194 protein-coding genes and 3 pseudogenes are annotated in these 205,176 nt (G+C 69.3%); 129 read left to right on the forward strand and 68 right to left on the reverse strand.

Annotation, left to right across the window (positions count from 1 at the left end):
* The 4 genes from ACFXKA_RS21790 to ruvB form a co-directional block, all read left to right on the forward strand.
* Window positions 1–300: hypothetical protein (locus ACFXKA_RS21790; protein ID WP_379428641.1), on the forward strand; the 300-nt coding region annotated here is incomplete at its 5' end.
* Window positions 301–413: 113 nt separating this feature from the next.
* Window positions 414–983 carry a crossover junction endodeoxyribonuclease RuvC gene (ruvC, locus tag ACFXKA_RS21795; protein WP_379428771.1) on the forward strand — a complete coding sequence of 190 codons (570 nt, stop codon included), beginning with the start codon at window positions 414–416 and terminating at the stop codon, window positions 981–983.
* Window positions 980–1,585 carry a Holliday junction branch migration protein RuvA gene (gene ruvA / locus ACFXKA_RS21800; RefSeq protein WP_354837168.1) on the forward strand — a complete coding sequence of 202 codons (606 nt, stop codon included), beginning with the start codon at window positions 980–982 and terminating at the stop codon, window positions 1,583–1,585. Before ruvC ends, ruvA begins: the two co-directional genes overlap by 4 nt.
* A gap of 6 nt (window positions 1,586–1,591) precedes the next feature.
* A complete protein-coding gene (ruvB, locus tag ACFXKA_RS21805) occupies window positions 1,592–2,680 on the forward strand; it encodes a Holliday junction branch migration DNA helicase RuvB (protein ID WP_354837170.1) in 1,089 nt (362 codons plus the stop codon).
* Between the two features lie 81 nt (window positions 2,681–2,761).
* On the opposite strand, the gene ACFXKA_RS21810 is transcribed toward ruvB, so the two are convergent.
* Window positions 2,762–3,730, reverse strand: coding sequence for an NADP-dependent oxidoreductase (locus ACFXKA_RS21810; RefSeq protein WP_379428642.1), 969 nt, complete (start codon window positions 3,728–3,730; stop codon window positions 2,762–2,764).
* Window positions 3,731–3,799: 69 nt separating this feature from the next.
* Here ACFXKA_RS21810 and ACFXKA_RS21815 point away from each other — a divergent pair, with 69 nt between their 5' ends.
* Window positions 3,800–4,783, forward strand: a complete 984-nt coding sequence (locus ACFXKA_RS21815; RefSeq protein ID WP_379428643.1) for a GlxA family transcriptional regulator — start codon at window positions 3,800–3,802, stop codon at window positions 4,781–4,783.
* A gap of 4 nt (window positions 4,784–4,787) precedes the next feature.
* Here the strand turns inward: ACFXKA_RS21815 and ACFXKA_RS21820 are convergent, their stop codons facing one another.
* Entirely contained in the window at window positions 4,788–5,483 is a 696-nt protein-coding gene (locus tag ACFXKA_RS21820) for a GntR family transcriptional regulator (protein WP_354837176.1), read from the reverse strand.
* 149 nt (window positions 5,484–5,632) lie between these two features.
* On the opposite strand from ACFXKA_RS21820, the gene ACFXKA_RS21825 reads away from it, so the two are divergent.
* The 3 genes and pseudogenes from ACFXKA_RS21825 to ACFXKA_RS21835 all read left to right on the forward strand — a co-directional run bounded on the left by ACFXKA_RS21825 (window position 5,633) and on the right by ACFXKA_RS21835 (window position 9,452).
* On the forward strand, window positions 5,633–6,781 hold the full coding sequence (locus ACFXKA_RS21825; RefSeq protein ID WP_379428644.1) for an acetamidase/formamidase family protein: 1,149 nt from the start codon (window positions 5,633–5,635) through the stop codon (window positions 6,779–6,781).
* A pseudogene (locus ACFXKA_RS21830) lies at window positions 6,781–7,380 on the forward strand (amidase family protein); the annotation flags it as partial. The gene ACFXKA_RS21825 and the pseudogene ACFXKA_RS21830, both read left to right, overlap by 1 nt.
* Window positions 7,381–8,000: 620 nt before the next feature.
* The gene (locus ACFXKA_RS21835) at window positions 8,001–9,452 is read left to right on the forward strand and encodes a DUF222 domain-containing protein (RefSeq protein WP_379428645.1); all 1,452 of its coding nucleotides are present in this window, start codon (window positions 8,001–8,003) and stop codon (window positions 9,450–9,452) included.
* A gap of 1,099 nt (window positions 9,453–10,551) precedes the next feature.
* Here ACFXKA_RS21835 and ACFXKA_RS21840 read toward each other — a convergent pair.
* The gene (locus tag ACFXKA_RS21840) at window positions 10,552–11,835 is read right to left on the reverse strand and encodes an amidohydrolase family protein (protein WP_379428646.1); all 1,284 of its coding nucleotides are present in this window, start codon (window positions 11,833–11,835) and stop codon (window positions 10,552–10,554) included.
* 81 nt (window positions 11,836–11,916) lie between these two features.
* Window positions 11,917–12,627 carry a GntR family transcriptional regulator gene (locus ACFXKA_RS21845; protein ID WP_354837186.1) on the reverse strand — a complete coding sequence of 237 codons (711 nt, stop codon included), beginning with the start codon at window positions 12,625–12,627 and terminating at the stop codon, window positions 11,917–11,919.
* 225 nt (window positions 12,628–12,852) lie between these two features.
* On the opposite strand from ACFXKA_RS21845, the gene ACFXKA_RS21850 reads away from it, so the two are divergent.
* The 6 genes from ACFXKA_RS21850 (at window position 12,853) to ACFXKA_RS21875 (ending at window position 17,565) form a co-directional block, all read left to right on the forward strand.
* Window positions 12,853–14,052, forward strand: coding sequence for an amidohydrolase (locus ACFXKA_RS21850; protein ID WP_379428647.1), 1,200 nt, complete (start codon window positions 12,853–12,855; stop codon window positions 14,050–14,052).
* 69 nt (window positions 14,053–14,121) lie between these two features.
* Window positions 14,122–14,967, forward strand: coding sequence for an ABC transporter ATP-binding protein (locus ACFXKA_RS21855; protein WP_379428648.1), 846 nt, complete (start codon window positions 14,122–14,124; stop codon window positions 14,965–14,967).
* Window positions 14,964–15,863, forward strand: coding sequence for an ABC transporter permease (locus ACFXKA_RS21860; RefSeq protein WP_379428649.1), 900 nt, complete (start codon window positions 14,964–14,966; stop codon window positions 15,861–15,863). Before ACFXKA_RS21855 ends, ACFXKA_RS21860 begins: the two co-directional genes overlap by 4 nt.
* Window positions 15,864–15,909: 46 nt before the next feature.
* Entirely contained in the window at window positions 15,910–17,043 is a 1,134-nt protein-coding gene (locus ACFXKA_RS21865) for an ABC transporter substrate-binding protein (RefSeq protein ID WP_379428650.1), read from the forward strand.
* 107 nt (window positions 17,044–17,150) lie between these two features.
* Window positions 17,151–17,285: a hypothetical protein gene (locus ACFXKA_RS21870; protein ID WP_379428651.1), complete on the forward strand. Its 135-nt coding sequence runs from the start codon at window positions 17,151–17,153 to the stop codon at window positions 17,283–17,285.
* Entirely contained in the window at window positions 17,236–17,565 is a 330-nt protein-coding gene (locus tag ACFXKA_RS21875) for an amidase family protein (protein ID WP_379428652.1), read from the forward strand. Before ACFXKA_RS21870 ends, ACFXKA_RS21875 begins: the two co-directional genes overlap by 50 nt.
* Here the strand turns inward: ACFXKA_RS21875 and ACFXKA_RS21880 are convergent.
* The 3 genes from ACFXKA_RS21880 to ACFXKA_RS21890 form a co-directional block, all read right to left on the reverse strand.
* Window positions 17,525–18,307, reverse strand: a complete 783-nt coding sequence (locus tag ACFXKA_RS21880; RefSeq protein ID WP_379428653.1) for a hypothetical protein — start codon at window positions 18,305–18,307, stop codon at window positions 17,525–17,527. The genes ACFXKA_RS21875 and ACFXKA_RS21880 overlap by 41 nt on opposite strands.
* Before the next feature lie 94 nt (window positions 18,308–18,401).
* Entirely contained in the window at window positions 18,402–18,971 is a 570-nt protein-coding gene (locus ACFXKA_RS21885; RefSeq protein WP_379428654.1) for a DivIVA domain-containing protein, read from the reverse strand.
* A gap of 87 nt (window positions 18,972–19,058) precedes the next feature.
* A complete protein-coding gene (locus ACFXKA_RS21890) occupies window positions 19,059–19,724 on the reverse strand; it encodes a TetR/AcrR family transcriptional regulator (RefSeq protein WP_379428655.1) in 666 nt (221 codons plus the stop codon).
* Window positions 19,725–19,796: 72 nt separating this feature from the next.
* On the opposite strand from ACFXKA_RS21890, the gene ACFXKA_RS21895 reads away from it, so the two are divergent.
* From ACFXKA_RS21895 to ACFXKA_RS21920, 6 genes are all read left to right on the forward strand, one after another.
* Complete coding sequence (locus ACFXKA_RS21895; RefSeq protein ID WP_379428656.1) at window positions 19,797–21,290, forward strand: flavin-containing monooxygenase; 1,494 nt, start codon at window positions 19,797–19,799, stop codon at window positions 21,288–21,290.
* A gap of 181 nt (window positions 21,291–21,471) precedes the next feature.
* The gene (yajC, locus tag ACFXKA_RS21900; RefSeq protein WP_354837200.1) at window positions 21,472–21,846 is read left to right on the forward strand and encodes a preprotein translocase subunit YajC; all 375 of its coding nucleotides are present in this window, start codon (window positions 21,472–21,474) and stop codon (window positions 21,844–21,846) included.
* Between the two features lie 102 nt (window positions 21,847–21,948).
* Window positions 21,949–23,649 carry a protein translocase subunit SecD gene (secD, locus tag ACFXKA_RS21905; protein ID WP_379428657.1) on the forward strand — a complete coding sequence of 567 codons (1,701 nt, stop codon included), beginning with the start codon at window positions 21,949–21,951 and terminating at the stop codon, window positions 23,647–23,649.
* 2 nt (window positions 23,650–23,651) lie between these two features.
* Entirely contained in the window at window positions 23,652–24,881 is a 1,230-nt protein-coding gene (gene secF, locus ACFXKA_RS21910; RefSeq protein WP_379428658.1) for a protein translocase subunit SecF, read from the forward strand.
* Window positions 24,882–24,898: 17 nt separating this feature from the next.
* Complete coding sequence (locus ACFXKA_RS21915) at window positions 24,899–26,617, forward strand: ABC transporter substrate-binding protein (RefSeq protein WP_379428659.1); 1,719 nt, start codon at window positions 24,899–24,901, stop codon at window positions 26,615–26,617.
* Between the two features lie 37 nt (window positions 26,618–26,654).
* Complete coding sequence (locus ACFXKA_RS21920; protein ID WP_354837208.1) at window positions 26,655–27,227, forward strand: adenine phosphoribosyltransferase; 573 nt, start codon at window positions 26,655–26,657, stop codon at window positions 27,225–27,227.
* A gap of 4 nt (window positions 27,228–27,231) precedes the next feature.
* Here ACFXKA_RS21920 and ACFXKA_RS21925 read toward each other — a convergent pair whose 3' ends face one another.
* Window positions 27,232–27,714, reverse strand: coding sequence for a lipase family protein (locus ACFXKA_RS21925; RefSeq protein WP_379428660.1), 483 nt, complete (start codon window positions 27,712–27,714; stop codon window positions 27,232–27,234).
* Between the two features lie 392 nt (window positions 27,715–28,106).
* Between ACFXKA_RS21925 and ACFXKA_RS21930 the strand changes: the two genes are divergently transcribed.
* Window positions 28,107–28,319: a helix-turn-helix domain-containing protein gene (locus tag ACFXKA_RS21930; RefSeq protein ID WP_379428661.1), complete on the forward strand. Its 213-nt coding sequence runs from the start codon at window positions 28,107–28,109 to the stop codon at window positions 28,317–28,319.
* Here ACFXKA_RS21930 and ACFXKA_RS21935 read toward each other — a convergent pair.
* A complete protein-coding gene (locus tag ACFXKA_RS21935) occupies window positions 28,316–28,603 on the reverse strand; it encodes a hypothetical protein (protein ID WP_379428662.1) in 288 nt (95 codons plus the stop codon). The two genes, ACFXKA_RS21930 and ACFXKA_RS21935, sit on opposite strands and share 4 nt — an antisense overlap.
* Before the next feature lie 115 nt (window positions 28,604–28,718).
* Between ACFXKA_RS21935 and ACFXKA_RS21940 the strand changes: the two genes are divergently transcribed.
* The 8 genes from ACFXKA_RS21940 to ACFXKA_RS21975 all read left to right on the forward strand — a co-directional run bounded on the left by ACFXKA_RS21940 (window position 28,719) and on the right by ACFXKA_RS21975 (window position 39,223).
* Window positions 28,719–30,698, forward strand: a complete 1,980-nt coding sequence (locus tag ACFXKA_RS21940) for a peptidoglycan DD-metalloendopeptidase family protein (protein ID WP_379428663.1) — start codon at window positions 28,719–28,721, stop codon at window positions 30,696–30,698.
* 44 nt (window positions 30,699–30,742) lie between these two features.
* Complete coding sequence (locus ACFXKA_RS21945; protein ID WP_379428664.1) at window positions 30,743–31,222, forward strand: RrF2 family transcriptional regulator; 480 nt, start codon at window positions 30,743–30,745, stop codon at window positions 31,220–31,222.
* 65 nt (window positions 31,223–31,287) lie between these two features.
* Entirely contained in the window at window positions 31,288–32,493 is a 1,206-nt protein-coding gene (locus tag ACFXKA_RS21950; RefSeq protein ID WP_379428665.1) for an MFS transporter, read from the forward strand.
* Window positions 32,494–32,665: 172 nt separating this feature from the next.
* Window positions 32,666–34,264 carry an ABC-F family ATP-binding cassette domain-containing protein gene (locus ACFXKA_RS21955; RefSeq protein WP_379428666.1) on the forward strand — a complete coding sequence of 533 codons (1,599 nt, stop codon included), beginning with the start codon at window positions 32,666–32,668 and terminating at the stop codon, window positions 34,262–34,264.
* Between the two features lie 209 nt (window positions 34,265–34,473).
* Complete coding sequence (locus ACFXKA_RS21960; RefSeq protein ID WP_379428667.1) at window positions 34,474–36,834, forward strand: RelA/SpoT family protein; 2,361 nt, start codon at window positions 34,474–34,476, stop codon at window positions 36,832–36,834.
* Between the two features lie 122 nt (window positions 36,835–36,956).
* The gene (locus tag ACFXKA_RS21965; protein WP_379428668.1) at window positions 36,957–37,874 is read left to right on the forward strand and encodes a patatin-like phospholipase family protein; all 918 of its coding nucleotides are present in this window, start codon (window positions 36,957–36,959) and stop codon (window positions 37,872–37,874) included.
* 90 nt (window positions 37,875–37,964) lie between these two features.
* A complete protein-coding gene (locus ACFXKA_RS21970) occupies window positions 37,965–38,273 on the forward strand; it encodes a pyrimidine/purine nucleoside phosphorylase (RefSeq protein ID WP_354837226.1) in 309 nt (102 codons plus the stop codon).
* Between the two features lie 77 nt (window positions 38,274–38,350).
* Entirely contained in the window at window positions 38,351–39,223 is an 873-nt protein-coding gene (locus tag ACFXKA_RS21975) for an LLM class flavin-dependent oxidoreductase (protein ID WP_379428669.1), read from the forward strand.
* A 25-nt stretch (window positions 39,224–39,248) separates the two neighbouring features.
* Here ACFXKA_RS21975 and ACFXKA_RS21980 read toward each other — a convergent pair whose 3' ends face one another.
* A complete protein-coding gene (locus ACFXKA_RS21980) occupies window positions 39,249–40,397 on the reverse strand; it encodes an epoxide hydrolase family protein (protein WP_379428670.1) in 1,149 nt (382 codons plus the stop codon).
* Between the two features lie 63 nt (window positions 40,398–40,460).
* On the opposite strand from ACFXKA_RS21980, the gene ACFXKA_RS21985 reads away from it, so the two are divergent.
* Window positions 40,461–41,405 carry a helix-turn-helix transcriptional regulator gene (locus ACFXKA_RS21985; RefSeq protein ID WP_379428671.1) on the forward strand — a complete coding sequence of 315 codons (945 nt, stop codon included), beginning with the start codon at window positions 40,461–40,463 and terminating at the stop codon, window positions 41,403–41,405.
* A gap of 57 nt (window positions 41,406–41,462) precedes the next feature.
* Here ACFXKA_RS21985 and ACFXKA_RS21990 read toward each other — a convergent pair whose 3' ends face one another.
* From ACFXKA_RS21990 to ACFXKA_RS22005, 4 genes are all read right to left on the reverse strand, one after another.
* Window positions 41,463–42,293, reverse strand: a complete 831-nt coding sequence (locus ACFXKA_RS21990) for an alpha/beta hydrolase (protein WP_354837234.1) — start codon at window positions 42,291–42,293, stop codon at window positions 41,463–41,465.
* A gap of 146 nt (window positions 42,294–42,439) precedes the next feature.
* The gene (locus ACFXKA_RS21995; protein ID WP_354837236.1) at window positions 42,440–43,474 is read right to left on the reverse strand and encodes an NAD-dependent epimerase/dehydratase family protein; all 1,035 of its coding nucleotides are present in this window, start codon (window positions 43,472–43,474) and stop codon (window positions 42,440–42,442) included.
* Window positions 43,475–43,487: 13 nt separating this feature from the next.
* Window positions 43,488–43,796, reverse strand: a complete 309-nt coding sequence (locus ACFXKA_RS22000) for a hypothetical protein (RefSeq protein WP_379428672.1) — start codon at window positions 43,794–43,796, stop codon at window positions 43,488–43,490.
* Window positions 43,797–43,805: 9 nt separating this feature from the next.
* The gene (locus ACFXKA_RS22005) at window positions 43,806–45,479 is read right to left on the reverse strand and encodes a fatty acid CoA ligase family protein (RefSeq protein WP_379428673.1); all 1,674 of its coding nucleotides are present in this window, start codon (window positions 45,477–45,479) and stop codon (window positions 43,806–43,808) included.
* A 407-nt stretch (window positions 45,480–45,886) separates the two neighbouring features.
* Between ACFXKA_RS22005 and ACFXKA_RS22010 the strand changes: the two genes are divergently transcribed.
* From ACFXKA_RS22010 to ACFXKA_RS22025, 4 genes are all read left to right on the forward strand, one after another.
* Window positions 45,887–46,933, forward strand: a complete 1,047-nt coding sequence (locus ACFXKA_RS22010) for a 3-oxoacyl-ACP synthase III family protein (protein WP_379428674.1) — start codon at window positions 45,887–45,889, stop codon at window positions 46,931–46,933.
* A gap of 4 nt (window positions 46,934–46,937) precedes the next feature.
* Window positions 46,938–47,843: a hypothetical protein gene (locus tag ACFXKA_RS22015; protein ID WP_379428675.1), complete on the forward strand. Its 906-nt coding sequence runs from the start codon at window positions 46,938–46,940 to the stop codon at window positions 47,841–47,843.
* A 199-nt stretch (window positions 47,844–48,042) separates the two neighbouring features.
* Window positions 48,043–50,079 (forward strand): LuxR C-terminal-related transcriptional regulator, encoded by a 2,037-nt coding sequence (locus ACFXKA_RS22020; protein WP_379428676.1) that lies wholly within the window; start codon window positions 48,043–48,045, stop codon window positions 50,077–50,079.
* 23 nt (window positions 50,080–50,102) lie between these two features.
* The gene (locus ACFXKA_RS22025) at window positions 50,103–51,467 is read left to right on the forward strand and encodes a lipase family protein (protein WP_379428677.1); all 1,365 of its coding nucleotides are present in this window, start codon (window positions 50,103–50,105) and stop codon (window positions 51,465–51,467) included.
* A gap of 89 nt (window positions 51,468–51,556) precedes the next feature.
* On the opposite strand, the gene ACFXKA_RS22030 is transcribed toward ACFXKA_RS22025, so the two are convergent.
* Both ACFXKA_RS22030 and ACFXKA_RS22035 read right to left on the reverse strand, forming a co-directional pair.
* Entirely contained in the window at window positions 51,557–52,366 is an 810-nt protein-coding gene (locus ACFXKA_RS22030; protein WP_354837250.1) for an SDR family oxidoreductase, read from the reverse strand.
* A gap of 41 nt (window positions 52,367–52,407) precedes the next feature.
* Window positions 52,408–53,442: an alpha/beta hydrolase gene (locus ACFXKA_RS22035; protein WP_379428678.1), complete on the reverse strand. Its 1,035-nt coding sequence runs from the start codon at window positions 53,440–53,442 to the stop codon at window positions 52,408–52,410.
* 231 nt (window positions 53,443–53,673) lie between these two features.
* On the opposite strand from ACFXKA_RS22035, the gene ACFXKA_RS22040 reads away from it, so the two are divergent.
* Together ACFXKA_RS22040 and ACFXKA_RS22045 are read left to right on the forward strand one after the other, a co-directional pair.
* Window positions 53,674–54,450 carry an ArsR/SmtB family transcription factor gene (locus ACFXKA_RS22040; protein ID WP_379428772.1) on the forward strand — a complete coding sequence of 259 codons (777 nt, stop codon included), beginning with the start codon at window positions 53,674–53,676 and terminating at the stop codon, window positions 54,448–54,450.
* Window positions 54,450–54,983, forward strand: coding sequence for a hypothetical protein (locus ACFXKA_RS22045; RefSeq protein WP_354837254.1), 534 nt, complete (start codon window positions 54,450–54,452; stop codon window positions 54,981–54,983). The genes ACFXKA_RS22040 and ACFXKA_RS22045 overlap by 1 nt, the downstream gene beginning before the upstream one ends.
* A 32-nt stretch (window positions 54,984–55,015) precedes the next feature.
* On the opposite strand, the gene ACFXKA_RS22050 is transcribed toward ACFXKA_RS22045, so the two are convergent.
* A complete protein-coding gene (locus tag ACFXKA_RS22050) occupies window positions 55,016–55,777 on the reverse strand; it encodes a 3-hydroxyacyl-CoA dehydrogenase (protein WP_354837256.1) in 762 nt (253 codons plus the stop codon).
* Window positions 55,778–56,128: 351 nt separating this feature from the next.
* Here ACFXKA_RS22050 and ACFXKA_RS22055 point away from each other — a divergent pair, with 351 nt between their 5' ends.
* The 13 genes from ACFXKA_RS22055 to ACFXKA_RS22115 all read left to right on the forward strand — a co-directional run bounded on the left by ACFXKA_RS22055 (window position 56,129) and on the right by ACFXKA_RS22115 (window position 69,352).
* A complete protein-coding gene (locus ACFXKA_RS22055; protein WP_379428679.1) occupies window positions 56,129–56,761 on the forward strand; it encodes a hypothetical protein in 633 nt (210 codons plus the stop codon).
* A gap of 16 nt (window positions 56,762–56,777) precedes the next feature.
* Window positions 56,778–57,653 carry a MinD/ParA family protein gene (locus tag ACFXKA_RS22060; protein ID WP_379428680.1) on the forward strand — a complete coding sequence of 292 codons (876 nt, stop codon included), beginning with the start codon at window positions 56,778–56,780 and terminating at the stop codon, window positions 57,651–57,653.
* Window positions 57,650–58,303 carry a hypothetical protein gene (locus ACFXKA_RS22065; RefSeq protein ID WP_379428681.1) on the forward strand — a complete coding sequence of 218 codons (654 nt, stop codon included), beginning with the start codon at window positions 57,650–57,652 and terminating at the stop codon, window positions 58,301–58,303. Before ACFXKA_RS22060 ends, ACFXKA_RS22065 begins: the two co-directional genes overlap by 4 nt.
* Window positions 58,304–58,481: 178 nt before the next feature.
* A complete protein-coding gene (locus tag ACFXKA_RS22070; protein WP_213556317.1) occupies window positions 58,482–58,772 on the forward strand; it encodes a hypothetical protein in 291 nt (96 codons plus the stop codon).
* Complete coding sequence (locus ACFXKA_RS22075; protein WP_354837264.1) at window positions 58,772–59,053, forward strand: hypothetical protein; 282 nt, start codon at window positions 58,772–58,774, stop codon at window positions 59,051–59,053. Before ACFXKA_RS22070 ends, ACFXKA_RS22075 begins: the two co-directional genes overlap by 1 nt.
* 53 nt (window positions 59,054–59,106) lie before the next feature.
* On the forward strand, window positions 59,107–59,931 hold the full coding sequence (locus ACFXKA_RS22080) for a hypothetical protein (RefSeq protein ID WP_354837266.1): 825 nt from the start codon (window positions 59,107–59,109) through the stop codon (window positions 59,929–59,931).
* A 43-nt stretch (window positions 59,932–59,974) separates the two neighbouring features.
* A complete protein-coding gene (locus ACFXKA_RS22085; RefSeq protein WP_354837268.1) occupies window positions 59,975–61,450 on the forward strand; it encodes a hypothetical protein in 1,476 nt (491 codons plus the stop codon).
* The gene (locus tag ACFXKA_RS22090; protein ID WP_354837270.1) at window positions 61,447–62,937 is read left to right on the forward strand and encodes an SCO6880 family protein; all 1,491 of its coding nucleotides are present in this window, start codon (window positions 61,447–61,449) and stop codon (window positions 62,935–62,937) included. The genes ACFXKA_RS22085 and ACFXKA_RS22090 overlap by 4 nt, the downstream gene beginning before the upstream one ends.
* A gap of 3 nt (window positions 62,938–62,940) precedes the next feature.
* A complete protein-coding gene (locus tag ACFXKA_RS22095; protein ID WP_379428682.1) occupies window positions 62,941–66,012 on the forward strand; it encodes a hypothetical protein in 3,072 nt (1,023 codons plus the stop codon).
* Window positions 66,009–66,317 carry a transposase gene (locus ACFXKA_RS22100; protein WP_379395031.1) on the forward strand — a complete coding sequence of 103 codons (309 nt, stop codon included), beginning with the start codon at window positions 66,009–66,011 and terminating at the stop codon, window positions 66,315–66,317. The genes ACFXKA_RS22095 and ACFXKA_RS22100 overlap by 4 nt, the downstream gene beginning before the upstream one ends.
* A gap of 155 nt (window positions 66,318–66,472) precedes the next feature.
* On the forward strand, window positions 66,473–67,033 hold the full coding sequence (locus ACFXKA_RS22105) for a hypothetical protein (protein ID WP_379428683.1): 561 nt from the start codon (window positions 66,473–66,475) through the stop codon (window positions 67,031–67,033).
* A gap of 37 nt (window positions 67,034–67,070) precedes the next feature.
* Window positions 67,071–68,972 carry a TraM recognition domain-containing protein gene (locus tag ACFXKA_RS22110; protein WP_364612309.1) on the forward strand — a complete coding sequence of 634 codons (1,902 nt, stop codon included), beginning with the start codon at window positions 67,071–67,073 and terminating at the stop codon, window positions 68,970–68,972.
* A complete protein-coding gene (locus ACFXKA_RS22115) occupies window positions 68,969–69,352 on the forward strand; it encodes a DUF4913 domain-containing protein (RefSeq protein WP_354837280.1) in 384 nt (127 codons plus the stop codon). Before ACFXKA_RS22110 ends, ACFXKA_RS22115 begins: the two co-directional genes overlap by 4 nt.
* Before the next feature lie 90 nt (window positions 69,353–69,442).
* Here ACFXKA_RS22115 and ACFXKA_RS22120 read toward each other — a convergent pair whose 3' ends face one another.
* Both ACFXKA_RS22120 and ACFXKA_RS22125 read right to left on the reverse strand, forming a co-directional pair.
* The gene (locus ACFXKA_RS22120) at window positions 69,443–70,003 is read right to left on the reverse strand and encodes a hypothetical protein (RefSeq protein WP_354837282.1); all 561 of its coding nucleotides are present in this window, start codon (window positions 70,001–70,003) and stop codon (window positions 69,443–69,445) included.
* A gap of 404 nt (window positions 70,004–70,407) precedes the next feature.
* Window positions 70,408–71,265 carry a peptidylprolyl isomerase gene (locus ACFXKA_RS22125; RefSeq protein ID WP_354837284.1) on the reverse strand — a complete coding sequence of 286 codons (858 nt, stop codon included), beginning with the start codon at window positions 71,263–71,265 and terminating at the stop codon, window positions 70,408–70,410.
* A gap of 180 nt (window positions 71,266–71,445) precedes the next feature.
* On the opposite strand from ACFXKA_RS22125, the gene hisS reads away from it, so the two are divergent.
* The 3 genes from hisS (at window position 71,446) to ACFXKA_RS22140 (ending at window position 74,706) form a co-directional block, all read left to right on the forward strand.
* A complete protein-coding gene (gene hisS / locus ACFXKA_RS22130) occupies window positions 71,446–72,726 on the forward strand; it encodes a histidine--tRNA ligase (protein ID WP_354837286.1) in 1,281 nt (426 codons plus the stop codon).
* A 186-nt stretch (window positions 72,727–72,912) separates the two neighbouring features.
* Window positions 72,913–73,560 (forward strand): hypothetical protein, encoded by a 648-nt coding sequence (locus tag ACFXKA_RS22135; protein ID WP_354837288.1) that lies wholly within the window; start codon window positions 72,913–72,915, stop codon window positions 73,558–73,560.
* Between the two features lie 144 nt (window positions 73,561–73,704).
* Entirely contained in the window at window positions 73,705–74,706 is a 1,002-nt protein-coding gene (locus ACFXKA_RS22140; protein ID WP_354837290.1) for a malate dehydrogenase, read from the forward strand.
* A 23-nt stretch (window positions 74,707–74,729) separates the two neighbouring features.
* Here the strand turns inward: ACFXKA_RS22140 and ACFXKA_RS22145 are convergent, their stop codons facing one another.
* The gene (locus ACFXKA_RS22145) at window positions 74,730–75,602 is read right to left on the reverse strand and encodes a TIGR03619 family F420-dependent LLM class oxidoreductase (protein WP_379428684.1); all 873 of its coding nucleotides are present in this window, start codon (window positions 75,600–75,602) and stop codon (window positions 74,730–74,732) included.
* A 247-nt stretch (window positions 75,603–75,849) separates the two neighbouring features.
* Here ACFXKA_RS22145 and ACFXKA_RS22150 point away from each other — a divergent pair, with 247 nt between their 5' ends.
* A complete protein-coding gene (locus tag ACFXKA_RS22150; RefSeq protein ID WP_354837294.1) occupies window positions 75,850–76,599 on the forward strand; it encodes an SDR family oxidoreductase in 750 nt (249 codons plus the stop codon).
* A gap of 175 nt (window positions 76,600–76,774) precedes the next feature.
* Here ACFXKA_RS22150 and ACFXKA_RS22155 read toward each other — a convergent pair whose 3' ends face one another.
* A complete protein-coding gene (locus ACFXKA_RS22155; RefSeq protein ID WP_379428685.1) occupies window positions 76,775–77,530 on the reverse strand; it encodes a hypothetical protein in 756 nt (251 codons plus the stop codon).
* A gap of 765 nt (window positions 77,531–78,295) precedes the next feature.
* The gene (locus ACFXKA_RS22160; protein ID WP_379428686.1) at window positions 78,296–78,625 is read right to left on the reverse strand and encodes a type VII secretion target; all 330 of its coding nucleotides are present in this window, start codon (window positions 78,623–78,625) and stop codon (window positions 78,296–78,298) included.
* Between the two features lie 138 nt (window positions 78,626–78,763).
* Here ACFXKA_RS22160 and ACFXKA_RS22165 point away from each other — a divergent pair, with 138 nt between their 5' ends.
* From ACFXKA_RS22165 to ACFXKA_RS22180, 4 genes are all read left to right on the forward strand, one after another.
* Window positions 78,764–79,750, forward strand: coding sequence for an NAD-dependent epimerase/dehydratase family protein (locus tag ACFXKA_RS22165; protein WP_379428687.1), 987 nt, complete (start codon window positions 78,764–78,766; stop codon window positions 79,748–79,750).
* A gap of 31 nt (window positions 79,751–79,781) precedes the next feature.
* Window positions 79,782–80,795, forward strand: coding sequence for an Rv2578c family radical SAM protein (locus tag ACFXKA_RS22170; protein WP_354837302.1), 1,014 nt, complete (start codon window positions 79,782–79,784; stop codon window positions 80,793–80,795).
* Between the two features lie 106 nt (window positions 80,796–80,901).
* On the forward strand, window positions 80,902–82,941 hold the full coding sequence (locus tag ACFXKA_RS22175; RefSeq protein ID WP_379428688.1) for a 2-oxoacid:acceptor oxidoreductase subunit alpha: 2,040 nt from the start codon (window positions 80,902–80,904) through the stop codon (window positions 82,939–82,941).
* Window positions 82,941–84,020 carry a 2-oxoacid:ferredoxin oxidoreductase subunit beta gene (locus ACFXKA_RS22180; RefSeq protein WP_379428689.1) on the forward strand — a complete coding sequence of 360 codons (1,080 nt, stop codon included), beginning with the start codon at window positions 82,941–82,943 and terminating at the stop codon, window positions 84,018–84,020. Before ACFXKA_RS22175 ends, ACFXKA_RS22180 begins: the two co-directional genes overlap by 1 nt.
* 10 nt (window positions 84,021–84,030) lie before the next feature.
* Here the strand turns inward: ACFXKA_RS22180 and ACFXKA_RS22185 are convergent, their stop codons facing one another.
* Window positions 84,031–84,576, reverse strand: coding sequence for a hypothetical protein (locus tag ACFXKA_RS22185; RefSeq protein WP_379428690.1), 546 nt, complete (start codon window positions 84,574–84,576; stop codon window positions 84,031–84,033).
* A gap of 189 nt (window positions 84,577–84,765) precedes the next feature.
* Window positions 84,766–85,689: a neutral zinc metallopeptidase gene (locus tag ACFXKA_RS22190; RefSeq protein ID WP_379428691.1), complete on the reverse strand. Its 924-nt coding sequence runs from the start codon at window positions 85,687–85,689 to the stop codon at window positions 84,766–84,768.
* Window positions 85,690–85,809: 120 nt separating this feature from the next.
* On the opposite strand from ACFXKA_RS22190, the gene aspS reads away from it, so the two are divergent.
* Window positions 85,810–87,603, forward strand: a complete 1,794-nt coding sequence (aspS, locus tag ACFXKA_RS22195; RefSeq protein ID WP_379428692.1) for an aspartate--tRNA ligase — start codon at window positions 85,810–85,812, stop codon at window positions 87,601–87,603.
* A 92-nt stretch (window positions 87,604–87,695) separates the two neighbouring features.
* Here aspS and ACFXKA_RS22200 read toward each other — a convergent pair whose 3' ends face one another.
* Window positions 87,696–88,751: a hypothetical protein gene (locus tag ACFXKA_RS22200; RefSeq protein ID WP_379428693.1), complete on the reverse strand. Its 1,056-nt coding sequence runs from the start codon at window positions 88,749–88,751 to the stop codon at window positions 87,696–87,698.
* Between the two features lie 195 nt (window positions 88,752–88,946).
* Between ACFXKA_RS22200 and ACFXKA_RS22205 the strand changes: the two genes are divergently transcribed.
* Window positions 88,947–90,116 carry a kinase gene (locus tag ACFXKA_RS22205; RefSeq protein WP_354837319.1) on the forward strand — a complete coding sequence of 390 codons (1,170 nt, stop codon included), beginning with the start codon at window positions 88,947–88,949 and terminating at the stop codon, window positions 90,114–90,116.
* 21 nt (window positions 90,117–90,137) lie between these two features.
* Window positions 90,138–91,547 (forward strand): replication-associated recombination protein A, encoded by a 1,410-nt coding sequence (locus ACFXKA_RS22210; protein WP_379428694.1) that lies wholly within the window; start codon window positions 90,138–90,140, stop codon window positions 91,545–91,547.
* Window positions 91,548–91,636: 89 nt separating this feature from the next.
* Here the strand turns inward: ACFXKA_RS22210 and ACFXKA_RS22215 are convergent, their stop codons facing one another.
* Complete coding sequence (locus ACFXKA_RS22215) at window positions 91,637–92,290, reverse strand: CatB-related O-acetyltransferase (protein WP_379428773.1); 654 nt, start codon at window positions 92,288–92,290, stop codon at window positions 91,637–91,639.
* A 77-nt stretch (window positions 92,291–92,367) separates the two neighbouring features.
* Here ACFXKA_RS22215 and alaS point away from each other — a divergent pair, with 77 nt between their 5' ends.
* From alaS to ACFXKA_RS22235, 4 genes are all read left to right on the forward strand, one after another.
* Window positions 92,368–95,034 (forward strand): alanine--tRNA ligase, encoded by a 2,667-nt coding sequence (gene alaS / locus ACFXKA_RS22220; protein ID WP_379428774.1) that lies wholly within the window; start codon window positions 92,368–92,370, stop codon window positions 95,032–95,034.
* A gap of 204 nt (window positions 95,035–95,238) precedes the next feature.
* On the forward strand, window positions 95,239–95,691 hold the full coding sequence (gene ruvX / locus ACFXKA_RS22225; RefSeq protein ID WP_379428775.1) for a Holliday junction resolvase RuvX: 453 nt from the start codon (window positions 95,239–95,241) through the stop codon (window positions 95,689–95,691).
* Window positions 95,688–97,199 (forward strand): endolytic transglycosylase MltG, encoded by a 1,512-nt coding sequence (mltG, locus tag ACFXKA_RS22230; protein WP_379428695.1) that lies wholly within the window; start codon window positions 95,688–95,690, stop codon window positions 97,197–97,199. Before ruvX ends, mltG begins: the two co-directional genes overlap by 4 nt.
* On the forward strand, window positions 97,174–97,998 hold the full coding sequence (locus ACFXKA_RS22235; protein ID WP_379428696.1) for a shikimate dehydrogenase: 825 nt from the start codon (window positions 97,174–97,176) through the stop codon (window positions 97,996–97,998). Before mltG ends, ACFXKA_RS22235 begins: the two co-directional genes overlap by 26 nt.
* Window positions 97,999–98,014: 16 nt before the next feature.
* Here ACFXKA_RS22235 and ACFXKA_RS22240 read toward each other — a convergent pair whose 3' ends face one another.
* Together ACFXKA_RS22240 and ACFXKA_RS22245 are read right to left on the reverse strand one after the other, a co-directional pair.
* Window positions 98,015–98,491: a DUF3291 domain-containing protein gene (locus ACFXKA_RS22240; RefSeq protein WP_379394990.1), complete on the reverse strand. Its 477-nt coding sequence runs from the start codon at window positions 98,489–98,491 to the stop codon at window positions 98,015–98,017.
* A gap of 13 nt (window positions 98,492–98,504) precedes the next feature.
* Complete coding sequence (locus tag ACFXKA_RS22245; protein WP_379428697.1) at window positions 98,505–99,122, reverse strand: helix-turn-helix transcriptional regulator; 618 nt, start codon at window positions 99,120–99,122, stop codon at window positions 98,505–98,507.
* A gap of 123 nt (window positions 99,123–99,245) precedes the next feature.
* Here ACFXKA_RS22245 and ACFXKA_RS22250 point away from each other — a divergent pair, with 123 nt between their 5' ends.
* Window positions 99,246–99,728 (forward strand): B-4DMT family transporter, encoded by a 483-nt coding sequence (locus tag ACFXKA_RS22250; protein WP_354837333.1) that lies wholly within the window; start codon window positions 99,246–99,248, stop codon window positions 99,726–99,728.
* Window positions 99,729–99,855: 127 nt separating this feature from the next.
* On the opposite strand, the gene aroB is transcribed toward ACFXKA_RS22250, so the two are convergent.
* From aroB to ACFXKA_RS22270, 4 genes and pseudogenes are all read right to left on the reverse strand, one after another.
* Window positions 99,856–100,974 (reverse strand): 3-dehydroquinate synthase, encoded by a 1,119-nt coding sequence (gene aroB, locus ACFXKA_RS22255; protein WP_379428698.1) that lies wholly within the window; start codon window positions 100,972–100,974, stop codon window positions 99,856–99,858.
* An 865-nt stretch (window positions 100,975–101,839) separates the two neighbouring features.
* A pseudogene (locus tag ACFXKA_RS22260) lies at window positions 101,840–102,331 on the reverse strand (shikimate kinase); the annotation flags it as partial.
* A 71-nt stretch (window positions 102,332–102,402) separates the two neighbouring features.
* Window positions 102,403–103,608 (reverse strand): chorismate synthase, encoded by a 1,206-nt coding sequence (gene aroC, locus ACFXKA_RS22265; RefSeq protein ID WP_379428777.1) that lies wholly within the window; start codon window positions 103,606–103,608, stop codon window positions 102,403–102,405.
* Between the two features lie 61 nt (window positions 103,609–103,669).
* On the reverse strand, window positions 103,670–104,131 hold the full coding sequence (locus ACFXKA_RS22270) for a prepilin peptidase (RefSeq protein WP_379428699.1): 462 nt from the start codon (window positions 104,129–104,131) through the stop codon (window positions 103,670–103,672).
* Between the two features lie 150 nt (window positions 104,132–104,281).
* Here ACFXKA_RS22270 and ACFXKA_RS22275 point away from each other — a divergent pair, with 150 nt between their 5' ends.
* Genes ACFXKA_RS22275 through ACFXKA_RS22290 form a run of 4 tightly spaced genes read left to right on the forward strand, consistent with a single transcriptional unit; the run spans window position 104,282 to window position 106,811 of the window.
* Entirely contained in the window at window positions 104,282–105,406 is a 1,125-nt protein-coding gene (locus tag ACFXKA_RS22275) for a Xaa-Pro peptidase family protein (protein WP_354837341.1), read from the forward strand.
* A 37-nt stretch (window positions 105,407–105,443) separates the two neighbouring features.
* Complete coding sequence (efp, locus tag ACFXKA_RS22280) at window positions 105,444–106,007, forward strand: elongation factor P (RefSeq protein ID WP_354837343.1); 564 nt, start codon at window positions 105,444–105,446, stop codon at window positions 106,005–106,007.
* Between the two features lie 20 nt (window positions 106,008–106,027).
* Entirely contained in the window at window positions 106,028–106,534 is a 507-nt protein-coding gene (gene nusB / locus ACFXKA_RS22285; protein ID WP_379387049.1) for a transcription antitermination factor NusB, read from the forward strand.
* Window positions 106,535–106,553: 19 nt separating this feature from the next.
* Entirely contained in the window at window positions 106,554–106,811 is a 258-nt protein-coding gene (locus tag ACFXKA_RS22290) for a YciI family protein (RefSeq protein ID WP_354837347.1), read from the forward strand.
* Window positions 106,812–106,823: 12 nt separating this feature from the next.
* Here the strand turns inward: ACFXKA_RS22290 and ACFXKA_RS22295 are convergent, their stop codons facing one another.
* A complete protein-coding gene (locus tag ACFXKA_RS22295; protein ID WP_379428700.1) occupies window positions 106,824–107,801 on the reverse strand; it encodes a zinc-binding alcohol dehydrogenase family protein in 978 nt (325 codons plus the stop codon).
* Window positions 107,802–107,887: 86 nt separating this feature from the next.
* Between ACFXKA_RS22295 and ACFXKA_RS22300 the strand changes: the two genes are divergently transcribed.
* On the forward strand, window positions 107,888–108,460 hold the full coding sequence (locus ACFXKA_RS22300; protein WP_379428701.1) for a helix-turn-helix domain-containing protein: 573 nt from the start codon (window positions 107,888–107,890) through the stop codon (window positions 108,458–108,460).
* Window positions 108,461–108,665: 205 nt separating this feature from the next.
* Here the strand turns inward: ACFXKA_RS22300 and ACFXKA_RS22305 are convergent, their stop codons facing one another.
* Window positions 108,666–109,067: a winged helix-turn-helix transcriptional regulator gene (locus tag ACFXKA_RS22305; protein ID WP_379428702.1), complete on the reverse strand. Its 402-nt coding sequence runs from the start codon at window positions 109,065–109,067 to the stop codon at window positions 108,666–108,668.
* Between the two features lie 110 nt (window positions 109,068–109,177).
* On the opposite strand from ACFXKA_RS22305, the gene ACFXKA_RS22310 reads away from it, so the two are divergent.
* Window positions 109,178–110,113, forward strand: a complete 936-nt coding sequence (locus tag ACFXKA_RS22310) for an NADP-dependent oxidoreductase (protein WP_379428703.1) — start codon at window positions 109,178–109,180, stop codon at window positions 110,111–110,113.
* A 197-nt stretch (window positions 110,114–110,310) separates the two neighbouring features.
* On the opposite strand, the gene ACFXKA_RS22315 is transcribed toward ACFXKA_RS22310, so the two are convergent.
* The 6 genes from ACFXKA_RS22315 to ACFXKA_RS22340 form a co-directional block, all read right to left on the reverse strand.
* A complete protein-coding gene (locus ACFXKA_RS22315; RefSeq protein WP_379428704.1) occupies window positions 110,311–110,916 on the reverse strand; it encodes an NUDIX domain-containing protein in 606 nt (201 codons plus the stop codon).
* A 102-nt stretch (window positions 110,917–111,018) separates the two neighbouring features.
* Window positions 111,019–112,452: an RNA-guided endonuclease InsQ/TnpB family protein gene (locus tag ACFXKA_RS22320; RefSeq protein ID WP_379428705.1), complete on the reverse strand. Its 1,434-nt coding sequence runs from the start codon at window positions 112,450–112,452 to the stop codon at window positions 111,019–111,021.
* A 111-nt stretch (window positions 112,453–112,563) separates the two neighbouring features.
* On the reverse strand, window positions 112,564–113,829 hold the full coding sequence (locus tag ACFXKA_RS22325) for an adenylosuccinate synthetase (RefSeq protein WP_379428706.1): 1,266 nt from the start codon (window positions 113,827–113,829) through the stop codon (window positions 112,564–112,566).
* 28 nt (window positions 113,830–113,857) lie between these two features.
* Window positions 113,858–114,838, reverse strand: a complete 981-nt coding sequence (locus tag ACFXKA_RS22330) for a hypothetical protein (RefSeq protein ID WP_379428707.1) — start codon at window positions 114,836–114,838, stop codon at window positions 113,858–113,860.
* Window positions 114,839–114,843: 5 nt separating this feature from the next.
* Window positions 114,844–115,863 (reverse strand): hypothetical protein, encoded by a 1,020-nt coding sequence (locus tag ACFXKA_RS22335; protein ID WP_379428708.1) that lies wholly within the window; start codon window positions 115,861–115,863, stop codon window positions 114,844–114,846.
* 93 nt (window positions 115,864–115,956) lie between these two features.
* The gene (locus ACFXKA_RS22340; protein WP_379428709.1) at window positions 115,957–117,108 is read right to left on the reverse strand and encodes a serpin family protein; all 1,152 of its coding nucleotides are present in this window, start codon (window positions 117,106–117,108) and stop codon (window positions 115,957–115,959) included.
* A 137-nt stretch (window positions 117,109–117,245) separates the two neighbouring features.
* Here ACFXKA_RS22340 and ACFXKA_RS22345 point away from each other — a divergent pair, with 137 nt between their 5' ends.
* Complete coding sequence (locus tag ACFXKA_RS22345; protein WP_379428778.1) at window positions 117,246–117,758, forward strand: DUF4334 domain-containing protein; 513 nt, start codon at window positions 117,246–117,248, stop codon at window positions 117,756–117,758.
* A gap of 82 nt (window positions 117,759–117,840) precedes the next feature.
* A complete protein-coding gene (locus ACFXKA_RS22350) occupies window positions 117,841–119,073 on the forward strand; it encodes an FAD-dependent oxidoreductase (protein ID WP_379428710.1) in 1,233 nt (410 codons plus the stop codon).
* Window positions 119,074–119,183: 110 nt separating this feature from the next.
* On the opposite strand, the gene ACFXKA_RS22355 is transcribed toward ACFXKA_RS22350, so the two are convergent.
* Genes ACFXKA_RS22355 through ACFXKA_RS22365 form a run of 3 tightly spaced genes read right to left on the reverse strand, consistent with a single transcriptional unit; the run spans window position 119,184 to window position 120,733 of the window.
* Window positions 119,184–119,810 (reverse strand): alpha-ketoglutarate-dependent dioxygenase AlkB, encoded by a 627-nt coding sequence (locus ACFXKA_RS22355; protein WP_354837372.1) that lies wholly within the window; start codon window positions 119,808–119,810, stop codon window positions 119,184–119,186.
* A gap of 46 nt (window positions 119,811–119,856) precedes the next feature.
* Entirely contained in the window at window positions 119,857–120,228 is a 372-nt protein-coding gene (locus tag ACFXKA_RS22360) for a hypothetical protein (RefSeq protein WP_354837374.1), read from the reverse strand.
* A gap of 49 nt (window positions 120,229–120,277) precedes the next feature.
* Window positions 120,278–120,733 (reverse strand): roadblock/LC7 domain-containing protein, encoded by a 456-nt coding sequence (locus tag ACFXKA_RS22365; protein WP_354837376.1) that lies wholly within the window; start codon window positions 120,731–120,733, stop codon window positions 120,278–120,280.
* 502 nt (window positions 120,734–121,235) lie between these two features.
* Between ACFXKA_RS22365 and ACFXKA_RS22370 the strand changes: the two genes are divergently transcribed.
* Together ACFXKA_RS22370 and ACFXKA_RS22375 are read left to right on the forward strand one after the other, a co-directional pair.
* A complete protein-coding gene (locus tag ACFXKA_RS22370; protein WP_379428711.1) occupies window positions 121,236–121,931 on the forward strand; it encodes an SGNH/GDSL hydrolase family protein in 696 nt (231 codons plus the stop codon).
* A 79-nt stretch (window positions 121,932–122,010) separates the two neighbouring features.
* Window positions 122,011–123,465: an MFS transporter gene (locus tag ACFXKA_RS22375; protein ID WP_379428712.1), complete on the forward strand. Its 1,455-nt coding sequence runs from the start codon at window positions 122,011–122,013 to the stop codon at window positions 123,463–123,465.
* Between the two features lie 48 nt (window positions 123,466–123,513).
* Here ACFXKA_RS22375 and ACFXKA_RS22380 read toward each other — a convergent pair whose 3' ends face one another.
* Window positions 123,514–124,398, reverse strand: a complete 885-nt coding sequence (locus ACFXKA_RS22380) for an alpha/beta fold hydrolase (protein WP_379428713.1) — start codon at window positions 124,396–124,398, stop codon at window positions 123,514–123,516.
* Between the two features lie 43 nt (window positions 124,399–124,441).
* The gene (locus ACFXKA_RS22385; RefSeq protein WP_379428714.1) at window positions 124,442–124,840 is read right to left on the reverse strand and encodes a hypothetical protein; all 399 of its coding nucleotides are present in this window, start codon (window positions 124,838–124,840) and stop codon (window positions 124,442–124,444) included.
* 106 nt (window positions 124,841–124,946) lie between these two features.
* Here ACFXKA_RS22385 and ACFXKA_RS22390 point away from each other — a divergent pair, with 106 nt between their 5' ends.
* Entirely contained in the window at window positions 124,947–125,546 is a 600-nt protein-coding gene (locus ACFXKA_RS22390) for a TetR/AcrR family transcriptional regulator (RefSeq protein ID WP_379428715.1), read from the forward strand.
* 3 nt (window positions 125,547–125,549) lie between these two features.
* On the opposite strand, the gene ACFXKA_RS22395 is transcribed toward ACFXKA_RS22390, so the two are convergent.
* The 4 genes from ACFXKA_RS22395 to ACFXKA_RS22410 all read right to left on the reverse strand — a co-directional run bounded on the left by ACFXKA_RS22395 (window position 125,550) and on the right by ACFXKA_RS22410 (window position 129,880).
* Window positions 125,550–126,440 carry an alpha/beta fold hydrolase gene (locus ACFXKA_RS22395; RefSeq protein ID WP_379428716.1) on the reverse strand — a complete coding sequence of 297 codons (891 nt, stop codon included), beginning with the start codon at window positions 126,438–126,440 and terminating at the stop codon, window positions 125,550–125,552.
* 99 nt (window positions 126,441–126,539) lie between these two features.
* Window positions 126,540–127,907: an MFS transporter gene (locus tag ACFXKA_RS22400; protein ID WP_379428717.1), complete on the reverse strand. Its 1,368-nt coding sequence runs from the start codon at window positions 127,905–127,907 to the stop codon at window positions 126,540–126,542.
* Window positions 127,904–128,350: a MarR family winged helix-turn-helix transcriptional regulator gene (locus tag ACFXKA_RS22405; protein WP_379428718.1), complete on the reverse strand. Its 447-nt coding sequence runs from the start codon at window positions 128,348–128,350 to the stop codon at window positions 127,904–127,906. Before ACFXKA_RS22405 ends, ACFXKA_RS22400 begins: the two co-directional genes overlap by 4 nt.
* 81 nt (window positions 128,351–128,431) lie before the next feature.
* Window positions 128,432–129,880: an APC family permease gene (locus ACFXKA_RS22410; RefSeq protein WP_379428719.1), complete on the reverse strand. Its 1,449-nt coding sequence runs from the start codon at window positions 129,878–129,880 to the stop codon at window positions 128,432–128,434.
* 103 nt (window positions 129,881–129,983) lie between these two features.
* Here ACFXKA_RS22410 and ACFXKA_RS22415 point away from each other — a divergent pair, with 103 nt between their 5' ends.
* The 17 genes from ACFXKA_RS22415 (at window position 129,984) to ACFXKA_RS22495 (ending at window position 149,498) form a co-directional block, all read left to right on the forward strand.
* Entirely contained in the window at window positions 129,984–131,192 is a 1,209-nt protein-coding gene (locus ACFXKA_RS22415) for an ROK family protein (RefSeq protein ID WP_379428720.1), read from the forward strand.
* Window positions 131,193–131,437: 245 nt separating this feature from the next.
* The gene (gene pyrR / locus ACFXKA_RS22420; RefSeq protein WP_354837398.1) at window positions 131,438–132,076 is read left to right on the forward strand and encodes a bifunctional pyr operon transcriptional regulator/uracil phosphoribosyltransferase PyrR; all 639 of its coding nucleotides are present in this window, start codon (window positions 131,438–131,440) and stop codon (window positions 132,074–132,076) included.
* On the forward strand, window positions 132,073–133,038 hold the full coding sequence (locus tag ACFXKA_RS22425) for an aspartate carbamoyltransferase catalytic subunit (protein WP_354837400.1): 966 nt from the start codon (window positions 132,073–132,075) through the stop codon (window positions 133,036–133,038). The genes pyrR and ACFXKA_RS22425 overlap by 4 nt, the downstream gene beginning before the upstream one ends.
* A gap of 70 nt (window positions 133,039–133,108) precedes the next feature.
* Window positions 133,109–134,401, forward strand: a complete 1,293-nt coding sequence (locus ACFXKA_RS22430) for a dihydroorotase (protein ID WP_379428721.1) — start codon at window positions 133,109–133,111, stop codon at window positions 134,399–134,401.
* A gap of 29 nt (window positions 134,402–134,430) precedes the next feature.
* Window positions 134,431–134,931 (forward strand): transporter, encoded by a 501-nt coding sequence (locus tag ACFXKA_RS22435; protein ID WP_379428722.1) that lies wholly within the window; start codon window positions 134,431–134,433, stop codon window positions 134,929–134,931.
* The gene (carA, locus tag ACFXKA_RS22440) at window positions 134,928–136,046 is read left to right on the forward strand and encodes a glutamine-hydrolyzing carbamoyl-phosphate synthase small subunit (RefSeq protein WP_379428723.1); all 1,119 of its coding nucleotides are present in this window, start codon (window positions 134,928–134,930) and stop codon (window positions 136,044–136,046) included. The genes ACFXKA_RS22435 and carA overlap by 4 nt, the downstream gene beginning before the upstream one ends.
* Window positions 136,046–139,351, forward strand: a complete 3,306-nt coding sequence (carB, locus tag ACFXKA_RS22445; RefSeq protein WP_379428724.1) for a carbamoyl-phosphate synthase large subunit — start codon at window positions 136,046–136,048, stop codon at window positions 139,349–139,351. The genes carA and carB overlap by 1 nt, the downstream gene beginning before the upstream one ends.
* Window positions 139,348–140,172, forward strand: coding sequence for an orotidine-5'-phosphate decarboxylase (gene pyrF, locus ACFXKA_RS22450; RefSeq protein WP_379428725.1), 825 nt, complete (start codon window positions 139,348–139,350; stop codon window positions 140,170–140,172). Before carB ends, pyrF begins: the two co-directional genes overlap by 4 nt.
* A 150-nt stretch (window positions 140,173–140,322) precedes the next feature.
* Window positions 140,323–141,171 (forward strand): patatin-like phospholipase family protein, encoded by an 849-nt coding sequence (locus ACFXKA_RS22455; protein WP_379428726.1) that lies wholly within the window; start codon window positions 140,323–140,325, stop codon window positions 141,169–141,171.
* 44 nt (window positions 141,172–141,215) lie between these two features.
* Entirely contained in the window at window positions 141,216–141,845 is a 630-nt protein-coding gene (locus ACFXKA_RS22460; protein ID WP_379428727.1) for a LysE family translocator, read from the forward strand.
* 83 nt (window positions 141,846–141,928) lie between these two features.
* A complete protein-coding gene (locus ACFXKA_RS22465; protein WP_354837416.1) occupies window positions 141,929–142,357 on the forward strand; it encodes a VOC family protein in 429 nt (142 codons plus the stop codon).
* 602 nt (window positions 142,358–142,959) lie between these two features.
* Window positions 142,960–143,283 (forward strand): integration host factor, actinobacterial type, encoded by a 324-nt coding sequence (gene mihF, locus ACFXKA_RS22470; RefSeq protein ID WP_033086940.1) that lies wholly within the window; start codon window positions 142,960–142,962, stop codon window positions 143,281–143,283.
* 7 nt (window positions 143,284–143,290) lie between these two features.
* Window positions 143,291–143,875, forward strand: coding sequence for a guanylate kinase (gene gmk / locus ACFXKA_RS22475; protein ID WP_354837419.1), 585 nt, complete (start codon window positions 143,291–143,293; stop codon window positions 143,873–143,875).
* Between the two features lie 74 nt (window positions 143,876–143,949).
* On the forward strand, window positions 143,950–144,228 hold the full coding sequence (rpoZ, locus tag ACFXKA_RS22480) for a DNA-directed RNA polymerase subunit omega (RefSeq protein ID WP_067713345.1): 279 nt from the start codon (window positions 143,950–143,952) through the stop codon (window positions 144,226–144,228).
* 7 nt (window positions 144,229–144,235) lie between these two features.
* On the forward strand, window positions 144,236–145,456 hold the full coding sequence (gene coaBC, locus ACFXKA_RS22485) for a bifunctional phosphopantothenoylcysteine decarboxylase/phosphopantothenate--cysteine ligase CoaBC (RefSeq protein WP_379428729.1): 1,221 nt from the start codon (window positions 144,236–144,238) through the stop codon (window positions 145,454–145,456).
* A 217-nt stretch (window positions 145,457–145,673) separates the two neighbouring features.
* Window positions 145,674–146,888 (forward strand): methionine adenosyltransferase, encoded by a 1,215-nt coding sequence (metK, locus tag ACFXKA_RS22490; RefSeq protein ID WP_354837423.1) that lies wholly within the window; start codon window positions 145,674–145,676, stop codon window positions 146,886–146,888.
* Window positions 146,889–146,972: 84 nt separating this feature from the next.
* Entirely contained in the window at window positions 146,973–149,498 is a 2,526-nt protein-coding gene (locus ACFXKA_RS22495; protein ID WP_379428730.1) for a primosomal protein N', read from the forward strand.
* Between the two features lie 6 nt (window positions 149,499–149,504).
* On the opposite strand, the gene ACFXKA_RS22500 is transcribed toward ACFXKA_RS22495, so the two are convergent.
* The 3 genes from ACFXKA_RS22500 to ACFXKA_RS22510 are packed head-to-tail and all read right to left on the reverse strand — an operon-like array spanning window position 149,505 to window position 151,269.
* On the reverse strand, window positions 149,505–149,942 hold the full coding sequence (locus ACFXKA_RS22500; protein ID WP_357003188.1) for a MarR family winged helix-turn-helix transcriptional regulator: 438 nt from the start codon (window positions 149,940–149,942) through the stop codon (window positions 149,505–149,507).
* Window positions 149,943–149,952: 10 nt separating this feature from the next.
* The gene (locus ACFXKA_RS22505; protein ID WP_379428731.1) at window positions 149,953–150,378 is read right to left on the reverse strand and encodes a hypothetical protein; all 426 of its coding nucleotides are present in this window, start codon (window positions 150,376–150,378) and stop codon (window positions 149,953–149,955) included.
* A gap of 45 nt (window positions 150,379–150,423) precedes the next feature.
* On the reverse strand, window positions 150,424–151,269 hold the full coding sequence (locus ACFXKA_RS22510; RefSeq protein WP_379428732.1) for an SDR family oxidoreductase: 846 nt from the start codon (window positions 151,267–151,269) through the stop codon (window positions 150,424–150,426).
* Between the two features lie 77 nt (window positions 151,270–151,346).
* Here ACFXKA_RS22510 and ACFXKA_RS22515 point away from each other — a divergent pair, with 77 nt between their 5' ends.
* Window positions 151,347–151,940 carry a TetR/AcrR family transcriptional regulator gene (locus tag ACFXKA_RS22515; RefSeq protein WP_379428734.1) on the forward strand — a complete coding sequence of 198 codons (594 nt, stop codon included), beginning with the start codon at window positions 151,347–151,349 and terminating at the stop codon, window positions 151,938–151,940.
* A 166-nt stretch (window positions 151,941–152,106) separates the two neighbouring features.
* Here ACFXKA_RS22515 and ACFXKA_RS22520 read toward each other — a convergent pair whose 3' ends face one another.
* On the reverse strand, window positions 152,107–152,904 hold the full coding sequence (locus ACFXKA_RS22520; RefSeq protein ID WP_379428736.1) for an ABC transporter ATP-binding protein: 798 nt from the start codon (window positions 152,902–152,904) through the stop codon (window positions 152,107–152,109).
* 336 nt (window positions 152,905–153,240) lie between these two features.
* On the opposite strand from ACFXKA_RS22520, the gene ACFXKA_RS22525 reads away from it, so the two are divergent.
* From ACFXKA_RS22525 to ACFXKA_RS22545, 5 genes are all read left to right on the forward strand, one after another.
* On the forward strand, window positions 153,241–153,837 hold the full coding sequence (locus tag ACFXKA_RS22525) for a PadR family transcriptional regulator (RefSeq protein WP_379428779.1): 597 nt from the start codon (window positions 153,241–153,243) through the stop codon (window positions 153,835–153,837).
* Window positions 153,838–153,930: 93 nt separating this feature from the next.
* A complete protein-coding gene (locus ACFXKA_RS22530; protein WP_379428737.1) occupies window positions 153,931–154,950 on the forward strand; it encodes an esterase/lipase family protein in 1,020 nt (339 codons plus the stop codon).
* Between the two features lie 64 nt (window positions 154,951–155,014).
* Window positions 155,015–155,587 carry a peptide deformylase gene (def, locus tag ACFXKA_RS22535; RefSeq protein WP_379428738.1) on the forward strand — a complete coding sequence of 191 codons (573 nt, stop codon included), beginning with the start codon at window positions 155,015–155,017 and terminating at the stop codon, window positions 155,585–155,587.
* 1 nt (window position 155,588) lies between these two features.
* A complete protein-coding gene (fmt, locus tag ACFXKA_RS22540) occupies window positions 155,589–156,512 on the forward strand; it encodes a methionyl-tRNA formyltransferase (RefSeq protein WP_354837440.1) in 924 nt (307 codons plus the stop codon).
* A gap of 749 nt (window positions 156,513–157,261) precedes the next feature.
* Window positions 157,262–158,590: an RsmB/NOP family class I SAM-dependent RNA methyltransferase gene (locus ACFXKA_RS22545; RefSeq protein ID WP_379428739.1), complete on the forward strand. Its 1,329-nt coding sequence runs from the start codon at window positions 157,262–157,264 to the stop codon at window positions 158,588–158,590.
* 474 nt (window positions 158,591–159,064) lie between these two features.
* On the opposite strand, the gene ACFXKA_RS22550 is transcribed toward ACFXKA_RS22545, so the two are convergent.
* From ACFXKA_RS22550 to ACFXKA_RS22560, 3 genes are all read right to left on the reverse strand, one after another.
* On the reverse strand, window positions 159,065–161,119 hold the full coding sequence (locus tag ACFXKA_RS22550; RefSeq protein WP_379428740.1) for an NAD(+) synthase: 2,055 nt from the start codon (window positions 161,117–161,119) through the stop codon (window positions 159,065–159,067).
* A 91-nt stretch (window positions 161,120–161,210) separates the two neighbouring features.
* The gene (locus ACFXKA_RS22555) at window positions 161,211–162,104 is read right to left on the reverse strand and encodes an RNA polymerase sigma factor SigF (protein WP_379428741.1); all 894 of its coding nucleotides are present in this window, start codon (window positions 162,102–162,104) and stop codon (window positions 161,211–161,213) included.
* Between the two features lie 17 nt (window positions 162,105–162,121).
* Window positions 162,122–162,544: an anti-sigma factor gene (locus tag ACFXKA_RS22560; RefSeq protein WP_354837446.1), complete on the reverse strand. Its 423-nt coding sequence runs from the start codon at window positions 162,542–162,544 to the stop codon at window positions 162,122–162,124.
* 127 nt (window positions 162,545–162,671) lie between these two features.
* Here ACFXKA_RS22560 and rpe point away from each other — a divergent pair, with 127 nt between their 5' ends.
* Window positions 162,672–163,337 (forward strand): ribulose-phosphate 3-epimerase, encoded by a 666-nt coding sequence (gene rpe / locus ACFXKA_RS22565; protein WP_354837566.1) that lies wholly within the window; start codon window positions 162,672–162,674, stop codon window positions 163,335–163,337.
* A 7-nt stretch (window positions 163,338–163,344) separates the two neighbouring features.
* Here rpe and ACFXKA_RS22570 read toward each other — a convergent pair whose 3' ends face one another.
* A complete protein-coding gene (locus ACFXKA_RS22570) occupies window positions 163,345–163,656 on the reverse strand; it encodes a hypothetical protein (protein WP_379428742.1) in 312 nt (103 codons plus the stop codon).
* 660 nt (window positions 163,657–164,316) lie between these two features.
* Here ACFXKA_RS22570 and ACFXKA_RS22575 point away from each other — a divergent pair.
* The 4 genes from ACFXKA_RS22575 to ACFXKA_RS22590 all read left to right on the forward strand — a co-directional run bounded on the left by ACFXKA_RS22575 (window position 164,317) and on the right by ACFXKA_RS22590 (window position 167,521).
* A complete protein-coding gene (locus tag ACFXKA_RS22575) occupies window positions 164,317–164,943 on the forward strand; it encodes a riboflavin synthase (RefSeq protein ID WP_354837450.1) in 627 nt (208 codons plus the stop codon).
* A 178-nt stretch (window positions 164,944–165,121) separates the two neighbouring features.
* Window positions 165,122–166,366, forward strand: a complete 1,245-nt coding sequence (locus ACFXKA_RS22580) for a bifunctional 3,4-dihydroxy-2-butanone-4-phosphate synthase/GTP cyclohydrolase II (protein WP_354837452.1) — start codon at window positions 165,122–165,124, stop codon at window positions 166,364–166,366.
* A 37-nt stretch (window positions 166,367–166,403) separates the two neighbouring features.
* Window positions 166,404–166,883, forward strand: a complete 480-nt coding sequence (gene ribH, locus ACFXKA_RS22585) for a 6,7-dimethyl-8-ribityllumazine synthase (RefSeq protein ID WP_357003218.1) — start codon at window positions 166,404–166,406, stop codon at window positions 166,881–166,883.
* Window positions 166,884–166,885: 2 nt separating this feature from the next.
* Window positions 166,886–167,521, forward strand: a complete 636-nt coding sequence (locus tag ACFXKA_RS22590; protein WP_379428743.1) for a PH domain-containing protein — start codon at window positions 166,886–166,888, stop codon at window positions 167,519–167,521.
* Here the strand turns inward: ACFXKA_RS22590 and ACFXKA_RS22595 are convergent.
* Window positions 167,518–169,473, reverse strand: a complete 1,956-nt coding sequence (locus tag ACFXKA_RS22595; protein ID WP_379428744.1) for a gamma-glutamyltransferase family protein — start codon at window positions 169,471–169,473, stop codon at window positions 167,518–167,520. The two genes, ACFXKA_RS22590 and ACFXKA_RS22595, sit on opposite strands and share 4 nt — an antisense overlap.
* A gap of 262 nt (window positions 169,474–169,735) precedes the next feature.
* Here ACFXKA_RS22595 and ACFXKA_RS22600 point away from each other — a divergent pair, with 262 nt between their 5' ends.
* On the forward strand, window positions 169,736–171,205 hold the full coding sequence (locus tag ACFXKA_RS22600) for an amino acid permease (RefSeq protein WP_379428745.1): 1,470 nt from the start codon (window positions 169,736–169,738) through the stop codon (window positions 171,203–171,205).
* Window positions 171,206–171,445: 240 nt separating this feature from the next.
* Entirely contained in the window at window positions 171,446–171,946 is a 501-nt protein-coding gene (locus ACFXKA_RS22605; protein WP_379428746.1) for a hypothetical protein, read from the forward strand.
* A 155-nt stretch (window positions 171,947–172,101) separates the two neighbouring features.
* Here the strand turns inward: ACFXKA_RS22605 and ACFXKA_RS22610 are convergent, their stop codons facing one another.
* On the reverse strand, window positions 172,102–173,772 hold the full coding sequence (locus tag ACFXKA_RS22610; RefSeq protein WP_379428747.1) for an FAD-binding dehydrogenase: 1,671 nt from the start codon (window positions 173,770–173,772) through the stop codon (window positions 172,102–172,104).
* Window positions 173,773–173,897: 125 nt separating this feature from the next.
* Between ACFXKA_RS22610 and ACFXKA_RS22615 the strand changes: the two genes are divergently transcribed.
* Entirely contained in the window at window positions 173,898–175,133 is a 1,236-nt protein-coding gene (locus ACFXKA_RS22615; protein ID WP_379428748.1) for a winged helix-turn-helix domain-containing protein, read from the forward strand.
* 35 nt (window positions 175,134–175,168) lie between these two features.
* Here the strand turns inward: ACFXKA_RS22615 and ACFXKA_RS22620 are convergent, their stop codons facing one another.
* Window positions 175,169–175,516 carry a hypothetical protein gene (locus ACFXKA_RS22620; protein WP_379428749.1) on the reverse strand — a complete coding sequence of 116 codons (348 nt, stop codon included), beginning with the start codon at window positions 175,514–175,516 and terminating at the stop codon, window positions 175,169–175,171.
* A gap of 153 nt (window positions 175,517–175,669) precedes the next feature.
* The gene (locus ACFXKA_RS22625; protein WP_379428750.1) at window positions 175,670–175,873 is read right to left on the reverse strand and encodes a hypothetical protein; all 204 of its coding nucleotides are present in this window, start codon (window positions 175,871–175,873) and stop codon (window positions 175,670–175,672) included.
* A gap of 130 nt (window positions 175,874–176,003) precedes the next feature.
* Here ACFXKA_RS22625 and uvrC point away from each other — a divergent pair, with 130 nt between their 5' ends.
* The 10 genes from uvrC to kstD all read left to right on the forward strand — a co-directional run bounded on the left by uvrC (window position 176,004) and on the right by kstD (window position 187,874).
* A complete protein-coding gene (gene uvrC / locus ACFXKA_RS22630; protein ID WP_379428751.1) occupies window positions 176,004–178,076 on the forward strand; it encodes an excinuclease ABC subunit UvrC in 2,073 nt (690 codons plus the stop codon).
* 216 nt (window positions 178,077–178,292) lie between these two features.
* Window positions 178,293–179,297, forward strand: a complete 1,005-nt coding sequence (gene rapZ / locus ACFXKA_RS22635; RefSeq protein WP_379428752.1) for an RNase adapter RapZ — start codon at window positions 178,293–178,295, stop codon at window positions 179,295–179,297.
* Complete coding sequence (yvcK, locus tag ACFXKA_RS22640) at window positions 179,294–180,352, forward strand: uridine diphosphate-N-acetylglucosamine-binding protein YvcK (RefSeq protein WP_354837474.1); 1,059 nt, start codon at window positions 179,294–179,296, stop codon at window positions 180,350–180,352. Before rapZ ends, yvcK begins: the two co-directional genes overlap by 4 nt.
* The gene (gene whiA, locus ACFXKA_RS22645; RefSeq protein ID WP_040858457.1) at window positions 180,343–181,326 is read left to right on the forward strand and encodes a DNA-binding protein WhiA; all 984 of its coding nucleotides are present in this window, start codon (window positions 180,343–180,345) and stop codon (window positions 181,324–181,326) included. Before yvcK ends, whiA begins: the two co-directional genes overlap by 10 nt.
* 212 nt (window positions 181,327–181,538) lie before the next feature.
* Window positions 181,539–182,558 carry a type I glyceraldehyde-3-phosphate dehydrogenase gene (gene gap / locus ACFXKA_RS22650; protein WP_354837476.1) on the forward strand — a complete coding sequence of 340 codons (1,020 nt, stop codon included), beginning with the start codon at window positions 181,539–181,541 and terminating at the stop codon, window positions 182,556–182,558.
* 6 nt (window positions 182,559–182,564) lie between these two features.
* Complete coding sequence (locus ACFXKA_RS22655; RefSeq protein WP_379428753.1) at window positions 182,565–183,776, forward strand: phosphoglycerate kinase; 1,212 nt, start codon at window positions 182,565–182,567, stop codon at window positions 183,774–183,776.
* Between the two features lie 3 nt (window positions 183,777–183,779).
* Window positions 183,780–184,565 carry a triose-phosphate isomerase gene (gene tpiA / locus ACFXKA_RS22660; protein WP_354837480.1) on the forward strand — a complete coding sequence of 262 codons (786 nt, stop codon included), beginning with the start codon at window positions 183,780–183,782 and terminating at the stop codon, window positions 184,563–184,565.
* A gap of 134 nt (window positions 184,566–184,699) precedes the next feature.
* Complete coding sequence (locus ACFXKA_RS22665) at window positions 184,700–185,128, forward strand: nitroreductase/quinone reductase family protein (RefSeq protein WP_354837482.1); 429 nt, start codon at window positions 184,700–184,702, stop codon at window positions 185,126–185,128.
* Between the two features lie 418 nt (window positions 185,129–185,546).
* Window positions 185,547–186,140 carry a TetR/AcrR family transcriptional regulator gene (locus ACFXKA_RS22670; protein WP_379428754.1) on the forward strand — a complete coding sequence of 198 codons (594 nt, stop codon included), beginning with the start codon at window positions 185,547–185,549 and terminating at the stop codon, window positions 186,138–186,140.
* Window positions 186,141–186,194: 54 nt separating this feature from the next.
* Window positions 186,195–187,874 carry a 3-oxosteroid 1-dehydrogenase gene (gene kstD, locus ACFXKA_RS22675; protein WP_379428755.1) on the forward strand — a complete coding sequence of 560 codons (1,680 nt, stop codon included), beginning with the start codon at window positions 186,195–186,197 and terminating at the stop codon, window positions 187,872–187,874.
* Window positions 187,875–187,947: 73 nt separating this feature from the next.
* Here kstD and ACFXKA_RS22680 read toward each other — a convergent pair whose 3' ends face one another.
* A complete protein-coding gene (locus tag ACFXKA_RS22680; protein ID WP_379428757.1) occupies window positions 187,948–188,664 on the reverse strand; it encodes an SDR family oxidoreductase in 717 nt (238 codons plus the stop codon).
* Window positions 188,665–188,771: 107 nt separating this feature from the next.
* Here ACFXKA_RS22680 and ACFXKA_RS22685 point away from each other — a divergent pair, with 107 nt between their 5' ends.
* Together ACFXKA_RS22685 and ACFXKA_RS22690 are read left to right on the forward strand one after the other, a co-directional pair.
* On the forward strand, window positions 188,772–189,626 hold the full coding sequence (locus tag ACFXKA_RS22685; protein ID WP_379428758.1) for a LysR family transcriptional regulator: 855 nt from the start codon (window positions 188,772–188,774) through the stop codon (window positions 189,624–189,626).
* Window positions 189,627–189,705: 79 nt separating this feature from the next.
* On the forward strand, window positions 189,706–190,827 hold the full coding sequence (locus ACFXKA_RS22690) for a DUF5685 family protein (RefSeq protein ID WP_379428759.1): 1,122 nt from the start codon (window positions 189,706–189,708) through the stop codon (window positions 190,825–190,827).
* Between the two features lie 94 nt (window positions 190,828–190,921).
* Here the strand turns inward: ACFXKA_RS22690 and ACFXKA_RS22695 are convergent, their stop codons facing one another.
* On the reverse strand, window positions 190,922–191,341 hold the full coding sequence (locus ACFXKA_RS22695) for a hypothetical protein (RefSeq protein WP_379428760.1): 420 nt from the start codon (window positions 191,339–191,341) through the stop codon (window positions 190,922–190,924).
* 221 nt (window positions 191,342–191,562) lie between these two features.
* Between ACFXKA_RS22695 and ACFXKA_RS22700 the strand changes: the two genes are divergently transcribed.
* The 5 genes from ACFXKA_RS22700 to ACFXKA_RS22720 all read left to right on the forward strand — a co-directional run bounded on the left by ACFXKA_RS22700 (window position 191,563) and on the right by ACFXKA_RS22720 (window position 194,879).
* Window positions 191,563–191,730: a hypothetical protein gene (locus ACFXKA_RS22700; protein ID WP_379428761.1), complete on the forward strand. Its 168-nt coding sequence runs from the start codon at window positions 191,563–191,565 to the stop codon at window positions 191,728–191,730.
* A gap of 50 nt (window positions 191,731–191,780) precedes the next feature.
* Window positions 191,781–192,557: an enoyl-CoA hydratase-related protein gene (locus tag ACFXKA_RS22705; RefSeq protein WP_379428762.1), complete on the forward strand. Its 777-nt coding sequence runs from the start codon at window positions 191,781–191,783 to the stop codon at window positions 192,555–192,557.
* An 83-nt stretch (window positions 192,558–192,640) separates the two neighbouring features.
* Window positions 192,641–193,129 (forward strand): hypothetical protein, encoded by a 489-nt coding sequence (locus ACFXKA_RS22710; protein WP_379428763.1) that lies wholly within the window; start codon window positions 192,641–192,643, stop codon window positions 193,127–193,129.
* 5 nt (window positions 193,130–193,134) lie between these two features.
* The gene (locus tag ACFXKA_RS22715) at window positions 193,135–194,256 is read left to right on the forward strand and encodes a sensor histidine kinase (protein ID WP_379428764.1); all 1,122 of its coding nucleotides are present in this window, start codon (window positions 193,135–193,137) and stop codon (window positions 194,254–194,256) included.
* Window positions 194,223–194,879 carry a response regulator transcription factor gene (locus ACFXKA_RS22720; protein ID WP_354837504.1) on the forward strand — a complete coding sequence of 219 codons (657 nt, stop codon included), beginning with the start codon at window positions 194,223–194,225 and terminating at the stop codon, window positions 194,877–194,879. Before ACFXKA_RS22715 ends, ACFXKA_RS22720 begins: the two co-directional genes overlap by 34 nt.
* 166 nt (window positions 194,880–195,045) lie before the next feature.
* Here ACFXKA_RS22720 and ACFXKA_RS22725 read toward each other — a convergent pair whose 3' ends face one another.
* Window positions 195,046–195,870, reverse strand: a complete 825-nt coding sequence (locus ACFXKA_RS22725) for a TIGR02452 family protein (RefSeq protein ID WP_379428765.1) — start codon at window positions 195,868–195,870, stop codon at window positions 195,046–195,048.
* A 119-nt stretch (window positions 195,871–195,989) separates the two neighbouring features.
* On the opposite strand from ACFXKA_RS22725, the gene ACFXKA_RS22730 reads away from it, so the two are divergent.
* The 5 genes and pseudogenes from ACFXKA_RS22730 to ACFXKA_RS22750 all read left to right on the forward strand — a co-directional run bounded on the left by ACFXKA_RS22730 (window position 195,990) and on the right by ACFXKA_RS22750 (window position 200,377).
* Window positions 195,990–196,352: an ACT domain-containing protein gene (locus ACFXKA_RS22730; protein ID WP_379428766.1), complete on the forward strand. Its 363-nt coding sequence runs from the start codon at window positions 195,990–195,992 to the stop codon at window positions 196,350–196,352.
* 251 nt (window positions 196,353–196,603) lie between these two features.
* The gene (locus ACFXKA_RS22735; protein WP_364612631.1) at window positions 196,604–196,978 is read left to right on the forward strand and encodes a BlaI/MecI/CopY family transcriptional regulator; all 375 of its coding nucleotides are present in this window, start codon (window positions 196,604–196,606) and stop codon (window positions 196,976–196,978) included.
* Window positions 196,979–197,272: 294 nt separating this feature from the next.
* Window positions 197,273–197,662, forward strand: coding sequence for a hypothetical protein (locus ACFXKA_RS22740; protein ID WP_379428767.1), 390 nt, complete (start codon window positions 197,273–197,275; stop codon window positions 197,660–197,662).
* A 100-nt stretch (window positions 197,663–197,762) separates the two neighbouring features.
* Window positions 197,763–198,860 (forward strand): annotated as a pseudogene (locus ACFXKA_RS22745) (PLP-dependent cysteine synthase family protein); the annotation flags it as partial.
* 245 nt (window positions 198,861–199,105) lie between these two features.
* Window positions 199,106–200,377 carry an MFS transporter gene (locus ACFXKA_RS22750; protein ID WP_379428780.1) on the forward strand — a complete coding sequence of 424 codons (1,272 nt, stop codon included), beginning with the start codon at window positions 199,106–199,108 and terminating at the stop codon, window positions 200,375–200,377.
* A gap of 38 nt (window positions 200,378–200,415) precedes the next feature.
* Here the strand turns inward: ACFXKA_RS22750 and ACFXKA_RS22755 are convergent, their stop codons facing one another.
* The 4 genes from ACFXKA_RS22755 to ACFXKA_RS22770 all read right to left on the reverse strand — a co-directional run bounded on the left by ACFXKA_RS22755 (window position 200,416) and on the right by ACFXKA_RS22770 (window position 205,169).
* Window positions 200,416–201,357: a M56 family metallopeptidase gene (locus ACFXKA_RS22755; RefSeq protein WP_379428768.1), complete on the reverse strand. Its 942-nt coding sequence runs from the start codon at window positions 201,355–201,357 to the stop codon at window positions 200,416–200,418.
* A gap of 541 nt (window positions 201,358–201,898) precedes the next feature.
* The gene (locus tag ACFXKA_RS22760) at window positions 201,899–204,298 is read right to left on the reverse strand and encodes a thiamine pyrophosphate-dependent enzyme (protein ID WP_379428769.1); all 2,400 of its coding nucleotides are present in this window, start codon (window positions 204,296–204,298) and stop codon (window positions 201,899–201,901) included.
* 520 nt (window positions 204,299–204,818) lie between these two features.
* Window positions 204,819–204,950: a hypothetical protein gene (locus ACFXKA_RS22765; protein ID WP_379428770.1), complete on the reverse strand. Its 132-nt coding sequence runs from the start codon at window positions 204,948–204,950 to the stop codon at window positions 204,819–204,821.
* 102 nt (window positions 204,951–205,052) lie between these two features.
* Window positions 205,053–205,169: an SPW repeat protein gene (locus tag ACFXKA_RS22770; RefSeq protein ID WP_379428781.1), complete on the reverse strand. Its 117-nt coding sequence runs from the start codon at window positions 205,167–205,169 to the stop codon at window positions 205,053–205,055.
* Between the last annotated feature and the right edge of the window lie 7 nt (window positions 205,170–205,176).

The raw sequence follows: 205,176 nt of genomic DNA on the forward strand, positions 1-205,176 counted from the left end.
TATCGCATCCAGGTGCGGGTGCACTGCTCGGGATTCGGTGACGGGTACGAGACGTCGGTCTGGGTGAACAGCCACACCACCGAACAGACACAGGTGGGGTGCACCGGCCGCTGGGTGTCCGGCGGATTCCGCCCCGGCACGCCTTCGATGAACCCGGACGGCACCTGGAACTCGCCTCCGATGGAGAAGGAGCCCGACAGGTTCGAGCCCAGCTACCTGACGGGCATCGACTACCTGAGTGCCGTGGTCGACAACAGCGGCCGCCGGCGCCCCGGCGCCCCGGCGCCCAGCGGCTCCTGATTCCGGCGGATCACCCGAGCCCGCACCGCGACCGGCCGTGTCGATGGACAATGTCGCCGCGAGGGTCCGTTAGACTCTCGAACAGTTGTTCGTTCATGGTGAGAGGGGTTTCGGTGCGGGTGATGGGCGTCGACCCCGGGCTCACCCGGTGCGGCATCAGCATGGTCGTCGGCAGCATGGGCCGGCAGGTCTCCATGCTCGCCGTCGACGTGGTGCGCACCCCGCCGGAAATGGAGCTGGCGCAACGGCTTCTGCTGGTCGCCGACGCCGCCGAGGCCTGGATGGACACCCATGAGCCCGAGGCCGTGGCCATCGAACGCGTCTTCTCCCAGCACAATGTGCGCACCGCCATGGCCACCGCGCAGGCGGGTGGCGTCATCGCGCTCGCGGCCGCCCGGCGGCAGATCCCGGTGCACTTCCACACGCCGTCTCAGGTGAAGGCGGCCGTCACCGGCAATGGTTCGGCGGACAAGGCGCAAGTGACCGCCATGGTGACCCGTATCCTCGGGCTGGCCGTCGCGCCCAAGCCCGCCGACGCCGCCGACGCGCTCGCCCTGGCGATCTGCCACTGCTGGCGCGCACCCATGCTGGAACGCATGGCCAAGGCGGAGGCGATAGCCGAGCGGCAACGGCGCATGTACGAGGAAAGGCTTGCCCAGCAACGGAAGGCGGTAACGCGGTGATCGCGTCGGTACGCGGCGAGGTACTCGAGATCGGGCTCGACCATGTGGTCATCGAGGCGGCGGGAGTCGGCTACCGGCTCAATGCCACCCCGGTCACCCTGGCCGGGCTCACCCGCGGCGAGGACGCCCGGCTCTACACGACCATGATCGTGCGTGAGGACTCCATGACGCTGTTCGGCTTCGCCGACACCGAGACGCGGGAGCTGTTCGTGCTGTTGCAGACCGTGTCGGGGGTGGGCCCGAAGCTGGCCATGGCCGTGCTCGCGGTGCTCGAACCCGAGGCGCTGCGCAAGGCGCTCGCGGAATCGAATGTGGCGGCGCTGACCCGGGTCCCGGGTGTCGGCAAGCGCGGCGCCGAACGCATGGTGGTCGAGCTGCGGGACAAGGTGAATCTGGTTCCGGTGCAGTCCGGCCCACCCGGATCCGGGCCCGCGCCCGTGGCCACCCCGGTGCGCGAGCAGGTGGTGGACGCGCTCATCGGGCTGGGCTTCCCGGCCCGGCAGGCGGAGGGTGCGGTGGACGCCGTGCTGGCCGACGACCCCGGCATCGGCACCTCGCAGGCGCTGCGCACGGCGCTCGGGCTGCTGGGCAAGAATCGATAGGCCGTCATGACCGACGAGTTCGACGATATCGACGACACCGAATCCGCCGTCAGCGCAAGCTATCTGCAATCCGACGGCGAGATCGAGGCCAGCCTGCGCCCGAAGTCCCTCGACGACTTCATCGGCCAGCCGCGGGTACGTGAACAGCTGGCGCTGGTGCTGCGCGGGGCGAAACTGCGCGGCGGCACCCCCGACCACGTACTGCTGTCCGGCCCGCCCGGGCTGGGCAAGACGAGTATGGCCATGATCATCGCCGGCGAACTGGGCACCGCGCTGCGGCTCACCTCCGGCCCGGCGCTGGAACGCGCGGGCGACCTGGCCGCCATGCTCAGCAATCTGGTCGAGGGTGATGTGCTGTTCATCGACGAGATCCACCGCATGGCGCGGCCGGCCGAGGAAATGCTGTACCTGGCCATGGAGGACTTCCGCGTCGACGTGGTGGTCGGCAAAGGCCCTGGCGCGACGTCGATTCCACTCGATATCGCGCCTTTCACGCTGGTCGGCGCGACCACTCGATCAGGTGCCCTGACCGGCCCGCTGCGCGACCGCTTCGGCTTCACCGGCCACATGGACTTCTACGAACCCGAAGAGCTGCAGAAGATTCTGGAACGCTCGGCTCGAATCCTGGGCGTGCGCTTGGAGTCCGACGCGGCGGCCGAGATCGCGGGCCGCTCCCGTGGCACGCCCCGCATCGCGAACCGGCTGCTCCGGCGCGTCCGCGATTATGCCGAGGTCAAGGCCGACGGACTTGTCACGCGTGAAATCGCCTGTGCCGCACTGGCGGTGTACGACGTGGACGCACTGGGCCTGGACCGCCTCGACCGCGCGGTGCTGAGCGCGCTGATCCGCAGCTTCAACGGCGGCCCGGTCGGGGTCTCCACCCTCGCCGTCGCGGTCGGCGAGGAAGCGGCCACGGTCGAGGAGGTGTGTGAACCCTTCCTGGTACGGGCCGGATTGGTGGCCCGCACGCCCCGCGGCCGCATCGCGACAGCGGCGGCGTGGGAGCACCTCGGCTTGGTTCCGCCGCCGGACCTGGTTTTCGGATCGATCGAAGTGCGGCGTCACGAGCCCCAGCTGGATCTGTTCGAGCCGTAAACCGTTCACGGGTGCGAACTTCCGTGAATGGAACCGCGCCGCTTGCCGTTCTCCGGGGGGCGGCGCGGTTCCGGTGCTACTTCACCCCACGGTGAGGACGAGCTTTCCGACGGTACGGCCGGTCTCGCCGAGAGCATGGGCCTTGGCCGCGTCGGCGAGCGGGAACGACCCCGCGATGGTGGGGCGCAGCGCGCCGGATTCGGCGAGCTCGCGCAGCGCCTCCATCCCGGTGTGATCGGCCTCGACGAGCAGGATTTCGGCACGCACGCCGAGCTGCTCGGCATCGGCCTTGTAGTGGTCACCACCATTGGCGCGCAGGGAAACCAGAATGCCGCCGGGCCGCAGGGTGCGCAGGGACCGCTGGGCGTGGTCGGCATCGATGGGGTCGAGGACTATATCGATGTCGCGGACCGTGTCCGCGAAATCGGTGGTGCGGTAATCGATCACCTCGTCGACGCCGATGCCGCGCAGGAAATCGTGGTTGGCGGCGCTGGCGGTGCCGATCACGTACGCGCCGCGCGCCTTGGCGATCTGCACCGCGAAGTGCCCCACCCCGCCGGCGGCGGCGTGGATCAGAACCCGCTGCCCGGCCTGCACATTCGCGGTGTCGACCAGCGCCTGGTAGGCGGTCAGGGCGGCCAGCGGGATCGCGGCGGACTGCGCGTGGTCGAGATTGGCGGGCTTGCGGGCGAAGGCGCGAGCCGGCCCGGTGACGTATTCGGCGGCCGCACCGTGCCCGTGCGGGTAGGGGAGCATGCCGAACACCTCGTCGCCGGGCTTGAACAGGGTGACGCCGATCCCGGTCGCCACCACCTCGCCGGAGACGTCCCAGCCCAGCACGAACGGAGGCGGGGGTAGGAACAGGCCCGCGCGACGGCGGTGGCCCCAGTCGGTCGGGTTGAGGGCCGTGGCGCGCACCCGCACCAGGATCTCGCTCGGACCGGGCTGCGGCACCGGCAGTTCCACCTCGTGCAGGACCTCGGGACCGCCGAGGATGTCCTGGCGGATGGCCTTCATGGTGGTGGGGATGGTGATCTCCTTTTCGCTCATGCCTCCAGCTTGCCGCCGGGTGAGCGGGGAGGAAATGGCACGATTGCCAATATTCGATAGATTCGTGCCATGCAGTCGGAGAAGGCACAGCCGCACCGGGTCGTCGTCCTGGCGCTCGACGGGGTCTACCCGTTCGAGCTCGGCATCCCGAATCGGGTGTTCGGCACGGCCGATGGGCGGTACGAGGTGATCACCTGCTCGCTGGACGGGCGGCCGGTGCGCAGCGGTTCCGACTTCGACATCGCGGTCGCGCACGACGCGAGCCGGCTGGAAACCGCCGACACCGTGGTGATTCCGCCGTGCGATGTCGCGCCGATCCTGGAGAATGGCCTGCCGCAGGCGGTTTCGGACGCGCTGGCCTCCATCCGTCCTGGTGTGCGGCTGGTCTCCATCTGCACGGGAGCGATCGTGGTCGCCGCCGCGGGCCTGCTCGACGATCGGCCCGCCACCACCCACTGGAACTTCGCCGACCGGTTCCGGCGGACCTTCCCGCGGGTCCACGTCGACCCGAACGTCCTCTACGTCGACGACGGCGACATCCTCACCTCCGCCGGCGCCACCGCCGGAGTCGACCTGTGCCTGCACCTGATTCGCGCCGACCACGGCAGCGAGATCGCCAATATGGTGGCCCGCCGCTGTGTCGTCCCGCCCTGGCGCGAAGGCGGCCAGGCCCAGTTCATCGAGCAGCCGGTGCCGCCGCCGAACGCCGCGGGCACGGCCATCGCTCGCCAGTGGGCGCTCGAGAATCTGGACCGGCCGCTGACCATGGCCGACCTCGCGGATCGAGCGCGCATGAGCGGCCGCACCTTCGCCCGCCGGTTCCGCGACGAGGTCGGGATGAGCCCGGGGCGGTGGCTGATTCAGCAGCGGGTGTTCCGCGCCCGCGAATTGCTGGAGACCACAGAGCTTTCCGTGGATCGGATCGCCGGGGAGGTCGGCTTCGCCACCGGAGCCTCCCTGCGCCAGCACCTGCACGAGGCGATCGGGGTGTCGCCACTGGTCTATCGGCGCACCTTCCGGACCGAGGTGGCGGTCGGCGCGATGCGCGCCTGAGCGCTCAGCGCGGTGCGATGCTGAGTTCGCGTACCTCCCGCAGGTGCCGCTCCATGGCGGCGGCCGCGGCCGCGCTGTCATGGGCCGCGACGGCCTCGTAGATCCGGTGATGGCCCTCGAGCGACAGGCGGCGGGCGTGACGTGAGCGGTGGGAGAGCGTGCGGGTGCTCCTGGTCCACTCGGTGGTCATGGTGCACAGCGTCACCAGGAGCGGATTCTGCGCCGCGTGCGCCAGCAGCGTGTGGAATTCGATGTCGAGCCGGAGGGATTCGGCGGGGGAGAGGGTGTCGCTGGAACGGGTCAGGACGTCGTCGAGGGACAGCAGGTTCGAGTCCAGCGCACGCAGGGCAGCCAGCTCCGCGATGCGCGGTTCCACCAGATCACGCAATTCGATGGCGTGGCCGAGCTCGATATCCAGCGCCCGCAGGCCCTCCGTCAGCGCGTCCGCGTGCCGCGGGGTTTCGGTGACGGTGCTGCCGCGGCCCTGACGGCGTTCGATGAGCTGCTTGGATTCCAGCTCGAACATGGCCTGGCGCAAGGATGATCGCGACACGTTCATATTCGCGGCCAGCTCGCGTTCCGACGGCAGCCGATCCCCGGCCCGCAGCTCGCCATTGGTGATCAGCGCCTCCAGATGCGCGGCGACCTCCGCGCTGACGCTGCGCGCGCGCCGGCGCAGCGGGGGAATCGATGCTGTCATCGCCCGAGTTTAAATCCGTTCCCGGCCAGGCCATTTCGGTCAGGTAAAACGCCAGTTACGTTCGGTTTCGAGCGCCGTCACCGCCCGTTCGCCCGGCTTATGGTCGGCACATCGGATGGTCCGACCAATTCGGTCGGGTAGGAGAGGTAGTGAGCGTGACGTCGATCGTGCGGGAGTTCATCCCGGCGTTTCCGGTCCTGCAATCGGGTGAGGGGATCGGCTCGGAGACCGGTTATCTGCCGGTCGATCCGTCGGCGGTGCTGTGGGGCCGACTGCCGTGTGCGCGGGACCGGCCGATCGCGGCCGTCGAGCCGGGACGCAGCATCGTGGTCGACACCGTCAGCCACGAAGGGATTCTCGACGACCAGGGCTCCGATCCCGTCGGGTATTTCGGGCGGAACGGTGTCGAACGCGACCAGGTGCTGGCAGACGCCGTCGACGTCGCCGCGACCAGGAACCGTGACTCGCTGGCCGGGCCACACATCGTCACCGGGCCGATCGCGGTGACGGGCGCCCAGCCGGGCGACCTGCTCGCCATCCGCATCGACGAGCTGACCATGCGCGCACCCTACGGCGTCGTCTCCACACGGCACGCGCGCGGCGTCCTGGCCCATCGGCGCGGATTCGACGGGAACTACGGACAGTTCTGTGCGGTGGAATCCCGGGAGGGGAGGTGGTTCGGCACCATGCCCATGCATCCGGATCGGCCGCAGCGGGCCAGTTTTCCGCTGCATCCGTTCCTGGGGATCATGGGGGTCGCGACCGACACCGACAGCAGGGTGTCGTCGGTGCCGCCGGGGCTGCACGGTGGCAATATCGACCTCCGCCGCCTGACGGCCGGCGCGACACTGTTCCTGCCCGTTCAGGTTCCGGACGCGCTGTTCTATATCGGCGACCCGCACTTCGCCCAGGGAAACGGCGAGGTGGCACTGACCGCGCTGGAAGCGCCACTGCGGGCGCGACTGACGGTCGACGTGATTCCGGGCGCGCAGGTCGCGGCCGGACTGGGCCGGACGATCGGGCCGTTCGCCGCCGCACACGGGCTGGTCATTCCGACGGGCTTGGACGAGGACCTGAACCGGGCGCTCGAGGTCTGCGTCCGCAATGCGGTGGAGCTGGTGGTCTCGCTGTTCGACGGCGACCCGCGGCAGGCGTACCTGTATCTCAGCGCCGCAGCGGATTTCACCATCTCGCAGGCGGTGGACCAGGTGCGCGGGGTGCACGGTGAGATACGGGTCGCCGACTTCGCCCACCACGCCGCGACCGAACTGGCCCGGCGCGTCCTCGAGCGGGCCTGATGACGATCGTGAAGCAGATCCCCGGTCGGGCAACGGATTTCGATCGGCGGGTATGGCGTGAACTGGGGGCACCGCTGGTCCGCGCCACTGGTGCCGGTGTTCTCAGCGGGCACACCGTGGCAGTGAAGGATCTCTACTCCGTCGCCGGATTTCCACTCGGCGGAGGAGTTCCGGACTATCTCGGCGCGCCCGCGCCGACCCACGCACCCGTGGTGGCCCGCCTGCTCGCGGCCGGTGCCGACATCACCGGTATCGCGCAGACCGACGAATTCGCCTACAGCATCACCGGCGGCAACGGATGCTATGGGATGCCGGTGAATCCCGCTGCTCCACAACGGGTTCCGGGTGGATCGTCGAGCGGCTCCGCGGTCGCCGTGGCGAGCGGCGCGGTCACCATCGGGCTCGGCACGGATACGGCCGGGTCGATCCGGGTTCCGGCCGCCTATCAGCGGCTGTGGGGAATCCGTACCTCGCACGGCGCGATACCCACCACGGGAGTGCTGCCGCTCGCGCAATCATTCGACACGGTGGGATGGATGACGCGTGACGCGCCCACCTTGGCGGCTGTCGCGGAATGTCTGCTGCCCGAACAGGAATCGGGCGACGCACAGTTGATCGTGGATCCGAGGTTGTGCGCTGTCGCCGATGACGAGCCGGCGGCCGCGAGTCTCGCCGCCGCGACGCGGATGGGTGCCGTCGAGGCAGATCTGAACGCCGACACAGCATCGTGGTTCACGGCGTTCCGGACCGTCCAGGCCTTCGAAGCCTGGTCCAACCATGGAGCCTGGATCCAGGCGCATCCCGGAGCGCTCGAATCCGAAGTGGCGCAGCGTTTCCGGTTCGCATCGACGATCACTCCATCGCAAGCGGCGGAGGCCGGCGAAGTGCTACGCATAGCCGCCGAACAGCTCCGCGCCGCACTGCGCGACCGGATTCTGATATTGCCCACCACCGCCACACCGCCGCCACCCCGGACGGCTGCCGCCGAAGCGTTGGAATCGGGCCGGACGCGCACCCTGCATTTGACTTGTTTGGCCGCTATCGCAGGCGCACCTGCCATCACCTTTCCGCTGGCGGATATCGACGGAATTCCAAATGGTCTGTGTTTGATTGGGGCGCCCGGTATGGATCGAGCCATTATTCGATTTTCGATCGAAAAGGCCAGGGATACTGGACAATTCGGGTTCTGCCAATGATCGCGCGGCTGTAGAATTAGCACATGGATTCGAAAGGGGAAACACTCGACACGTGCGGCATCGCCGACCTGGCAGCCGCCGTGCAATCCCTGTCGAATTCCGTCCTCCACGGCAACCTGAACCCATTCTCCGACAGTGATGTCGTGGAGCTGATGCAGCGCCTGGAAACCTGCAAACGCCAACTGTCGGCACTGGATTCACGCCTGATCATCGAAGCCTGCAACCGCTCCCTGCCCGAAGGCAGCGGGGCGAAGGATGTGGTGCCGTTCCTGCGGCAGACCTTGGGCCTGTCGAGGTACGACGCGTCGGTGCGGGTGAAAATCGCCCGCCAGTGCGGCGAATTCTTCGAACCCACCGGACACCTGCGCCCGCCCGCGTTGGCTTCGACTGCCGAAGCCTTTGAAGCAGGCGACATCTCACGCGATCACGTCCGCAACATCATCGACGTCATGAACCACCTGCCCGCCGACATCCCCGCCGAGACGCGTGCGGAGGCCGAGGCCATCCTGGTCGGCCACTCCCGCGTCGGCTGGCCCGATGATCTGCCCAAGATCGGCCGTGACATCCTCGCCCGCGTCGACCCCGACGGCAAGGTCGTCTCCGACACCGATCGCCGTCGCCGTCGCGGTCTGGTCCTGGGTCGTCCTGGGGTGGATGGGATGTCGTGGATCGAGGGCTGGATCACTCCCGAGTTGCGGGCCCTGTTGGATGCGGTGTTCGCCAAGCTGGCGCGTCCGGGCATGTGCAACATCGACGACCCCGACAGCGTCGCTGCCACGGTCAAGGTCGTCGATTCCAAGGTCCTCGAGGCGGCCGCGCGTCGTGACCGTCGCGATGCCGGTCAGCGCACCCACGACGCCCTGTTCGCACTCCTGCAGCCCGGAATCGACCCCGCCAAACTCGGCTCCCACCGCGGTCTGCCAGTCCAAGTCATCCTCACCATGAACCTCGCCGACCTCGAGCGTGGGGCCGGGGTCGCGACCACCGCCTCGGGCGGCCATGTCTCGATCGACGAGGCGTTGAAGCTGGCCGAGGGCACCCGCCCGGTGTTGGCGGTCCTCGACGCCGACGGGCTGCCGCTGTACCTGGGCCGCTGCCAACGCCTGGCCACCCCCGCCCAACGGCTGGCGTTGATCGCCCGCGACAAGGGCTGCACCCGCCCGGGATGCGACGCACCCGCGAGCATGTGCGCGGTCCACCACATCACCGACTGGGCCACAGGCGGGCCGACCGATCTGACCAATCTGACCCTGGTCTGCGATCACTGCCACGCGCTGGTCAACGACAGTGCCGAGGGTTGGAAAACCGTTGTCATGGGCAAAGATTCCCCCTATCGGGGCCGGACCGGGTGGATTGCTCCGAAACGCCTTGACCCCACCGGCATTCCTCGCGTGAACGACAGGCATCACGTCGGGCAGCAGGTCGCGGCTGCCATCGAATCCAGTTGCCGGAAGTGGGGTTCACGGGCCGCGTGATTCCCCGGCCGCTCGTGTCCTGCTGGCGTGCGCAGGGCGCGGGGAGGTGTGGGTGAACGATCGGCATCGCGTGGGGCAGCAGGTCGCCGCTGCGACCGATTCCAGTTGCCTGGGGTGGGGTTCACGGGTGGCGTGATTCCCGGCCGCTCGTGTCCTGCTGGCGTGCGCAGGGCGCGGGGAGGTGTGGGTGGACGATCGGCATCGCGTGGGGCAGTGGGTCGCGGCTGCGATCGATTCCAGTTGCCTGGGGTGGGGTTCACGGGTGGCGTGATTCCCGGCTGCTCGTGCCCTGCTGGCATGCACAGAGCACAGGGAGGTACGGGTGAACGATCGCCACCACGTGGGGCAGTGGGTCGCCGCTGCCGTCGAATCCAGTTGCCAGAAGTGGGGTGCACGAGCAGCGTGATTCCCGGCCGCTCGTGTCCTGCTGGCGTGCGCAGGGCATGGGGAGGTGTGGGTGGACGATCGGCATCGCGTGGGGCAGTGGGTCGCGGCTGCGATCGATTCCAGTTGCCTGAGGTGGGGTTCACGGGCGGCGTGTTTCCCGGACCGCTCGTGTGCTGTCGGCGTGCGCAGGGCACGGGGGTGCGGGTGAACGCTCGGCACCGCGTTGGGCAGTGGGTCGCGGCTGCGATCGATTCCAGTTGCCTGAGGTGGGGTGGTCGGGTGGCGTGTTTCCCGGACCGCTCGTGTGCTGCAGGCGTGCGCAGGGACCGGGGAGTGTGGTCACCTCGTCTGCCCTACCGAACTTGGGCTGACGCCGGGTTGAGAGCTGTCTCCCGCCGATCCCGGCCCACGGACTGCACGCATCACCTTTACAGACAACGAACCCACCGCAATCTCACCGGCTATCTCCGACACCCGAACGCCCGCACCGACATTCCCGCCACTGCCACCGCCACCATGACGCCGACAACCATCATGTGGCGACCCCAACGTCGTGATCTGAAGGAATACCTCCTGCAGTAAGCCCAGATGCGGCTTCAAAGGTGAGGGGCCGGTAGGTGCAGGCGCGGACGTGAGGCTGCCCCCTCCCTTCTCCAGGCATCTTTTGTCTTTTTGGTCCTTGGTCCTTTGTTTTTGGTCTTTAGTTTTTGTCTCATGGGTTTTCGTTGTTCCGGATTACCTCCTGCACGCGGGTGGTGCGGGCGGTCAGGCGTCCGGACTTGAAGACATAGTTTCGATCGGGGCGGTCGAGCAGGGCACCTTCGACTGTTCGCGTGGACAGCACCACTAGATCGGCGGCCGCGCCGACGCGTAGCCCGTATCGCTCCGAGATGCCAATGGTGCGGGCCGCCTCGGTGGTCGCCATTGCCAGCACCCGGGTCAAGTCGTCGGGGCCGGAGAGATGCGCGGTTTGGGCCAGGAAGAGTCCGATATCGAGCATGTCGGCGTTGCCGTACGGGGTGAAGGCGTTGCGGATGTTGTTGGATGAGTAAGCCGTTGTGATTCCTGCCTGCCAGAGCTCTCGGATCGGGGCGATGCCGCGGCGCACGTTGGTGACATCCGATCGGCCACCGAGATGCATGTCGGTGGCGGGCAAGGGGACGACGGAGATTCCGCTCGCCGCCAATTGCTCCAGGATGCGGGCGCGGTCGGCGCGGGGACGACCGGCCAGGGAGGTCATGTGACCGAGGGTGACCCGCCCGTGCCGGCCGGTGCGCTCGGTGACCGCGGCGATGTAATCGGCCATGGCATAGCGGGGGTCGGTGGCGTCGTCGGCGAAGTCGGCGTGAATGTCGAGCGGGACATCGAATTCGGCGGCCAGGCCGAAGATGAGGTCGATGTGGCGGCGACAGTCTTCGACGGTGCGTTCGTTGTAGGCGCAGCCGCCGAGGACGTCCGCGCCCGCGTGCAGACTCTCGCGGAGGAGGTCGAGGGTGCCGGGAGCTTGGAGAATGCCCTCCTGCGGGAATGCGACGATTTGAATGTCCAGGCGGTCGCGATACTCCTCGCGCAGATCGAGCAGCGCGGTCACCCCACGCAGGCCCACGATCGGGTCGACATCGGGGTGTGCGCGAATGGCGGTGGTGCCATTGCCGATCGCCATGTCGAGGACACGTCGGGCGCGGTCGCGGATGGCGGCGACGGTGAAGCCGCGCTTGAGTTCGGCGGTCACGCTGATGGCCCCGGCCAGGGTGCCGTCCGGATTGGACTTCTCGGCGTCGAGGAGCGCCTTGTCCAGGTGCACATGGGATTCGATCAGGCCGGGAATGACGACTCGTCCGGCGCAGTCGATTTCCTCGGCGCCCCGGCCGGTGAGCGCGGGCCCGATCGCGGTGATGACACCGCCGTCGATCGCGATGTCGACCAGCTCCGCGTCGTCGGCGATACGCGCGGCGCGCAACATCAGATCCACGGTGTGCGGCAACGGATCCGCCATGGTGACCTCCCCGGACGAAGTGACTCCGTTTTGTATACGAGAGCCGTGTTTCGTCCCGAGGTGGCAATTGCTGCGCCGATGTTACGAAGTGTGCGACCTCGAAGCACGCTGTCGCGCAGTGTTTTCGGTGCGCGGCGACGCGGTGTCCTCGGTGTGTTTCCGGAACCGGTAGGCGTTCGCTGCGTGCGCGATGTGGGCGCTCACCACATCGGCCGCGCGGTCGGGGTCACCGGCCTCCAGCGCGGCACAGATCTCTTCGTGCTCGCTCCACGAATCACTGGCGCGGCGCGGCAGTTCGACCGAGTACACCCAGGCGATCTTCCAGCTCAGCTGCATGATCAGCTGCGCGAGCAGGGTACTGCCCGATGCTTCGGCGAGCACCTCGTGGAACCGGCTGTTGAGCCGGGCCAGCTCGTCCAGGCGGCCCGCCCGCACCGCGTCCTGGCCCAGCGCGGTGAGTTCCTTGAGGCGGCCCAGTTGTTCGGGCGTGCGCCGCACCGCCGCCCGTGAGGCACAGAGCGGCTCCAGGCGGGCCCGGATCTCCAGCAGGTCGGCGGCCTCGTCCTCGGTGAGCTCCGCCACGAACACCCCGGCGTAGGGCCGTGACGAGGCGAAACCCTCGGCTTCCAGGGTGCGCAGCGCTTCCCGGACGGGCACGCGGGAGACGCCGTAGCCCTCGGCGAGCGCCTCCTCGGTGAGTCGTTGGCCGGGGGCGTACGCGCCACGAATGATGTCGTCGCGGATGGCGCGGCACAGCTGCTGCGGTGTCATGCGCCCGGCGGTGCTGGTCACTGCGGCCTCATCTGACGATCGGTGGAATGGGGATTTGCATACGATCCATCGTGGCCTCGCCCGACGGGATCCCGCAAATCTACTGCACCGGTCAGATATTCGCGGGTCCAGCTGTGTCGCAGGTGTTTCCGGTCGCTGAGCAGGCAGGATTTGTATACGATGCGGCCATTCCGATCGGAAGGTTTCCGAATTGCCGTTCTCTCTTCGATACAGGTGGTGCACTCCATGAACGATCTCCTGCTGCGCGGCGGCCGCCCCTGGACTCCCGGAGTCCCGCTCGCCGGCGCCGACATTCTCGTCCGGGACGGCCGGATCGCGGCGATCGCACCCGATCTGAGCGCCGAGGGCGTCGACACCGTGGATCTGGCCGGGGCGCTGGTGCTTCCGGGCCTGGTCGAGTCGCACTGTCACCTCGACAAGACCATGTTCGGCGGGCCCTGGGTGCCCAATACCGGCGGACCGACGCTGGCCGGGCGGATCGCCAACGGCGAGGGCCGCCGTGACGAGCTCGGGCTGCCCAGCGCCGACTACGCGTCGAACCTGCTGGGGGCCATGGTGTCCGGCGGGACCGCGCACGTCCGCAGTCATATCGACATCGACCCGGAGGTGGGGCTGCGGGGCGTGGAGGCGGTCCGGGCGGCCGCGGCGCGGCACGCGGACCGGGTCGACGTGCAATTGGTCGCCTTTCCGCAGGGCGGTCTGCTCACCCGGCCGGGCACCGGCAAGCTGCTGGACGCCGCGCTGGCCGAGGGTGTCGAGGTGATCGGCGGCCTGGATCCGGCCGGGTACGACGGGAATCCGACAGGTCAGCTCGATCTGATCTTCGGTCTCGCCGAGAAATACGGCGCGCGCATCGATATCCATCTGCACGACCGGGGCGCGCTGGGCGCCTGGCAGTTCGACCTGATCGCGGCCCGGACCAGGGCCACGGGGCTGGCGGGGCGGGTCACCATCAGCCACGCCTATGCGATGGGGGAGCTCGCCCCGGGTGAGCAGCGCCGGATCGCCGAAAACCTTGCCGACGCCGGGGTTTCCATGATCACCTGCGCGGTGGGTGACGCGCCGGTGGTGCCGGTGCGGGTGATGCATGAGGCGGGAGCCGGGCTGGCGCTGGGCAATGACGGTGTCCGGGACCTGTGGACGCCCTACGGCGACGGCGACATGCTGCGCCGGATCATGCAGGTGGCCTTCCGGGATCGGCTGGTGTCCGATGCCGATATCGAACTCGCGCTGGCGGCCGGAACCTATGGCGGCGCCGCCGTTCTCGGGATCGAGGATTACGGACTGCGGGTGGGTGCGCCCGCCGACCTGTTCACCGTCGACGCCGAAACACCCGCTGCCGCTGTGGTTTCCGTTCCGATCCGAAAGCTGGTGGTCAAGCGCGGCCGGGTGGTCGCGCGGGACGGCCGGCTCAGCGCGGACTGATCGTATACGAAACAAAGGTGTAATCGCGTGGACCGCATCCGGCAATGATCCGCCGATAGAACTGTGGACATGCGCACCACCGCCTCAACCATCGTCAAAGGCCAAGGCCCGGACGCGAATACGGAGGCCGCCGAGGGCGGCAATGTATACACCGATCCGGCCTTGGCCTTTCAGCATGTCGGCCTGACCTTCGAGAACGGCACGCACGCGCTCGACGACATCGATATCGCCATCCGGCCGGGAGAGTTCGTCTCCCTGGTCGGCCCGTCCGGCTGTGGCAAGTCCACCCTGCTGCGCCTCGCCGCCGGATTCGAGCAGCCCACCGCCGGAACGGTTTCCGTCGCCACCGGCAAACTCGGCTACGTCTTCCAGGAGGCGACGCTGCTGCCGTGGCGCTCGGTGCTGCGCAATGCCGAGCTGCCCGCGGAGCTCGCCGGCGTGGACAAGGCCACCCGGCGGGCCGCCGCGCGCGAGGCGCTGGAGCTGGTCGGGCTGTCCGGCTTCGAGAACCACAAGCCCGCACAGCTTTCCGGTGGCATGCGCATGCGGACGTCGATCGCGCGGGCCCTGACAGGTGCACCCGAACTATTCCTGTTCGACGAGCCGTTCGGTGCGCTCGACGAGATCACCCGGCAGCGCCTGAACGAGGAGGTGAGCGGGTTGTACCGGCGATCGGGCTTCACCGGGGTGTTCGTGACGCACTCGGTGGCCGAGGCGGTGTTCATGTCGAGCCGGGTCGTCGTGCTGACCGGGCGGCCGGGCCGGGTGGCGGCGGATATCCCGGTGCCGCTGGACTTCCCGCGATCGCCGGAGTCGCGGTACACACCCGAGTTCGGCGCCGTCGCGGCGGAGGTGTCGGCGGCGTTGCACGACGCCGAGCGGGGAACTGCGCGGATCGGGGGTAGGGCCGCATGACCGCCGCGACCGCTGACAGCGGAATCGTCGTGCCCGAGACGGCCGTGCCGCCCAGGACGACCGCGGCGACCGCGCGGCCGCCGCGCACGCCCCGGAAACTCCGCTGGCCCTTCGCCGTCACCCCGGTGCGCGTGCTCGCGCCCGCGCTGGTGTTCGCGCTGGTCATGGCCGCCTGGACGATCGCGAGCCACCTTCTGATCCCGCAGGAATCCCGATTCCTGCTGCCGCCACCGGAATCGGTGGTGTCCAAGGGCTTGCTCGATGCCGCCACCCGTGCCGAGATTCTCACCGCCCTCGCCTCGACCGTGCAGATCGCGCTGGTCGGTCTGGTGATCGCCATCGTGCTCGGGGTGGCGTTCGCGGTGATCATGAGCCAGGCGCGCTGGGCCGAGTATTCGCTCTACCCGTATGCCGTGATCCTGCAGACGATTCCGGTGCTGGCCGTGGTGCCGCTGTTCGGCTTCTGGTTCGGCTACGAATTCGGCAGCCGGGTCATCGTGTGCGTGATGGTGTCGCTGTTCCCGGTCATCACCAATACCCTGTTCGGCCTGAAGTCGGTGCAGGCGCCCGAGCACGACCTGTTCACGCTGCACGGCGCCAACCGGTGGCAGCGGCTGCTGAAACTGCAACTCCCGGCGGCGCTGCCCGCCATGATCTCGGGATTCAAGATCTCGGCGGGCATGGCCGTGATCGGCTCCATCGTCGCCGATTTCTTCTTCCGCCAGGGCAATCCGGGCATCGGCCGGATGATCGACGTCTACCGGCAGCGGCTGGCCACCGAGGAACTGCTGACCGCGCTGCTGCTGTCCTCACTGGTGGGCCTGGCCCTGTTCTGGATCTTCGATTTCCTGGCCGGGCGCGTGGACCGCGCCCACGGCAAGCGCGTCGGCGAATAGCCGAACAAATTCTCCCGCAATCAGTTTCAACCTTCTAGGAATGCTCGTGAAGAAACGTGTCCTCGCCGCTGCCGCGCTCACCGGCAGCGTCCTGCTCACCGCCGCCTGCGGTGGCGGCGCCTCCACCCCGAAACCCTCCGGGCAGGGTGTGCTGGCCGGAGTCTGTCCGTCCACCGTCGTGATCCAGACGGACTGGTACGCCACACCCGAACGCGCGGCGGCCTATCAGCTGGTCGGCCCGAACGGCACCGTCGACCCCAAGAAGGGCGCGTACACCGGCCCGCTGGGCGACACCGGCGTGAATGTCGAAGTGCGCCTCGGCGGTCCGTTCCTCGGTGGCCAACCGGTACCCGCGCAGATGTACCAGGACGACTCCATCACCCTCGGGCTGGTCCCGACCGACGAGCAGGTGCGAGCCAAGGCGAAATTCCCGCTGACCGGTGTCTTCGCCTCGCTCGCGAAGAACCCGCAGATCATCATGTGGGATCCCGCCACCTACACCATCAACTCGTGGAAGGACGTGGCCGCGACCAACGCCCCGATTCTGTACTCCGAGGGCAAGATCTACATGGACTACCTGATCGCCAGCGGGTACGTGAAGAAGGAACAGGCCGACGCCTCCTATGACGGCACGCCCAGCCGCTTCGTCGCCGAGCACGGCCGGGTCGTGCAGCAGGCCTACGTTTCCAACGAGCCGTACCGCTGGGAGCACGACGTCAAGGGCTGGCAGAAGCCGACCGGTCACCTGCTGGTCGCCGACGCCGGATACGAGAGCTACCCGCACGCCTGGTCGGTCCGCAGCGGCGAACTCGACAAACTGCGCCCCTGCCTGCAGAAGCTCGTCCCCATGCTGCAGCAGGCCCAGATCGACTACGTCACCAACCCCGACCCCACCAACCAGGCCCTGCTCCGCATCGCACAGACGATCCCGGACGGCCCGCCCATCTCCGCCGCCGGCAATACCGACTCCGTCCGGGTCCAGCTGGAGAACAAGATCGTCGCCAACGGCCCCGGCAATACCCTCGGCAATTTCGACACCGATCGCGTCACCCGCGCCATCGCCCAGGTCACTCCGCTGCTGCGCGCCAAGGGCCAGCAGGTCCCCGACAACCTCACCGCCGCGGACCTGGTCACCAACGAATTCATCGACCCCGCAAAGGGTCTGAAGCAGCAGGGATAGGCGGGGCCGAACCCTGTCGAGTCACGAATACGAGCAGGAACCGGTCCCGGCCACCGAGCGCCGGAGCCTGCCCTCGGTGGCGGCGGCCTGGGCCGGATCCCGAACGCATGGAACCCGTTCAGCACTTCACCGACGCGAACATAGCGCGCAAGGCGCTGGTGAACGCCATGGCCCGGCTCATGTGCCACCGCGATGTCCTCCTCACTCCGACCACGGCCGTCCCGGCCTTCCGGTGGAGCTGACCGGTCCCGAAATCATCGACGGCACAGCGGTTTCCGGTCCGCCTGGATCGGATTCAACTACCCAGCCACTCTCGCCGGCCAGCCAGCCGCCAGCATTCCGGCGGGCTGGACCGACTCAGGCCTCCCGGTCGGACTCCAGATCATCGGCCGCCACCTCGACGACGCCACTGTGATCCCGCTGGCCGCGGCCATCGAGCGCGTCGCCCTCTGGGCGCACCTCAGGCCGCCGGTCGCACCGGTCATCTCGGCGTCACGGCCGGCGACGACGGTGCCGGGATGACGCCGGCGTCGGCCGCGGGGGCCGCCGGTTCCGCTGCGGCCGATTCCGGTGTGCCCCGGAAGAAGTCGGCGTAGACGCGGAATGCCATGGCGAGGTAGGCGAGGGTCTTGGGAATCATGAGCAGACCCAGCTGGGGGATGCGGCGAGCCCACAGGATGACGGGCAGGTAGCAGGCGAACGACGCGGCCATGGCGTCGGAGAGGAAGCGGAAGGTGCGGTCGCCGGTGCGGGTGGCTTCGCGGCGCATGAGGTACATCTCGCCGGCGCCCACGGCCAGCAGCGGGAGATTGCGGTCCACGCCGTACCCGGCGGGCGTCTCGTCCCTGTCCCAGTTGTTGAACGGTGTCGCCAGCAGAATCAATCGCACGAACGACAGCCCCAGCAGCGATCTGGTGAAACCGTCCCAGGAGCGCCGGAACCGCAGCCGCCAGGCATCCAGTGACAGCACATAGAACAGGGTGATCGTGATCGAGGTGGCCATCTCTCCCAGCCCGATCAGACTCGCCCGCCGTCCCCGCAGCCTCAGATATCCGCGGTCCTCGCCGCGTGCCATGGACACCGCGCGCAACGCCAGGTGTGCGGTGTCGCCGGTCGCCAGCAGGGTGAACGCCTCCTCGAATCGCGCCGCGGTTTCCCGCTGCTCCCGCGGAACCCGGTCGCGGTTGCGGCGCATGGCGATCACCAGCCCCCAGATGATCGCCAGGTAGGACATGTTGAAAGCCAACTCGAATCGTCTACGCATGACGATCAGTCTGTTGCGCCGGCTCCTCCGGAGGCAGGGCCCAAGGTCCCTACGCGGGGGACGTCCGATGGAGATTCTCCTCCGCCTTCGGGTGTCAGTGCCGGGATGCTTCGGACTTCTCGAGCTGGTGGACCACCAGGTCGAGAAAGGCGTCGACCTCCTCGCGGTGATAGGCGGGCGCGCCGTCGGTGGCCAGGTGGAAAGTGATGTCCCGGACATCCTCGGGGGTGAGGCCGTTGGGGCCGTGGTGGGCGAGCGTCGCCGCCAGGCGGTCGAGGAACGCGCCCACTTCGTCGGCCAGATATCCGCGGAAACCGAAAGGGGGTGCGGAGAATTGGATGCGCAGGACGTCGTCGGGGGTGAGGGTGTCGGGGGTGCGGCCGGCGGGGACGCGTCCGCGGCCGCGGCGTAGGTATTCCAGTTCCGTGCAGACGTGGTCGAGGAAGTCGTCGACCTCGGCGATGTCGTAGCCGCGATGTCCGGGTGGGGGACCGTCGAATTCGATGTGCCGGATGTCGGCGATGCTCAGATGGTCGCGACCGAGCATGGTGTCGGCGATGCGTGCGCAGAAGGCGTCCACCTGGGCGGGGTGGTAGCCGTGGGGCCCGGACGGCGCGTGGCCGAACCGGGTGCGGCGGACGTCGTCTGGGGTCACTCGGGTCATTGTGCCAATGGCTTCATGTCCGAATTACCTCCGCCCCCAGCCGAATCCGGCCGCACCGGACAAACGGGTCCGTTTGTACAGGGTGGTTCAATGCTTGCGGACGCCGTCGATGAGCAGATGCCGGATGGCGTGGCTGAGATCGTCGACCGCCTGCGCCTCGGGTGTCCGGATGCCGTGCAGAATGGCGGCCAGCAGCATGCCGGTCACCGCCCGCGCGGTGTTCACGGTGTCGAGATCCGCACGCAGATAACCGCGTTCGACCCCGTGCTCGAGGTACCCGGCGGTCAGCATGTCGGCGGTGTCGAGCAAACCGTAGAGGCGCGCGGTCAATTCGGTGTCGATGCCGGTGGCCTGGAACAGCAGCAACTGTGCCACCCGGCGGTCCTCGAGGAAGATGTGGTTCAGCGCGTCGCCGATGCGATCCACCTGCGCGCGGTATTCCTCGAGGCTGTCGGCGGCGTCGGGGGCATTGTCGGTCCCCAGCGACTCGATGATCCGCGCGGAAAGGTCGTCGATGACGTGGTCGATGATGTCGCGCTTGTTCTCGAAGTACCGGTAGAACGTCCCGTGCCCGATACCGAGCTCGCCGGCGATATCGGCGATGCCGGTGGCGTGGTAGCCCCGCTCGGCGAAACACGCGAACGCGGTGTCGATGATCTCCTGCCGGAGTTCGGCCTTGCGCCGTTCGATTCTCGAGGATGGCTTCGTCACGAGCCCGATGATACGGTGATCACAAACGGAATGAGATGTCATTCCGTGACATGTGCATCATTTCTTTGTGTGAACACAGTGTTGTTCGAACACAGTTCTTGCAGGAGGTTCGGCGTGGCACCTCAGTACGACGCCATCGTGGTCGGCGCGGGATTCGGCGGTATGGGCGCGGGCATCGAGCTGGATCGGCTCGGCCTGAGCAATTTCGTCATCCTCGAGCGGGAGAACGACCTGGGCGGCACCTGGCACGTCAACCGCTACCCGGGCCTGGCCGTGGACATCGCCTCGGTCACCTACTCGTACTCCTTCGAGCCCAACCCGTACTGGTCGCGGCTGTTCGCGCCGGGTTCGGAGCTGAAGAAGTACGCCGAGCACGTCGCGGACAAGTACGACCTGCGCCGGCGCATGCGGTTCGACACCGTCGTCGGGGGTGCGCGCTGGGACGAGGAGCAGCAGTACTGGGTGGTCTCCGTCGAGAACGGTGAATCGCTGACCGCGCGCTACCTGATGGCCGCCACCGGATTCCTGTCCCAGCCCTACACCCCGCCGTTCCCGGGCATCGACACCTTCGCGGGCAAGATCATCCACACCACCGCGTGGGACGACCAGGTCGATCTCACCGGGACCAGGTCCGCCATCATCGGCACCGGCGCGACCGCCGTGCAGCTGATCCCGGAGGTCGCCAAGCAGGCGCGGGCGCTGACCGTCTTCCAGCGCACCCCGATCTGGGTCGTCCCGAAGGTCGACGCCCAGATTCCGCCCGCGGTGCAGCATCTGTTCGCGCGAGTTCCGTTGACGCAGAAGGCCGCTCGCCTGGTCAACACCTCCATGCTGGAGGCGCTCATGGTGGTCGGCGTGCTGCACTTCAAGGAGGCCAAGCCGCTCAACAAGGCCGCGGGCATCCTGGCCAAGGCGCATCTGCGAACCCAGGTGCGCGACAAGGAGACTCGCAAGAAGCTGACGCCGGACTACGACTTCGGCTGCAAGCGACCCACCTTCTCCAACCTCTACTTCAAGACCTTCAACGAGCCGCACGTGCGCCTGGAGACCAACTCCATCGACCACATCGAGCCCGACGGCATCGTCACCGCCGACGGCCACAAGACCGAGATCGACACCCTCATCCTGGCCACCGGCTTCAACCTGTGGGACGTCAACTTCCCGGCCATCGAGATCATCGGCCGCGACGGCCGCAATCTCGGAAAGTTCTGGCGCGACAACCGCTTCCAGGCCTACGAGGGCATCACGGTGCCGAAGTTCCCCAACTTCGTCAGCCTCAACAGCCCCTATTCCTACAGCGGCCTGTCCTACTTCACCACCATCGAGGCGCAGATGAAGCACATGGCGCGCCTGTTCGGGGAGATGTTCCGCCGCGGCGAACGGGTCTTCGAGGTCACCGAGCGCGCCAATGCCGAATTCCTGGACCGCGTCACCGAGAAACTGGATTCGTCGGTCTTCTACGGCGGCCAGTGCGCCACGGCCCGCAGCTACTACTTCAACCAGCACGGTGAGGCCGCGCTGCTGCGCCCGACAAGCACCCTGAACGCCCACCGCGAGGCGACCACCTTCCCGCTCGACGACTACACCTACGGGCAGCGGCCGGCCTGAGTGGGACTGCGCGGTCGGCAGAGTCGGCGGTCGACCGCGCAGCTGGGGGAAACAGGATTATCAGCCCTGCGCGAACGAGCGTGGACTCTAGAACAGGTCGCCGCGCATTCTCTCAGGGATTACTGGCAGACTGTGTGGGAAACGCACCCAACCGACCACTTACTAGGGGCTGACTTCGACGATGGACCTTCTGCTGCCGCTACTGCTGGTTGCCCTGCTCATCCCGATGTTCCTCGGTGTCCGCCGTCAGAAGCGGGAGATGTCGAAGGTCACCGAGATGCAGGACAGCCTGAAGGTCGGCGACCGGGTCGTCACCACGTCGGGGCTCTTCGGCACCGTGGTCGAGCTCGATGACACCACCGTCGATCTGGAGATCGCCGAGGAAGTCGTCACCACCTGGCTGCGGCAATCGATCCGCGAGGTGCGCAACGACGACGACGCCACCGAGGACACCACCGCCGAGAGCACCGAAGCCGCGTCTTCGAACGGCGTCGCCGACGATCACGTCGCCGCCCCCGAAGCCGCCGACGACGCGCCGCGGCTGACCAAGGACTGACATACTCCGCGCCATCGGCCGCACCGGATTCCCGGCGGCCGGTGGCGCTGCGGCGTGTGCCCCGCTCGTTCCACCTTCGAATCCGCCTAGGAGATAAGTACTGTGCCACCTTCTCAGGGAACGGCGCACCCGTTGCGTCTGCTCGGCATCTACGCCGCGCTGGTGGCTCTGATGTTCGGCCTGATCTTCTTCACCGGGGACAAGCACCACACCCCGAAGCTCGGCATCGACCTGCAGGGCGGTACCCGCGTCACCCTGACGCCGCGCACCCCGGATGGCGGTAAGCCGAGCCAGGACAGCCTCAAGCAGGCGCAGAACATTATCGAGCAGCGCGTGAACGGTCTGGGCGTGGCGGGCTCCGAGGTCGTCATCGAGGGCGACAACCTGGTGATCACGGTCCCCGGTGCCGATGGCGCACAGGCGAAATCGCTGGCGACCACCGCCAAGATGTACTTCCGCCCGGTGGTGCAGAGCGCCCCCGCGCAGGCGGGTAAGCAGGCCCAGCAGCCGCAGCAGACCCAGCCGCAGCAGCCGCCGAGCACGAGCGCGACGCCGGCCGAGACCACCCCGGCCACGGCCGAGGCTCCGGCCCCCACGACGACCGGCGAGGCCCCGCAGAACCGGGTCTTCCCGGCACAGGCCCCGACCACCCCGTCCGCGCCGCCGTCGACGCCCGCGCAGCCGGGCGGCCAGCAGCAGACCGCGCAGGAGATCGCGGCCGCCAAGGCGGCCCGCCAGAGCACCGACCAGAACGCCCAGCTGCAGGCCATGGCCACGCTGGACTGCTCCAAGCCGGATCCGTTGCAGGGCAACGACGATCCGAACCTGCCCCTGGTGACCTGCAGCACCGACGGCACCACCGTCTATCTGCTCGACAAGTCCGTGATGGACGGTACCGAGATCAAGGACGCCTCCGGCGTGCTGCAGCAGGCCCAGTGGGTGGTCAGCCTGCAGTTCAAGTCCAGCGGCACCGACCAGTGGGGCAACCTCACCAACAAGTACGTGGGCAAGCAGATCGCCTTCACCCTGGACTCCCGCGTGGTCTCCGCGCCGGTGATCAAGGAGGGCGGCCAGTTCAGCGGTAGCACCGCGATCTCGGGCCCGGGTATCAATGCCAAGACCTCCAAGGAGCTGGCGAACACCCTGAAGTACGGTTCGCTGCCGCTGTCGTTCGGCACCTCCGAGGCCGAGACGGTCTCGGCGACCCTGGGCATCTCGTCGCTGCACGCCGGTCTGATCGCGGGCGCCATCGGCCTGGTGGCGGTGCTGCTGTACTGCCTGGCCTACTACCGCATGCTCGGCTTCCTGGCCGGTTTCTCGCTGCTCGCGGCGGGTGTGGCGGTGTACGCGCTGATCGTGTTGCTGGGCCGTTGGATCGGCTTCACCCTCGACCTGGCCGGTATCGCGGGTCTGATCATCGGTATCGGTATGACGGCCGACTCGTTCGTCGTCTTCTTCGAACGGATCAAGGACCAGATGCGGGAGGGCCGCAGCTTCCGGTCCGCGGTCCCGCGCGGCTGGCAGCGCGCGCAGCGCACCAACCTCTCGGGCAAGACGGTCTCGCTCATCGCCTCCGCCGTGCTGTACGTGCTGGCCGCGGGCCAGGTGAAGGGCTTCGCCTTCACCCTCGGTGTCACCACCGTGCTCGACGTCGTCGTCCTGTACCTGGTGACCTCGCCGCTGATGATGCTGGTCTCGCGCTCGCCGTTCTGGGCGAAGCCGTCGGTGAACGGCCTGGGCGCTATTGCAGAGCTTGCACAGGAACGCAAGGCCACCGCCGGCGTCCTGGTGAAGGAGGCGTGATCATGGCCAAGTCCTCTCCCGTCGTCGTGGATTCCGACTCCGAGCTCGACTACGAGGCCGTGCCGACAGGCAAGCGGCACAGCCTGTTCGAGCGGCTCTACACCGGTACCGGTGGTTTCGAGATCGTCGGCAAGCGCAAGGTGTACTACGGCATCGCGGCGGCGCTGATCGCCATCGCGGTGGCCAGCATGGTGTTCAAGGGCTTCACCCTGGGCATCGACTTCGCGGGCGGCTCCCGGATCCAGCTGCCCGCCTCGGACAGCGTCACCACCTCGAAGGTGGAGGACGTCTACCGGTCCACGCTCGGCCACGACCCGGTCACCGTGCAGAAGGCGGGCGCGGGGTCCTCGGCGACCATCCAGATCCGTTCCGACACGCTGAGTGCCGAGCAGGCCGACAAGCTGCAGACCGCGCTGTTCGACACCTTCCATCCGAAGGACTCCAACGGCCAGGCCAGCCGCAATGCCATCAGCGTCGCCGAGATCAGCGGGACCTGGGGTGGCCAGGTCACCAAGAAGGCGCTGCTGGCGCTGGTGGTGTTCGTCGGCTTGACCACGCTGTACATCGCGATTCGCTTCGAACGCGATATGGCGTTCGCGGCGATCGGCTCGCTGTTCTTCAACCTGATCGTCACCGCGGGCATCTACTCGCTGGTCGGTTTCGAGGTGACACCGGCGGCGGTCATCGGTCTGCTCACCATCCTGGGCTATGTGCTCTACGACAACGTGGTCGTCTTCGACAAGGTCGAGGAGAACACCCGCGGTGTCCTGCACCTGACCAAGCACACCTACGCGGAGAAGGCGAACCTGGCGGCCAACCAGACGCTGATGCGCTCGATCAACACCACCGTCATCGGCATCCTGCCGATCATCGGCATGCTGGTGGTCGCGGTGTGGCTGCTCGGTGTCGGCACCCTCAAGGATCTGGCGCTGGTGCAGCTGGTCGGCATGATCGTGGGTGGCTACTCGTCCATCTTCTTCGCGGTGCCGGTGCTGGTGACGCTCAAGGAGACCTGGGGTCCGGTGGCCGCGCACACCAAGAAGGTGCTCAACCGCCGCTCCGGCGGCGCGAAGGCGCGGGTGGGCGTGGCGGCCGCCGAGCGGGCCGGCGCCGCGGGCCGTGGCGCCGACGCCAACGGTTTCGGACGCGACCACGCGCCGCGCAGTCAGAGCGCCGGGGCGCCGCGTCCCGGGGCCCGGCCGAGTGGGAAACGACAGCAGCGACGGCACTGAGCGCAGGGGGTGCGACCGTGAAGCAAGATCACAGGGTTGTGCGCCGGACCGCCGTCGCGCTGGTGGCGGGTACCCTCGCCGCCGGTGCGCTGGCCGCGTGCTCCAGCAAGAATCAGGTGCCCTCGATCGGGTACGGCGTGGACGCGGTCATCGCCAGCTACAACGGCGGCAGCACGCTGGGCGCGAACAGCGGTACGGCCGCGGTGTTCTCGCGGGTGCTGACCGGGTTCTTCTATACCGGCCCGGACGGGCAGCCGGTGGCCGACACCGACACCGGCACCGCCAAGGAGGTCCCGGGCGACGCGCAGACCATCCAGTACCGCCTCGCCCCGGAGGGCGTCTACTCCGACGGCGTGGCGACCTCCTGTGATGACCTGGTGCTGACCTGGGCGGCGCGCAGCGGACGATTCACCAAGGCCGGTCCGGGCGGGCCGGTGCCGCTGTTCGACGCCGCGAGCACCGACGGCTACCGCGATATCGAGCGGGTGGACTGTCAGCCCGGATCCAAGGACGCCACCGTGGTGTTCCGGCCGGGCAAGCACTATTCGGCGTGGAAGACGCTGTTCAATGCCACCGAGCTGATGCCCGCGCACGTGATCGCCGCACAGGTGAAGATCCCGAGTGTGGTGACACCGGTGCAGACCGGGGATCAACCCACCCTCGAGCGCATCGCCGACTTCTGGAACAACGGCTGGAAGCTCGCCCCGGGCAAGGTGGACCTGACACTGCTGCCGTCCTCGGGGCCGTACCGGATCGACTCGTTCGGTGACAAGGACGGTCTGGTGCTGGTCAAGAACGAGAAGTGGTGGGGCAATCAGCCCCGGACGCCGCGGATCGTGGTGTGGGACCGGCACTCCGACCTGAAGTCGAAGGTGTCGGACAAGTCGATCGGCGTGCTCGATGTGGGCGCCGGGTCGCTGGGCGAGGTGAGCCTGGGCGGGTTCCACAAGCAGAATCTGCCGGGCCGCGGCGTCGAGCAGCTGGTGCTGAGCACCGGCGGGGTGTTCGGATCGGCGGATGCGCGCCGGGCGTTCGCGCTGTGCGTGCCGCGGCAGGCGTTGTTCGACAAGTTCGGGCACCCGGGCTACGACGTCAAGCTGGGGCTGGGTGCGAGTCTGCTGAATTCCCGGACGGTTCAACAGGATTCGGTGTACTACTCGGCGATCTCGGGTGCGGGTGACAAGTACAAGGGCGGTGACGCCACCGCCACCCAGGCCGCGGCGACCTCGGGTGTCCAGAACCAGACCGTGCGCATCGGCTACGTCAAGCCGGACGAGCGGCGCGCGGCCACGGTGACCGCGATCGCCGACGCCTGCAAGGCCGCGGGCATCACCGTGGTCGACGCGGGCGCACCGGATTTCACCGCGTCGCAGCTCACCGACGGCAAGGTCGACGCCATCCTGGGCGGCACCGCCGGCATGCCGGGCCCGTCGGGTTCCTTGACCGGCACCGACGCCATCGCGTCGCTGCGCACCGGCGCGGGGCTGAATTTCGGCCGGTTCGGCAACGGCCGCTACGATGCCATCGCGGATCAGCTTGCGGCCGAGGACAACTCGGGCACCGTGCTGAACCTGCTGACCGAGCAGGAGAACCTGCTCTGGAGCGAGATGCCGTCGGTTCCGCTGTTCGCCGCCCCCCGCACCATCGGGTTCGGCGACGGTATGGAGAACGGCATCGCCAGTCCCACCGAGGCGGGAGCGGGCTGGAACATGGATCGCTGGGTGCTGAAACGGTGAGAGCCGTGGTGGCGTGGTGAATGAGGAGTGGGTGCGGATGAGCAAGCACGAGATGATGGAGACGGCCGAGGTGGCGGGGGAGCGGGCCGCCCGCGCGGAGGCCGCGGTGCAGCGGTTGACCCGCTGGCGTGACGACTTCCCGACGCCGGGAGTGCGTTTCGCGGACCTGTCCCCGGTGTTCGCCGATTCCGAGGGCTTCCGCGCGGTGCTGGACTGCTTGGCGGCCTGCGCCCCCGACGCCGACCTGGTGGCGGGTGTCGACGCGCGCGGGTTCCTGCTGGGGGCGGGCGTGGCCGCCACGCTGGGCACCGGCGTGATCGCGGTCCGCAAGGCGGGCAAGCTGCCGCCGCCGGTCATCTCGCGTGAGTACACCCTCGAATACGGTTCGGCGGCACTGGAGATCCCGGCCGACGGCATCGATCTGAAGGGCCGTAAGGTCCTGCTGCTCGACGACGTGCTCGCCACCGGCGGCACCCTCGCCGCGGCGGCCGAGCTGTTCGCCGCCGCCGGGGCCGAGGTGGTCGCGGCGGCGGTGGTGCTCGAGCTCGGCTTCCTCAAAGGCCGTGAGCGCCAGGGTGATTACCCGCTGACCTCCATCGTCGAGCTGTGACCGGTCACCTCCCCGCCCCGATGGCCTGACCGATCAGGGCCTGCACCGCGGTGGGGACGATCTCCCCGAGGGTCTGCCAGAACCGGGGCTCGGCCATCACGAGGACCGGATCGGTGATGGTGCCGCCCTCGGGGGCCGGAACGCCGTCGAGACGATCGCGCGGCCAGTGGAAGACCCCGGGCAGCTGCCCGGCGACACCGGTGATGTGCTCGGCCACCAGTTCCCGTTCGTAGACGACGCTGGGTGCGCCCTCGGCACAGTACTTGTCCACCAGGCGGTCGACGCCGGCGTTCGGCAGGATCTCGTCGTACTGCGCATGATAGATGTACACCGGCATGGACGGTTTTCGTGCCACGACAATGTGGGCTGAACCGTCCCGGACAAGGGTGGTCGCGGTCTCTGTGCACGGGCTCAGGGTTGATCGGCCGGATTTGGTGGAATGACAGGCCGGTCCGGCGGTGGCGGCTATTCGCCCTGCTGGATTCATTTGCCCTGCAAAGGGATTCGGTCGCGAAAACAATGTACCGGTCAGTAACCGACCCGAGGATCCGGCCGCGTTCGCGGACTTCCTGGCGACCCACCTGCCCGAGGCCGCGCGGGAGGTCCTGGCGGCGGTGGTGCGCAGCGTCCCGGATTACGAGCAGTTGCCTCGGGATCTGCTGGAGCGGGACGTGATCCATCGTGCCGAGGGCAATCTGCGGCTGTTCGCGCGACTGCTGGGGGAGGGACGCGAACCCCGGGCGGGCGATCTGGACGACCTGATCGCGGTCGCGGTGCGGTGGGCGCGCGAGGGTATCCCGCTGGACGCGGTGCTGGCGGTGTATCACCAAGGGGCGCTGGCGGCCTGGAACTTCCTCACGGCGCAGGCGCGGACGGAATATGAGCGGGAGGAGCTGCTGCGGGCCGTGCCGCAGTTGCTGCGACCACAATCGCGTCGCGGCCGCCGAGTCGCTGGTCGTGCACCGGAACACCCTGAACTACCGCCTGAACCGCATCGCCGCCCTTACCGGATACGATCCCGGCCGCTCCGAGCACACACCCCTGTTCGCCGCGGCTCTCACCGCGTTCGATCTCTCGGCCGCCGGCCTCTAGCGGGCAATGACCCGGGCGACGAAACCGGTGACCACCAGCCAGAAGACCGCCGCCAGGCCGTAATTCAGGATGGTGTCGACGTTCGGGCTGCCGGTGTGGAACAGCCCTGGGAAGAATAATGCGAGAGGTTCGGCGAGCCCCTTGATGAAGACGAAGAACTTATTGGACTGATCCGCGTTGAGGATCAGCATCAGGATGTAGACGCCCTCGACGAGGGCGAACAACGCGCCGACGCCGCTGATGATGCGAGCGGCGTGGACTTCATTGCGGACGACGTACGGCATATCAGGGGGATGCCCGCTGTATGCCTGTTGAAACAGACACACAGATCCGTGAAACCGTGTGTCCGCCATGGCATGATGTCCGGGTGATCACCGCGGCGGCCGGGAGCGTTCGGGCGTGAAGCCCAAAGTCCTCGTAGGTGGGGCGGTCGCCCTGGTGCTGGGTCTGCTGACCCTCGTCCTCGTTATCATCCTGCCCGCCAGCGAGACCAGTTGCGGCCCGGGCACACCCGGCGTTCCGGCCGTCACCTCGGCCCGCACCGAACCCAACTGCCCCACCACCGGCTCGCCCGTCGAGGCCGGTCTGCAGGAGGGCGCGCTGCGCGTGCTGCGCTGCACGGTGGCCCACTTCGGCATGATGGACATGCGCGGCATCGTGAACGACGACTCCGTTCCGGACCTGAAGGCCGGGCGCTCGGTGGAATTCATCGTCGGCGCGGACTCGGGCAAGGGCGACGCCATCGTCTCGTTCCTGCAGCAGAACGCGGCCGCCTTCCGGGTCGACTACCTGATCTGGAAGCAGCGCAGCTGGACTCCCGGCGCGGCCGCCGGCACCGAGTGGAGCCCGCTCGGCGACCGCGGCGACGCCGCCCGCAATCACCTGGACCGGGTCCAGGTCACCATCAAGGACGTCGCCCCCACCTCCACCGAGCTCGCGCCGGCCAATGCCTCCATGGCGGCGGCGCCCGGCACGGTGAACGAGGCGGGCAGCCTCATCGGGGCCGGACGGCACCAATATCCGCTCGCCGCAGGCACATTCACCGTCAGCGACGTGTTCGGCGCGCGCGGCGGCACCCATATGGGCGTCGACCTGGCGGCCCCCGCGGGCACGCCGATCTACGCCGCCGCCGACGGGCTGGTGGTGGCCGCGGGCGCGGCGTCCGGCTTCGGCGACTGGGTGGTCATCGACTCCCTCGATGGCAGCGGCCGCCGGTACTCCACCGTGTACGGGCACATGTACCAGAACGGCATCTTCGTGCACACCGGTGACGTCGTGCAGATGGGCCAGCGCATCGCCGACGTCGGCAGCAATGGCGAATCCTCCGGCCCGCACCTGCATTTCGAGCTGGTGCCCGGCGGGCGGCTGACCGGCGGGCACCAGGTCGACCCCATGCCGTGGCTGGCCGGCGGCAGCATTCCCGCACCCAGTACGCCCTACTGCGAGAACGGATTCGGCACGCCGGGCGGCAATCTCGCCTCCGGGAAGGTGCCGCCCGAACTCGAGATCTGGTACCGCCGCGCGGGTTCGCTGTGCCCGGAGATCGGCGCCTCGCTGCTGGCCGCCCAGGGCCAGGCCGAATCCGGGTTCCGCACCGACGCGGTGTCCCCGGACGGCGCGCAGGGCATCGCCCAGTTCATGCCCGGCACCGCCAAGGCCCTCGCGCCCGACGGACAGCCGTACGTCATCGACGCCGACGGCAAAGGCTATGCCAGCGTGCTGGATCCGGCCGACGCCATCATCGGGCAGGGGCGCTACATGTGCGCCATCGCCAAGACCATCGAGTCCTGGATGTCGGAGGGCAAGGTCTCCGGCGACCTCACCGCGCTCACCATCGCCGCCTACAACGCCGGTGAGGGCGCGGTGCTCGCCTCCGGCGGTATGCCCAACCAGATCTCCCGGCACTACACCGAGACCCGGCCGTACGTGGCGCGGATCCTGGCCGCCGAGCCCGGATTCCGCAGCCTCGGCAGCGAGGGCCGGTTCCAGGCCGACCCGAACGCCGATCTGGGAGCGCAGATCGTGGCGGCGGGACAGCAATGGGTCGGCACCCCTTACGTTTTCGGCGGTGGCGGCCCGGGTGGGCCCAGCGACGGCGGATTCGACCAGGCGGGCTTCACCGCGGCCGCGGTATTCGCCGCCAGCGGCAGCGCCATCAGCCTGCCGCGCACGGCCGAACAGCAGTGGGAACAGGGCGTGGAGGTCCAGCTGCTCAATGCCGAGCCCGGCGATCTGGTGTTCGGGTCCTTCGGCCCGCGCGGGCCCTCGGATGTCGGCGTCTACACCGGCAGTGGCCGCATGCTGCACGCCGAATCCGGCGGCACGGTGACCGAGGTGCCGCTCTCGAACGGCATGAAGGCCCGCCGCATCAGTCGCTGAATCGGGGTTGGCCCGGGTATTCGGGACATGTATTATCCCTATTCATGATGATGGGTGAAGGCGTCGAATGGGGACTGCACTGCTGCACGGTGCTGGCCTGGCTCGACGATCATGCGCCGATCGCCACCGCCCGCCTGGCCGAGATCTTCGAGCTGCCGCCCGAATACCTGAAGAAGCGGCTGCAACCGCTGGTGCGCGAGGGAATCCTCGACTCCACGCCCGGCGCGCGCGGGGGCTACCGGCTGGCGCGCACACCCGAGCGCATCACGCTCATGGACGTGGTGTCCGCGGTCGAGGGGCGCACGGAAGCCTTCCGCTGCACCGAGATTCGCCGCCGCGGGGCCGGAGCCACCCGGGCGAGTACGGAATTCGCCAAACCGTGCGGCATCGCCCGGGCCATGGGGCGCGCCGAGCTGGCCTGGCGGCGCGAGCTGGCCGCGCAGACCGTAGCCGACCTGATGGCCGCCGCCCCGGTCAATGCCTCGGCTCACACACGCAGCTTCTATGAACATGTGACCGCCTGAGCGGTCGCGCCGCTCGCGAGAAACCGACCCGGCCCGCGCCGGGTTTTTTCGGAAGGAGATTCGGGATGGCTAATATCCCGGTTGCTGTCCGGCCGTCGACGGCCGAGACCACGGCCGCGCCGAACGGGTTGCGGCGCACCCTGATCCTGGCATTGGGCACCTTCGCGGTCGGCACCGACTCGTTCATCCTGGCCGGGTTCCTGCCGGATCTGGCCGGATCGCTGCGGGTGTCCACGGCGACCGCGGGCGCGGCGGTGACGGTGTTCGCGGCGGCCTATGCGCTGGGGTCGCCGGTGCTGGCCACGATGACCGCGCGGCTGCCGCGCCGGGCGCTGCTGGTGTCGGCGCTGTTGGTGCTCGCGCTGGCGAATCTGGGATCGGCACTCGCGCCGACGTTCGCGATTCTGCTGGCCACCCGGATCGTGGCCGCGCTGGGAGCGGCGGCCTTCACGCCCAATGCGGGCGCGGTGTCTGCGGCGCTGGTGCCGCCGCAAGCGCGCGGGCGGGCGCTGGCGGTGGTCGTCGGCGGCCTGACCATCGCGACCGCGCTGGGCGTGCCGCTGGGTGATCTGCTGGGGCACTGGCTGGGCTGGCGGTCGGCGCTGACCGGGGTCGCGATCGGGTGCCTGCTGGCGGCGGCCGGTGTGGCGGCGTGGGTGCCGGCGCTGCCCGGCAATCCCGCGGTCCCGCTGGCGAAACGGCTGGCGGTGCTGCGCAATCGGTCGGTCGCGGCCGTGCTGCCGCTGACGGTGCTGGGCATGGGGGCGGCGTATGTCGTGTACGCGTATGCCGTTCCGGCGTTGGGGGCCTTGGGAATCGGGGCCGCCACGACCGCGTGGATGCTGATGCTGTACGGGGTGGGCGCGGTGGCGGGCAACCTGTCGTCCGGTTACGCCACCGACCGCTTCGGCGCCACCCGGGTGCTGACCGCCGGATACGCGCTGATGGCGGCGACCCTGGCGAGCATGGGTGTGCTGGCGGCGACGGACACCCGTGTTCCCGCCCTGGTCGGGTTGCTGGCCCTGGGCTGGGGTGCGGCCAGCTGGTGCCAGACGCCGGCGCAGCAGCACCGGCTCATCGCGGCCGCGCCGCAGGAGTCCGGGCTGGTGGTGGCGTTGAACGCCTCCTGCATCTACGTCGGTATCGGCGCGGGGACCGCGCTCGGCGGCATCACCCTGGGGCACGGCGCGACGGTCATGTACGGCCTGGCCGCCCTGCTGGCCGTGATCGCGCTCGGCTACCTGCGGTGCACCGCGCGAGCCGCGCGCTGACCGGCGGTGAGACTCGGCTCACGAAATATGTTCTTGCACGGGCTCGTTGATCTCGGTTACCGTAGTCGAGTTCTTTTCCCGTCCGATCGGAGACATGCCGTTGCTCTTCTGAGGTGATCGCCGAGTGGCCCGCAATCGCGCGCCGCATTCGCTCACTCTCGGGGAGGCCCGCATGTCAATGCCCGTTATTTCCATTTCCGATCTCACCTTCGCGTGGCCGGACGGCACCGGAGTCTTCGACGGTCTCGACGCCCAGCTCGGACCCGGTCACCTCGGCCTGGTCGGCAGCAATGGTGCGGGGAAGTCCACCCTCTTCCGCCTGATCACCGGCGAACTGCGCCCCGGGCGCGGTTCGGTGAGCATTCCGGGGCGGTTCGGGTACCTGCGTCAGGACCTCGGATTGGCCGCGGGGCAGCGGGTCGACGCGGTGCTCGGGCTGGCCGGGATCCGGAAAGCCCTGCACCGCATCGAATCCGGATCCGGTACCGACGCCGACTTCGAAACCGTGGGCACCGCCTGGGATATCGAGGAACGCGCCGTGGCACTGCTCGGACGGCTCGGATTGCATTACGTCGCAGGGGATGTCGCGCAACTGGACCGGCGGCTCGACACCCTCTCCGGCGGCGAGACCGTACTGCTGGGCCTGGTCGCCGAGCTGCTGCGCGAACCCGACGTCCTGCTGCTGGACGAACCGACCAACAACCTCGATCAGGTGGCGCGGCAACGCCTCTACGAGGTCGTGGGCCAGTTCCCCGGCACCGTGCTCACCGTCAGCCACGACCGTGAACTGCTCGACCGCGTGGACGCCGTCGCCGAGCTGCGCCAGGGCGAGATCCGGCTCTTCGGCGGCAATTTCAGCGAGTACGAGCGGATCATCGAGCTCGAGCAGGACGCCGCCCGCGCGGCGATCCGGGAGGCGCGCAGCGATGTCCGCAAGCAGGCGCGCGAACTCGTCGAGGCCCGCATCAAACTCGATCGGCGGCAACGCTACGGGCAGAAGATGTGGGACCAGAAGCGCGAACCCAAGATCGTCATGGGGGAGCGCAAACGCCAGGCCCAGGTCTCGGCGGGCAAGCTGCGCAACAACCACATCGGCAAGGTCGAGGAGGCCAGGGATCATCTGACCGACATGCAGGTCCGGCTGCGCGACGACCGCGAGATCCGCGTCGACCTGCCGGACACCCGGCTCTACCCGGGCCAGGATGTGCTCGAGCTGACCGAGGCGCGGCTCCCGTGCGGGCCGACGGTGACGCTGAAAGTCAGTGGCCCCGAACGCATCGCGCTCACCGGCCGCAACGGCATCGGCAAAACCACGCTGCTGCACCGCATCCGGGAGGAGTCGCCCAGGGTGCCCTGGCGCATGCTGCCGCAGCGCCTGGACGTCTTCGACGAATCCAGGTCGGTGTTCGAGAACGTCGCGGCCACCGCGCCGCACGCCTCGGCCGAACAGATCCGGGCCCAGCTGGCCCGGTTCCTGTTCCGCGGCACCGACGCCGATGTGGCGGCCGGCGCGCTCTCCGGCGGTGAGCGGTTGCGCGCGGCCCTGGCCATGCTGCTGCTGGCCGAACCCGCGCCCAAACTGCTGCTGCTCGACGAGCCGACCAACAACCTGGACCTGCCCAGCCTCGCCCATCTCACCGAGGCGCTGGCGAGCTTCCAGGGCGCGCTGCTCGTGGTCAGTCACGACCCGCGCTTCCTCACCGAGATCGGGGTGACCAGGCGGCTGGAACTGACCCCGGAGGGCCTGGTCGAGAGCGCGGGCGAACAATGAGCAGGGAGGCCCGGCCGACACCGGAACAATCCGGGTCCCATGAGGGCGCGAAACCGAGCCCCGACCGGGTATCGTTCATCGCTCCGGAGCTGTTCGGACCGGCGGCGATCGCTGTCCGGTCGGGATCCGATTCCAGGACTAAAGTGGATGATCTGGGTGGTTGAACGGTCCGATATGGTTTTCCGATCGAGGCCGCGAGCGGAGGTGGCATGACACAGCATCTGGAGCAGGCGAACTCGGGGCAATCGCCCGAGGGTGAGTCCGCCACCCCATCGGCCAACGGGCAGTCCGCCGCTCGCAGCACCACCGCCGTTCCCACCTCCGCATCACGTCGCGTCCGCGCGCGCCTGGCCCGCCGCATGACCGGGCAGCGCGGCATCGCCGCCGTCAAGCCGGTGCTCGAGCCCCTCGCCAGCGTGCACCGGGAGCTGTACCCGAAGGCGAATCTCGCTCTGCTGCAACGGGCTTTCGACGTCGCCGACGAGAAGCACGCCCACCAGTTCCGCAAGTCCGGCGACCCGTACATCACGCACCCGCTGGCCGTGGCCAACATCCTGGCCGAGCTGGGCATGGACACCACCACGCTGGTGGCCGCGCTGCTGCACGACACCGTCGAGGACACGGGGTACTCGCTCGACGAGCTGACCGCCGAATTCGGCACCGAGGTCGCCCATCTGGTCGACGGCGTCACCAAGCTGGACAAGGTCAACCTGGGCGCGGCCGCCGAGGCCGAGACCATCCGCAAGATGATCATCGCCATGGCCCGCGATCCCCGCGTCCTGGTGATCAAGGTCGCCGACCGGCTGCACAACATGCGCACCATGCGTTTCCTGCCGCCGGAGAAGCAGGCCAAGAAGGCCCGCGAGACCCTCGAGGTGATAGCGCCGCTGGCACACCGGCTGGGTATGGCAACCGTCAAGTGGGAGCTGGAGGACCTCGCCTTCGCGATCCTGCACCCGAAGAAGTACGACGAGATCGTGCGACTGGTCGCCGACCGCGCGCCATCACGTGACACTTACCTGGCCAAGGTGCGCGCCGAGATCGTGAACACCCTGGCGTCGAGCCGGATCAATGCGGTCGTCGAGGGCCGTCCGAAGCACTACTGGTCGATTTATCAGAAGATGATCGTCAAGGGTAAGGACTTCGACGACATCCACGACCTGGTCGGCATCCGCATCCTCTGCGACGAGGTGCGCGACTGCTACGCCGCGGTCGGTGTCGTGCACTCGCTGTGGCAGCCCATGGCCGGGCGGTTCAAGGACTACATCGCCCAGCCGCGCTACGGCGTCTACCAGTCGCTGCACACCACCGTGGTCGGACCGGACGGCAAGCCCCTGGAGGTGCAGATCCGCACCCAGGACATGCACCGGACCGCCGAGTTCGGCATCGCCGCGCACTGGCGGTACAAGGAGACCAAGGGCAAGCACTCCAACGACTCCACCGAAGTCGACGACATGGCGTGGATGCGTCAGCTGCTCGACTGGCAGCGGGAGGCGGCCGACCCGGCCGAGTTCCTGGAGTCGCTGCGCTTCGACCTCAAATCGCCCGAGATCTTCGTGTTCACGCCCAAGGGTGACGTGATCACCCTGCCGCAGAAGTCCACCCCGGTGGACTTCGCCTACGCCGTGCACACCGAGGTCGGCCACCGGTGCATCGGCGCGCGCGTCAACGGGCGGCTGGTCGCGCTGGAACGGCAGCTGGAGAACGGTGAGGTCGTCGAGATCTTCACCTCCAAGGCCCAGAACGCCGGACCCTCCCGGGACTGGCAGAACTTCGTGGTGTCCCCGCGCGCCAAGGCCAAGATCCGGCAGTGGTTCGCCAAGGAACGCCGCGAGGAGGCCCTCGAGGCGGGCAAGGACGCCATCAGCAAGGAGGTCCGGCGCTCGGGCCTGCCGCTGCAGCGCCTGATGAGCGTCGACGCCATGAGCGCGCTCGCCCACGAGCTGCACTACACCGACATCTCGGCGCTGTACGCGGCCGTCGGCGAGAACCAGGTGTCCGCGCACCACGTGGTGCAGCGGCTCATGGCCCAGCTCGGCGGCGTCAGCGACGTCGAGAACGAACTGGCCGAGCGGTCCACGCCGTCCACCGTGCCGGCGCGTCAGCGCACCACAGGTGATGCGGGCGTGGAGATCCCGGGCGCGCCGGGGACGGTCTCCAAGCTGGCCAAGTGCTGCACCCCGGTGCCCGGCGACGAGATCATGGGCTTCGTGACCCGCGGCGGCGCGGTCAGCGTGCACCGCACCGACTGCACCAACGCCGATTCGCTGCGCTCGGAACCGGAACGGATCATCGAGGTCAAGTGGGCGCCGTCGCCGTCGTCGGTGTTCCTGGTGGCCATCCAGATCGAGGCCCTGGACCGTACCCGCCTGCTGTCGGACGTGACCAAGGTGCTGGCCGACGAGAAGGTCAACATCCTCTCGGCCGCGGTCACCACCTCCGGTGACCGGGTCGCCATCTCCAAGTTCACCTTCGAGATGGGTGACCCCAAGCACCTCGGCCACCTGCTCAACGTGGTCCGCAATGTGGAAGGCGTCTACGACGTCTACCGCGTGACCTCGGCCGCCTGATCCCGTCCCGCCCGGCGAAAGCCGGTGGGGGACAGGTCAGTCCGCGCACAGCAGCGGCTGGGTGGAGCAGCGGAACGCGTCGCCGACTCGATTGCTGGTTCCCGGACGGGTAGGAGATCCATATGTCGACGGGCAAGCGCGTCAAACTCGCCCTGGGTAGTGGCGGCGCACGCGGATACGCGCACATCGGCGTGATCGCCGAGCTTCAGGACCGCGGCTACGAGATCGTCGGCGTGGCCGGATCGTCGATGGGGGCACTCGTCGGCGGGCTGTTCGCCGCTGGGCGGCTCGACGAATTCACCTCCTGGGCAACCACTCTCGGTCAGTTCGAGGTGGCGCGGCCGCTGGATCCGGCGTTCAGCGAACCGGGCGTGATTCGTGCGGGCAAGGTCCTCGACCGGATCCGCGAGATGCTCGGCGCCCTGCGCATCGAGGACCTGCCCATCCCGTATGTCGCGGTGGCCACCGATATGACGACCGGGCGGTCGACCTGGTTCCAGGCCGGTGAACTCGATGCCGCCATCCGGGCCTCGATCGCCATTCCCGGATTCATCACCCCGGTGCTCGTCGACGGGCACGTGCTGGTGGACGGCGGTGTGCTCGATCCGCTGCCGGTGGTGGCGACCATGGCGCTGGGCCCCGCGGACATGACCATCGGCGTCGACCTCTCGGGTGCGCCGGACCCGGCCTACGACCGCGCGCAGCCGCGCACGAACTGGTTCACCCAGTGGTGGCGGGCCTCGGCGCAGCGGCTCGGCGGGGCGCGCACCCCGGTCGAGGAGATGCCGGCGCAGCCCCCGGCGCTGAGCAGCATCCGCGCCACCGATGTCGCCCAGCGGGCCATCGATCTCATGCTGGCCGCCCTCACCCGCCAGCATCTGGCCGCCCACCCGCCGGACCTGGTGATCGAGGTGCCGCAGAACATCTGCGGCACCATGGATTTCCATCGCGCCACGCCGATCATCGAGCAGGGGCGGGCGTTGACGGCTCGGGCTCTCGATGCCCTGCCCGACCGCGCCCTCGACGCCCTGCCCGACTGAACGATTGCCCGGCGGTCGCGGGTACGATCGGCGCGAACCGGACCGGCCCGCGCGGCCGGTCGTCACCCGTAGGAAGGGCCCCGTACCAGCATGAAGTTCGAGAATGTCACCGTCACCAAGCGCGCCAACGTCTACTTCGATGGCAAATGTGTGAGCCACAACATCGAACTGGCCGACGGCACCAGCAAGTCGATCGGTGTCATCCTCCCCGCCACCCTGACCTTCAACACGGGTGCGCCGGAGATCATGGAGCTGCTCGAGGGCCAGTGCAACGTCACCCTCGCCGGCGAGTCCGAGGCCGTCACCTACAAGGGCGGCGAGTCGTTCTCCGTGCCGGGCAACTCCAGCTTCCAGATCGAGGTCGTCGAGCCGGTTCACTACGTCTGCCACTTCGGCTGAGTTCCGAACCCTGTGGCCCGGTCGCGAATGTGACCGGGCCACAGCCATTTCCGGCTCCGGCGTGGTACGCATGGGGTATGACGACCCTGGGAGTGGTGTTCCGGCCGCAGCAACCGCCCGAGCGGCTGCGGGACGTGGTGCGGGCGGCGGACGAGTCGGGACTCGACGAGCTGTGGCTGTGGGAGGACTGCTTCCTGGAGGGCGGGATCGCCACGGCCGCAGCGGCGCTCGCGTGGAGTGAGCGGGTGCGGGTCGGGGTGGGGGTGCTCCCGGTGCCACTGCGCAATGTCGCGGTCACCGCGATGGAGCTGGCGACGCTGGAGCGGATGTTCCCCGGGCGGGGGATCTGGGGTGTGGGACACGGGGTTCAGGACTGGATGGGGCAGGTGGGGGAGCGGGTCGCCTCGCCGATCACCCTGCTGCGCGAATACCTCGACGCGCTGCGGGCGCTGCTGGCCGGGCAGCGAATCACGGTGAAGGGCAGGTATGTCCGGCTCGACGACGTCGCGTTGGACTGGCCACCGAGCGCCGCACCGCCGATCCTGGCCGCCGCGACCGGGCCGCGGACACTGAGTGTGGTGGGGGAGGCCGCCGACGGGGTGATCCTCACCAGCTCCACACCCGCCGACGGGATTCGGACGGCCGCCGGGATCGTGCGGGCCGCGCGGCCCGAAGCGCTTGCGGCGCAGCCGTATCCGATCGTCGTGTACCTGCTGGCGGCGACCGGTCCCGGTGCCGCCGAACGGGTGGCCGCGGAGCTGCGCGGCGAGGGACGCGACACCATTCCCGATATCGGTGTGGCGGGAGATGCCCGGGCCATCGCCGACACCGTGCTCCGCTGGATCGAGGCCGGCGCCACCAGCGTGGTCCTGCAACCCACCGGGGACGAACCGGACCCGGTGGGTTTCGTCCGGTTCGCCGCCGAGCAGGTCAGGCCCCTCGTTTCCTGATGCCGCCGAAGGCTTGCCACACGGTCTAGCGCAGGTCGCGGAAGAATTCGCGGATGTCGGCGACCAGCAGCTCGGGTTCTTCCATGGCCGCGAAATGCCCGCCGCGATCCACGTCGACCCAGCGGGTGATGGTGTTGGACTGCTCGCAGTAGCGGCGGATGCAGACGTCGTGCGCGAACGCGATGACACCGGTCGGGACACCGGAGTTCACGCCGGGCACACCCCACTCCCCGGTGTTCGCGTATCCGACGTACGCGGCCGACCCGGCGGTGCCGGTGAGCCAGTAGAGCATGACGGTGGTGAGCAGGCGGTCGCGGTCGATGATCTTGTCGGGATCGACGCCGCGCGGGTGCGTCCACTCGCGGAACTTGTCCATGATCCAGGCCAGCTGGCCGACCGGCGAATCCACCAGCCCGTACGCCAGAGCCTGGGGTCGCGTGGACTGAATCGCGACGTAGCCGAACTCCTCTCGCATGAACGCCTGGATGCGCCGCACCCGGTCCCGCTCGAGCTCGGTGAGCTCGTCGATGTCGTCCGCGGCCGAGGGCGGCGGCAGGTTCGGGCCGCCGTTGACGTGCACGCCGATCACCCGATCCGGTGCCGTGCGGGCCACTTCGGGGCTGACCGCGCCGCCGATGTCGCCGCCCTGCACGGCGTAGCGCTCGTAGCCGAGCCGGTTCATCAGCTCCGCCCAGACCCGGCCGATACGGGCCCGGGTCCAACCGGAGTCGCCGACCGGTCCCGAGAATCCGAACCCGGGCAGCGAGGGAATGATCAGGTGGAAGGCGTCGGCCGGATCGCCACCGTGGGCGCGCGGATCGCTCAGAGGGCCGATGACGTCGAGGAAGTCGGCGATCGAACCAGGCCAGCCGTGGGTGAGCAGCAGCGGCACCGCGCCCGGTTCGGCGGAGCGGATGTGCAGGAAGTGGATGCGCTGCCCTTCGATCTCGGTGACGAATTGCGGATACCGGTTGAGCTCGGCTTCGGCTGCGCGCCAGTCGTATCCGGTGCGCCAGTGGTCGACCAGCGCGCGCAGCCAGTGCACCGGAACGCCGGTGTCCCAGTCGTCGCCGGGCAGCGGGGCGGGCAGGCGCGCGGCATCCAGTCGCCGGCGCAGGTCGTCGAGCTGCTCGGCGGGGATGTCGATGCGGAAGGGCGTGATCTGTTCGCTCATGAGAACCACGGTAGAAGGCAGTTAGGACAGGTTCTGCCCTAGCTGTCCGGCAGAATCGCATTCATGTTGGAAACTTCCGCCCGGCTGCTGCGCCTGCTGTCGCTGCTGCAGACCCCGCGCGAGTGGAGCGGCGCGGAACTGGCCGCCCAGCTCGCGGTCGACGTGCGCACCGTGCGCCGTGACATCGACAAGCTGCGCGCCCTCGGCTATCCCGTCGACGCCACCGCCGGCGCGGCCGGATATCGGCTGGGCGCGGGCGCACAGCTGCCACCGCTGCTGCTCGACGACGAGGAGGCCGTCGCCGTGGCCATGGGATTGCGCACGGCGGCGGGCGGGACCATCGCGGGCATCGAGGAGAGCTCGCTGCGGGCGCTGGCGAAACTCGAGCGGGTCCTGCCCTCGCGGCTACGGCATCGGGTGACGGCCTTGCAGACCGCGACCGTGGCCGTCCCCGATGGCGGCCCGCGCGTCGACCCGGACACCCTGACCGCCATCGCCGCGGCCATCCGTGACCAGCATCGCCTCCGATTCGACTACCGCACCCACGATGGCGAATCCTCGCGCCGGACAACCGAACCGCACCGCCTGGTGCACATCGGCCGCCGCTGGTATCTGACCGGCTGGGACGTCGACCGCGAGGATTGGCGCACCTACCGCGTCGACCGCCTCACCCCGCGCATCCCGACCGGTCCCCGCTTCACGCCACGCGAGGCCCCCGACGCCGCCGCTCAGGTCTCCCGCGGCGTCACCACCGCGCCCTACCGCTATCAGGCCCGCATCACCCTGCTGACCTCGGTCGAGCGTGCGGCCGAGCTGATCGCCCCGACCGTCGGCGTCCTCGAGGCCGTCGACCCGGACACCTGCATCCTGCACACCGGCGCGGATTCACTCGACGCCCTCGCCGTCCACGTGGCGGGTTTCGGTTTCGACTTCCGGATCCTCGAGCCGCCGGAACTGGCGGCTCACCTGCGTGAGCTGGCTACCCGACTGCACCGGGCGGCAGGCTGACGTGTGCGTAGGCGCCCGGGCAGCTGGACCGCCGGCAATGCAAACCCTGCGGCCGTTTCAGCCCGCCAGGGCTGTGCGGGTGGCGGAACGGATGGCGGCCGTGACGGTTTCGGGTTGTTCCAGCATGACCAGGTGGCCGCAGTCGGGGAGTTCGATGGCCTCGGACGGGCACAGGGTGGTGTTGAGGCGGGCGCCGGCGGCGGCGGACAGGATGTGGTTCTTGGCGCCCCAGACGGTGGTGATGGGCGGGAAGCCGGGGGCGGGCCGGAAGTTGTCGAGGACGGCCAGCTTCGGGAGGTCGCGGGCGATGGCGGCGGGTGGGAGCAGGCGGCGGGGTTCGCTCCAGCGGTGGCGCAGGCCGATGAAGGGGGAGGAGCCCATGCCGCGGCCGCGCGGGCCGAGCTGTTCGCGGACGACGAGATTCGCGGCGAAACCGGGCAGCCGGATCGCGCCCGCGACCGAGTCGAGCGGGAGCCGGGCAGCCGCGCGCGCGGTCCATCCGGTGGGCGTGGGACGCAGGGTGGCGGCCGTCAGCGGGCTGCACAGCACCAGGGCGCGCACATTCTGCGGGTTGCGGCGCGCGTACAGCAGGGACAGCGCGCTGCCGAAGCAGTTGCCGACCATCGTGACATGGGTGAGCCCGTGGGTGTCGATGAATTCCGACACCATGCGCACATAGTTGTCGACGGTGTAGCCGTCCTCGGGTGAGTCGGAGTCGCCGTAGCCGAACAGGTCCAGCGCGTACACGGTGTTGGTGGCCGCCAGCGCGCGCGTCTGGTTCACCCAGATGCGCCGGTCACCGCCGATATTGTGCAGGAACAGGATCGGATCCCCGGACCCGGCGCGATCATAGGCGACGGATACGCCGTGATAGTCGAACTCCGGCATCGGGCGCTCTCCTCGTTGAGTAGCGGTGCTGCACTGCGTCTGCGGCCTCGAGGGCCGTCAGCACCGACTCACCCTCGCGCGGTACCAGCCATGTTAGCCGGTACCGCGCGTAACACAAGTTTTTGAGGGGAGCGTCCGAGCGCTGGTCAGCGGGTGGATCCGGCGATCACCTCCCCGCTGCGGATCCAGGATTTCAGTTCGGTCATGCCGGTGTCGCGATCCATTACGGGCCGATATCCGAAATCGCGGGTCGCCGCGGAGGTGTCGTAGGTGCCCGAGCGGGTCATCACCGCCACCGAGTACCGCGACAGCGGCGGCGTCCAGTGTTCGGCGAGATACGGTACCCGCCTGAGGTTTTCGATCACCGACACCACCAGCGCCACGACGCGCGGATCGAGCTTGCGGCCGGGCCGCGGATAGCCGAGGTCCGCGGCGACGTCACCGAGGAACCCCCACACGTCGGTCCGCTCCGCATCGGCGATGAAATACGGCTTGCCGCCGACATTCTCGCTGGCAGCGGCCTTGACCGCGGCCTCGGCGATATTGTCGACATGGCACAGCGAGGCGTACACCTCGCGCCCGGCCGACAGATCCGGCAGGGTCCCGGCCGCCGCCCGTTCGAGCAGCCGCACAATGGGCCCGGATCGGTCGCCCGCACCCCAGATGGCCCGCGGCCGCAGCGCGCAGGTGGTGAATCCGGGCGTATTCGCCTTCAGCACCAGACGTTCGGCGGCGGCCTTGGTCTCGCAGTAATGGTTGAGGTAGCGGCGGGGATACGGAACCGACTCGTCGATGTCGATCTGGTCGCCGCCGTCACGGTCCATGAGCGCGCTCGGACTCGAGATGAACACGAACCGCTGCGCGCCCGCGGCCCGGGCAGCGGCCAGCAATCGCGCGGTGGCGGCGACGTTCTCGGCCCAGAAGCGGGCGCGGGTGCCGCGCTCGTCCACGCGGGCGGCGCTGTGGAACACGACATCGACCCCGGCGACGGCGCGTTCCAGCGAGTCGGGGTCGCCGAGATCGCCCACCACCCGCTCCACCTGGTCGAGCACCGGGGCCAGGTCCCGCAGATTGCTGGTGCGCCGCACCAGAATCGCCACCTCGTGGTCCCCGTCGCGGACCAGCCGGCGCGTGAGCGCGCCGCCCAGGAAGCCGGAGGCCCCCGTCACCAATGCCTTCACGATGCTGCTGCTTTCACGATGCCTCCAGAAGTGTGTGGTCGCGTCGCCGGGCGCGGCCGAGGAGCGGCGTCAGTGCCGCGGTGCCCCAGCCGACCCGGCTGGCCAGTTCGTCGGCGGCCATGCTGACCGGTATGCAGGTGGCCGGATCCGCGGCGCACAGTGCCGCGTCGGCCCACCACAGCAGCCGCAGCGCCGGATTCGACGGGGCGCGCCCTGCCACCGCGGCGATCAGCCCGGCCACCAGATACAGCCGGGCGGCGATCCCGGCCAGGAAGTACAACCGCGTGACCAGTGGAACCACCTGCGGCGCCGGGCTTCTCATGCTGCGGCCCTACCCGTCGAGCTGCTTGGCCGCCCAGACCGCCAGCTTCTCGCGGCCGATCTTGGCATTGTGGCGGATGTCGACCGGGAATCGCGGATGGAACAGGAATTCCGCCACCGGTTTGGTGATGTCGAATTCGTCGCGCCGCCCGCGCAATCGGTCCTCGACCGCGGCCTGGTCGGCCGCCGGCGCCAGCTCCACGCACAGCACCGGCTGCTGGTCTCCGCGCGCACCCACGCCCACCAGCGCGGTGCGGGCCACGCCCTCGACGGTGTTGAACACCTGCTCGACCTGCACGGTGAACATCGGCCCGCTCGCCGTCTCCAGCCGCTGACTCTTGCGCCCGCAGAAGCGGATTCGCCCGGCGTCGTCGATCCAGGCCAGGTCTCCGGTGCGGTGCCAGATCACCTCGCCGTCGGCGATCTTGCCGGTCCGGTTGGCCGCCTGCGGCCAGAAGTAGCGGGGGCTGACATTCGGCCCGGACACCACCAGCTCGCCGATCCCGCGTGACGCCGCCAGATCGGCTGCCCGCGCCTCCACATCCGCCCAGTCCGGTAGTGGATCGTCGGTGATGGCGATGATGCGCGCCTGCACGTGGAGCGCGGGCGTGCCCACGCACACCCCGTACCCGGTGTGCGCCTGCTCCACCAGATCGCCCAGCAGCTCGCGGGATTCGATGGTCGCCATGGGCAGCGCCTCGGTCGCGCCGTAGCCGGAGTACACCTTCGCCGGCTCGGGCAGCACCTGCCGCAGCGCCGCGATGCACCAGTCCGGGACGGGCGCTCCGCCGGAGTAGATGCTCTCGATGCTCGGCAGCGCTGCCCCCGTCTGCTCGATGTGCCGCAGCAGCGGGATCAGCACGGCGGGGGAGGCGAACATGGTCTTCACCTGGTACCGCTGCACCGCGTCGACCACGTGCGCCGGATCGGTCGCCCCGACCTTGGAGGGAATCAGCGGCGGTAGCACGCACCGGGATCCGAGCAGCAGCTCCAGGATGCCCGCCACCGGCGCGGTGATGAGCGAGGTGCCCGGCGCGACGTGCTCGCGCGCGGCGTCCACCTGGTCGATCATGGCGCTGAGATTGCCGTGGGTGAGCACCACCGCCTTGGCGGGCCCGGTGCTGCCGGTGGTGTACGCGATGAGCAGCGGTTCGTCATCGGGCGCGGGCTCGCGTTCGGGCAGCGCGGAAGCCGGTGTGCGGCCCCAGCTTTCGAGGGTGGGTCCCTGCCACCACGAGCGCCCGACCGTGACCGCCATCCGCACCTTGCGGAAGTAGGCGCGGAACACGATGCGCAGCGCCTGCGCCTCGGTGACGCCGACGAAGGCTTCGGCGTCGGCGGCCTGCAGGCAGCGCAGCATCTTGAACATGCCCATGCCCGGGTCGATCACCACCGGCACCGCGCCGATCTTGAACAGCCCGTAGAGGACGGCGTACAGCTCGGGTCCCGGCCGCACCAGCACGATGGTGCGCACGCCGCGGGTGACGCCGGCCTCGGCGAACCGCTCGGCAATGGTGTCCGACCACGCGTCGAGTTCGGCGTAGGTGAGGTGACGGTAATCGGGCAGGCCGTCCCGATTCCTGCCGTCGGCATAGATCACCGCCTCCCGTTCGGGATGGGCGGCGACGATATCGCTGAAACGATCGAGAGCGCGCCAATAAATGGTGGGCAAGGAATGCGACACACTTCCCCCAGTGAATTGTCGAGGAATGCGAGGAATGTATCGGTGAGGCTACACGGGGTGATGTCGGACCGCTAGCCGCGGCGCTCCGTATTCGTTTGATATACAACAGTTTTAGTGTGTCCCCGGGTACCGACACCGGTTCTTCGCAACCCCCTATTCCACCCCTACGGAGTGACTCGCCGATCGGGGTGCGTACCACTTCCTTCCAGCGATTACGCCGCGAAAATTGCTCGAACGCACGGTGATTGGTGAGGCGCGTGGGGCACTCGCCTACCAGTGGGTACGGTAGCGTTTCACTTGGCATCGGGGCTACGGGATATCAGCGGGGCCGGCTCGGGGGACGCCGAATTGCGGCCGCCGCAGCCACATTCGACCGGACGCACTCAGTCCAGAGAGCAGGGGGCCACATGCGTACACGCTTCGAATCGATCGGTGCGTACACACCCACGACCATCCGTTCCACCGAGGACGTGATCAACAGCCTTTCGGTACCCAGGGCATTGGACCTGGAACGAATTACCGGAATCAAGAACAGGCGCGTGCACAATAGCGATCCGGAGAATTACGAATCGTCGTTCGCACTGGCGCGCCACGCCATCGAGGACTGCCTCGCCCGTTCCGGCTACGATGCCGCGGACCTGGACGTCATCATCTCGGTGTCGATCACCCGCTTCACCGCGCCCGGGCAGTACTGCTTCGCACCGTCTTTCGCCGCCCAGCTGGGTGCGGCCATCGGCGCGGGCCGGGCGCTGCACTTCGACCTGTCCAATGCCTGCGCGGGCATGATCACCGGCGTGCTGGTGCTGGACCGCATGATCAAGTCCGGTGTGGTGCGCCGCGGCCTGGTGGTCAGCGGCGAGCAGATCACCCCCATCGCCGAGACCGCCACCCGCGAGATCTCACAGCCCTACGACCCGCAGTTCGCCGCCCTCACCGTGGGCGACGCGGCCGTGGCCGTGGTGGTCGACGACCGGGGCGACGACGCGGACGAGATCCACTACATCGAGCTCATGACCACCTCGGCCGGCGCCGAGCACTGCATCGGCATGCCCAGCGACAAGACCACCGGTATCGCCATGTACACCGACAACCGTGCGCTGGCCAGCGAATCCCGCTTCCTGCAGGGTATTTCGCGCATGGCCGACTTCCTGCTGGAGTCCGGCCGGGCCTGGGAGAGCGAGAAGTACGACTACTGGATCCACCACCAGTTCAGCGGCCCGGCCATCGACTACATCAGCTCGCTCACCGAGCGGCACTTCGACACCCCGATGCCGCAGGCGCTCAATGTCTACGCCGAATACGGCAATACCGCGTCCACCTCGCACTTCCTGGTGCTGCGCGAACACCTGGCGCAGGGCCGGATTCCGCGCGGCTCCAAGGTGCTGCTGATCCCCGAGGCGTCCGGCGTGGTCTCCGGGCACCTCGCCGCGACCATCTCCCGGCTGGAGGCCTGAATCCATGAGCACCGCAATCGTTTCCGCGGCCGTGTGCACCGACGCCGACACCGGCAGCTATTTCGAGCTGGCCGCCCGCGCCGGCGCGCAGGCGCTGACGGCGGCGGAGGTCTCCGCCGACCGGGTCGGCCTGGTGGTCAACGCCGGGGTGTTCCGGGACAGCAATATCGCCGAACCCGCGGTGGCCGCGCTGATCCAGAAGCGCCTCGAGGTGGGCCTGGAGTACGCGACCGGGCGGGTGCCCGCGTTCTCCTTCGACCTGCTCAACGGCGGCACCGGGGTGCTGCACGCGCTCATGGCCGCCCAGTGCTTCACCGGTCTCGGCGATGTCGAGTACGCGCTCATCGTGGCCGGCGACACCCATCCGTCCACCGAGCGCGACCGCGAGGACTTCCCGTACGCCGCCAGCGGTGCGGCCATCCTGCTGCGTTCCTCCGACAGCGCGGGCGGTTTCGGCCGCATCTACACCACCGAGACCCCGGGCGCGCTCGCCCCGACCGCGTGGGCCGACCTGGAGGCGGCGGGCACCGGCGGCCGCACCGCGCTGACCGTGCGCACCGAGACCGGGGACCCGCTCGCGCTGGCCGAGGCCGCGCTGCGCGAATGCCTGGCCGGTGAAGGACTGCAGCCCAGCGACTTCGCCACCGGCGGCGCGGTACTGCTGGCCCCGGCCCCCGTCCCCGGCTTCCGGGAGCGGGTGGCCTACCGGATTGGGGTGCCCTCGGCCGCGGTCGCCGGGATCGACCCGTTCGTCGGCGACCCGTATTCCGCGGGCCCGGTGCACGCGTATCTGAGCGCGGCCACCCAGGGCATGCTCGACGAGGCGCGCGCGGTGGTGTTCCTGGCGGTGGACGACACCTCGGCGGCCGCCCTGGTCTATCGCCCGCAAGCGCTCGTCACCACCTCCTAGGCGAATGTGAAATACACTGTTTGGCAGTACATTTCGAAACCGTTGTGCCCCGGCTGATCCTGGGCGCCCATGCGCCCTCGCTGCAATGATGCCGCTCCAGCACACCGAAGCTCGCCGTGCCACGCCTGTCAGTCGGGCGCATCCCGATCGGTGAAAGGGACGTCAGATGGCACGGTCGGTCGCTCGGGACCGAGGGGAAATGCCGGTGGGGACCGGCGCCAGGACGAGCTGGGCGGTCGCCACCCAGGTGAGCGCGGCGGACGCGGAGCGGCTGCGGGTCGCGCGCGCGGTGGCGGTGCTGGGGGCCGCCGCGGGGGTGGGCCGGGTCGCGGCACTATTGGACACGGAACTCGACGAGACCCGGGCGGTGGTCACGGAATTGGCGGCGGCCGGGCTGATCGTGGGGGAGTGCCGCCCGCACCCGGAGCTGGCGGCCCCGGTGCTGCGGGACCTGCCCGACGAGGATCGGCGCGCCCTGCACACCGGGGCGGCCGAACTGCTCTTCCGGGAGGGCCTGCCCGCGGCGACGGTGGCCCGGCACCTGGTCGCGGCGGGCGACGCCCGCGGCTCGTGGGCGGCGCAGGTGCTCCTGGAGGTCGCCGACCGCGCCTTCGACGCCGATGAATTGGACAGCGCCGGAACCTATCTGGAGCTGGCCTATCGGGCCAGCAGACGCGCCGACGAGCGGGCCGCCATCGCGACCCGGCTGGTGGCGGTGGAGTGGCGGATCAACCCGTCGTGCCGCACCCGCAATTTCGGCCGGCTCAAGGCGGCCCTGCGCACCGGGCGGGTGCCGGATCCGGAGCTGCCCATGACCGTGCTGCAGATGCTCTGGCACGGTCATGTCCTGCACGCCGATCACGCGCTGGTCCAGCTGCGTCGCAGCACGGACGCGGCGGCGGCCGATCGGGTCGAATTCGTCGGGGCGTGGCTGCGCTACACGCATCCGGTACAGGCGCAACGGCATCCGTGGCTGGCCCGCGCCCGCTCCGGCCCGGAATCGCCATCACCGGACCGGGATTCACCCCACCGGCAGGCCGCCGCGCTGCTGGCGGGATTGTGGGAGCAGCGCTCACCCGCCGAGACCGCCGCCGCGGCCCAGCGCATCCTGGCACACCACCGGCTGACCCCCGCCACCGTCGAGGTGCTGGTGGCGGCGGTCGACTGCCTGCTGCACACCGATCGCCTCGACGCCGCCGACGCCTGGTGTACCGCCCTGCTGGCCGAGGCCACCGCGCGCCGCGCCCCGACCTGGCAGGCGCTGTTCGCCTCGGCGCGCGCGGAGACGCTGCTGCGCAAGGGAAATCCGGTCGAGGCGGCCGGACATGCCCTGGCGGCACTCAATCTGCTGCCCGCCGAACAGCTCGGGGTGTGGCTGGGCCGGGCGGTCGCGGTGCTGGTGCGCGCGCTCACCGCACAGGGCAGGCACGCCGAGGCCGCCGCACAGCTGGAGCGGCCGATGCCGCGCGCCATGTTCGAATCCCGTTTCGCACTGGGCTATCTGCGCGCCTGCGGCGAGCACTGCCTGGCCACCGGCCGGCCCGAGGAGGCGCTGCGCCACTTCCGCCGGTGCGGGCGGCTGATGGACGAGTGGGACATGGACTTCGCCTGGCTGGCGCCGTGGCGCAATGACCTGGCAGCGGCCGGCCTGGTATCCGGGCAGCAGCGGCAGGTGCGGAATCTGCTGACCCGGCACCTCGATCTGATCGGCGGAGCCGAGCAGCACCACACCGGTGGGGTGTCGCTGCGCCTGCTCGCCGCGACCAGCGATCCGCTGCGGCGGGTGACGCTGCTGCGCCGCTCGGCGGCGCTGGCCCGCTCGGGCGGCGACGAACTCGAATTGGCCACGGTGCTCGCCGATCTCGGGAACGCCTACCGGGCGCTGGGGGAGTCGGACCGGGCCCGGCCCCCGCTGCGGGAGGCGGCGCGACTCGCCGAGATCTGCGGGGCCGAGCCGCTCCTGGCCCGCCTGCAGGTCGACCCGGTGCCGGCCGCGCGAGAAACCCTGGTCGACACCGGTTTCGACGCCTTGAGCCCGGCCGAACGGCGGGTGGCCGAACTGGCCGCGCTCGGTCAGCGCAACCGCGATATCGCCGAGGCCCTGAACATCACCACCAGTACGGTGGAGCAGCACCTGACTCGGGTTTACCGCAAACTCGCGGTCGCTCGCCGCAGCGAACTGCGGTTCGCGCTGGCGTCCCGGACCGAGACGAGCGCGCGGACCGCTACCGGATGACCGTCGGCCGAAAGGGGATTGGCATGATCGCGTATCCAACCGGGGCGCCGCGGCCGCCGCGGGACGATGATCCGCAACCGCTGCTGCCCGAGCACGACCCGTTCTACCGGCGTCCGCGCGGACTCGACCGCGTCGTGCCCGGGGCCGTCCTGCGTTCGCGTCCGGTGGAACTCGCACTGCTGGGCCGCATTCCGCAGCGCGTCACGGCCACCCAGCTGCTGTACCGCAGCACCGATCTGCACGGCCGCGCCGAGGCGGCGGTCACCACGGTGCTGCTGCCGTCCGGTGCGGACCCGGCCGCCGACCGGCCGCTCGTCTCCTTTCAGTGCGCTATCGACGCCGTCGCCTCGAAGTGCCTGCCGTCGTATGCGTTTCGTCGCGGTGCGCGGGCGCTGGGCGCGGTGCCGCAGTTCGAGCTGCTGCTCATCGAGCACGCCCTGACCCGCGGCTGGGTGGTGTCGGTGCCCGACCACACCGGGACCGCGGGGCGGTTCGGGGCCCCGCGCGAGCCCGGCCACCGCACCCTGGACGGCCTGCGCGCCACCCTGAATTTCCTGGCGCGGCCGGATGATTCGCCGGTGGCGCTGTGGGGGTACTCGGGCGGCGGCCTGGCCACGGTATGGGCCGCCGAGCTCGCGGCGAGCTATGCCCCGGAACTGAATATCCTTGCCGCGGTGCTGGGTTCGCCGGTGGGGAACCTCGAATCGACTTTCTTCCGGCTCAACGGCTCGGCCTTCGCCGGGCTGGCCACCCTGTGCGTGGCGGGACTGTGCCGCACCTACCCGGCCCTGGAGCGCACCCTGCGCGAGCACCTCGACGCCGAGTCCCTCGACCTGCTCGACCGCGCCGAAACCAGCGCCACGATTCCGCTCCTGCTGCGCAGCGGCCGGTCCCGGCTCCAGGATCGCGACGGTTCGGCCCTGGCCACGCTGCGGACTCTGCCGCAGGTGCGGGCCGTCCTGGCCGATGCCGAACCCGGCGCGCGAGCGCCGCGGTTCCCGGTGCTCGCGGTGCAGGGCGTGCACGATCTGATCATTCCGTGCGGCAATGTGGATCGGCTGGTCGATCGCTACCGGGCCGAGGGCGCCTCGGTCCGCTATCTGCGCGATGTGCTGGGCGGTCACGCCAGCCTGGGACTGCTGGCCGCGCCCCTGTGCGAGAACTGGCTCGCCGATCGATTCGCCGGCCGCCCGCTCCCGGCCGGAACCACGCAAACCGTAGTCTCCCTGGCACTTTCGATCCCCGCGCTCCGCGGCTACCTGGGCCTGGCGTCGATCCTGGCGAGGGCGGTGGCGTCCCGGCCGATGCGCGCCGCACCACCCGCGCGGACCGCCGCGCAGCCGGGCACGCCGGAGCCGGACATCGCGCCCGCACTGCCGGCCACGTGATGCGCATGCCGCCCCCGCCCGACGAGGTCAAGGTCGGGCATCGACTCCCCTGAACGCCCGGGACCAGCCGATTCGGCTCCTACGAGGCACTACCGCAGCGAATCGGCCTTGCTGATCCAGCCCACCACCGCCCGGGTCAGGAAGGGCGGGGACAGGCGGGTGGCGAGGGCGGTGAGTTTGGTCTGCAGGCCGACCAGGACGTGCGGGCCCGACAGCGGGCGGCGTCCGATCGCGGTGTGCCACACCGCTTCCGCGACATCGTCGGGGGTGAGGTGGACGCCCAGCGTGGTCGCGGATTTCGAGCCGCGGCTCACCTCGGTCATCATGTCGGTCGCGACGAACAGGGGCAGCAGGTCGCTGACCGTGATGCCGTAGTGCCGCCATTCGAGGTCGAGGGCCTCGGTCAGGCTGCGCACCGCGGCCTTGGTCGCGCCGTAGGTCGCCAGGCCGGGCTGACCGTAGAGCGCCGAGGCCGAGGCCAGGTTGATGACCCGGCTGCCGGAGGTGCGGCGCAGATAGGGAAGGGCGGCGTGGCAGCCGTTGAGGACGCCCTTGACGTTCACGTCCACGAGACGATGCTGGCGTTCCACCGGGATCTCGCCGAAGGGCCCGGAGACCAGAATGCCCGCATTGTTGACCAGCAGGTCCAGCCGGCCGGTCGCGTCGTCGAAGTCCTTCAGCGCCCGATCCCAGCCCGCCGGGTCGGTGACATCGAAGGCCCCCGTCACGGTCCGCCCGCCGATCTCGGCGGCGGTGCGGGCGACCGCGTCGGCGTCGATGTCGTACAGGCCGACGGTCCAGCCCTCGCGGGCGAATCGCGCGGCGATGGCGCGGCCGATACCGGCGGCCGCCCCGGTGACGAGGATCGCGGGCTGAGAAGCATTGGCGGGCTGGGACATCGGAGCCTCTCGGATCGGAGGGTCGGGACCGCCGGTGCGGATCAGGCGGCGCTGCGGCCGAGGCGACCTGGATCGATCATCGCACGGTGGAAATCGGCCGCGTCACGGGCGGCGTCCCGGCCGTCCGCGAGCAGATCCGCACCCAGGTGGATGAGGGTGTGCGGGGCGCTCGGCCGCACCTGCAGGCGCAGCGGGACACCCGCCGCCTCGGCGCGTTTCGCCACCGCCAGCGCGTCGGCGAGCAGCATCTCGCGTGAGCCGACCTGCAGCAGAATCGGTGGCAGACCGGTGAAGTCGTGGTTCACCACCGACCAGCTCGGATCCAGCTCGCCGTCCACCGCGATACCGCGGCGCACCACCATGTCCGGGCCGACCGCGGGCAGCACCGCGTCGTAGCGGGCATTGGGATGCGCCAGGCGGGCGGCGGAGTCGAAATCCGCCCACGGCGAGGTCACCGACAGTGCCACGGGTAGCGGCAGGCCCAGCTCGCGCAGTGTCAGCGCCAGCCGCAGCGCCAGTCCGCCGCCCGCGGAATCGCCCGCGACGACGATCTTCTCGGGCGGAAAGCCCTCGGCCAGCAGGTGCCGGTAGGCGGTGAGCGCGTCGTCGAGGCTCTCGTTGGGGTGGGCGTCGGGCAGCTGGCGATAGTCGACGGTCAGCACCGGCAGCTCGCTCAGCGCGGCCAGCCGGGCGGTGTGGCGGCGGTAGCTGTTGAGCCCGCCCGCGATGAACGCGCCGCCGTGCAGATACAGGATCGCGGCGTCGCGGTCCACCCGCGGATCGGGAACCGGTGCGCTCCACAGCCATTCGGCGTCGCAGTGCTCGAACCGCACCGGTTCGCGGCGGGTGCCGCGCGGGGTGCCGAGCACCCGGGCGGGCTGCTCGGACAGCCGCGTCATCCGGAACACCAGGTGCGCGGGGCGCGGGCCGAGGTCGGCGACCCAGGCTCCGGCGCGCAGGAACTGCTGCACCGTGGTGCGCAGCACCGGATGGGCGAGCCTGGTCCCGATGCGCGCCGGCCCGATCGTCTCCACGATCACCGATGAGACGGGGTCCGAGGTCTGCGGCGTCGCCACGGGCGCTCCTGTCCGCGCCGCGAAACACCGGGCGCTGCTGAGACAACGATGTCAGTTCTGGCCGAGGGCCGTTGATCATCTTGACGGTGAATGCGCGGATTGTCATGTCCGAGAACGAAATTCCCACGTAAGAGGGGGTGCCGGGCCGCCCGTCCGGCGGGGCGCGGCGGTAGGGCGTTGACTTATGCAGGTAAATGCCTGCATAATTTTCCCGTGCAACCCGAACCCGAGATGGACGCGGTCTTCAAGGCCCTGGCCGACTCCACCCGCCGCCTGCTGCTGGACCGGCTGCGGGAGAACAATGGCCAGACCCTGCGCGAACTGTGCGAACGGGTCGAGATGGCCCGCCAGTCGGTGACCCAGCACCTCGACATCCTGGAGCGGGCCGGCCTCGTCACCGTGCTGCGGCGCGGTCGCGAACGGGTGCACTACATCAATCCGACCCCGATTCACGACATCGAACAGCGCTGGATCTCCGTCTTCGATCGCCCCCGGCTGGATGTCCTGCGCGCCGTCAAAAACCAGGCAGAGGAGTACGCCATGACCGCCACCACCGTGCCGAACTACGTCTACGTCACCTACATCCACGCCAGCGCCGAGCAGGTGTGGAAGGCCCTCACCGACGCCGACCTGACCGCGCAGTACTGGGGGCACGCGAATGTGTCCGACTGGCAGCCCGGCTCGGAATGGGAGCACCGCCGCGTCGACGGCTCGGACAAGATCGATGTCGTCGGCAAGGTCCTCGAGGTCGACGAGCCCCGGCGCCTCGTCCTCACCTTCGAGGATTCGATCGGGGCGGACCGCGCCCCGTCGGTGGTGACCTTCCTCATCGAGTCCCACCAGGACATCGTCCGGCTCACCGTCACCCACGAGAACCTGCCGAATCAGGAAATGCTACAGGGCATTTCGAGCGGCTGGCCCGCCGTGCTGGCCAACCTCAAGTCGCTGCTGGAGACCGGCGCCGTACTGCCGCAGGCGCCCTGGGAAATGTCGCAGGCCCACGCCTGATGTTCGACGCCACCACGCTGCGCGAGGTCTACGACACCCTGCTGGAAGCCGCTGCCGCCGTGGCAGATTCGGGCCCGCCGCTGCCGCCTCCGCCGGGGGAGTGGAACGCCGAGCGGATCCTCGGCCACGTCTCCCTCGTCACCGCCGCCACCATGGCCGCCGCGTCGGCGGTGGCGGCGGGGGAGCACGCCACCTACGACAATCGCCTCGCCCTCGACACCTGGACCATCGATCGCGTCGTCGATCTCGCGGGCGGGTTCCCCGGCCTGCGCGAACGCCTGCGCCGCCAGGCCGAGATGCTGTGCGGTTTCGGCGGGCCCGCGCTCAGCGACGCGGAACTGGACAGCCCGGTTCCGACCCGCCTGCTCTCCGCGGGCGCACTGCTGCTGGATCAGGCCATGCCCCTGCGGAATCTGTTCATCGGCCTGATCGATGTCGAAATCCCCGGCCACACCCGGCAGCTGCTCGCGCTGCGCGGAAACGGCGACGGCACCGGGCGGGCGAGTGCCCGCGCCGGTGCCGTCACCAGGTGATCGCCGCGGTGACCACCGCGTGGCCCTGCTGATTACCGCGGGGCCATGCGGATCGCGCCGTCGAGGCGGATGACCTCACCGTTGAGCATCGGGTTCTCCACGATGTGGCGGACCAGCGCCGCGTATTCGGCCGGGTCGCCCAGGCGCGACGGATGCGGCACCTGCGCGCCGAGGGCGTCGATGGCCTGCTGCGGCAGGGTCGCGAACAGCGGGGTGTGGAACAGGCCCGGCGCGATGGTCATCACGCGGATCTTGTACGAGGCCAGGTCACGGGCGACCGGCAGGGTCAGGCCCACGATGCCGCCCTTGGAGGCGGAGTACGCCGCCTGGCCGATCTGGCCGTCGTAGGCGGCGACCGACGCGGTGTTGACGATGACGCCGCGCTCGCCGTCGGCCTCCTCGACCGCCGAGATGCGCTCGGCGGCCAGGCGGATGACGTTGAACGTTCCGATCAGGTTAACGTTGATGATCTTGGAGAAGGACTCCAGCGGGAACGCGCCCTGCTTGCCGACCGTCTTGATGGCATTGCCGATTCCCGCGCAGTTCACCGCGATTCGCAGCGTGCCGAGCTCCTGGGCGGCGTCCAGCGCGGCGGTCACATCCGCTTCGCTGGTCACGTCACCGGGCGAGAACACCACGCGCTCACCGAGTTCCTCGGCGATGGCCTTGCCGTCGGACGAGGGAAGATCGAGGATAACGACCTTCGCGCCGGCCGCGTGCAGTTCCCGCACCGTGGCCAGTCCGAGTCCCGACGCACCACCGGTCACAACCGCGGCAATGTCTGCTGTCTTCACAAAACCTCCAAAATTCTTGGTCTTGTTAATGTAGATTCTGCTCCGTCCACAGGGAAGACCGCCCCGTCGGCGTGGCGTTCACACGATGTCGCGAACCCTGCTACTCGCACGCGCGCGCGGATTGAACGGAGTGTCGTCCGGCGCGTCGAGTCGTTGGAATCCTGTTCATGCGAGAGAATTTCCGATCGGGACCGTTTCGTGCGCGACGCCCGTGGCGACGCGACGACGGCGGGCTGCACAGTACCGACGATCACCGACGACAACACACCGTCAGCCACGACCGACCGCCGAGAGGGTCAGACGATGCCGAGCGACGTGCCCCCAGCGGGAATGTTGAAGTCGTACAAAAAAGTGTCGCGCTGGTACCCCGCCCTGGAACTCGACGTACAGGCCCCTGCCCCCGAACGGCCCGACGCCGACTCGGCGTTCGCCGACGAGCAGAGCCCGGCCCGCTACCCGCACTACATCCACGACGAACCCGAGCTCGATATTCCGCCGGTGCCCGAATCGGTGCTGCGGCGCAACCACTTCGATGGGGCCTGGGCGGACTGGATGACCGACTCCGGCGAGAGCGCCTCCTACGCACCGCCGCTGCGCTACTGCGGCAGCACGGTCGTCGAATTCCCCACGGGGAGTGGCGAAGCCGGTGCGGCATCGACCGGCGAGCGCGCCCCGAGAGCGGTCGACAGGGCCTCGCAGCTGCTCGACGCGGTCGCCGACCGCGCGGCCGTGCCGGGCGGGCGCATCGCGGGGCGGCGGTTTTTCGCCGTCGCGTTCCTGATCGTTGCCATTGTTTTGCTAGCCATTGCCGGTGGAGTTGCTCTATATGTGCTGAATTCCCACGGCGGCACTGCGCAATCCATCGGCACACTCGAGGCGGGACCCCGTTCCAGCCCGATCGCCGTCACGGCGGCGTACAACGAAATGACGGCCCCCGCGATCATCGGCGACCATGGACCCGCCGCGGGCATTCCGGCCGGATAAGAGGAGAGCGGAGACAATGGATCAGGACTGGAGCCGCTGGCTCGACGAGAAACCCGAAGAGGGCGAATCGACGGGCCGTGCCGCGCGTTCCAAGGCTCCGGTGATGCGCTTGCGCAAGCGCCGCGGCGACTCCGGCGAGGCCGGTCCCGCGCCGCGCCCGATTCTGGTGGTGGGTGGTTGCGGCGGCGCGGGCACCACCACGACAACGCTCGGCATCGCGGGGGAGATGAGCGCCGCCGGCGCCGAAACCGTCGCTGTGGACGGCACTTTCGCGGGCAGCGATCTCGCGTTGCGGGGCGCTGACGAGCACCTGAGCCCGATCAGTCTGCAGGCCTGGCTCTACGGCCGCGGCGACGACGAGGCCGCGCCGCTCAAGGAATGTCTCTCGCGCGCCACCTCCGGCATCGGCCTGCTGTGGCGCGATCCCGCCCCGCTGCGCCGGCGCGCCACCTACCTGACCGTCGCCCGCGCGCTCGGCGAGACCGGGTACACCCCGGTTTACGACGGCGGCAATCCGATCGCGAGCCGGCATCTGCGCCCGCTGCTCGAGGACGCCGATATCGCACTGGTGCTGTCGATTCCGGCGCGCGTGGATGCGGCCAACCGCTTGCGCGTGACGCTGGAGTGGCTCGACGATCAGTTCGGCGGGCAGGGCGAGGGGCAGGGTGACGGCATTGTCGGCGACACCACCATTGTCGTGTCACATCAGTTGCCGGGCAGTGATTCTCGGGTCGCTGAGCATTTGCGGGAGCATCTGGACGGCTGGGTCCGTGAGATCGTCGAGATACCCTATGACGCACACCTCGCACGCGGAGAGTTGGTGCGGCACAGCAACCTGGCCGCAGAGACACGCCGCGCGTATCGCCGCCTGCTTGCTGGAGTGGCATCATGACCGCAGCCATGAAGGAACGCCGATCCGCCTCCGAGGCCGCTCTGGCGGCCGGTGTGGTGCCGCCGCCGGAATCCCGCCGCGCACCGATCTGGGACCGACCCGTACCCGGCGATGGCCGAGCGCCCCTGGTGTGGCTGCTCGGCGTGCACGGGGGCGCGGGCGCGACGACGCTCTCGCATGTGCTTGCGCCGGCGGCGGATTCGTATCGGCGCTGGCCGGGCGTGTTCGACCGGGAGTCCCCGTTCGTGGTGCTGGTGGCGCGCGAGACCATCGCCGGGCTCACCCGCGCCCACGATCTGCTGCGCCAGCATCACGCCGGGCTGGCCGGTTCGTGTGAGGTGCTGGGCCTGATCACCGTGGCAGCGCGGCCGGGCCGGCTGCCCGCCGAGATCCGCCGCTACCGCGATGTGGTCGGTTCGCTGGCGGGTCAGGTGTGGAAGTTGCCGTGGCACGAGGAATGGACCCTGGTCGAGGCCGATGAGCTGCCGGTGTGGTCACCCGGCGACCCGGTGCCGCAGCAGCGCAAGCGCAAATCCGATCCGCTGGAAGAGATTACGCCCGACGTGCGGGAGCTCGGCGCCGGCATCGTGGCCGCCGTGCAGGACGCGCTCGACGCCCCCCGCTCCGCGTTCCCGGACCGGGGAGAGTGATCATGGACACCGACGGATTGTGTTGTGCGGGAAGAAGTTCCCGGTTGCGGGGACCTGCCCGGTCCCCAGGGAAGGTGGCAGGGCAGTCAGTAGAAGGAGTTGTCGTCGCCGGTTGGACGGCCGGGCCGTGCATAGGCGAGATTGTTACTAGCAGTTCGCTTTTGGATAAGGACAGACAATGAGCATGCTCCTCGCCGTACACGACGCGTACGGCCAGATCCTCGCCCAGGTCGGGAATCCGACCCCCGAGGCACCGCCCGCGTCGGACAAATTGCTGAAACTGGTTCGGTATTTCACCTGGTTCGTTCTGTTGTCGGGAATCCTGGGCATCACCTACGCCGGTGGCCGGTTCGCCTGGGAGAAATGGACAGGAGGCGGTTTGGAGTCGCCGAAGATGGTGGCAGGGGCCATGATCGGAGGAATCGTCGCCACGAGCGCGGGCACGATCATGAATGCAGTGATCACCTAATGTCCGCCGCGCTGGTTGCGCCAGCGATGGACGCCGTGCTGGCCTACAAGCAGATGCCGCCGGATGTGATCCGGCCGATCATGCAGCTCATCGACTGGCTGCTGTGGTGTGTACTGCTGTTCTGCCTGGCCTGGATGATCCTGGCCGCGGGCCGGCTCTGGTATGCCTTCCGCGACGACCTGGCCGCCAACGACGCGACGCACGGGGTGGTGATGAGCCTGCTGGGCGCGATCATGGCGACCTCGGCCAGCGGGATCGCGCTGGCCCTGCTGCCGACCTGACGGGCACGGGCAGCTGAATTGTCCACTGGCACACACATTTCGGAGGCCATGCGATGAGCGAGAAGGAGTCGCCCGAGCGTGACCGCGTCTCGTTCGGCGTCATCGCCTCGGCCGCCCTGGTCGCGGTCATCCTGATCGCCGGCCTGGTGGTCTACTTCGGGCACGGCGACAGCAAGCCGAGCGCCAAGCCCGACGGGACCGTCCCGGCGGCCTCCGACTCCGGCGCCACCGGATTCGCCTCGCCCGAGGTGGATCTGTTCGGCCGCCGGGTCGACGTCCCCAACAACACGGCCGGCCAGCCGCTGCCGCAGGATCCGTCCAAGCAGCGCAAGGCCACCGACGCCGACTGGCTCACCGCCGCCCCGCTGGGGACCACCGATCCCCACGGCTGGCAGCGGGTCTACGGCGCGTCCGTGCCCTTCTCCACCTCCGACGGTCCGGCGCGCCTGGAAAACGGGCTGGCCGTCGGCTATTCGCACACCCCGCAGGGCGCGGCGCTGGCCGCGGCCCAGATCACCTACCGGCTCAATGCCCGCCCGGCCGACCGGGAGCTCTACGTCCGGCAGGTGCGGGTGCCCGCCGAACAGCTCACCGCGTACGACCAGGCGCTCGCCGATCAACGGCTGCCGAAACAGCAGCCCCAGAAGGTGACTCGATATCTGGTGGCCCCCGACGGCTTCCAGATCGAGAACTACGCCGACGACATGGCCATCGTGCGGCTGGCCGCGCGCGGGCCGGTGGTCGACAACCGGCAGCTGTGGGCGGCGGTGCGCCTGATCATGGTCTGGGACGCCGGCGACTGGCGGCTCAAACCTTCGACTTCCAAGACCGCGCAAACCGAATACGTCGATTCGCTTGCGGGATGGACCCGATGGTGACAACAACAGAAATGGCATCGCGACCCATCGAGAGGTGGACCACATGCTGAGGCGGCTAGTCACGATCCTTGCGGTCGTCTTCACCGTCATGATCGCAACCCCGACGGTGGCCTACGGCCAGACGTACGGTTTCGACCAGGCCTGCAACGAATTACACGACTCCCTCGACGGGCTGGGCGTACCCGGCATCTCGCTCGGCGACGCGGCCTCGGCAGCGTGCAAGGCGGGCAATGTCGCGACCCACCCGACCGACGCCGCCGCCACCGTGCGCGACAAGGCGTGGGACTCCACCTTCGGCAAGGTGGTGGACTCGCTGATGAACGGTCTGGGCGAGGCGTTGACCCTGGCGTTGACGTTCTGGATGAAGATCCCGAACGAACGCGTCAGTGACGCGGGCGCGCTCTTCACGAAGATCAACGATTACACCTATCAGGTCCAGATCCTGTTACTGATGGCGTCGGTGATCCTCTCCGGCCTGAAACTGGCGCAGGCCAGACGCGGAGCCGCGGTCAGCGAGGCCACGGAATCGTTCTGGATGTTCGCGCGCGTGGTGTTCAGTTCCTGGATGCTGGGTGCGGTGATCGTGGCCGCCACCCAGGCCTCGGACAAGTTCTCCGAGTGGATCATCAACGACTCCACCGGCGGCAATGCCAAGAACATCGCCGAGCTGATGGTGAAAACCTCGAAGCTGCAGGCGTTCTCGCCGGGTCTGGTGCTGATCATCGCGATCGTCGGCCTGCTCGGGGCGCTGGCCCAGATCGTGCTCGCCATCGTCCGCCAGGGTCTGCTGGTGGTGGCCGCGGGCGTGCTGCCGCTGGCCGCGGCCGCGTCGGGCACCCAGATCGGGCGCACCTCGTACTCGAAGCTGCTGGGCTGGATCATCGCGTTCATGCTCTACAAGCCGGTGGCGGCGATCGTGTACATGATCGCGTTCACCACCGCGGGCAATACCGACGACCTGACCGGCACCGTGAACCTGCCCGACGCCGACGAGGCCCAGCGCATGCTGGTCGCCATCGTGCTGCTGTGCACGGTCGCGTTCGTGCTGCCGGCGCTCATGCGCCTGGTGACCCCGGCGGTGGCCATCGTCGGTTCCGGCGGTTCGGGTCTCGCCGCCACCACCGGCACCCTGGTCGGCATCGCCGCGCTCGGTGCGGTCGGTTCGCGCGCGGTGGCCCCGCGCGGTGCCGCCGGACCCGGCGCCGCCGGATTCGTCGGACCCGGTCGCGGCGGGCGTCCCCGTCCCGGTCCCGGGGGCGGCGGTCCCGGCGGCGCGCCACGCCCGACACCTTCGCCACGCCCGGCGGGTGGTGGCGGCGGTGCGCCCGCCGCGAGTCCTGCCGCCCAAGGCGGTGGCGGCGCAGTACCGTCAGGCGCGTCCCGCGTCGCCAACCGGGTCGCGCAGGCGCGCGCGGCGACCGCCTCGCTGAGCAAGGCCGAGTCCACCGCGGGCGACCTGGCCGGTGACCGCTGGGCCAACCGTTCACCCGACCTCGGCAGGAGCACCATCCCGCGATGACGATGACCGAGACCTACGAGCGCCGCTCGTACGGACTGTGGCAGAAGCCCCGCAGCGCCGGGCTTTTCGGCCTGCGCTGGGGTGAGACCGTGGTCGGTTTCGCTGTCGTGATCACCGCGCTGCTGACGGCGCTGGCGGCCGGGCCGAAACCGGCCGCCGTGGTGGCGGGCATCGGCACGGTCGTGATGGTTCCACTGGTGTGGCGGACGGGGGGCCGCTCCGGCTACGAGAACGGATTGATGATGTTCCATTGGTTGCGCGGCCGTTCCAAGGGCGAGCACGTGTACCGGGGCGGGCGGTTCTCCCGGATCCCGGGCGGCGTCACCCGCCTGCCCGGACTGATGGCCCCGTCACGGCTCTACGAGGGCATCGACGCCGGCGGCTACAGCTTCGGCATGATCCACCTACCGCAATTCGCCCAGTACACAGTGGTTCTGCGCGCTTGGCCGCAGGGCCACGAGGCCGTCGACCAGCCGGTCATCGACCGCTGGGTGGGCGCGTGGGGCACGTTCCTGGCCTCGCTGGGGCAGACCTCCGACATCGTGGCCGTGGTGCCGGTCATCGACACCGTGCCCGAGACCGGAAACCGTTTGCTCACCGAGGTTTCCACCATCACCCGGCCCGAGGCCCCCGATCTCGCGCAGCAGGTCATGTACGAGCTGGCCACCGAACTGCCGCAGGAGCGGGTGCAACTGCTGCCCCGGGTCGCCATCACCTTCAAGGCGACCACCGCGGAGCGCCGCAAGAATCCGGCGGAGGAGGCGGTCGAGATCGGCCGCCGCCTGCCCGGCATCTGTGCGGCCCTGGCGGAGGCCGGCGTTCGCGCCCAGCCCATGGCCGCCGACGAGATCATCTCGTTCATCCGCCGCAGCTACGACCCGGCCGCCCAGGCCGATCTCGAGGTGGCCGCGGGCGAACCCGGTGGGCACGGCCTGGATTGGGCCGACGCGGGCCCGGTCTCGCACGAGGAGCGCTGGGACCACTTCATTCACGACGGTGGCCGCTCGGTCACCTGGGAGATGGACACCGCGCCCGAGGGTGCGGTCGACGAGCGGGTGCTGCAGCGGCTGCTCGCGCCGAATCCGGAGGTGCCGCGCAAGCGCATCACCATCGTCTACCGCCCGCACTCGGCCGGCGACGCCGCCCAGATCGTGGACGACGACTACAAGAACGCCCTGGTGGCACAGCAATCCGAGCGCGGCGTCGTGTCCGCCGCCGCCACCCTGCGCGTCGGCGCCACCCAGCAGGCCCGCGAGGAGCAGGCCCGCGGGCACGGCGTCACCCGCTTCGGCGCCCTGGTCACCATTACCGAACCCCTGCGCGGCGACCTGCCGCGCATCGAGGCCATCACCCGCGACCTGTCCACCCAGGCCCGCCTCAAGATCCGCCGCTGCTACCGCTACCAGGCGGCGGCGTTCGCGGCCTCGCTCGGCTGCGGGGTGATCCTCCCCGAACACGCCACCATTCCGAAAGCGCTTGCGGGGTAACCCATGCCACGTGACTTCGACCCCTCGGTCCGCGAACGCGACGCCGCGCCGCCCACCCGGCGCGGCTCCCGCCGCGACCCGGCTCCCGTCGACCGCTACGACGAGCCGGACCCGTACCCGCCCCCGTCCTCCCGCGTCATGCGCGACGAGCACCGGCCCCGGCGCGGCACCCTCCCGGACCGCCGCATGCTCCGCCGCGACCCCATCGAGCCGCCCGACCAGGATCGGCCGGCCGAGGTTGTGAGCGCGCACGAGGGTGAAGCGCTGCGCGCCGAGCCGGGGATCATCACGGATCCCGCTGCGCCCCGGCATGATCCGGAAGCGATGGCGCAGCCGGAAGCACCGGCCGACGATCGGCCGGTGGAGGAGCGCGTGGCGTCGGTCCCGATGCCCGAGGCCGAGCCCGAGCGGGCCGAGACGCACGCGGAGTTCACGAGCCGGGAGCCGGTCGAGGTCGGCACTGCACCGCAGCTCAGCGAGACGGTGGCCGAGCCGATCGAAGTTCCCGAAGCGGACAGCGGCGCGGAGCCGGTGAAGAAGGCGGCCCGGCGGCGGCTTCCGGCGATGCCCGCCCTCGAACCCACCGGTGGCACAGGCGAATCGGGCACGGCCCAGGGTGTCGCCGCCGCCGAGGTCGTGTCGACCGGGCGAGAGCTGGCGGTACGCGCGGAGGCCGATTCGGGGGATGCACTGCGGGCCGCGGCCGATGTGCTGGGGAAGCCCACGGCCGGATCGGCCGGGCGTCCCGGCGGCACCGAGCGGTCGGAGCGCGTGCTGGACAAGGGATCCGGCCGGAGTGGTGCGGTGGCGCGGTCCGGCGGTGTGCGCGAGGGCGAGGCTCGGTCACGGGCGCGCGGGCCGGAGCGGACCGAGGGGGATCGCATGGAGCGCAAGCGGAGTCGCGAGACCACATCCGAGGCGGATGCGGTACGCCGCGGGGAGCCCGGCGAACGGCGCCGCGAACGACCGCGCGCCGAGGGCGAACCCGGACGAGAGCGGCGCAGTGACGGTGAATCCGGGCGCGAACGGCGTGTAGCCGAAGGCGGGCGTGAGCGCCGTGCCGACCCGGAGCGGGATGCCCGGCGCGGCAATGGCTCCGAGGGCCGCGGGCGGTCCACGGACGCGGATCGGGTGCATCTGGGCGGACGGGCCGGCGCCCCCGGCCGGACCCGTGCCGCGCGGCCGGAGGGCGAGGCAGGGGAGCGGCCGGTGCGCAACCGGCCCGCGCGCGACGGGCGGCCCGAGCGGACCGGCACCGAGGAGCGTGGCCGCGGCGCCCGTAGGGACAAGCGGGACAAGGTCGCCGACCAGGCGGAGCGCGACGCGGCCGCCAGGCGCGCCGCCGCGCGCAAGGCCGCGGCCAAGAAGAAGCAGTCCGGTCCCAAGCTGCTCGACGACACCATGCGGGCCAAGCTCGAGGTCACCGCGCGCGAGGGCAATGGCATCAGGGCGGCCTGGGCCACCTTCCGCCTGCACACCGACGATCTGCGGCGGCGCAACTTCGCGGCGCGCGCCGAGCGCATGGAGTACGGCAGCTTCGACGAATTCGACCGCACCACAGCACAACTCACCGATCGCGGCTACATCGGCGCGGGCGGCGGGCGGATGAACGTGGTCGGCCGCCCGGTCGAGTACCGCGCCACCACCGCGCAGGTCGCGGGCCTGTGGCCGTGGTCGGTCGGCGCGGGTGCGCCGCTCATCGGCACCCCGCTGGGTTCACACCTGCACACCGGCGCTCCGGTCTGCTTCGACCCGATGAACTGGTTCATGCGCGGCAGCTTCATCACCGCGCCCAGCCTGTTCGTGCTGGGCCTCAATGGTTTCGGCAAATCCTCGCTGGTGCGCCGCATCGTGCTGGGCGGTGTCGCGCAGGGCATCACCCCGCTGATCCTGGCCGACGTCAAGCCCGACTACCGCAAGCTGGTGGAACTGGTCGGCGGTCAGGTCATCGACCTGGGTTACGGCCACGGCAAGCTCAATCCGCTCGCCGCCGGTGTGCTGGGCTCGATCGTGCCGATGCTGGGCGAGTTCCCGGAACTGCAGACCCAGGTCATACAGGAGATGCGCGCCCGCCAGGTCACTTTGGTGGCCGGTCTGGTGGAGCTGGTGCGCGGCGCGCGCGTGCGCGACTTCGAGGAGACCCTCATCTCCACCGCGCTGCGCATCCTCTATCGCGAGGGCAGCGTCTTCACCCCGGACCACCCGCCGATCATCGAGGATCTGCTCGATGTGGTCGTGGCGGGCGGCGACGAACTGCAACTCGATGCGGGCGCGGACAATCCGGACGAATACCAGGAGGCCATCAAGGGTCTGCGCCGCTCCTTGCGCGCACTCACCCAGGGCCCGTTCGGCGCGGTCTTCAACGGCCACACCACCACTCCCATCGACACCACCGCCACCGCCGTCTGCATCGACGTCTCCCACATCCCGAACGGCGACAAGAAACTCAAGGCCGCCGTCATGCTGGCCTGCTGGGCCGACGGTTTCGCCTCCGTCGAGGCCGCGCACGTGCTGGCCGACGCGGATCTGGGCCCGCAGCGCTACTTCCAGGTGGTGATGGACGAGCTGTGGCAGGTGCTGGGCCTGGGCGACTTCATGGTCGACCGCGTCGACGAGCTCACCCGTCTGCAGCGCGGCATCGCCACCTCGCTCATCATGATCAGCCACACCATCAAGGACCTGCAGGCCCTGGGCTCCGAGGCGGCCATCGCCAAGGCCCTCGGCTTCCTGGAACGCGCCCGCGCCAAGATCTTCGGCGCGCTCCCGGCCGAGGAGATCGCGCGCCTGGATTCCACCGTGCCGTTCACCGCCGCCGAGGAGGAGATGGTGACCAGCTGGTCCGCGCCGCAGGCGCTCACCGGTGAGGCACTCAAACCGGGCCAGCAGCGCCCGCCCGCGCCCGGCACCGGTAAGTTCCTGCTCAAGATCGGCGAGGACCGCCGGCCCGGCATCCCGTTCCACATGGAGTTCACGCTCTCGGAACGGGAGAGCGGAATCCACGACACCAACCAGCGTTTCAGCGAATTCACCGAGACCACCGCGAGCCGCGGCTCGGACGAGGGGAGCGCCGCATGATGCCGCACCGGTCGTATCGAAGAGTGTCGCCGGAGGTCCGGCAGGCCGCCGTCGAGCAGGTCATCGCCCTCACCGGCAAACTGCGCTCGGAATCCGAGGCCTGCCGGGTGGTCGCCGAACAGATCGGCGTGCACACCAATTCGGTGCGCAACTGGGTGCGCGCCGCCGAGAGCCCCGGCCTGGAACGCATGGATGCGATCGCGCTGCGCCGCAAAGTGGCTCTGCTGCAACAGCAGCTCGCGGCCGCCGCCGAAATGAACCGCACGCTGGTGGAAACCCTCCACGACGCCAAGCGCGGCACATGAGCCGCTGCCGCGAGTACGAACACGCCGACTCGGGAAACCCGCTGGTATGGACCGGGTATAGCGCTCAGCGACTAACCTGGAAGGGTGGTCCGGTGCTGCGCCGCCGGCGCGGGCCGGTGAGCGCGAGCACGGGTGTGCACGGTGCGAGCGCAGGCATGCGTCCCGCGATTGGGGTGGTGATGCTGGTAGTGAGCGTCGCAGTGCTGGCCACCGCATGCGGCGGCGGCAGCTCGACCGGCGGCGGATCGAATCCGTCTGCCGGGCAACCGCCCACGTCCACCACGCGGTTGCTGGAGGATGCCCCCGCCCCCGACCCGACCACGCCCGACGGTGTCGCGGTGACCGCGCTGGAGCAGATCTACACCTGGTACCCGGCCACCGAGTCCGAGGGTGACGCGCTGCGCCGGGCCCGGAAATGGCTGGGCCCCAGCCTGATCCGTACACTGGACAACCCGTCCACCGGCGTGGAAACCCCGAGACCGTCACTGCGCTGGGCCGACTGGGCCAAGACGGGCGCTCACGTCGAGGCGTTCGTGTTCGCCTCCGGTGAGAAGGCTCCCACCGGCGCCGACCCGAACCGGCAGCAGTACAAGATCGGCATCGAGCAGACGGTCGTCTATCCGGACGGCAGGCGGGAATCGCTACCCCCGGCCACGGTCGTCGCCACCGTCGTGCGTGCACCTGCCGGTGGCTGGTTGCTGGACGAATTCCGTTGAGCGGTAACGACTCACAGGTCATCCCAGGAGGTTAGAGATGGCGAAGAAACCGATTGCGGACCCGGCCGACCCGGGTCCGGATCGTGTCCTGCACCTCGTCTACGCGGGTTTCTACTTCTTCGGAACCGTGTGGCTGGCCGTGCAATTGGGCAACCTGCTGAGCTCGCCGCGCCAGCACGTGCCGATCAACCCGATCGCCATCGTGGTCAACCTGCTGAAGGGCGAGCTGCGCTGGCCGGCCGCCGCCACCGTGATCATCGTGCTCGTCTTCGGGGGGACGCTGGGCTGGGTGCTGTACCGGCGCCGCCGCGAGCTGAACGCCAAGAAGGGCCGACTGGCGATCGACGACAAGGCCGATCACATGGGCACCGGCGGGGCCATCAAGGCGCTCACGCTGTCCGGTGTCCGGGAGAAGGCCGGCCAGATCGGTGTGCCGCTGCACAAGCACCTCACCGGGGACATGCTCATTCCCGGTTCGCTGATGCGGCCCGGGGACATGCTGGTTCCGGGTATCCCGATCGGCATGTCGGTCGCCGACGGCGAAATGATGTACGGCTCCTACGAGGATCTGCAGGTCGACATCTGGGGCCCGCGACAGGGCAAGACCACCTCACGGGTGATCCCGGCCGTGCTCGCCGCCATCGGCCCGGTGGTCGTCACCTCCAACAAGCGTGACGTCGTCGACGCCACCCGGGATGTGCGGGCGGGCAAGGGCAGTCAGATCTTCGTCTTCGATCCGCAAGGCGTGGCCCCGGATTCGCACGACCTGCAGGCACAGCAGGAACCCGGCTGGTACTGGGATCCGCTGGCATGGGTCGACGTGCACCGGCCCGGCTGCGAGGTGCGGGCTGTCAGCCTGGCGGGTCATTTCTCCGACGCGGAGGGCAGTCCCTCGGCCGGCCAGGGCGCGGACTCGTACTTCGACCCCGAGGCCGAGGATCTGCTCGCGGCACTGTTCCTGGCCGCGGGTTTCGAGGGCAGCAACATCCTGCGGGCCTGGGAATGGGTGAACAACCCGATGGACACCACCCCCATCGAGATCCTGCGCGCGCATTCCAAGCACTACATGGCCGAGGGTCTCGCCGGCCAGTACAACCTCGACATCCGCACGCGCGACGGCATCTTCGGTGGCGCGAAGGCGATGATCAGGTGCCTGAAGTTCCCGCACATCCAGCCGTGGATCATCCCCAACGGCGGTCGGTCGGCCTTCGACGAACTGGAATTCCTCGAGCGCAACGGCACGCTCTACTGCCTGTCGCTGGAGGGCCGCGGCTCGGCGGCGCCGCTGGTGAGCGCCCTGACCGCGGCGGTCATCGACGTGGCCTCCCGGGAGGCGTCACGGTCGCCGGGCGGGCGGCTGCCGGTGCCGCTGCTGGCCGCCCTCGACGAGGCCGCCAATGTCGTGCGCTGGAAGGATCTGCCGAAGCAGTACAGCCACTTCGGTTCTCGCGGCATCGTGGTGATGACGGTGCTGCAGTCCTGGGCGCAGGGCGCGCGCTGCTGGGGACCCGATGGCATGGAGGCGCTCTGGGGCGCCGCGAACATCAAGGTCATCGGCAGCGGCATCGACGACATGACCTTCCTGCAACAGCGCTCCGAGGCCATCGGCGACTACGACAGCATCTCGCAGTCGGTCTCGGAATCGAAGGGCGGCAAGAGCTATTCGCGCTCCCTGAGCTCGTCGCGGACCTTCAACGCCCATGCCCTGGCAACCCTGCCGCGCGGCCGCGCCATCCTGTTCGCCTCCGGCACACCGGCCGTGCTGCTGCGCACGGTGCCGTGGTGGGAGGGCCCCGACGCCGCCGCGGTCGAGCGGTCGATCGAAGCCCACGACCCGTCACCGACGCGCAAGACCGAGATTTCCGATCTGATCAGCCCCGCGCTGATCAAAGAGACACTGCCGGATGTTTCGGCGCCCAAGGAGGTTCGACCGCTGTGAGCGAAGAGTCAACACCCATGGTCTACGCGAGCGTGGTCGAGTTCGTGGAGAACTACCTCAGCCTCGTGTACCGCCGGCAGGTGACCGATATCAGCGACACCGTGTGGTGCCCCGAATGGTGGAAGCACGCCGAGGCGGTCGCGCGACTGGATGCCATGTGGCGGGCGTGGGAGCACTTCCGCCACGACGGCAAGACCGGGCTCAGCATCTGGTTCCTCGACCACGCCGACCCGCACATGGCGAAACTGTTCGATCCCAAGGGCCCGTTCAAGTACTGCAGTGTGCGCAACGGCCACAAGGACATGCTCACCCCGCTGCCGTTGAAGTCCCCCCAGCAGGGCTTGTTCAGCAATCCCACGATGGGGGAGTTCCCGCTCTGAGATGAACCGTCGGCCCCGGTACGGTGCCGGCGCCGAAACGGAAAGTGGCGGATCGGGTTGCGATCCGCCACGGTTCGAAGTTATTGCTGCTCAGACTCGTTCACGTGAGCGAGCGCGTTCGCGCTCCCGCTCGTGCGCTTCCTGCTCCCGCACCCGCCGCTGCGCCGCCTCCTGCTCCCGCAGCCGCACGGCATCCTGTGCCGACTGGGCCTGTCCGACCTCCATCAGCAGCCGTACCGATTGCAGTTCGGGAGAGATGCCCATGCGCGAAAGGTGTTGCGCCAGCGCGGTTCGCCGTTCCACCGAGTCGTATCGCACGGAGCCGCGGCTGGCTTGCTGCGCGGCCATCCGAGATGCCTCCGCCTGCGCGGAGAATCGATCCTTTTCGAGAGATACGCCCCGTTCACGCGTCGGGCGCTCCAAGATTCGCGAGAGTTCGCGGTTACGCGGATCACGTGCCTTGGCATCCGCTGCCTCACGCAGCCGACGCTCGCGGCCCTCCTTCTGGCGGGCCTCGGTGACCCTGACGCGTGCTTCCGCTTCCTTCTGGCCACGTTCCCGGGTGCGCAGCGCGACAAGTGTCGCGAGCTGCAACATTTGCCTCATCATCGCCGCTGTTTCGCGGCCGATGTCGTCGAGTTCCTCGGCCATTGCCTGCTCCCCGATGCTGCAGTTAGATCACTATGGATGATTGTGGTGCTTCGTCACGGACATCGCCACACGAACGGTGGTTGCGCGTAGCCATATCCCGCCTGCAAACGTGGACACCCGGAGCCCATCAGGCGTCGCAACGGCCCGGTGGGGATTGCCCGGTGGGCTTTACTACGCCTTGGTACTCCGTTCTACGAGGTTACCAGCGAAAACTCCGAAACCACCGCACGCGCGCGTCGCGATCCAGCATATATCGCACAATTCCGGCACGTCGTGGAAAAGTCAGGATTTTCTTTGGTTAGGGAAGCCTTGGGCAAGAGGTTCAACGGGACCTTCCCGAGACCTTCGCCGGAAAAGAATCGGGCCCGGCGCGAGGAAGCGCCGGGCCCGAAAAACCATGCTGGTCAGTTGATTTGGACCGAGTGGATGTTCACGTCCGCGGCCGGTTTTCCGTCCTGACCGCCGCCCTGGACGCCCGCCTTGGCGACCTTGTCGAGGGTGGCGAGACCGGCGTCGTCGACCGTGCCGAAGATGGTGTACTGCGGCGGCAGTTGGGAATCGCCGTAGACCAGGAAGAACTGACTGCCATTGGTGCCCGGCCCGGCGTTGGCCATGGCGAGCACGCCGCGCTTGTAGGCGACCGGGTACTGGGCGGCTTGGTCATTCGGGTCGTACTGGTCGGTCGGGTACTCGTTGTCGAATTCGTAACCGGGGCCGCCCATTCCGCTGCCGGTCGGGTCGCCGCACTGCAGCACCTCCAGGCCCTTGCCCGTGGTGATGCGATGGCAGCTGGTGTTGTCGAAGAACTTCTGCTTGGCCAGGCTCTCGAAACTGTTGACCGTGCAGGGGGATTCACTCGGGGTCAGGGTCATGGAGATCGGACCCTGGCTGGTGTCCATGGTCGCCTTGACATCACCGGCGGTGGAGACATTGGCCGTGCTCGGCGGATTCACCGGCTTGTCGGCCGGCTTCTGCGACGGGCGGTACTCACAGCTGACCGAGGCCGGCTTGGCCTTGGCGGCCGGCGGGGGAGCGGCGGTCAGCGAGGCGTCCGGAGTCTCCGAGGCCTTGGCGCTGGTGCTGTTGTCATCGCCCTTGGTCAGGAAGTAGATGCCGACACCGGCCGCGACCGCGACCACAACACCCAGGGCCGAGGCCGCGATGGTGAGTTGCTTGCGCTTACGCGCCCGCTGGGCCCGATTCTCCAGTTGACGCTCCAGCTTCCGCTTCGCCGCAGCGCGTCGCTGTTCATTGCTCGGCACTAACTGTCCCTCCATGAACGGTCGGTATCTGATGTCTGTACAGACTGCGGCCGTCAGCCCAGCGGCCGCGGCAGACATTACCTGCATTCGCTGAGAAAAACCTACATATGGCAGGCCCTGGTGGCCGACGGCCGGTAACCGGTTGGACTTGGCGGACGGGCGTGGTGAAAACTGGGCATCGTGACCAAGACCAGCAGCTTCCGTGCCCCGAGGGGGGTCCCCGACTATCTGCCACCCACGTCCGCCGAGTTCGTCGCCGTCCGCGACGCCCTCGTGGGCACGGCGCGATTGGCCGGATACGGGCATGTCGAGCTGCCGATCTTCGAAGAGACCGCCCTGTTCGCGCGGGGTGTGGGCGAATCCACCGACGTCGTCACCAAGGAGATGTGGACCTTCGCCGACCGCAATGGCGAGAGCTTCACCCTGCGCCCGGAAGGCACCGCCGGCGTCATGCGGGCGGTCATCGAGAACGGCCTCGACCGCGGGGCGCTGCCCGTCAAACTCTGCTACGCCGGTCCGTTCTTCCGGTACGAGCGCCCGCAGAAGGGCCGCTACCGGCAGCTGCAGCAGGTCGGTGTGGAGGCCATCGGCGTCGACGATCCGGCGCTGGACGCCGAGGTGATCGCCATCGCCGACGCCGGATTCCGGGGGCTCGGACTGGAGGGTTTCCGGCTCGAGATCACCTCGCTCGGCGATGAGACCTGCCGGCCGCAATATCGAGAACTGTTGCAGGACTTCCTGTTCAAGCTGCCGTTGGACGAGGAGACCAAGCGCCGGGCGGCGATCAACCCGCTGCGGGTGCTCGACGACAAGCGTCCCGAGGTCAAAGAGATGACCGCCGAAGCGCCGCTCATGATCGACCACCTGTCGGAGTCGGCCAAGGCGCACTTCGAGCAGGTGCTCGGCCTCCTCGACGCGCTGGGCGTGCCGTACGTGGTCAACCCGCGCATGGTGCGCGGACTCGACTACTACACGAAGACCACCTTCGAATTCGTGCACGACGGGCTGGGCGCGCAGTCCGGCATCGGCGGCGGCGGCCGTTACGACGGGCTGATGGCCGAGCTCGGCGGGCAGCCGCTCTCGGGCATCGGCTTCGGCATCGGCGTCGACCGGACGGTGCTGGCGCTCGAGGCCGAGGGCAAGTCCGCCGTCGACGGTCCCCGCGTCCAGGTGTTCGGCGTCCCGCTCGGTGAGGTGGCCAAGCAGCGCCTGGTGGTGCTCGCGGCCGAGCTGCGCCGGGCCGGCATCCGCGTCGACCTCGCCTACGGCGGCCGCGGGATGAAGGGCGCGATGAAGGCGGCCGACAAGTCCGGCGCGCAGCTGGCCCTGGTGCTCGGCGACCGCGAGGTCGCCGAGGGGCAGATCGGGCTCAAGGATCTGAGCACCGGCGAACAGCGTCAGATCCCCCTGGACGAGGCCGTCGCCCAGGTCGCGGCCGCACTCGCGGGCGAGCAGAACTGATCCGTCGGCCGAGCCGGACAGCGCCGCTGCCCGGCCCGGCCGGCAGCCGCCGCGCCGATGGGGGCTTGGGGTGGGGCAAATCGGGGTATGGGGTTAGGACCTGCTGGTACCGTGCGGTGCGTCCCGCGGGGGCGGTGCGTGCCGCCGGCAGGCCCGACCCATCGAGACTTGGACGAATGCGCTGCTGTGACTGATGAATCGAAACCGGGATCCGACGGCGAAATCGGCCTCGACCTGGTCGCCCCCGAACTGCTGGCCCCGGCCCTGCGCAGGCTCACCCTGGCCGCGCTCGGCATCGGCATCGGGGTCGGACTGCTGATGGCGCTGTTCGTGCACTGGCCGATCGCCCTCGTCACCGGCCTCGTGCTCGGCGCGCCCACCGCTCTCTACGCCGTGGCCGTGCAGCGCCGTCGAATCACGGTGTCCGGCACCGTCATCCGTGCCCGCACCTGGCGCGGCGAACGCCGCCTCGACCTGGCCGGCGCCACCGCCGCCGAAATCCTGGTCTACCCGGGCAAGATCAGCCGCATCGTGCTGCGCGTCACCGCCGGCGCCGACACCCAGGTCGTGCCGCTGGCCATCTACAGCGACTCCGGCAGCGGTCGCGAACTCCACATTCTGGGCCTGCGCAAACTCGCCGACGCCCTGGCCGGTTGCCCCCTCGCGGCCGCCCTCGCCATCTCCGGACTGCTCGTCCAGCAACTGCGCGCCGAGGCGCGCGACGCCGTCGCCGAGCAACGGCCCCTCTACCGGGCCGTCCGCATGGTCCGCGACCGCGACCAGGTCGCCCCGGTCGTCCTCAGCGACTCCGACATCGCCGACCTCGCCCACTGAGCGGTCAATTCACCGATCCCCGAGCCGGATTCACCGGCCGGTGCCGGTGTCTGTTTGCTCACGCGCTGCTCACGGGGCGGGACGCGGGGGAGTGAGCCTGGCTAGGGTGAAGACGGACCTACCCGCCATCGCGAGGAGATCGTCGTGAGCACCATCGCGCCAGTGACCGTCACCGTGACCGGAGCCGCCGGGCAGATCGCCTACGGATTGCTCTTCCGCATCGCGTCGGGGGCGCTACTCGGGTCCGAGACGCCGGTGCGGTTGCGGCTGCTGGAGATTCCGGCCGCCGTTGGATCGCTCGAGGGCGTGGCGATGGAACTCGAGGACGGGGCGTTCCCGCTGCTGGCGGGCATCGATATCGCCGATGACCCGTGGATCGGGTTCGACGGGGCCAATATCGCGATTCTGGTGGGCGCGCGGCCGCGGACCGCGGGCATGGAACGCTCGGACCTGCTGGCGGCCAACGGGCCGATCTTCACCGATCAGGGCGCGGCCATCAATGCCAATGCGGCAGAGGACATCCGGGTGCTGGTGGTCGGGAATCCGGCCAATACCAATGCCTTCATCGCCATGAGCAATGCGCCCGACGTGCCCGCCGGGCGGTTCACCGCGCTCACCCGGCTCGACCACAATCGCGCGATCGCGCAGGTGGCGAAGAAGACCGGGGCGGCGGCCGCCGACATCGCGCGGATCACGGTGTGGGGCAATCACTCCGCGACGCAGTACCCGGACCTCGCCCATGCGACGGTCGGCGGGCGGGGCGCGCTCGAGCTGATCGCCGACGATGCCTGGGTGACCGGCGATTTCATCCCGACCGTGCAGCAGCGCGGCACCGCCATCATCAAGGCGCGCGGCGCGTCCTCGGCGGCGAGCGCGGCCAGCGCCGCCATCGACCACATCCACGACTGGGTGCTGGGTACCGCGCCCGGCGACTGGACCTCGATGGCGGTGCCCTCGGACGGCTCCTACGGCGTGCCCGAGGGACTGATCAGCTCGTTCCCGGTGACCTGCGCCGATGGCGAGTACACCATCGTGCCGGACCTGGAGATCGGCGAGTTCGCCCGCACCCGGATCGACCACAGCGTCGCGGAACTCGTGAGCGAGCGCGACGCCGTGGTCGACCTGGGGTACGCCAAGCGGTCCTGATCAGTACCGGCGAGCGGAGGTGATCAGCTGAGCTTGCTGATCACGTTCTCGCCGTACCACTTGATCTTGACGATCTTCTCCTCCAGCGACTCCGTGTCGGGCTCCATCGCGTAGGAGTTGCGGAAGCCGACGATCAGATCGGTGATGCCCTTCTCCTCGAGGCGCTTCACCCCGTCGGTGGTGTAGCCGTCGCGGGAGACCGCGTGGATCTCGAACTCGCCCGGATTGTCGCGCTCCCCGCGCAATTCGTTGATCCGCGCCAGGTACTTGTCCAGGTCGTCGCCCTTGCCGCCGGCGTGCATCCAGCCGTCGCACAGCCGCACCGCGCGGCGCAGCGCGGCATCGCTGTGCCCGCCGACCAGGATCGGCAGCGGCTGGGTCGGGGCGGGGGTGAGCTTGATCTTGGGAATGTCGTAGAACTCGCCGTGGTACTCGAAGTACTCGCCGGTGGACAGGCCGCGCACGATCTCGATGCACTCGTCCAGGCGCTTGCCGCGCTTCTCGAACGGGACGCCCATCATCTGGAAGTCCTCCGGCCACGGGCTGATGCCCACGCCCAGGGCGAAGCGGTTGTTGCTCAGGCGGGCCAGCGAACTGGCCTGCTTGGCCACCAGCACCGGCGGGCGGATGGGCAGCTTGAGCACGAACGGGGTCATGCGCAGCGTGGTGGTGGCCGCGGCGAGGGCGGCCGACAGCACGAAGGTCTCGATGAACGGCTTGCCGTCCAGGAACTCGCGATTGCCGTCGGCGGTGTACGGGTACTTGGAATCCGACTCGGCCGGGTAGGCGATGCTGTCGGCCACGGTGATGCTGTGGAACCCGGCGGCCTCGGCGGCCTGCGCGAGGGGGATGTAGTAATCCGGGTTGGTCATCGCCTCCGCGTAGGTGAAGCGCATCGATCGTCCTCTCGACAGTGAGCCAGTACAAAAACTAGAACTGATTCTAGTTCTGTGAGTGATGCTAGCGGGAGGCTCGCGGGAAAGGCAGTCGAACGAGCGATCCGCACCCTCCGCACCCGATCCTGCTGGAGGTGCTCACCTGTCGTATCGCAGCGGCAGACCGCCCGGTCGTAGCCGTCCCGGTGGCTGAGATGCCCGTCCCGGTGGGCTTGTCCGGATTCCTGGATCTTGTTCTAATCGCGTCATGACGATCGCCATCACCGGCTCCGGCTCGGGCATCGGCGCGGCCACCGCCGCCGCTCTGCGCGCCGCCGGGCACGACATCATCGGGATCGACCTGCGCAACGCCGACATCACCGTCGACCTCACCGACGCCGCGGCGCGCGCGGCCGCGGTCGAGGAGATCGTGGAGCGATCCGGGGGAGTGCTGGACGGCGTGGTGCTGTGTGCCGGTGTCGGCCCGCAGGTGCCCGACCCGAACCTCGTGGTGGAGATCAACTACCGGGCCACCGTGGCCCTGCTCGACGCCCTGCTGCCCGCGCTGCGCAAGGGCGAAAACCCTGCGGCCGTGGTGGTTTCGTCGGTGGCCTCCACCCAGATCAAGTGGGAGGACAATCCGATCCGCACGGGCACCGAGGCCGAGGCCTTCGCCCAGGCCGGGGATTTCGCGGGCCACTACGCCTACGCGTCCTCCAAGAACGCCGTCACCGTGGCCGTGCGCGAACGCGCCGTCGAGTGGGGCGCCGCCGGCGTGCGATTGAACACCGTCGCCCCCGGCAGCGTCGAAACCCCGCTGCTGCAGGCCGGTCTGGACGATCCGCGCTACGGTGACGCCATCCGCAACTTCGTGGCCCCCATCGGCCGCAATGGCAAGCCCGAGGAGATCGCCTCCCTCATCGCCTATCTGGTCGGCCCGCAGGCCGGCTTCATCCACGGCGCCCAGTTCGTCATCGACGGCGGAATCGACGCGCAGACGCGGCCGACCGCGGTGTAATCCACCGCGGCGCGCCGACCGCGCGCCCTGAACGGTGGCCGAGCCCGCGGGGTGTACAGCCGCATTTCGGCCTCCACCGATGCCGCGGTGACCGGGGTACCCGACCCGATCGCCGCGGCATTCTGCTGTCCGGAGACGACCGTGCCGCCACGAAAGCGGCTGTGCCGCACCCGGATCAGGCGGGATCGGTCTCGGCCGCGTCCGTGCTTTCCGCCGGCCCGCCGATGACACCGGGGGCGAAGGTGCCCAGGTTGCCGGTGAGTTCGCTTTCGGCGGTGTGGCTTTGGTGCGGCCGCACGGTGCGGCCGTGCTTGGCATCGGCCGCACCGCCCTGGCTCGTGCCCGCCGCAGCAGGGGAGCCCATGTAGCCCGTACCGGCCGGGCCACCGAGGCCGGGGATGCGGGCCGCGCCTGCGCCGAACGGGTTGGCGGGGTTGGTGACCCTGCCACCGGGGATCGAGGACCCGGGGCCGCCAGGGATTGACGGCAGGCCGCCGCCGAGACCGCCGGCACCGGCTCGGATCCCGCCGGCCCCTGCGGCAGTGGTGTTGGGGAGACCACCGACCGGATCGGCCTTCCGGGGAACGCCGGGCGTGTGGGCGGCTGCCTGCAGGCCGCTGTCGAACAGGCCCTCCGCCTGCTCCAGGATCGGCCGGCCGACATTCTGTGCCAGCCACTGCGCGACCTCGGCCGGATTCGGGCCGCCGCCCTGGCCGAGCAGCTGACCGATGATGCCGTGCACCTGCGCGGTGTAGACCGAGAGTTCGCCGTGCGTGGCGTTCACGACCGCGACGGCCTCGCCGAGATGCCGGGTGGCCGAGGCGATCAGCGTGGTCTGGCCGATCGGGGTCAGGATCAGCGGGGCCAGCGCCGTGGCCTCGGCGGCGAACGCCTCCGCGATGGCGGTGAGCTGGATATTGCCCCGCTGCACGACGCCCGCGGCCCGAGTGGTGATCGACGACAGATCGAAGCCGCGCTGAGCGGTCCCCCGGCCGTGGTTCCCGGCCTGCCGGCCCGACTCCTGCGCACGCCGGGAAGCCTGGCCCTGCCACAGGGATTCGACGGTCTCGAGCGCCCCCGCCGATCTGGACCGCGGCCACGATGACCTTCGACCCGGTGCTGAGCAGGGTCGCCGGATTCAGCGGGCCGAGGATGCCGGTGCCGAAGCCCTGCAACAGGTCCAGGAACGGCTCGAACAGCGCGTCCAGTCCGGGAAGCGCGGGAAGCGCCAGGCCCTTCATGAGATCGCCGACCGGATCGGCGGGCAGCGGCGGCAACGCGGCCGCGGGATCGGCGGCGGCCCGGGCCGCCGCGGCCTGGGCGGCATCGAGCGCGGCGGGCGCGGCGTTCAGGGCGGCGTCCGCGGAACCGAGCACGGCCTCGGCAGTGCCGAGTGCGTCCCGCGCGCCCGAGAGTGCACCGTCCAGCGCGGGCGCGACCGTGTCGCCGAGCGTGCCGGTCCGTGACTCCGCGGCAGCACCGCCCGGGACTCCTCCGGCGAGCGGCGAGCTGATCTGCTCGAATTCCTTACGCGCGAGCGCGAATTCCGGCGATTCGAACGGCGGCATGTCGGTGGGCAGTGTGCCCAGCGGCAGCTCCGGGATCGGACCGATGACGCTCACGTTGTCGGCTCCCCTCGCACCGGTGTCCGGATCTGCCGGGCAGACGGCATCGATGACGCCGGAGTCGATCGGCCTCATACCCGTTCGCCGATCTGCCCGGCGGCCGTGCCGAGGCCCCCGGCGAATTCGGCGTCGGTGGTGTCGTAGGTGGCGGCCGATCCGAAGGCGGCCCGGCCGAGGGCGCCGAAGCGGGCCGAGAGGGCGGCGATGTCGCGATCGTGCAGGAGTTCGGCGATCGTGAAGCCGGCCAGGAAGTCCGCGCCGACGAGTCCGAAGACCGGTGTCATGGCCGCGACGTGGGACACCGTGTCGAGGCCGCCCTGGGCGGCGATGTCGGCGGCGACGCCGTCCTGGGTGGCGGCGAATGTACGCACCGCACCGGTGTCGACCCAGAGCTCGGCCATGGCAGTACCCCCCTGATCGTCATGGACATGCGGATGGCGAATATATCCCGTCCATCGTCCAGACCGGCGTGGCGTGCGCGGCCACACCGCAACCACACCGTTGTTGCAAATTAGAACAAGTTCTATATTCTCGTCTCCATGAAGGTCGCAGTCACCGGCGCCGCCGGGTTCCTTGGCACCAATTTGCTTCGCCTGCTTACCGATCGCGGTCACGAAGTGACTGCCATCGACCGGGTCGCGGGCGCGAGCCAGCCCGGTGTCGCCTGGGTCAACGGTGACGTGCTGGACCCGGCGTCCATGCGCGCGGCGCTGGACGGGGCCGAGGTGGTCTACCACCTGGTCGCGCTCATCACCCTGGCCCACAAGAACGACGTGGCCTGGCGGGTCAACACCGAGGGCGTGCGCATCGTCGCGGACGCCGCGCGCGAGGTCGGCGTGCGGCGGATGGTGCACACCAGCTCCATTCACGCGTTCAACCAGTACAGCTGTGGCGGCCGGATCAACGAGCGCTCGCCGCGGTCCATCGATCCCGAGCTGCCGGTGTACGACCGCTCCAAGTGGCAGGGCGAGATCGAGCTGCGCAAGATCATCGACAAGGGCCTGGACGCGGTGGTGTGCAACCCGACCGGTGTGTACGGCCCGATCGACAACACCGCCTCGCGCATCAACACCACGCTGTGGGACGCCGCGCGCGGCCGGGTGCCGGTGATGATCAGCGGCGGCTTCGACCTGGTCGACGTGCGCGACGTGGCCCAGGGTCTGGTGCTCGCGAGCGAGCGCGGCCGCACCGGTGAGAACTACCTGCTCGGCGGGCACTTCACCGACATGTTCCAGGCCACCCGCACCGCCGCCGAGGTCAACGGGAAGATGAAGCCCGCCTTCGCGATTCCGGCCAAGGTCATCAATGCCTGCATGCCGGTCATGGAGCCCGTCGCCCGTGCGCTGGGCAGTGACCGCATCTCCAAGGCGGCCATGGGCGCGCTGCTGTCGGCGCCGATCGTCGAGCACACCAAGGCCACCGAGGAACTCGGCTACCGGCCGCGGCCCGCCGAGCAGACCATTCGGGATCTGGTCGCCTTCTACAACGGGCAGCCGATCGAGTCCGACACGCAGAAGATTGCTTGACAGTCGTTAGAACACGTGTTCGACTGGGGTGGTGCGTTGGCAAAGGCAAACCCTCGGCGCCGATGACGGCGCGCTACCCGGGCTCGAACGTGCGGGTTTCGTACGCAGCGTACAGACGCCCGAGTTCGAGGGCATCACGTTTCACGAGGTGCTCTGCAAGAGTGCCCTGAACCGGGTGCCCGACAGCAATCTGCCCTTCAGCTGGACCATCAACCCCATGCGGGGCTGCTCGCACGCGTGCCGCTACTGCTTCGCCCGCGGCACGCACGAGTACCTCGACCTGGATGCGGGGGCCGATTTCGACTCCCAGATCGTGGTCAAGACCAATGTGGTCCCGGTGCTGCGGCGCGAACTGCACAAGCGGTCGTGGCGGCGGGAATCGGTTGCGCTGGGCACGAATACCGATCCCTATCAGCGCGCCGAGGGCCGCTACCGGCTCATGCCCGGCATCATCTCCGCGCTCGCCGACTCCGGCACCGGGTTCTCCATTCTCACCAAGGGCACGCTGCTGCGGCGGGATCTGCCGCTGCTGGTCCAGGCTGCCGGGCAGGTGCCGGTGCACCTCGCCGTCTCCATCGCCATCCTGGATCCGGAGCTGCATCGCGGCCTCGAGCCCGGCACGCCCTCGCCGCGGGCGCGGCTGGAACTGGTGCGCGCCCTGGCGGACGCCGGATTCGCGGTGAATGTCATGGTGGCGCCGGTGATTCCGTACCTCACCGACTCCCAGGCGCATCTCGACGCGCTCTTCGCCGCCATCGCCGAGGCCGGGGCCGCCGGTGTCACGGCGTTCCCCATGCATCTGCGCGGCTCCACGCGCGGCTGGTTCCTCAATTGGCTGGCCGAAGCCCACCCGGCGCTGCTGCGACGCTACCGGCAACTGTATGGTCGGGGTGCTTCGGTGACACCGGAGTATTCTGCGTGGCTACGCGGCCGAATCGGGCCGTTGCTGGAGAAACACCGTTTGAACCGCGATCGGCCGGCCGAACCCGAGGTCCGCGTCGCCGAATCGCACACGCCCGATCCGCAGCTGGCGTTGTTCGCCTGACGGCGGTTCTTTGATCGAAACCATTGCGCATCACGGGTGTGTCGCGAATATTGCGGAGTAGTTTGGCGTTGGTACCTCACACCTGACGAGGAAGTGATGCACGCGCATGGTTTCGCAGCATGACGACCCTGCGGCGCTGCCGCACAAGGATACTGTGGCTCCGCTGCACAACAGCACTGTGAAAGCTCCGTCCGACGGCGGGGTCGCGGCGGCCGGAAACGGTGGCGCCACAGCGAAATTGGCGGTCGAGAAATTGGAAAGAGTCGTCATCCGCTTTGCGGGTGACTCCGGTGACGGTATGCAGCTCACCGGTGACCGTTTCACCCACGAGGCCGCCGCCTTCGGCAATGACCTTGCCACCCAGCCGAACTTCCCCGCCGAGATCCGCGCGCCCCAGGGCACGCTGCCGGGCGTGTCGTCGTTCCAGATCCAGATCGCGGACTACGACATCCTCACCGCGGGGGACCAGCCCGACGTATTGGTCGCCATGAATCCTGCTGCGCTGAAGGCGAATCTGGAGGATTTGGCCCGCGGTGCGACGGTGATCGTGAATACTGACGAATTCACCAAACGGAATCTGACCAAGGTCGGCTATGCCGGTGATCCGCTCGCCGATGACACGCTGACCGATTTCGTGGTGCACCGGGTGCCCATGACATCCCTGACGCTCGGGGCAACCGAACCGACCGGTGTGGGTAAGAAAGATGGGCAGCGCGCGAAGAATATGTTCGCGCTCGGCTTGCTGTCGTGGATGTACGGGCGGCCCATCGGTGGCACCGAGCAGTTCATGCGGGAGAAATTCGCGGCCACCCCGGATGTCGCCGAAGCGAATATCCTCGCATTCCGGGCAGGCTGGAATTACGGCGAAACCACCGAGGCCTTCGCCACCACCTACGAGATAGCCCCCGCGACGCTGCCGGTCGGCACCTACCGGCAGATCACCGGCAATACCGCGCTCGCCTACGGCATCGTCACCGCCGGGCAGCTGTCCGGGCTGCCGGTCTTCCTGGGCACCTACCCGATCACCCCGGCCTCGGACATCCTGCACGAACTGAGCAAGCACAAGAACTTCGGCGTCACCACCTTCCAGGCCGAGGACGAGATCGCCGGCATCGGCGCGGCGCTGGGCGCCGCACTCGGCGGCGCGCTCGGGGTCACCAGTACCTCCGGGCCGGGGCTGGCGCTCAAGAGCGAGACCATCGGCCTGGCCGTCATGACCGAGCTGCCGCTGGTGATCATCGACGTGCAACGCGGCGGGCCCTCCACCGGCCTGCCCACCAAGACCGAACAGGCCGACCTGCTGCAGGCGCTCTACGGGCGCAACGGCGAGTCGCCGGTGGCCGTCGTCGCGCCGCGCTCACCGGCGGACTGCTTCGACGCCGCGGTCGAGGCCGCCCGCATCGCGCTGACCTACCGCACGCCCGTGCTGCTGCTGTCCGACGGCGCCATCGCCAATGGTTCCGAGCCGTGGGCGATTCCGCAGGTCACCGAGCTGGCCCCGATCGATCCGGGCTTCGAACCCGAGGGCGCGGAGGGCGATTCGTTCCAGCCCTACGCGCGCGATCCGGAGACCCTGGCCCGGCCGCTGGCCGTGCCTGGCACCGTGGGCCGCGCCCACCGCATCGGCGGGCTCGAAAAGGCCGACGGCAGCGGCAATATCTCCTACGACCCGGCCAATCACGAGCTGATGGTGCGGATCCGGCAGGCCAAGATCGACGGCATCGCGGTGCCCGACCTCGAGGTGGACGATCCGGGTGACCGCGCCGAACTGCTGCTCATCGGCTGGGGCAGCTCCTACGGGCCGATCGGCGAGGCATGCCGGCGGGCACGGCGGCGCGGGGTGCCGGTGGCGCAGGCGCATCTGCGGAACCTGAACCCCTTCCCGCCCAACCTCGGTGAGGTGCTGCGCCGCTACCGCACCGTGGTCTGCCCGGAGATGAACGGCGGCCAGCTGGCCATGCTGCTGCGCGCCCGCTACCTGGTCGACGTGCAGCCGTGGACCAAGATCGCCGGCACCGCCTTCCAAGCACAGGAACTGGTCGGCGTCATCGACGCGGCCCTGGACGGTTCCATCGCGGAGATGGAACAGGCCAAGGCCTTCGCCGCACGCGCGCGGGCGACCTACCGCACCCCAGGGGGCAACTGATGACCATTCTCGAAAACCCGCTCGTGGGCGCCGATCTCGGCCTCACCGGACTGTCCGGCGTGCCGCGGGCCGACCGGCCGCAGAAGGCGAAGGACTTCACCTCCGATCAGGAGGTGCGCTGGTGCCCCGGGTGCGGCGACTACGTCATTCTGGCCACCGTGCGCGGCTTCCTGGCCGATCTGGGTCTCGAGCGCGAGAACCTCATGTTCGTGTCCGGCATCGGCTGCTCGAGCCGGTTCCCGTACTACCTGGAGGCGTACGGGATCCACTCGATCCACGGCCGCGCGCCGGCCATTGCCACGGGCATGGCGGTGACCCGGCCCGACCTGTCGGTCTGGGTGGTGACCGGTGACGGCGACGCGTTGTCCATCGGCGGCAATCACCTCATCCACGCGCTGCGCCGCAACGTGAACATGACGATCCTGTTGTTCAACAACCGGATCTACGGTCTCACCAAGGGCCAGTACTCACCGACCTCGGAGACCGGCAAGGTCACCAAGTCCACCCCGATGGGCTCGGTCGACCATCCGTTCAACACCCTGTCGGTGGCGCTGGGCGCCGAGGCCACCTTCGCCGCCCGCGCGCTGGACTCGGATCGGGCCGGGCTCACCGAGGTGCTGCGCGCCGCCGCCGAACACCGCGGCACCTCGTTCGTGGAGATCCTGCAGGACTGCCCGATCTTCAACGACGGCTCCTTCGACGCGCTGCGCCGGGAGAACGCCGAATCCCATCTGGTCCGGTTGCGGCACGGTGAGCCCATTCGGTTCGGCGCGGACGGTGAATTCGCGGTGGTCCGTGCTGGTTTCGGCCTGCGGGTGGCGCGCGCCGACAGTGTCGCCGAAGCCGAGATCGTGGTTCACGACGCCTATACCGACCACCCCGAATACGCCTACGCTCTGTCCCGCCTGTCCGACCAGGACCTCACCCACGTGGTGACCGGCATCTTCCGCAGCGTCTCCCGCCCGACCTACGACGACGGCGTCCGCGCCCAGTTGACCACCGCCGTCGAACGCAAACCGGTGAGCGAGAACTCGCTGCAGGAGCTGCTCACCGGCCGCGAAACCTGGACGGTCGGCTGATCTTTCGCCGCTAGGCCGGAACGAAGGCGTTCAGCAAGCGCTCGAACAGATCGTCGAAGCGCTTGCGGGACGCCTTCTGGCCATCGTCGAGCCCGTCGCCGAGCTCGGGCGCGTACACGATCAGGTGCACGTCCTGATCCGGCGACTGCGGCATGTAGTCGATGATGGATGTCCCCTTGTCGGCCTGTTCCGGTGTCCCCATGTCCACGGCCGCCAGCGCCTTCACCTCGGCCGCCGCGGCCCCGATGACGTCGGCGGGCACGGACCCGGTCACCGGCTGCGCGCTGTTCTCGGCGCGCTTCACCGCCCGCCCGTCGGGCTGAATCTCCAGCGACGGATGCAGATCCGTCCGCGTCTGCCATCCCGCGGGCATGGCGGTCAGCGTGAACAGCGCCACGCCGGGTACCGGTGCCGGGTCCGCCATCGCGAATACCCCTGTGCCCGTGAGCATCACCACGGCCAGCGCGGTCACCGCCCCCGCCCGCCATCCACGCCGCTGCGCCACCCGGCCGAGCCGCGCCTCGCCGAAAAGTCTTGCCGCCCTGGCTGTCCGCATCACATTCCTCCGAATTCCCTTGCGGGCACCCACCCGCCGCCGCCGATTCTGCCGCCAACCGCACGCCACACCCGCGCTGCCACGCCGACCCACCCCGGACACCGCCCTCGCCCCGAGCGAAACGGATGGAGGGCCGGAAATGGCAAGGTCCCCAGCCTCTCCGAGGCTGGGGACCGGAGGAATGTCGGGTCAGCGGAGAGCGGGCGGGTTGTTCAGGTCCCGGGCCGAATAGGTGTCGCAGGCCTTGACCTGGCCGGTCTTGTAGCCGGTCAGGAACCACTTCTGCCGTTCCTCCGACGAGCCGTGGGTCCAGGCTTCGGGGTTGACGCGGCCGGTGGATGCCTTCTGGATGCGGTCGTCGCCGACGGCGGACGCGGCGGAGAGCGCGTCGCGGATGTCGTTGTCGGTCAACGGCTTCAGGAAGGGTGTGTTGGAGCCGGGCGCGGGGAGCTTGTCGGCGTAGTTGGCCCAGACCCCGGCGTAGCAGTCGGCCTGGAGTTCGGTGCGGACCGCGCCGGAGGTGGCGCCCTGGGGGTCGCGCTGGGCGCGGTTGATGTCGCCGAGCAGGTTCTGGATGTGGTGGCCGAACTCGTGGGCGACCACGTACTCCTGAGCGAGCGGGCCGCCGCTGGAGCCGAAGCGGTCGACCAGTTCCTGGAAGAAGCTGGTGTCGAAGTAGGCGGTCTGATCGGCGGGGCAGTAGAACGGGCCGACCGCCGAGGAGGCACGACCGCAGCCGGTGCTGACCGCGCCGGAGAAGAGGTTGAGCTTCGGGACCACGTACTTGCGGTTGGTCTGCTTCGGCAGTTCGGTGCCCCAGATCGCGTCGAGGCTCTGGGCGGTGAGGATGACGCGGCAGTCGACGTACTTGTTGGCGTCGGCGCCGGTCTTGCAGTGTGTGGGCAGGGTCGCGGTGCCCGACTTGGCATTGCTGTCCGCGCCCGTGAACTGGCCGAGAATGCTGCCCGGGTCGCCGCCGAAGATCAGCGCCGCGATCACCGCGATGATGCCCAGCGCACCGCCGCCGAGAGCCAATCCACCGCCCATACCCGGTCCGCCACCGCCACCACTCGCCCGGTTCGGGTCGATTTGCAGGCCCTCGTTGAAGGTCATGGCTATCACTGTGACACGGGCGAGTCGATATCGGTTTCCACTCGCTGAACGTGTCTCTCTACGATGGGTCTGCACCTGGTCACACCTCACCGGTGCTTCGAGCCCGTCGAAAGGAATCCCGTGCTGCGCACCCACTTGGCTGGTTCGCTGCGAAGCGAGCACGCCGGTCAGACCGTCACCCTCACCGGCTGGGTGGCCCGGCGGCGAGACCACGGTGGCGTGATCTTCATCGATCTGCGTGATGCGTCGGGTGTTGCCCAGGCCGTCTTCCGTGAAGGCGAACCCGCGGCGGCCGCCCACAAGCTGCGCAACGAGTTCGTGGTGAAGATCGTCGGCGTGGTCGAGAACCGCCCGGCCGGTAGCGAGAACCCGAACCTGCCGACCGGCGCCATCGAGGTCAACGTGACCGAGCTCGAGGTGCTGAACGAGGCCGCGCCGCTGCCGTTCCAGCTCGACGACGAGCCGGGCGAGGAAGCCCGCCTCAAGTACCGCTACCTGGACCTGCGCCGCGAAGGCCCGGCGCACACGATCCGCCTGCGCTCCAAGGTGAACGCCGCCGCCCGCGCCGTGCTGGCCAAGCACGCGTTCGTCGAGGTCGAGACCCCGACCATGACCCGCTCCACCCCCGAGGGCGCGCGCGACTTCCTGGTTCCGGCCCGCCTGCAGCCCGGCAAGTTCTACGCCCTGCCGCAGTCGCCGCAGCTGTTCAAGCAGCTGCTCATGGTCGGCGGCATCGAGCGCTACTACCAGATCGCGCGCTGCTACCGCGACGAGGACTTCCGCGCCGACCGCCAGCCCGAGTTCACCCAGCTCGACATCGAGATGAGCTTCGTCGAGCAGGAGGATGTCATCCTGCTGGCCGAGGATGTCCTGGCCGCGCTGTGGGAGCTGGTCGGTTACGAGATCCCGACCCCGATCCCGCACATGACCTACGCCGAGGCCATGCGCCGCTACGGCTCGGACAAGCCGGACCTGCGCTTCGAGGTCGAGATCACCGAGATGATGGAGTACTTCAAGGACACGCAGTTCCGCGTGTTCCAGGCTCCCTACGTCGGCGCGGTCGTCATGCCGGGCGGCGCGTCGCAGCCCCGCCGCCAGTTCGACGCCTGGCAGGAGTGGGCCAAGCAGCGCGGCGCCAAGGGCCTGGCCTACATCACCTTCAACGAGGACGGCACCCTCGGCGGCCCGGTCGCCAAGAACCTCACCGACGCCGAGCGTGAGGGTCTGGCCAAGCAGGTCGGCGCCGAGCCCGGCGACTGCGTGTTCTTCGCGGCCGGCGACATGAAGTCCAGCCGCGCGCTGCTGGGCGCGGCCCGCGGCGAGATCGCCCGCAAGTGCGGCCTCATCGACGAGAACGCCTGGGCCTTCGTGTGGATCGTGGACGCCCCGATGTTCGAGCCCACCGCCGACGCCACCGCGAGTGGCGATGTGGCCCTGGGCTATTCGGCCTGGACCGCCGTGCACCACGCCTTCACCTCGCCCAAGCCCGAGCACCTGGACACCTTCGACACCGATCCGGGCTCGGCGCTGGCCTACGCCTACGACATCGTCTGCAACGGCAACGAGATCGGCGGCGGCTCCATCCGTATCCACCGCCGGGACGTGCAGGAGCGGGTGTTCCAGGTGATGGGAATCGGCGAGGAGGAGGCCCAGGAGAAGTTCGGCTTCCTGCTCGACGCCTTCTCCTACGGCGCGCCGCCCATGGGCGGCATCGCCTTCGGCTGGGACCGCATCACCGCGCTGCTGGCCGGCGTGGACTCGATCCGCGAGGTCATCGCCTTCCCGAAGTCGGGTGGCGGCGTCGACCCGCTCACCGACGCGCCCACCCCGATCACCCTGCAGCAGCGGCAGGAGGCGGGCCTCAACGCCAAGCTCGACGCGAACGGCAACCCGGTCAAGGACGACGCCAAGTAAGGGCGCGCCCGGACCGTCGCGAGCCCGCCGGTATCAGCGATACCGGCGGGCTCCGTCGTCGACAGCGGCTCGCGCGTGCGGGCGGATCGAGCTCAGACCACCAGCCCGTTGGTGAGCGAACGGTAGGCGTAGGTGGTGGCGATGGCGGTGACCGGTCCGGCCACCAGCAGGCCCAATCCGCACAGCAGCGCGCCGATCACGGTCATGATCAGCACCCCCAGCGCCAGCAGGGTCACCTGCAGGGCATTGGCGATCACCAGCCGCACGCTGGATTGGATTGCGGCGATCGGGTTCTGGTCCCGATCGATCACGAAGTGCAGCGCGAACATGCACAGCACGCCCACGATGATCGCCGGGAACACGCACGCGATCGAGGCCACGAGGCACAGCGCGAACACGATGAGCGCGGTGATCAGCACATTCCCGGCATTCACGAAGCCGAAGAAGGCCGGGAAATCCGGTGGCGTCCCGTCGGTTTCGTACAGTGCGCCGCGGATCATGGCGGCCTGCAGCAGCCACACCACCAGCGACGCCACCGCGAACAGCAGGACGACGGCCGACAACGACTGCACGTCAACCATATTCACCAGCAAGGTGACCACCAGCCAGGCGATCATGCCGATCAGCACCATGCCCACCCACGGAATGGGATTGAGCCGGAACCGATCCCACCCGTAGGTGAGGGCCGCGCCGACGTCGAGGGTCTCGCGCGGGGATGTATAGCCCTGTTTCGGCGCCGGCTCGGCGGGCGGGGCGCCGGCGGGCGGCGGCATCGCACCCGGCGGGAATCCGCCCGGTGGAGGCGGATTCGCGCCGGGCGGCATGCCTGCCGGCGGCAACTGCTGCGGCGTGCCCGGGCCGTAGCCGGCCGGCGGCTGCGGCGCGCCCGGCTGCGGGGTGAAGGCCGGCGGAGGTTCCACCGGCTCGCTGCCGTACTGCGCGGCGCCGGGGCCGTCGAATTGCGGGTACCCGGCGAGGCCGGGCAGTTGGTGGCGGCCGGGCGCGGGGCCCGGCTCGGGCGCGCCGGAAACCGGTGCGGGCTCGGGGTTTTGGTGCTGCCCGGCGTGGGACGGATACTGCTCGCCGCCCCCTGCGACGGGACGGTCGCCGGAGGGCTCGTACGGTGCTGAGGGCGGCGTGCCAGTCATGGTCGCAAGCCTTTCACATTTCCCGGTTTACGGTGTGGCGCACAGCAAGTGACCATGAGACAACTAGACGGTCCTGGTTGTGTCAAGCAACCAGCGCCGCGTGGGCAAACCCATCACAAAGACACGCCGCCCGACGCGCGAAAGGTTGCGCAACCGCTCGCTGAAAGTGACCTGACGGGAGTAACTTGGGTTCCGATGACCGCACTATTGGCCGAACGCGCCGCCGAAGTCGTGTCCGCGGCACAACAGTTGCTCACGAAGCGAATGGGTGCTCCGGTGAAGCTGAGCGATCCGATGGAACTCAGCGGCAGTGGTAGGACGACGGTACTCCGTGTCCGCGTTGCAGAGAACGCCTTTTCGCTACCTCGCACACTGATTGTGAAGCAGGTAGCGGGTACGGCGACGCAGCGGCGCACCGGCGGCATGGCTCCCGGTGTCGCCAGCATCGACTCCGCATTCCTGCGCGAGGCGGTCTCCTACCAATTCACCACCGCCCTCGGCCGTGACCACCGGCCCGGCGCCTACCTGCTCGGCTACAGCCTCCCGGACCGCCTGCTCATACTCAGCGACCTCGGAGAGAACACCTCCCTGACCGCGGTCCTGCAGTCCGGCGTGGAACCGAGCGGGCGCAATGCGCTCATGGCATTCGCTCAGGCACTGGGCCGCATGCACGCCGCGACCGTCGGCCGCGAGGCGGACTTCGTGGCGCTGCTGCGGCGCGTCGATGTGGTGCACCGCGTGGACGGCATCGCGCAGCAAGCCGAATCCGCGGTCGCCGAGGTGCCGATCATGTTGCAGCGCGAGCTGGGCATCGAGGTGCCGGGGGAGATCGCCGAGCGCATCGTGCGCGGCAACCGGCTCTTCTCCGCCGGGCGCTACCGCGCCTTCAGCCCCTCCGACCTGTGCCCCGACAATGTCATCCTCAATGACGAGGGCGCGCGGTTCCTGGACTACGAGTGGGGCGGCTTCCGCGACGCCACCCTAGACATCGCCTATGCCCTGGTCTCCTTCCCGGGCTGCCTGTGCGATTTCGAGCTGTCGCGCGAACGCGCCCGCCAGATGGTGGAGGCGTGGCGCTCCGAGGTGGTGGCGGTGTGGCCGGCCCTCGCCGATGACGAGGTGCTCGCCGAGCGCATCCTCGAGGCGCGCCTCATCTGGGTGTGGCTGTCCACCTACTGGTTCCTGCCCGCCGACCACGCCCGCATCGCCGCCGCCCGCGAGCACGGCCTGTCCATCCCGCGTTCGGCCGCCCTCATCAACCGCTGGGCCGCCCTGGCCGAGGACGCCCGCTGCACCGGCGACGACACCCTCGGCGACTTCGCCGAACACGTCTCGGCCACGCTGGAAGAGCACTGGGAGGAGTGATCCGCCGCGCGCTGTCGGGGGATGGCGTCGCGGTCGGCGAGTGTGTCGGAGCCGGTCGGTAGGGTCGGTTGCGTGAGTGATGGGCTGTTCGATCCGCCGGGCACGCAGGCGGTAGTCGACGACTTCGAGGCGGGAGCCGCGCGCATTCCCAGCGGGGACGACCGATTCGCGCCGCTGGCCGTGCGCATGCGACCGCGCACCCTCGACGAGGTGGTCGGGCAGCAGCATCTGCTCGGGCCCGGGTCGCCGCTGCGGCGGCTGATCGAAGGGTCCGGGGCGGCTTCGGTGCTGCTGTACGGACCGCCCGGGACGGGCAAGACCACCCTCGCCTCGCTGCTGTCGCAGGCCACCGGACGGCGGTTCGAAGCGCTGTCGGCGCTGTCGGCGGGCGTCAAGGAGGTGCGGGCGGTCATCGATCTGGCCCGCCGCCGCCTCACCGTGGGTGAACAGACCGTGCTGTTCATCGATGAGGTGCACCGGTTTTCGAAGACGCAGCAGGACGCGCTGCTGGCGGCGGTGGAGAACCGGATCGTGCTGCTGGTCGCGGCGACCACGGAGAATCCGTCGTTCTCGGTGGTGTCGCCGCTGCTGTCCCGCTCGCTGGTGCTGCAACTGCAGTCCCTGTCGGAGGCCGACGTTCGCACGGTGCTCACCCGGGCCATCGCCGACCCGCGCGGGCTGGCGGGGGAGTACACCGTCACGGATGCGGCGCTCGACCACATCGTGCGGATCGCGGGCGGTGATGCGCGGCGTTCGCTCACCGCGTTGGAGGCGTCGGCCGAATCCTCCCTGGACGGCACCGTCGATGTGGAGTTGGTCGAGGCCAGCGTCGACAAGGCGGCGGTGCGCTACGACCGTGCGGGCGACCAGCACTACGACGTCATCAGCGCCTTCATCAAATCCCTGCGCGGCTCCGATGTCGATGCCGCGCTGCACTACCTGGCCCGCATGATCAGCGCGGGCGAGGATCCGCGATTCATCGCCCGCCGCTTGATGATCCAGGCCAGCGAGGAGGTCGGCATGGCCGACCCCACCGCCCTGCAGACCGCGGTCGCGGCCGCCCAGGTCGTCCAGCTGGTCGGTATGCCGGAGGCCCAATTGGCCTTGACCCAGGCCACGATTCACATCGCCACGGCCCCGAAGTCGGGCGGGGTGGTCAAGAGTCTCGCGGCCGCCATGGCCGACGTACGCGCGGGCAAGGCGGGCGCGGTGCCCGCCCACCTGCGCGACGGCCACTACGCCGGCGCCGCCGCGCTCGGCAATGCCCAGGGCTACAAGTACCCGCACGACCACCCGGACGGCGTTCTCTCCCAGCAATATCCACCGGACGAGCTGGTCGGCGTCGACTACTACCGGCCGACCGATCACGGCTACGAACGTGAAGTCGGTCCTCGCGTCACCAAACTGCGCCGCATCGTCCGGGGTAAATAGCGCCGAGTGCGCCGATGCGTCACGCGCCGAATTGCAGCGACTGCCGGAAACAGTCGCTCGGTGCGCCGCGAATGCGCTTGCGGCGCTGGTCAGTCCGCCAGCAGTCCCTCGTGGATGGCGATGCGTTCGATGTCGGCGGCGGTGCCGGCCATGATCACGCGCACGTGCTCGGTGACCAGCTCGAGCGGCCAGTTCCACCAGGCGGCACGCAGCAGGCGCGCCACGTCCTGGTCCGGGAAACGCTGCTTGACCACCTGCGCCGGGTTGCCGCCGACGATCGTGTACGGCGGCACGTCGGAGGTCACGACGGCGCCGGTGGCGATGATCGCGCCGTCGCCGATGTGCACGCCCGGCATGATCAGCGAGTTGTAGCCGATCCACACGTCGTTGCCGACCACGGTGTCGCCCCTGGACGGAATCGAGGTGATGATGTCCATCGTCTCCTCGGCCCAGGTGCCGCCGAAGATGGTGAACGGGAAGGTCGACACTCCCGAGGTGGCGTGGTTGGCGCCGGCCATGATGAAGCGGGTGTTGCTCGCGATGGCGCAGTATTTGCCGATGATCAGCTTCTCGGGGCCGAAGGCATAGAGCACATTGTTGGTCTCGAAGGCGGTCGCCGCGTCCGGATCGTCGAAGTAGCTGAAGTCGCCGACCTCGATGTTCGGCGAGGTGACGTGCGGTTTCAGGAAGACGGTGCGGCGCGCGTGGGGGAGCGGGAAGCGCTGGGATGGGTCCGGGATCACAGTCACCCCGGCGATGGTAGCTATCGCCCGGTGGTGGGTGGAAACTCCCTGGACCCGGACCGGTAGGCTGGATGGTTGTGCAGACCCACGAGATTCGACGGCGCTTCCTGGAGCATTTCGTAAAGGCCGGACATACCGAGGTACCGAGTGCCTCGCTGATCCTGGCCGACCCCAACCTGCTGTTCGTCAACGCAGGCATGGTCCAGTTCGTGCCGTATTTCCTCGGTCAGCAGACCCCGCCCTTCGATACCGCGACCAGCGTGCAGAAGTGCGTCCGTACCGGCGATATCGAGAACGTCGGCGTCACCACCCGCCACAACACCTTCTTCCAGATGGCGGGCAACTTCTCCTTCGGCGACTACTTCAAGCGCGGGGCCATGGAGCTGGCCTGGTCGCTGCTCACCAACCCCGTCGAGGACGGCGGCTACGGCTTCGATCCGGAAAAGCTCTGGGTCACCGTGTATCTCGACGACGACGAGGCCGAGCAGATCTGGCGTGAGCTCGGCGTGCCGGACGAGCGGATCCAGCGCCGCGGCATGGCCGACAACTACTGGTCCATGGGCATCCCCGGCCCGTGCGGCCCGTGTTCGGAGATCTACTTCGACCGCGGCCCCGAATACGGCATCGAGGGCGGCCCCGAGGCCGACGAGGACCGCTATCTCGAAATCTGGAACCTCGTGTTCATGCAGAACGAGCGCGGCGCCGGGCGCGGCAAGGACGACTTCGAGATCCTGGGCCCGCTGCCCAAGAAGAACATCGACACCGGCATGGGCATCGAGCGTGTCGCGTTCCTGCTGCAGGGTGTCGACAATGTCTACGAGACCGATCTGCTGCGCCCGATCATCAACAAGGCCGAGGAGCTGACCAGCCGCTCCTACGGTGTCGAGCACGCCGACGACGTGCGCTTCCGCGTCATCGCCGACCATGCCCGCACCGCGGCCATGCTGATCGGCGACGGCGTGAACCCCGGCAACGACGGCCGTGGCTACGTGCTGCGCCGCCTGTTGCGCCGTATCGTGCGCTCGGCCCGCCTGCTGGGCGCCGAGCAGCCGGTGATGGGTGCGTTCATCAAGGTCGTCGCCGACCTGATGTCGCCGTCCTATCCGGAACTCACCACCGACTTCAAGCGCATCGAAACAGTGGCCGTCGGTGAGGAGGCCGCGTTCCTCAAGACCCTGAGCACCGGCACCAAGCTGTTCGACGAGACCGTCGACGAGGTGAAGGCCCAGGGCAGCAGGAAGATCAGCGGCACCGACGCGTTCACCCTGCACGACACCTACGGTTTCCCGATCGACCTGACCCTCGAGATGGCCTCCGAGGCCGGCCTGCAGGTCGACGAGGAGGGCTTCCGCGCGCTCATGGCCGAGCAGCGCAAGCGGGCCAAGGAGGACGCTCTCTCACGCAAGCACGCGCACGCCGACCTCACCGTCTACAAGGAGTTCGTGGACCGCGGCGCGACCGAGTTCACCGGCTTCGACGAGCTGTCGACCGAGGCGACGGTGCTGGCCCTGATCAAGGACGGCGTCCGGGTGCCGGTCGCCGAGGCCGGGCAGGACGTCGAGGTGATCCTGGACCGCAGCCCGCTCTATGCCGAGTCCGGTGGCCAGATCGCCGACCGCGGGTCGCTGGCCTCGTCGCACGGCCTCAAGGTGAAGGTCAACGACGTGCAGAAGATCGCCAAGAAGGTGTGGGTGCACAAGTCCACCGTCGAGGCCGGTCAGCTCACCGAGGGCGACACCGTGCTGGCCCAGGTCGATCCGGCCTGGCGGCGTGGCGCCACCCAGGGCCACTCGGGCACGCACATGGTGCACGCCGCGCTGCGACAGGTGCTGGGCCCCAACGCGGTTCAGGCCGGCTCGCTCAACAAGCCCGGCTACCTGCGCTTCGACTTCAACTGGCAGGGCGCGCTGTCCGAGCAGCAGAAGGCCGATATCGAGGCCGTCTCCAACGACGCGGTGGCCGACGACTTCCAGGTCAACACCTTCGTCACCGACCTGACCTCCGCCAAGAAGATGGGCGCCATGGCCCTGTTCGGCGAGAACTACGGCGACGAGGTGCGGGTCGTGGAGATCGGCGGGCCGTTCTCCATGGAGCTCTGCGGTGGCACCCACGTGCAGCACTCCTCGCAGATCGGCCCGATCACCGTGCTCGGCGAGTCGTCGGTCGGTTCCGGCATCCGCCGCGTGGAAGCCTTCGTGGGCCTGGACTCCTACAAGTACCTGGCCAAGGAGCGGGCGCTGCTGGCCGGTGTCGCCTCGTCGCTGAAGGTGCCCTCCGAGGATGTGCCGGGGCGCGTCGAGCAGCTGGTCGAGCGGCTCAAGACCGCCGAGAAGGAGCTGGAGCGCACCAAGATGGCGGCCGTGCTGTCGAGCGCGGGCACCTTCGTGGAGCAGGCCCAGCGGGTCGGCAAGGTGCTGCTGGTCGCCGCCGCCGCGCCCGAGGGCGTGGGCGCGGGCGATCTGCGCACCCTGGTGCAGGACATCAAGGGCCGCTTCGGTTCCGAGCCCGCCATCGTGGTGCTGCTCGGCCACGCCGACGGCAAGGTGCCGTTCGTCGCCGCGGTCACCAAGGCCGCGCAGGATCTCGGCATCAAGGCCGGGGATCTGGTATCAGCCTTCGGTCCGGCCATTTCCGGCCGGGGTGGCGGCAAGCCCGAGATGGCCCAGGGCGCGGGTTCGGACCCGTCGGGCATCGAGGCGGGTCTGGCCGCCCTGCGTGCGCGGGTCGCCGAGCTCGCCGGATAAATGGGCGACGCGGACACATCTGACACGCCGGGTCCCGCAGACGGGACCCGGCCCGTACCCGAAGCAGACCCGGCGCGGCCGGATTCGGGACATTCCTCCGGATTTGCTCGCACGCCGACCGAGGCCTCCGGGGTCTCGGCCGGCGGGCGGGGCTTCGCGTCGGAGCGGCCCTCCCCGGAACGGGACCCGGGCCGCGGCCGGCGCATCGGCATCGACGTGGGGTCGGTGCGCATCGGTGTCGCCTCCAGCGATCCGGACGGGCTGCTGGCCACCCCGGTCGAGACGGTGCCGCGCGCGAAGAAGGTCGCGCCCGGCGCCCTCGCCTCCGATCTATCGAGAATTGCCGACATTGTGCGGGAGTACGAGGCCGTCGAGGTGATCGTCGGCCTGCCGCGCACATTGCGTGGGGAGAGCGGCGCGTCGGCTAAGCTGGCGGCCACCTTCGCGGGGCGTTTGCGGACCCTGATCGCGCCGGTGCCGGTGCGACTTTCCGACGAACGTTTGACTACGGTGTCTGCTGCACGTGCGTTGCGAGACAGTGGAGTTCGCGCACGCGGGCAGCGGCAGGTCATCGATCAGGCCGCCGCCGTGTCGATCCTGCAAGGATGGTTGGACGAACGGAGTGCCCTTTTGAAGCCGCGCGGTGATGACGCATGACCGACCGCTGGACGCGGGCCGAGGAACGCTACCGCCAGAACGCCGAACGGCGTTACCGCCGCGACGATCTGGATTGGTCCGAGGCGGACGATTACGAAGACGACACCACCGTCATTCCCCGCTACGAGGATGAGCGTTACGACGACGAGCACTATGAGGGCGAGGACTACGACGAGGAGCTCCCGCACGAGCCGGAACCCCCGCGCCGCAGCGCGCCCCAGCGTGCCGAGCGCGGCGGCCGCGGCGATCGGGGCCAGCGCGCCGAGCCGGGCCGCCGGGCCACCCGATCGCAGTCGCGCGCGGGGTCGCGAGGCAGCCAGCGCCCCAAGCGATCCCGGATGGCGTCGCGGAAAGCGGCCGAGCGCAAGCGGCGCCGCCGCAATCTGTTCGTCATCGCGGGTGTTTTCGCCGTATTGTTCGTCGGCGCAGTCGGATTCGCGGGCTGGAAGTTCGTCGGCAAGCTGAGCCCGCCCCCCGACTTCTCGGGCCCGCAGGGCCCGCTGGTGGTCATCCAGATCAAGCCGGGTGACACCGCCACCCAGATCGCGCAGACCATGGCCGACAAGGGCGTGGTGGCCAGCAGCGGCGCGTTCTACGAAGCGGCCGTGCGCAATACGAACATGAACTCCATCCAGCCCGGCTACTACGCCATTCCGGGCCACAGCAAGGGCTCCGAAGCGGTGACCGCGCTGTTCAGCAAGGACGCCCGGGTCGGGAATGTGGTCATCTCCGAGGGTCGCCAGCTGCACGACTCCAGCGATGTCACCACCGGCGCGCGCAAGGACGGCATCTACCGCAAGATCGCCGAGGCCAGCTGCGTCGGCACCGGCACCGCCGCCAAGTGCGTCACCTACGAGCAGCTCGACCAGGCCGGGGCCACCGCCGATCCGGCCACGCTGGGCGTGCCGGTGTGGGCGCTGGACCGGGTGCGGTCGGTGCCGGACCGTTCCCGCCAGCTCGAGGGCCTGATCGCCGGTGGTACCTGGGATTTCGACCCCAGCGCCAACGCGCTGGACATCCTCAAGCAGCTGGTGACCGCGAGCGCGGCGAGCTACGACGCCACCGGGGTGGCGCAGTCCGGCGCGGCGAACGGCCTGAGCCCCTACGACACGCTGATCGCGGCCTCGCTGGTGGAGCGGGAGGCGCTGCCGCAGGACATGTCGAAGGTGGCGCGGGTCATCGTGAACCGGCTCGCCGCCCAGCAGCCGCTGCAGTTCGACTCCACCGTCAACTACACCCTCGACAAGACCGAGGTCGCCACCACCGACTCCGACCGAGCGCACAAGACCCCGTGGAACACCTACGCCATGGCCGGTCTGCCCGCCACGCCGATCTCCGCGCCGTCGCTGGATGCCATGCGTGCCATGGAGAATCCGGCGCCCGGCCCGTGGCTGTACTTCGTGACCGTCGACAAGCAGGGCACCACGTTGTTCACCGAGGACTACAAGGAGCACCTGCGCAATATCGAAAAGGCCAGGCAGAGTGGAATTCTCGACAGTGGGCGGTAACCGGAAGGCGGCCGTGCTCGGCAGCCCGATCTCGCATTCGCGGTCGCCGCAACTGCATCTGGCGGCCTACCGGGCGCTCGGCCTGGACTGGAGCTACGAGCGCATCGAGTGCACCGCCGAGCAGCTGCCCGGCCTGGTGGACGGGCTCGGACCGGAATGGGTCGGGCTATCGGTGACCATGCCGGGCAAGGTCGCCGCGCTCGGCTACGCCGACGAGCGCACCGAGCGAGCGGTCCTGGTCGGCTCGGCGAACACCCTGGTGCGCACCGATTCCGGCTGGCGTGCGGACTGCACCGACGTGGACGGTGTGCGCGGCGCGCTGGAAGGCGCCGGCGTGCAGGAGATCTCCCGCGCCGTCGTGCTGGGCGCGGGCGGCACCGCCCGCCCGGCCCTGCTGGCGCTGTCCGACCTGGGCGCGCACACCGTCACCATCGTGGCCCGCGATCGCGGCCGCGCCGCCGGAACCCTGGAACTGGCCGAGCAGCTGGGCATGTCGGCCGAGGTGCTCGATTTCGACCCCGAGGGCCTGCTGTTCGTCTGTTCCGACGTGGACGCCGTCGTCAGCACCGTGCCCGCCGCGGCGGCCGCGGCCGTGGCGGATTCGGTGGCGGCGGCCCCGGTGGTGCTCGACGCGATCTACGACCCGTGGCCCACGCCGCTCGCGGAAGCGGTTGCCCGCGTGGGCAATACCGTGGTCAGCGGCCTGGAGATGCTGCTCAACCAGGCCTACGGGCAGGTCGAGCAGTTCACCGGCAAACCCGCTCCGCGCGCCGAAATGGCTGCGGCCCTGCGGGATTGATCACGGATGTGACCCGCTAATCGAGGACGGCCGCGGATATTTCCGCGGCCGTTTCCGGTTCGAAGGCCTGCCGGAAGGTGAAAGCGTAAGGCGTCGGCCCGTTCTCGCGCAGGTGGTCCAGTCGCGCCATGGCGTCGGCGAGTGTGGGCAGCATGCCCTCCGGCACCCACCACAGCACCGTGAAGACCTCGCGCAGCGGGGTGAACCATTCCCGGCGGCGGCGCACGTAGTCCATGTGGCCGCTGCGATAGACGTAGTCGAACAACGCTTCCCGCGATTCCCACACGCTCATGTTCACCAGCATGTCCGGCTCGCCGTGGTACGGGCGCAGGGAGGTGGCGTTGTTGGATTCGCCGTCCACCATGCGCCAGACGAAGCCGGGGGAGGATTCGGCGACGGCATTGATCTCGTCGAGGGCCGAGAAGAATTCGGCGACCCGGGGATCGCCTTCGGGGGCGACCATGCGCCCGATGTTCAGCTGTGCGAGGTGCATTCCTCGACTATAACTAGTCTCCATTGGTTTTAGAAAAGCTCACGCAGCATCGGCCCGGCGCCGGATCCATCCGCGCGGTCCAGCCGGCCTCGGCCGCCGGACCTGCCAGCAGCGCCAGATTCATGCCGCAGACCAGCGGCGGGAAGTCCACGGCGAGGCGGTGAAAAGGGCAGTTGCGCAGGCGGATCGCGTCGCCGTCGAGATAGGGCTCGTAGCCGCGCTCACGCAGCACCTCGAACAGGTCACGGCTCGCGAGGGCCGGCCCGTGCGCGGCGGCGGCCTTCGCGATGGCGTCCTCGAAGCCCTCGTGCTCGACCACCTCGGCGAGAATCGTTGCGACCGTGCGATAGTCGCGGGCCGGCAGCGTGATCGCGAACTCCGCGTCGGCGCGGCGATAGAACTTGGCGGGCCGTCCCGAACCGGGCCCGGTGCGGCCCTCCGGGCGGCGGAAGACCGCGTCCAGCAGTCCCGCCTCGGTGAGCTTGTCGAGATGGAAGGCGGCCAGCGGCCTTTTGATCTCGACGGCCGCGGCCGCTTCGTCCCGGCTCACGTCGTGGTCGGCGGCCGCGACATGGTCGTAGAGCCGCTTGCGGATCGGATCCTGAAGCAGGGCGACGGCTTCGATGCTCACGCTGTCTTTGTAGCAGCGTGCCGGGCCCGGGTGTGTCCCGCGGCCCCGCTCCGGCTATGGTTCTGGAACAAGTTTCAATTCATTGGGTTCGGCCGCGCGGCCGCGCAGGTTAAGGTGATCGTCATGAATGCGTGGGTGTTGCGCGCCGTGGGCTTGGGGGCGCTGACCGTTGTGCTGGAGGCCCTGCTCGGTTTCGGCATGAGGTACTGGCCGACCACGGGCGCCTGGATGCGGATCCTGTGCCTGATCGTGCTGGTCGGCTCGGTGGTCGCGTGGGGCGTACTGGACGGCCGCGCCGATCGGCGCGCCAATGCCGATCCCGAGCGCGGCACCGATCTGACCATGCGCTGGCTCAAGGCCGCGCTCGCCGGTGGCCTGGGCTCCGGCCTGGCCGCCTGGATCCTCGACTTCGTTCCCGGCTTCGACCTGGGTGATCAGGGTCTGGTCTTCAACATCACCTCGGCCGCGTCCTTCATCGTGCTGCTGATCTTCATCCCGGGCGTGCTCGGCGTCGCCCTCGGCCGCTGGCTGGCGGGCCGGGGCGGCAAGAAGCAGTCCGGCACCCCCGCCGGCTCCGCACCCAACCCGCAGCCCGCCGGCGTCTGAGCTCCCGTCCGCGCTCGACCCCGCGCCACCGATCGGGTGGCGCGGGGTTTTTCGTATCCGGGAGCACCGACGGCAGCGCCCGCCGCCGGAGTCCGGCGACGGGCGCTGAGAGGAAAGCCGCTGTGCCCTACAGCAGAATCGCGCCGCCGGTCGGGCCGTCCTCGCGGGCGATGGCCGAGTAGGCCGCGGCCAGCAGGCTCGGATCCGGGCCCTCCAGCCGACCCGGCTTGGCCAGGCCGTCGAGCACCACGAAACGCAGTACGCCCGAACGGGTCTTCTTGTCGGTCTGCATGGCGTCCATCAGCTGCGGCAGCGCATCGGCGTCGTAGGTGGTGGGCAGGCCGATGCTGTCCAGGATGGTGCGGTGCCGCTCGGCGGTGGCGTCGTCGAGACGGCCTGCCAGGCGGCCCAATTCGGCCGCGAAGACCAGGCCCACCGAGACGGCCGCGCCGTGCCGCCAGCGGTACCGCTCCCGGCGCTCGATGGCGTGACCGAGAGTGTGGCCGTAGTTGAGGATCTCGCGCAGATTCGATTCCTTCAGGTCGGCGGCCACCACATCGGCCTTGACCTGGATGGCGCGGCGGATGAGCTCGGGCAGCACGTCGCCGGTCGGGTCCATGGCGGCCTGCGGGTCGCGTTCCACCAGCTCCAGGATCACCGGGTCGGCGATGAAACCGGCCTTGATGATCTCGGCCATTCCCGCCACGATCTCGTTGCGCGGGACCGTCTCCAGCGTGGCCAGGTCCACCATGACGGCGGCCGGCTCGTGGAAGCTGCCGACCAGGTTCTTGCCCGCCTCGGTATTGATGCCGGTCTTGCCACCCACCGCGGCGTCCACCATGGCCAGCAGCGTGGTCGGCACGTGCACGATGTCCACGCCGCGCATCCAGGTGGCGGCCACGAAACCGGCCAGGTCGGTGGCCGCGCCGCCGCCCAGGCTCACGATCACGTCCTTGCGGGTCAGCCCGATACGGCCGAGCACCTCCCAGCAGAAGCCCGCGACCTGCAGGTCCTTACCGGCCTCGGCGTCGGGGATCTCCACCCGGTGCGCATCGATGCCCTTGTCGGCGAGGGCCTTCCGCACCACCTCGGCGGTCTCGGCCAGCGGCGGCTGGTAGAAGATCGCCACGGTCCGCACGCCGGACCGGCCGGTCACCTGGTCGACCAGGTCGCCCAGCAGCCCCCGGCCGATGATCACCGGGTACGGGTCGGCCGTGCGGACCTCGATGCGAGTCGGCTCGCTCATAGGACTCCTCCGTGAATGGTCCCGCCCAGCGGCGGGGAATAGCGTGACCCCGTGGTGCGGGGAAGTTGTCGATCGGATCGGCGGCGCGTGCCCGTGGCGCGCGATGGTGCGCTCAGGATCACGAACCTCCCTCCACCGCAGGGGAAGTGGCACCGGGAACCGGTCCGTCGGCCGGCGTGTGCTGCTGCTCGCGGGCGCGTGCCCGCGCCCGTCGGGCCCGGGCACGGCGCGAGCGTCCGCTGCCGGGCGCGGCGACGGCGCCGGGTACGCGGGCCGCATCCGATGGTGCGGCGGGTGTGTTCGGGGCGGCCACGTCGGCCGGAGCGGCGGTGCGGGGCGAATCCTGGCCACCGGCAGCGGAACTCGAGGGCGCACCGGCGATGCGGGAGGCGCGGCGACGGCGTCCGCCGGTACGCGCACCCACTGCTCCGGATCCACCACCCACAGCGTCGGCCACCGCGGGCGCGCCGGACCGGTCAGGGGACGCGTTCCCTGATCCGGCGGCGGGCGGCGCGACCGCCGCGCCGACGGTGGTCTCCGCGTTCGGCGGGAGTGGAGCGGCCGCGGTGGTGCGGCCGCCGCGGCGGCGCGAACGCCGGTTGCGCCGAGAGCGTTTCGCGTCCCCGGCGGCCTCGGCCGCGCCGGCGGGCGAGGCAGGGGAGCCCTGGCCGTTGCGCGCCTCGGTGGCCGGGGTCGAATCGGCTTCGGCGGCAGTCGTATTCGTGCCGTCGCCCGGCCTGTCCTCGCCGCGGCCGCGGCCGCGGCGGCGGCGTTTGCGGCGGGCGCGCGAGCGGGAGCTGACGCCGGGCTCGACGGTAGCGGTCTCGGTGCCCGAATCCTCCGGGCGCGCAATCGGTTCCAGCCCGAGCTTGGCCAGGATCATGCGGACGACGCGGCCGGGGCTGCGGCCGTCGGTGCGCACCCGCACGGTCGCCACCTCACGGTAGAGGGGGCGGCGGATCTTCATCAGTTCGCGGTACTTCTTGGCGGGGTCGTCGCCGTTGAGCAGCGGGCGGTTGGTGCTGGCGCCGGTGCGGCGCAGCCCTTCGCCCACACTGATTTCCAGGTAGACGACGGTACGGTCGTGCAGCAGGGCGCGGGTCGCGGCCGAGAGCACCGAGCCGCCGCCGAGGGAGACCACGCCGTGCCCGGCGAGGACCGCGTCACGGACGACCTCCTCCTCCATGCGGCGGAACTCCGGCTCGCCGTCCTCGGCGAAGATCTCCGGAATCGTGCGCCCGGCGCGCTCCTCGATCCCGGCGTCGGTGTCGTAGAGGTCCACGCCGAGTTCCCGGGCCAGCTTGCGCCCGATGGTGGACTTGCCCGCGCCCGGCGGGCCGACCAGCACCAGACTGATTGCGGGCCGGTCGGTTTCACCGGCCGCCGCGGTGGGTTCGTGCTCGCCGGACACCGCGCTGTCGTCAGCGGTCACTGCCCGGCGTGGCCCGGGATGTGCGGGCGGGCGTTGATCCGCTTCAGGTAGGCGTGGATGTTGTCGACGGTCTCGGGCAGCGAGTCGCCGCCGAACTTGTCCAGTACGGCCTGCGCCACGACCAGCGCCACCATCGCCTCGGCGACCACACCGGCCGCGGGCACCGCGCACACATCCGAGCGCTGGTGGATGGCGACGGCCTCCTCGCCGGAGGACATGTCGACCGTCGACAGCGCCCGCGGCACGGTCGAGATCGGCTTCATGGCCGCGCGCACGCGCAGCGCCTCGCCATTGGTCATGCCGCCCTCCAGGCCGCCCGCGCGGTTGGTGGAGCGCAGCACGCCGTCGGGGCCCGGCCGCATCTCGTCGTGGGCCTGGCTGCCGCGGCGGCGGGCGGTCTCGAAACCGTCGCCCACCTCGACGCCCTTGATGGCCTGAATGCCCATGAGCGCGGCCGCCAGTCGCGAATCCAGGCGCGCCTCACCGGAGGTGAACGAGCCCAGGCCCACGGGCAGGCCCTCGATCACGACCTCGACCACACCGCCCAGGGTGTCGCCGTCCTTCTTGGCCGCCTCGATCTCGGCGATCATGGCCGCCTCGGCGTCCTTGTCGAACGCGCGCACCGGCGACTCGTCGATGGCGTCCAGATCCGCGGCGGTCGGGACCACGCCGGTGGTGTTCGCGGCGGCGCCGATGGACACCACGTGCGAGATCACCTCGACGCCCAGCGCCTGGCGCAGGAAGTTCTTGGCCACGGTGCCCGCCGCGACCCGCGCCGCGGTCTCGCGGGCGCTGGCCCGCTCCAGGACATTGCGGGCGTCGTCGAAGCCGTACTTGAGCATGCCCGAGTAGTCGGCGTGGCCCGGACGGGGACGGGTGAGGGGGGCGTTGCGGGCGAGGTCCGCGAGCTCGGCCTCGTCCACCGGATCGGCGGACATGACCTGGGTCCACTTGGGCCACTCCGAGTTCGCCACCTCGATGGCGACCGGGCCGCCCATGGTGCGGCCGTGGCGCACGCCGCCGACCATGGTGATCACGTCGGCCTCGAACTTCATCCGCGCGCCGCGCCCGTACCCGAGCCGTCGCCGGGCCAGCTGCGCGCCGATCTCGGCGGAGGTCACCTCGACACCGGCCACCATCCCCTCGAGGATGGTGACGAGAGCAGGACCATGGGATTCTCCGGCAGTTATCCAGCGCAACACGAGTGACATCTTTCCATGACAACGGGGGTGCTCGAACACACGGCCCGTGCGTAGCCCGATGTCAGCGCACGGCCACCACCGCCACCATGCTCGCGGCACACATCGCGGGCCCGTGCGCGAGCGTCCCGGCGACGACCGCCCGCCCGCCCGCGCCCGGGATCGGCAGCCGATGCCCGAGCATGCCGCCCAGGCCGGCGGCGGCGGTGAGCATCGGCGCGGCCAACGCCGCCCAGGACCAGGTCTGGGCGCCGCAGAGGGCTGTCGCCGCGCCTAGTCCGAAGGCGAGTTTGACGTCGCCCGCGCCGAGGGCGTGCGGGCAGCAGAGGTGGACGAACAGGTAGGGAACGGTCAGCAACAGGGCGCCGGAGACCGCGAGTGCCGGCCTGCCCGTGGCGAATCCGTAGCCGATCACGAGCGCGGCGCCGGGCAGGGTGAGGACGTTCGGTAGCCGCCGGCTGCGCAGATCGCAGACGCTCAGGGCGACGCACCACAGGGTCAGCAGCAGGACGGGCAACGGAGACATGGATCGAGGATCGCGCGGCGGCGGCCGGTGCGGGGGGCGTGATCGCGAAATGTGGAGAACCGCTTGCGATGTGAACGGCCTGGGTTCCATTACCAGGTCATTCACGTGTTGCGTGTCGGTGTTGCGGCGTGTCGGCGGTAGCTTTGACGCATGTCTGCTGATCACGATCCGGTCCGGCGCCCCGACTACGCACTGCGCAGGGCCAGCCTGCGCAATCTGCTGGTGGAGAACCGCGTCGATGCCCTGCTGGTCACGGACCTGATCAATATCCGGTACCTGACCGGTTTCACCGGCTCCAACGCCGCGCTGCTGGTGTACGCCTGGGATTCCAGCGAGGACCGCACCATCATCTGCACCGACGGCCGCTACCTCACCCAGGTCGGCGTGCAGGTGCCCGATCTGCGCGCCGAGATCAACCGGGCCAGTGCGCGCCGCGTCATGGAGATCGCGGGGGAGTGGCAGACCGGCCGGGTCGGTTTCGAGAGCCACGTGGTCACCGTCGAACAGCATCGCGGCCTGTCCGCGCTGGGCACCGGCCTGGACCTGGTCGCGGTCTCGGGGCTGGTCGAGCAGTTGCGCATGGTGAAGGACGACTTCGAGGTCGAGCAGCTGCGCGCGGCCTGCGACGCCGCCGACGCGGCCCTGGCCACCCTGCTCGAGCGCGGCGGGCTGCGTCCCGGCCGCACCGAGCGGGAGGTGGCCCGGGAGCTGGAGTGGCTCATGTTCGAGCACGGCGCCGAGGCGGTCGCCTTCGAGACCATCGTGGCCGCGGGCGCGAATTCGGCTGTCCCGCATCATCGCCCGACCGGGTCGGTGCTGGCCACCGGTGATTTCGTGAAGCTCGACTTCGGCGCGGTGGTCGGCGGCTACCACTCCGACATGACCCGCACCTTCGTGCTGGGTGCGCCGACGGACTGGCAGCGCGAGGTCTATGACCTGGTCCAGCGGGCGCAGCAGGCCGGCCGCGAGGCCCTGACCCCGGGCGTCTCGACCAAGGCGGTGGACGCGGCGTCGCGCGCGGTGATCGAGGCCGCCGGGCACGGTGAGCTGTTCGTGCACGGCCTCGGGCACGGTGTGGGCCTGCAGATTCACGAAGCGCCCGGAATAGCCAAAACCGGCACGGGTACACTGCTGGATGGCGTGGCGGTGACCGTCGAGCCAGGTGTGTACTTCCCCGGCCGCGGTGGTGTCCGGATCGAGGACACACTCGTGGTTCGCCAGGGGGGCCCGGAGCTGCTCACCCGCACCAGCAAAGACCTGACCGTCGTCGACTGACGCACGGTTCGACCGACTAGTAGGAGATCCGAGGACAGTGGCGGACACCAGCGACTTCAAGAACGGCCTCGTGCTGAAGATCGACAATCAGCTGCAGCAGATTGTCGAGTTCCAGCATGTGAAGCCGGGTAAGGGTCCCGCCTTCGTGCGCACCAAGCTGAAGAACGTGGTCTCGGGCAAGGTCGTCGACAAGACCTTCAACGCGGGCGTCAAGGTGGAGACCGCGACCGTCGACCGTCGCGACATGACGTACCTGTACCACGATGGTCAGGACTACATCTTCATGGACGGCGACACCTACGACCAGATCCACCTGAGCGAGCAGCTGCTGGGCCGCAACGCGGGCTTCCTGCTGGAGAACATGGCCGTGCAGATCGCCATGCACGAGGGCGAGGCGCTGTTCGTCGAGCTCCCGGTCGCCATCGACGTGATCGTCACCCACACCGAGCCCGGCCTGCAGGGCGACCGCTCCTCGGCCGGCACCAAGCCCGCCACCGTGGAGACCGGCGCCGAGGTGCAGGTGCCGCTGTTCATCAACCAGGGTGACAAGCTGCGCATCGACACCCGGGACGGCAGCTACATCAGCCGCGTCAACAACTGACGCGACGGATAATGTCTTCCGTGGCCGATCAATCGGACAAGAAGTCGTTCAAGAAGCTCGGCGCACGGCACAAGGCGCGCCGGCGCGCGGTGGATCTGCTCTTCGAGGCGGAGGCCCGCGATATCGATCCTGCGGATCTGCTGTCCGAGCGTGTCTCGCTGGCGGTGCGTGAGGAGTCGGTGGCGCCGGTGAACCCCTACACCCGGGTCCTGGTCGAAGGCGTCGCCGACGATCTGGACCGGGTGGACGGCACCATCGAGTCGTACCTGCAGGACTGGACGCTGGGACGGCTGCCCGCCGTGGACCGTGCCATCCTGCGGGTGGCGGTGTGGGAGTTGTTCCACGGCAACGACGTTCCACCGGTGGTGGCGGTCGACGAGGCGGTGGAGCTGGCCAAGGAGCTGTCCACCGACGATTCGCCGTCGTTCATCAATGGTGTGCTCGGGCAGGTGGTCCAGGTGGCCCCGCAGGTGCGGGCCGCCGCGGCCGCGACCCGCGCCACCGTCGTCGCCGACGACGAGAAGTAGTTCGAAGGAGAAGCGCAGGGTGCGCAAGTATCTCGTGATGGCCATGCGCACCCCGCGCTTCGACGACTCCGTCATCGTCCCGCACAAGGACTGGCTGACGGCCGTCCGCGAGCGTGGACAGCTGGTGGAAACCGGCAAATTCACCGACGGCAGCGGCGGTGCGTACGTGATCACCGCCGAAAACCTGACTGCCGCACAGGAACTGATCCGCACCGACCCGATTCACACGACGGGCGCGTCGGAACTCACCGTCTACGAGTGGGAAATCACCGGCTGATCCGGACTTTCGTCACGCCCCGGCGGGACGCAGCACGATCGTGCCCTTGGCCGCCCGGTCGGCCAGCAGCTGATGGGCGTGGGCGGCCTGATCGAGCGGTAGCACGCGGTCGACGAGCGGGGTCAGTGATCCCGTCGCGGCGCGATTCAGTGCCGCGGCGCGCGCGGCGGCGACCCCCGCCAGCCAGTCCGGCCCGGAGCAGCCGATCAGGGTGAGGCCGCGCATGATCAGGTCCATGGCGCCGACCTGTGCGGGCGCGCCGGACAGGAAGCCGTAGCTGAGCATGCGGCCGCGCAGCGGCGTCATGAGATCCAGCAGGGCCAGGGCGGATTCGCCGCCGATCGAGTCGAACACGACGTCCAGCGTTGTGCCGCCGAGCATTTCGCGCAGTTGCTCGGTCCAGCCGGGTATGTGGTGGTCGACGACGATGTCCGCACCGAATTCGCGTGCCTGCGCGGCCTTTTCGGCCCCGCCCGCGGTGGCGATCACCCGCGCGGCGCCGTACTCCTTGGCCAGCTGGGTGAGATAGGCGCCGACACCGGTCGCGGCCGCCTCGATCAGGACCGTCTCGGTGCCGGTGAGCCGCGCGGTCTCCAGCAGCGGGATCGCGACCGACCCGCTCATGGCGACCGCCGCGGCCTCGACGGTGCCCAGGCCGTCCGGAATCGCGGTCGCCGTCTCCACCGGAACGCAGACCTGCTCGGCATAGGTGCCGAAACTGTTGCTGCTCACCACTGCTCGCTGCCCGATCAGCGCCGGGTCCACGCCCGCGCCGACCTCGGCGATGACGCCCGCGGCCTGGGTGCCGAAGACGATCGGGAACTCCACCGGCAGCGGGAACGCGCCCGACCGCAGCATGGTCTCCGGGAACAGCACCGGAATCGCCTCGGTGTGCACCAGGATCTCTCCGGCCTGCGGGCGCGGCGCGGGCACCTCGCTCGCCACCAGGACGTCGGGTGCGCCGGTAGCGGTCAATAGGATTGCGTGCATTGAGAACCTCTCATAAGTTGACTGACGGTCAAGATGTGTCTGCGAAGATATTGACCGTCGGTCAAGTTGTCAATGAAAGTGGTGATATGGACCGGCCCAAGGAACGCGCCGACGCAGCGCGCAACCGGCAGGCAATCCTGGTGGCGGCGCGGAAGCTGTTCGCCGAGGAGGGGGCCGACGCCGCCACGATGGAACGGATCGCGGCAGCGGCCGGGGTGGCCAAGGGCACGCTCTTCCACCGCTTCGGCAGCCGCGCCGGCCTGCTGCACGAACTGATGGCCGAGGGTGCGTTCGACCTGATGGAGGCCGTGCGGTCGGGTCCGCCGCCGCTCGGTCCGGGTGCTCCGGCCGGGGAGCGCCTGCTGGCCTACTTCGACGCCATGACCCGTCTGGTCGCCGACGACATCGAGATCTCGGTCGCCTATCGGGCAATACCTCCGCATCCACGTGCCGAGGAACTCCACGCCTTCTGGGCCGCCCACATCAGCAGCCTGCTCCGCGAGGTCCGCCCCGATCTCGACGCCGACGTGGTCGGCGGGTTGCTGCTCGCGCCCCTGGGTGGTGACCTGGTGCCCTATCTGGTCCGCAACGGCCAGAAGGACCGGCTTCTCGAAGCCGTCCGGCAGCTGGTCCAATCGGTTCTCGACGGAGCTGCGTGAGACTGCGGACCTGGATTGGGGATTCGCTTGAGTGGCAACGAATCCGCCAGAGCCGCAGCGAATTCGCCCGAGTCGACGTGGATGTGCCTGAGCCGCAACCGCTCTGCCCGAGTTGCGACGGATATGCCCGGGTCGCGAAGACATGCCGGAACTGCGAGGGATCTGCCTGCGGGTGACGGATATGCCTGAGCGGGAACGGTCCAGGTCAGTTCGGGCTGTCGTCGTAGCGTTCGCGGGCGGCGAGGACGTCCTCGATGTGGGTCTCGGCCCAGCTCTTGATCGCCTGCATGACCGGGAGCAGGCTGCGTCCGAGTTCGGTGAGCTCGTAGTCGACCCGGACCGGCACCGAGGCGGTGACCGCGCGGCTGACCAGCCCGTCGCGTTCCATGGTGCGCAGGGTCTGGGTGAGCATCTTCTGGCTGACGCCCGCGACGACGCGGGACAGGTCGCTGTAGCGGCGGGGTCCGCCGGCGAGCGCGGTGAGCAGCAGGCTCACCCATTTGTCGCTGATGCGGTCGAGCAGGTGCCGGGTGGGGCATTCCTGGACGTAGGCGTCGTAGGCGCGGCGGGCTTCGGTGCGCCGCTGGGCCGCGGTCTTGGTTGCCATGGCTCTCCCTCGCGTACGGTACGCACTCCGAGGTGCGTACTTCCCAGTGGAGAGTAACACTCCGTAGGTTCGGGGCTGGATGGAAAACCATACAGCAGAGGAGAACTCACATGCGTGCCGTCGTGATTCGTTCGTTCGGAGGTCCCGAGGTGCTGGAGCTGGCAGGCGTGCCGGTGCCGTCGCCGGGTCCCGGGCAGGTGCGGATTCGGGTGACCGCCGCCGGGGTGAATCCGGTCGATCTGCACACCCGCTCGGGCGGTCTGGCACAGGCGGGCCTGATGGTGCCGCGCGACGTGATCGGCCTCGGCTGGGACGTCGCCGGCACGATCGACGAGATCGGTTCCGGCGTCCCGGATTTCGCGCTCGGTGACCAGGTGTACGGGTTGTCGGACCGTCTGGACGTGCCATTGGGCGCGCAGGCGGATTTCGTCGTCCTGGACGCCGCGGCCGTCGCGCTCGTCCCGCGCCGTGCTTCCGCGGTCGAGGCGGCGACGATACCGCTGAATGCCCTGACCGCCGTGCAGTCCCTGGACGCGCTCGCGCTCACCGCCGGGCAGACCGTGCTGATCACCGGCGCTGCCGGTGCGGTCGGCGGCTTCGCGGTGGAACTGGCCGTGGCCCAGGGACTTCGGGTGGTGGCGACCGCCGCCGCCCCGGACGAGGACCTGGTCCGTGAACTCGGCGCGGAATTCTTCGTCCCGCGCGGCGCACGCCTGGGCGAGGCGGTGCGCGCCCTGATCCCGGGCGGTGCCGACGGCGCGGTGGATGCCGCGTCCCTGGGCGCCGAGGCTCTCGACGCGGTCCGCTCCGGGGGTGGGTTCGCGGCCGTGGTGGGTGGCGCGGAACCGGCGGGTCTGCGCGGAATCCGGGTCGCCAACACCTGGATTCGCGCCGACGGTCGCCGCCTCGCCGAGCTGGCCGCCCTGGTCGATGCGGGCCGCCTGACTCCTCGTGTGGCCGGCACCCTGCCCCTCGACCGGGTCGCCGACGCCCACCACCGGCTCGCCGCGGGGGGCCTCCGCGGCCGTCTCGTACTGGTGCCCTGAACCGGCGGGTTCCCGGGGCATGCGCGAATTGTCCGGCATGTCGTCAGACCAGCAGGCCGCGTCGATGACGGCCTCGGAACCGATGCAGGCCCGCGTCGGCCACTCTGCGCGGCAAGCTGGAGGCCGCTGCCCTGGCCAATGTGTCCCGCGCCGTGCGGGTTCCGGACCGGTTCAGGCCGGGTGGGTGACCCGGTCGGCTAGGTGAAGGACCAGACGGCGGCGGGGCGGCCGGTGGCCTTCACCCGAACCCGTTCGCCGGTGCGGGAGAGTCCGGGGATGGCGGCCAGGGTCCGGTTGAGGTTGCCGGGGTCGGGTTTCGCGCCGTGCAGGGCGGTGGTGAGGTCGACGGCTCTGGTGGCGGTGAACTGGTCGCCGGTCAGGGCGCGGGTGAATGCCAGGTCCTTCCAGAGCATCTCGGCCAGCCGGGCGCGGGCGGCGGCGACGATCTGGTTGTGGTCGAAGGCCAGATGCGGGACGGCGTCGAACGGGACCCAGGTCGCGCTGCCGGTTCCGTGCGGGCCGACCACGGCCCACATGGCGATGGACAGTGTCGGCCCGCGTGGATCGCGGTGCGGCTCATCGAAGGTGGCGACCTGCCCGACGGCGAGGATGGCCTCGGCCGGTACCCCGAGTTTGGTGTGGACCGCGCGGCGGGCGGCCTCGGCCAGGCGTTCGCCGAGGCCGAGCAGCACACCCGGCAGCGCGAGTTCACCGGCGAAGGGCTCCCACCGCCGGGGCGCGATGCCGAGGGCGGCGGTGGGGTCGTCGGGTCCGTAGCGCAGGGTGATCACGTCGATGGACACTGCGGATTGTTGCTCCACAAATGGACAATCATGCCTGACAGCCTGTCGAATATCCCGGGTTGACCCCCGGTCGATTCGACAGCGCCCTTCTCGGGCGTCCACTCACGCCGGTAGCGGGTGAGTATCGGTTCCCGCGTCTGTCGGGCTGGTTTCACTGGCACCGGTGGGGTGCCGGTCAGTGCCGTCCCGTCGGCGGGCGTTGGTTACCCGGCCCCCTGCTGGGAGGTCCGGGGATCGTGACGAGCTGCTTTCTTGGATGTTCGGCCATAGCGCAAGATTGGTGGCCGCGTTCACGTCCCGGTCGGCGCGGAACCCGCACCCGCACAGGAACACTCGATCCGCCAATACCAGCCCGGCGTTGATAGTGCCGCACTTCGAGCAGCGTTTGCTCGACGGGAACCAGCGGTCAGCAGTGACCACCGTGCCGTTGCGCCAGTGCTGTTTGTACCGTAGCAAGCGGGCGAAGTCGGTCCAGCCGGCATCGCTGATAGCGCGGGCCAGGCGGTGATTGCCGAGCATCCCGGTCACGTTCAGGTCCTCGATGACGAGCCGGTCGTGGGTTTTGACCAGCTCGTTGGTGACCTGATGCAGGAACTGACGGCGCTTATCGGCGACCTTACGATGGTGGCGGGCCAGTTTCGCGGCGGCCTCGCCTCGATTGCGGGATCCTTTCTGCTTGCGGGACAACGCTTTCGACAGCCGCCGCAGTCGAGCAAGCCCGGAAGCGGCGGGTTTGGCTGGGTTTGCGATGCGGGCTAGCGCGGTTCCGTCGGCGTTGGCCGCGACCACGAACACCGACAATCCTCGATCCAATCCTGTCCAACCACCCGGATCTGCCGGGTCACGGAGCGGGTGGCGACGGGCTGGGTGCAGGTCAGCGGCCTCGGTTGCGAGACTGACCCACCATAGACCTGCGTGTTGAGACACCGTGGCGTATAAGATCTTCGCGCGCCCGAGTCGAAGCATTCGCCGCAACTGGCGGGTATCGGCACGAACCCGAATCAGACCGATGCCAGGCAAGGTGACCGATCGCGCGATGCCGTCATCACCGACACGAATCGAGGCACGCCCACCGTTCGAACCTTTGGTGCGCAGCCGGAATGCCGGGGTTGTGCGTGCCTTGGTCTTGAAACGGGGAAAACCGACAGGTTTGCCCTTACGTTTGCCGTGACGCGACGCCGAGAAGGCTTTCAAAGCGCGGCCGCAGTCCACGGCAGCTTCTTCGAACACCTGCTGGCACACCTGATCCCGCCACGCTAACCCCGTGACCTGTATCTGCGTGGTCCCGGACGGGTCGACGGTGAAGACCCGACCGGCAGTTTCGGTCTTCTTCCATGCATTGAAGGCGTTGATCAAACTGAATCCGGTCCACGGGATCGGGTAATCGGGATCGCTATTGCGTGCGGTGAGGGCGGTTTTCACCATGTGCAGGCACTGGTTGAACGCGAACCGCGCGGCACCGGCGTGCCGGGTAAGCACGGTGTGCTGCTCGGCTGTGGGGTCAAGCCGGTAACGGAACGTGGTGTGCCTGCTCATCACGAGCGAGTGTGACACAGGACACCGACAGGATTTGCGGTGTGGGGTTGGCCGAATGAGGTGCGCACCAGACGAATCGACAATCCGCCCATCCTCGGAACGTTGAAACGATCAGTCCTTGTATAGGCGCTGAGCCGCGATCCGGAGGGTGCGATCGGCTCGGTCCGGCCCGCACGCGGTGAGCACCACGGGCGCGCCGAGTTCGGCCTCCAGGTAGCCGGGCGCCTCGGCGGGCAGGTCGGCCAGGGCCGGGGTGGCGGCGGCGAGGAGATCGGTGAGCCGCCGCTGGTGGCCGAGGTCCTGCCAGACTCCGCACGCCAGCCGGTCGACGCAGCCGTCGGGGGTGAGATAGCCGGTGGCGGTGCGGATGTCGCCGAGGGCGTCGAGGTGGTTGACGACCACGCCGTCGATCCCGCCGCAGGCTTCGACGGCGTAGCGGAGCAGCAGCGGATCGAGGTGCCCGCGCCGGAACGCGCCCTGGTATTCGCCGGTTCCATTGTGCGGCTCCGCAATCGCGAGCGCCGGGTCCTCGGTTGGGAACGGCCCGGCCCCGTGCCTGGTCATGTACGCGCGGGTCACGCCGAGCACGTAGCCGGGCGCGCCGAGGCGCGCCAGCATGGCGCGCGCGTGCCGGGGTTCGACGGTCGACCAGGTGGTGTACGGGTGGGTGCCGCGCCACTCGTCGAGCAGCACCCCCTGCGCGCCTTCGAACACCAGCCGGCCCTGACGCGCGAACGCGGCGAGCTGCTCGCCCGGCAGGATGGCCACGGACCGGGCGAACGCGGTGTACGCCGCGACCAGATCGTCGATCGGGTCGTAGCGGTGCCGTCCGCCCGCGAGCAGCGGCCCGTAGTGTTCTTCGAGTGCGATCAGTTTGCGCCGCAACACCTCCGGTCGACGGCAGTCGGCGACCCGGGGTGCGTCGTGGCCGAGCGCGTAGCTCGCCGTCTCGCCGATGCCGATGCCGCACGAACCGTGCCGGGCGGTACCCCTCGTATCCTCCCGGCAACGGTTGGCGGCTCCGTGGATCGGCGTGGTGAGCAGGGCCCGCTCGTCCACGTAGAGCAGGGACAGCGGATCGGCGACGCCGAGCACGGCGAGTTCGCGCGCCTCGGCGGCCAGAGCCAGCGGTTCCACCAGCATGTGCCGCGACAGCAGGGTCGGCACCCGCGACAGGGTGCCGGACCCGAACTGATGGAAGGTGTGGTGGCGGCCGTCGGCTGTCACATTGTGGGCGGCCTGCGCCCCGCCGTTGAACCGCACCACCGCGGCCACGTCGAGCCCGGCCTGCGGTGAGCACAGCCAGTCCACGGTGGCGCCCTTGCCGGCATCGCCGAAGCCCAGGTCCACCACGATCAGGTGGCTGTCGCCGAACATGTTGTGTCCCTTCGTCCATCGGATCCGGTCAGAGATCCACGTCGTCGGTCCCGGTGGCGGCCGGCAGCGCCCCGACGCTGCGTCCGGGCCGGGCGCCGCCCAGCGGTGCGAGGGCCTTGCCCACCGCGTCGGCCTCGCTGGTCGATCCGATATCGCGCAGATCGGCCAGCCCCGCCCCGAGGTCGATGCGGTCCTCGGCGATGCCGATGGTCAGGGCGATGAGCTCGCACACCGCGGCCGGATCGTCGAGCCGCAGGAACCGCTCACCCAGCAGCCCCTGCCAGTGCTCGGCGATCTCCGGATCCCGGTAGTAGCTGGACTGATTGGGCAGGATGTAGTGCACGTGCCAGCGGTCGGCCAGCTCGCGGTAGATCGACTCGACCGAGATGTCGTGGTCGACGTCGTCGCCGATGACGGTGCGAAGGTGGCGAGCGGCCAGCCGCTTCTTGTTCAGCTCGTCGCCGACGATGAACAGGTAGCCCTTGCGGCCCCGTTTGTCCCACGCGTCGGTGGCGGTGTGCCGGGCGATGAAATACGCTGCCAGCTCGTAACTTTCGGACTTCTGCCCGCCACCGCCGCCCTCCAGCAGGATGAGCCGCAGCTGCTCGTCCATCCGGTTGTCGGATTCGAACTGCCCGACCTGCAGCGGCACCCGGTCGCTGTCGGCGTCGCCGATGGCCCCGAACAGGATCTGCGGATCCTCCGCATAACCCTTGCGCTGCAACAGCCCGTGCAGTTTGGCCAGCTTCTCCTGCATGATGCGGGGCACCCTGCCCATGGATCCGGTGACGTCGAACAGCACCGCGATGGGCAGTGAGTTGCCGTGGTCGTCGGAGTCCCGCGACTCCCGCTTGTCCACCCCGAACGGATCCAGGGTGGGGTGCGCCTTCCACTGATCCCACGGCACCGACCGCATATCCGCGGTGTAGCCGAAGTCGTCGAGGCCCTTCGCCGCGCGGAAGGTCCGCGCCGCGTCGTAGGCACTGTCGTCCCAGCTTCCGTAACCCATTGCTATCACTTACCTTTCGTGAGCTCGAAGGGCCGGAAGCGGCGCTTCCCGTAGAGCCGGTCGAGCAGATCGTCGAATTCCCCGAGCAGGTCCGCGGCGTCGGGCCGCAGCCGTGGATCGGATTGCAGGCACCCCGTGGCGTAGGACCGCATGGCCGCGGGTGCGCGGTCGCCGAGCATGGTGAGCATCAGGCGATGCGCGAGGTGGACATCGGTGGCGGGGGAGACCGCGTCCCGGATCTCCGGCGGATAGTCGAGCGACTTCAGCGTGGCCGCCGCCGGATTCCCGGGCCGGGTCGCGAAAGACCAGCCCGCCAGCACGATTCCGTGCAGGCGCGGATGCACCAGCACATTGGCCGGGCTGATGGCGGTGTGCACCCACCCCGCCAGCTGTGCTCCGGCCAGGCAGCGCAGCAGCCGGCGATGCATCCAGGCGTAGTCGCGCGGGTCCAGGCCACCGGGGTAGGCGGCCCGGACTTCCTCGAGCGTCACGAACTCCCCGGTGAGCGCGCCGAGCACGTTCACCGTGCGCTGCTCGCCGGTCGCGGAGTCCAGATGGTCGACCGTATCGATCAGCTCCGGGAAGTAGGGCCCCGGCCATTTGTGCTCCGCGGCCACGATCGCGATGTCGCGCAGGGCATTTCGCTCCCCGGACAGCAGCCGGTTGGCCGCTGCCCGGCGCGGGATCTTCACGACCCGGTCCGAGCCGCTGCGGTACACGTCCGCGACCGAGCCCGACGCGTGCAGCGCACCCACCGGGTACGTCCCGTGTGCGCCGGTCACCTCGAAGGCGGGCCCGTCCAGTTCCAGCCACTGCCGGTACAGCTCGGCCAGCCGTGCGAACGCGACTCCCGCGACGCCGGCGTCGACAGCCTCCACCCGGTCGGGATGCACGATCCCCGCCAGCCGGTGGTAGCGCCGCCGGGCGTCCTGCCGGGCCGCGGAATCCGTTGCGGCAGCACCGAACAGATCCTCGGGCCGCCGGGCCGCCCGAATGCTCTCGGCGGTCTCTCGTGCTGTCGTCATTGTTTTAGGCTAGATGACTAAAACAATGCGCACCAGAGGCTCGGGGGAACTTTTTGTAGTTTCGACAAAAAGCCTGGCGGGCGGGCCTTGTGGTCAGCGACCGGGGTGTGCGACCCATCCGGCGACCACGGCCAGCCCGGTGGGCCGGTGCACGGCCAGGAATCCGAACGGGCGGTCGAACGTCACCGTGGTGTGCAGCACGGTGTGCGCGGGTCTCGGGAACCGGGCGCTGGCCAGGTTCATCGACAGCGCGGTGACCGCGGCGGCATCGAACCCGGTCTCGGTGAAGCGCGCGAACACGTCCTGCGCGGCCTGGTCGACATAGAGCGGGCGCGCCGACATCGCCGGGAAATGGCCCCGCGCACTGTCGGTCACCGTGGTCAGGCCGAACAGTGCCGACTGGTCGATCAGGTTGTGCAGGCTGCGAATCTCGAAGGGCGGCAACAGGGTTTCCAGGCTGTCGCCCTGCCCGTGATCGGCCACGGCCCGCACTCTCAGTCCGGGTGCTTCGGTGCCTGCCGGCAGGTCCGTCCGGATCGGGATGGTGCCGTCCAGTGCGTCGAGGCCGGTCGTCAGAACTGTGCCCGGCGTGCCCTCGCCCAGAAGCAGGTGTACGTCGAGATCTTCTGTGCCGTAGACGATTACGCGCGTCACCGCCGTATCCGCGCCGAGTACGCTCGCGTGCTGTGGGCGCGACGAGAACCGGCGCAGAGCGGGACCGCTGTGCCCACGCCACGGTCCGTCGGTGACCTCCATGGTGGTCCGGCGGAAGGGGTCCTCCCATCGGGTGCGGGCGACCAGCGCGGTGGCGAGTACCAGGACCGTCGCGGCGTCGATCGGGAGCGGGAACTTCTCGATCAGGCCGTCGGTGTGGCCGCTCGCCCAGGTGTCGAGGGCGGCCTGATCGGTGAGGGTCTCCACGGTTCCCGCCGGCAGTCGTCGCGACCACTCCGGGCGCAGCGGCAGGTCCCGCCGGACCCAGAGACCGAGCGCCGCCGAGACCGAGCCGGCCTCGGTCAGGGTGCGCAGCAGGTCCAGCGCCCGACCATGGCCGTCGGCGGCGGAAATGCCGGTGGCCATGGCGAGTTCGCTGCGTCCGGGCTCGTCGGCGGCGGAGGCCAGCAGGGCGAGCAGTGGCCAGACGCCGCAGCCGGACAGTACGAAGTCCCCGGTCCCGGCGGCGCCGCACCAGCGGGCGGTGAGGCGGTTGGCGGCATCGACATATTCGGCCAATGCGGTCGTCATGATGTCAGCCTAGGTCTAATGAGCCCGCCCGATCCGGGGCTACGGTGAGAGAAACGATGTCGTCGACTCTCACCGAGGAGATCATGATGGTTGCCGCTGATACGGCGACGGAGCCTGCCGCGCGCCTGCGGGCATTGATGGAGCACGGTGCCACCGCCGCGCAGGCATGGGCGTTGTTCGACGCCCTGCCCATGGTGCGAGTCGAGGAGATCACCACGGGCCGGTGGCGGGGCGACGAGGTCGCGACGGGTCATCCGTGGGACGGGCTGCTCGTCGAATCCGGCTGGTATGGCAAGCAATTCGACAGCGCCGATGATGTGCAGCCCCTGTTGTTCTCGGGGCCGGACGGGGGCATCTTCCCCGTCGACCCGCGCCGGGTCCCGCTGTTCCTGGCGGGCAAGGTGCCGGTGACCGGCCTGCGCCCGGTGCGCCGCTCGCTCGGGGTGTTGCGGCCGGTGTTGCGGACGACGACTCCGCGCGCCCGGCTGCGGAACCTGGAGTTCCGTGGAAAGTTCAGTGCCGCAATGATCTACGATCACCTGCCGATCATCGATATTTTCCGGCGAGTCGACAACGACACGCTGCTCGGCGTCATGGATATGCGCGGGCTGAACGAACCGTACTTCTTCGTCCTCTACCGCGACCGCTAGCCGCCTGCACGAAGCGTCTGTCCCCGAGTCGAGCTCGGCCTACCATCGAAGAGGACAGTGGTCTTCGACTCGGGAGGTCCCGATGGAACGCACGACCTGTCTGATCGCCGGTGGGGGACCGGCGGGAATGTTCCTGGGGCTGATGCTGGCCCGCGGTGGCATCGAGGTCATGGTGCTCGAGAAACACGGTGACTTCCTGCGCGACTTCCGCGGCGACACCGTGCACCCGACCACCCTGGAACTCATCGACGCGCTGGGTCTGCGCGAGGACTTCGCGAAACTGCCGCAGCGGCGGTTGAACGACATACAGATACCCATCGGCGGTCGCATGGTGCCGCTCGCGACGTTCGCGCACATCCCGGGCAGGCACAAATATGTGGCTATGGTGCCGCAGTGGGACCTGCTGGATCTACTGGCCCGCGCGGGCGACGTCGAGCCGACCTTCCGGTTGCGCATGAACACCGAGGCGGTCGATCTGGCGTACGAGGGCGGCACCGTCGCGGGTGTGCGCTATCGCACGAAAGATGGTGCGACCGGCGAGATTCGCGCCGACCTCACGGTGGCCTGCGACGGCCGCTCCTCGGTGCTGCGTGCGGCAGCCGGGCTCGGGGTTCACAACTGGCCCACGCCGTTCGACGCGTGGTGGTTCCGCATCCCGCGCAACGGCACCGACCCGGCCGGTCTGATCCCGGTGGTCAGCGCCCACCGCGTGGCGGTGCTGTTCGACCGCGGCGACTACTGGCAGAGCGCTACGCTGATCGCCAAGGGCAGTGACACCGACCTGCGCACGCGCCAACCGGTCGGCGTCATCATGCGTGATCTGGGCGCGGTGGCCCCGTGGCTGGGCGACCGCACCGACGCCCTCCGGACCTGGGACGAGGTGAAACTGCTCGACGTCAAGCTGGATCGCGTCGACCGCTGGTACACCGACGGCCTGTTGTGCATCGGCGACGCCGCCCACGCCATGTCCCCGGTCGGCGGCGTCGGCATCAACCTGGCGGTGCAGGACGCGGTGGCCACCGCGCGCATTCTCGGCCCGAAACTGTTGTCGCACACCGTAACCACCGCCGACCTGGCCCGGGTCCAGCGCCGGCGAGCCCTGCCGACGGCCGTTGTCCAGAGCATGCAGCGGCTGGCCCACGCCGGCGTCATCCGCCCGGCGGTGGCGGGCCGCCTGGACGTCTCGAACGCCACCGAAACGCCCACGGCTCTACGCGTTTTCCGGCGCATCCCCGTGGTGCGCAGCCTGCCGACCTTCCTGGTCGGCCGAGGTGTGCTACCCGAGCCGGTACCCGCATTCGCTCGTCGCGACTGAACCGCACTGTCCGTGCGGGGGAGCGAAAGCCCCTGCGGCGCAGGATATCCGCGTGGTAGGGATTTGTCAGGCGGTGGGCCGACCTGGCCGCGGCGTCCGGACCCCTCGTCCTACCGGACGCCGCGCGGGCGGAACTGAATACTGATGCGCGGCCCCACCGGCCGCTTCGTCTTGGGAATGGCATGCTCCCAGGTCCTTTGGCACGAACCACCCATGACGATGAGATCCCCGTGCCCCAGCGGATACCGCACGCTGGCTCCACCGCCGCGCGGTCGCAAGAGCAACGCACGTGCAGCGCCCACCGACACGATGGCCACCATGGTGTCGTCGGTCGCCCCGCGCCCGGAGGTGTCCCCGTGCCAGGCGACGCTGTCGTTTCCGTCGCGGTAGTAGCACAGGCCCGCGGTGGTGAACGGCTCACCCAGTTCAGCGGAGTAGTGCGTGCTCAACGCCTCCCGTGCCTCGGCCAGCACCGGATCCGGTAGCTCCCGCTCCGCCTCGTAGAAGCACAGCAGCCGCGGCACGTCCACCATCCGGTCGTACATGGCGCGCCGATCCGCGCGCCAGGGCACCTCCGTCACGAGCCGTTCGAACAGCACATCCGCGCCGCTCAACCAGCCCGGCAGCACATCCACCCAGGCGCCGTCGCCGAGTTCGGTGCGCTGTATCCCCTGCAGCGCACCGAGTTCCACCTCCCCGAAGCCGTCCAGAAGTGATCCCTGCCAAGGCGTCGACATGTCGAAGAACATACCACAATTCCGAACGTATGTTCGATGGAGCTGTTCAGATGTCGAGTTCTTCGTCGATCTTGCGGAGCTGATGACGGGCCAGGGCCAGGTTGCCGCGGATGCGGTCGAGGGCGAGATAGAGGAACAGGCGACTCGCCGGGTGCGCGCTCAGCGGGCGCAGCAGATGATACTGACCGGTCAGGGTGATCAGGATGTCCTCGATCCCTTCGTCGAGGCCGAGCTGTTCGATGGTGCGCATCTTGGCGCGGACCACCTCGGTATTGCCGGCCGCGCCGAGCTGCAGGTCCAGGGATCGGGATCCGCCGGCGGTGCCGAGGGTCATCCCGCTGCTGTAGTCGACGATCGCGGCGCCGAGCGCCCCGTCGATGGTCATCATGTCCTTCAGTGCCACATCCAGATTCGACATGTGTCTCCCTTTCCGTGTGATGTCCTCGATCGGTGGAATTCGGGTGCCGTCAGTCGTGAGGGGCCGGCGCCAGGGTCGCGGCGATGGCGCGGACCACCGGGCGGGCTTCCAGGTGAACACGGGCCAGCGTGGCGTCGGGGCCTGTGAGCAGGGCCAGGCAGGCGATGGGGCCGGCGCGGTAGACCACCACGTGACCGACGCCGCTGTCGAGGACCACCTCGTGCAGGTCGGCGCCATGGGTGGCGGCCGCGAAGGTCAGCGACACCGACAGCAGCGCCGCGGTCAGCGCCGCGATGCCGGTGGCTTCGATGGCATCCGGGAGATCGTCGGCCAGCAGCAGGCCGTCGCTCGAGGCCACCGCGGATCCGATCAGATGCGGAACGCGTCGCCGTAGCGTGTGTAGGTGGGTTTCGAGGTCGCTGCCCGCCGAGTCCGCACGCGGTGAATCGATGCGAGCGCCGCTGCCCGGACCGGTCAGGGCGGTGGCGTCGTGCGTGAGCGTCATGGCTCGTCTCCTCTGTCGGCGGGAACCTCTTCGCTGGCGCGCACGGACAACGTGCCTGCCCTGGTCGGGCGTCATGTGCGCGTGTCGATCGATCTCGAGCCGAACGCGTTGTGCCACTACGTGATCACTGGCGAGCTCTGCATCGCCGTTCGACGGCGCTACTTCCGGACCCACCGCAACTTGGACGAGCGAACACGCTGAGCACGACGCGCAAGTGTCAACGCCACCGATCTCATTGGGGCGCTGATGGTTTCACAAACTCACCTTCGGCTCCATCCAGAATAGCGATCCATCGGCGAATGCGCAGCAACAACTTGTGCTCCGATGCCGGGCGGCATTTCCGGGTAGGAGCTGCCATCGATTCGAACCGCCGGGTCGGTATTGATTGCGCGCCCGGGCATTTCAAATTCGACCGACCAGTCGCACTCGCGCTTGCCGGCTCGGCGCGTGGGCGTAGGTCACACCTTGTTTTTTACATACGGGCGACCGTATTGTTTTCTGCATGGAACAACATGTCCTCACCGAGGCGACCGATCCCTTCTGTCTGGACAGAGCGGCTGCCGTCGCACTGCTGACCGGGGCTCCCTGGCGGAGGTATGCCGTTCTGGGAGACAGCCTTTCCGCGGGAACCGGCGATCCCACCCCGGGCTACGGCGATCAGGGCTGGCCGGACCGCGTCGCCGGGATCCTGCGATCGGTTCGGCCGGATCTGGCCTATCTCAATGTCTCCGAGATCGGCGCGACGACCGCCCAGGCGCTCGAGCGGCAGGCGGATCGCGTACTCGCGTTCTCCCCGGACCTGCTCCACCTGCCGTGCGGGGCCAATGACATCGTGCGGCGCACACCGGACTTCGACGAGATCGAGCGAACCCTGCGACGCATGTACGACCTGGCGAAGCAGACCGGCGCACTGCTGACCACCTTCACACTCGGCCGGGCCTATGTCGTCCCGGTCTTCCCGGACTGGCCGGAGCGGATCGCCAGGGTCAACGAGATCGTGCGCGGGCTGGCAGCCGAATACGACGCGCTCGTGGTGGATATGTGGGACCACCCGGTCAACGACCGCGACAACCTGCTCAGTGCGGATCGCATCCACTTCTCGACCTCGGGCCAGGCCGTCATGGCGTCCGAGTCGGTCGAGAAGCTGGCGAAATCACTGGGTCGCAACACATCCGAGTTGTCCTCGACCTCGCGCTGACCCCTCACGGCGAGCAGCGCAGGCCGAACTTTCCGGGTTCGTACAGTGCCCGGCCCTGACAAATGAAGAGGTTTCCATCGTGGCAGTCAGTCAGTACTCAGCCGGTCGGCCGGTCGTGGCCGCGGACGCCGAAGCCATTCCCTGGACGACGATCTCGATTGTCCTGAGCGCCTTGTTCGTCGCGGTTCTGGATTCGTTCATCGTCGTGGTCGCCGCCCCCTCGATCGTGGCGGATCTGCACGCCTCCGCCGGTGACGTCCAATGGGTGCTCGCGGGCTACCAATTGAGCTACGCGGTCTTCATCATCACCGCTACCCGCTTGGCCGATCTGTACGGCCGCAAACGGATCTTCCTGCTCGGTGCCGCGGTGTTCACGCTGTCCTCGGTCGCGTGCGCGCTCGCACCGGACGCGGGCAGCCTCATCACCGCGCGCGTCGTCCAGGGCCTGGGCGCCGCGCTGATGGTGCCGCAGGTGTTCGCCTATGTCACCGTGCTGGTGCCGGCGGCCAAGCGGCACAGCGTCTTCGGCGTGGTCGGCATCGTCATGGGCATGGCCACCATCGGCGGACAGGTCATCGGCGGACTGCTGATCGGCGCGGATCTGTTCGATTCCGGCTGGCGCCTGGTGTTCTGGGTGAACGTGCCGATCGGCGTCGTCATGTTCCTGCTCGCCCTGCGCTCTGTGCCGGCCACCGGGTCGGCCGCCTCCCGCCGACTGGACCTGCCCGGCGTGCTGATGCTCAGCGTGGCCCTCTTCCTCCTGGTGCTGCCATTGATCCAAGGGCAGCAGGCGGGCTGGCCGGGCTGGGTCTGGGCCTGCTTCGGGGGCAGCGCAGTCGCTTTCGGGGCGTTCGTCGCGATCGAGCGTCGGCTGGAAAGCCGGGGCGGGGATCCGCTGGTGCCGTTGACCTTGTTCGGCCAGCGCTCGTTCTCGCTCGGGATCGTCCTCGTGCTCACCCTGTACGCGCTGATCTACTCGTACTATCTGGCCCTGTCGGTGACGATGCAGCAGGGTCTCGGCCTGTCGGCGCTGGGAGCGGGCCTGGTCTACGCGCCTGCGGCAACCGCGTTCTTCGTGTTCAGCATGGTGGCGAGCCGGACCATCCCGAAATACGGGCGACGGGTCCTCGAGGTCGGCGCGATCATCATGGCGAGCGGCTACCTGGCGACCGGCCTGCTGCTGGTGTCCGGCCCGCGGATCACGCCACTGCTGGTGATCCCCACCCTCGTATTGCAGAGTGTCGGTGGCGGATTGGTCATCACGCCCGCGCTCAACACGGTGCTGAGCCGGGTGCGACCGGAGTCGGCCGGCGTCGCGTCGGGGGCCCTGTCGACGGCCCAGCAGTGCGGGGGAGCGCTGGGTGTCGCCGTGATCGGCGCGATCTTCTTCGGCGCGTTCGATCCCGCCGCGGCAGACCGGGTCGCCGCCGCCGGTCACGCCTTCGCTGTCGCGTCCTTCGCGACCTGCGTCATCGCGGTCGTCTCGGGTGTGATCGTGTTTCTGCTCCCGAAACAGCCTGCGGCCCAGGGCTGAACGGGTCGATGTGCTGACGGCCGGGCCCGCCCGGCCGTCAGCATCGGATCAGGCCGGGACCTGATCGTGCTGGTTCACGAATGCGAGGAACCGCGGAATGACCTGCTCGGGAATGGCCCACAGCATCTCGTGGCCGACGCCCGGGTAGATGTCGACCTCGGCCCCGGGTATGTGTTCACGGACTCTTTGTGCGCCCACTTCCGGATCATTGGCGACCGTGGTGGCGCCGAACAGCACCATCAGTGGCGCGGTGACGGCCTCCAGTTGCTCGTCGGTGAGCGGTCGCTCCCACGGCATGGCGAGACGGAACCTGATGGCGCTCAACGTCAATGCCCACTGTTCCTCGCTGAACTCCAGACCCGGTGTGAGCCACTCCGAGAGCTTCGCCAGCCGCTTGCGGGTCGGCACCATCCCGCCGACGAGGAACCGGAACAGCACACTCCAGCGCGGTGTGGTGAAGGTCGCCCCGCCTGGTTCGAGCATGGTCAGGCTGGCCACCCGCTCGGAGTGCTGGACACCGACCAGCAGCGCCAGCCAGGAGCCGACGGAATACCCGCCCAGATGCACGCGCTCGATACCCAATCCGTCGAACACCTCCAGCAGCCAGCGCACGATGTCGTCCTCGTCGCGCAGTGGCTCGGTCTGCTCGCTGCGTCCCGCCCAGCCCAACGGATCCGGGGTGTACACCACGTGATCCCGCGACAGTTCCGCGATGACCGACTCCCAGAACAGCCCATTGCCCGGCATCCCCGGCAGCAGCACGATCGGCGTGCCGTCTCCCGACCCGGATTTGCGCACTCGTGTTGTGCCGAACGAGGTGTCGATATCGAGATCGATCGACGGCACCGGCCACTGCGCGGCCATCGCGTCGTACGCACGCAGGTACTTCTCCTTGGCCTTCGCGCTGGTGAAACGTCCGATCTTCTTGGCCATCGGGCCTTCCCTTCCTCTTCGGTGCGTGGTCTGTGTCGGTCGTCTACTCGGCGGTGAGCAGGTCGGCCGGCTCGTGCGAGCGGGCGAAGGCCAGAATCCGGTCCAGTACGGCGTCCTTGCCCGGGCCGTGGAACAGCAGCCCATGGTTCGCGCCCGGGTAGATCTCCACCTCGCAGTCCGGCAGGTGCCGCCGGGCCCGCGCGGCGGCCCGCTCGGGATTGCCCAGCACGGTCTCGGACCCATAGATCAGGAGGGCGGGGGCGGTGATCGCCTGCAGCTCTTCGTCTTTCAGTCGTTGCGGCCACGGGGTCCGGGTCCGATAGCCGAGTCCCGCCTTCGCGAACTCGATGTACCGAATAGTCCACAGTTTCGACAGTGACGCGTAGGCCTTCATGTAGGCGTCCTGTGCCGCCTTGCTCTTCCATTGCCCGATCCCGGCCATGGTGCCTCCCCGCTCATCATCGTTGATGATACGAACGTATCATAAAAATGATATGGGCGTACCATCAAAAACTTCGATGCCAGGGAGTCATAGGAGAGCTGGTTATATGCCGCGTTTGGTGGATCACGAGCAGCGGCGGCGGGAGATCACCACGGCCGCGCGCGCGGTCATCGCCGCCGGTGGGCTGGATGCCGCCACGTTCCAGTCCGTGGCGGCGCAGGCTGGGGTCTCGGTGCGCCTGATCCAGTACTACTTCGGCACCAAGCGTGATCTCATGCTCGCCACGCATCGTGCGGTGGTGGAGGACTGGGGGAGGGTATTCGCGGAGGCGCTGGGTGCGCTGGGGCCCGATGCCGCACCGCGCGAGGTCATCCGGGCTGTCTCGCTCGGGCTGATTCCCCTGGACGATGTTCGGCACCAGGACAATCTGGTGTTCGCGGCCTTCCACGCGGCGAATCTGACCGGCAATACCGTCACCTCGGAGGAGATGATGGGCGCGCCGCGGTATCTGATCGCCAGCTTCACCGAGCAGCTGCGGCGGGAGCGTCCGGGCGAGACCGGCACGCGTGCACTTGAACTCGACGCGGAGCTGATCGTTCTCGCGGTCACCGGGATCAGTCAGGCGGTCCTGGCCGGCGGGGCCACCCGGGAGAGGGCGGTCGAACTACTCGACCACCTGCTCGACCGGGTGTTCGCCGGTGAATAGCGGCTAGCGGCCCTCGCCGCCGACCTGCGCGCGCACGAAATCGACCACCGCGTCGGTGAATTCGTCATTGGCGTCGCTGGCGGCGGTGTGTGCCGCGGTGCCGATCTCGGTGTAGTCGGCGTGCGGGACCAGGGCCCGGAACGCGGCGACGCCCTCCTCGCTGACGACGTCGGACAGCGCGCCGCGCACCAGCAGCACCGGGATGGTCAGCTGCCGCGCCGCGTGCTCCAGTTGCTCGGTGTGCACGTCGATCTCCTCGCCGCGCCCGTCGCGCGGGCCGCCCATCATGGCGGGATCCCAGTGCCAGTACCAGCGACCGTCGGCGCGCTGGCGCAGATTGCGTTGCAGCCCTTCGGGATTGCGTGGGCGGCGGCGGTGGGGGAGGTAGGCGGCGACGGCGTCTGCGGCCTCCTCGAGGCTGGCGAAGCCCTCCGGGTTGCTGCTCAGGAAGTTGATGACGCGCTCGACGCCCTTGCGCTCGGGACGTGGCACCACATCGACGAGGACGAGACCGGTGATGCGCTCACGCTCCGGGTGGGTGGTGGCCATGAGCCCGGTCAGGCCGCCCATGCTGGCGCCGACGACGAAGGCGGGCTGGTCCAGTTCGCGCAGCACCGCGATGAGGTCCTCGACCATGGCCTCGCGCGTGTAGTTGCCGTCCGGGTCCCAGTCGCTGTCGCCGTGCCCGCGCGCGTCGAGCAGGACGGCGTGCATCCCGGCCTTGGCCAGGGCGAGTCCGGAATCCTTCCACGAGCCGCGGGTCTGGCCGCCGCCGTGCAGGAACACCACCAGCGGGCCGTCCTGGGGTCCCCAGCTGTCCCCGGCGATGGTGATACCGCCGTGCCCGCGGAAGCTCACCCGGGCGGGTTCGGTGAATTCAGCGTCGTTGCTCACCCTTCGAGCATTGCACATGCGTGTTTACGGTGTATGAAGACTGGCCGGTAGCTAGGACCGCAGGCGGTCAGGGCCGGCCGTCGCGCTGGTCGCCGCTGGTCACAGCGAGCGGTCGATCACCGCGAGGACCAGGCACAATGCCGCCGCCGCCAGCATGAACGCGGCCAGATTGTGCAGTCCCGCGATGCCGGAACCCGGGGTGAGGAATGCGCCACTGACCGCCGCCGACCCGATCGCGCCGAAATAGGAGAAGGTCCGCATCAGGCCCGCCGAGGAACCGATGCGCTCCGGCTCGGCCTGGTGGTAGAGGGCGTTCTGGTTGGCCAGATTGTTGAGCCCCTGCGGGATGCCGTTGATGACGGCCGCGCCGACCAGCAACCACAGGGCGGTGCCGGAGTGCAGGGTCAGCAGCAGCACCGTCATGACCACCTGGCAGGTGCAGCCGACCAGCAGCTTGCCGCGAACCTCGGGCCGCCGGCCGGTGAGCGCGGACACGCCGATCGCGGTGGCCGACATGGGCAGCAGGATCAGGCCCGCCCCGGCGGCGGAGAGGCCGCGTCCCTCCTCCAGCCACTGGGTGAAGCCGTACAGGAAGCAGTAGCCGACCAGTGCGGTCAGGAGGGTGCGGGTGTAGGTGGCCAGCAGCGGGACATCGCCCGCGAGCAGCCGCACATCGAGGAAAGGCCGCTCGGCCCGCCGCTCCCGCCACACCAGTCCGGCTCCGGCGGCGATGGCCAGCACCGGCAGATACCAGTGCGCCGCTTGCGGTTTCATCAAGAAGGACAGGAAGCCGATCAACATCGCCGTGAACAACCCGATACCGGGCAGATCGATATCGGACCACCGGCCGCCGTGCGGCGCATCGGTTCTCGCTATCCGCCGCCATCCGATGACCAGGCACGCCAGTGCCAGCGGCAGATTGACCGCGAACGTCGCCCGCCAGCCGCCGAGATGGATCAGGAGACCGCCCAGGCTCGGGCCGATGACGGCAATGGTCTGAGTGGCCACGGCCAGGGCGGTGAGCACCCCCTGCGGACTGTCCTTCCCGGTGCGTTCGGACTCGCTGCGGATCAGGTACATGGATGCGGGATAGCCCGCGCACGTGCCGAATCCGAGAATCACCCGGGCCAGCACCAGTACCCAGAGACTCGGCGCGACCATGCCCAGCAGGCCGGCGAATCCGGTGAGCGCGGCGCCGCCGAGAAACAGCCGCCGCGGCCCGTAGAGGTCGATGAGCCGTCCCACCACCGGCTGCCCGATGGCGGTGGCCAGGTACAGCGCCGACACCAGCCATGCGGTCTCCGACGCCGGCGCGCCGAACGCCACACCGATCGGCACCAGCGAGACCGCGATGATGGACGAATTGATCGGGTTCAGGATCGAGCTGGTGATCATGGGCACCAGCAGCCGCCGGTCGAATCCGTCGGGCGGTCGCTCCCGGGTCCGCCGGTGCAGCGTCGAGATCATTGCGGCCCGAGTCTTTCCAGCAGCTCCAGCGCCGCCAGCAGCGTCTGCCGCTCGGCCTCGGTGTACTTCTCCTCGAGGGCGGTGGTGAGCCATTCCTGCCTCGCCCGGCTGCGGCCCGCCATCAGCTCCCGCCCGGCCGGGCTCAGCGAAACCAGTTGCCGCCGGCCGTCTTTGGGATCGGGCCGCCGCAGTACGAAGCCGCGGTCGCTGAGAATGGCGAGGTGGGTGGCGATGGCCTGCGGCCGCACCCGCTCCGCCGCGGCGATCTCGCTGGCGGTGGCGTCACCGTTCTTCAACCGGCTCAGCACCGACAGCTGCGAGGGCGTCAGCTCCATATTGTCCGACGCCTCGAGGAACCGCCGTCGCAGGCGGCTCACCAGAACGCGCAGTTCCCGGGCCGCCTGGGCCGAGGACGCGGACAGGATCGCGGGGGCATCGGTCATGCCTCGACCCTAGATAGACAATCCAGGTTGCGCAATTGACATTGAACAACCTGAATTGTCTATCTCGCCACGGTCGGCCGGTCAGGCGGCCGCGGGTTCGGCGTCGAGGTACTCCTCACGGATCTGCTTCGGCCCGAACGGCCAGGTCTTCTCCGCCCGCGACCAGAGCAGGAAGGCCGCGATACCCAGGGCGGTCCAGGCCAGTGACCACTCGATCGGGTGCACGCCCGGATTCGCCTTGTCGGCGTACCCGTAGATGACCGCCCAGCCGATGGCCGCCACGACCGCCGGCAGCGGATACAGCAGCATCCGGTAGGGCCTCGCGAGCCCGGGCTGCCGTCGCCGCAGGACGGCTACGGCCGCGATCTGCGCGAAGGCCTGCACGATCACCATGACCGTGGTCAGCAGTGAGATCAATACCGCCAATGGGGGGTGGGTGGCCGAGGCGCCCACATGCCGGGCGAAGACGAACCCGGCCGCGGTGATCGCACCCATCACGATCAGCCCGAGCACCGGGAATTCGTGTTCGGAGTGCAGCCGTCCGAAGGATCGGAAGAACACCCCGTCGCGGGCGGCGTCGAACGGTACCCGCGAGCCGCCGAGTAGTCCGGCGAAGACCGAGGCGAAGGCGGTGACGAGAATCAGCACGGTCACCACATCGGCGGCACCCTTCCCGAAGGTCTTCTCCAGCACCGCCGACGCAACCGATTGTGAGGCAACGTTGTTCGGGTCGAGCATGTCGTGCCAGTCGATGACGCCGAGCACACCGATCTGCATGCCGAGATAGATGACCATGACCGCGAGCACCGCGTAGATGATCGAGCGGGGGAGGACCCGCCCCGGATTCTTCAGCTCCGCACCGATATACGCGCTGGTGTTGTAGCCCAGGTAGTCGTAGATGCCGATGGTGAGCCCGGAGGCGAAGCCCAGCCAGAAGCCGCCGCGACCGAAATCGATGGCATGGTCGGGCCAGGTGAACGCCATGCTCGGATGAAAATGGGTGAACGCGGCCAGGATCACCGCGGCCACCGACACGATCATGACCGCCCACATCACCACGGTGATGCGGCCGATGGAATCCACCCGCCGCCACAGCAGCACCACGACCAGCGCCACCACCGCGAGCCCGACGATGTCACCCTGCCCGGTGGTCATGGACGGCCACAGATAGGTCAGGTACTGCACCAGTCCCTGCACGCCGGTGGACATGATCAGCGGAATGAAAAGGATCGCGGTCCAGACGAACAGGAACGGCATGAGCCGTCCCGTGCGGTACTGGAACGCCTCGCGCAGATACACATAGGTGCCGCCCGCGCCCGGCATGGCCGCGCCGAGTTCGGCCCAGATCAGGCCGTCGGCCAGCGCCAGCACCGCGCCGGCGACGAATCCGATGACGGCGTGCGGCCCGCCGAAGGCCGCGACCATGAGGGGGATGGTGACGAAGGGTCCGATGCCGACCATCTGGCTCATATTGATGGTCGTGGCCTGGAACAGGCCGATTCTTCGGGGGAGGGTGCGGGGGCCGGTCATGGCTGCCTCCGGGTCGCGCAGGGGAGGGCGTATGGGTTTTGTAAAGTTAAATTCCTTTACTATCGGAGTCAAGGGCCGCGGCCGATTGTTTACAGTCGGCTCGATGACGCATCAGGATCGGACGGTGATGGACGAACTCCCTTGGAACAGGCAGCGTTTGCGCAGCAACAACGAGTGGTTGCTGCTCGAGCAGCTGCGCACCGCCGGGCCGAGCTCGCGCGCCCAGCTCGCCCGTGACACCGGCCTGTCCAAGCCCACCGTGTCCAGCGCCCTTGCCGCGCTGCAGGAGCACGGGCTGGTGCGGGAGGTCGGGACGGTCGTCCCCGAGCGCGGGCGGACGGCGGTGCTCTACGAACCGGATCCGACCGCGGGCTACGTGCTCGGCATCGATGTCGGCCGCGCGTTCCTGCGGACCGCCGTGGCCGATCTGTCAGGAAAAGTACTGTCCCGCACCGATATTCCGAACCGTGCGCGCACCGCCACCGCCCTCGCCCGGACGACGGCCGGAGCCGTGCGCGAAATCCTGAGCGACGCCGCGATTCCCGTGGACCGCATCGTCCACACCGTCCTCGGCAGCCCCGGCGTCTTCGATCCCCAGGACGGCCGGATGCACTACGCCGTCAACCTGCCCGGCTGGGGCCGCGCGGGCCTGCTCGACGAATTACGCGACGCTCTCGGCGTTTCCGAGCTGTCCGTCCACAATGACGCCAACCTCGCCGCTCTCGGCGAGTACGCCCACGGCGGCGGCCGCGGCAGCCGCCTGTTCGTCTACGTCCTCATCGGCACCGGCCTCGGTGTCGGAATCGTCTCCCAGGGCGAGCTTTTCACCGGCGCCCACGGCGCGGCCGGCGAAGTCGGCTTCCTTCCCGCCGCTTTCGGCGATTCCGCCGCCGGCGTCTCCCGGCGTGGCGCCCTCGAGGAGGCCGTCACCGCCGACGCCGTCGTCCGCGCCGCGCGCGCCCGCGGCATGACCGGTCGCCTCACCGCCAAACGCGTCTTCGATGCCGCCCGGGCCGGCGACGCCCTCGCCACCGAGGTGGTCCGCCAGGAAGGCGAACGCATCGCCCTGGTGGTGGCCGCCGTCACCGCGGTCCTCGACCCCGATGTCATCGTCGTCGGCGGCGGCCTCGGCCGCAGCGCCGACCTCCTGCTCGACCAGGTCCGCGCGGCGCTGCAACGGACGACTCCGCTGCGCCCCAGCGTCCGTCCGAGCGAACTGGGCGACGACGCCGTGCTGCTCGGCGCCATCGCCACCGCCCTGCGCACCGCCCGCCCCTTGGTCTTCGACCGCAGGACCCCGAGCAGCCACTGACGCCGGACTGCTCCGGCGCCTGGATCGTGAACCTGGCCACAGGACGACCGGGCTCGCATAGCTGCGGGCTTGCCGGTTGGTCTGGACGTTTCGGGTTCGGGCTGGTCGCGGCGTGTCGCGAAGGGCACGCCGACGCCGGTTGCGGAGGGGGTGCGCGGTCAACGGCGGGTAAGCGCGCTGGTAGGGTGACCGCTCGAAAGACATCCTTTAACGGACCGTCCCGTGAGGCGGGGAAGGAGGTCGGCATGGCTGTGCCCGAAGACCGGGCGGCCAAGTCGAGCGCTGCCGAGTTCTCGCAGCGGCACGACCCGGACCGGGTCCAGACCGGACGCGAGCTGCTCTCGGATTCGGATGTGGGCCGGACCATCGCGCGCATGGCGCACCAGATCATCGAGAAGACGGCCCTGGACTCCGGCGATCCCCAGGTTGCTCGCGTGGTGCTGATCGGAATCCCCACCCGCGGAACCACTCTCGCCCATCGCCTGGCCGGCCGGATCGAGGAATTCTCCGGCGTCCGCCCCGCGATCGGCTCCCTGGACATCACCCTGTACCGCGACGATCTGCGCTCCAAGCCGCACCGTCCGCTCGAGCGCACCTCGGTGCCCGAGGGCGGGATCGAGGACGCGCTGGTGGTGCTGGTCGACGATGTGCTGTTCTCCGGCCGGACCGTGCGCTCCGCGCTGGACGGCCTGCGCGATCTGGGCCGCCCCCGCGCGGTACAGCTGGCGGTGCTCATCGATCGCGGCCACCGCGAACTTCCCATCCGCGCCGACTACGTCGGCAAGAACGTTCCCACCGCTCGCACCGAGGACATCTCGGTGCTGCTGCGCGAGCACGACGGACGCGACGGTGTCTACCTGCGTCAGGAAGGTGACAACCAGTGAAGCACCTGCTGTCGGTCACCGACCTGGACCGGGACGCCGCCACCGGCCTGCTCGACGAGGCCGAGCGGTTCGAGCAGGCGCTGCTGGGCCGGGAGGTCAAGAAGCTGCCGACGCTGCGCGGGCGCACGGTCATGACCGTGTTCTTCGAGAACTCCACCCGCACCCGCGTGTCCTTCGAGGTCGCGGGCAAGTGGATGAGCGCCGACGTCATCAATGTCAGCGCGTCGAGTTCCTCGGTCTCCAAGGGCGAGTCACTGCGCGACACCGCGCTGACCCTGCACGCGGCGGGCGCGGACGCGCTCATCGTGCGGCACCCGGCGTCGGGCGCGGCCCATCAGATCGCGCGCTGGTTCGCCGAGATGGACGAGGCCGCAAGCGGTTACGCCGGTCCCGGCCCCGCGATCATCAATGCCGGTGACGGCATGCACGAGCACCCGACCCAGGCGCTGCTGGACGCGCTGACCCTGCGCCAGCGCCTCGGCGACCTGGAAGGCAAGCGGGTCGTGCTGGTCGGCGACATCCTGCACAGCCGGGTCGCGCGCTCGAATGCGTTCCTGCTCGACACGCTCGGCGCGGAGGTCGTGCTGGTCGCGCCGCGCACGTTGCTGCCGGTGGGCGTGGAAGCCTGGCCGGTGCGGGTCTCGGATTCGCTCGACGCCGAGCTGCCGGGCGCGGACGCGGTCATGATGCTGCGCGTGCAGGCCGAGCGCATGAACGGCGGCTTCTTCCCGTCGGCGCGCGAGTACTCGATCCGCTACGGCCTCAACGAGCGCCGGATGAAGATGCTCGACGAGCACGCGGTGGTGCTGCACCCCGGACCCATGCTGCGTGGCATGGAGATCGGCTTCTCCGTGGCCGATTCCCCGAAAGCGGCTGTGCTGCAACAGGTCAACAACGGAGTCCATATGCGCATGGCGGTGCTGTTCCGCCTGCTGGTCGGAACCGACGAGGTGGTCGCGTGATCGGGTCAGGCCCGGAGGCGGCAGCCTGCGTAACCACGGAGGGCCCCCGGTCGCGTGGAAAGGAGACAGCATGAGCGTCCTGATCAAGAGTGTCCTTCTCTACGGCGAAGGCGAACCGGTCGACGTGCTGCTGGCCGACGGTGAGATCCGCGAGATCGGTGCGGGCCTGAACGCACCCGACGCGGAGATCGTCGAGGGCAAGGGTCAATTCCTGCTGCCGGGCTTCATCGACCTGCACACCCACCTGCGCGAGCCGGGCCGCGAGGACACCGAGACCATCGAATCCGGTTCCGCCGCAGCGGCTCTGGGCGGCTACACCGCCGTGTTCGCCATGGCCAACACCAGCCCGGTCGCCGACACCGCGGTCATCACCGACCACGTGTGGAAGCGCGGCCAGGAGGTCGGCCTGGTCGACGTGCACCCGGTGGGCGCGGTCACCGTCGGGCTCGAGGGCAAGCAGCTCGCCGAAATGGGCACCATGGCCGCCGGAGTCGGTGGGGTGCGTATATTCTCCGACGACGGTCACTGCGTCTACGACCCGCTGATCATGCGCCGCGCGCTGGAGTACGCGAACTCGCTGGGCGTGCTTATCGCCCAGCACGCCGAGGAGCCGCGTCTGACCAAGGGCGCGGTCGCGCACGAGGGTCCGACCGCCTCCCGCCTGGGCCTGGCCGGCTGGCCGCGCGCCGCCGAGGAGTCCATCGTGGCCCGCGACGCGCTGCTGGCCCGCGATGCCGGCGCCCGCGTGCACATCTGCCACGCCTCCACCGCCGGCACCGTCGAACTGCTGAAATGGGCCAAGGCCCAGGGTATTTCGATTACCGCCGAGGTGACCCCGCACCACTTGCTGCTCGACGACTCGCGCCTGGAGACCTATGACGCGGTGAACCGGGTGAACCCGCCGCTGCGCGAGGCCTCCGATGTGGCCGCGCTGCGGCAGGCCCTCGCCGAGGGCGTCATCGACTGCGTCGCCACCGACCACGCCCCGCACGCCGACCAGGACAAGTGCTGCGAGTTCGCGGCCGCCCGTCCCGGCATGCTGGGCCTGGAGACGGCGCTGTCGATCATCGTGGAGACCATGGTCGAGCCCGGGCTGCTCGACTGGCGCGGTGTCGCGCAGGTGATGAGCGAGAACCCGGCGCGGATCGTGGGCCTGGACGATCAGGGCCGGCCGCTCGCGGTCGGCGAACCCGCCAACCTGGTGCTGATCGACCCGGCCGCCGAATGGACGGTGGAGGCGGACGAACTCGCCTCGATCGCCCGCAACACGCCCTTCCAGGCGATGACCCTGCCCGCGAAGGTGACCGCCACCTTCCTGCGCGGCCGGCTCACCGCCCGGGACGGCAAGATCGTCGCCGGTTAGCGGCGGGTGGGGAACCGAGGAGGACCGTAATGGAGCGCACACTGCAGGTACTGGTTTTGCTGGTGCTGTTCGCGCTGTGCCTGTGGCTGATGTACCGGGCGTGGACCCGGCGGGCCAAGAAGCAGGCTTCGGCGATCGGCGACCTGCCGCCGGTGCCCGCCGACTGCGGCGCGCAGCTGCTGGAGCCGACCACGGGGCTCTACCTCGGCAGCACCCTCGCCCCCAGCTGGATTCAGCGAATCACGGTGGGCGACCTGGGTTTCCGCGCCACGGCGGAACTCACGCGATTCGAGCGCGGCATCCTGCTGGAGCGGGACGGCGCGACGACGATCTGGATTCCCCAGGAATCCATTACCGCGGTGCGCGCCGAGCGCGGGCACGCGGGCAAGGTAATGACGGAAGACGGTGTGCTGGTGATTCGCTGGACGTTGCCGACCGGGACCGAGGTGGATACCGGTTTCCGCGGCGACGACAAAGCGGTGTACCCGGCATGGACCGCAGCAGCTACGAAGACGGGAGACGAGGCATGAGCAGCGGAAATACTGCCGTGATGGTGCTCGAGGACGGCCGCGTGTTCCGCGGGACGACCTTCGGCGCCGTCGGGCAGACATTGGGTGAGGCGGTGTTCTGTACCGCCATGACGGGCTACCAGGAGACCCTCACCGACCCCAGCTACGACCGCCAGATCGTGGTGGCCACCGCGCCGCAGATCGGCAACACCGGCTGGAACGACGAGGACGACGAGTCCTCGAAGATCTGGGTCGCCGGCTACGCCGTGCGCGACCCCGCGCGCCGCGCCTCCAACTGGCGCGCCACCCGCACCCTGCAGGACGAACTGGAGAACCAGAACGTCGTCGGCATCGCGGGCATCGACACTCGGGCCCTGGTGCGGCACCTGCGCACCCGCGGTTCCATGAAGGCGGGCATCTTCTCGGGTGAGTCGCTCACCGAGTACGAGGACATGCTCGACAAGGTCAACGGCCAGCAGTCCATGCTGGGCGCGGACCTGGCCGGCGAGGTCTCCACCGACGAGATGTACACCGTCGACCCGATCGGCGAGCACCGCTTCACGGTGGTCGCGGTGGACCTGGGCATCAAGTCCAACACCCCGCGCATGTTCGCCCAGCGCGGCATGCGGGTGCACGTGGTGCCGTCCAACGTCACCTTCGACCAGATCAAGGAACTGAACCCGAACGGTGTGTTCCTGTCCAACGGCCCGGGCGACCCGGCCACCCAGGACGCCATGGTGGCGCTCACCCAGCAGGTGCTGGGCGAGGACATCCCGCTGTTCGGCATCTGCTTCGGCAACCAGATCCTGGGCCGCGCCTTCGGGCGCAGGACCTACAAGATGAAGTTCGGCCACCGCGGCATCAATGTGCCGGTCGTCGAGCATCATTCGGGCCGCATCTCGATCACCGCGCAGAACCACGGCTTCGCCCTGGAGGGCGAGCGCGGCGAGGTGTTCGACACCCCGTTCGGCAAGGCCGAGGTCAGCCACGTCTGCGCCAACGACGGTGTCGTCGAGGGCGTGCAGCTGGTGAGCGGCCGCGCCTTCTCCGTCCAGTACCACCCCGAGGCCGCGGCCGGACCCCACGACGCCGCCTACCTGTTCGACCGTTTCGCCATGCTGATGGAAGGAGCCTGATGCCACGCCGCACCGATCTCAACCACATCCTGGTGATCGGCTCGGGCCCGATCGTCATCGGCCAGGCTTGCGAGTTCGACTACTCGGGAACCCAGGCGTGTCGCGTCCTCAAGTCCGAGGGCCTGCGCGTGTCGCTGGTGAACTCCAACCCGGCGACCATCATGACCGACCCGGAGTTCGCCGACTCGACCTATGTCGAGCCGATCACCTGGGAATTCGTCGAGAAGGTCATCGCCAAGGAGCGCCCGGACGCGATCCTGGCGACCCTGGGCGGCCAGACCGCGCTCAATTGCGCTGTCGCCCTGCACGAGAACGGCATCCTCGACAAGTACAACGTCGAGCTGATCGGCGCCGACTTCGAGGCCATCCAGCGCGGTGAGGATCGCCAGAAGTTCAAGGACATCGTCGCCAAGGTCGGCGGCGAGTCGGCGCGCTCCAAGGTCTGCTACACCATGGACGAGGTCCGCGAAACCGTTGCGGAACTGGGCTTCCCGGTGGTCGTGCGCCCGTCGTTCACCATGGGCGGCCTGGGCTCGGGCATGGCCTACAACCACGACGACCTCGATCGCATCGCCGGCGGCGGCCTGGCCGCCTCGCCCACCGCGAACGTGCTCATCGAGGAATCCATCCTGGGCTGGAAGGAATTCGAGCTCGAGCTCATGCGTGACGGCAAGGACAATGTCGTCATCGTCTGCTCGATCGAGAACGTGGACCCGATGGGCGTGCACACCGGTGACTCGGTCACCGTCGCCCCGGCCATGACCCTCACCGACCGCGAATACCAGAAGATGCGCGATCTGGGCATCGCCATCCTGCGCGAGGTCGGCGTCGACACCGGCGGCTGCAACATCCAGTTCGCGGTGGACCCGCGCGACGGCCGCCTGATCGTCATCGAGATGAACCCGCGCGTCTCGCGTTCGTCGGCATTGGCTTCCAAGGCAACGGGTTTCCCGATCGCCAAGATCGCCGCCAAGCTGGCCATCGGCTACACCCTCGACGAGATCCTCAACGACATCACCGGCGAGACCCCGGCCTGCTTCGAGCCGACCCTCGACTATGTCGTGGTCAAGGCCCCGCGCTTCGCCTTCGAGAAGTTCCCGGGCGCCGACCCGACGCTGACCACCACCATGAAGTCGGTCGGCGAGGCGATGTCCATGGGCCGCAACTTCTCCGAGGCCCTGGGCAAGGTGCTGCGCTCGCTCGAGACCAAGGCCGCGGGCTTCTGGACCCAACCCGACGGCGAGTGGACCGACGTGCAGGCCATCCTGGACGACCTGAAGGTTCCGACCGAGGGCCGCATCTACCAGGTGGAGCGGGCGCTGCGCCTGGGCGCGAGCATCGAGGACGTGGCCGCCGCCTCCGGCATCGACCCGTGGTTCGTGGCCGAGGTCGCGGGCCTGGTGGAGCTGCGCCAGGAGATCATCGACGCCCCCGTGCTGGACGAGCCGCTGCTGCGCACGGCCAAGCACTACGGCCTCTCCGATCGCCAGATCGCTTCGCTGCGACCGGAACTCGCCGGTGAGGGCGGCGTGCGCGAGCTGCGCCACCGCCTCGGCATCCGCCCGGTGTTCAAGACCGTCGACACCTGCGCGGCCGAGTTCGAGGCCAAGACCCCGTACCACTACTCGGCCTACGAGCTGGATCCCGCCGCGGAATCCGAAGTGGCGCCGCAGAAGGAACGCGAGAAGGTCATCATTCTCGGCTCGGGTCCGAACCGTATCGGTCAGGGCATCGAGTTCGACTACTCGTGTGTGCACGCCGCGCAGACGCTGTCGGCCGCCGGGTTCGAGACCATCATGGTCAACTGCAACCCGGAGACCGTGTCGACCGACTACGACACCGCCGACCGCCTCTACTTCGAGCCGCTCACCTTCGAGGACGTGCTCGAGGTGTACCACGCCGAGACCGAGTCCGGCACCGTCGCGGGCGTCATCTGCCAGCTCGGCGGCCAGACCCCGCTGAGCCTGGCCCAGCGCCTCACCGACGCGGGCGTGCCCGTGGTCGGCACCTCCGCTGCCGCCATCGACCTGGCCGAGGACCGCGGCGAATTCGGCGATGTCCTGGTGGCGGCCGGCCTTCCGGCTCCGAAGTACGGCACCGCCACCACCTTCCCGCAGGCCAAGAAGATCGCCAACGAGATCGGCTACCCGGTGCTGGTGCGCCCGTCCTACGTGCTGGGCGGCCGCGGCATGGAGATCGTCTACGACGAGAAGTCCCTGGAGGACTACATCTCCCGCGCCACCGAGATCACCCCGGACCACCCGGTACTGGTCGACCGGTTCCTGGAGGACGCCATCGAGATCGACGTCGACGCCCTGTGCGACGGCGAGGAGGTCTACCTGGGCGGCGTCATGGAGCACATCGAGGAGGCCGGTATCCACTCCGGTGACTCGGCGTGCGCCCTGCCCCCGATCACCCTGGGTCGCAGCGATATCGAGGCCGTGCGCCGCTCCACCGCCGCGCTCGCCAAGGGCATCGGCGTCAAGGGCCTGCTGAACGTGCAGTACGCGCTCAAGGACGACGTGCTCTACGTCCTCGAGGCCAACCCGCGCGCCAGCCGCACCGTGCCGTTCGTCTCCAAGGCCACCGCGGTGCCGTTGGCCAAGGCCGCGGCGCGAATCGCGCTGGGCGCCAGCATCGCCGAGCTGCGCAAGGAGGGCCTGCTCCCGGCCGAGGGCGACGGCGGCTACGCGCCGATCGACGCCCCGGTCGCGGTCAAGGAGGCCGTGCTGCCGTTCCACCGCTTCCGCCGCCCCGACGGCACCGGCGTGGATTCGCTGCTCTCCCCGGAGATGAAGTCCACCGGCGAGGTCATGGGCATCGACGCCGACTTCGGCACCGCCTTCGCCAAGTCGCAGTCGGCCGCCTACGGTTCGCTGCCGACCGAGGGCACCGCGTTCGTGTCCATCGCCAACCGCGACAAGCGCGCCATGGTGTTCCCGGTCAAACGCCTGCACGACCTGGGCTTCCGCATCCTCGCCACCGAGGGCACCGCGGAAATGCTGCGCCGCAACGGCATTCCCTGCGATCAGGTGCGCAAGCACTCCGATGAGGTGGCCGACCAGCCCAGCATCGTGGACATGATCAAGGACGGTGACGTCGACATCGTGTTCAACACCCCGTACGGCAACAACGGCCCGCGCGTGGACGGCTACGAGATCCGCACCGCCGCGGTGGGCGCGAACATCCCGTGCATCACCACGGTGCAGGGCGCGGCCGCGGCCGTGCAGGGCATCGAGGCCACCATTCGCGGCGGCATCGGCGTGCGGTCCCTGCAGGAACTCCACGCGGTGCTGCGCGGATGACGACCTTCGGTGCGCGGCTGCGGGAGTCGATGCGCGAGCACGGCCCGCTGTGCGTCGGCATCGACCCGCATCCGCCGCTGCTGCGGGCCTGGGGCCTGAGCGAGGACGCCGCGGGCGTGGCGAAGTTCTCCGACGCCTGCGTGCGGGCCTTCGCGGGCCGGGTGGCACTGGTCAAACCGCAGGTGGCGTTCTTCGAGACCTACGGTTCGGCCGGAATCCTGGTGCTGGAGGAGACGATTGCCGCACTGCGGGCGGCGGGCACCCTGGTGCTGGCCGACGCCAAGCGCGGCGATATCGGCTCCACCATGGACGCCTACGCCCACGCCTGGCTCGGCGACGGACCGCTCGGCACGGACGCGGTCACCGTCTCCCCGTACCTCGGATTCGGTTCCCTCACACCGGCGCTGGACCTCGCCGAGGCCAATGATCGCGGCGTGTTCGTGCTGGCCGCCACCTCCAACCCGGAGGCGGTGGAACTGCAGAACATCACGGGCTCCGACGGTCGAAGCATCGCCCAGCGCATGGTGGACGACGCCGCGGCCGCCAATGCCGGAGCCGGATTCGGTTCCGTCGGTGTGGTGGTCGGCGCGACGCTGGACGCGGCTCCGGACCTGAGTGCGCTCAACGGCCCCATCCTCATGCCGGGTGTCGGCGCGCAGGGCGGGGGAGCGGACTCGATCCGCAAGCTGGTCCCCGCGAGCAGCCTCGGCGCGGTCCTGCCGAACGTCTCCCGCGAGGTCCTCAAGTCCGGTCCGTCGGTCGCCGCGCTGAAGCAGCGGGTCGCCGAGCTCGCAGAGGAATTCGCCTTCCTGCAGGACTGAATGCCTTCCTGCAGAACTGAATACGGTAACGCCGCAACGCCCGACCCGACGCGGAGTCGCCCCGGCGCGGCCGGGGCGACTCCCGTTCAGGCCCGAGCCGAGTCTCGGAGGGCAACCCTCCGGTTCCTTCCGCTCGGATACAGTGGCAGCATGTCTGCCGCGGTGCCGCCCAGCGAAATTCGTCACGCGCTCGTGCTCGGAGGGGGTGGCGCGGTCGGCCTGAGCTGGATGGCGGGCGTGGTCATCGCGCTGCGTGAGGCCGGTATCGACCCGGCCCTGGCCGAGCGGATCGTCGGCACCTCCGCCGGTGCGGTCGTCGGTGCCGCGCTCGCCGCCGAGGTCGACCTGAGCCTGCTGCTGCGGCGGCCCGCCCCGGACTCCGACCTGCCGCCGATCCGGTTCGACCCGAACAGTTTCGGTGAGATCATGGGCATCCTCGCCACCCCCGGACTGGACCCGGACGAGGCGCGCCGACGTGCCGGCGCCCGCGCGCTGGAGATGGCGGTCGGCGATCCGGCCGACCATATCGCCCGCATCGGCGGGTTCGTCGGCAACGCGTCCTGGCCGCAGCGCGATCTGCGGATCACCGCCATCAGCGTCACCACCGGCGCACTCCAGGTGTGGACTCCCGAGGGCAAGGCCACCCTGCCCGAGGCGCTGGCCTCGAGCACGTCGGTGCCCGGCGTCTTCCCGCCCATCCCGATCGACGGCGCCTACTACTTCGACGGGGGCATGCGCTCGCCGATCAATGCCGACCTGGCCGCCGGCGCCGAACGCATGCTGATCATCGAACCCCTGGCCCACCTGTTCCCGCACAGCCCCACCGATCGCGAGCTGGGCGGTGCGGCAACGGCATTCATCGTCCCCGACGCCGGCGCCATCGCCGCCTACGGCCTCGACCTGTTCAACGCCGCCGCTCTGGAGCCCGCCTACCAGGCGGGCCTGCGCCAGGGCGCGGAGGCGGCTCCCGGCCTCGAGGACTTCTGGCCCGCCGCCTGAATCGGGGCCGGAACCGGCACCGGGCCGCCGCGTAGGCTGTCCGGGTGCTGTCGCTCACCGAGATTCTCACGCTGGCCGGGGTGATCGTGCTCGGCTCCATGTCGCCCGGGCCGGATTTCCTGATCGTGCTGCGGAATTCGGTGGTCTCCGGCCGTCGCGCCGGGGTCGCCAGCGCGGGCGGCATCGCGGTCGGTGTGTTCGTATGGGCGCTGGTCACCGCGATCGGCGTCGCCGGGCTGCTGGCCGCCTCGGCCGAGGCGTACACGGTGGTGAAGCTGGTCGGCGCGATCTACCTGGCCTACATCGGCATTCGCGCGCTGCTGGCCGCGCGGCGCGGCGACTATCGGCCCGATCCCGGCGCGGCCGCGAACCGTCGCGGTGCGCTGGTCGCCTTCCGGCAGGGCCTGCTCACCAACCTGCTGAATCCCAAGTGCGCCGTGTTCTTCATCGCACTGGTGCCGCAGTTCCTGCCCGCCGATCCGTCGGCGCTGGGCACCTTCGAACTGGCCGTGGTGTGCACGACCGCCAACCTGTTCTGGTTCGTGATCCTGGCCTTCGGCGTGGGCGCATTGCGGCACGTGTTCACCCGCCGCCGGGTGCGCCGTGCCCTCGACGCCGCCATGGGCGCCTTCATGGTCGGGCTGGGCTTGCGAATCGCCATGCAGAGCAACTGATTCCGTCTCGGAGGGCCTGATCGGCCGCCTGCCCGGAGCACTAGGCTGAAACCCGACTGCTCGGTAGAAAGGTGGGATTTCTCATGTCCGACGCCGGCCTCGGCCTCGTCTCCTACGGCCAAACCCGCGTCCTGGTGGACGATTTCGCGTCCAGCTATCGCTTCTATCGTGACGTCCTGGGCCTGCCCCTGAAGCAGGAGGTGCCCGGCGACGTCCCCGAATCCGACGATGGCCCCTACGCCTGCTTCACCCTGGGCGGCCAGGATCTCGCGCTGTTCACCCGCGCCTACATGGACGCCGCGATCGGCGCCGCGCATCGCCCGCGCGGCGAGATCGACACGGTCGTCGTGGTTTTGCGCGTCGCCGATGTCGACCGGGCCGTCGAGACCCTGCGCGAGCGCGGCGCCCGGATCGCCGCCGAGCCCGCCGATCAGCCCGCGTGGGGCATGCGCGTGGCGCATGTGCGGGCTCCGGAGGGCACGCTCGTGGAGCTGTGCCGGTACGACGACTGACGCGATCTTGTTCGCTGTTGGCGAACCCGTCCGGCGAGCCGATCGAACGCTTGTCCGTATCGCCTCTCTCACGCCCGCCGCACCGCGGCGGGCGTAGTTCGTCGGCGCCGGGAGGTTTGAGCCGTCAGTGGCCGCGTGAGGGGTGGAAAACAGGCCGTTCCGACGGTGGCAGGGCCGCCCCGAAACGGCCCGACCTGCAAGGGAAGGTGTCGGAATTGCGTGTTTCGGCACCCTTCGCAGCGCCTCGGGTGATGCGCGACACGCGGTGCTGAATCGAACGACACGCCGAGAAATCCAAGAAAAATCCAGGTCGCGTGATTACAGGTCGGTCACGGTTTCGCGCGGGGCCCGTCCGACCTCTTCCGAGCCCTGTCAAGTCCGCGAAAAAGCCCTGGCTGCAAGGCTATTCGCGACCGTGCGGAGCGGATCGCGGGGGCCGGTCCGGCACTGCCCGCGCCGCTGCCCATCCAGCCCGGTCGCGGCCCGAATCACGCGCTGACCTGGGGGGTGGGTTCGCAATCGGCAAGCGTCGTGGGTACGGTCGCTGAGACCACCGGGTTACCGGAGGTAGATCAAGCAATGAACGATGAGACGGAGGAACCGTGGCCCTTCCCCAGCTGACTGACGAGCAGCGCGCCGCTGCTTTGGAGAAGGCGGCTGCCGCTCGCCGCGCTCGGGCGGAGCTCAAGGAGCGCTTGAAGCGTGGTGGCACCGATCTGAAGACGGTCCTTGCGGACGCCGAGAAGGACGAAGTCCTCGGCAAGATGAAGGTTTCGGCGCTGCTCGAGGCCCTGCCGAAGGTTGGCAAGGTCAAGGCGGCCGAGATCATGAGCGAGCTCGAGATCGCTCCCACCCGCCGCCTGCGCGGACTGGGCGACCGGCAGCGTAAGGCGCTGCTGGCCCGGTTCGACTTCAGCGCCGAATAATCCGAGGGTGGTCGAACACACTCGGAAGGGTCGACTGGTTGTCCTGGTCGGCCCCTCGGCCGTCGGTAAGTCCACCGTCGTGCGCTGCGTGCGCGAACGACTGCCCGAATTGGTATTCAGTGTGTCGGCCACCACCCGGGCTCCGCGGCCCGGGGAGGTCGACGGCCGGGACTACCGATTCGTCACCCGTGAGAAGTTCGACGCCATGATCGTGGCGGGCGAACTGCTCGAATGGGCCGACATCCATGGTGGACTGCAGCGGTCGGGCACCCCGGCCGCACCCGTGCGGGAAGCGCTCACGTCCGGACATCATGTCCTGATCGAGGTGGACCTCGAGGGCGCGCGCTCGATCCGCAAGACCATGCCGGAAGCCAAACTGGTCTTCCTGGCCCCACCCAGCTGGGACGAGCTGGTGTCCCGCCTGACCTCGCGCGGGACGGAATCGCCCGAGGTGATCGAGCGTCGTCTGCAGACCGCTCGCACCGAATTGGCTGCATGTGACGAGTTCGACATCGTCATCGTGAACGACCACGTGACCAGCGCCTGTGAGCAGTTGGTATCGTTGTTCGTTAGCACAAATTCGGGGTCATAGGTCCCGAACTACCGGCTCGTCTTCGAAGCGAGCCGGATGCCACCCTTCCGAACAACCCCGCAGGAGTCCTCCTAGTGAGTACGGACATCAAGACCGCGCCCGCCTACGACACTCCGGTCGGCCTCACCAACCCGCCGATCGACGAACTGCTGGAGCGGACTTCGTCCAAGTACGCGCTGGTCATCTACGCGGCCAAGCGGGCCCGGCAGATCAACGATTACTACAACCAGCTCGGCGACGGCATTCTCGAATACGTCGGTCCGCTGGTCGAGCCGGGTCTGCAGGAGAAGCCGCTGTCGGTGGCGATGCGCGAGATCCACGCCGACCTGCTCGAGCACTCCGAAGGGGAGTAGTCCCGCGGTGACCCGGATCGTCGTCGGAGTCGGCGGCGGTATCGCCGCCTACAAGAGCTGCAACCTCGTGCGCCGGTTCACCGAAACCGGGCACGAGGTTCGTGTCATTCCCACCGAGTCGGCGCTGCAATTCGTCGGCAAGGCCACCTTCGAGGCGCTGTCCGGCCACCCCGTGCACACCGGTGTCTTCGCCGATGTGCCCGAGGTGCCGCACGTGCGCCTCGGCCAGGAGGCCGACCTGGTCGTCATCGCCCCCGCCACCGCGGACCTGATGGCCCGCGCCGCGCAGGGCCGCGCCGACGATCTGCTGACCGCGACGCTGCTGACCGCGCGCTGTCCGATCCTGTTCGCCCCGGCCATGCACACCGAGATGTGGGAGCATCCGGCCACCCGCGCGAACGTGGCGACGCTGCGCGGGCACGGCGCCGTGGTCATGGAACCGGCCTCGGGCCGGCTGACCGGCACCGACACCGGCCCGGGCCGGCTGCCCGAGCCGGAGGAGATCTTCGGTCTGGCCCGGCTGCTGCTCGAACGCGCCGACGCCCTGCCGCGCGACCTCGAGGGCCGCCGCGTCGTGGTGTCCGCGGGTGGCACCCGGGAACCGCTGGATCCGGTGCGCTTCCTGGGCAATCGGAGCTCCGGCAAGCAGGGCTACGCGATCGCCCGCCTGGCCGCCCAGCGCGGTGCGCAGGTGACGCTGATCGCGGGCAATACCATCGGGCTCGAACCGCCGGCCGCGGTGGAGGTCGTGCACGTGACCACCGCCGAACAGCTGAAGGTGGCCGTCGACAAGCACTCGCTGGGTGCGGACGCGGTCGTCATGGCCGCGGCGGTGGCCGACTTCCGTCCGGTGAACGTGGCGGCGGCTAAGATCAAAAAGGGTGCGGGAGAACCGGATTCGATCGCGCTCGCCAAGACACCGGATATCCTGGCCGGGTTGGTGCAGTCCCGTCGCGACGGGCACCTACCGGGCACCGCGATCGTCGGCTTCGCCGCCGAGACCGGGGACGAGCACGCTGATGTGCTCACCCACGCCCGGGCCAAACTGGCCCGTAAAGGCTGCGACCTGCTGGTCGTGAATGCCGTCGGGGAGGGTAAGGCCTTCGAGGTCGACACCAACGACGGCTGGTTGCTCGGTGCCGACGGCACCGAGATCGCCCTGGACCACGGGTCCAAGGCACTGCTGGCCAGCCGGGTGCTGGATGCACTCGGCCCCTTGCTCCGCTGAAGCCTCGGCACCGCAGGGTTCGGGCACTTGCCGCTGTCTGCCGCTGGGGCGGCAGATTAACGGCGACTGTCTGAGTCACGATGTGTTTCTTAACGAGGGCGGCTCGCCCCTGTGACGAACATATTGGAATAACCTGAGACAAAGGGTTGTGCGATGCAGCGGAGACGCTACTGTCGCCACCCGATACGAGAAACCCGTTGAGGGAGAGGGAACAACTGTGCGCACGTCTGGCAGCCGCCTATTCACCAGTGAGTCGGTGACCGAGGGTCACCCCGACAAGATCTGTGATGCCATCAGCGATTCCATCCTCGACGCGTTGCTCGCGGCCGATCCGCGCAGCCGGGTCGCGGTGGAGACCCTGGTGACCACCGGTCAGGTGCACGTGGCCGGTGAAGTCACCACCACGGCCTACGCCGATATTCCGACCATCGTCCGCGAGAAGGTCCTGGAGATCGGGTACGACTCCTCCGCAAAGGGTTTCGACGGCGCCTCCTGCGGTGTGAACGTCGCCATCGGCGCCCAGTCGCCGGACATCGCCATGGGCGTGGACACCTCGCACGAGGCCCGCGTGGGCGGCGAGGACGACGAGATCGCCCGTCAGGGCGCGGGCGACCAGGGCCTGATGTTCGGTTACGCCACCGTCGAGACCCCCGAGCTGATGCCGCTGCCGATCTCGCTGGCGCACAAGCTGTCTCGCCGCCTGACCGAGGTCCGCAAGTCCGGCGTGCTGCCGTACCTGCGTCCCGACGGCAAGACCCAGGTCACCATCGAGTACGACGGCGCTATCCCCAAGCGCCTCGACACCGTGGTCATCTCGACCCAGCACGCGGCCGACATCGACCTGGACAACCTGCTCACCCCGGACATCCGCGAGAAGGTCGTCGACGCGGTGCTCGGCGAGCTCCAGCTGCCCAACCCGCTGGACACCTCCGATGTCCGCCTGCTGGTCAACCCGACCGGCAAGTTCGTGCTCGGTGGACCCATGGGTGACGCGGGCCTGACCGGCCGCAAGATCATCGTCGACACCTACGGCGGCATGGCCCGCCACGGTGGTGGCGCCTTCTCGGGCAAGGACCCGTCGAAGGTCGACCGCTCGGCCGCCTACGCCATGCGCTGGGTCGCCAAGAATGTCGTCGCCGCCGGCCTGGCCGAGCGGGTCGAGGTCCAGGTCGCCTACGCCATCGGCAAGGCCGCCCCGGTCGGCCTGTTCGTCGAGACCTTCGGCACCGAGCTGATCGACCCGATCAAGATCTCCGACGCCATCGGTCAGGTCTTCGACCTGCGCCCCGGCGCGATCATCCGCGACCTGGACCTGTTGCGCCCGATCTACGCGCCGACCGCCGCCTACGGCCACTTCGGCCGCACCGACGTCGATCTGCCGTGGGAGCGCACCGACCGCGCGGAGAAGCTGCGTGCGGCCGCCGGGCTGTAGTTGACCGGCACCCCACCACTCTCGACGGGAGCGTCGGGCACGGAGAACCCCTCCGAGTCCGACGCTCCCGCCAAGTGCAGGGAGGTGGAGCGCGCTGGCGAGCCCCGGCCGATCGCGCGGGTCCTGCCCCTGCTCGAACCCGCCCACCTGGACCGGGATTTCGACTACCTGGTCCCGCCCGAGATGGACGAGCTCGCCCAGCCCGGCGTCCGGGTCCGCGTCCGCTTCGCCGGCCGCCTCGTCGACGGCTACCTCCTCGAACGCCGCGCAAAGTCCGATCACACCGGCAAACTCGTTCGCCTCGAACGTGTCGTCTCCGGCGAACGCGTCCTCACCCCGGAGATCCTCGCCCTCGTCACCGCCGTGGCCGCCCGCTACGCGGGCACTCGCGCCGACGTCCTCCGCCTCGCCATCCCGCCCCGCCACGCCAAGGTCGAATCGGAGGGCGTGGAAAAGCCCGAAAAGCCCAAGCGCACTTCGAAGAAGAGCCCCCTGGCTGCTGATCCTGTTGCGGCAGCTGATGACTCGGCCCACCCCGACGTTGCGCAGGCCCGCACCACCGCATCGCATCCGAGTGACGCGACGACCTCCGTCGTGCCCGGAAACGCTGAAGACGCTGCCGCACACCCCGTTCCGCAGGGTGGCGCGTCTGTGCGGGAGTCGGCGCTCGCGATCGCGGGCGGAAGCGACATCGGGGACGCCGCGCACGGCGAGGGTGCGGACACCGCCCCGGTTCAGGGCAGCGATGTATCCGCCACGGATGAGATGACTCCTGTCGCCGACAGCGATTCGGTGTCGATGGCTGTGGCCGCCGACGCGGCCGTGGTCCCCTCCGAAAGCTCGACGGGAACCGTTGCTGCGCAGCCTGATCTGGTTGTGCACGGCGACGGCGACCACTCGACGGCTTCAGTGGCCGCGGTGCCAGCAGACGAGTCCGGGAAGCAGCCGGTAACCGCTGCTTCGCCGATGTCGGCCGCTGAGTTCCCGGCGTGGGGGCGGTATGTCCACGGGCATTCGTTCCTGGGCGCGCTGGCGGCAGGGCGCGGGCCGCGGGCAGGGTGGCAGGCATTGCCGGGGGAGGACTGGGCGCGGCGGCTGGCGGAGCTCGCGGCGGTGACGGTGCGCGGCGGCCGCAGTGCGGTGATCATGGTGCCGGATCAGCGGGATCTGGATCGGGTGCTGGGGGAATGTGTTGCGCTGGTGGGGGAGTCGGCGGTGGGATTGGCGGCGGGGTTGGGGCCCTCGGCGCGGTATCGGCGCTGGCTGTCGGTGTTGCGGGGAACGGCGCGGGTCGTCGTGGGGACGCGGAGTGCCGTGTTCTCGCCGGTGAAAGATCTTGGGCTGATCGCCATCTGGGATGACGGGGACGATACCTTCGCCGAACCGCGGTCGCCGTATCCGCATGCGAGGGAAGTGGCCATGCTGCGGGCGCACGAGACCGGGGCGGCGTTCGTGGCGGGCGGGTTCTCGCGGACGGCCGAGGTGCAGGCGATCGTCGAATCCGGCTGGGCGCACGATCTGCTCGCGGATCGGGCCGTGGTGCGGCAGGCCATGCCGCGCATCACCGCGCCCGGCGATACCGACGCGGCACTGGAGCGGGACCCGATCGCGCAGGCCATCCGCATTCCGGCCGTGGCGTTCACGGAGGCGCGCAAGGCGATCAAGGCCGGTGGGCCGGTGCTGGTTCAGGTGCCGCGGCGCGGATACATCCCGGCGCTCGCCTGCGCCAAGTGCCGGACCCCGGCACGCTGCCGCCATTGCAACGGTCCACTGGCGCTGCCGGACAGCGCGCCCGCGTCACGTGGCGCGCTGCGCAGCGGGCGGGAAGGGGTGGCCGAGGCGCAGAGCCCGGCCTGCCGCTGGTGCGGGATCACCGAGGCGGCCTTCCGCTGCGGAGCCTGCGGATCGCGGGCGCTGCGGGCCGTCGTCATCGGCGCGTCGCGCACGGCCGAAGAACTGGGACGCGCGTTTCCCGGTGTGCCCGTGCGAGGTTCGGGCGGGTCGTCGATCCTGAACACCGTGCCGGAGGGCCCGCAGGTCGTGGTGTCCACCATCGGCGCGGAACCCCGGGTGCCCGGCGGTTACGCCGTCGCCATGCTGCTCGACGGCTGGGCCCTGCTCGGCCGCGCCGATCTCCGCGCCGCCGAGGACGCCCTGCGCCGCTGGATGTCGGCCGCGGCGCTGGTGCGCCCCGGCGGCCGGGTCATCGTCATGGCGGACGCCGGGATCCCGACCGTGCAGGCGCTGGTGCGCTGGGATCCGGTGTGGCACGCCGGTTTCGAGCTCGAGCAGCGCACCGAGGTGCGCTTCCCGCCGGCAGTTCGCTTCGCCGCCATCGACGGCACCTCGGACTCCATCGCCGAATTGCTCGGCGAGGCACAGCTTCCCGACGGCGTCGAGATCCTGGGCCCGGTTCCGCTGCCGCCGGGTGCGCGAAAGCCGTTCTCCTCCGGCGACTCTCCCGCCGAGGTCGAACGCATGATCCTGCGCGCCGACCGCGCCACCGGCGCGGCCCTCTCCCGCGCCCTCGCCGCCGCTCAGGCTGTCCGCAGCACCCATCGCTCCGACGCGCCCCTACGTGTCCAGATCGACCCCATCGACATCGGCTGAACCTGGTCAGGGGCCGGTGATTTCGTCGCGGGGAAGGGCGGCGAGGGTGATGAGGGCATTGAGGAAGCCGCGGCGATCGGCGGCGGGGAGCTTGCCCAGCAGGTGATCCTCCTGGGCCTGGATCCCGGCCTGTGCCGCGTCGCGTAGGCGACGGCCCTCGGGGGTGAGGGCGAGCAGCCGGGCCCGGCGGTCGGCCGGATCGGGGTGGCGTTCGATGAGGCCCCGCTCCTGCAGGTCGTCGAGCACCGCGATGATGCGCGTCTTGTCCGCCCCGATCTCCTGCGCCAGCACGCCCTGACCCCGCGCGGGCCCCTCGTCCAGATGCAGCAGCACGACGTACGCCCACATGGTGAGTCCGTGTGCGGCGAGCACCGGTTGCTCGGCCGCCATGAGGGCGCGGCCCAGGGGGACGATCATCGCTGCCAGGTCCGGACGGTCTGTCATGCGGACAAGATTAGGCGGCGTGCCGGTGCGGCCTTTCGATCGTGTCGCCGGCGCGGGTCAGAATCGCGTCGGCGTCGAACTTTTCGGCCTGCCAGGAGTCGACGCCGACGCCGACCCGGCCGCGCCAGGCCCGCACGATCGCGGTGTGCACCGGCCACCGCACGAACCGGCGCATGTCCCGCTCCGATTCCCACACCGAGATCGAGCCGCCGCGGAACTCGGCCGGCCTGCCCCACAGCCACAGGCCGACCGCGCCCTGCATGACCGGCCACGTTTTCCCCAATTCCAGCCCGGTCGTATAGATCTCGCGCGACTCCGTCTCCGAACTCGCGAGGAAATCGGTGACGCTGACGAAGACCGGGCCCGAGAACTGGTGATTCGGGCCGGGATTCCACGGCATCAGCACCGTGCCGTCCGAGAAGGATTTAGTATGCATACGCGTACGATAAGCGACGGTATACTAAATGTTCAATGGCGAGATTCACCGGAAGGCCGGAGCCACGCGGGCCGCCCATTCGGCGTATCCGGTTGCCCGCCGGCCCAGCACCCGCTCGACATCGCCGCTGACCAGCTGCTCCTCGGGCGTCGGCTCGCCGAGGATGGTGAGCGTGTGGTCCGCGACCGATTCCGGCATGAACCGCAGCATGTTCGCCCGAGCCTGCTCGCGGGTGAGCTCCGCGAACCGCAGCGGCTCGCCCAGCGCGGCCGCCAGCGCCTGCGCCTGCTGGCGCGGGGTGACGAGCTCCGGACCGGTCACCGTGTAGACCTGCCGGTCATGGCCGTCCTCCCGCAGTGCCGCCGCGGCCATGGCCGCGATATCGGCCGGATCCACCTGCGGCAGACCGACATCCCCGAACGGCGCGGGAATCATCCGCTCGGCCCGTACCGGCTCGATCCAGGCGAAGGTATTGCTGAAGAACCCGCCCGGCCGCAGCACCGTCCACTCCAGATCCGAAGTGGCCAGCGCCTTCTCGAATTCCAGCGTGCGCGCGTAGCCGTCACCGCCCGGCCGCGTCACCGCGCCCTGCGAGGACAGGAACACCACTCGCCGGACACCCGCCGCCGCAACGGTTTCCAGCACCTCGGCGGGCGCCGGTCCCGTCACCAGCTGCGGGCCCGTGATGAGCAGGAACAACGCCCGCGCACCGGCCACCGCCTCGGCGAGGCCGTCCAGCTCCCCGATATCGGCGCGGCGGTGCTCGGCGCCCTCGGGCAGATCCACCGGCTTCTCGCCCCGTGACACTGCGACCACCTTCTCGCCGGCCTCCGCGAGCTCACGCACGAGAGCGCTGCCGACGTTTCCGGTCGCACCGGTTACCACGATCATCTGTCCACTCCTGAGTTAGTTGGCTGACTAACTCGAACCATAGGGCATGTGACCGGGCATTGTCTATAGTGAGTCGTATGACTAACTCAGTCCTGCGGGCGGCGGCCCCGAAGGCGGGGAAGCGGGAGCGGCTCGCGGACGCGGCCGCCAAGGTCTTCCATGAACAGGGCGTCGAGAAGACGACCATCGCCGATATCGCGCGTGCCGCCGAGGTGCCGGTGGGCAACGTGTACTACTACTTCAAAACCAAGGATCAGCTGGTCCAGGCCGCGATCGGCGCCCACGCCCGCACCGCCCAGGAGATCATCGCGGCCCTGGAACTCTTCGACGCCCCCGCCGAACGGCTGAAGGCCCTGGTCCGCGGCTGGGTCGACCAGCGCGACCTCGCCGCCCAATTCGGTTGCCCCTCCGGCTCTCTCGCCACCGAACTCGACAAACGCGCCGACGGCCTCGACCGCGAACTGGCCGCCGTCATGCGCGGCCTCCTGGACTGGATCGACACCCAGTTCGCCGCCATGGGCCGCGCCGACTCCCACGAACTGGCCGTCGCCCTCCTGGCCGCCTATCAGGGAATCTCCCTGCTCACCAACACCTTCCGCGACCCCGCGATGATGGAAGCCGAAGGCGCACGCCTGGAACGCTGGATCGACTCCCTCGTCCCCGCAACCTGAGCGCCCCCCATCCGGCCGCGAGGCGCATCGGCCCATTCGGGCAGATGAGCGGCTCGGGTCAGCTGGTTGAGCGCAATCTCGTGAAGCCCGGGACGCGCCGGATGCGGATGCGTGAGTGTGGGCCGGTCATGCGGTTCGGGGGGCCGGGCGGCGCGGTGAGTTCGGGTCAGTTCAGTTGGGGCTGAGCGGGTCTCACGGACCAGCGGCCCTCGTCGCGGAGGATGCGGACCGGGTGGTCGAAGCAGGCGCTGATGTGGGCGGTGGTGATCACCTCGCCGACCGGGCCCGCGGCGACCGTGTGGCCGTTGCGCAGGAGCATGGCGTGGCTGGTGCCCGGCGGGAGTTCTTCCAGGTGGTGGGTGACCAGGACCGAGGCGAGGTCTGGGTGGGCGCGCTGGAGCAGGTCGAGGCGTTCCAGGAGTTGTTCGCGCCCGGCCAGATCCAGGCCGGTGGCGGGTTCGTCGAGCAGGAGCAGGCGCGGATTGGGCATGAGGGCGCGGGCGATGAGGGTGCGCCCCCGCTGGCCCTGGGACAGAATCTGCCAGTCGGCGTCACGGCGGTGGGCCAGGCCGAGCAGGTCGATCAGGCGGTCGGCCTCGGCGAGCTGGGCGGGCGTCGCGTGCCAGCGGGGGATGAGGCCGGCGGTGTTGGTCACGCCGGTGATCACCACGTCGCGGACCGTGAGCGGGCCGCTCGGCGTGTGGCACGGATCGACATGGCCGATACCGGCCCGCAGAGCGCGCATGTCGACGCGGCCCAGCCGCTCCCCGAGCACCTCCACACCGCCCCGGGTCGGATGCTCGAACGCGCCGAGCATGCGCAGCAAGGTGGTCTTGCCCGCGCCGTTGGGACCCAGTAGCGCCCAGTGCTCACCGGCGCGCACGGTGAGTGAAACCCCTTGCAGGATGGGGTTTCCGCCGCGCACCACCGTCACGTCGCTCACGTTCAGCACCGGATCCGTCATGGGCCCACCGTAGCAAATTCCTCAGACAAGTTGAGGAGTAGTGGTTCGACTCACGGGCTGGATGCGATGAGTCTGCTTCTGCGGGTGCGGGATTCGGCGACGCTCCCGGCAGGGTCGCGCCCACGGTCGCCTGACCGCCTAAGTCGAAACCGGACGGTTTGTGTCTCGTCTCACCCTTGTTGTGGATAGATTGGCGATATATCGTCGATAGCAACAAACACAACGACGAGCCTTGAAGGAGGCACGACCATGGAACACATGGACGACATCGAACGGGGCCGCGGCCCCTGGCGGCGACTGCGCGCCGAAGAGCGGCAGGGCCCCGAACACCCGCGGATGCGTCGCGGTGGCCCGCGTGGCCCGCGCGGCGACTTCGGTCCGCACCGCCACGGCCACGGTCGTGGTTTCGGCCCGGACTTCGGTCCCGGCTTCGGACCCGGTCCGCATTTCGGCCGCGGCCGCGGCCGGGGCGGGCGCGGCCGGCGCGGCGATGTCCGCGCGGCCATCCTCCTGCTGCTGCAGGAGCGGCCCATGCACGGCTACGAGCTGATCCAGCAGATCCGCGAACGCAGCCAGGATGTCTGGCGTCCCAGCCCGGGCTCCATCTACCCCGCGCTCGCGCAGCTCGAGGACGAGGGGCTGGTGCTGATCGAGAAGGTGTCGGGTCGAAAGACGGCCAAACTCACCGAATCCGGTGCCGAGTACGTCGAGGCCAACCGCGCCGAGCTGGGCGATCCCTGGCAGGACGTCAAGGACGGCGTCGGCGATCAGGCCCTGGACCTGCGCGGACTGGTCGGCCAGCTGATGGGCGCGGTCGCCCAGGTGGCCGCGGTCGGCACCCAGGAGCAGGCGGCCAAGGCGGCGGAGGTGCTCACCGAGGCGCGCCGCTCGCTCTACCGGATCCTCGCCGAGGACGACACACCCGAAAAGTAATGGCCTCGAAACCGCGCTTCCCGCTGGAACATTCGACCTGATTCCGGCGAAGATCGTGACATGGGACAAAAGCGCCCCATGCGATCTTGTGACATGGGACAACAGAGGAGCCGGACCCGCGCACTGCGCCGCGTGGCGCCGGTGGGGGTGATGGCGCTGGCGGCCGCCGTGATCGGTACGGCCGCCACACCGATGGGGACGTACGCACAGGCCGAACCGGCCGTGACTCCGGTACTCCAGGTACCGGCGCAACAGGGGCCGCCGCAGACCGAACATCTGGCGGCGGCCCGCTATCTCAAGGAGCATCCGGACGCGGCCCCCCAGGGCGCCAACGACTTCGGCTGCACACCGACCGCGGAGCATCCGCGCCCTGTCGTGCTCGCACACGGCACCGACTCCTCGGCCTACTCCGACTGGTCGGGCATCAGCCCACTGCTGGCCCAGGCCGGGATCTGCGTGTTCGCCCTCAACTACGGCGGCAAACCCGGCAAGGACACGTACGGCACCGAGGACGTGTGGGCCAGCTCCGCGCAGATCGGCACCTTCGTCGATCAGGTGCTCGCGGCGACCGGGGCCACCCAGGTGGATCTGGTCGGATTCTCGCAGGGCGCCAGCGTGACCCGGTACTGGATCAACAAGCTCGGCGGCGCGCCGAAGGTCGGCCAGTGGATCGGCCTGGCCTCGCCCAGCTACGGCGGGATCATGTACGGGCTGGTGCCGATCGCCGACGCGGTGCCGGGCATCTACAAGCTCGTGGAGATGGGATCCTCCACCGCCGCCATTCAACAGGCGGCCGGATCGCCGTTCATCAAGGACCTGAACGCGGGCGGCGACACGGTGCCCGGTGTGAAATACACGACGATCGGCAGCCGCGTCGATGAAATGATCCAGCCCAATACCAACATCGCGCTACATGGCGCGGGCGCCACCAATATCGTGCTGCAGGAGCAGTGCGCGGAGGACCTGACCGGGCATTTCCACCTGGTGTACGACCCGTTCGTGCAGCGGCTGGTGGTCAATCTGCTCGATCCCGCGCACCCCGTGACACCGGCCTGCGTGCCGGTCGCACTGGGCACCGGCATCAGCGATGTCGTGTTGGCGGCGCATTCCTGATCAGGGTGGTCACGGGCGTCCGTAAAATGAGACGACCGTATTCGTTCGCTATCGGGAGCTGCCCGTGACCATCCAGCCTGTCCGCCTGTTCGGCGATCCGATCCTGCGCGCCCGCGCGGCGGAGGTCGAGACGTTCGACCGAGAGGTGCGCCAGCTGGTGACCGACCTCATCGACACCATGTACGAGAGCGGAGGCGTCGGCATGGCGGCCCCGCAGATCGGGGTCGGGCTGCGGGTATTCGTCTACGACACCGGCGACGCGCAGGGGCATCTGATCAACCCGGTCTTCGAGGTGATCGGCGACGAGACCCAGACCGGGCCGGAGGGCTGCCTGTCGATTCCGGGCGTGCGCTTCGACGTGACGCGGCCGCTGACCGTGCTGGCCCGCGGTGTCGACATGGACGGCAAGCCGGTCGAGTTCCGGGCCGAAGGGCTGCTGGCGCGCTGCGTGCAGCACGAGACCGACCACCTCGACGGGGTGCTGTTCCTGCAGCGGCTGGAGTCGGCCTCGCGCAAGGAGGCCATGCGTACCATCCGGGAATCCGGTTGGTTCACACAGGGAGTCACCGTGCTGCCGGCGTCCGAGATCGGTGGCCGGCGTCGCGCGGCGGCCGGTGACCGGGAACGGAGTCGCTGATATGCGTCTGGTCTTCGCGGGAACCCCCGAACCGGCGGTGCCGTCGCTGCGGCGGCTCATCGAATCCTCCAGGCACGAGGTGGTCGGGGTGGTGACCCGGCCGGACGCGGTGGCCGGACGCGGCCGCAAGATCACCCGCTCGCCCATCGGACGGCTGGCCGACGAACACGGGATTCCCGTGTTCACGCCCAAGCGGCCGTCGGAGCCCGAATTCATCGAGCAGCTCACGGCTTTGGCGCCCGACTGCTGCCCGGTGGTGGCCTACGGCGCGCTGCTGCCCGAGCCGGTGCTCGACATTCCCCGGCACGGGTGGATCAACCTGCACTTCTCGCTGCTGCCCGCCTGGCGCGGCGCCGCGCCGGTGCAGGCCGCCATCCTCGCCGGTGACGAGTACACAGGCGCGTCGACCTTCCGCATCGAGAAGGGCCTCGACACCGGCCCGGTCTTCGGCACCATGACCGAGCGCATCGCCGTCGCCGACACCGCGGGCTCGCTGCTGGAGCGGCTCGCCGACAGCGGCTCGGTCCTGCTGGAATCCACCCTCGACGCCGTGGAAGACGGCACCGTGCACGCGATTCCGCAGCCCCTGGACGGAATCTCCTACGCCCCCAAGGTGGATCCCGAGGCCGGTCGCATCCGCTGGAGCCAGCCCGCCCTCGCCATCGACCGCCGGATTCGCGCGGTCACCCCCGCCCCCGGCGCCTGGACCGAAATCGACGGCAAACGCCTCAAACTCGGCCCCGTCGAGATGGTGGAGGAGACGCTCCCGGTCGGCACCATCGATATCCGCAAGTCCGGCGTCTACCTCGGCACCGCGAGCACCGCGGTCCGCCTCACCCAGGTCCAGCCCCAGGGCAAACGCATGATGCCCGCCCTGGACTGGGCCCGCGGCGCCCGCCTCGAGCCCGGCACGGTGGTCGAGTGACCCGCCCGGACGGCGAAGGCCGCGACCGCGATTCGCGCACCGGCGGTCGCCCGCAGTCCGGCGACGGCGAGCAGCGCCGCGGCTTCCGCCGCTCCGCATCTACCGGGGATTCGGGCATCTCGCGGGCGAGCGACCGATCCCAGGGTGATCAGCGCCGCGCGCCGGGATACCGAACCGGTGATGCACGCGCCGCGAACTCGCGGGGCACGCAATCCGGTGAGGGTGAACAGCGTCGCGGCTTCCGCCGCTCCGGCGGGGCAGCAGGCGATTCGGGTGCGGCACGATCCTCCGGATCACGCGGGAACGACGGCGGGGACCAGCGGCGCGCGGGCTCCGGCAAGGGCGAACGCCCTGCGGGAGAACGCAATTCGGGCTCGAACCGGTCGAGTGGCGGACTTCGCGGGCGCGACGGGGATGGGTCGGACGCCGGCCGCGGGCGCGATTCGGCGACCGGTGGTCGGCAGAGCGACGACAGGCGCGGCGGATTCCCGGAAGCGGACCGGGATTCCGGGTCGAACCGGTCGGATCGTGGGGCTCGTGGTGGCGATGGGCGGGGTGCGGGACGTGACCGCACGGCGTCCACGGGTGGACGTTCCTACGGCGGTGACCGCGCGGGCGGCCGGAGTGGCTCGTTCGATCGCGAAAGGACTGCGGGGCAGGGCCGGGGGCCGAAGCGGACTGCGGCGGACGCGAAGGCCGGCACGAGCGGTGCCGCGGCCCGGCGGGCCGAGCGGGCCGGGGCCGATCCGGTGCGGGTGGTGGCGCGGGATGTGCTGCGGGCCGTGCGCGAGCGGGACGCCTACGCGAATCTGGTGCTGCCCGGACTGTTGCGGGAGCGGCATATCAGTGGACGTGATGCGGCGCTGGCCACCGAGTTGACCTATGGGGCCTCGCGGTCGCAGGGGCTGCTGGACGCGGTGATCGCGGAGTGCGCGGGGCGAGGTGTCGAGGAGATCGACGGGCCGCTCCTGGATGCGTTGCGGCTGGGGACCTATCAGCTGCTGCGCACCCGGATCGGCGCGCACGCGGCGGTCGACACGTCCGTCGCGCTGGTGCGAGCGGAGTACGGGCAGGGGCGGGCCGGGTTCGTGAACGCGGTGCTGCGGCGCGTGGCCGAACGCACTCCCGAGGAGTGGGTGGAACGGCTCGCGCCGCGGGATCCACTGGGGCACTTGGCATTCGAGTACGCGCATCCGGTCTGGATCGCGCAGGCCTTCGCGGACGCCCTGGGCGCGCGGGCCGGCGAGCTGGCCGACGTGCTGGCGGCCGACGACGCGCGGCCCGCCGTGCACCTGGTGGCGCGCCCCGGCGATATCACCGCCGAGGAACTGGCCCTGGTCACCGGCGGCGAGGAAGGCCGCTGGTCGCCGTACGCGGTGTACCTCGAGGGCGGTGACCCGGCGAAGCTGGAGCCGGTCCGCGAGGGCATGGCCGCCGTCCAGGACGAGGGCAGCCAGCTGGTCGCCCTGGCCGTCACCCGCGCGCCCCTCGAGGGTCCCGACACCGGCCGCTGGCTCGACCTGTGCGCCGGGCCGGGCGGAAAGACCGCGCTGCTGGCCGCGATCGCGGATATCGACGGCTTCCGCGTCGATGCCGTCGAACCCGCGGAGCACCGCGCCGACCTGGTCCGTCAGGCGACCCGCGGCATGCCCGTGGACGTCCATGTCGCCGACGGCCGCGACAGCGGCCTGACTCCGGGCTTCGACCGCATCCTCGTCGACGCCCCCTGTACCGGCCTGGGCGCCCTGCGCCGCCGCCCGGAGGCCCGCTGGCGCCGCCAGCCCTCCGACGTCCGCGACCTGGTCACCCTGCAGCGCGAACTCCTCACCGCCGCATGGGATCTCGTCCGCCCCGGCGGTGTCGTGGTCTACTCGACCTGCTCCCCGCACCTCCCGGAAACGGTGTCCGTGGTGGCCGATATGGTCCGCCGCACCGGCGCGGAACAGCTCGACACCCGCGACCTGCTCCCGGGCGTCCCGGAACTCGGCGACGGCCCCGGCGCCCAGCTGTGGCCCCACCGCCACGGCACCGACGCCATGTTCCTGGCCGCCCTGCGCAAACCGCTTCAGCCGCAATAGGGTCCGACTCGCACGGACCGTTCGGCCTCGGTCCACCCGTCCACCGAGGCCGAACGCTGGGCAGCCGCCCCGTGCGCCGCAGACCCATCGGCGGTCGCGTGAGTCTGTGACCCGCAGATCCATCGGCGGTCGTGTGGGTGCGTGGCGCGGACTTACCGACGGTCGTGTAGTTCTGTGTGCTGCAGATCCGTCGGTGGTCGCGTGAGTTTGTGACGCGCAGGTCGACCGGCGGTCGTGTGGGTGCGTGATGCGGACTTACCGACGGTCGTGTAGTTCTGTGTGCTGCAGATCCGTCGGTGGTCGCGTGAGTTTGTGACGCGCAGATCGACCGGCGGTCGTGTGGGTGCGTGGCGCGGAGCTACCAATGGTCGCGTAGTTCTGTGTGCCGCAGGCTCACCGGCGGTTGTGCGAACATGGAGGTCTCCGCGGTCGTGGTTCGGTGCGGGTTGGGCGGTAGCGGATTCGCGGCGGTTGTCAGCCGGGGACGTTGCGGTCGAGCTCGTCGAGCCAGGCGGCGGCCGAGGCATCGCTCGGTGCGCGCCAATCACCGCGTGGGGACAGGGATCCGCCCGAACCGACCTTGGGGGCATTCGGGAGGGTGGAGCGTTTGAACTGGCTGGTCTGGATGAAACGGCGCAGGAATTCGGCCAGCCAGTGTTTGACGGCGGGCAGGTCGTATTCGTGGCGCTGGTCGGCGGGGACGAGGTCGGGCCAGCCGCCGCGGGTGCGGTCGGACCAGACATGGTGGGACAGGTAGGCGATGCGGCTCGGCAGGTCGCCGAAGCGGAGCAGGTGGTAGAGGTGGAAGTCCTGGAGTTCGTAGGGGCCGACGGTGGCCTCGGAGCTCTGCGGCGGAGCGTCGCCGTCGGCAGGAATGAGTTCGGGGGAGATCTCGGTGGCGAGAATGGAGGCCAGGACCTCACCCGCCTCGGGCCCCAGCTCGCCGGTGTCGATCGTCCAGGCCACCAGGTATTTGATCAATGTCTTGGGGACCGAGGCGTTCACGCTGTAGTGGGCCATGTGGTCGCCGACGCCGAAGGTGCACCAGCCCAGCGCGAGTTCGCTGAGATCGCCGGTGCCGACGACCAGGGCATCATGCAGATTGGCGAGCCGGAACAGGTGTGAGGTGCGCTCGCCCGCCTGCACGTTCTCGTAGGTGACGTCGTACCGCGGAACCCCTTCGGCGGCAGGGTGCTTCAGGTCTCGCAGCATCTGCGTGGCCGATGGCCGGATGTCGATCTCGTGTGCCGTCGCCCCGACCGCCCGCATGAGCCGCCGCGCGTCCTCGAGGGTGCGGGTGCTGGTGGCGAAGCCGGGCATGGTGTAGGCCAGGACATTCGAGCGCGGCAGGCCCAGCCGGTCCATGGTCTTGGCGGCCACGATGAGCGCCACCGTGGAGTCCAGGCCGCCGGACACCCCGATCACCACCCGCTGTGATCCGGTGGCGGTCAGCCGTGTGCTCAGTCCCTCCACCTGGATGCGATGCACCTCGGCGCAGCGCTCGTTGCGGCGGGCCGGATCGGCGGGAACGTAGGGGAAGCGTGGGATCTCGCGCCGCAGCGCGACAGTCCCGGCGGGCACGGGCAGCTCGACGTCGATGCGCCGGAACCGTTGCAGCCGCTCCCGATGATCGTGCACGGTGTCGGCGAAGCTGGTGGTGCGCAGCCGGTCCGCGGCCAGCCGCCGCAGATCGATATCGGCGGTGACCACCTGCGGGTGTCCGGCGAACCGCTCGCCCTCCGCCAGCACATTGCCGTTCTCGCACACCAGTGCCTGTCCGTCCCAGGCCATGTCGGTGGTCGACTCGCCGTGCCCGGCAGCCGAATACAGGTACGCGGCGAGATACCGCGCCGAATGTGAGGCGCACAGTTCGCGCCGGTAGTCGGCCTTGCCGATGACGATATTGCTGGCCGACAGATTCACCAGCACACTGGCCCCGGCCAGCGCGGCGAAACCGCTGGGCGGCAACGGTACCCAGCCGTCCTCGCAGATCTCGAGATGGAACACGAAATCCGGCAGGTTGCGCGCGGCGAACAGCAGATCGGCCCCGAACGGCACCCGCTGCCCGGCGATCACCACCTGGTCGTCGAGGGCCTCCCGCGCGGCCGCGAACTGACGCTTCTCGTAGAACTCCCGATAGTTGGGCAGGTAGCTCTTGGGCGCGGCGCCCAGCACCCGGCCGCGGTGAATCACGATGCCGCAGTTGAACAGCCGGCCCTGCGCCCGCACCGGCGCGCCCACCACCAGCACCGTCTCGATGGCGGCGCTCTCCTCGACCACGCGCTCGAGTGCCAGGCCGACCGCGGCGTCCAGCGCGTCCTGATGGAACAGGTCGTCGGCGGTGTAGCTGGAAAGCCCGAGCTCGGGGAAGATCGTCAGCGCCGCGTGCTCGGCCGCGGCGCGCCGGGCCAGCAGCAGGGTCTGTTCGGCGTTGAAGCCCGGATCGGCGACGCGCACCGGTGGCACGGCCACCGCGACCCGCGCGAACCCGTGCCGATACAGCGAATCGAACGGCAGTTGCTGTGACAACACCGACCCCTTTGCATCCGGCCGAGGCGATCATGACCCGACCGCAATCTACCCATCCTGGGCGCGCGCCGGGGCCCCGGCCACGCCGGAGTCACTCGCGGGCGGATTGTTCCCGCAGGCGGGCAAGGGTTTTCGAGAGGATCCGGGAGACGTGCATCTGCGAGATGCCCATCTGCTGGGCGATCTGGGTCTGGGTCATGGATTCGAAGAAGCGCATGGTGAGGATGCGGCGTTCGCGTTCGGGAAGCCCGGCCAGCAGGGGCCGGATGGCCACGTATTCCTCGACGCGGTCGAACTGGGATTCTTCCTCGCCGAGGGTGTCGAGGAGCGAGGCCTCGGTGTCGCGGCCGACGGAGACGGCGTCGATGCTGCTGGGCTGGTAGGCGTTTCCGGCGATGACCGCCTGGGTGACCTCGTCGGCGTCGATCTCGAGGGCGGCCGCGATCTCCTTGGCGGTGGGGGAGCGGCCCAGCTGCTGGGAGAGGGCGTCGATGGCGGAGCCGATGCGCAGGTGGGTTTCCTTGACGCGGCGCGGTACCCGCATGGCCCAGGTGTTGTCGCGGAAGTAGCGGCGGACCTCGCCCATGATGGTCGGCACCGCGAAGGACAGGAAGTTGGAGCCGCGGGAGATGTCGAAGCGGTCCACCGCGTGCACCAGCCCCACCCGCGCGACCTGGGTGAGGTCGTCGAAAGGCTCACCGCGGCCGCTGAATTTGCGGGCGATGTGGTCGGCGAGGGGAATGCAGCGGTTGATCAGTTCGGTGCGCAGTGCGGCGCGCCGCCCGGATTCCGGTGCGGCGGCGGCCAGTTCCGCGAACAGCGTGGTGACGTCGTCGTAGCCGGAGACGCTGCGCGCGACCTCCTCGGCCTCGTCGGCGTCGACCGTCTCCTCGGCGGTGTCCTCGGTCTCGGTCTCGTCCGTTTCGGTTTCCCGGTCGTCGCGCAGTTCCTCGGGTCCCGGTGCGTCGGCGGATGCTGCGAACACGTTGTCTCCGTCGGTCACTACGCCTTCCCCCGGACCCGCCGGAACTCCACCGCCGTCGGGTATCCGGAGATCGCCGGATCGAAGGGTTCCTGGGTGGCGGTGACCTCGTCGGAGAGCGTCCGCAGCACGTGCCAGCCGAAGCTGCGCTGGTCCGGTAGCCCCTCGGCCCCGGCGATGCCGCTCACCCGCACGATCAGATCCGAGTCGCCGACGGTGAACACGCACTGCAGCGTGGTGCCCGGCGCGGCGACGGCGATCAGCGTGGAGGCCGCCTCGTCGACGGCGAGCCGGATATCGGCCACCTCGTCCAGGGTGAAATCGCTGAGCAGCACCAGTGTTTCGGCGAGTCCGCGCACGATGGGCAACTGGGAGACGGACGCGGCGACACCGATCTCGACCGGTGTACCTCGCAACCCTTGTTCCGCCGAAATGTTGATCACTCTGTAGAGGCTACCCATTCCGGTGCGCGGCAATCAGCCATTCCCGTTGACGTGGGGGCCATGGGGGGCTGCCGATAGACTGCGGCCCGTGTGCACCTCTTCCTCCCCCTTCCAGCGGCCCGCTCCGATGATCGCCCCGTCCATCCTGTCCGCCGACTTCGCGAATCTCGCGGCCGAACTGCAAGCGATCGAGGGCGCCGACTGGGTGCACGTCGATGTGATGGACAACCATTTCGTCCCGAATCTGACGCTGGGTCTGCCGGTGGTGGAAAGCCTGTTGAAGGTGACCGACATCCCGATGGACTGCCACCTCATGATCGAGAACCCGGAGCGCTGGGCCCCGGGCTACGCCGAGGCCGGTGCCTACAACGTCACTTTTCACGCCGAGGCCACCGACAACCCGATCGCGGTGGCGCGTGACATCCGCGCCGCGGGCGCCAAGGCGGGGCTCTCGGTCAAGCCGAACACCCCGATCGAGCCCTACCTCGAGATCCTGCGCGAGTTCGACACCCTGCTGGTGATGAGCGTCGAACCCGGTTTCGGCGGACAGTCTTTCATCGCGCACGTGCTCGACAAGGCCCGGCAGGTGCGCCGCCTGGTCGACGCCGGTGAGCTGCGCCTGGTCGTGGAGATCGACGGCGGCATCAATATGGACACCATCGAACAGGCTGCCGAGGCCGGCATCGACTGCTTCGTGGCGGGCTCCGCGGTGTACGGTACCCCGGACCCGGCCGCGACCGTGGAAATCTTGCGGCAGAAGGTGATCGCGGTCGAGGCGGCGTCCGCGCAGTAGCGCGGGCTCAGTGCTGTAGCACCGCTTCGATCACCGATTCCAGCGGCGGAACCGTGTCACTGGCATCGGGGCAGTGCACCCAGGTGCGGTATCCCGTCCGCTCGTCGTCGGCGGACGGGAGCACGACCTGCGCTCCCGGGCACGCGACGGTGGCGTAGAGCCGGAACAGGGCGGCGGTCACCGATTTGGTGAGGGATTCCGGCCGGGCGGGGCCGGTGATGAAGGTCCATCGCCGTGCCCGGGGGTGGTGCACGACCGGCCCGGCCAGATCGGCCTGCGCCAGCTGCTGCTGGACGCGTTCGCCGAGGTCGGCGGGCATGGTGATGGCACCGTATCGAGTGCCTATTTCCAACAGGATGTGCCGTGACGTCGGGTCGATCGATGCCGGCAGGTGAAATTCGCGTCGGTACTGTACGCAGCGAACTTCGAGTGTCGAATCGAGAAGCATGGTCACGCCGCACCCCCAACTGTGCCGATTGTGTTGTCTGCCACCTGAATCCGACCCGCGCGGGGTCCAACCTTCCTTCGGTTCTGCTTGCGATGGTCGTCACCGTCCGGATCGGCCGTGGACACGGTGACCGTTCTGCACTGAACTGCTCGCGGAGAAGTTGAACTGTGGGAATCAGCTGCATAACAATCTTGCGACCATTCTCGCTGCCGCGCAAGATTCTGGGTTGAGCGAGTCGTGAATTGGGTACCAATCCCAGTTGGGCCAGGTCAGGCCATTCAAAGTACCGGTAAATCCCGGCGTCTCAATTGGCGATCGCGACCAATGGACACAATTATCCGATCGCACATTGGCGTACGCCCGATTTCGTCCATCCACCGGTATCCAACGCTCCAGTGAACGAGGCCGCATGTCGCCTACGACCCCGCGTCGTTAGGCTGAAGGGGACAGCTGTCCACGCGGGGAATACCGCGTACCGCACCGGCTGTTGGCTCGAGCGGAGCACGCACACGCGATCAGGGAGAGGTACGCATGTTCACAGGCATCGTCGAGGAGCTGGGCGAGATCCTCGCCACCGAGCAGCTGGACGATTCGGCGCGGCTGACCATTCGCGGACCGCTGGTGACCTCCGATGCGGGACACGGTGATTCGATCGCCGTCAACGGCGTCTGCCTCACCGTGGTCGACCGGAAGATCGAGGGCGACACCTTCACCGTCGACGTCATGGCCGAGACCCTGGACCGCTCCAGCATCGGCGGCCTGACCGTGGGCTCCCGCGTCAACCTCGAGCGCGCGGCGGCCGTGAACAGCCGCCTGGGCGGGCACATCGTGCAGGGTCACGTCGACGGCACCGGCACCATCGTCTCCCGCACCCCGTACGAGAACTGGGAGGTCGTGCGAATCTCCCTGCCCGACAGCATCGCTCGCTATGTGGTGGAGAAGGGCTCGATCACCGTGGACGGCATCTCGCTGACCGTCTCGGGCATCGGCCCGGCCGAGGACGCCTTCGCCGACGGCGCCAAGGACTGGTTCGAGGTGTCGCTCATCCCCACCACCCGCGAGCTCACCACCCTCGGCACGGCCCCGGTCGGCACCACCGTGAATCTCGAAGTCGACATCATCGCCAAGTACGTCGAACGGCTCGTACAGCGCGGCTGACGTCCAAGGTTCGCGGCCCATCTCGTTCTGGACCGACAGAGCGGGAGAGCGAAGCGGAGGAGCGGAGGAGGGAAGAACGAGACCTCCAGGGCCGCGAACCCGCGACGCCGGAGGCGGCGCAAATTGGACAGTGCCCTACTGTAATGAGGCACCTAATTCGAGATGGAGCACAACAGACGTGACCAGGTTCGACACCATCGAGCGCGCAGTCGCCGACATCGCCGCCGGTAAGGCGGTTGTCGTCGTCGACGACGAGGGCCGGGAGAACGAGGGCGACCTCATCTTCGCGGCGGAGAAGGCGACACCCGAGCTGGTGGCCTTCATGATCCGCTACACCTCCGGTTACATCTGTGTGCCGCTCACCGGGGACGACTGCGATCGCCTGGGCCTGCCGCCGATGTACGCGGTCAACCAGGACAAGCACGGCACCGCCTACACCGTCTCCGTCGACGCCCGCGAGGGCATCACCACCGGCATCTCGGCCGCCGACCGCGCCACCACCATGCGCGTGCTGGCCGACCGCAACGCCAAGTCCGACGATCTGACCCGCCCGGGCCACGTGGTTCCGTTGCGCGCCAAGGATGGTGGCGTGCTACGCCGGCCCGGCCACACCGAGGCCGCCGTGGATCTGGCCCGGATGGCCGGGCTCAGCCCCGCCGGCGTCATCTGCGAGATCGTCAGCCAGAAGAACGAGGGCGATATGGCGCGCACCGAGGAGTTGCGCATCTTCGCCGACGAGCACGATCTGGCGCTGATCTCCATCGCCGACATGATCGCCTGGCGCCGCCGCAACGAGAAGCACGTCAAGCAGGTGGCCGAGGCCAAGCTGCCCACCGAGTTCGGCGACTTCCTGGCGATCGGCTACGAGAGCGAATACGACGACGCCGAGCACGTGGCCCTGGTCATGGGCGATATCGGCGACGGCATGGACGTACTGGTGCGCGTGCACTCGGAATGCCTCACCGGCGACGCCTTCGGCTCGCTGCGCTGCGACTGCGGCCCGCAGCTGGACGCCGCCATGGAGATGATCGCCCAGCAGGGCCGCGGCGTGCTGCTCTACATGCGCGGCCACGAGGGCCGCGGCATCGGGCTGCTGCACAAGCTGCAGGCATACCAGCTGCAGGACGGCGGCGCCGACACCGTGGACGCCAACCTGGACCTGGGCCTGCCCGCCGACGCGCGCGACTACGGCATCGGCGCTCAGATCCTCGCCGACCTGGGCATCACCTCGATGCGGCTGCTCACCAACAATCCCGACAAGCGTGCCGGGATCGAGGGCTACGGCCTGAGCATCAGCGAGCGGGTGGCGATGCCCGTGCGCGCGAACAAGCACAATCTGCGGTATCTGCGCACCAAGCGGGATCGGATGGGCCACGACCTGGTCGGCCTGGAAGACCTGGACCTGGGCGAAACCGCGAACTGACGCGCCGGAACCGACTACCGAGAGGGCGGAAACGAGAATGAGCGGTACGGGCGTACCGACCTTCGAGCTGGCCGATGCCAAGGACCTCAAGCTGGGGATCGTGGCGTCGCGCTGGCACACCACCATCTGCGACGCGCTGGTCGCGAACGCGGAGCAGACCGCCCGGGCCGCGGGCGTCGCCGACATCACCGTGGTCCGGGTCGCCGGCGCGATGGAGCTGCCGGTCGTGGCGCAGGCACTGGCCCGCAGCCATGACGCGGTGGTCGCGCTGGGTGTCGTGATCCGTGGTGAGACACCGCATTTCGAGTACGTGTGCGATTCGGTGACCGCCGGTCTGACCCGGGTGTCCCTCGATGAGAGCACCCCGGTGACCAATGGCGTGCTCACCGTGAACACCGAGCAGCAGGCGCTGGATCGCGCGGGCCTGCCCGGCTCGATCGAGAACAAGGGCGAGCAGGCCGCGGCCGCCGCCCTCGACGCCGCGCTGACCCTGCGCGAGCTGACCCAGACCGTCTAGCCATGCCGGTCGTGCGGATCTGGAAGCGGGACGGCGGCTCCGAGGAGCCGCCCCGCAAGCCTGCCGCCACGCCGGAAACGCCTGCGGCGCACTCCGATCCGCGGGCCGAGCAGAGAGCGGAGTCCGAGGACGCCATGGCCGAGCCGACCGAAACCGAGACGCCGGTGCAGCCCGGCACCGCCGCGGGCGATTGGGATCTCGAGGTGCGACCGCACCACGCCATCGTCACCGTGCGGATCGTGGCGGCGGTGCTGGCGGCCCTCTTCATCTTCGGCGGCATCGTGCTGCGGCACGGATCCACCGGCGTGAACTTCCGGGTCTCCGACCAGATCGGCCTGATGGTGTTCGGCCTGCTGCTGGCCGGCGGCGTGCTGACGCTCACCCGGCCCCGGGTGCGGGTCGGCCGGCGCGGGGTGACGGTGCGCAATATCGTGGGCGACAGCGAGTTCCAGTGGAAGGACATCCGCGGGATCTCCTTCCCGGACAAGAAGTCCTGGGCCCGGCTGGAATTGGCGCACGACGAGTACGTGCCCATGATGGCCATCCGCTCCAACGACAAGATGCGCGCCGCCGAGGCCATGGACCGGTTCCGGGAACTCGGCGCCAAGTACAGCGCCGAGAACCAGGACCGACGCTAGCGCGGGGCGCCGAGCACCGCGCCCTCGCGGCGCGGGTCCGCGCCGCCGATCCAGCCATTACCGTCGCGGACCAGGGCCGACAGACCGCTGGACTGCGGGGTGACCGAGACCTGGTCGCCGTACTGGCGCAGTTTCTGCACCAGCGGATCGTGGTCGCCGTTGTCGGAGGCGTCGACGGCCGGATGCTCACCACCCACATAGGTGGTGGGGGAGTTGGCCGCGCCGAAGTCGATCATCGACACCGCCTGCTGCGGGTTCATGCCCCAATCCAGCATGCCCACCAGGGTTTTCACCACGAACTGGATGATCACCGCCCCGCCGGGCGAACCGGTGACGTAGCTGAGCGCGCCGCGCGAGCCGTCGGGATTGCGGTCGAAGACCAGGGTCGGGGCCATGGAGCTGCGCGGCCGCTTGCCGGGGTCGAGGCGGTTGGCGATCGGGGCGCCGTCCTTGTCGACCGGTTCGGCCGAGAAGTCGGTGAGCTGGTTGTTGAGGATGAACCCGTCCACGAAATGGAATGACCCGAACGCGGATTCGACCGTGGTGGTCATGGAGGCCGCGTTGCCGTACTTGTCGACGATGGAGATGTGGCTGGTGCCGTGCTCGGGCTGCTGCGGGCCGTTGCCGACCGGCACCGGGCCGAAGTCACCCGGCTTGGCGGTGCCCAGGCTCTTGGCCGGGTCGATGAGCGCCGCACGCTGCTTCAGGTAGCCGGGATCCAGCAGGGTCTGCGGCGAATTGCCCGGCAGCGGAACGAAATCCGAGTCGCCGATGTACTTGTCGCGGTCGGCGTAGGCCAGGCGCTCGGCCTCGGCGATCAGGTGCACGGCCTCCGGGGTGGGTTTGCCGCCGTTGCGGGCGGTGGTGCTGTCGCCGCCGAGGTCCGCCGGTTTCATCGACGCCAGATCGAAGTTGGACAGGATGCCCAGGGTCGCCTCCACCGCGATGCCGCCCGAGGACGGGTTGGGCATGCCGCACACCTCGTGGGTGCGGTAGGGCGAGCACACCGCGGTGCGCTTCTTCGCCCGGTAGGACTGCAGATCCGCCAGGGACAGCAGCCCCGGGGTGCGTCCGCCCGCGGTGGTGGCGGTGGTGTCCACGATGTCCGCGGCGATCGCGCCGGTATAGAAGGCGTTCGCCCCGTCGGTCGCGATGGCCGAGAGGGTCTTGCCGAAGGCGGGATTGGTGAGCGTGGTGCCGGACGGCTTCGGGCTGCCGTCGGGTTGTAGGAAATACTCCTTGGCATTGTCGTCGCGCGCCAGGTCGGCCTTGGAGTCGGAGATCTGGCTCGCCATCCGCGGTGAGATCTTGAAGCCCTGATCCGCCAGGTTGATCGCCGGGGCGAACAGGTCCTTCCACGGCTGCTTGCCGTGCTCGTCGTGGGCCAGCTCCAGCATCCGCAGCACGCCCGGCGTGCCGATGGAACGTCCGCTGGCCCGCGCATTCGGTTGCGGCACAGTGTGATCGGCGGCGCTGATGTAGCGCAGGTAGTCCTCGGTGGCGGCCGCCGGGGCGGTCTCGCGGCCGTCGTAGGCGTCGACGGTCCTGGTATTGGCGTCGTAGTACATCAGGAACGCGCCGCCGCCGATACCGGTGGCCTGGGGCTCCACCAGATTCAGCACGGTCTGCGCCACGATGAGCGCGTCCGCGGCGGTGCCGCCGTCCCGCAGGACCCGGCAAGCCGCCTCGGTGGCAACGGGATTGGCGGTGGAGACCGCGAAATCGCCGGTGCGCACGGGTGTCATGCCGGTGCGGTAACCGGTGGCGACCTCGGGGTGCAGGGCCAGATTCGTGCTGCTGGGCCCGGCAGGCGCCCCGGAGGTGACCGGAGTTCCGTTGGGGGACACCGTGCACGACGCACTCTGGTTCGTCGAGGACGAACAGGCGGTGACCAATCCGACCAGCAGCAGTAGAGCGGCAGCGCCGCTCCCGATTCGTCGCGAGCGCCTCATGATCGGACTCTAGCGCCGTGGGCCCGCGGGGGCAGGGCTTTGACGGGCCGGATCGGAGGGCTACCAGGGGAAATGCCGGCCGCAGATCGCTCGAGTATTTCAGCGCCTTCACGGCAATCTCCGAAAAACCAGCCAATTGGTCGCTTGACCGGCCTTCTTTTTGCGAAGGATTCCCCGCTCGGAGTATCGATGTGGAGCTCAGCAAACGGCAAGGTACCCTCAGGCTGCCTCACTTCACGATTGCGGAGGGTTAACCCGGCGAATGACCGAGATCCGGACTACTGCCACCAGCCTCAATGCCGAGGACAGCGGCTATCACAAAGCCCTGAAGCCCCGGCAATTGCAGATGATCGCCATCGGCGGTGCCATCGGCACCGGCCTGTTCCTGGGCGCGGGTGGCCGGCTGCACAATGCCGGCCCATCGCTGTTCCTGGTGTACCTCATCTGCGGCATCTTCGTGTTCTTCATCCTGCGCGCCCTCGGCGAACTGGTATTGCACCGCCCGTCCTCGGGCTCGTTCGTCTCCTATGCGCGCGAATTCTTCGGTGAGAAGGCCGCATTCGTGGCCGGCTGGATGTACTTCCTGAACTGGTCCATGACCGGCATCGTCGACACCACCGCGATCGCCACCTATCTGCACTACTGGGGACCCTTCCAGCCGATCGCGCAATGGCTGCTGGCGCTGGGCGCGCTGATCATCGTGCTCGGCATCAACCTGGTCTCGGTCAAATGGTTCGGCGAGATGGAATTCTGGGCGGCCATGATCAAGGTGGTGGCCCTGGTGACCTTCCTGGTCGTCGGCACCGTCTTCCTGGCCGGGCGCTTCGAGGTCGAGGGCCAGAGCACCGGACTGCGCATGGTCTCCGATGCCGGCGGCTGGTTCCCGACCGGCGTGCTGCCGCTGGTCACCGTCACCTCCGGCGTCGTGTTCGCCTACGCCGCCGTGGAAATGGTGGGCATCGCGGCCGGCGAGACCGAGAATCCGGCCAAGATCATGCCGCGCGCCATCAATTCGGTGATCATGCGTATCGCCGTATTCTATTGCGGCTCGGTGATTCTGCTGGCGCTGCTGCTGCCCTACACCGCGTACAAGGGCGGCGAGAGCCCGTTCGTCACCTTCTTCGGCAAACTCGGTGTCGCGCACATGGGTTCGATCATGAATTTCGTGGTGCTCACCGCGGCGCTGTCGAGTTTGAATGCCGGACTGTATTCGACCGGCCGCATCCTCCGCTCGATGGCGATGAACGGCAGTGCGCCGAAATTCACTTCACGGATGTCCAGTGCAGGTGTGCCGTACGGCGGCATTCTGCTCACCGCCACCATCGCGCTGTTCGGTATCTGGCTGAATTACATTGTGCCGTCGGAGGCTTTCGAAATCGTGCTGAACGTCGCGTCGCTCGGCATTCTGGCTTCCTGGGCGACCATTGTGCTGTGTCAGTTGAAGCTGTTCTACCTGTGGAAGAAGGGGCAGGCGGAGCGTCCGGCGTTCCGGATGTTCGGTGCGCCCTACACCGGCATCGCGACACTGGTGTTCCTCTTCGCGGTGCTGGTGCTGATGGCTTTCGACCATCCGGTCGGTACGTGGACGGTGGCCAGCCTGGTGATCATCGTGCCCGCGCTGGCCATCGGGTGGAAGGTCGCCAGCCCGCGGGTGCTGGCCATCGCCAGGCTGCGCGAGGGCTACACCGGCGAGTTCCCGGTGATCCCGCCGATCCCCATGGACGACAAGTAGTTTTCCGCTTCCGGGGGTACACTGAGAAACTCTGTCCGGACCTGCGCTTTCAACGGCCGCACGCGAAATCGCGTGCGGCCGTTATGTGTTCGAGATCACTGTTTCGCATGCTACCTATCGGCTGTGGCCATGGTCATAACTTCGTCAACCAGATTGTCCGGAATCCGAACATTTGGTTAGCGTCAGGTTCAGCGCGTTCGCAGGGGGCGCGCGACCAGGGGTTACTCGATGAGGAGTGCTGTGAGTTCGCAAATGGCCGTTGCCGACGAGATGGATATGACGCCCGTCGCCGCGGAAAACGGCATTCCAGCCACATTTTTCGAGCGGGTGCTCGACGGGGTGCGGGGGTTGCGCCGTGATGGTTCCGAAATCGATATGCCCGCCCAGGTCCGGGAAACGCAGTACGCCGCGTTCGGCGCGATGGGACTGGCGGTGCTGCACAGCCTGCTGTCCATCACCGGCGGCGTCTCGTGCGTGGTCGGCAGCATCGGCCACTTCTTCGCCGCCTGGGTGACCGGCGGTGTCGCACTGCTGTTCGGGCTGCGCTCGCGCTGGATCTGGGTGACCGCGCTCGGATTGGCCAGCCTGCAGTCCTTCCTGGGCATCTTCACGCTGGTGTCGGCCGAAATGCCCGCGGGCGTGGGGCCGTTCACCGTGCTCTTCGGCGTCATGGTGTCCGGCGTGGTGCTGGCGCTGCTGCTGCGCCGCGACCTCTACCGCTGGTTCGCGGTTGCACCCTGAAGTGATCGAGCGCCCGGCCGCCCGGACCAATATCCGGGCGGTGGGCGACAACTGATTTCGTGCCCTTCGGAGTAACTCGCCGGGTACGTCCTGAATTGGTTCGGCAGCCAACCGCCGGCACGGGTGCACGGCGGCCAACGGCACTCAGCTGCCCGCTAAAGTTCCGGGGAGGCGGTATTGCCGAGCGCGCGGCCGGCTGCGCGACCGGAGAAGATGCAGCCGCCGAGGAAGGTGCCCTCCAGCGCGTTGTAGCCGTGCACGCCGCCACCGCCGAACCCGGCGACCTCGCCCGCGGCGTAGAGGCCCGGGAACGGGGTGCCGTCGGCGCGGATGACCTGCGAGTCCAGATTGGTCTGCAGGCCGCCCAGCGTCTTGCGGGTCAGGATGTTCAGGCGCACGCCGATCAGCGGGCCGTGCGCGGGATCCAGGATCTTGTGCGGGCTCGCCACCCGGACCTTGTCGCCCAGGAAGCGGCGCGCGTTGTTGACGGCCATCAGCTGGGCGTCCTTGCTGTACTTGTTCTCGACATCCCGGTCGCGGGCCACGATCTGGCGCTCGATGTCGGCGAGGTCGAGGTGCGGGCCGCGCGAGATCTTGTTCATGCCCGCGATCAGCTCGGCCAGGGTGTCGGCGACCACGAAGTCCACCCCGTGCTGCTTGAATGCCTCGACCGGGCCCGGCGCGCCCTTCGCCACCCGGCTCTTGAGGGCCAGCTTCAGATCCTTGCCGGTGAGATCGGGATTCTGCTCCGAGCCCGAGAGCGCGAACTCCTTCTCGATGATCGACTGGTCGAGAATGAACCATGAGTAGTCGTAGCCGGTCGCCAGGATCTGCTTCATGGTGGCATTGGTGTCGAAACCCGGGAAAGCCGGTGCGGTCATGCGCTTTCCATTGGCGTCGAACCACAGCGAGGACGGGCCGGGAATGATGCGGATGGCGTGATCGGGCCAGATCGGATCCCAGTTGTGGATGCCCTCGGTGTAGTGCCACATGCGATCCCGGTTCACGATGCGCCCGCCCGCGGCCTCGGTGATGCCCAGCATGCGGCCGTCCACGTGCGCGGGCACGCCGGAGATCATGTGCTCCGGGCAGGGGCCGAGCCGGTCGGTCGGCCAGTTGCGGCGGATGAGTTCGTGATTGTGGCCGATGCCGCCGGAGGACACGATGACCGCGCGCGCACGGAACTCGAACTCGCTCACGATATTCCGTGAGGACGCGACCCCGCGGGCCTCGGTGGCGGGCTCCAGCACGCTACCGCGCACGCCGGTCACCGCATCGTCCTCCACGATCAGCTCGTCGACCCGGTGCCGGAAGGCGAAGCCGACCTGTCCCCGCTGCTCGGCCTCGAGCACCGGCTCGAGGAACACCCGTACCACCTCGGGGCCGGTGCCCCAGGTGAGATGGAAGCGCGGCACCGAGTTGCCGTGCCCGTCGGCGGTCACGCCGCCGCGCTCGGCCCAGCCGACCACGGGCGTCACCCGCAACCCGAGATCGTAGAGGTACTGCCGCTTCTCGGTGGCCGCGAACTCCACGTACGCGCGCGCCCACTGCCGGGCCCAGTGGTCCTCGTCCTCACGGTCGAAGCCGGCCGAGCCGAACCAGTCCTGCATGGCGAGCGCGAGGCTGTCCTTGACGCCGAGCCGCCGTTGTTCGGGACTGTCCACGAAGAACAGCCCGCCCAGCGACCAGAACGCCTGGCCGCCCAGGTTGGCGCGGTTCTCCTGATCCAGCACGAGTACGCGGCGTCCCGCCTTGACCAGCTCGTACGTGGCGACGAGACCGGCCAGCCCGGCCCCGACCACGATGACATCCGGATTCTCGATCATGCCCATGATTTCCTTGGTGTCGAAGTTCGATACACGAATGTATCGAACGAGGTCGCTGCTGTACAGGCGCTCGATACAGTGCTGTATCGAACGAGGTTGTCGGTGGGACATGGCATGGTTCGAGTGTGCCGACTTCTTCGTCCGGATCCCTGTCACTCGCGGCGGCGCGCCGCATCGCACTCGCGGCACAGGGCTTCGCCACGGCGCCGCCGAGCGGTACGCCCACCCGGCGAACGGTTCTGAAGGTGCTCGACAGCACCCGGCTGCTGCAGCTGGACTCGGTGTCGGCGGTGGTGCGCGCGCACTACGCCCCGGTGTTCAGCAGGATCGGGGCCTACGACCGGGCGCTGCTGGACGAGGCCGCATGGGGGCACACCGCCCGGCGGCCCCGGCAGCTCATCGAGTACTGGGCGCACGAGGCGGCGCTGATCCCGGTCGAGGACTGGTCGCTCCTGCGCTGGCGCATGGTGCAGTACCGGCACGGACGCTGGAACGGGATGCGGCAGGTGCTCGAACGCAATCCGGCCCTGGCCGACGATGTGCTCGGCGTGGTCAAGGAGTTCGGGTCCAGCACGGCGGGCGAGATCGAGCGGCATCTGGAGCTGGATCGGCCACGGGCCAAGGACAATTGGGGCTGGAACTACAGCGACACCAAGGTGGTCTGCGAGGCACTGTTCGCGGCGGGGGAGCTGACGGTGCCGAAACGCGTAGGCTTCCAGCGGCATTACGACCTGGCCGCGAATGTCCTTCCGCCCGAGGTCCTCTCGCGCGAAGCGGATGAAGCCGACGCGGTGCGGGAACTGGTGCGGCGTGCGGCGCGGGCGCACGGCATCGGCACCGAAACCGATCTGCGGGACTACTACCGGCTCAACCGCCGCCAAACCGAGCCCGCCATCGCCGACCTCCTCGACGCCGGAGAGCTGGAGCGGGTCACCGTCGCGGGCTGGGACAAGCCCGCCTACCTGCATGCCGAGGCCCGCACGCCGCGCCGGGTCACGGGCGCGGCCCTGCTGTGCCCCTTCGATCCGCTCATCTTCTTCCGCGACCGCACCGAGCGGCTCTTCGACTTCCACTACCGCATCGAGATCTACACGCCGGAACACAAACGCGTGCACGGATATTACGTCTTCCCGTTCCTGCTCGACGGCGAACTGGTGGCGCGGGTGGACCTGCGCGCCGAGCGCGGGACCGGGCGGCTGCTGGTGCCGGGCGCGTTCGCCGAGCCGGGCCGGGATCACTCGCGGGTGGCGGCCGCACTGGCCGCGGCGCTGCGGGACATGGCCGGCTGGCTCGAACTCGACACCGTCGAGGTGGGCGAAAAGGGCGATCTCGCACCGGCTTTGCGGCATGAGATCGCCTAGCTCCGCGCACCGCGGATCGGAACCGTGCAGGTGGGTCAGAACGGCCCGTCGGTCCAGGCATTCAGCACGATGCCCCGCTTGCCCTCGCCGTTGCATTCGATCGTCATCGGGATGAGCGGCCGAGGCGAATCGCCCACGATGAAGGTGGGGGCCTGGTAGCCGCTGCCCACCTGCCGGGTGCCCAGGCACTGCACCACCGCGGCGTACCAGGTGTCCGCGGGGCAGGTGAAGGTGGCGGTGTCGAGCGTCCGGTCGATGCGGCAGACCGAGTCGGCACCGGCGGCCGGCGCCGATACCGCGATCAGGCCCGCCGCGCCGACGCCGAGCGCGGAACCGATCGCGAGCGACCGGCGGCGCGGGTGGAGATGGTGATGGTTCGTCATCGATCGAGCTCCCTCGTAGACGGACAGATCAAGCGAAACAGTTCGTCCCATACTGACCGCGAGGCCCCGCTGGACGGCCGAACCTCGCGGAGATCGGTGTTCCGGCGTGGCGAGTCCTCCGGAACGCGCGGGCGCTGCCGGGCCGCGCCCGTGCTAGGCGACCAGCAGCTCCGGCGCCGAATTCGCCACGGCCCCAGCGCGGATCGGCAGCGGCGTCGGGTGCTCGCGGTAGTCGCCGTAGACGAAGATCGGCCCGGCGGCGGCCTCGGCCGGTACCGAGACCGCCACCAGCGCGGCGGCGGCCAGGCAGACCGCCCCCGCGATGGCGAGCGAGCGGCGCAAACGCAGTCGGATCATGGCGGTCCCTCCAGGTGAACGATCTTGCGGATACTTCGTCACCGTGACCGCCGCGGATGGTCGCCCGGAGGCCCGGCGGGTGTGTCGGAGGCCTTCCCGGCCTGTCGGGGGCACTGACTAACCTGGAGCCGTGGCAGATCCCGCGACCTACCGGCCCGCACCGGGCACCATTCCCGTCGAACCAGGCGTCTACAAGTTCCGGGACAAGTTCGGGCAGGTCATCTATGTCGGCAAGGCGAAAAGCCTGCGCCAGCGCCTGAACTCGTACTTCGCCGACGTGGCCGGGCTGCACCCGCGCACCCGGCAGATGGTGACCACGGCGGCCGGGGTCGAGTGGACCGTGGTGTCCACCGAGGTGGAAGCGCTGCAGCTGGAATACAACTGGATCAAGGAATTCGATCCGCGCTTCAATGTCCGCTACCGCGACGACAAGTCGTATCCGGTGCTGGCGGTCAGCCTCGACGAGGAGTATCCGCGGGTGTTCGTCTACCGCGGCGCGCGCAAGAAGGGCGTGCGGTACTTCGGCCCGTACGCCCATGCCTGGGCCATTCGCGAGACCCTGGATCTGCTGCTGCGGGTGTTCCCGGTGCGCACCTGCTCGGCGGGAGTCTTCAAGCGGCACAGCCAGATCGGGCGGCCGTGCCTGCTCGGCTATATCGACAAGTGCTCCGCGCCGTGCATCGACCGGGTGAGCGCGGCCGAGCACCGGCAGATCGTGGACGACTTCTGCGACTTCCTCTCCGGCAAGACCGATCGCCTGGTCAAGCAGCTCGAGCGCCGCATGCACGAGGCCGCCGACGAACTCGACTTCGAATTGGCCGCCCGCCTGCGCGACGACGTGCAGGCGCTCAAGCGCGCCCTGGAGAAGCAGGCCGTGGTGCTGGGCACCGGCACCGATGCCGATGTCATCGACTTCGCGGTCGACGAGCTCGAGGTCGCGGTCCAGATCTTCCACGTGCGCGACGGCCGGGTGCGCGGGCAGCGCGGCTGGGTGGTCGACAAGTCCGGCGACGCCCTGGACCTCGGGCGGTCAGGCTCGGAGGCGGAAGCCGGCATAACCACGGAGGACCCCGGCCCAGGTTCCATCGACCCTGCGGTGGCGGAATCCGGTGGGGAGCTGGCCGCGCTGGTCGAGCAGTTCCTCACCCAGTTCTACGGCGAGCAGACCGCGGTCGCCGCGCAGAGCGGGGACGCGCAGCCCGGGGCCGTGGTCCCGCGCGAGGTGCTGGTCCCGGCCCTGCCCAATGATCATGAGCAGGTTCAGCAGTGGCTCTCGGACCTGCGCGGCTCGGCCGTGCAGCTGCGGGTGCCGCAGCGCGGCGACAAGAAGGCGCTGGCCGAGACCGTGCAGCGCAATGCCCAGGAGGCCCTGGCCCAGCACAAGCTCAAGCGCGCCGGCGACCTGACCGCGCGCTCGGCCGCGTTGCAGGAACTACAGGACGCGCTGGATCTGGACAGCGCGCCGCTGCGCATCGAATGCGTGGACATCTCGCATGTGCAGGGCACCGATGTGGTGGCCTCACTGGTCGTGTTCGAGGACGGCCTGGCCCGCAAGTCCGAGTATCGGCACTACGCCATCAAGGAGGCCGCCGGCGAGGGCCGCTCCGACGACGTCGGCAGCATCGCCGAGGTGACCCGGCGGCGCTTCGGCAAGCTGCGCCGCGACCTGGACGCCGCCGAGGCCGCCGAGCTCGAATCCGGTTCGGACCCGGTCGAATCCAGCCTGCCCGGCATCGATCCGAAGACCGGTAAGCCGCGCCGCTTCGCCTACCCGCCCAACCTGTACGTGGTGGACGGCGGTGCGCCGCAGGTGAATGCCGCCGCCGAGGTGCTCGACGAACTCGGCATCACCGATGTCGCGGTCATCGGGCTGGCCAAGCGCCTGGAGGAGGTGTGGGTGCCGAACGAGGCGGACCCGGTGATCATGCCGCGCACCAGCGAGGCGCTGTATCTGCTGCAGCGGGTCCGCGACGAGGCGCACCGCTTCGCCATCACCTTCCACCGTTCCAAGCGCTCGCGGCGGATGACCGAATCGGTGCTGGACTCGGTGCCCGGGCTGGGCTCGGCGCGCAAGACCGCGCTGGTCACGCACTTCGGATCGGTCGCCAAGCTCAAGCAGGCTACGGTGGAGCAGATCACCGAGGTCCCGGGCATCGGCCTGGCGACGGCCAAGGCGGTCCTGGCCGCCCTGCAGCAGCCGTAGCAAGCGTGCGCGGACCTATCGGTTTGCCGCGATGGCGCGTCGAATCGGGACGCACCGGGTAGAGTGCGACACGCCGAATAGCAAAACTGCGACACGCCGTGTGTGCAGGTCGGGAGCAGAAATCACAGCTGTGTCTCGCTCCCGTCGTGTGCCTGCCGCGTTTCCGGGCGTCGGTGCAGGATGATCGAGGGAACTCCAGACACGAACCGGTAGGACATGACGCGCGTCGAAGCCAGTACTGATACGGCCGAAAACAGCAAGGCAACCGATACAGGTGAGTCCCAGCCGACCGCTCGCAGCGGGCGATCGGCACCCGAATCCGCACCGGTCGAGGTCGTCATCGTGACGGGCCTGTCCGGCGCCGGGCGCGGCACCGCCGCCAAGGTGCTCGAGGATCTCGGCTACTACGTGGCCGACAACCTCCCACCCGAATTGATCGGCCGCATGGTCGATCTCGGCCGCGGCGCCGAACCGCCCATCCGCAAACTGGCGCTCGTCATGGACGTGCGCAACCGCTTCTTCACCGGGAACCTCGCCGCGGTCGGCGAGCAGCTGCGGGCCGCGGGTGTGCGCACCCGCATCCTGTTCCTGGAGGCCTCCGACGACGTGCTGATCCGCCGCTTCGGGTTCGCGCGCCGCCGCCATCCGCTGCAGAGCGAGAGCGCCGACGGCACCCTGACCGCAGGCATCGCCGCCGAGCGGCGGCGCCTGGACCCGGTGAAAACGGCCGCCGACGTGGTCATCGACACCACCGCGCTGTCCATCCACCAGCTGCACCGCAAGCTCGAGGAGGTCTACGGCGGCGACGCCGCCACCGTGCTGCAACTGACCATTCAATCGTTCGGTTTCAAATACGGGGTCCCGCTCGACGCCGACATGGTGTTCGATTTGCGGTTTCTGCCGAATCCGCATTGGATTCCCGAACTCCGCGAAAAGACCGGACAGGACGCCCCGGTCAGCGAGTATGTGTTGTCGCAGCCGGGCGCGCAGGACTATCTGGGCACCGCGCGGCATCTCGTCGACCTGACGACCGAGGGCTACCGCCAAGAGGGGAAGCGATACATGACCGTGGCAGTGGGTTGTACCGGCGGCAAACACCGCAGTGTGGCGATAGCGGAGGCGCTGGGCGAGGCGCTGGCGGGCAACGAATCGGCCGCGGCCGGCAACAACGACTCGGGTGACGTGGTGCGTGTGGTTCATCGGGATCTGGGGCGGGAATGAGTGAGAACGACTCCGTCCGCACCACCAATCCGGCCATCGTGGCCCTCGGTGGTGGGCACGGCCTGTATTCGACGCTGACCGCCATCCGGCGGCTCACCCGCAAGATCACCGCGGTGGTCACGGTCGCCGACGACGGCGGCTCCTCGGGACGGCTGCGGTCCGAGCTGGGCATGCTGCCCCCGGGCGATCTGCGAATGGCCTTGGCGGCCTTGGCCGAAGAGGCCGACGGCATCTGGGCGCGAACTTTGCAACACCGCTTCGGCGGCACCGGCGCGCTGGCCGGGCATTCGGTGGGCAATCTGATTCTGGCGGGTCTCACCGAGGAGCTGGGCGATCCGGTGGCGGCCCTGGACGAGGCCGGAAGGATCCTCCGCATCACCGGCCGTGTGCTTCCCATGTCGCCCATCGCGCTGACCATCGAGGCGGATGTGTCTGGGCTGGAAGGCGATCCGCGCGTGAGCCGCTGCCTCCGCGGTCAGGTCGCCGTGGCGACCACGCCGGGCAAGGTGCGCCGGGTGCGGCTGATCCCCTCGGATCCGCCCGCCTGTCCCGAGGCGACCTCGGCCATCGAGCACGCCGACGTGGTGGTGCTGGGCCCCGGAAGCTGGTTCACGAGTGTCATCCCGCACGTGCTGGTGCCCGAATTGCACGAAGCGCTGCTGTACACGCGGGCACGGAAAGTGCTGGTGCTCAACCTCGCTGCCGAACCGGGCGAAACGGCCGGATTCAGCGCCGAACGGCACCTGCATGTATTGTCCCAGCACGCACCGGATTTCACAGTCGACCATGTTCTGGTGGATTCCGGTTCCGTACCCGAGGGTAGGGAACGCGAACATCTGGCAAGAGCTGCCGAACAGCTGGGTGCGCGAGTAACCTTCGCTGATGTCGCCGAGGCGGGGACGGACCGGCACCACCCCGGAAAGCTTGCCGCCGCACTGGATCAGGTGATCCGGCAACCTCGGCCGGAATTGGCAGGGCTTCGAGTCGAAGGACGGCATATGGGCCAACGTGTGCGGTCCGGGTTGGGTGGAAAGGAGCGCGTCTCGTGGCGATGACAGCGGAAGTGAAGGACGAGCTGAGCCGGCTCTCTGTATCACAGGTGAGCTCGCGCAAAGCGGAATTGTCCGCGCTACTGCGGTTCGCCGGTGGATTGCACATCGTCGGCGGTCGAGTGATCGTCGAAGCCGAGGTGGACATGGGTTCCATTGCACGTCGGCTGCGCCGAGAGATCTTCGAGCTGTACGGATACGGCTCGGACGTGCATGTCCTCGGCGCCGGCGGGCTCCGGAAAACCTCCCGGTACGTGGTGCGGGTTTCCAAGGAGGGCGAGGCGCTGGCGCGCCAGACCGGATTGCTCGATGTGCGCGGCCGCCCGGTGCGCGGGCTGCCCGCGCAGGTGGTGGGAGGCAGCATCGGCGATGCCGAAGCCGCTTGGCGTGGAGCGTTTCTCGCGCATGGCTCGCTCACCGAGCCGGGCCGCTCCTCGGCCCTGGAGGTGAGCTGCCCCGGGCCGGAGGCGGCGCTCGCCCTGGTGGGCGCCGCGCGGCGGATGGGCATCTCGGCCAAGGCGCGCGAGGTGCGCGGCACCGATCGCGTCGTGGTGCGCGACGGCGAGGCCATCGGCGCCCTGCTCACCCGCATGGGCGCGCAGGACACCCGGCTCACCTGGGAGGAGCGGCGCATGCGTCGCGAGGTCCGGGCGACCGCCAACCGGCTGGCCAATTTCGACGACGCCAACCTGCGTCGTTCGGCCCGCGCGGCCGTGGCCGCCGCGGCCCGCGTGGAGCGCGCGCTCGAAATACTGAGCGAGGATGTGCCGGACCATCTGGCCGCGGCGGGCAAGCTGCGCGTGCTGCACCGGCAGGCGTCCTTGGAGGAGCTGGGCCAGCTGGCCGATCCGCCCATGACGAAAGACGCTGTGGCGGGCCGGATCCGGCGGCTGCTGTCGATGGCGGACCGGCGCGCCAAGGAACTCGGCGTGCCCGACACCGAAAGCGCTGTCACCGCAGAGCTGCTCGAAGAGGCATGAAACACCCACGCCGCCGCATAAACTGATGAATACCGCTCGGTGATTCCGTCCGGAAGCGTCGCAACCTCAAGGGTCGCGGCGCTTCCGGTCGTCTGTGACGAAAGTGAACGTTTCGTAGTTCACCGTGGCGGGGGTGTGTCCGTGATGTTTCTGTTACAGGTCTAGGGTTAGCACCGCAACGGAAACGATCCGCAAAGCTGAGGAGCGAAAACGTGACTGTCCGGGTAGGGATCAACGGCTTCGGCCGCATCGGGCGAAACTTCTTCCGAGCCGTCGAGGCGCAGAAGGCCCTCGGCACCACCGACATCGAGATCGTGGCGGTCAACGATCTCACCGACAACAAGTCGCTGGCGACCCTGCTGAAGTACGACTCGATCCTCGGCCGCCTGCCGCAGGACGTTTCCCTGGACGGCGACGAGACCATCGTCGTCGGCGACCAGCGCATCACCGCGCTGGCCATCAAGGAGGGCCCGGCCGCGCTGCCGTGGGGTGACCTGGGTGTCGACGTGGTCGTCGAGTCCACCGGTATCTTCACCGACGCCACCAAGGCGAAGGGCCACCTGGCCGCCGGCGCCAAGAAGGTCATCATCTCCGCGCCCGCCAAGGGCGAGGACATCACCATCGTGATGGGCGTCAACGACGACAAGTACGACGGTTCGCAGAACATCATCTCGAACGCGTCCTGCACCACCAACTGCCTGGGCCCGATTGCCAAGGTGCTCAACGACTCCTTCGGCATCGAGCGTGGTCTGATGACCACCGTGCACGCCTACACCCAGGACCAGAACCTGCAGGACGGCCCGCACTCGGATCTGCGTCGCGCCCGCGCCGCCGCGCTGAACATCGTGCCCACCGGCACCGGCGCCGCCAAGGCCATCGGCCTGGTGCTGCCCGAACTGCTCGGCAAGCTGAACGGCTACGCGCTGCGCGTGCCGGTCCCGACCGGTTCGCTCACCGACCTGACCGTGGACCTGGCCAAGACCGCCTCGATCGACGAGATCAACGCCGCCATGAAGGCCGCCGCGGACGGCCCGATGAAGGGCATCCTGAAGTACAACGTCGACCCGATCGTCTCCTCCGACATCGTGACCGACCCGCACTCCTCCATCTACGACGCGCCGCTGACCCAGGTCATCGACAACCAGGTCAAGGTCGCCTCGTGGTACGACAACGAGTGGGGCTACTCCAACCGTCTCGCCGACCTGGTCGGCCTCGTCGGCAAGTCCCTCTAAGCGCCGATGACGATCAAGACTCTGCAGGATCTGCTGACCGAGGGTGTCGAGGGCCGGGGCGTGCTGGTGCGCTCCGACCTGAATGTTCCCCTCGATAACGGCGTCATCACCGACCCGGGCCGCATTGTCGCGTCCGCGCCGACCATCAAGGCGCTGGCCGAGGCCGGCGCCAAGGTCGTGGTGACCGCGCACCTCGGCCGCCCCAAGGGCGAGCCGGATCCGAAGTTCTCCCTCGCGCCGGTCGCGGCGCGGCTGTCGGAGGAGCTGGGACGCAATGTCCAGCTCGCCGGCGACGTGGTGGGCCAGGACGCGCTCGCCCGCTCCGAGGGCCTCACCGACGGTGATGTGCTGCTGCTGGAGAACATTCGCTTCGACGCGCGCGAGACCAGCAAGGACGACGCCGAGCGCACCAAACTCGCCCGTGCCCTGGTCGAGCTGGTCGGCGACGACGGCGCGTTCGTGTCCGACGGTTTCGGTGTGGTGCACCGCAAGCAGGCCTCGGTGTACGACGTGGCCAAGCTGCTGCCGCACTACGTGGGGACCCTGGTCGCGGCCGAGACCGAGGTGCTGAAGAAGCTCACCGAGAACCCGGAGCGTCCGTACGCGGTCGTGCTCGGCGGCTCGAAGGTCTCCGACAAGCTGGCGGTCATCGAGGCGCTCGCGCCCAAGGTCGACACGCTGGTCATCGGCGGCGGTATGTGCTTCACCTTCCTTGCGGCGCAGGGACTTCCGGTGGGCACCTCGCTGCTGCAGGCGGAGATGATCGAGACCTGCAAGGGGCTGCTGGACAAGTACGCCGACGTCATCCATCTGCCGGTGGACATCGTGGTGGCCGACAAGTTCGCCGCCGACGCGGACTCGAAGACCGTGCCCGCCCACGAGATTCCCGACGGCTGGATGGGTCTGGACATCGGTCCCGACTCGGTCGCCCGCTTCTCGGCGCTGCTGACCGAGGCCAAGACCGTGTTCTGGAACGGCCCGATGGGTGTGTTCGAGTTCGAGAAGTTCTCGGCCGGCACCCGCGGTGTCGCCGAGGCGATCGCCACGGCGACCTCGAAGGGCGCGTTCACGGTGGTCGGCGGCGGCGACTCGGCCGCGGCCGTGCGCACCCTGGGTCTGCCCGACGACGGTTTCTCGCACATCTCCACCGGTGGCGGCGCGTCGCTGGAATACCTGGAGGGCAAGGAACTTCCCGGCCTCGCTGTCCTGGAGGACTGAACCATGGCACGTAAGCCTTTGATCGCCGGCAACTGGAAGATGAACCTCAATCACCTCGAGGCCATCGCTCTGGTGCAGAAGATCGCATTCGCGTTGCCGGAGAAGTACTTCGACAAGGTCGACGTGACGGTGATCCCGCCGTTCGTGGACCTGCGCAGCGTGCAGACGCTGGTCGAGGGTGACCGTCTCCTGATCACCTACGGTGCCCAGGACGTGTCCACCCACGACGAGGGCGCCTACACCGGCGAGATCAGCGGCTCCATGCTGGCCAAGCTGGGCTGCAGTTTCGTCGTGGTGGGTCACTCGGAGCGGCGTCAGTACCACAACGAGGACGACGCCACCGTGCTGGCCAAGGCCAAGCAGGCGCTCAAGTACGGCATCACCCCGATCGTCTGCATCGGTGAGGGCCTGGGCGTCCGCGAGACCAAGACCCACGTCGAGTACAACCTCGAGCAGCTCCGCGGCTCCCTCAAGGGCCTGACGCCCGAGGAGATCTCGAAGATCGTCATCGCCTACGAGCCGGTCTGGGCCATCGGCACCGGCAAGGTCGCCACCCCGGCCGACGCGCAGGAAGTCTGCGGCGCCATCCGCAAGGAACTCGCCGAACTGGCGAATCCCGAAGTGGCGGCCGGTGTCCGGGTCCTCTACGGTGGCTCGGTCAACGCCAAGAACGTCGGCGAACTGGTCGGCCAGACCGACATCGACGGCGCCCTCGTGGGCGGCGCGTCCCTGAAGGGTGACGAGTTCGCCACCCTCTCCGCGATCGCCGCCGGCGGCCCCCTGCCGTAACGGTTTCCGCTGCACAGGGCCGGGCATCCACAGGATGCCCGGCCCTTCGCCGTCTCCGGGCGCGAGTGGGTGATCGCGGGCGGATGACGCCGCGCCCGGGGCGTTCCCCTCGGCCACAGTGCTCGTACAGAAGAATGATCGGTATGAGCGACTGGAATACGAACATCATCAACGAGTTCCGGGCCAATGAGGGACGGGTCGGCGGGCCGTTCGAGGGGGCGCCGATAATTCTGGTGCACCATCGGGGGCGCAAGACCGGGCGGGAGCTGGTGACGCCCATGATGTACCTGGCCGATGAGCAGGATCCGGCGACCATGTACGTTTTCGCGACCAAGGCGGGCGCGCCCACCAATCCGGACTGGTACTACAACCTGACCAGGGCGGGGACGGCCGAGGCCGAAGTCGGGACCGAGACCTTCCAGGTCGAGGTCACCGAGGTGACCGGCGCGGACCGTGACCGGATCTACGACGAACAGGCGCGGCGATACCCGGGTTTCGGCGAATACGCCGTGAAGACCGCCGGTATCCGCACCATCCCGGTGCTGGCGCTGCGCCGGGCCTAGGCTCGCGGCCGCAGGGCGCGGGTGCTCGGCCCGCGCCCCGGCAGGCGTCGGCGCGGGGGTGCGTTCGACGTGTGGGTGGTCGGGTGTTTGCGGAGATGGTGGGCGCTGAGATCGATCCCTGGCAGGCGACGGCCGGGGTTCGAGATGGGGTCGAGGGTAGTGGCGGCCTCGTTCGTCGGTGGGGAGGCCGGGAGCAGGGTGAGCCACCGCGTCCATGAATTCATTTGCGGCGGTGGGGGAGTCGGCGGGGGAGTGACGGCAGCCCAGGTGCAGGGGCGGGGGTTTCGAGGGCGAGTGGATCGCCGAATCTTGCTGGTCAGGACCTTGGCGAGTGCCGTCCGCGGTGCTGACAGAGAATCCCTTCTTGACAGTAGCTGTCATATCGGCAGATACTCGCTCTAACGAAGGAGGGCGACGGATGTCATTGCGGGAGCGGCAGCGCCGGCAGGTGCGCGGCGAGATTCAGCGGGCGGCGTACGAGTTGTTCGCGGAGAAGGGCTTCGGGGAGGTGACGACCGAGCAGATCGCCGCCGCGGCGGGTGTGTCGGCCAGTACCTACTTCCGGCATGTGCGGAGCAAGGAGGATCTGCTGCTGGATCCGGTCCGCGAGGGCGGGTCGGGCATCGTCGCGCTGCTCGAGGAGCGCGAGGGCGACGAGCCCGCGGATGTGGCGCTGGCGCAGTCGATTCTGGCGCGGTCCACCGCGCTGGCCCCGGCGGAGCTGGAGCAGTGGCGGGCCGCGTTCCGCACCGCGCCGCATCTCCTGGAGCGGGTCGCTCTGATCACTCCGGAGCACCGGGCGCGCCTGGTCGCGCTGGTCGCGCAGCGGATGGGCCGAGACTCGCAGCGCGACAGCACTCCGGGTTTGCTGGTGCATCTCATGCTGGCGGCGGCGGAGTTCGGTTACCTGCAGTGGCTGCGTAATTCGGCGCAGCCGGAAATGTCGCTGGCGGTGTGTGTCGAGGGCGCGCTCGACGCCGTGACCGGGGAACGCTGGCGGCATAACGGCTGAAAGCCGTTGGCACGCACGCAGATAGCTACAACAGAACACGAAGATAGAGGAAACATGCAGCACGACAGGGAAACTGGCGAGACATTCGATCTGGTCGTCGTGGGGTCGGGGGCGGCGGGCATGGCCGCGGCGCTGACGGCCGCGCACCACGGACTGTCCACGGTGATCGTCGAGAAGGCACGGGCATGGGGCGGATCCACCGCGAGATCCGGTGGCGGCGTGTGGATTCCGGGAAACACGGTGCTGCGCCGTGAGGCCCCCGCCGATAATCTCGAGGCCGCGCGAGCCTATCTGAAGCACATCGTCGGCCCCGGGGTGCCGCCCGAGCGGATCGACACCTTCCTCGACCGGGGACCGGAGGCCTTCGACTTCCTGGCCGCGCACGCGCCGCTGCGCATGCGGTGGGTGCCGGGCTATTCCGACTACTACCCGGAGGCGCCCGGCGGCCGCGGCCACGGCCGCTCGATCGAGCCCGTGCCCTACAACGCCACCGGTCTCGGCGCCGAATTGGCCACGCTGGAGCCCGATTACGTGAGGGCCCCGAAGAATGTCGTGATCACCGCGGCCGAGTTCCGGCAGCTGCATCTGGGCCTGCGCAATCCGCGCAGTCCGCTGGCGGCCGTGCGCGTCATCGGGCGGTGGCTGACTGCGGCCGTGCTGCGCCGGCGCGTCCTGGCCCGCGGCCAGGCGCTCAGCGCCATGCTGCGCGCCGGCCTGCTGGAGGCGAATGTGCCGCTGTGGCTGGACACTCCGCTGGTGGACCTGCGCACCGAGGACGGCCGGGTCACGGGCGCGGTGGTGCTGCGCGACGGGCGCGAGCAGGTGCTCACCGCCCGCCGGGGCGTGGTCATCGCGGCCGGCGGCTTCGAGCACAACGAGGCGATGCGCAAGCAGTACCAGCGTGAGCCGATCGGCACCGACTGGACCGTCGGCGCGCAGGCCAATACCGGTGACGGCATCCGCGCGGGCGAGAATGCCGGTGGCGCGGTGGAATTCATGGCCGACGCCTGGTGGGGCCCGTCCATTCCGCTGCCCAGGCTGGCCTGGTTCTGCCTGGCCGAGCGCAATCTGCCCGGCAGTATCGTGGTCAACGACCGCGGCGAGCGGTTCATGAACGAATGCCTGCCGTACGTCGAGGCCACCCATCGCATGTACGGCGGCGAGCACGGGCAGGGCGCGGGACCGGGCGAAAACCTGCCCGCCTGGCTGATTTTCGACCAGCGCTATCGCAACCGTTACCAGTTCGCGGGTGTCCCGCCCCGTCAGCCCCTGCCCGGCCGCTGGTTCAAGTCGGGCGCGCTCACCCGCGCCGATTCGCTCCCCGAACTCGCCGAGCAGATCGGCGTCCCGGTCGACAAACTCCGGGCCACGGTGACCCGTTTCAACGAATTCGCCTCCGCCGGTACCGATCCCGACTTCGGCCGCGGTGACAGCGCCTACGACAACTACTACGGTGACCCGCGCAACCGCCCCAACCCGAATCTCGGTGCGCTGGAGACGGGTCCGTTCTACGCGGCGAAACTGGTGCCGGGCGACCTCGGCACCAAGGGCGGCCTGAGCGCCGATGTCGACGGCCGGGTGCTGCGGGCGGACGGCTCGGTGATCGAGGGCCTGTACGCGGCCGGCAATGCGAGCGCTCCGGTCATGGGCCACACCTATGCCGGACCCGGCGCGACCATCGGCCCCGCTGTCGTCTTCGGCTACCTGGCGGCCCGCCACGCGGCCGGCCGGTAGTCCCGGCGCCGACCGGCGCACCGCTGGGGGATCCGTCCGGTGTCCCGCGGCGGTGCGCCACCCGATGTCCGGGTCAGGCCAGGACCGCGCCGCCGTCGAGGGGCAGCACGGTGCCGGTGGCGTGGGGCTGGGTGAGGAAGAAGACGAAGGCCTGCGCGATATCGTCCACTTCGGCGATGCGGCGCAATGGCGTCGCGGCCGCGGTGTCGGCGTAGAACTGCTCGCGCAACTCCTCGGGGAAGTTCCACAGCGGCGACCGGACCACGCCCGGCATGACCGCGTTCACCCGGATCGGCGCCAGTTCCACCGCCAGCGCCCGGGTCAGGGTCTCGATCGCGCCGCAGACGCTGGACGTGACCGTCGAACCCGGGACGGGGCGCGGCCCGGCGGTACCGCTGGTCAGGGTGATCGACCCGTCGGCTCGCAGCCGCGGCACGGCCGCCTGTACCGCGGCCAGCACGCTGAAGTAGCGCAGTTCGAAGAACTTCCGCGCGGCGTCGAGATCCAGTTCGGCCAGCGGGGAGAGCAGCAGCGGGTCGCCGGCGGTGTAGACGAGGTGGTCGAGCGCGCCGAGTTCATCGAACATCGCGCGAATCCGGTTGGTGTCGTTGAGGTTCGCGACCAGGCCGGTGACGCCGGCCGGGAGTTCGGCCACCGCGCGCTCCACGTTCTCCTGGCGGCTGGAGACGACGGTGACCTTCGCGCCCTGTGCGGCGGTCGCGGCGGCCACGGCGTAGCCGATTCCGGAGGTGCCGCCCAGGATGACGACGTGCTGTCCGTCGAGAGACATCGGATTTCCTTTCGGGAATGCTGTGCGTATGTGCCTCTCCACCTTGGGTTTCGCGACCCGCTCCCGTCCAAGACCTATACCGCCGCCTGTAATACCCTGAAGGCATCATGAGTGACGTCGATCTGCGCAAGCTGCGCTACTTCGTGGCGGTGGCCGAACATCTGCATTTCGGCCGCGCCGCGGAGCAGCTGTTCATCGCGCAACCGGTCCTGTCACGTCAGATTCGCGCGCTCGAGGAGGAACTGGGCGCGCAGTTGTTCGCCCGCGATCGCCGCGGGACCGCGCTGACGGCGGCGGGGGAGCAGTTGCTGGCCGACGCCAGACCGCTGCTCGCCGCCGCGGAAGCCCTGCAGCGCAGGGTGATTCGGGCCGTCGATGGGACGCAGCGCTTCACCGTCGGCTTCATGCCCGGCCTCATCGTGACCGCCGCGGTGCGGACGCTCACCGAGCGTCACCCCGGCCTCGCCGTCGATCTGGTGCGCACCGGCTGGTTCGATCAGGTCGAGGTGATCCACGACGGCCGCGTCGACGTCAGCGTGGTGCGGCTGCCGGTGGATCCGCACGGTCTGGTCGTGCGCCCGCTCTACACCGAGCCCCGGGTCGTGGTGCTGCCCGCCGACCACCGCCTCGCGGGCAAGGACGCGGTCGCGGTCGGCGATCTCGCCGACGAGCACCTGCTCCAGGATCCGGACATGGTCCCCGAATGGAGTGCGGTGGCAACCGAATTGCGCACCGACCGCCCCGGCGTCCCGGTCTTCCACAGTGTGGAGGAGAAGCTCGAGCACGTCGCCGCGGGCCGGGGCATCATGTTCCTGCCGCTGTCGGTCATGACGTTCTACACCCGCCCGGACATCGCCTACGTCCCGGTTCCCGACCTCGCGCCGCTGCGGGTGAGCCTGGCGTGGTCGTCGGCGCGCCCGGTTCCGCTGGCCGAGGAGTTCGCCGCCCTTGCCGCCCAGTGAGATTCGATCTACGCCGTCCACTCGGGAGTGATCCCGATTCCGGGCGACGAATGCCGCGCGAGCGGTTACCGTCGATGGTGTGTTCGGCATCATCCGGCCCTGCCGTCATCGGCTGGGCGAGGAACTCGGGCGGGCTTGGCTGGCGCAACTGTGCGGACTCTGTCTGGCACTGCGTGACGACCACGGCCAGAGCGCCCGCATGGCAACCAATTACGACGGGCTGATCGTCTCGGCCCTGGTGGAGGCGCAGTCCACGGCGCCGCCCACCCGCCGCGCGGCCGGGCCCTGCCCCTTGCGCGGCATGAGACGCGCCGATGTCGCCACCGGGGATTGCGTCCGGCTGGCCGCCACGGTCTCGCTGGTGCTGGCCGCCGCCAAAGTGCGTGATCACGTGGCCGATCATGACGGCATGGCGGGCGCGGCCGGATTCCGGCCCGCCGCCCGGCGCATCGCCCAGCGCTGGGCCAGGCAGGGCGAATCCACCGGCGCCGGACTGGGTTTCGACACCGGTGTGCTGGTGACCGCGGTGGATCGGCAGGGTGAGGTGGAGGCCGCGGCCGCGGTGGGTACCCCGCTGCTGGAGGTCACCGAACCCACCGAAACCGCGACCGCCGCGGCCTTCGGCCACACCGCCGTCCTGGCGGGGCGCCCGGGAAACCAGGCAGCGCTGTCGGAGGTCGGCCGACTGTTCGGCCGCATAGCGCATCTCGTGGATGCCGTCGAGGACCTGGACGAGGATCTCGCGCACGGGAAGTGGAATCCCCTGGCCGCCACGGGAACCGAGGTGGCCGAGGCGCATCGCTTGTGCACCGACGCCCTGCTGGGTATCGAATTGGCGTTGGCCGACGTGGAATTCACCGATGGGCGGCTGATTCACAAACTGCTGAAGCACGAGCTGGACCGGTCGGTGACCAGGACCTTCGGCGGTCCCGCGCACAGCTGCGCGAATCACGGTGCGGCCACCGCGCCGCTGAGCCGCTGGCGTCGCCGGGGTCCGGGGCCGGGCCCCTGGGGTCCGCCGCCGCCCGGCTACGGTCCGCCTCCGGGCTATGGCCCGGGTCCCGGCTACTACGGCCCCGCCCCGCGGCGCCGCGGCGGCTTCTGCCTGCCGTGCTGTGAGGGCTGCGTCTGCTGCGGCGAAGGATGCTGCTGTTGTGAGGAATCCTGTTGCTGCTGTGAGGAAACCTGCTGCGACTGCTGAGTCACCGCGAGGGGCGGGCACTGCGGATTGCCCGGCCCTCCCGGCCCGATGATCCCGCCACCTCCGGGTAGACGGCTCACCGATGCCGGATCGGCTAGCTGGAGGCGGAGGCGGAGCCGGTCGAGAGCAGGCTGCTGCCGCTCGCGCTGCCGCTGATCAGGTTCGACAGACCCGACGAGCCGGTGTTCGTGGTGGTGGTCTGCAGGGTCCAGGTGCCGCAGCCGCTGGTGAAGAAGGCGACGTCGGTGGGCTTGATCTCGACGGTGACGGTGCCGTTGACCGCGCCGCCGGCCTGGATGGTGGCGTTGGCGTCGGGGGTGATGGCCGACAGCCGCGCCCAAGCGCACACCGTGGCGGCCGTCGTGGTCTTATAGACACCGGGCTGGATGTCGACGCCGACCTTGAAGGTGGCATCGGTGCTCATGCTGTTGCCGACGGCATTCGCGGTGCCGGTGGAGGCCAGGATCGCGGCCGCGGTGAGTGCGAGGCCGTTGGCCCAGACTGTCTTACTCATGATGTGTCCTCAAGGGTGTGAAACGAGAGCGTTTCGGAGAGTAATGGGCGCTCGGGTCACCGGGGTGCGTTTTCCGTAACCTGGCGTAAATGGGCATCCGGACTATCCGGACATCGAACATCGAATGCCGGAATCGCCGCGGGCCGCCATGATTGGTTGCGTGGCAGGACAATTCGTTCCGATCCCGGATTGGTTCTGCCCGAAACTCCCGTGCCCGGGCGGTGCCGGGGCTCGTCGATCCGGGGTCGCGCAGCCAGTCCACCAGCGTGCTGCTGCCGCCCGCGCAGGCGCAGCGGGTGATGCTGATCGGCGGCGGCAGCGTCGACCCGCACGGTCCCTCGACCGGGCAGTGGCTGCACCTGAATCCGGACGCGCCCGCACCCGTGTGAACCGCGAAATGCGGCAGCCCGGGCCGATACTCCGCACTACCGTGGAAGGTATGACCGCGGAGTACCGGCACCTACTCGTGAAGCGGGACGGCGACACCATCACCGTCACCATGAACCGCCCCGACCGCCGCAACGCGCTGTCGGCCGACCACCTGACCGAACTGCTGGCCGCGTTCCGCGCCGCGGGCGACACCGACGCCACCGGCATCGTGCTCGCCGCGGCCGGGCCGGTGTTCAGTGCGGGCCACGATTTCACCGATGTGGCCGCCCGTGACCTGCTCGGCGTGCGCGACCTGCTCACCCTCTGCCAGCAGGTCATGACCACCTTGGAGGCGGTGCCGCAGGTGGTGATCGCCCGCGTGCACGGGCTGGCCACCGCGGCCGGCTGTCAGCTCGTCGCGTCCTGCGACCTGGCCGTCGCCGCCGATTCGGCGGGCTTCGCCCTCCCCGGCGGCAAGGGCGGCTGGTTCTGCCACACCCCGGCCGTCCCGGTCGCCCGTTCCATCGGCCGCAAACGCCTCATGGAGCTGGCCCTCACCGGCGAGGTCATCGACGCTCGCACCGCCGTCGACTGGGGTCTGATCAACTACGCCGTCCCCGACGCCGACCTCGACGACGCCGTCGCCGACCTGCTCGCCCGCGCCACCCGCGGCAGCCGCGCGAGCAAGGCGCTCGGCAAACGCACCCTCTACGCCCAGCTCGACCGCCCCGAGGCCGACGCCTACACCCTCGCCCGCGAGGTCATGGCCGCCGCCTCCCAATTGCCCGGCGCCCGCGAGGGAATGGCCGCCTTCCTGGAGAAACGCCCGCCCGTCTGGCCCGACTGAGCGGCGAGTGGGGGGCGGGAATCCCACCCGGTCTCCACCCTGGGGTGGTGGGTGGAGGCGGTTCGCGAGGCGACCGTAGAGCCATGAACGTGCAGAATGCGGTGGTCGACGGCGCGGTGGCGGTGGCGGTGATCGGGTGGATCATGTATCGGCAGACCCGGTGGCAGGTCCTCGACGCCAATCGGCTGTGGCGGGGACCGATCATTCTCGGGCTGGTGGGGTTTCTGCAGATGAAGTCCGTGGTCACCGGTGGCGGCCTCGGGGTGATGTCGGTGGCCCTGCTGGCCGTGTCGGCGGCGCTCGGTGTCGGGATCGGCGTGGTGATGGGCATGCTGTCCCAGCTGCGCCGCACCGCCGCGGGATTGGAGGCGCGGACCGGGTGGGCCGGATCGCTGCTGTGGCTGGTGCTGCTGGCGGCGCGCATCGGGGTGGACGTGGTCGCGCACCTGGCCGGTGCGGTGGCCGTCACCTCGGTCGGGGCGATCCTGCTGGTGGTGGCGCTCAATCGGGCGGGCCGGGCGCTGGTGCTGGCCCGGCGTGCCGAGCAGGCGCACCCGGTTGCGGCACACTGAGACCGATGTCCATCATCGACCCACCCTCGAGCCTGTCCAGGCTGCTGCGCCTGGTCGGGCTCGTCGCCGTGGTCTCCTCCTCGGCGAGTGTGGCCCTGTTCCACCGGCCGTGGGTGGCGGCGCTGGTGGTGCTGTCGTGGCTGGGCTGGGCGGCATGGGTGGTGATGCCCACACGGAAGTGGCGGCGGGAACGAATCTGCCTGTGCGCCATGGCCATCGGCGGGGGATCGACCGTCGCCCAGTCGGTCGGCTCCGGAATCACCGCCCTGGCCACGGTATTCGTCGCCCTCGGCCTGCTGAGCGCGCCGCTGTGGTTCGGCCTGGCGATCGCGGTGTCCACCTCGGTGCTCATGTGCGTCTCCATCCTGGTGGACGGTGCGCGTCCAGGGGCGCTGGTGGGATTGCTGGTCGGTGTGGTCGTGGTCGGCCTGGCGGGCTGGAGCCGCCGCCAGGCGCGGGTCGGCGCGGAGCGCAATCGGATGCTGGTGGAACAGAATCGGATCATCCGCGAGGAGCGGGATCGGGCCGCCGCCCTGGCCGAACGCGGGCGTATCGCCCGCGACATCCACGATGTGCTCGCCCACACGCTGGGCGGTCTGGTGCTCCAACTCGACGCCGCGGACGCACTGTTGGAGGCGGGGGAGACGGACCGGGCCGCGGAGCGGGTCAAGGCGTCTCATCGGCTGGCGGTGTCCGGGCTGGCCGACGCCCGCCGGGTGGTGGGCACCCTGCGGTCGGGCGCCTTCGACGCGGCGGCCGAGCTGCGCCGGGTGGTGGAGGAGCACCGCGCGGCCGGCGGGCAGCTGGCCGAACGATTCGATGTCGGGGTGGATCCGGCGAACGAGCAGGCGGCGGTGGCCCTGATCCGTGCGGTACAGGAGGCGCTCACCAATGCGCGTAAACACGCATCCGGGCAACCGGTTACGCTCACGCTGCGTGGCAGCGGCGCGTCGCTGGAGGCGGTGGTGTCGAATCCCATTGCCGCGCAACGGATGCCGCTCGGCAGCACCGGTTCCGGTGCGGGCCTGCTGGGTATGCGGGAGCGGATCGAGGCGGCGGGCGGACTGCTGTCCGCCGGGAAGGAGGAGGATCGGTGGACGGTGCGAATCCTGCTGCCGCGGAAGTGATCACGGTGGTGGTGGCCGACGACCAGACCACCGTGCGCGACGGGCTCACCACGGTGCTGTCGCTGCTCCCCGATATGCGGGTGGTGGGGGAGGCCCGTGACGGCGCGGAAGCGGTCGAGCTGGTGCGGCGGGTGAAACCCCGTGTCGCGCTGATGGATCTGCGCATGCCCGGCATCGACGGCGTGGCCGCGACCGCCGCCATCACCGACCGATATCCCGAGACCGCGGTCCTGGTGCTCACTACCTACGCTGACGACGCCTCCATCGCGGGCGCGCTCCGGGCGGGCGCACGCGGCTATCTCACCAAGGACGCCGGTCGCGCCGAGATCGCCGCGGCCATCCGATCCGTCGCGAGCGGTCACACCACCCTGGCCGCCGATGTGGGCCGCCGCCTGCTCTCCGCCCTCGACGCGCCACCCGAACCGCCTGTCGACCTCACCGACCGTGAGCGGGACGTGCTGCGGCTGATGGCGCAGGGGCGCAACAACTCCGAGATCGCCAAGGAACTGTTCATCGGCGTCAGCACCGTGAAGACACACATCAATTCACTGTTCGCCAAGCTAGGGGTCCGCGATCGTGGCCAGGCCATCGCCTTCGCTCATCGCACGGGTCTGGCCCGCTGAGCGAGGATCCGGGACTACCGGCCCTCACTCGACTATCTGAGTCTGTAGATATTGCAATCTGCGCATGGATTGCCGGTATGGCACCGCTGCCGCGACACCTGGACCATGGACCCGCTCAGGACAAGCAGCTGAGAAGAGGGGTGCCCGCCATCGGACTTCGCCGCGGCTAGGGGGAAACCGCTTGCCCGAAGCGGGCTTCGAATGCGGCACGGTTGGCCGAGACGGGGGAGCGGTCCCGGACGGCGAACACGACGCGATCGAAGGCGGCGCCGTGGATCTGGAGCGCCCGGTCGAAGGCCTCGGCGACCTCGTTCGGGTCATTGCGGAACACGCCGCATCCCCATGCGCCGAGGACCAATTCGCGGACACGTTCGTGGGCGGCGACAGCGAGCACCCGCTCGGCGCGGGCGATCAGGATCTCGCGAACATCGACCCGTTCGCCCGTACGGTCCGCTAGTGCACCGGCATTCGGGGCGGGGGAGGTCAGGAACGAGGTGGTGAAGGTGTGCGCGGTGAGCGCGCCGCGGTCGTCGCGGATGACCGGGACCTCGCGGGAGAAGATGACGCGATGGCTGTAGCGCAGGTCGTCGGATGCGCGGTGGGCCTCGTAGTAGCGGGGCGTCTCGAGCAGACAGCGGTAGAGCAGGGCACTGCGGCACAGGTCTTCCTCCTGGGCGCGGGCACCGCGGAGGTAGCCGCCGCCGGGGTTGCGGGCGGAGGCGAAATTGAGGACGGCGATGGCCTTTCCGCCTTCCTCGTGGAGCCGGCGCGCGGCCTGCATGCTGCCTTCGGCCGTGACCTCGGGGCGTCCGGTGAACGGTCCGGGATCTCGGTTGTAGAGCTCCTCGTCGGGTTCGAAGCAGTGGGTCCGGGCGCGCGCCTCGGACAGCGCATCGGTGATGTCGACGAGGGTTCCGTCGGCCGCACGATAGGTGCCGAGGGCGGCGATCCGCTCGTTCTCGTCGGCGATTTGTTGTGGGCTGGTACTCATTTCAGTGACCATACGGGCGGGGCCGGGGGATGGCATCCGAATTTTAGTCGCAGACACCAATACTGGGCTGTCGCGGTGCGCGCACCCGGTTTGTCCGACCTTCCGCCTACGATGTCGCCATGACCGGCTCCCAGCGTTTGCGGATCGTCCCGTCGCAGTTCGCGGTGGATCATCTGCCGAATTCCACCTTCCCGGAGGATGACGAGTGGATCGCCCTGGTGCGGGCGCCGGAGGGGCTCACCGTGATTCGCGAGGCGCCCGCGTGGGCCGAGGGTGAGACCTGGAAGGGCTTCTACGGTGTCGACGCGGGCAGCCTGAACGCGCCGGGCACGCTGGCCGCCTTGATCGGGCCGCTGGCGGAATCGTCGATCCCGGTGTTCGTCGCCTCCACTTTCCACGCGGATCTGGTGCTGGTTCCCGCGCATCGGCTGGAGGAGGCGTCGGCGGCGCTGTGTGATGCGGGGCATCGCATCGCCGACTGACACCGGGGCATGGTTGGGAAGCGGGGCTTCGGGGTAGTCCGGTGTCGTCCTGCTGTCCGGTTGCGTGCGACGGCCCACGGGTGCACCATATTACTGTCTACGTACGTAGAACGTATGAGCGGGCGCGCCCCCGGCGCCCGGGGCGGCTCGAGTCCATGCCGGCGACCACCCTACGATCGGGTGCGCACCAGGACAGTAGGCCGACACACGATGCGGAATCGGCTGTGCCGTGAGGTGAGGAGACGTCAGACGTGAGTGCGCGAGGCTTCGGAGACCTGGAAGCGGTCGTCATCGAACGCATCTGGGATCGCTCCGGCAAGACGACGGTCCGGGAAGTGTTCGACGAGCTGGCCGGCGAGCGCGACATCGCGTACACCACAGTCATGTCCACCATGGACAATCTGCATCGCAAGGGCTGGCTGGAACGCGAACGCGTCGGCAAGGCCTACCGATACTGGGCCACCCTGAGCCGCGAGGAGTACAGCGCCCGCCTCATGCGTGAGGCGCTGGGCAGCGGCGGTCGTTCGGATCTGGTGCTCGCGCACTTCGTGGAGCAGATGAGCGCGGAGGAGTCCGAGGGTCTGCGCGCGGCCCTGCGCAAACTCGCGCGCTCCAAACTGCGCTGACCGGAGGGCCTGCACGCCACCTCGATTCCCGCCGCTGCCACCGGTGGCGGTGTGCTGCCGTCTGCCGGCCGCCAGTTCGGCGTGTCGGGTGGCTGATTGCGCAAACCCCATGCGTGTCCTGTCGTTTTGCCGCGGATTCGCCTCGGCCGGGCGTGAGCCCGATCACCGGCTCCCAACTAACTACGTACGTAGATAGTAGATTGTTTCGAGGGCGTGTCAATGACATGCCGGCGAGGGAACCGGTCGGTCAAAACATCGGCCGGGCAGTCGGATTCGATGCGGGAGGTGTCGGCGGTGGGTCGTGTCGGCGGGTTCGGCCGGACGCTGTGGGTGCTGCTCGGGTCGGGGCTGGTGCTGCTCGCCGCGATTGCCGGTTGCGCGCTCGGCGATGGGTCCGATCACGCGCGCCCGCTGGAAGCGGTGTCGATCGCCCCGGGCGAGCCGGCGGATCCGGGACCGCACGGCGGCGAATCCGCGCACTGCGACCCGCATGTCGAGGACGCGATCCGGACGGCCTCGCCGGGCGCGGAACACGCGCCGGAGGCGGCAGCCGATCCCGTTGTCCCGGCAGCCGGACCTGCGGATGCCGGAATCGCCGCCGTGTCCCACGGCGTCCGGGGACCACCCGATTACGCGGTCGGCGGCCGAATGCTGCTGACCCGCCTGTGTATCGACCGACGCTGATCGGCCGGCGACAGGCCCTGGGCGTCCTGCCCCGGGCCGGAGTCCGTTGCCGTGCACGTCATGCCGCCGCCGCGGCGGTCCGATACCGAAAGCGACAATCATGGACAAAGGTCTGCTCGACGACTTCGACACGATCACCGGCCATCCCGGATTGCCCGGCCTGGCCCGGGAACCCCGCGCGCTGGTGGGCAATACGCCGGTGCTGTGGGTGGGGGAGCCGTTCGCGCCCCCGGAGCTCGGCTTCTGGGCCAAGCTCGAGGGGCGCAATCCGGGCGGGATGAAGGACCGGCCCGCGCTGCACATGGTGCGGCGCGCCCGGGAACGGGGAGTGCTGGCGCCCGGCAGCCGGATCATCGAATCATCCAGCGGCACACTGGGGTTGGGGCTGGCACTGGCGGGGCTGGTGTACCGGCATCCGGTGACGGTGGTAACGGACCCGGGGCTCGAACCCATGGTCGCGCAGCTGCTCGCGGCCTACGGCGCGCACGTGGAGCTGGTGTCCGAACCGCATCCGGCCGGCGGCTGGCAGCAGGCGCGCCGCGATCGGGTCGCCGAACTGCTGGCGGCCCAGCCCGGCGCGTGGTGCCCGGACCAGTACAGCAATCCCGACAATGTCGACGGCTACGAGTCCCTGGCCCGGGAGCTGATCGAACAGCTCGGCGGTGTCGACGTCCTGGTCTGCGCCGTCGGGACCGGCGGCCATTCCGCCGGTGTCGCCCGTGCCCTGCGCCGCACCAACCCGGACCTGTCCCTGATCGGTGTGGACACCGTGGCCTCCAGCATCTTCGGCCAGCAGGCGGGCCCGCGCCTCATGCGCGGCCTCGGCTCCAGCATCCACCCGCGCAATGTCGACTATGCCGCCTTCACCGAAATCCACTGGGTCGCACCGGCCGAAGCCGTCTGGGCCTGCCGCACCCTGGCCGCCGCCTACCTCACCAGCGGTGGCTGGAGCGTCGGTGCGGTCGCGCTGGTGGCCGGGTGGGCGGCCCGCACCCACGCGCTGGGCACCCGTATCGCCGCCGTCTTCCCCGACGGTCCGCATCGCTACTTCGACACCGTCTACAACGATTCCTATTGCGCCGCACACGGACTGCTCGGTGCCCCGCGACCCACCGCGCCGGACACGATCGCTCATCCCCGGGACCGGCAGGTGGAGACGTGGACCCGCTGCTCCACGGTGATCGACCCCCGAGCGTCGGAGCGCGCGTCGGAGACGGGAGCCAGCGACGGCGCTCCGGCGCTGATCGCGAACACGGTCGGCCCGATTCCCGGTCGCGGTCCGGGCGGTGGTGCGGCCAGTGGTTCGACGGCGGTGGGGCCCGGAGATGGTGAGCCGGTGGGGAATCCGGTACTCGGTTCGGCGAGCGCCCGCGACGTCGCGGAGCCGCTGTCGTGAACATCGTGGCGAAGTTCCGCGGGTTCGATCGGGCCGCGCAGTTGCTGATGGTCAATCAGTTCGGCATCAACCTCGGGTTCTACATGCTCATGCCGTATCTGGCCGGCTATCTGTCCGGGCCGCTGGGTTTGGCGGCGTGGGCGGTGGGACTGGTGCTGGGTGTACGGAACTTCTCGCAGCAGGGGATGTTCCTGGTGGGCGGCACGCTGGCGGATCGGCTGGGGTACAAGCCGCTGATCGTGGCCGGATGTCTGTTGCGGACAGCTGGTTTCGCGCTGCTGGTGTTCGCGTCGGATCTGCCGGGCCTCCTCATTGCCTCGGCGGCAACGGGATTCGCGGGGGCGCTGTTCAATCCGGCGGTGCGGGCCTATCTGGCCGCGGAGGCGGGGGAGCGGCGGGTGGAGGCGTTCGCGGTGTTCAACGTCTTCTACCAGGCCGGGATGCTGGCGGGCCCGCTGGTCGGATTGGCGCTGCTGGCCTTGGATTTCCGGGCCACGGCAGCCGCGGCGGCGGTGGTGTTCGCGCTGCTCACCGTCGCGCAGCTGTTCGCGCTGCCCGCGCGCCGCGGTGCCGAACCGGCCGTGCGGACCTCGGTGCTGGAGGATTGGCGCACCGTCGTCGCCAATCGCCGTTTCGTCGGGTTCGCGCTGGCCATGATCGGTTCGTATGTGCTGTCGTTCCAGGTGTATCTGGCGCTGCCCCTGCAGGCCGAATACCTGGCCGGTGAGCGGGCACAGACGGTCACCTCGGCGCTGTTCGTGATCTCCGGCCTCGTCGCGGTCGCGGGGCAGCTGCGCATTACCGCCTGGTTCCGGAAGCGCTGGGGGACCGGCCGCGGCCTGGTGGCCGGTGTGGCCCTGCTGGCGGTGGCGTTCGTGCCGCTGGCGATCCTGCCCGCACCGCGGCCCTTCGGTGCCCCGGTGGCGATCGGCGCACTGCTGCTGGCGGCGGCGGTGCTGGCGGTCGGCACGGCGGCGGTGTTCCCGTTCGAGATGGACACCGTGGTCTCCCTGTCGAGGAATCGGCTGGTAGCCACGCATTACGGCTTCTACAACACGGTGGTGGGGATCGGTATCCTGGTCGGCAATCTCGCGACGGGTGCGCTGCTGGGTGCGGCGCATGCCGCCGGGGCGGGCTGGGCGGTGTGGCTCGGTCTCGCGGTCGTCGGCGCACTGGCTGCCTTCGCCTTGCATGTCCTGAATCGGTCCGATCGGGATCCGGCCCCCACCGGCGGGCATCACACGCCGATCGAGGATCCGTCATCGCCCGCGGGTCGGCGCATCGACTATCCGACCCGGCTGCTGCGGGTGCGGCGCTGAGCCCGGGACCCGGCGCGGCGATCCGCGCCGGGTCCCGGCTACACGGCACAGACCTGGATGCCGATGCCGGCGGTGACGATGGCCGCCACCGGGATGAACACGGCCGTGAGCGTGATCGCCGTGACCGCGATGCGCGTGTGCAGGCGGGGCGGGTTCTCCGGCGCGGAGAGGCGGCGGACCCGGGGCAGCAGTGCGGCCTCGGCGGTCGCGGGCGGGGTGGGCAGGGTGGAGAGGGTCAGCAGTGCCTGTAGGACGGCGTCGCGCCCGTGGATTCGAGCGGCGACATCGTCGGCGAGCATCTCCAGCAGGCGCGCCACCTCGGAGGCGCCCAGGGTGAACAGCTCGACCCGCGGCAGCACGGTGGCCAGGCCGCGGGTGAGGGTGAGCAGCAGGTGGTGGCGGCCGTCCAGGTGGGCGCGCTCGTGGGAGAGCACCGCATCGAGGTGGCGGTCCTCGAGCGCGGCCAGCACGCCGCGACTGACCACGATCGTATGGGGTTTGCCCGCAACGCAATACGCGGCCGGCTGATCGACCTCGAGCACGACCGCGTCCAGGCCGGGGTGGTGGCGTCCGGCGAGCCGGGCCATGCGCGCGTGCTCGAGGGTGGTGCGGCGCGAGCGCAACAGGGTGGTGCCGAGCCGCACCGCCAGCACCAGCACGGCGAGCGTGGCGAATCCCGACAGCACGAACAGTCCGGTCTGTATGTGCCCGCCGTAGTCGCCCACCGCCGCGTCGTGCAGGTGCAGCAGGCAGCTGTCCATGAATCGGGCGGGAAAAAGCGAAATCCGGTGCGTGACAAGGTCGATGATGATGATCGCCAGCGTCACCATCCAGGCCAGCACGGTCGAGGCCATGGCCGCCAGCCACGCCGCCACCGCGATCCGCGGCGCTGCCCCCTCGGTGCTGATCCGGCGCAGCAGCCGGGGCGCGAGCACGGCCACGGCGAATCCGTACAGCAGCAGACAGACGGCGATGCTCATGCCGGCACCCGCGATCGCGCTGCTCGCATCCAATCTCCTCCCGTGGAATGGGCACGAGTGTAGAGGGCAAAACTGAGGGCAGGCTTACTCCCGCAGTCTGACGGCTGCCGCAGGCTGCCCGGCAGGAGCACCATCTTCAATACCCCTGTGGGGTAGAGTATCTGGATACCTGCTGGGGGTATTACTCCGAAACCGGCGACAGGAGAACCGATGTCGACCCGAACCGAAGCGGCATGGCGCATGGCACGACATCCCGCCACTGTGACCCTCGCCCGCTGCGTCACTCTCTGCGTGATGGCCGGCGTGCGGGCCGGCCTGCGCGGACGCGCTGCCGACTCGCCGTGCCGGGGTAGGAAAACCGCATGAATAGACCGGGCGTGCTTGCGCCCCGCGGCGAATCTCCGGTATTACGTATCTACGTAGTTGTTACGTAGACAGACCGGGTGTCGTTCTCTCGACGGCACCGGGACGCCGACCGGACCGGCGTCGACCACGGGTGGGGCCGGGTGTTTTCCGCGAGTAGCCCCGGCCCCACCCGTGATCACCGCGGAGCGTTCAGCAGCGCGTGGGCGGCGCCCTCGATCGCCGCCTCGTCCAGCAGCACCTCCGCGGCAGCCGGACCCAGCGGCACGAAACTGTCGGCGCTGGTGACACGGGCCAGGCGGCCCCCGAATCCGGCATCCAGCAACGCCGCGCACACCGCCTCGGAAACGCCTCCGCTGCGTCGGGTCTCATCGGCGACGAGCACCCGGCCCGTGGCGCGCGCATGCTCGAGCAGATCCGTCACCGGCAGCGGCGCCAGCCAGCGCAGATCCAGCACCCGCGCGTGAATCCCCTGCGCGGCCAGCCGCTCCGCCACCCGCAGGCTCATCGGCACGCCATTGCCGAAGCTCACGATGGTGAGATCCGCGCCGGTGCCGTACACGCGGGAACGCCCGATCTCGGCATGGCGCACACCGGAAATCGGCGCCAGCCAGCCGCCGTCCCCGGCGTGATACAGGTCCCGGGTGTGATAGAGCGCGATCGGCTCGAGAAACACGCACACCCGCCCGTCCACCCGCGCCGCCGACACGCAGGTGCGCAGCATCGCCGCCGCATCGTCGGCCCGGGCCGGCGCGGCGATCACCAGGCCGGGGATATCCCGTAGCGCCGCAAGGGAATTGTCATTGTGGAAATGCCCTCCGAACCCCTTCTGGTAGGCCAGCCCCGCGATCCGGACCACCACCGGATTGCGGTACCGCCCGCCCGAGAAGAACGACAGCGTCGCCGCCTCCCCCCGCAACTGATCCTCGGCATTGTGCACATACGCCAGATATTGAATCTCCGGAATCGGCACGAACCCCGCCAACCCCGCCCCCAGCGCGGTCCCCAGCACACTCTGCTCATCGAGCAGCGTGTCGAAGACCCTTCGCACCCCGAAACTGTGCTGCAACCCCTTCGTCACCCCGTACACCCCACCCTTACGCCCCACATCCTCGCCGAACACCAGCACATCCGGATCGCGAGCCAGCAACTCCGCCAGCGTGCGATTCACCGCCTGCGCCAGGGTGAGCGGCTCGCCGGAAACCGGTGAAGGAGGGGCTGCGGACGAGATCCCCTGTGCCACGGCCGCGCTCGCTGATGCGTCGGCGGCCGCTTGCGTAGTGGCAGCCGGGTCCGATATCCCGTCTCCCGCGTCCGAGGCACCGGGAGCCGGACGGGCGGCCGCGCCTGCCGAGTCCACGGCAGCGGCGGTGTGGGATGTGACAGCGCCGGTGGGTTTCCGGGCTGCGGCGGTCGGGTTTCGGGGACCGGCGGGTGTATCTGGCCCGGTGCCGCCGGTTCGATCCAGGTCGGGCCGGGTGCGCAGGGCGTCGGCACGGATCGCGGCCGGGTGGGTGGGGGCGAGCGGGGCGGTGATCTCGGCGGCCGAGTGCAATTTCGGTTCGTGCCAGGCGGATTCGGCGGCCTTGGCGACCTGGTCGCCGATCTCGTCGTAGCGCCTGACGATCTCGGCGGGGGTGGTGACGCCGGTGGTGACGAGCAGGCGGGCGGTGGCGGTCACCGGGTCGCGGCGCAGGTCGGCGGCGATGTCGGCGGGGCGGCGATAGGCCGATTCCACATCGGATCCGGCATGGCCGAGCAGCCGAACGGTGTGCAAGCGCAGGAAGGCCGGTTTCCGGTGTCCGCGTACGCGATCCGCGGCCGCGGTCGCCGCCGCCAGCGCGGCGGGCAGGTCCGTGCCGTCGGCATCGAAGTACGCGAGTCCAGGCCGGGATCCATAGGCCTGCTCGATCCAGGTGCGCGGAGTGGGCACGCTGATGCCCAGGCCGTTGTCCTCGCAGACGAACAGGATCGGCATCGGCACGCCCTGGTAGGCGGTGTGGATCGCGGCATTGATGGCCCCGGTCGCGGTCGAATGGTTGGCCGAGGCGTCGCCGAAGCTGCACACCACCACCGCATCCTGGGGCCACTCGGTGTGCAGGCGCAGCTGCGCGGCCCGGTCGAGGGCGAACGCCAGGCCGACCGCGCGCGGCAGGTGCGAGGCGATGGTGGAGGTCTGCGGAATGATGTGGGCCGGCTTGCTGCCGAAAACCTTGTGCCGCCCACCGGAAATCGGGTCCGCGGCCGCCGCCGCCACACCCAGCATCACATCGCGGAGCGGATCCAGGCCGGGCACCTGCCGGGCGCGGTGCACGAAGAACGCGCCGGACCGATAGTGCAGCAGCGCCGGATCGGTGACCCGCAGCGCCGCCGCCACCGCGACATTGCCCTCGTGTCCCGACGAACCGATGCTGTAGTACCCGTGCCCGTCCCGGGTGAGCCGCCGCGCGGCCAGATCCAGCTGCCGGGACGCGGCCTGGGCGTCGAACAGCTCCAGACATCGCGCCCCGGTCAATCCGGTGGCGGCGTCGATCGGTTCCCGGTGCGCGCGAGCCGCTCCCGGCGTCGTCGCCGCCACCTCCACGCGAAACCACTGATCCAGCTCAGCTTCCGGGTCCTTGATGACGCCCTCCCATCAGTCGCGTACGCCGGGACCTCAGCGTAGGTGCGAAACGCCGGTGGCAGCCGCAACATCCGATCCGTCGGCCAGTCCGTCCAGACTGCCTCGCCTCCCCGCGGTCGCGCAGCATTTTCCGGCATGTCTGTCATTGGAACGGAAATATGCCGAGCGACTTGCACTTTGGGGTGTGAATATTCTCGGATACCGCCGATGCCAATCACGCGGAATTGCAGCTGATACAACATTCCGTCGCGAGATCCGGGACTTGTGAGTCGCTCGTCAGCGAGGTGCGGGAGGCTCGTGGTCGGTGTGGACGTCGCTGAGCAGCTGAGTGCGGGCTGCCTGCGGCCGGTACTGCCAATCGGATCGTCGTGTTCTCGAGGCAGTCGACGGGCAGCACCCGCATGAGGAAGCGTGCCAGTGCCTGGTTGTCGAACAGGTGGTCGCGTCGACCGGTGATCGCCCTCCATACCTACAGTCACAGCCTCGCCAACTCGTCGGCGCCGGCGGGAGTCGGCCGGGCCGCGTAGTGCGCGGCATCGAGCGTCCCGACCGACGCACCCACGATGAGATCGGGCACGATCAGATGCTCGGCCAGCGCCCGTAGCATCCCACCTGGGCGGCGCCCAGACTTCCCGCGCCCCACAAAGCGAATGCCTTCATTGATCTGACCAGCGGGATGTCCGCTTGCGGCGGGGTGCCGTGCCGCCGGTCATTTGGTCCGGGGCATCCCCAGCGCCGTCGAGGCCAGGCCGAGTACCAGGGCGATCGTGCCGGTCACCACGTTGCTCCAGATGGTCGCGGTATGGGCGACGTCGCCGCTGATCACCCAGGGA

It is taken from the genome of Nocardia sp. NPDC059228, assembly GCF_042754245.1.
Classification (GTDB): Bacteria; Actinomycetota; Actinomycetes; order Mycobacteriales; family Mycobacteriaceae; genus Nocardia.

Bases quoted from the DNA above. Each gene is read 5' to 3' on its own strand.
- ruvB (WP_354837170.1), top strand. From the start codon at position 1,592: ATGACCGACGAGTTCGACGATATCGACGACACCGAATCCGCCGTCAGC.
- ACFXKA_RS21810 (WP_379428642.1), bottom strand. From the start codon at position 3,730: ATGAGCGAAAAGGAGATCACCATCCCCACCACCATGAAGGCCATCCGC.
- ACFXKA_RS21815 (WP_379428643.1), top strand. From the start codon at position 3,800: ATGCAGTCGGAGAAGGCACAGCCGCACCGGGTCGTCGTCCTGGCGCTC.
- ACFXKA_RS21820 (WP_354837176.1), bottom strand. From the start codon at position 5,483: ATGACAGCATCGATTCCCCCGCTGCGCCGGCGCGCGCGCAGCGTCAGC.
- ACFXKA_RS21835 (WP_379428645.1), top strand. From the start codon at position 8,001: ATGGATTCGAAAGGGGAAACACTCGACACGTGCGGCATCGCCGACCTG.
- ACFXKA_RS21840 (WP_379428646.1), bottom strand. From the start codon at position 11,835: ATGGCGGATCCGTTGCCGCACACCGTGGATCTGATGTTGCGCGCCGCG.
- ACFXKA_RS21850 (WP_379428647.1), top strand. From the start codon at position 12,853: ATGAACGATCTCCTGCTGCGCGGCGGCCGCCCCTGGACTCCCGGAGTC.
- ACFXKA_RS21855 (WP_379428648.1), top strand. From the start codon at position 14,122: ATGCGCACCACCGCCTCAACCATCGTCAAAGGCCAAGGCCCGGACGCG.
- ACFXKA_RS21860 (WP_379428649.1), top strand. From the start codon at position 14,964: ATGACCGCCGCGACCGCTGACAGCGGAATCGTCGTGCCCGAGACGGCC.
- ACFXKA_RS21870 (WP_379428651.1), top strand. From the start codon at position 17,151: ATGGAACCCGTTCAGCACTTCACCGACGCGAACATAGCGCGCAAGGCG.
- ACFXKA_RS21875 (WP_379428652.1), top strand. From the start codon at position 17,236: ATGTCCTCCTCACTCCGACCACGGCCGTCCCGGCCTTCCGGTGGAGCT.
- ACFXKA_RS21880 (WP_379428653.1), bottom strand. From the start codon at position 18,307: ATGCGTAGACGATTCGAGTTGGCTTTCAACATGTCCTACCTGGCGATC.
- ACFXKA_RS21885 (WP_379428654.1), bottom strand. From the start codon at position 18,971: ATGACCCGAGTGACCCCAGACGACGTCCGCCGCACCCGGTTCGGCCAC.
- ACFXKA_RS21890 (WP_379428655.1), bottom strand. From the start codon at position 19,724: ATGACATCTCATTCCGTTTGTGATCACCGTATCATCGGGCTCGTGACG.
- yajC (WP_354837200.1), top strand. From the start codon at position 21,472: ATGGACCTTCTGCTGCCGCTACTGCTGGTTGCCCTGCTCATCCCGATG.
- secF (WP_379428658.1), top strand. From the start codon at position 23,652: ATGGCCAAGTCCTCTCCCGTCGTCGTGGATTCCGACTCCGAGCTCGAC.
- ACFXKA_RS21920 (WP_354837208.1), top strand. From the start codon at position 26,655: ATGAGCAAGCACGAGATGATGGAGACGGCCGAGGTGGCGGGGGAGCGG.
- ACFXKA_RS21925 (WP_379428660.1), bottom strand. From the start codon at position 27,714: ATGAATCCAGCAGGGCGAATAGCCGCCACCGCCGGACCGGCCTGTCAT.
- ACFXKA_RS21930 (WP_379428661.1), top strand. From the start codon at position 28,107: ATGAGCGGGAGGAGCTGCTGCGGGCCGTGCCGCAGTTGCTGCGACCAC.
- ACFXKA_RS21935 (WP_379428662.1), bottom strand. From the start codon at position 28,603: ATGCCGTACGTCGTCCGCAATGAAGTCCACGCCGCTCGCATCATCAGC.
- ACFXKA_RS21945 (WP_379428664.1), top strand. From the start codon at position 30,743: ATGATGATGGGTGAAGGCGTCGAATGGGGACTGCACTGCTGCACGGTG.
- ACFXKA_RS21950 (WP_379428665.1), top strand. From the start codon at position 31,288: ATGGCTAATATCCCGGTTGCTGTCCGGCCGTCGACGGCCGAGACCACG.
- ACFXKA_RS21955 (WP_379428666.1), top strand. From the start codon at position 32,666: ATGTCAATGCCCGTTATTTCCATTTCCGATCTCACCTTCGCGTGGCCG.
- ACFXKA_RS21960 (WP_379428667.1), top strand. From the start codon at position 34,474: ATGACACAGCATCTGGAGCAGGCGAACTCGGGGCAATCGCCCGAGGGT.
- ACFXKA_RS21965 (WP_379428668.1), top strand. From the start codon at position 36,957: ATGTCGACGGGCAAGCGCGTCAAACTCGCCCTGGGTAGTGGCGGCGCA.
- ACFXKA_RS21970 (WP_354837226.1), top strand. From the start codon at position 37,965: ATGAAGTTCGAGAATGTCACCGTCACCAAGCGCGCCAACGTCTACTTC.
- ACFXKA_RS21975 (WP_379428669.1), top strand. From the start codon at position 38,351: ATGACGACCCTGGGAGTGGTGTTCCGGCCGCAGCAACCGCCCGAGCGG.
- ACFXKA_RS21980 (WP_379428670.1), bottom strand. From the start codon at position 40,397: ATGAGCGAACAGATCACGCCCTTCCGCATCGACATCCCCGCCGAGCAG.
- ACFXKA_RS21985 (WP_379428671.1), top strand. From the start codon at position 40,461: ATGTTGGAAACTTCCGCCCGGCTGCTGCGCCTGCTGTCGCTGCTGCAG.
- ACFXKA_RS21990 (WP_354837234.1), bottom strand. From the start codon at position 42,293: ATGCCGGAGTTCGACTATCACGGCGTATCCGTCGCCTATGATCGCGCC.
- ACFXKA_RS22000 (WP_379428672.1), bottom strand. From the start codon at position 43,796: ATGAGAAGCCCGGCGCCGCAGGTGGTTCCACTGGTCACGCGGTTGTAC.
- ACFXKA_RS22010 (WP_379428674.1), top strand. From the start codon at position 45,887: ATGCGTACACGCTTCGAATCGATCGGTGCGTACACACCCACGACCATC.
- ACFXKA_RS22015 (WP_379428675.1), top strand. From the start codon at position 46,938: ATGAGCACCGCAATCGTTTCCGCGGCCGTGTGCACCGACGCCGACACC.
- ACFXKA_RS22020 (WP_379428676.1), top strand. From the start codon at position 48,043: ATGCCGGTGGGGACCGGCGCCAGGACGAGCTGGGCGGTCGCCACCCAG.
- ACFXKA_RS22025 (WP_379428677.1), top strand. From the start codon at position 50,103: ATGATCGCGTATCCAACCGGGGCGCCGCGGCCGCCGCGGGACGATGAT.
- ACFXKA_RS22030 (WP_354837250.1), bottom strand. From the start codon at position 52,366: ATGTCCCAGCCCGCCAATGCTTCTCAGCCCGCGATCCTCGTCACCGGG.
- ACFXKA_RS22040 (WP_379428772.1), top strand. From the start codon at position 53,674: ATGGACGCGGTCTTCAAGGCCCTGGCCGACTCCACCCGCCGCCTGCTG.
- ACFXKA_RS22045 (WP_354837254.1), top strand. From the start codon at position 54,450: ATGTTCGACGCCACCACGCTGCGCGAGGTCTACGACACCCTGCTGGAA.
- ACFXKA_RS22060 (WP_379428680.1), top strand. From the start codon at position 56,778: ATGGATCAGGACTGGAGCCGCTGGCTCGACGAGAAACCCGAAGAGGGC.
- ACFXKA_RS22065 (WP_379428681.1), top strand. From the start codon at position 57,650: ATGACCGCAGCCATGAAGGAACGCCGATCCGCCTCCGAGGCCGCTCTG.
- ACFXKA_RS22070 (WP_213556317.1), top strand. From the start codon at position 58,482: ATGAGCATGCTCCTCGCCGTACACGACGCGTACGGCCAGATCCTCGCC.
- ACFXKA_RS22075 (WP_354837264.1), top strand. From the start codon at position 58,772: ATGTCCGCCGCGCTGGTTGCGCCAGCGATGGACGCCGTGCTGGCCTAC.
- ACFXKA_RS22080 (WP_354837266.1), top strand. From the start codon at position 59,107: ATGAGCGAGAAGGAGTCGCCCGAGCGTGACCGCGTCTCGTTCGGCGTC.
- ACFXKA_RS22085 (WP_354837268.1), top strand. From the start codon at position 59,975: ATGCTGAGGCGGCTAGTCACGATCCTTGCGGTCGTCTTCACCGTCATG.
- ACFXKA_RS22090 (WP_354837270.1), top strand. From the start codon at position 61,447: ATGACGATGACCGAGACCTACGAGCGCCGCTCGTACGGACTGTGGCAG.
- ACFXKA_RS22095 (WP_379428682.1), top strand. From the start codon at position 62,941: ATGCCACGTGACTTCGACCCCTCGGTCCGCGAACGCGACGCCGCGCCG.
- ACFXKA_RS22100 (WP_379395031.1), top strand. From the start codon at position 66,009: ATGATGCCGCACCGGTCGTATCGAAGAGTGTCGCCGGAGGTCCGGCAG.
- ACFXKA_RS22105 (WP_379428683.1), top strand. From the start codon at position 66,473: ATGCGTCCCGCGATTGGGGTGGTGATGCTGGTAGTGAGCGTCGCAGTG.
- ACFXKA_RS22110 (WP_364612309.1), top strand. From the start codon at position 67,071: ATGGCGAAGAAACCGATTGCGGACCCGGCCGACCCGGGTCCGGATCGT.
- ACFXKA_RS22120 (WP_354837282.1), bottom strand. From the start codon at position 70,003: ATGGCCGAGGAACTCGACGACATCGGCCGCGAAACAGCGGCGATGATG.
- ACFXKA_RS22145 (WP_379428684.1), bottom strand. From the start codon at position 75,602: ATGCGCTTCACCTACGCGGAGGCGATGACCAACCCGGATTACTACATC.
- ACFXKA_RS22150 (WP_354837294.1), top strand. From the start codon at position 75,850: ATGACGATCGCCATCACCGGCTCCGGCTCGGGCATCGGCGCGGCCACC.
- ACFXKA_RS22160 (WP_379428686.1), bottom strand. From the start codon at position 78,625: ATGGCCGAGCTCTGGGTCGACACCGGTGCGGTGCGTACATTCGCCGCC.
- ACFXKA_RS22165 (WP_379428687.1), top strand. From the start codon at position 78,764: ATGAAGGTCGCAGTCACCGGCGCCGCCGGGTTCCTTGGCACCAATTTG.
- ACFXKA_RS22175 (WP_379428688.1), top strand. From the start codon at position 80,902: ATGGTTTCGCAGCATGACGACCCTGCGGCGCTGCCGCACAAGGATACT.
- ACFXKA_RS22180 (WP_379428689.1), top strand. From the start codon at position 82,941: ATGACCATTCTCGAAAACCCGCTCGTGGGCGCCGATCTCGGCCTCACC.
- ACFXKA_RS22185 (WP_379428690.1), bottom strand. From the start codon at position 84,576: ATGCGGACAGCCAGGGCGGCAAGACTTTTCGGCGAGGCGCGGCTCGGC.
- ACFXKA_RS22190 (WP_379428691.1), bottom strand. From the start codon at position 85,689: ATGACCTTCAACGAGGGCCTGCAAATCGACCCGAACCGGGCGAGTGGT.
- ACFXKA_RS22200 (WP_379428693.1), bottom strand. From the start codon at position 88,751: ATGACTGGCACGCCGCCCTCAGCACCGTACGAGCCCTCCGGCGACCGT.
- ACFXKA_RS22205 (WP_354837319.1), top strand. From the start codon at position 88,947: ATGACCGCACTATTGGCCGAACGCGCCGCCGAAGTCGTGTCCGCGGCA.
- ACFXKA_RS22210 (WP_379428694.1), top strand. From the start codon at position 90,138: ATGGCGTCGCGGTCGGCGAGTGTGTCGGAGCCGGTCGGTAGGGTCGGT.
- mltG (WP_379428695.1), top strand. From the start codon at position 95,688: ATGACCGACCGCTGGACGCGGGCCGAGGAACGCTACCGCCAGAACGCC.
- ACFXKA_RS22240 (WP_379394990.1), bottom strand. From the start codon at position 98,491: ATGCACCTCGCACAGCTGAACATCGGGCGCATGGTCGCCCCCGAAGGC.
- ACFXKA_RS22250 (WP_354837333.1), top strand. From the start codon at position 99,246: ATGAATGCGTGGGTGTTGCGCGCCGTGGGCTTGGGGGCGCTGACCGTT.
- aroB (WP_379428698.1), bottom strand. From the start codon at position 100,974: ATGAGCGAGCCGACTCGCATCGAGGTCCGCACGGCCGACCCGTACCCG.
- ACFXKA_RS22270 (WP_379428699.1), bottom strand. From the start codon at position 104,131: ATGTCTCCGTTGCCCGTCCTGCTGCTGACCCTGTGGTGCGTCGCCCTG.
- ACFXKA_RS22275 (WP_354837341.1), top strand. From the start codon at position 104,282: ATGTCTGCTGATCACGATCCGGTCCGGCGCCCCGACTACGCACTGCGC.
- ACFXKA_RS22295 (WP_379428700.1), bottom strand. From the start codon at position 107,801: ATGCACGCAATCCTATTGACCGCTACCGGCGCACCCGACGTCCTGGTG.
- ACFXKA_RS22300 (WP_379428701.1), top strand. From the start codon at position 107,888: ATGGACCGGCCCAAGGAACGCGCCGACGCAGCGCGCAACCGGCAGGCA.
- ACFXKA_RS22305 (WP_379428702.1), bottom strand. From the start codon at position 109,067: ATGGCAACCAAGACCGCGGCCCAGCGGCGCACCGAAGCCCGCCGCGCC.
- ACFXKA_RS22310 (WP_379428703.1), top strand. From the start codon at position 109,178: ATGCGTGCCGTCGTGATTCGTTCGTTCGGAGGTCCCGAGGTGCTGGAG.
- ACFXKA_RS22320 (WP_379428705.1), bottom strand. From the start codon at position 112,452: ATGAGCAGGCACACCACGTTCCGTTACCGGCTTGACCCCACAGCCGAG.
- ACFXKA_RS22325 (WP_379428706.1), bottom strand. From the start codon at position 113,829: ATGTTCGGCGACAGCCACCTGATCGTGGTGGACCTGGGCTTCGGCGAT.
- ACFXKA_RS22330 (WP_379428707.1), bottom strand. From the start codon at position 114,838: ATGGGTTACGGAAGCTGGGACGACAGTGCCTACGACGCGGCGCGGACC.
- ACFXKA_RS22335 (WP_379428708.1), bottom strand. From the start codon at position 115,863: ATGACGACAGCACGAGAGACCGCCGAGAGCATTCGGGCGGCCCGGCGG.
- ACFXKA_RS22340 (WP_379428709.1), bottom strand. From the start codon at position 117,108: ATGACGACCGCATTGGCCGAATATGTCGATGCCGCCAACCGCCTCACC.
- ACFXKA_RS22345 (WP_379428778.1), top strand. From the start codon at position 117,246: ATGGAGCACGGTGCCACCGCCGCGCAGGCATGGGCGTTGTTCGACGCC.
- ACFXKA_RS22350 (WP_379428710.1), top strand. From the start codon at position 117,841: ATGGAACGCACGACCTGTCTGATCGCCGGTGGGGGACCGGCGGGAATG.
- ACFXKA_RS22355 (WP_354837372.1), bottom strand. From the start codon at position 119,810: ATGTCGACGCCTTGGCAGGGATCACTTCTGGACGGCTTCGGGGAGGTG.
- ACFXKA_RS22360 (WP_354837374.1), bottom strand. From the start codon at position 120,228: ATGTCGAATCTGGATGTGGCACTGAAGGACATGATGACCATCGACGGG.
- ACFXKA_RS22365 (WP_354837376.1), bottom strand. From the start codon at position 120,733: ATGACGCTCACGCACGACGCCACCGCCCTGACCGGTCCGGGCAGCGGC.
- ACFXKA_RS22370 (WP_379428711.1), top strand. From the start codon at position 121,236: ATGGAACAACATGTCCTCACCGAGGCGACCGATCCCTTCTGTCTGGAC.
- ACFXKA_RS22380 (WP_379428713.1), bottom strand. From the start codon at position 124,398: ATGGCCAAGAAGATCGGACGTTTCACCAGCGCGAAGGCCAAGGAGAAG.
- ACFXKA_RS22385 (WP_379428714.1), bottom strand. From the start codon at position 124,840: ATGGCCGGGATCGGGCAATGGAAGAGCAAGGCGGCACAGGACGCCTAC.
- ACFXKA_RS22390 (WP_379428715.1), top strand. From the start codon at position 124,947: ATGCCGCGTTTGGTGGATCACGAGCAGCGGCGGCGGGAGATCACCACG.
- ACFXKA_RS22400 (WP_379428717.1), bottom strand. From the start codon at position 127,907: ATGATCTCGACGCTGCACCGGCGGACCCGGGAGCGACCGCCCGACGGA.
- ACFXKA_RS22405 (WP_379428718.1), bottom strand. From the start codon at position 128,350: ATGACCGATGCCCCCGCGATCCTGTCCGCGTCCTCGGCCCAGGCGGCC.
- ACFXKA_RS22410 (WP_379428719.1), bottom strand. From the start codon at position 129,880: ATGACCGGCCCCCGCACCCTCCCCCGAAGAATCGGCCTGTTCCAGGCC.
- ACFXKA_RS22415 (WP_379428720.1), top strand. From the start codon at position 129,984: ATGACGCATCAGGATCGGACGGTGATGGACGAACTCCCTTGGAACAGG.
- pyrR (WP_354837398.1), top strand. From the start codon at position 131,438: ATGGCTGTGCCCGAAGACCGGGCGGCCAAGTCGAGCGCTGCCGAGTTC.
- ACFXKA_RS22430 (WP_379428721.1), top strand. From the start codon at position 133,109: ATGAGCGTCCTGATCAAGAGTGTCCTTCTCTACGGCGAAGGCGAACCG.
- ACFXKA_RS22435 (WP_379428722.1), top strand. From the start codon at position 134,431: ATGGAGCGCACACTGCAGGTACTGGTTTTGCTGGTGCTGTTCGCGCTG.
- carA (WP_379428723.1), top strand. From the start codon at position 134,928: ATGAGCAGCGGAAATACTGCCGTGATGGTGCTCGAGGACGGCCGCGTG.
- carB (WP_379428724.1), top strand. From the start codon at position 136,046: ATGCCACGCCGCACCGATCTCAACCACATCCTGGTGATCGGCTCGGGC.
- pyrF (WP_379428725.1), top strand. From the start codon at position 139,348: ATGACGACCTTCGGTGCGCGGCTGCGGGAGTCGATGCGCGAGCACGGC.
- ACFXKA_RS22455 (WP_379428726.1), top strand. From the start codon at position 140,323: ATGTCTGCCGCGGTGCCGCCCAGCGAAATTCGTCACGCGCTCGTGCTC.
- ACFXKA_RS22465 (WP_354837416.1), top strand. From the start codon at position 141,929: ATGTCCGACGCCGGCCTCGGCCTCGTCTCCTACGGCCAAACCCGCGTC.
- ACFXKA_RS22500 (WP_357003188.1), bottom strand. From the start codon at position 149,942: ATGACAGACCGTCCGGACCTGGCAGCGATGATCGTCCCCCTGGGCCGC.
- ACFXKA_RS22505 (WP_379428731.1), bottom strand. From the start codon at position 150,378: ATGCATACTAAATCCTTCTCGGACGGCACGGTGCTGATGCCGTGGAAT.
- ACFXKA_RS22510 (WP_379428732.1), bottom strand. From the start codon at position 151,269: ATGATCGTGGTAACCGGTGCGACCGGAAACGTCGGCAGCGCTCTCGTG.
- ACFXKA_RS22515 (WP_379428734.1), top strand. From the start codon at position 151,347: ATGACTAACTCAGTCCTGCGGGCGGCGGCCCCGAAGGCGGGGAAGCGG.
- ACFXKA_RS22520 (WP_379428736.1), bottom strand. From the start codon at position 152,904: ATGACGGATCCGGTGCTGAACGTGAGCGACGTGACGGTGGTGCGCGGC.
- ACFXKA_RS22525 (WP_379428779.1), top strand. From the start codon at position 153,241: ATGCGTCGCGGTGGCCCGCGTGGCCCGCGCGGCGACTTCGGTCCGCAC.
- ACFXKA_RS22530 (WP_379428737.1), top strand. From the start codon at position 153,931: ATGGGACAACAGAGGAGCCGGACCCGCGCACTGCGCCGCGTGGCGCCG.
- fmt (WP_354837440.1), top strand. From the start codon at position 155,589: ATGCGTCTGGTCTTCGCGGGAACCCCCGAACCGGCGGTGCCGTCGCTG.
- rpe (WP_354837566.1), top strand. From the start codon at position 162,672: ATGATCGCCCCGTCCATCCTGTCCGCCGACTTCGCGAATCTCGCGGCC.
- ACFXKA_RS22570 (WP_379428742.1), bottom strand. From the start codon at position 163,656: ATGCCCGCCGACCTCGGCGAACGCGTCCAGCAGCAGCTGGCGCAGGCC.
- ACFXKA_RS22575 (WP_354837450.1), top strand. From the start codon at position 164,317: ATGTTCACAGGCATCGTCGAGGAGCTGGGCGAGATCCTCGCCACCGAG.
- ribH (WP_357003218.1), top strand. From the start codon at position 166,404: ATGAGCGGTACGGGCGTACCGACCTTCGAGCTGGCCGATGCCAAGGAC.
- ACFXKA_RS22590 (WP_379428743.1), top strand. From the start codon at position 166,886: ATGCCGGTCGTGCGGATCTGGAAGCGGGACGGCGGCTCCGAGGAGCCG.
- ACFXKA_RS22595 (WP_379428744.1), bottom strand. From the start codon at position 169,473: ATGAGGCGCTCGCGACGAATCGGGAGCGGCGCTGCCGCTCTACTGCTG.
- ACFXKA_RS22600 (WP_379428745.1), top strand. From the start codon at position 169,736: ATGACCGAGATCCGGACTACTGCCACCAGCCTCAATGCCGAGGACAGC.
- ACFXKA_RS22610 (WP_379428747.1), bottom strand. From the start codon at position 173,772: ATGATCGAGAATCCGGATGTCATCGTGGTCGGGGCCGGGCTGGCCGGT.
- ACFXKA_RS22620 (WP_379428749.1), bottom strand. From the start codon at position 175,516: ATGACGAACCATCACCATCTCCACCCGCGCCGCCGGTCGCTCGCGATC.
- ACFXKA_RS22625 (WP_379428750.1), bottom strand. From the start codon at position 175,873: ATGATCCGACTGCGTTTGCGCCGCTCGCTCGCCATCGCGGGGGCGGTC.
- rapZ (WP_379428752.1), top strand. From the start codon at position 178,293: ATGACGCGCGTCGAAGCCAGTACTGATACGGCCGAAAACAGCAAGGCA.
- yvcK (WP_354837474.1), top strand. From the start codon at position 179,294: ATGAGTGAGAACGACTCCGTCCGCACCACCAATCCGGCCATCGTGGCC.
- ACFXKA_RS22655 (WP_379428753.1), top strand. From the start codon at position 182,565: ATGACGATCAAGACTCTGCAGGATCTGCTGACCGAGGGTGTCGAGGGC.
- tpiA (WP_354837480.1), top strand. From the start codon at position 183,780: ATGGCACGTAAGCCTTTGATCGCCGGCAACTGGAAGATGAACCTCAAT.
- ACFXKA_RS22665 (WP_354837482.1), top strand. From the start codon at position 184,700: ATGATCGGTATGAGCGACTGGAATACGAACATCATCAACGAGTTCCGG.
- ACFXKA_RS22670 (WP_379428754.1), top strand. From the start codon at position 185,547: ATGTCATTGCGGGAGCGGCAGCGCCGGCAGGTGCGCGGCGAGATTCAG.
- kstD (WP_379428755.1), top strand. From the start codon at position 186,195: ATGCAGCACGACAGGGAAACTGGCGAGACATTCGATCTGGTCGTCGTG.
- ACFXKA_RS22680 (WP_379428757.1), bottom strand. From the start codon at position 188,664: ATGTCTCTCGACGGACAGCACGTCGTCATCCTGGGCGGCACCTCCGGA.
- ACFXKA_RS22685 (WP_379428758.1), top strand. From the start codon at position 188,772: ATGAGTGACGTCGATCTGCGCAAGCTGCGCTACTTCGTGGCGGTGGCC.
- ACFXKA_RS22695 (WP_379428760.1), bottom strand. From the start codon at position 191,341: ATGAGTAAGACAGTCTGGGCCAACGGCCTCGCACTCACCGCGGCCGCG.
- ACFXKA_RS22705 (WP_379428762.1), top strand. From the start codon at position 191,781: ATGACCGCGGAGTACCGGCACCTACTCGTGAAGCGGGACGGCGACACC.
- ACFXKA_RS22710 (WP_379428763.1), top strand. From the start codon at position 192,641: ATGAACGTGCAGAATGCGGTGGTCGACGGCGCGGTGGCGGTGGCGGTG.
- ACFXKA_RS22715 (WP_379428764.1), top strand. From the start codon at position 193,135: ATGTCCATCATCGACCCACCCTCGAGCCTGTCCAGGCTGCTGCGCCTG.
- ACFXKA_RS22725 (WP_379428765.1), bottom strand. From the start codon at position 195,870: ATGAGTACCAGCCCACAACAAATCGCCGACGAGAACGAGCGGATCGCC.
- ACFXKA_RS22730 (WP_379428766.1), top strand. From the start codon at position 195,990: ATGACCGGCTCCCAGCGTTTGCGGATCGTCCCGTCGCAGTTCGCGGTG.
- ACFXKA_RS22750 (WP_379428780.1), top strand. From the start codon at position 199,106: ATGGTCAATCAGTTCGGCATCAACCTCGGGTTCTACATGCTCATGCCG.
- ACFXKA_RS22755 (WP_379428768.1), bottom strand. From the start codon at position 201,357: ATGAGCATCGCCGTCTGTCTGCTGCTGTACGGATTCGCCGTGGCCGTG.
- ACFXKA_RS22765 (WP_379428770.1), bottom strand. From the start codon at position 204,950: ATGCTACGGGCGCTGGCCGAGCATCTGATCGTGCCCGATCTCATCGTG.